The sequence below is a fragment of the Mammaliicoccus sp. FSL K6-3158 genome (assembly GCF_038005105.1).
Classification (GTDB): domain Bacteria; phylum Bacillota; class Bacilli; order Staphylococcales; family Staphylococcaceae; genus Mammaliicoccus; species Mammaliicoccus sciuri.
In genome coordinates this window covers 634,385-865,070 of record NZ_JBBOSL010000001.1, presented here as the reverse complement: position 1 = coordinate 865,070, position 230,686 = coordinate 634,385, and the positions used below count along the sequence as shown (strand labels likewise).

The 230,686-nt window shown below is 33.0% G+C and carries 248 protein-coding genes, 2 tRNA genes, 1 rRNA gene, 1 pseudogene and 2 riboswitches (1 of these 254 only partly in view); of the genes and pseudogenes, 40 read left to right on the top strand and 212 right to left on the bottom strand.

Annotated features, from left to right (window positions below; translation table 11 throughout):
* The 20 genes from MHH94_RS04230 to MHH94_RS04135 all read right to left on the bottom strand — a co-directional run.
* Positions 1 to 1,028 (bottom strand): 16S ribosomal RNA (locus MHH94_RS04230); it reaches 525 nt to the left of the window's first position.
* 129 nt (positions 1,029 to 1,157) lie between these two features.
* A tRNA-Gly gene (locus MHH94_RS04225) sits at positions 1,158 to 1,231 on the bottom strand.
* Positions 1,232 to 1,254: 23 nt separating this feature from the next.
* Positions 1,255 to 1,340 (bottom strand) — tRNA-Leu (locus MHH94_RS04220).
* A 266-nt stretch (positions 1,341 to 1,606) separates the two neighbouring features.
* Positions 1,607 to 2,053, bottom strand: coding sequence for a SprT family protein (locus tag MHH94_RS04215; protein WP_048540864.1), 447 nt, complete (start codon positions 2,051 to 2,053; stop codon positions 1,607 to 1,609).
* A complete protein-coding gene (locus MHH94_RS04210; protein WP_048540865.1) occupies positions 2,043 to 4,196 on the bottom strand; it encodes a Tex family protein in 2,154 nt (717 codons plus the stop codon). The genes MHH94_RS04215 and MHH94_RS04210 overlap by 11 nt, the downstream gene beginning before the upstream one ends.
* Positions 4,197 to 4,311: 115 nt before the next feature.
* Positions 4,312 to 5,082, bottom strand: coding sequence for an RNA polymerase sigma factor SigB (gene sigB / locus MHH94_RS04205; protein ID WP_037589755.1), 771 nt, complete (start codon positions 5,080 to 5,082; stop codon positions 4,312 to 4,314).
* A complete protein-coding gene (gene rsbW, locus MHH94_RS04200; RefSeq protein WP_025904514.1) occupies positions 5,057 to 5,533 on the bottom strand; it encodes an anti-sigma B factor RsbW in 477 nt (158 codons plus the stop codon). The genes sigB and rsbW overlap by 26 nt, the downstream gene beginning before the upstream one ends.
* A gap of 4 nt (positions 5,534 to 5,537) precedes the next feature.
* Entirely contained in the window at positions 5,538 to 5,861 is a 324-nt protein-coding gene (locus MHH94_RS04195) for an anti-sigma factor antagonist (RefSeq protein WP_025904513.1), read from the bottom strand.
* 104 nt (positions 5,862 to 5,965) lie between these two features.
* Positions 5,966 to 6,970: a PP2C family protein-serine/threonine phosphatase gene (locus MHH94_RS04190; RefSeq protein WP_048540866.1), complete on the bottom strand. Its 1,005-nt coding sequence runs from the start codon at positions 6,968 to 6,970 to the stop codon at positions 5,966 to 5,968.
* Positions 6,971 to 7,066: 96 nt separating this feature from the next.
* On the bottom strand, positions 7,067 to 7,438 hold the full coding sequence (locus MHH94_RS04185) for a type II toxin-antitoxin system PemK/MazF family toxin (protein ID WP_048540867.1): 372 nt from the start codon (positions 7,436 to 7,438) through the stop codon (positions 7,067 to 7,069).
* Positions 7,439 to 7,606: a type II toxin-antitoxin system antitoxin MazE gene (gene mazE, locus MHH94_RS04180; protein WP_048540868.1), complete on the bottom strand. Its 168-nt coding sequence runs from the start codon at positions 7,604 to 7,606 to the stop codon at positions 7,439 to 7,441.
* Positions 7,607 to 7,690: 84 nt separating this feature from the next.
* Positions 7,691 to 8,839, bottom strand: coding sequence for an alanine racemase (alr, locus tag MHH94_RS04175; protein ID WP_058591083.1), 1,149 nt, complete (start codon positions 8,837 to 8,839; stop codon positions 7,691 to 7,693).
* A gap of 47 nt (positions 8,840 to 8,886) precedes the next feature.
* Positions 8,887 to 9,249: a holo-ACP synthase gene (gene acpS / locus MHH94_RS04170; protein WP_058591084.1), complete on the bottom strand. Its 363-nt coding sequence runs from the start codon at positions 9,247 to 9,249 to the stop codon at positions 8,887 to 8,889.
* A gap of 31 nt (positions 9,250 to 9,280) precedes the next feature.
* Complete coding sequence (locus MHH94_RS04165) at positions 9,281 to 9,745, bottom strand: PH domain-containing protein (protein WP_058591085.1); 465 nt, start codon at positions 9,743 to 9,745, stop codon at positions 9,281 to 9,283.
* The gene (locus tag MHH94_RS04160; RefSeq protein WP_340839823.1) at positions 9,735 to 11,255 is read right to left on the bottom strand and encodes a PH domain-containing protein; all 1,521 of its coding nucleotides are present in this window, start codon (positions 11,253 to 11,255) and stop codon (positions 9,735 to 9,737) included. Before MHH94_RS04160 ends, MHH94_RS04165 begins: the two co-directional genes overlap by 11 nt.
* Positions 11,245 to 11,724 carry a PH domain-containing protein gene (locus tag MHH94_RS04155; RefSeq protein ID WP_058591087.1) on the bottom strand — a complete coding sequence of 160 codons (480 nt, stop codon included), beginning with the start codon at positions 11,722 to 11,724 and terminating at the stop codon, positions 11,245 to 11,247. The genes MHH94_RS04160 and MHH94_RS04155 overlap by 11 nt, the downstream gene beginning before the upstream one ends.
* A gap of 90 nt (positions 11,725 to 11,814) precedes the next feature.
* Positions 11,815 to 13,344 (bottom strand): DEAD/DEAH box helicase, encoded by a 1,530-nt coding sequence (locus MHH94_RS04150; protein WP_048540879.1) that lies wholly within the window; start codon positions 13,342 to 13,344, stop codon positions 11,815 to 11,817.
* 173 nt (positions 13,345 to 13,517) lie between these two features.
* Positions 13,518 to 14,198, bottom strand: coding sequence for an alpha/beta hydrolase (locus tag MHH94_RS04145; RefSeq protein ID WP_058591088.1), 681 nt, complete (start codon positions 14,196 to 14,198; stop codon positions 13,518 to 13,520).
* Positions 14,195 to 15,544, bottom strand: a complete 1,350-nt coding sequence (locus MHH94_RS04140; protein ID WP_048540882.1) for a UDP-N-acetylmuramoyl-tripeptide--D-alanyl-D-alanine ligase — start codon at positions 15,542 to 15,544, stop codon at positions 14,195 to 14,197. Before MHH94_RS04140 ends, MHH94_RS04145 begins: the two co-directional genes overlap by 4 nt.
* Positions 15,545 to 15,555: 11 nt before the next feature.
* Positions 15,556 to 16,629: a D-alanine--D-alanine ligase gene (locus MHH94_RS04135; RefSeq protein WP_048540884.1), complete on the bottom strand. Its 1,074-nt coding sequence runs from the start codon at positions 16,627 to 16,629 to the stop codon at positions 15,556 to 15,558.
* 180 nt (positions 16,630 to 16,809) lie between these two features.
* Between MHH94_RS04135 and MHH94_RS04130 the strand changes: the two genes are divergently transcribed.
* A complete protein-coding gene (locus MHH94_RS04130; RefSeq protein ID WP_058591089.1) occupies positions 16,810 to 18,009 on the top strand; it encodes an FtsW/RodA/SpoVE family cell cycle protein in 1,200 nt (399 codons plus the stop codon).
* A gap of 46 nt (positions 18,010 to 18,055) precedes the next feature.
* Here MHH94_RS04130 and MHH94_RS04125 read toward each other — a convergent pair whose 3' ends face one another.
* Positions 18,056 to 18,190 (bottom strand): Lmo0850 family protein, encoded by a 135-nt coding sequence (locus MHH94_RS04125; protein ID WP_224658879.1) that lies wholly within the window; start codon positions 18,188 to 18,190, stop codon positions 18,056 to 18,058.
* A 141-nt stretch (positions 18,191 to 18,331) separates the two neighbouring features.
* Positions 18,332 to 18,535, bottom strand: a complete 204-nt coding sequence (locus MHH94_RS04120) for a copper ion binding protein (RefSeq protein WP_025904499.1) — start codon at positions 18,533 to 18,535, stop codon at positions 18,332 to 18,334.
* Positions 18,536 to 18,687: 152 nt separating this feature from the next.
* On the opposite strand from MHH94_RS04120, the gene cls reads away from it, so the two are divergent.
* On the top strand, positions 18,688 to 20,169 hold the full coding sequence (cls, locus tag MHH94_RS04115) for a cardiolipin synthase (protein ID WP_325889135.1): 1,482 nt from the start codon (positions 18,688 to 18,690) through the stop codon (positions 20,167 to 20,169).
* Positions 20,170 to 20,233: 64 nt separating this feature from the next.
* The gene (locus tag MHH94_RS04110) at positions 20,234 to 20,899 is read left to right on the top strand and encodes an HD domain-containing protein (protein WP_084755866.1); all 666 of its coding nucleotides are present in this window, start codon (positions 20,234 to 20,236) and stop codon (positions 20,897 to 20,899) included.
* A 28-nt stretch (positions 20,900 to 20,927) separates the two neighbouring features.
* Here MHH94_RS04110 and yidC read toward each other — a convergent pair whose 3' ends face one another.
* The 6 genes from yidC to MHH94_RS04075 all read right to left on the bottom strand — a co-directional run bounded on the left by yidC (position 20,928) and on the right by MHH94_RS04075 (position 26,218).
* A complete protein-coding gene (yidC, locus tag MHH94_RS04105; RefSeq protein ID WP_048540893.1) occupies positions 20,928 to 21,797 on the bottom strand; it encodes a membrane protein insertase YidC in 870 nt (289 codons plus the stop codon).
* Positions 21,798 to 21,878: 81 nt separating this feature from the next.
* Positions 21,879 to 22,520 (bottom strand): thiamine phosphate synthase, encoded by a 642-nt coding sequence (thiE, locus tag MHH94_RS04100; protein ID WP_048540896.1) that lies wholly within the window; start codon positions 22,518 to 22,520, stop codon positions 21,879 to 21,881.
* Positions 22,521 to 23,312, bottom strand: a complete 792-nt coding sequence (thiM, locus tag MHH94_RS04095) for a hydroxyethylthiazole kinase (protein ID WP_048540898.1) — start codon at positions 23,310 to 23,312, stop codon at positions 22,521 to 22,523.
* Positions 23,305 to 24,117 carry a bifunctional hydroxymethylpyrimidine kinase/phosphomethylpyrimidine kinase gene (thiD, locus tag MHH94_RS04090; RefSeq protein WP_048540900.1) on the bottom strand — a complete coding sequence of 271 codons (813 nt, stop codon included), beginning with the start codon at positions 24,115 to 24,117 and terminating at the stop codon, positions 23,305 to 23,307. Before thiD ends, thiM begins: the two co-directional genes overlap by 8 nt.
* 96 nt (positions 24,118 to 24,213) lie before the next feature.
* Positions 24,214 to 24,312, bottom strand: a riboswitch (TPP riboswitch).
* 125 nt (positions 24,313 to 24,437) lie between these two features.
* Positions 24,438 to 25,280 carry a LysM peptidoglycan-binding domain-containing protein gene (locus MHH94_RS14345; RefSeq protein WP_048540902.1) on the bottom strand — a complete coding sequence of 281 codons (843 nt, stop codon included), beginning with the start codon at positions 25,278 to 25,280 and terminating at the stop codon, positions 24,438 to 24,440.
* Between the two features lie 368 nt (positions 25,281 to 25,648).
* A complete protein-coding gene (locus MHH94_RS04075) occupies positions 25,649 to 26,218 on the bottom strand; it encodes a single-stranded DNA-binding protein (protein ID WP_058591094.1) in 570 nt (189 codons plus the stop codon).
* Between the two features lie 180 nt (positions 26,219 to 26,398).
* Here MHH94_RS04075 and MHH94_RS04070 point away from each other — a divergent pair, with 180 nt between their 5' ends.
* A complete protein-coding gene (locus MHH94_RS04070) occupies positions 26,399 to 26,836 on the top strand; it encodes a YwpF-like family protein (protein WP_025904490.1) in 438 nt (145 codons plus the stop codon).
* Positions 26,837 to 27,154: 318 nt separating this feature from the next.
* Here MHH94_RS04070 and fabZ read toward each other — a convergent pair whose 3' ends face one another.
* The 30 genes from fabZ to MHH94_RS03920 form a co-directional block, all read right to left on the bottom strand.
* Positions 27,155 to 27,592 (bottom strand): 3-hydroxyacyl-ACP dehydratase FabZ, encoded by a 438-nt coding sequence (gene fabZ / locus MHH94_RS04065; RefSeq protein WP_025904489.1) that lies wholly within the window; start codon positions 27,590 to 27,592, stop codon positions 27,155 to 27,157.
* Positions 27,592 to 27,876, bottom strand: coding sequence for a DNA-directed RNA polymerase subunit beta (locus tag MHH94_RS04060; protein WP_053076874.1), 285 nt, complete (start codon positions 27,874 to 27,876; stop codon positions 27,592 to 27,594). The genes fabZ and MHH94_RS04060 overlap by 1 nt, the downstream gene beginning before the upstream one ends.
* A gap of 1 nt (position 27,877) precedes the next feature.
* On the bottom strand, positions 27,878 to 29,173 hold the full coding sequence (gene murA, locus MHH94_RS04055; protein ID WP_058591095.1) for a UDP-N-acetylglucosamine 1-carboxyvinyltransferase: 1,296 nt from the start codon (positions 29,171 to 29,173) through the stop codon (positions 27,878 to 27,880).
* A 150-nt stretch (positions 29,174 to 29,323) separates the two neighbouring features.
* Positions 29,324 to 29,554: a DUF1146 family protein gene (locus MHH94_RS04050; protein ID WP_048540909.1), complete on the bottom strand. Its 231-nt coding sequence runs from the start codon at positions 29,552 to 29,554 to the stop codon at positions 29,324 to 29,326.
* Positions 29,555 to 29,748: 194 nt separating this feature from the next.
* Positions 29,749 to 30,153, bottom strand: a complete 405-nt coding sequence (locus tag MHH94_RS04045) for a F0F1 ATP synthase subunit epsilon (RefSeq protein WP_025904485.1) — start codon at positions 30,151 to 30,153, stop codon at positions 29,749 to 29,751.
* Positions 30,154 to 30,175: 22 nt separating this feature from the next.
* Positions 30,176 to 31,591 (bottom strand): F0F1 ATP synthase subunit beta, encoded by a 1,416-nt coding sequence (gene atpD, locus MHH94_RS04040; RefSeq protein WP_048540911.1) that lies wholly within the window; start codon positions 31,589 to 31,591, stop codon positions 30,176 to 30,178.
* 18 nt (positions 31,592 to 31,609) lie between these two features.
* The gene (atpG, locus tag MHH94_RS04035) at positions 31,610 to 32,479 is read right to left on the bottom strand and encodes an ATP synthase F1 subunit gamma (protein ID WP_048540913.1); all 870 of its coding nucleotides are present in this window, start codon (positions 32,477 to 32,479) and stop codon (positions 31,610 to 31,612) included.
* 31 nt (positions 32,480 to 32,510) lie between these two features.
* Positions 32,511 to 34,025 carry a F0F1 ATP synthase subunit alpha gene (gene atpA / locus MHH94_RS04030; protein WP_025904482.1) on the bottom strand — a complete coding sequence of 505 codons (1,515 nt, stop codon included), beginning with the start codon at positions 34,023 to 34,025 and terminating at the stop codon, positions 32,511 to 32,513.
* Positions 34,026 to 34,043: 18 nt separating this feature from the next.
* Positions 34,044 to 34,583, bottom strand: coding sequence for a F0F1 ATP synthase subunit delta (locus tag MHH94_RS04025; protein WP_025904481.1), 540 nt, complete (start codon positions 34,581 to 34,583; stop codon positions 34,044 to 34,046).
* Positions 34,583 to 35,107 carry a F0F1 ATP synthase subunit B gene (locus MHH94_RS04020; RefSeq protein WP_058591096.1) on the bottom strand — a complete coding sequence of 175 codons (525 nt, stop codon included), beginning with the start codon at positions 35,105 to 35,107 and terminating at the stop codon, positions 34,583 to 34,585. The genes MHH94_RS04025 and MHH94_RS04020 overlap by 1 nt, the downstream gene beginning before the upstream one ends.
* A 99-nt stretch (positions 35,108 to 35,206) precedes the next feature.
* Complete coding sequence (gene atpE / locus MHH94_RS04015; protein WP_016998905.1) at positions 35,207 to 35,425, bottom strand: F0F1 ATP synthase subunit C; 219 nt, start codon at positions 35,423 to 35,425, stop codon at positions 35,207 to 35,209.
* Positions 35,426 to 35,477: 52 nt separating this feature from the next.
* On the bottom strand, positions 35,478 to 36,200 hold the full coding sequence (gene atpB, locus MHH94_RS04010) for a F0F1 ATP synthase subunit A (RefSeq protein ID WP_025904479.1): 723 nt from the start codon (positions 36,198 to 36,200) through the stop codon (positions 35,478 to 35,480).
* Positions 36,201 to 36,230: 30 nt separating this feature from the next.
* On the bottom strand, positions 36,231 to 36,581 hold the full coding sequence (locus tag MHH94_RS04005; protein WP_025904478.1) for an ATP synthase subunit I: 351 nt from the start codon (positions 36,579 to 36,581) through the stop codon (positions 36,231 to 36,233).
* Between the two features lie 162 nt (positions 36,582 to 36,743).
* A complete protein-coding gene (wecB, locus tag MHH94_RS04000; RefSeq protein ID WP_037589782.1) occupies positions 36,744 to 37,880 on the bottom strand; it encodes a non-hydrolyzing UDP-N-acetylglucosamine 2-epimerase in 1,137 nt (378 codons plus the stop codon).
* Between the two features lie 22 nt (positions 37,881 to 37,902).
* A complete protein-coding gene (gene upp / locus MHH94_RS03995; protein ID WP_025904476.1) occupies positions 37,903 to 38,532 on the bottom strand; it encodes a uracil phosphoribosyltransferase in 630 nt (209 codons plus the stop codon).
* Between the two features lie 22 nt (positions 38,533 to 38,554).
* Positions 38,555 to 39,796: a serine hydroxymethyltransferase gene (glyA, locus tag MHH94_RS03990; protein WP_025904475.1), complete on the bottom strand. Its 1,242-nt coding sequence runs from the start codon at positions 39,794 to 39,796 to the stop codon at positions 38,555 to 38,557.
* Positions 39,797 to 39,820: 24 nt separating this feature from the next.
* Positions 39,821 to 40,345, bottom strand: coding sequence for a TIGR01440 family protein (locus MHH94_RS03985; RefSeq protein WP_048540920.1), 525 nt, complete (start codon positions 40,343 to 40,345; stop codon positions 39,821 to 39,823).
* Complete coding sequence (gene rpiB, locus MHH94_RS03980; protein WP_025904473.1) at positions 40,342 to 40,779, bottom strand: ribose 5-phosphate isomerase B; 438 nt, start codon at positions 40,777 to 40,779, stop codon at positions 40,342 to 40,344. The genes MHH94_RS03985 and rpiB overlap by 4 nt, the downstream gene beginning before the upstream one ends.
* An 86-nt stretch (positions 40,780 to 40,865) precedes the next feature.
* Positions 40,866 to 41,282 carry a low molecular weight protein arginine phosphatase gene (locus tag MHH94_RS03975; RefSeq protein WP_106417266.1) on the bottom strand — a complete coding sequence of 139 codons (417 nt, stop codon included), beginning with the start codon at positions 41,280 to 41,282 and terminating at the stop codon, positions 40,866 to 40,868.
* Positions 41,279 to 42,325, bottom strand: a complete 1,047-nt coding sequence (locus tag MHH94_RS03970) for an L-threonylcarbamoyladenylate synthase (RefSeq protein ID WP_084755861.1) — start codon at positions 42,323 to 42,325, stop codon at positions 41,279 to 41,281. The genes MHH94_RS03975 and MHH94_RS03970 overlap by 4 nt, the downstream gene beginning before the upstream one ends.
* Before the next feature lie 90 nt (positions 42,326 to 42,415).
* Positions 42,416 to 43,270 (bottom strand): peptide chain release factor N(5)-glutamine methyltransferase, encoded by an 855-nt coding sequence (prmC, locus tag MHH94_RS03965; protein WP_106417267.1) that lies wholly within the window; start codon positions 43,268 to 43,270, stop codon positions 42,416 to 42,418.
* Positions 43,257 to 44,333 carry a peptide chain release factor 1 gene (prfA, locus tag MHH94_RS03960; RefSeq protein WP_048540928.1) on the bottom strand — a complete coding sequence of 359 codons (1,077 nt, stop codon included), beginning with the start codon at positions 44,331 to 44,333 and terminating at the stop codon, positions 43,257 to 43,259. Before prfA ends, prmC begins: the two co-directional genes overlap by 14 nt.
* Positions 44,326 to 44,925 (bottom strand): thymidine kinase, encoded by a 600-nt coding sequence (locus tag MHH94_RS03955; protein WP_025904468.1) that lies wholly within the window; start codon positions 44,923 to 44,925, stop codon positions 44,326 to 44,328. Before MHH94_RS03955 ends, prfA begins: the two co-directional genes overlap by 8 nt.
* Before the next feature lie 118 nt (positions 44,926 to 45,043).
* Positions 45,044 to 45,298, bottom strand: coding sequence for a type B 50S ribosomal protein L31 (locus MHH94_RS03950; RefSeq protein WP_025904467.1), 255 nt, complete (start codon positions 45,296 to 45,298; stop codon positions 45,044 to 45,046).
* Positions 45,299 to 45,407: 109 nt separating this feature from the next.
* On the bottom strand, positions 45,408 to 46,724 hold the full coding sequence (gene rho, locus MHH94_RS03945; protein WP_048540930.1) for a transcription termination factor Rho: 1,317 nt from the start codon (positions 46,722 to 46,724) through the stop codon (positions 45,408 to 45,410).
* A 215-nt stretch (positions 46,725 to 46,939) separates the two neighbouring features.
* Positions 46,940 to 48,370 (bottom strand): aldehyde dehydrogenase family protein, encoded by a 1,431-nt coding sequence (locus tag MHH94_RS03940; RefSeq protein WP_058591099.1) that lies wholly within the window; start codon positions 48,368 to 48,370, stop codon positions 46,940 to 46,942.
* A 170-nt stretch (positions 48,371 to 48,540) separates the two neighbouring features.
* Positions 48,541 to 48,870: a winged helix-turn-helix transcriptional regulator gene (locus tag MHH94_RS03935; RefSeq protein ID WP_025904464.1), complete on the bottom strand. Its 330-nt coding sequence runs from the start codon at positions 48,868 to 48,870 to the stop codon at positions 48,541 to 48,543.
* A gap of 72 nt (positions 48,871 to 48,942) precedes the next feature.
* Positions 48,943 to 50,199: a UDP-N-acetylglucosamine 1-carboxyvinyltransferase gene (locus MHH94_RS03930; RefSeq protein ID WP_048540934.1), complete on the bottom strand. Its 1,257-nt coding sequence runs from the start codon at positions 50,197 to 50,199 to the stop codon at positions 48,943 to 48,945.
* Between the two features lie 274 nt (positions 50,200 to 50,473).
* A complete protein-coding gene (fdaB, locus tag MHH94_RS03925; protein WP_025904462.1) occupies positions 50,474 to 51,331 on the bottom strand; it encodes a class IIb fructose-bisphosphate aldolase FdaB in 858 nt (285 codons plus the stop codon).
* A gap of 85 nt (positions 51,332 to 51,416) precedes the next feature.
* Positions 51,417 to 51,770, bottom strand: a complete 354-nt coding sequence (locus MHH94_RS03920; RefSeq protein WP_078354904.1) for a response regulator — start codon at positions 51,768 to 51,770, stop codon at positions 51,417 to 51,419.
* Between the two features lie 60 nt (positions 51,771 to 51,830).
* On the opposite strand from MHH94_RS03920, the gene MHH94_RS03915 reads away from it, so the two are divergent.
* Positions 51,831 to 52,358 carry a DUF2529 family protein gene (locus MHH94_RS03915; RefSeq protein ID WP_058591101.1) on the top strand — a complete coding sequence of 176 codons (528 nt, stop codon included), beginning with the start codon at positions 51,831 to 51,833 and terminating at the stop codon, positions 52,356 to 52,358.
* 220 nt (positions 52,359 to 52,578) lie between these two features.
* Here MHH94_RS03915 and MHH94_RS03910 read toward each other — a convergent pair whose 3' ends face one another.
* From MHH94_RS03910 to MHH94_RS03900, 3 genes are all read right to left on the bottom strand, one after another.
* Positions 52,579 to 54,180 carry a CTP synthase gene (locus tag MHH94_RS03910; protein ID WP_025904459.1) on the bottom strand — a complete coding sequence of 534 codons (1,602 nt, stop codon included), beginning with the start codon at positions 54,178 to 54,180 and terminating at the stop codon, positions 52,579 to 52,581.
* A 145-nt stretch (positions 54,181 to 54,325) separates the two neighbouring features.
* Positions 54,326 to 54,841, bottom strand: coding sequence for a DNA-directed RNA polymerase subunit delta (gene rpoE / locus MHH94_RS03905; protein WP_048540943.1), 516 nt, complete (start codon positions 54,839 to 54,841; stop codon positions 54,326 to 54,328).
* Positions 54,842 to 54,945: 104 nt separating this feature from the next.
* Entirely contained in the window at positions 54,946 to 55,806 is an 861-nt protein-coding gene (locus MHH94_RS03900; RefSeq protein ID WP_167388713.1) for a GNAT family N-acetyltransferase, read from the bottom strand.
* 152 nt (positions 55,807 to 55,958) lie between these two features.
* Here MHH94_RS03900 and MHH94_RS03895 point away from each other — a divergent pair.
* Positions 55,959 to 56,582, top strand: a pseudogene (locus MHH94_RS03895) (BCCT family transporter); the annotation flags it as partial.
* Positions 56,583 to 56,716: 134 nt separating this feature from the next.
* On the opposite strand, the gene MHH94_RS03890 reads toward MHH94_RS03895, so the two are convergent.
* Genes MHH94_RS03890 through MHH94_RS03875 form a run of 4 tightly spaced genes read right to left on the bottom strand, consistent with a single transcriptional unit; the run spans position 56,717 to position 59,433 of the window.
* Entirely contained in the window at positions 56,717 to 57,253 is a 537-nt protein-coding gene (locus MHH94_RS03890) for a hypothetical protein (RefSeq protein ID WP_078354905.1), read from the bottom strand.
* The gene (locus MHH94_RS03885) at positions 57,247 to 57,876 is read right to left on the bottom strand and encodes a lysophospholipid acyltransferase family protein (RefSeq protein WP_058591103.1); all 630 of its coding nucleotides are present in this window, start codon (positions 57,874 to 57,876) and stop codon (positions 57,247 to 57,249) included. The genes MHH94_RS03890 and MHH94_RS03885 overlap by 7 nt, the downstream gene beginning before the upstream one ends.
* Before the next feature lie 13 nt (positions 57,877 to 57,889).
* The gene (locus tag MHH94_RS03880) at positions 57,890 to 58,828 is read right to left on the bottom strand and encodes a phosphatidate cytidylyltransferase (RefSeq protein WP_075578115.1); all 939 of its coding nucleotides are present in this window, start codon (positions 58,826 to 58,828) and stop codon (positions 57,890 to 57,892) included.
* The gene (locus tag MHH94_RS03875) at positions 58,825 to 59,433 is read right to left on the bottom strand and encodes a CDP-alcohol phosphatidyltransferase family protein (RefSeq protein ID WP_216644477.1); all 609 of its coding nucleotides are present in this window, start codon (positions 59,431 to 59,433) and stop codon (positions 58,825 to 58,827) included. The genes MHH94_RS03880 and MHH94_RS03875 overlap by 4 nt, the downstream gene beginning before the upstream one ends.
* A 150-nt stretch (positions 59,434 to 59,583) precedes the next feature.
* Here MHH94_RS03875 and coaW point away from each other — a divergent pair, with 150 nt between their 5' ends.
* The 3 genes from coaW to MHH94_RS03860 are packed head-to-tail and all read left to right on the top strand — an operon-like array spanning position 59,584 to position 61,811.
* Positions 59,584 to 60,381 (top strand): type II pantothenate kinase, encoded by a 798-nt coding sequence (gene coaW, locus MHH94_RS03870; RefSeq protein ID WP_119650014.1) that lies wholly within the window; start codon positions 59,584 to 59,586, stop codon positions 60,379 to 60,381.
* An 18-nt stretch (positions 60,382 to 60,399) separates the two neighbouring features.
* Positions 60,400 to 61,029, top strand: coding sequence for a pentapeptide repeat-containing protein (locus tag MHH94_RS03865; protein ID WP_153653898.1), 630 nt, complete (start codon positions 60,400 to 60,402; stop codon positions 61,027 to 61,029).
* An 11-nt stretch (positions 61,030 to 61,040) separates the two neighbouring features.
* Complete coding sequence (locus tag MHH94_RS03860) at positions 61,041 to 61,811, top strand: TrmB family transcriptional regulator (RefSeq protein WP_058591107.1); 771 nt, start codon at positions 61,041 to 61,043, stop codon at positions 61,809 to 61,811.
* A gap of 73 nt (positions 61,812 to 61,884) precedes the next feature.
* Here the strand turns inward: MHH94_RS03860 and MHH94_RS03855 are convergent, their stop codons facing one another.
* From MHH94_RS03855 to MHH94_RS03830, 6 genes are all read right to left on the bottom strand, one after another.
* Positions 61,885 to 62,406 (bottom strand): hypothetical protein, encoded by a 522-nt coding sequence (locus MHH94_RS03855; protein ID WP_058591108.1) that lies wholly within the window; start codon positions 62,404 to 62,406, stop codon positions 61,885 to 61,887.
* 2 nt (positions 62,407 to 62,408) lie between these two features.
* Entirely contained in the window at positions 62,409 to 63,173 is a 765-nt protein-coding gene (locus MHH94_RS03850; protein ID WP_058591109.1) for a hypothetical protein, read from the bottom strand.
* 181 nt (positions 63,174 to 63,354) lie between these two features.
* On the bottom strand, positions 63,355 to 64,017 hold the full coding sequence (locus MHH94_RS03845) for a DUF2750 domain-containing protein (RefSeq protein WP_340839768.1): 663 nt from the start codon (positions 64,015 to 64,017) through the stop codon (positions 63,355 to 63,357).
* A 95-nt stretch (positions 64,018 to 64,112) separates the two neighbouring features.
* On the bottom strand, positions 64,113 to 65,306 hold the full coding sequence (gene ldmS / locus MHH94_RS03840; protein ID WP_084755841.1) for an L-aspartate--L-methionine ligase LdmS: 1,194 nt from the start codon (positions 65,304 to 65,306) through the stop codon (positions 64,113 to 64,115).
* A complete protein-coding gene (locus MHH94_RS03835; protein WP_048540972.1) occupies positions 65,303 to 66,490 on the bottom strand; it encodes a M20 family metallopeptidase in 1,188 nt (395 codons plus the stop codon). The genes ldmS and MHH94_RS03835 overlap by 4 nt, the downstream gene beginning before the upstream one ends.
* A 59-nt stretch (positions 66,491 to 66,549) precedes the next feature.
* A riboswitch (SAM riboswitch) is annotated at positions 66,550 to 66,649 on the bottom strand.
* Between the two features lie 43 nt (positions 66,650 to 66,692).
* On the bottom strand, positions 66,693 to 67,235 hold the full coding sequence (locus MHH94_RS03830; RefSeq protein WP_048540974.1) for a GrpB family protein: 543 nt from the start codon (positions 67,233 to 67,235) through the stop codon (positions 66,693 to 66,695).
* A 137-nt stretch (positions 67,236 to 67,372) separates the two neighbouring features.
* Here MHH94_RS03830 and MHH94_RS03825 point away from each other — a divergent pair, with 137 nt between their 5' ends.
* Positions 67,373 to 67,840, top strand: a complete 468-nt coding sequence (locus tag MHH94_RS03825; RefSeq protein WP_048540976.1) for an S-ribosylhomocysteine lyase — start codon at positions 67,373 to 67,375, stop codon at positions 67,838 to 67,840.
* A 362-nt stretch (positions 67,841 to 68,202) separates the two neighbouring features.
* Here MHH94_RS03825 and MHH94_RS03820 read toward each other — a convergent pair whose 3' ends face one another.
* The 5 genes from MHH94_RS03820 to MHH94_RS03800 all read right to left on the bottom strand — a co-directional run bounded on the left by MHH94_RS03820 (position 68,203) and on the right by MHH94_RS03800 (position 72,815).
* Positions 68,203 to 68,553, bottom strand: coding sequence for a DoxX family protein (locus MHH94_RS03820; protein WP_078354910.1), 351 nt, complete (start codon positions 68,551 to 68,553; stop codon positions 68,203 to 68,205).
* The gene (gene deoB, locus MHH94_RS03815; RefSeq protein ID WP_078354911.1) at positions 68,553 to 69,737 is read right to left on the bottom strand and encodes a phosphopentomutase; all 1,185 of its coding nucleotides are present in this window, start codon (positions 69,735 to 69,737) and stop codon (positions 68,553 to 68,555) included. Before deoB ends, MHH94_RS03820 begins: the two co-directional genes overlap by 1 nt.
* Before the next feature lie 11 nt (positions 69,738 to 69,748).
* Positions 69,749 to 71,050, bottom strand: coding sequence for a pyrimidine-nucleoside phosphorylase (locus MHH94_RS03810; RefSeq protein ID WP_078354912.1), 1,302 nt, complete (start codon positions 71,048 to 71,050; stop codon positions 69,749 to 69,751).
* A gap of 81 nt (positions 71,051 to 71,131) precedes the next feature.
* Positions 71,132 to 71,794: a deoxyribose-phosphate aldolase gene (deoC, locus tag MHH94_RS03805; protein WP_058591116.1), complete on the bottom strand. Its 663-nt coding sequence runs from the start codon at positions 71,792 to 71,794 to the stop codon at positions 71,132 to 71,134.
* Positions 71,795 to 71,876: 82 nt separating this feature from the next.
* The gene (locus MHH94_RS03800; RefSeq protein WP_078354913.1) at positions 71,877 to 72,815 is read right to left on the bottom strand and encodes a sugar-binding transcriptional regulator; all 939 of its coding nucleotides are present in this window, start codon (positions 72,813 to 72,815) and stop codon (positions 71,877 to 71,879) included.
* A gap of 112 nt (positions 72,816 to 72,927) precedes the next feature.
* Between MHH94_RS03800 and deoD the strand changes: the two genes are divergently transcribed.
* Complete coding sequence (gene deoD / locus MHH94_RS03795; RefSeq protein ID WP_025906394.1) at positions 72,928 to 73,638, top strand: purine-nucleoside phosphorylase; 711 nt, start codon at positions 72,928 to 72,930, stop codon at positions 73,636 to 73,638.
* Between the two features lie 485 nt (positions 73,639 to 74,123).
* Here deoD and MHH94_RS03790 read toward each other — a convergent pair whose 3' ends face one another.
* From MHH94_RS03790 to MHH94_RS03655, 28 genes are all read right to left on the bottom strand, one after another.
* Positions 74,124 to 75,380 carry a (Fe-S)-binding protein gene (locus MHH94_RS03790; RefSeq protein ID WP_340839759.1) on the bottom strand — a complete coding sequence of 419 codons (1,257 nt, stop codon included), beginning with the start codon at positions 75,378 to 75,380 and terminating at the stop codon, positions 74,124 to 74,126.
* The gene (locus MHH94_RS03785; protein WP_078354915.1) at positions 75,370 to 76,779 is read right to left on the bottom strand and encodes an FAD-binding oxidoreductase; all 1,410 of its coding nucleotides are present in this window, start codon (positions 76,777 to 76,779) and stop codon (positions 75,370 to 75,372) included. The genes MHH94_RS03790 and MHH94_RS03785 overlap by 11 nt, the downstream gene beginning before the upstream one ends.
* Positions 76,780 to 76,919: 140 nt before the next feature.
* Complete coding sequence (locus MHH94_RS03780; protein WP_025906400.1) at positions 76,920 to 77,363, bottom strand: Dps family protein; 444 nt, start codon at positions 77,361 to 77,363, stop codon at positions 76,920 to 76,922.
* Between the two features lie 184 nt (positions 77,364 to 77,547).
* Positions 77,548 to 78,462, bottom strand: a complete 915-nt coding sequence (locus MHH94_RS03775; RefSeq protein ID WP_048540992.1) for a D-ribose ABC transporter substrate-binding protein — start codon at positions 78,460 to 78,462, stop codon at positions 77,548 to 77,550.
* Positions 78,463 to 78,486: 24 nt separating this feature from the next.
* Positions 78,487 to 79,425, bottom strand: a complete 939-nt coding sequence (locus MHH94_RS03770) for an ABC transporter permease (protein ID WP_025906404.1) — start codon at positions 79,423 to 79,425, stop codon at positions 78,487 to 78,489.
* On the bottom strand, positions 79,406 to 80,902 hold the full coding sequence (locus MHH94_RS03765) for a sugar ABC transporter ATP-binding protein (protein WP_084755830.1): 1,497 nt from the start codon (positions 80,900 to 80,902) through the stop codon (positions 79,406 to 79,408). Before MHH94_RS03765 ends, MHH94_RS03770 begins: the two co-directional genes overlap by 20 nt.
* A gap of 11 nt (positions 80,903 to 80,913) precedes the next feature.
* Complete coding sequence (rbsD, locus tag MHH94_RS03760) at positions 80,914 to 81,303, bottom strand: D-ribose pyranase (RefSeq protein ID WP_048540998.1); 390 nt, start codon at positions 81,301 to 81,303, stop codon at positions 80,914 to 80,916.
* On the bottom strand, positions 81,296 to 82,177 hold the full coding sequence (gene rbsK / locus MHH94_RS03755) for a ribokinase (RefSeq protein ID WP_058591122.1): 882 nt from the start codon (positions 82,175 to 82,177) through the stop codon (positions 81,296 to 81,298). The genes rbsD and rbsK overlap by 8 nt, the downstream gene beginning before the upstream one ends.
* 1 nt (position 82,178) lies before the next feature.
* Positions 82,179 to 83,144, bottom strand: coding sequence for a LacI family DNA-binding transcriptional regulator (locus MHH94_RS03750; protein ID WP_058591123.1), 966 nt, complete (start codon positions 83,142 to 83,144; stop codon positions 82,179 to 82,181).
* Positions 83,145 to 83,210: 66 nt separating this feature from the next.
* Positions 83,211 to 83,615, bottom strand: coding sequence for a thiol-disulfide oxidoreductase DCC family protein (locus tag MHH94_RS03745; RefSeq protein ID WP_232202332.1), 405 nt, complete (start codon positions 83,613 to 83,615; stop codon positions 83,211 to 83,213).
* A 258-nt stretch (positions 83,616 to 83,873) separates the two neighbouring features.
* A complete protein-coding gene (nhaC, locus tag MHH94_RS03740) occupies positions 83,874 to 85,298 on the bottom strand; it encodes a Na+/H+ antiporter NhaC (RefSeq protein ID WP_078354918.1) in 1,425 nt (474 codons plus the stop codon).
* A 127-nt stretch (positions 85,299 to 85,425) separates the two neighbouring features.
* A complete protein-coding gene (locus MHH94_RS03735; RefSeq protein WP_048541006.1) occupies positions 85,426 to 85,785 on the bottom strand; it encodes a transcriptional regulator, SarA/Rot family in 360 nt (119 codons plus the stop codon).
* A 244-nt stretch (positions 85,786 to 86,029) separates the two neighbouring features.
* Positions 86,030 to 87,403 carry an alanine/glycine:cation symporter family protein gene (locus MHH94_RS03730; RefSeq protein WP_058591124.1) on the bottom strand — a complete coding sequence of 458 codons (1,374 nt, stop codon included), beginning with the start codon at positions 87,401 to 87,403 and terminating at the stop codon, positions 86,030 to 86,032.
* Between the two features lie 140 nt (positions 87,404 to 87,543).
* Positions 87,544 to 88,914, bottom strand: a complete 1,371-nt coding sequence (locus tag MHH94_RS03725) for an EVE domain-containing protein (RefSeq protein ID WP_208182653.1) — start codon at positions 88,912 to 88,914, stop codon at positions 87,544 to 87,546.
* Positions 88,915 to 89,119: 205 nt separating this feature from the next.
* Positions 89,120 to 90,136, bottom strand: a complete 1,017-nt coding sequence (locus MHH94_RS03720; RefSeq protein WP_058591126.1) for a LysM peptidoglycan-binding domain-containing protein — start codon at positions 90,134 to 90,136, stop codon at positions 89,120 to 89,122.
* 364 nt (positions 90,137 to 90,500) lie between these two features.
* Positions 90,501 to 90,731: a hypothetical protein gene (locus tag MHH94_RS03715; protein ID WP_048541014.1), complete on the bottom strand. Its 231-nt coding sequence runs from the start codon at positions 90,729 to 90,731 to the stop codon at positions 90,501 to 90,503.
* A gap of 15 nt (positions 90,732 to 90,746) precedes the next feature.
* Positions 90,747 to 91,688: a mannose-6-phosphate isomerase, class I gene (manA, locus tag MHH94_RS03710; RefSeq protein ID WP_058591127.1), complete on the bottom strand. Its 942-nt coding sequence runs from the start codon at positions 91,686 to 91,688 to the stop codon at positions 90,747 to 90,749.
* Positions 91,689 to 91,861: 173 nt separating this feature from the next.
* Positions 91,862 to 93,397 carry an AbgT family transporter gene (locus tag MHH94_RS03705; protein WP_058591128.1) on the bottom strand — a complete coding sequence of 512 codons (1,536 nt, stop codon included), beginning with the start codon at positions 93,395 to 93,397 and terminating at the stop codon, positions 91,862 to 91,864.
* Positions 93,398 to 93,814: 417 nt separating this feature from the next.
* Positions 93,815 to 94,519, bottom strand: a complete 705-nt coding sequence (locus MHH94_RS03700; protein WP_025906426.1) for a FadR/GntR family transcriptional regulator — start codon at positions 94,517 to 94,519, stop codon at positions 93,815 to 93,817.
* A gap of 79 nt (positions 94,520 to 94,598) precedes the next feature.
* Complete coding sequence (dhaM, locus tag MHH94_RS03695; protein WP_325889139.1) at positions 94,599 to 94,967, bottom strand: dihydroxyacetone kinase phosphoryl donor subunit DhaM; 369 nt, start codon at positions 94,965 to 94,967, stop codon at positions 94,599 to 94,601.
* A gap of 2 nt (positions 94,968 to 94,969) precedes the next feature.
* A complete protein-coding gene (gene dhaL / locus MHH94_RS03690; protein ID WP_058591130.1) occupies positions 94,970 to 95,545 on the bottom strand; it encodes a dihydroxyacetone kinase subunit DhaL in 576 nt (191 codons plus the stop codon).
* A gap of 12 nt (positions 95,546 to 95,557) precedes the next feature.
* Entirely contained in the window at positions 95,558 to 96,523 is a 966-nt protein-coding gene (gene dhaK, locus MHH94_RS03685; protein WP_058591131.1) for a dihydroxyacetone kinase subunit DhaK, read from the bottom strand.
* A gap of 292 nt (positions 96,524 to 96,815) precedes the next feature.
* Positions 96,816 to 98,471 (bottom strand): glycoside hydrolase family 13 protein, encoded by a 1,656-nt coding sequence (locus MHH94_RS03680; protein WP_107609240.1) that lies wholly within the window; start codon positions 98,469 to 98,471, stop codon positions 96,816 to 96,818.
* A gap of 14 nt (positions 98,472 to 98,485) precedes the next feature.
* Positions 98,486 to 99,490 carry a LacI family DNA-binding transcriptional regulator gene (locus MHH94_RS03675; protein WP_058591132.1) on the bottom strand — a complete coding sequence of 335 codons (1,005 nt, stop codon included), beginning with the start codon at positions 99,488 to 99,490 and terminating at the stop codon, positions 98,486 to 98,488.
* Between the two features lie 15 nt (positions 99,491 to 99,505).
* A complete protein-coding gene (locus MHH94_RS03670) occupies positions 99,506 to 100,348 on the bottom strand; it encodes a sugar ABC transporter permease (RefSeq protein ID WP_325957956.1) in 843 nt (280 codons plus the stop codon).
* A complete protein-coding gene (locus tag MHH94_RS03665) occupies positions 100,348 to 101,616 on the bottom strand; it encodes a sugar ABC transporter permease (RefSeq protein WP_232157248.1) in 1,269 nt (422 codons plus the stop codon). The genes MHH94_RS03670 and MHH94_RS03665 overlap by 1 nt, the downstream gene beginning before the upstream one ends.
* Positions 101,617 to 101,624: 8 nt before the next feature.
* Entirely contained in the window at positions 101,625 to 102,878 is a 1,254-nt protein-coding gene (locus MHH94_RS03660; protein ID WP_232157249.1) for an extracellular solute-binding protein, read from the bottom strand.
* Between the two features lie 41 nt (positions 102,879 to 102,919).
* Positions 102,920 to 104,020, bottom strand: a complete 1,101-nt coding sequence (locus tag MHH94_RS03655; protein WP_048541034.1) for an ABC transporter ATP-binding protein — start codon at positions 104,018 to 104,020, stop codon at positions 102,920 to 102,922.
* A gap of 249 nt (positions 104,021 to 104,269) precedes the next feature.
* On the opposite strand from MHH94_RS03655, the gene MHH94_RS03650 reads away from it, so the two are divergent.
* Together MHH94_RS03650 and MHH94_RS03645 are read left to right on the top strand one after the other, a co-directional pair.
* Positions 104,270 to 104,728 (top strand): MarR family winged helix-turn-helix transcriptional regulator, encoded by a 459-nt coding sequence (locus tag MHH94_RS03650; protein WP_048541036.1) that lies wholly within the window; start codon positions 104,270 to 104,272, stop codon positions 104,726 to 104,728.
* Positions 104,721 to 106,157: a YhgE/Pip domain-containing protein gene (locus MHH94_RS03645; RefSeq protein ID WP_078355000.1), complete on the top strand. Its 1,437-nt coding sequence runs from the start codon at positions 104,721 to 104,723 to the stop codon at positions 106,155 to 106,157. The genes MHH94_RS03650 and MHH94_RS03645 overlap by 8 nt, the downstream gene beginning before the upstream one ends.
* Before the next feature lie 242 nt (positions 106,158 to 106,399).
* On the opposite strand, the gene MHH94_RS03640 is transcribed toward MHH94_RS03645, so the two are convergent.
* The 3 genes from MHH94_RS03640 to MHH94_RS03630 are packed head-to-tail and all read right to left on the bottom strand — an operon-like array spanning position 106,400 to position 108,086.
* Positions 106,400 to 107,404 carry a zinc-binding alcohol dehydrogenase family protein gene (locus MHH94_RS03640; protein ID WP_078354925.1) on the bottom strand — a complete coding sequence of 335 codons (1,005 nt, stop codon included), beginning with the start codon at positions 107,402 to 107,404 and terminating at the stop codon, positions 106,400 to 106,402.
* A gap of 18 nt (positions 107,405 to 107,422) precedes the next feature.
* Complete coding sequence (locus tag MHH94_RS03635) at positions 107,423 to 107,863, bottom strand: GNAT family N-acetyltransferase (protein ID WP_078354926.1); 441 nt, start codon at positions 107,861 to 107,863, stop codon at positions 107,423 to 107,425.
* A 19-nt stretch (positions 107,864 to 107,882) separates the two neighbouring features.
* Complete coding sequence (locus MHH94_RS03630; protein WP_037589002.1) at positions 107,883 to 108,086, bottom strand: DUF1272 domain-containing protein; 204 nt, start codon at positions 108,084 to 108,086, stop codon at positions 107,883 to 107,885.
* An 87-nt stretch (positions 108,087 to 108,173) separates the two neighbouring features.
* Here MHH94_RS03630 and MHH94_RS03625 point away from each other — a divergent pair, with 87 nt between their 5' ends.
* Positions 108,174 to 108,317, top strand: coding sequence for a hypothetical protein (locus MHH94_RS03625; RefSeq protein WP_171992045.1), 144 nt, complete (start codon positions 108,174 to 108,176; stop codon positions 108,315 to 108,317).
* Positions 108,318 to 108,338: 21 nt separating this feature from the next.
* Here the strand turns inward: MHH94_RS03625 and MHH94_RS03620 are convergent, their stop codons facing one another.
* The 41 genes from MHH94_RS03620 to rpsJ all read right to left on the bottom strand — a co-directional run bounded on the left by MHH94_RS03620 (position 108,339) and on the right by rpsJ (position 133,970).
* Positions 108,339 to 108,800 (bottom strand): DinB family protein, encoded by a 462-nt coding sequence (locus MHH94_RS03620; RefSeq protein ID WP_025906453.1) that lies wholly within the window; start codon positions 108,798 to 108,800, stop codon positions 108,339 to 108,341.
* Between the two features lie 17 nt (positions 108,801 to 108,817).
* Positions 108,818 to 109,189, bottom strand: coding sequence for a VOC family protein (locus MHH94_RS03615; RefSeq protein WP_078355001.1), 372 nt, complete (start codon positions 109,187 to 109,189; stop codon positions 108,818 to 108,820).
* 80 nt (positions 109,190 to 109,269) lie between these two features.
* A complete protein-coding gene (locus MHH94_RS03610) occupies positions 109,270 to 109,479 on the bottom strand; it encodes a helix-turn-helix domain-containing protein (RefSeq protein ID WP_048541047.1) in 210 nt (69 codons plus the stop codon).
* Positions 109,480 to 109,489: 10 nt separating this feature from the next.
* On the bottom strand, positions 109,490 to 109,879 hold the full coding sequence (locus MHH94_RS03605) for a hypothetical protein (protein WP_340839725.1): 390 nt from the start codon (positions 109,877 to 109,879) through the stop codon (positions 109,490 to 109,492).
* Positions 109,880 to 110,039: 160 nt separating this feature from the next.
* Positions 110,040 to 110,717, bottom strand: a complete 678-nt coding sequence (locus MHH94_RS03600) for a YjjG family noncanonical pyrimidine nucleotidase (protein WP_340839722.1) — start codon at positions 110,715 to 110,717, stop codon at positions 110,040 to 110,042.
* Between the two features lie 302 nt (positions 110,718 to 111,019).
* A complete protein-coding gene (locus tag MHH94_RS03595) occupies positions 111,020 to 114,235 on the bottom strand; it encodes an N-6 DNA methylase (RefSeq protein WP_340839720.1) in 3,216 nt (1,071 codons plus the stop codon).
* A 981-nt stretch (positions 114,236 to 115,216) separates the two neighbouring features.
* Positions 115,217 to 115,609 carry a 30S ribosomal protein S9 gene (gene rpsI / locus MHH94_RS03590; protein WP_025906473.1) on the bottom strand — a complete coding sequence of 131 codons (393 nt, stop codon included), beginning with the start codon at positions 115,607 to 115,609 and terminating at the stop codon, positions 115,217 to 115,219.
* Positions 115,610 to 115,628: 19 nt separating this feature from the next.
* On the bottom strand, positions 115,629 to 116,066 hold the full coding sequence (gene rplM, locus MHH94_RS03585; protein WP_025906474.1) for a 50S ribosomal protein L13: 438 nt from the start codon (positions 116,064 to 116,066) through the stop codon (positions 115,629 to 115,631).
* A 209-nt stretch (positions 116,067 to 116,275) separates the two neighbouring features.
* Entirely contained in the window at positions 116,276 to 117,079 is an 804-nt protein-coding gene (gene truA / locus MHH94_RS03580) for a tRNA pseudouridine(38-40) synthase TruA (protein WP_088592207.1), read from the bottom strand.
* A 10-nt stretch (positions 117,080 to 117,089) separates the two neighbouring features.
* Complete coding sequence (locus MHH94_RS03575; protein WP_078354931.1) at positions 117,090 to 117,887, bottom strand: energy-coupling factor transporter transmembrane component T family protein; 798 nt, start codon at positions 117,885 to 117,887, stop codon at positions 117,090 to 117,092.
* Positions 117,880 to 118,743: an energy-coupling factor transporter ATPase gene (locus tag MHH94_RS03570; protein ID WP_078354932.1), complete on the bottom strand. Its 864-nt coding sequence runs from the start codon at positions 118,741 to 118,743 to the stop codon at positions 117,880 to 117,882. Before MHH94_RS03570 ends, MHH94_RS03575 begins: the two co-directional genes overlap by 8 nt.
* The gene (locus MHH94_RS03565) at positions 118,740 to 119,546 is read right to left on the bottom strand and encodes an energy-coupling factor transporter ATPase (protein WP_058591144.1); all 807 of its coding nucleotides are present in this window, start codon (positions 119,544 to 119,546) and stop codon (positions 118,740 to 118,742) included. The genes MHH94_RS03570 and MHH94_RS03565 overlap by 4 nt, the downstream gene beginning before the upstream one ends.
* A 329-nt stretch (positions 119,547 to 119,875) precedes the next feature.
* Complete coding sequence (gene rplQ / locus MHH94_RS03560; protein WP_025906481.1) at positions 119,876 to 120,241, bottom strand: 50S ribosomal protein L17; 366 nt, start codon at positions 120,239 to 120,241, stop codon at positions 119,876 to 119,878.
* Positions 120,242 to 120,257: 16 nt separating this feature from the next.
* Positions 120,258 to 121,202, bottom strand: coding sequence for a DNA-directed RNA polymerase subunit alpha (locus MHH94_RS03555; RefSeq protein ID WP_025906483.1), 945 nt, complete (start codon positions 121,200 to 121,202; stop codon positions 120,258 to 120,260).
* Between the two features lie 82 nt (positions 121,203 to 121,284).
* The gene (rpsK, locus tag MHH94_RS03550) at positions 121,285 to 121,674 is read right to left on the bottom strand and encodes a 30S ribosomal protein S11 (protein ID WP_025906484.1); all 390 of its coding nucleotides are present in this window, start codon (positions 121,672 to 121,674) and stop codon (positions 121,285 to 121,287) included.
* A gap of 22 nt (positions 121,675 to 121,696) precedes the next feature.
* Positions 121,697 to 122,062, bottom strand: a complete 366-nt coding sequence (gene rpsM / locus MHH94_RS03545) for a 30S ribosomal protein S13 (RefSeq protein WP_048541062.1) — start codon at positions 122,060 to 122,062, stop codon at positions 121,697 to 121,699.
* A 20-nt stretch (positions 122,063 to 122,082) separates the two neighbouring features.
* Positions 122,083 to 122,196: a 50S ribosomal protein L36 gene (rpmJ, locus tag MHH94_RS03540; protein WP_003156543.1), complete on the bottom strand. Its 114-nt coding sequence runs from the start codon at positions 122,194 to 122,196 to the stop codon at positions 122,083 to 122,085.
* A gap of 32 nt (positions 122,197 to 122,228) precedes the next feature.
* Entirely contained in the window at positions 122,229 to 122,447 is a 219-nt protein-coding gene (gene infA, locus MHH94_RS03535; RefSeq protein ID WP_001118443.1) for a translation initiation factor IF-1, read from the bottom strand.
* A gap of 307 nt (positions 122,448 to 122,754) precedes the next feature.
* Entirely contained in the window at positions 122,755 to 123,402 is a 648-nt protein-coding gene (locus MHH94_RS03530) for an adenylate kinase (RefSeq protein WP_048541064.1), read from the bottom strand.
* An 18-nt stretch (positions 123,403 to 123,420) separates the two neighbouring features.
* A complete protein-coding gene (secY, locus tag MHH94_RS03525) occupies positions 123,421 to 124,722 on the bottom strand; it encodes a preprotein translocase subunit SecY (RefSeq protein WP_048541066.1) in 1,302 nt (433 codons plus the stop codon).
* Positions 124,722 to 125,162 carry a 50S ribosomal protein L15 gene (rplO, locus tag MHH94_RS03520; RefSeq protein WP_025906782.1) on the bottom strand — a complete coding sequence of 147 codons (441 nt, stop codon included), beginning with the start codon at positions 125,160 to 125,162 and terminating at the stop codon, positions 124,722 to 124,724. The genes secY and rplO overlap by 1 nt, the downstream gene beginning before the upstream one ends.
* A 30-nt stretch (positions 125,163 to 125,192) precedes the next feature.
* Positions 125,193 to 125,372, bottom strand: a complete 180-nt coding sequence (rpmD, locus tag MHH94_RS03515) for a 50S ribosomal protein L30 (protein ID WP_025906783.1) — start codon at positions 125,370 to 125,372, stop codon at positions 125,193 to 125,195.
* Positions 125,373 to 125,388: 16 nt separating this feature from the next.
* Entirely contained in the window at positions 125,389 to 125,889 is a 501-nt protein-coding gene (gene rpsE, locus MHH94_RS03510) for a 30S ribosomal protein S5 (protein WP_025906784.1), read from the bottom strand.
* A gap of 18 nt (positions 125,890 to 125,907) precedes the next feature.
* Positions 125,908 to 126,270 (bottom strand): 50S ribosomal protein L18, encoded by a 363-nt coding sequence (rplR, locus tag MHH94_RS03505; RefSeq protein ID WP_037589017.1) that lies wholly within the window; start codon positions 126,268 to 126,270, stop codon positions 125,908 to 125,910.
* 27 nt (positions 126,271 to 126,297) lie between these two features.
* A complete protein-coding gene (rplF, locus tag MHH94_RS03500) occupies positions 126,298 to 126,834 on the bottom strand; it encodes a 50S ribosomal protein L6 (RefSeq protein WP_025906786.1) in 537 nt (178 codons plus the stop codon).
* 29 nt (positions 126,835 to 126,863) lie between these two features.
* Entirely contained in the window at positions 126,864 to 127,262 is a 399-nt protein-coding gene (rpsH, locus tag MHH94_RS03495) for a 30S ribosomal protein S8 (RefSeq protein WP_025906787.1), read from the bottom strand.
* A gap of 29 nt (positions 127,263 to 127,291) precedes the next feature.
* Positions 127,292 to 127,477 carry a type Z 30S ribosomal protein S14 gene (locus MHH94_RS03490; RefSeq protein ID WP_016998812.1) on the bottom strand — a complete coding sequence of 62 codons (186 nt, stop codon included), beginning with the start codon at positions 127,475 to 127,477 and terminating at the stop codon, positions 127,292 to 127,294.
* 27 nt (positions 127,478 to 127,504) lie between these two features.
* A complete protein-coding gene (gene rplE, locus MHH94_RS03485; RefSeq protein WP_025906788.1) occupies positions 127,505 to 128,044 on the bottom strand; it encodes a 50S ribosomal protein L5 in 540 nt (179 codons plus the stop codon).
* A gap of 25 nt (positions 128,045 to 128,069) precedes the next feature.
* Complete coding sequence (gene rplX / locus MHH94_RS03480; RefSeq protein WP_048541067.1) at positions 128,070 to 128,390, bottom strand: 50S ribosomal protein L24; 321 nt, start codon at positions 128,388 to 128,390, stop codon at positions 128,070 to 128,072.
* A gap of 43 nt (positions 128,391 to 128,433) precedes the next feature.
* On the bottom strand, positions 128,434 to 128,802 hold the full coding sequence (gene rplN, locus MHH94_RS03475) for a 50S ribosomal protein L14 (RefSeq protein WP_016911102.1): 369 nt from the start codon (positions 128,800 to 128,802) through the stop codon (positions 128,434 to 128,436).
* 33 nt (positions 128,803 to 128,835) lie between these two features.
* Entirely contained in the window at positions 128,836 to 129,099 is a 264-nt protein-coding gene (gene rpsQ / locus MHH94_RS03470) for a 30S ribosomal protein S17 (RefSeq protein ID WP_016911101.1), read from the bottom strand.
* A 23-nt stretch (positions 129,100 to 129,122) separates the two neighbouring features.
* The gene (rpmC, locus tag MHH94_RS03465) at positions 129,123 to 129,338 is read right to left on the bottom strand and encodes a 50S ribosomal protein L29 (RefSeq protein WP_016998808.1); all 216 of its coding nucleotides are present in this window, start codon (positions 129,336 to 129,338) and stop codon (positions 129,123 to 129,125) included.
* The gene (gene rplP, locus MHH94_RS03460) at positions 129,328 to 129,762 is read right to left on the bottom strand and encodes a 50S ribosomal protein L16 (RefSeq protein ID WP_016998807.1); all 435 of its coding nucleotides are present in this window, start codon (positions 129,760 to 129,762) and stop codon (positions 129,328 to 129,330) included. Before rplP ends, rpmC begins: the two co-directional genes overlap by 11 nt.
* 2 nt (positions 129,763 to 129,764) lie before the next feature.
* Positions 129,765 to 130,418, bottom strand: a complete 654-nt coding sequence (gene rpsC / locus MHH94_RS03455) for a 30S ribosomal protein S3 (RefSeq protein ID WP_025906790.1) — start codon at positions 130,416 to 130,418, stop codon at positions 129,765 to 129,767.
* A 28-nt stretch (positions 130,419 to 130,446) separates the two neighbouring features.
* A complete protein-coding gene (rplV, locus tag MHH94_RS03450) occupies positions 130,447 to 130,803 on the bottom strand; it encodes a 50S ribosomal protein L22 (RefSeq protein WP_025906791.1) in 357 nt (118 codons plus the stop codon).
* Positions 130,804 to 130,828: 25 nt separating this feature from the next.
* The gene (gene rpsS / locus MHH94_RS03445; protein WP_025906792.1) at positions 130,829 to 131,107 is read right to left on the bottom strand and encodes a 30S ribosomal protein S19; all 279 of its coding nucleotides are present in this window, start codon (positions 131,105 to 131,107) and stop codon (positions 130,829 to 130,831) included.
* A gap of 64 nt (positions 131,108 to 131,171) precedes the next feature.
* Positions 131,172 to 132,005: a 50S ribosomal protein L2 gene (gene rplB / locus MHH94_RS03440; RefSeq protein ID WP_025906793.1), complete on the bottom strand. Its 834-nt coding sequence runs from the start codon at positions 132,003 to 132,005 to the stop codon at positions 131,172 to 131,174.
* Positions 132,006 to 132,036: 31 nt separating this feature from the next.
* Positions 132,037 to 132,315, bottom strand: coding sequence for a 50S ribosomal protein L23 (gene rplW / locus MHH94_RS03435; RefSeq protein WP_025906794.1), 279 nt, complete (start codon positions 132,313 to 132,315; stop codon positions 132,037 to 132,039).
* The gene (gene rplD / locus MHH94_RS03430; protein WP_025906795.1) at positions 132,315 to 132,938 is read right to left on the bottom strand and encodes a 50S ribosomal protein L4; all 624 of its coding nucleotides are present in this window, start codon (positions 132,936 to 132,938) and stop codon (positions 132,315 to 132,317) included. The genes rplW and rplD overlap by 1 nt, the downstream gene beginning before the upstream one ends.
* A 29-nt stretch (positions 132,939 to 132,967) precedes the next feature.
* Positions 132,968 to 133,630 carry a 50S ribosomal protein L3 gene (gene rplC / locus MHH94_RS03425; RefSeq protein WP_025906796.1) on the bottom strand — a complete coding sequence of 221 codons (663 nt, stop codon included), beginning with the start codon at positions 133,628 to 133,630 and terminating at the stop codon, positions 132,968 to 132,970.
* Positions 133,631 to 133,661: 31 nt separating this feature from the next.
* The gene (gene rpsJ / locus MHH94_RS03420; RefSeq protein WP_016998799.1) at positions 133,662 to 133,970 is read right to left on the bottom strand and encodes a 30S ribosomal protein S10; all 309 of its coding nucleotides are present in this window, start codon (positions 133,968 to 133,970) and stop codon (positions 133,662 to 133,664) included.
* A 316-nt stretch (positions 133,971 to 134,286) separates the two neighbouring features.
* Between rpsJ and MHH94_RS03415 the strand changes: the two genes are divergently transcribed.
* Positions 134,287 to 134,655 (top strand): hypothetical protein, encoded by a 369-nt coding sequence (locus MHH94_RS03415; protein ID WP_048541070.1) that lies wholly within the window; start codon positions 134,287 to 134,289, stop codon positions 134,653 to 134,655.
* 54 nt (positions 134,656 to 134,709) lie between these two features.
* On the opposite strand, the gene MHH94_RS03410 is transcribed toward MHH94_RS03415, so the two are convergent.
* Entirely contained in the window at positions 134,710 to 136,044 is a 1,335-nt protein-coding gene (locus tag MHH94_RS03410; protein WP_084755802.1) for an NCS2 family permease, read from the bottom strand.
* A 224-nt stretch (positions 136,045 to 136,268) separates the two neighbouring features.
* Positions 136,269 to 138,404, bottom strand: a complete 2,136-nt coding sequence (locus MHH94_RS03405; RefSeq protein ID WP_078354935.1) for a DNA topoisomerase III — start codon at positions 138,402 to 138,404, stop codon at positions 136,269 to 136,271.
* Between the two features lie 142 nt (positions 138,405 to 138,546).
* Here MHH94_RS03405 and MHH94_RS03400 point away from each other — a divergent pair, with 142 nt between their 5' ends.
* The 3 genes from MHH94_RS03400 (at position 138,547) to MHH94_RS03390 (ending at position 141,255) form a co-directional block, all read left to right on the top strand.
* Positions 138,547 to 139,419, top strand: coding sequence for a GNAT family N-acetyltransferase (locus MHH94_RS03400; protein ID WP_078354936.1), 873 nt, complete (start codon positions 138,547 to 138,549; stop codon positions 139,417 to 139,419).
* Between the two features lie 162 nt (positions 139,420 to 139,581).
* The gene (locus MHH94_RS03395; RefSeq protein WP_048541076.1) at positions 139,582 to 140,439 is read left to right on the top strand and encodes a GRP family sugar transporter; all 858 of its coding nucleotides are present in this window, start codon (positions 139,582 to 139,584) and stop codon (positions 140,437 to 140,439) included.
* A 30-nt stretch (positions 140,440 to 140,469) separates the two neighbouring features.
* On the top strand, positions 140,470 to 141,255 hold the full coding sequence (locus MHH94_RS03390) for a glucose 1-dehydrogenase (RefSeq protein WP_058591150.1): 786 nt from the start codon (positions 140,470 to 140,472) through the stop codon (positions 141,253 to 141,255).
* Between the two features lie 53 nt (positions 141,256 to 141,308).
* Here the strand turns inward: MHH94_RS03390 and MHH94_RS03385 are convergent, their stop codons facing one another.
* Entirely contained in the window at positions 141,309 to 142,220 is a 912-nt protein-coding gene (locus MHH94_RS03385; protein WP_058591151.1) for an AEC family transporter, read from the bottom strand.
* A gap of 104 nt (positions 142,221 to 142,324) precedes the next feature.
* Positions 142,325 to 142,807: a Cys-tRNA(Pro) deacylase gene (gene ybaK, locus MHH94_RS03380; RefSeq protein WP_171992046.1), complete on the bottom strand. Its 483-nt coding sequence runs from the start codon at positions 142,805 to 142,807 to the stop codon at positions 142,325 to 142,327.
* A 45-nt stretch (positions 142,808 to 142,852) separates the two neighbouring features.
* Here ybaK and MHH94_RS03375 point away from each other — a divergent pair, with 45 nt between their 5' ends.
* Together MHH94_RS03375 and mspA are read left to right on the top strand one after the other, a co-directional pair.
* On the top strand, positions 142,853 to 143,020 hold the full coding sequence (locus MHH94_RS03375; protein ID WP_088592203.1) for an SE1832 family protein: 168 nt from the start codon (positions 142,853 to 142,855) through the stop codon (positions 143,018 to 143,020).
* 15 nt (positions 143,021 to 143,035) lie between these two features.
* The gene (gene mspA / locus MHH94_RS03370; protein ID WP_058591152.1) at positions 143,036 to 143,356 is read left to right on the top strand and encodes a membrane stabilizing protein MspA; all 321 of its coding nucleotides are present in this window, start codon (positions 143,036 to 143,038) and stop codon (positions 143,354 to 143,356) included.
* Positions 143,357 to 143,425: 69 nt separating this feature from the next.
* Here the strand turns inward: mspA and MHH94_RS03365 are convergent, their stop codons facing one another.
* The 5 genes from MHH94_RS03365 to MHH94_RS03345 form a co-directional block, all read right to left on the bottom strand.
* The gene (locus MHH94_RS03365; RefSeq protein ID WP_107609010.1) at positions 143,426 to 144,586 is read right to left on the bottom strand and encodes an aminotransferase class I/II-fold pyridoxal phosphate-dependent enzyme; all 1,161 of its coding nucleotides are present in this window, start codon (positions 144,584 to 144,586) and stop codon (positions 143,426 to 143,428) included.
* Between the two features lie 268 nt (positions 144,587 to 144,854).
* Positions 144,855 to 148,019, bottom strand: a complete 3,165-nt coding sequence (locus tag MHH94_RS03360) for an efflux RND transporter permease subunit (protein ID WP_078354938.1) — start codon at positions 148,017 to 148,019, stop codon at positions 144,855 to 144,857.
* 125 nt (positions 148,020 to 148,144) lie between these two features.
* Positions 148,145 to 149,395, bottom strand: coding sequence for a lipid II:glycine glycyltransferase FemX (locus MHH94_RS03355; RefSeq protein WP_058591221.1), 1,251 nt, complete (start codon positions 149,393 to 149,395; stop codon positions 148,145 to 148,147).
* 366 nt (positions 149,396 to 149,761) lie between these two features.
* On the bottom strand, positions 149,762 to 150,529 hold the full coding sequence (locus tag MHH94_RS03350; protein WP_158259693.1) for a VOC family protein: 768 nt from the start codon (positions 150,527 to 150,529) through the stop codon (positions 149,762 to 149,764).
* A gap of 17 nt (positions 150,530 to 150,546) precedes the next feature.
* Positions 150,547 to 151,749, bottom strand: coding sequence for a multidrug effflux MFS transporter (locus MHH94_RS03345; protein ID WP_058591156.1), 1,203 nt, complete (start codon positions 151,747 to 151,749; stop codon positions 150,547 to 150,549).
* Positions 151,750 to 151,898: 149 nt separating this feature from the next.
* On the opposite strand from MHH94_RS03345, the gene MHH94_RS03340 reads away from it, so the two are divergent.
* The gene (locus tag MHH94_RS03340) at positions 151,899 to 152,939 is read left to right on the top strand and encodes an SDR family oxidoreductase (protein ID WP_084755792.1); all 1,041 of its coding nucleotides are present in this window, start codon (positions 151,899 to 151,901) and stop codon (positions 152,937 to 152,939) included.
* Between the two features lie 141 nt (positions 152,940 to 153,080).
* Here the strand turns inward: MHH94_RS03340 and moaA are convergent, their stop codons facing one another.
* The 6 genes from moaA to MHH94_RS03310 are packed head-to-tail and all read right to left on the bottom strand — an operon-like array spanning position 153,081 to position 157,135.
* Positions 153,081 to 154,103 (bottom strand): GTP 3',8-cyclase MoaA, encoded by a 1,023-nt coding sequence (moaA, locus tag MHH94_RS03335; RefSeq protein ID WP_058611887.1) that lies wholly within the window; start codon positions 154,101 to 154,103, stop codon positions 153,081 to 153,083.
* A 28-nt stretch (positions 154,104 to 154,131) separates the two neighbouring features.
* The gene (mobA, locus tag MHH94_RS03330; protein ID WP_217843983.1) at positions 154,132 to 154,722 is read right to left on the bottom strand and encodes a molybdenum cofactor guanylyltransferase MobA; all 591 of its coding nucleotides are present in this window, start codon (positions 154,720 to 154,722) and stop codon (positions 154,132 to 154,134) included.
* A gap of 7 nt (positions 154,723 to 154,729) precedes the next feature.
* Positions 154,730 to 154,963 (bottom strand): molybdopterin converting factor subunit 1, encoded by a 234-nt coding sequence (moaD, locus tag MHH94_RS03325; RefSeq protein WP_048541098.1) that lies wholly within the window; start codon positions 154,961 to 154,963, stop codon positions 154,730 to 154,732.
* A complete protein-coding gene (locus MHH94_RS03320; RefSeq protein WP_325889168.1) occupies positions 154,963 to 155,412 on the bottom strand; it encodes a molybdenum cofactor biosynthesis protein MoaE in 450 nt (149 codons plus the stop codon). Before MHH94_RS03320 ends, moaD begins: the two co-directional genes overlap by 1 nt.
* An 8-nt stretch (positions 155,413 to 155,420) precedes the next feature.
* Positions 155,421 to 155,879, bottom strand: a complete 459-nt coding sequence (gene mobB / locus MHH94_RS03315) for a molybdopterin-guanine dinucleotide biosynthesis protein B (RefSeq protein WP_058591160.1) — start codon at positions 155,877 to 155,879, stop codon at positions 155,421 to 155,423.
* On the bottom strand, positions 155,876 to 157,135 hold the full coding sequence (locus tag MHH94_RS03310) for a molybdopterin molybdotransferase MoeA (protein ID WP_325889148.1): 1,260 nt from the start codon (positions 157,133 to 157,135) through the stop codon (positions 155,876 to 155,878). Before MHH94_RS03310 ends, mobB begins: the two co-directional genes overlap by 4 nt.
* A 67-nt stretch (positions 157,136 to 157,202) precedes the next feature.
* Here MHH94_RS03310 and moaC point away from each other — a divergent pair, with 67 nt between their 5' ends.
* Entirely contained in the window at positions 157,203 to 157,682 is a 480-nt protein-coding gene (gene moaC / locus MHH94_RS03305) for a cyclic pyranopterin monophosphate synthase MoaC (RefSeq protein WP_048541103.1), read from the top strand.
* Here the strand turns inward: moaC and MHH94_RS03300 are convergent, their stop codons facing one another.
* The 14 genes from MHH94_RS03300 to MHH94_RS03235 all read right to left on the bottom strand — a co-directional run bounded on the left by MHH94_RS03300 (position 157,683) and on the right by MHH94_RS03235 (position 174,227).
* A complete protein-coding gene (locus tag MHH94_RS03300; RefSeq protein ID WP_078354944.1) occupies positions 157,683 to 158,183 on the bottom strand; it encodes a MogA/MoaB family molybdenum cofactor biosynthesis protein in 501 nt (166 codons plus the stop codon).
* 11 nt (positions 158,184 to 158,194) lie between these two features.
* The gene (locus MHH94_RS03295; RefSeq protein ID WP_048541106.1) at positions 158,195 to 159,196 is read right to left on the bottom strand and encodes a ThiF family adenylyltransferase; all 1,002 of its coding nucleotides are present in this window, start codon (positions 159,194 to 159,196) and stop codon (positions 158,195 to 158,197) included.
* A gap of 256 nt (positions 159,197 to 159,452) precedes the next feature.
* Positions 159,453 to 160,613, bottom strand: a complete 1,161-nt coding sequence (locus MHH94_RS03290) for a nitrate/nitrite transporter (protein ID WP_058591163.1) — start codon at positions 160,611 to 160,613, stop codon at positions 159,453 to 159,455.
* A 205-nt stretch (positions 160,614 to 160,818) separates the two neighbouring features.
* A complete protein-coding gene (nreC, locus tag MHH94_RS03285; RefSeq protein ID WP_048541110.1) occupies positions 160,819 to 161,472 on the bottom strand; it encodes a nitrate respiration regulation response regulator NreC in 654 nt (217 codons plus the stop codon).
* Positions 161,473 to 161,490: 18 nt separating this feature from the next.
* Positions 161,491 to 162,525: a sensor histidine kinase gene (locus MHH94_RS03280; RefSeq protein WP_058591164.1), complete on the bottom strand. Its 1,035-nt coding sequence runs from the start codon at positions 162,523 to 162,525 to the stop codon at positions 161,491 to 161,493.
* Positions 162,522 to 162,965 (bottom strand): nitrate respiration regulation accessory nitrate sensor NreA, encoded by a 444-nt coding sequence (nreA, locus tag MHH94_RS03275; protein ID WP_058591165.1) that lies wholly within the window; start codon positions 162,963 to 162,965, stop codon positions 162,522 to 162,524. The genes MHH94_RS03280 and nreA overlap by 4 nt, the downstream gene beginning before the upstream one ends.
* Before the next feature lie 27 nt (positions 162,966 to 162,992).
* Complete coding sequence (gene narI / locus MHH94_RS03270; protein ID WP_078354945.1) at positions 162,993 to 163,673, bottom strand: respiratory nitrate reductase subunit gamma; 681 nt, start codon at positions 163,671 to 163,673, stop codon at positions 162,993 to 162,995.
* Positions 163,666 to 164,241: a nitrate reductase molybdenum cofactor assembly chaperone gene (narJ, locus tag MHH94_RS03265; protein WP_078354946.1), complete on the bottom strand. Its 576-nt coding sequence runs from the start codon at positions 164,239 to 164,241 to the stop codon at positions 163,666 to 163,668. The genes narI and narJ overlap by 8 nt, the downstream gene beginning before the upstream one ends.
* Positions 164,234 to 165,790 (bottom strand): nitrate reductase subunit beta, encoded by a 1,557-nt coding sequence (gene narH / locus MHH94_RS03260; RefSeq protein WP_058591168.1) that lies wholly within the window; start codon positions 165,788 to 165,790, stop codon positions 164,234 to 164,236. The genes narJ and narH overlap by 8 nt, the downstream gene beginning before the upstream one ends.
* Positions 165,780 to 169,451: a nitrate reductase subunit alpha gene (locus tag MHH94_RS03255; RefSeq protein ID WP_075578153.1), complete on the bottom strand. Its 3,672-nt coding sequence runs from the start codon at positions 169,449 to 169,451 to the stop codon at positions 165,780 to 165,782. Before MHH94_RS03255 ends, narH begins: the two co-directional genes overlap by 11 nt.
* Positions 169,452 to 169,651: 200 nt before the next feature.
* Positions 169,652 to 170,251 (bottom strand): ATP-binding cassette domain-containing protein, encoded by a 600-nt coding sequence (locus MHH94_RS03250; RefSeq protein WP_048541123.1) that lies wholly within the window; start codon positions 170,249 to 170,251, stop codon positions 169,652 to 169,654.
* 6 nt (positions 170,252 to 170,257) lie between these two features.
* Positions 170,258 to 170,926: a molybdate ABC transporter permease subunit gene (gene modB / locus MHH94_RS03245; RefSeq protein ID WP_058591170.1), complete on the bottom strand. Its 669-nt coding sequence runs from the start codon at positions 170,924 to 170,926 to the stop codon at positions 170,258 to 170,260.
* A gap of 11 nt (positions 170,927 to 170,937) precedes the next feature.
* A complete protein-coding gene (gene modA / locus MHH94_RS03240; RefSeq protein ID WP_340839662.1) occupies positions 170,938 to 171,705 on the bottom strand; it encodes a molybdate ABC transporter substrate-binding protein in 768 nt (255 codons plus the stop codon).
* Positions 171,706 to 171,866: 161 nt separating this feature from the next.
* Positions 171,867 to 174,227, bottom strand: coding sequence for an FdhF/YdeP family oxidoreductase (locus MHH94_RS03235; RefSeq protein WP_078354949.1), 2,361 nt, complete (start codon positions 174,225 to 174,227; stop codon positions 171,867 to 171,869).
* 134 nt (positions 174,228 to 174,361) lie between these two features.
* Between MHH94_RS03235 and fdhD the strand changes: the two genes are divergently transcribed.
* Positions 174,362 to 175,156 (top strand): formate dehydrogenase accessory sulfurtransferase FdhD, encoded by a 795-nt coding sequence (gene fdhD / locus MHH94_RS03230; protein WP_078354950.1) that lies wholly within the window; start codon positions 174,362 to 174,364, stop codon positions 175,154 to 175,156.
* Between the two features lie 45 nt (positions 175,157 to 175,201).
* Here the strand turns inward: fdhD and MHH94_RS03225 are convergent, their stop codons facing one another.
* The 5 genes from MHH94_RS03225 to MHH94_RS03205 form a co-directional block, all read right to left on the bottom strand.
* Positions 175,202 to 175,948, bottom strand: coding sequence for a GNAT family N-acetyltransferase (locus tag MHH94_RS03225; RefSeq protein WP_078354951.1), 747 nt, complete (start codon positions 175,946 to 175,948; stop codon positions 175,202 to 175,204).
* Between the two features lie 14 nt (positions 175,949 to 175,962).
* A complete protein-coding gene (locus MHH94_RS03220; protein WP_048541132.1) occupies positions 175,963 to 176,514 on the bottom strand; it encodes a biotin transporter BioY in 552 nt (183 codons plus the stop codon).
* Positions 176,515 to 176,590: 76 nt separating this feature from the next.
* Entirely contained in the window at positions 176,591 to 177,448 is an 858-nt protein-coding gene (locus tag MHH94_RS03215; protein WP_232157288.1) for an ROK family protein, read from the bottom strand.
* A 6-nt stretch (positions 177,449 to 177,454) separates the two neighbouring features.
* The gene (locus tag MHH94_RS03210; RefSeq protein ID WP_078354953.1) at positions 177,455 to 178,093 is read right to left on the bottom strand and encodes a FadR/GntR family transcriptional regulator; all 639 of its coding nucleotides are present in this window, start codon (positions 178,091 to 178,093) and stop codon (positions 177,455 to 177,457) included.
* Positions 178,093 to 178,776, bottom strand: a complete 684-nt coding sequence (locus MHH94_RS03205) for a FadR/GntR family transcriptional regulator (protein WP_048541137.1) — start codon at positions 178,774 to 178,776, stop codon at positions 178,093 to 178,095. Before MHH94_RS03205 ends, MHH94_RS03210 begins: the two co-directional genes overlap by 1 nt.
* Positions 178,777 to 178,925: 149 nt before the next feature.
* Here MHH94_RS03205 and MHH94_RS03200 point away from each other — a divergent pair, with 149 nt between their 5' ends.
* Both MHH94_RS03200 and MHH94_RS03195 read left to right on the top strand, forming a co-directional pair.
* Positions 178,926 to 179,795, top strand: coding sequence for an N-acetylneuraminate lyase (locus tag MHH94_RS03200; RefSeq protein ID WP_078354954.1), 870 nt, complete (start codon positions 178,926 to 178,928; stop codon positions 179,793 to 179,795).
* A 30-nt stretch (positions 179,796 to 179,825) separates the two neighbouring features.
* Positions 179,826 to 181,334, top strand: a complete 1,509-nt coding sequence (locus tag MHH94_RS03195) for a sodium:solute symporter (RefSeq protein WP_078354955.1) — start codon at positions 179,826 to 179,828, stop codon at positions 181,332 to 181,334.
* A 217-nt stretch (positions 181,335 to 181,551) separates the two neighbouring features.
* On the opposite strand, the gene MHH94_RS03190 is transcribed toward MHH94_RS03195, so the two are convergent.
* Together MHH94_RS03190 and MHH94_RS03185 are read right to left on the bottom strand one after the other, a co-directional pair.
* Complete coding sequence (locus MHH94_RS03190) at positions 181,552 to 182,484, bottom strand: ABC transporter substrate-binding protein (RefSeq protein WP_048541144.1); 933 nt, start codon at positions 182,482 to 182,484, stop codon at positions 181,552 to 181,554.
* 191 nt (positions 182,485 to 182,675) lie between these two features.
* A complete protein-coding gene (locus MHH94_RS03185; protein WP_048541146.1) occupies positions 182,676 to 183,050 on the bottom strand; it encodes a YbaN family protein in 375 nt (124 codons plus the stop codon).
* Between the two features lie 146 nt (positions 183,051 to 183,196).
* Between MHH94_RS03185 and MHH94_RS03180 the strand changes: the two genes are divergently transcribed.
* Positions 183,197 to 184,135 (top strand): DMT family transporter, encoded by a 939-nt coding sequence (locus MHH94_RS03180; RefSeq protein WP_078354957.1) that lies wholly within the window; start codon positions 183,197 to 183,199, stop codon positions 184,133 to 184,135.
* 45 nt (positions 184,136 to 184,180) lie between these two features.
* Here MHH94_RS03180 and MHH94_RS03175 read toward each other — a convergent pair whose 3' ends face one another.
* From MHH94_RS03175 to MHH94_RS03110, 14 genes are all read right to left on the bottom strand, one after another.
* Positions 184,181 to 185,350, bottom strand: coding sequence for an acyl-CoA dehydrogenase family protein (locus MHH94_RS03175; RefSeq protein WP_078354958.1), 1,170 nt, complete (start codon positions 185,348 to 185,350; stop codon positions 184,181 to 184,183).
* 144 nt (positions 185,351 to 185,494) lie between these two features.
* A complete protein-coding gene (locus MHH94_RS03170) occupies positions 185,495 to 186,886 on the bottom strand; it encodes an L-cystine transporter (protein ID WP_058591181.1) in 1,392 nt (463 codons plus the stop codon).
* A 276-nt stretch (positions 186,887 to 187,162) separates the two neighbouring features.
* Positions 187,163 to 187,831, bottom strand: a complete 669-nt coding sequence (locus MHH94_RS03165; RefSeq protein ID WP_048541153.1) for an ABC transporter ATP-binding protein — start codon at positions 187,829 to 187,831, stop codon at positions 187,163 to 187,165.
* A gap of 11 nt (positions 187,832 to 187,842) precedes the next feature.
* Positions 187,843 to 188,763, bottom strand: coding sequence for an ABC transporter permease (locus tag MHH94_RS03160; protein WP_078354959.1), 921 nt, complete (start codon positions 188,761 to 188,763; stop codon positions 187,843 to 187,845).
* Positions 188,760 to 189,926 carry an ABC transporter permease gene (locus MHH94_RS03155; RefSeq protein WP_340839653.1) on the bottom strand — a complete coding sequence of 389 codons (1,167 nt, stop codon included), beginning with the start codon at positions 189,924 to 189,926 and terminating at the stop codon, positions 188,760 to 188,762. Before MHH94_RS03155 ends, MHH94_RS03160 begins: the two co-directional genes overlap by 4 nt.
* An 18-nt stretch (positions 189,927 to 189,944) precedes the next feature.
* Entirely contained in the window at positions 189,945 to 191,444 is a 1,500-nt protein-coding gene (locus MHH94_RS03150) for a DUF6583 family protein (RefSeq protein WP_048541158.1), read from the bottom strand.
* 77 nt (positions 191,445 to 191,521) lie between these two features.
* Positions 191,522 to 192,130 (bottom strand): C39 family peptidase, encoded by a 609-nt coding sequence (locus tag MHH94_RS03145; RefSeq protein WP_048541160.1) that lies wholly within the window; start codon positions 192,128 to 192,130, stop codon positions 191,522 to 191,524.
* Positions 192,131 to 192,280: 150 nt separating this feature from the next.
* Entirely contained in the window at positions 192,281 to 192,637 is a 357-nt protein-coding gene (locus tag MHH94_RS03140) for a transcriptional regulator, SarA/Rot family (RefSeq protein WP_267748737.1), read from the bottom strand.
* Positions 192,638 to 193,055: 418 nt separating this feature from the next.
* Positions 193,056 to 193,409 (bottom strand): DoxX family protein, encoded by a 354-nt coding sequence (locus tag MHH94_RS03135; protein ID WP_025906850.1) that lies wholly within the window; start codon positions 193,407 to 193,409, stop codon positions 193,056 to 193,058.
* Entirely contained in the window at positions 193,409 to 194,461 is a 1,053-nt protein-coding gene (locus tag MHH94_RS03130; RefSeq protein WP_048541162.1) for an LLM class flavin-dependent oxidoreductase, read from the bottom strand. The genes MHH94_RS03135 and MHH94_RS03130 overlap by 1 nt, the downstream gene beginning before the upstream one ends.
* 128 nt (positions 194,462 to 194,589) lie before the next feature.
* A complete protein-coding gene (locus tag MHH94_RS03125) occupies positions 194,590 to 194,955 on the bottom strand; it encodes a hypothetical protein (RefSeq protein WP_232181925.1) in 366 nt (121 codons plus the stop codon).
* Between the two features lie 24 nt (positions 194,956 to 194,979).
* Positions 194,980 to 195,528, bottom strand: a complete 549-nt coding sequence (locus MHH94_RS03120) for a tubby C-terminal domain-like protein (protein ID WP_058591187.1) — start codon at positions 195,526 to 195,528, stop codon at positions 194,980 to 194,982.
* 30 nt (positions 195,529 to 195,558) lie between these two features.
* Positions 195,559 to 196,305: a transcriptional regulator, SarA/Rot family gene (locus tag MHH94_RS03115; protein ID WP_078354962.1), complete on the bottom strand. Its 747-nt coding sequence runs from the start codon at positions 196,303 to 196,305 to the stop codon at positions 195,559 to 195,561.
* 19 nt (positions 196,306 to 196,324) lie between these two features.
* Positions 196,325 to 198,331, bottom strand: a complete 2,007-nt coding sequence (locus MHH94_RS03110; protein WP_078354963.1) for a helix-turn-helix domain-containing protein — start codon at positions 198,329 to 198,331, stop codon at positions 196,325 to 196,327.
* Positions 198,332 to 198,818: 487 nt separating this feature from the next.
* On the opposite strand from MHH94_RS03110, the gene MHH94_RS03105 reads away from it, so the two are divergent.
* Positions 198,819 to 199,598, top strand: coding sequence for a CHAP domain-containing protein (locus MHH94_RS03105; RefSeq protein ID WP_119650493.1), 780 nt, complete (start codon positions 198,819 to 198,821; stop codon positions 199,596 to 199,598).
* Between the two features lie 41 nt (positions 199,599 to 199,639).
* Here the strand turns inward: MHH94_RS03105 and nhaC (MHH94_RS03100) are convergent, their stop codons facing one another.
* Positions 199,640 to 201,040: a Na+/H+ antiporter NhaC gene (gene nhaC, locus MHH94_RS03100; protein WP_048541173.1), complete on the bottom strand. Its 1,401-nt coding sequence runs from the start codon at positions 201,038 to 201,040 to the stop codon at positions 199,640 to 199,642.
* 380 nt (positions 201,041 to 201,420) lie between these two features.
* On the opposite strand from nhaC (MHH94_RS03100), the gene MHH94_RS03095 reads away from it, so the two are divergent.
* The 3 genes from MHH94_RS03095 to MHH94_RS03085 all read left to right on the top strand — a co-directional run bounded on the left by MHH94_RS03095 (position 201,421) and on the right by MHH94_RS03085 (position 204,048).
* The gene (locus MHH94_RS03095; RefSeq protein ID WP_048541175.1) at positions 201,421 to 201,981 is read left to right on the top strand and encodes a CHAP domain-containing protein; all 561 of its coding nucleotides are present in this window, start codon (positions 201,421 to 201,423) and stop codon (positions 201,979 to 201,981) included.
* A gap of 144 nt (positions 201,982 to 202,125) precedes the next feature.
* On the top strand, positions 202,126 to 202,524 hold the full coding sequence (locus MHH94_RS03090; RefSeq protein WP_058591191.1) for a DUF4870 domain-containing protein: 399 nt from the start codon (positions 202,126 to 202,128) through the stop codon (positions 202,522 to 202,524).
* 231 nt (positions 202,525 to 202,755) lie between these two features.
* Positions 202,756 to 204,048 carry a cation:dicarboxylate symporter family transporter gene (locus MHH94_RS03085; RefSeq protein ID WP_049320138.1) on the top strand — a complete coding sequence of 431 codons (1,293 nt, stop codon included), beginning with the start codon at positions 202,756 to 202,758 and terminating at the stop codon, positions 204,046 to 204,048.
* 42 nt (positions 204,049 to 204,090) lie between these two features.
* On the opposite strand, the gene gmpC is transcribed toward MHH94_RS03085, so the two are convergent.
* The 3 genes from gmpC to MHH94_RS03070 are packed head-to-tail and all read right to left on the bottom strand — an operon-like array spanning position 204,091 to position 206,643.
* Positions 204,091 to 204,933: a dipeptide ABC transporter glycylmethionine-binding lipoprotein gene (gene gmpC / locus MHH94_RS03080; protein ID WP_048541178.1), complete on the bottom strand. Its 843-nt coding sequence runs from the start codon at positions 204,931 to 204,933 to the stop codon at positions 204,091 to 204,093.
* A 31-nt stretch (positions 204,934 to 204,964) separates the two neighbouring features.
* Positions 204,965 to 205,624 (bottom strand): methionine ABC transporter permease, encoded by a 660-nt coding sequence (locus MHH94_RS03075; protein ID WP_048541180.1) that lies wholly within the window; start codon positions 205,622 to 205,624, stop codon positions 204,965 to 204,967.
* Entirely contained in the window at positions 205,624 to 206,643 is a 1,020-nt protein-coding gene (locus tag MHH94_RS03070; RefSeq protein ID WP_048541182.1) for a methionine ABC transporter ATP-binding protein, read from the bottom strand. Before MHH94_RS03070 ends, MHH94_RS03075 begins: the two co-directional genes overlap by 1 nt.
* Before the next feature lie 261 nt (positions 206,644 to 206,904).
* Between MHH94_RS03070 and MHH94_RS03065 the strand changes: the two genes are divergently transcribed.
* A complete protein-coding gene (locus MHH94_RS03065) occupies positions 206,905 to 207,216 on the top strand; it encodes a DUF485 domain-containing protein (protein WP_078354967.1) in 312 nt (103 codons plus the stop codon).
* Positions 207,213 to 208,760: a solute symporter family protein gene (locus MHH94_RS03060; RefSeq protein ID WP_048541185.1), complete on the top strand. Its 1,548-nt coding sequence runs from the start codon at positions 207,213 to 207,215 to the stop codon at positions 208,758 to 208,760. Before MHH94_RS03065 ends, MHH94_RS03060 begins: the two co-directional genes overlap by 4 nt.
* Before the next feature lie 241 nt (positions 208,761 to 209,001).
* On the opposite strand, the gene MHH94_RS03055 is transcribed toward MHH94_RS03060, so the two are convergent.
* The 4 genes from MHH94_RS03055 to fdhF form a co-directional block, all read right to left on the bottom strand.
* Positions 209,002 to 210,129, bottom strand: coding sequence for an FAD-dependent monooxygenase (locus MHH94_RS03055; protein ID WP_340839641.1), 1,128 nt, complete (start codon positions 210,127 to 210,129; stop codon positions 209,002 to 209,004).
* A 105-nt stretch (positions 210,130 to 210,234) separates the two neighbouring features.
* Positions 210,235 to 211,002 carry an N-acetylglucosaminidase gene (locus MHH94_RS03050; protein WP_048541187.1) on the bottom strand — a complete coding sequence of 256 codons (768 nt, stop codon included), beginning with the start codon at positions 211,000 to 211,002 and terminating at the stop codon, positions 210,235 to 210,237.
* A 123-nt stretch (positions 211,003 to 211,125) separates the two neighbouring features.
* The gene (locus MHH94_RS03045) at positions 211,126 to 211,596 is read right to left on the bottom strand and encodes a DUF1641 domain-containing protein (RefSeq protein ID WP_048541188.1); all 471 of its coding nucleotides are present in this window, start codon (positions 211,594 to 211,596) and stop codon (positions 211,126 to 211,128) included.
* Positions 211,596 to 214,535 carry a formate dehydrogenase subunit alpha gene (gene fdhF / locus MHH94_RS03040; RefSeq protein WP_340839637.1) on the bottom strand — a complete coding sequence of 980 codons (2,940 nt, stop codon included), beginning with the start codon at positions 214,533 to 214,535 and terminating at the stop codon, positions 211,596 to 211,598. Before fdhF ends, MHH94_RS03045 begins: the two co-directional genes overlap by 1 nt.
* Before the next feature lie 220 nt (positions 214,536 to 214,755).
* On the opposite strand from fdhF, the gene MHH94_RS03035 reads away from it, so the two are divergent.
* From MHH94_RS03035 to MHH94_RS03015, 5 genes are all read left to right on the top strand, one after another.
* Positions 214,756 to 216,201 carry a carbon starvation CstA family protein gene (locus tag MHH94_RS03035; RefSeq protein WP_058591196.1) on the top strand — a complete coding sequence of 482 codons (1,446 nt, stop codon included), beginning with the start codon at positions 214,756 to 214,758 and terminating at the stop codon, positions 216,199 to 216,201.
* Between the two features lie 314 nt (positions 216,202 to 216,515).
* A complete protein-coding gene (locus MHH94_RS03030; RefSeq protein ID WP_340839635.1) occupies positions 216,516 to 217,814 on the top strand; it encodes a D-serine ammonia-lyase in 1,299 nt (432 codons plus the stop codon).
* Positions 217,811 to 218,743, top strand: coding sequence for a DMT family transporter (locus MHH94_RS03025; protein ID WP_107609488.1), 933 nt, complete (start codon positions 217,811 to 217,813; stop codon positions 218,741 to 218,743). The genes MHH94_RS03030 and MHH94_RS03025 overlap by 4 nt, the downstream gene beginning before the upstream one ends.
* 24 nt (positions 218,744 to 218,767) lie before the next feature.
* Positions 218,768 to 219,229 (top strand): NUDIX domain-containing protein, encoded by a 462-nt coding sequence (locus MHH94_RS03020; protein WP_048541195.1) that lies wholly within the window; start codon positions 218,768 to 218,770, stop codon positions 219,227 to 219,229.
* A gap of 325 nt (positions 219,230 to 219,554) precedes the next feature.
* Positions 219,555 to 221,027: a catalase gene (locus MHH94_RS03015; protein ID WP_075578166.1), complete on the top strand. Its 1,473-nt coding sequence runs from the start codon at positions 219,555 to 219,557 to the stop codon at positions 221,025 to 221,027.
* 442 nt (positions 221,028 to 221,469) lie between these two features.
* On the opposite strand, the gene MHH94_RS03010 is transcribed toward MHH94_RS03015, so the two are convergent.
* Positions 221,470 to 222,666 carry an MFS transporter gene (locus MHH94_RS03010; RefSeq protein ID WP_058591200.1) on the bottom strand — a complete coding sequence of 399 codons (1,197 nt, stop codon included), beginning with the start codon at positions 222,664 to 222,666 and terminating at the stop codon, positions 221,470 to 221,472.
* On the bottom strand, positions 222,666 to 223,097 hold the full coding sequence (locus MHH94_RS03005; RefSeq protein WP_075578167.1) for a MarR family winged helix-turn-helix transcriptional regulator: 432 nt from the start codon (positions 223,095 to 223,097) through the stop codon (positions 222,666 to 222,668). The genes MHH94_RS03010 and MHH94_RS03005 overlap by 1 nt, the downstream gene beginning before the upstream one ends.
* Positions 223,098 to 223,261: 164 nt before the next feature.
* Between MHH94_RS03005 and MHH94_RS03000 the strand changes: the two genes are divergently transcribed.
* Positions 223,262 to 224,452: a M20 family metallopeptidase gene (locus tag MHH94_RS03000; protein WP_084755760.1), complete on the top strand. Its 1,191-nt coding sequence runs from the start codon at positions 223,262 to 223,264 to the stop codon at positions 224,450 to 224,452.
* A gap of 117 nt (positions 224,453 to 224,569) precedes the next feature.
* A complete protein-coding gene (locus MHH94_RS02995) occupies positions 224,570 to 225,805 on the top strand; it encodes an ammonium transporter (protein WP_058591203.1) in 1,236 nt (411 codons plus the stop codon).
* A gap of 95 nt (positions 225,806 to 225,900) precedes the next feature.
* On the opposite strand, the gene MHH94_RS02990 is transcribed toward MHH94_RS02995, so the two are convergent.
* Positions 225,901 to 227,202 carry a Na+/H+ antiporter NhaC family protein gene (locus MHH94_RS02990; protein WP_058591204.1) on the bottom strand — a complete coding sequence of 434 codons (1,302 nt, stop codon included), beginning with the start codon at positions 227,200 to 227,202 and terminating at the stop codon, positions 225,901 to 225,903.
* Positions 227,203 to 227,361: 159 nt separating this feature from the next.
* Between MHH94_RS02990 and MHH94_RS02985 the strand changes: the two genes are divergently transcribed.
* Entirely contained in the window at positions 227,362 to 227,997 is a 636-nt protein-coding gene (locus tag MHH94_RS02985) for a hypothetical protein (protein ID WP_107603167.1), read from the top strand.
* A gap of 55 nt (positions 227,998 to 228,052) precedes the next feature.
* Here MHH94_RS02985 and MHH94_RS02980 read toward each other — a convergent pair whose 3' ends face one another.
* Genes MHH94_RS02980 through MHH94_RS02970 form a run of 3 tightly spaced genes read right to left on the bottom strand, consistent with a single transcriptional unit; the run spans position 228,053 to position 230,655 of the window.
* Entirely contained in the window at positions 228,053 to 228,892 is an 840-nt protein-coding gene (locus tag MHH94_RS02980; protein WP_078354977.1) for a helix-turn-helix domain-containing protein, read from the bottom strand.
* A gap of 22 nt (positions 228,893 to 228,914) precedes the next feature.
* A complete protein-coding gene (locus tag MHH94_RS02975) occupies positions 228,915 to 229,055 on the bottom strand; it encodes a hypothetical protein (protein ID WP_153653931.1) in 141 nt (46 codons plus the stop codon).
* A gap of 52 nt (positions 229,056 to 229,107) precedes the next feature.
* Positions 229,108 to 230,655, bottom strand: coding sequence for a M4 family metallopeptidase (locus MHH94_RS02970; protein WP_078354978.1), 1,548 nt, complete (start codon positions 230,653 to 230,655; stop codon positions 229,108 to 229,110).
* Positions 230,656 to 230,686: the final 31 nt, after the last annotated feature.

The following is a 230,686-nucleotide window of genomic DNA, read 5'->3' as shown; positions in this document are numbered from 1 at the left end:
CTATCTCTAGAGCGGTCAAAGGATGTCAAGATTTGGTAAGGTTCTTCGCGTTGCTTCGAATTAAACCACATGCTCCACCGCTTGTGCGGGTCCCCGTCAATTCCTTTGAGTTTCAACCTTGCGGTCGTACTCCCCAGGCGGAGTGCTTAATGCGTTAGCTGCAGCACTAAGGGGCGGAAACCCCCTAACACTTAGCACTCATCGTTTACGGCGTGGACTACCAGGGTATCTAATCCTGTTTGATCCCCACGCTTTCGCACATCAGCGTCAGTTACAGACCAGAGAGCCGCCTTCGCCACTGGTGTTCCTCCATATCTCTGCGCATTTCACCGCTACACATGGAATTCCACTCTCCTCTTCTGCACTCAAGTTTCCCAGTTTCCAATGACCCTCCACGGTTGAGCCGTGGGCTTTCACATCAGACTTAAGAAACCGCCTACGCGCGCTTTACGCCCAATAATTCCGGATAACGCTTGCCACCTACGTATTACCGCGGCTGCTGGCACGTAGTTAGCCGTGGCTTTCTGGTTAGGTACCGTCAAGACTTGTTCAGTTACTAACAAATTTGTTCTTCCCTAACAACAGAGTTTTACGATCCGAAGACCTTCATCACTCACGCGGCGTTGCTCCGTCAGGCTTTCGCCCATTGCGGAAGATTCCCTACTGCTGCCTCCCGTAGGAGTCTGGACCGTGTCTCAGTTCCAGTGTGGCCGATCACCCTCTCAGGTCGGCTACGTATCGTCGCCTTGGTAAGCCATTACCTTACCAACTAGCTAATACGGCGCGGGTCCATCTATAAGTGACAGCCGAAACCGTCTTTCACTATTGAACCATGCGGTTCAAAATATTATCCGGTATTAGCCCCGGTTTCCCGGAGTTATCCCAGTCTTATAGGTAGGTTACCCACGTGTTACTCACCCGTCCGCCGCTAACATCAGAGAAGCAAGCTTCTCATCTGTTCGCTCGACTTGCATGTATTAGGCACGCCGCCAGCGTTCATCCTGAGCCAGGATCAAACTCTCCATAAAAGAAGTAAGCTTGATAAGCTCATTTTTGATTGGTTAAGCCAATCACTCTGAAGTACTTTTAGTACTCAATTATTGGAATTAACGTTGACATATTGTCATTCAGTTTTCAATGTTCATTATAAAATAATTTGGAGCGGGTGATCGGAATCGAACCGACAACATCAGCTTGGAAGGCTGAGGTTTTACCACTAAACTACACCCGCTTAGCTATATTAAAATTGATGAATGGTGCGGCCGAGAGGATTTGAACCTCCACGGGATTTCTCCCACTAGGCCCTCAACCTAGCGCGTCTGCCATTCCGCCACGACCGCGCATGGTTTGCAGTACTCAATCAATTTGTTATTTAAGTGACTGTCATTAAGTATATTACATTAAGTTTACAAAGTCAATAAAAATACTTAACTTTTTAATGTAATTTTACATCGAATAACTTGTCTTATTATTTGTTACGTTTCGTTCAAGCAACATTAACTATAATACGCCGGATCAATTATTTCGTCAATGCTTTTTCATTAAAAATTTATATAAAAAATACTACACTAGCATATTTTTAGTGTAGTACTTTCCCAATTATTCTTTATGTTATATTTTTTAACTTTCCACCACATGTTCCACATCTATATTTACGTGTATTAACACGTTTAATACGTTTGAATTCTGCCCTACATTGTCCACATTGATATAAATAGTTAGCTCGTTCTTCATAACTTTGAACTGCTTTACAAAATCGTGGTGCCCCTACTTCGTTACTTAATTCTTTAAATGCTTTGTCTTTATGCTGATATCCTTTACCTTCTATATGTAAATGATAATGACAAAGTTCATGTTTAATAATATCTATAAGCGCTTCAACACCAAAATTTTCATATTGTTTCGGATTAATTTCTATATCATGACTATTTAATAGATACCTTCCGCCAGTTGTTCTTAACCTTTTGTTAAATACTGCATTATGTTTAAAAGGCTTATTAAAATATTCCATTGATATATTAGAAACAAGTTCTTGAAGTGCCTTATTGTCCATTAGGGTCTATCATAGTTAATGATACTTTTTGTTTTTCTTGGTTTACATCTAATACCCAAACATCAACTATATCTCCTACACTTACAACATTCATAGGATGCTTAACATATCCTTTAGATAATTTAGAGATATGAACAAGACCATCTTGTTTGACACCTATATCTACAAACGCACCAAAGTCTACAACATTTCGTACTGTACCACTTAAAGCCATATTTGGTTTCAAGTCTTCCATAGAAAGAACATCTGATTTTAAAATTGGTGTTTCAAATTCATCTCTTGGGTCTCTTAAAGGTGCTATTAACGAAGCAATAATATCTTCTAGCGTTGGTATACCTATATTTAATGTTTCACTTGTATCTTGTATATCTAATTTATTCAGTTTTTCTTTTAATACATCTGAACCAATATCTTCTTTTTGTAAACCAACATATTGAATCAGCGCATAAGCCGCTTCATAACTTTCAGGGTGAATAGCTGTTTTATCAAGTGGTTCGCTTCCATCTAGTATTCTTAAAAATCCAATACTTTGTTCAAATGTTTTATTACCTAATCTAGGAACTTTAGCTATTTCTGAATGATGTGTAATAACACCTTTTTCTTCTCTAAATTTAATAATGTTATTTGCAACTGTATTGCTAAGACCAGAAACATAACTTAGTAACGATGGAGATGCTGTATTCACATCAACACCAACTTGGTTAACAGCAGTTTCCACGACGAATTTTAAAGTTTCACTTAGTGCTTTTTGATTTACATCATGTTGATATTGTCCTACACCGATTGATTTAGGATCTATTTTAACAAGTTCACTTAATGGATCTTGTACGCGTCTACCTATAGATACAGCACTTCTCTCTTCAACTTTAAAATCAGGAAATTCTTCTCTAGCAATATCTGAAGCTGAATAAACTGAAGCGCCAGCCTCGTTGACGATAACAAATTGGCAAGGTAAGTTATGCTTTTTAATCATTTCAGCTACAAATTGTTCTGATTCTCTACTTGCTGTTCCGTTACCAATCGCAACTAATTCAATGTTATGTTTCTTTATCATATCTACAAATATCTTTTCCGCTTGATCAGTTTTAGAAACTGGTGGATGAGGAAATATCACGTTTTTATCAACAAATGAGCCATATTCATTAATAACTGCTAACTTACAACCTGTTCTGTAAGCTGGATCTAGTCCTAGAATTTTTTTACCTTTTAATGGTGCTTGTAATAAGAGGTTTTTTAAATTCTCAGAGAAAATCTCAATTGCATGTTCTTCAGCTTTTTGTGTTAATTCACTTCTAATCTCTCTTTCAATAGAAGGTAAGATTAATCTTTTTAAACTATCTTGAATGGCTTCTTTAATAACTTCAATATGTTTATGTACTTTTTCAACAAATTGAGCCGTTAAATAACTTTCTAATGATGCTGTATCTATTTCAAATCCTACTTTTAAAATGCCTTCTGATTCTCCCCGGTTAATTGCTAGAACTCTGTGAGGTACTATTTTCTTAATTGGTTCTTCATATGTATAGTACATTTCAAAGATATTTTTCTCATCTTCAGCTTTCTTTTTCTTCTCAGTAACTAATTTACCTTGTCTTTCAACACTGTTTAAAATGTATTTACGGTATTTAGGTTCATCTGAAATCATTTCAGCTATAATATCTCGCGCACCTTTGATGGCATCTTCATGAGATTCAACTTCTTCAGTAATATATTTTGAAGCTTCTTCTACTAAATCAATATTAGAAGTACCTTCTAGTATCCATTTAGCTAAAGGTTCTAACCCTTTTCGTTTTGCTTCTGTAGCTCTTGTTTTTTTCTTTTTCTTAAATGGTCGATATAAATCTTCTATTCTTTGTAATTTTGTTTGTTTTAAAATGTCATTTTTTAAGTCTTCTGTTAGTAAACCTTGTTCATCAATTAATCTGATGACTTCTTCTTTTCTATTATGCAAGTTAAGTGCATATGTATATTCATTTTCAATTTGTTTAATTTCAACTTCATCAAGTCCACCAGTTAATTCTTTTCTATATCTTGCTATAAAAGGCACGGTATTCTTATCTTCTAGTAATTCTAGTACAGTTTTAATTTGTTTTTCTGTAAAAGGATGATTTTTCTTTATGATTTCTATTAGTTCTTGATTCATAATTGCCTCCTAAAAATGGTTATATTCTATTTTAACATAAATAGAATATAACCATTTTTGATTTTAAAAAGAGACAGAAACATTTCAAATGTTTCTGTCTCTCCTAATATATGAATTATTTCATTGCAGCTTCTTTTAATTTTTTTATTGCTGTTCTTTGAAGTCTTGAAACATGCATTTGACTGAGACCTATTTTTTCTCCGGTCTCTTTTTGACTTAAGCCCGTAATAAAGGTGTATTGAATTATTTCTCTTTCTCTATCCGTTAAAATAGGCAGAATTTTTTCTAATATCATTCTTTTTTCAGTTAAATCATAACCTTCTTCTGATTCTCCCATAATATCTAGCAATGTAACGGTAGATCCGTCTTTATCCGCTTCGATAGAATGGTCAACACTTAAGGCATTATAACTTTGACCCATTTCCATTGCTTCTAGAACATCTTCTTCGGTTACTTCTAGTCTATTTGCAATTTCAATAATTTTAGGTGACCTTCCTAATTCATTAGTCAATTCTTCATTTGCCTTTTTTATTTTAGGGCCAATTTCTTTAATTCGTCTAGGTACATGTACACTCCAAGTTTTATCTCTTAAATATCTCTTTATCTCACCAATTACAGTTGGAACTAAAAATGCTTCAAACTTTCTTTCAAATGAAACATCAAATCTTTTTATAGCACCTAATAAACCAACCATACCAACTTGAACAAGATCTTCATGATGTGCTTGGCCTTTAGAATATTTATATGCTAAAGATTCTACTAATTTTTGATAATGTAATACTAGCTTTTCTTGAGCTTCGCTATTATCATTTTCTTGGTAATCTGCTATCCAAGCATTAATGTCTTCTGGAGAAACTTCATTATAAACTTTGGACTCTTCCGTCATGTGTTTGCACCTGCTCTTTAGATAAATACTTTGTCATACTTATTGTAACACCAGCATCTTTTTGGACACTTACTTCATCCATTAATGATTCAATAAGAAATAGTCCTAATCCACCTTGTCTCAAGAAATTGATATTATCACTTTCTTGGTATGGTCCAAGCACTTTTTTAGCTTCTTCATAATTAAAGCTTTTACCTGAATCTGATACAATGATTTCTATTTTATCTTCAAACACAAGATAACCTATTAATATTTCGCCTTCAACTTTATCACTATATGCGTGTTTTACTGCATTTGTTACCGCTTCTGACACTGCAATTTTTGAATCTTCAATATCTTCATATGAAGCACCAGCTCTATTAAACACGCCAGATAATGTCAATCTGACTAGACCAACATATTCTGGAGCTGCTGGGAATCTCATCTCTATATAATCATAGTTAGATGTCATCACGTTATACCTCCGTTCCTTTGTTGACATGCATTAATTCTTTAAGACCCGTAATATCAAATAATCTCTCAATTCTATCAGATACACCAAGCACATATAGTGATTTATCATGTTCATTGAGTGATTTTAATGTGCCAACAAATAAACCTAAGCCAGTAGAATCCATATAACTTACGTTCTCCAAATTAACATGTATATCATGCGTTCCTTTTTGTCTAATCGGTTGTAATACGTCTTGAAGTTGAGGCGCAGTGTACACATCCAATTCTCCGCCAACTTTAATTTCATAGTAATTTTCATGTTCTGTAGTTTCAATGTTAAGATTCATTCCTTCTTACACCCCTAAATGTATTAGACTTTCATCATTTATTTTTACCCGTTTTTAAAATATTTAATCTTATTTAACACATCTTAAATATTTTTACCTTACAACTATTTAACACGTTTAACAATTAATATCGTTAAATCATCTCTTTTATTTGGATTCTGTAGTTTGACAAGTTCTTCATATAAAATTTGAACGATGTCTTGCGGATGAAGTTGTTTGTACTCATCAATCATACTTAATAAATCTGTCGTTTTGATAAATTCATTTTGTTGATTACGTAATTCCGTGACACCATCAGTAAAGACGATAATCATATCTTGTAATTCTATTTTTATTTCACTTTGTTTATAACGTGTATGTTTATTAACGCCGAGCACAATACCTCGTTCAGACATTTCTTCAAATTCTCCAGTCTGACTTCTATATATGTATCCAGGCTCATGTCCTGCTGAACTATAATAAAGCATATTATTAATTTCTTCATATAAACCATAGAACATTGTCACAAACATATTTTGATTAACGTTCTTTTCCACAACTCGATTCAAACGTTTTAAACCGTCACTCGGCAATTGCGAATGGCCGTATGAATCCATGCCAAATTTAATCATACTCATCGCTAATGCTGCCGGTATCCCTTTACCGATAACATCTGCTACTGCAAAACTCATAGTTCCGTCATTATGATCAATTAAATTAAAATAATCTCCACTTACTTTTTGTGCTGGAACAGAAATTGCCCCAATTTGAATACTATCAAATTGAGGGATTTGAGGCTTTAGCATCGTTTGTTGCAAACTAGACGCAACTTCCATTTCTTTATCATGAATTTTAATCTTATTTAATAACTTCTTATAATCACGGTATGTAAAGCCATAACCTATCATGACTTCTAAAAGAACATCAAATGAACGAATGATTTGTTCTTTAGTCAAGTCTTGTTCCTGATCCATAATATTTACATGTAATTGTACTATCTCCTCTGGTGAAACATTATCTTCTATGGCTTCAGTTGAAAATGTTTGGCATGATGATAAAATTTCATCATCATTTGTTTGAACATAATCAAGTAATAATTGAAGATACTGTTGTTTCTTTTGTTCTGACACGAAGTCACCTCGTTTCAAATATACTAAAAAAGCTTTAGGTTAATCCTAAAGCGGAAGACGTTTTAAAGTAATATTGATTCTTTTAAAACTATTTCATTATGTATTACCTAATGTATCAAATTTTTGTTGCAAAGTTAGATTGAGGCTGATGGCAATAGCGATATCAACCTCTTTCATCTTTGCATCAGATAAATATGTTAATTTTTCTTTTAAGCGTTTTTTATCAATTGTTCTGATTTGTTCAAGCAAAATTACGGAATCTCTGTCTAATTTATATTTCGCTGCCTCAATTTCTACGTGAGTGGGAATTTTGGCTTTATTTATCTTACCAGTAATTGCTGCAACAATCACAGTCGGGCTATATCGATTACCTGTATCATTCTGGATAATGACGACTGGTCTTGTTCCCCCTTGTTCAGAACCTGTAACTGGTGAAAGATCTGCGAGATATACATCTCCTCTTCTCATTTATTCACCTTGCTGAGAGGCTAAATGCGATTCATTTGAATCACAAGCTTCGCATTCGCTATAGTATGCTTCAGATGCAAGGGAGAGATTTAAATCGGCCATTGAACGATAGCCTTCTTTCAGTGTTTGTTCTAAACTTTGTGTACGATTTTGCGTTAAAGATGTCATAACAAATACCTCCAGATAAAATAAATGTAAATTTTGTTGATTAAGTTATTAATATCATAACAAATGTAACTCTATTTGACTATGCTATTTTAATAATTCGTTCGTAATTTCAACATTTTCACCATCATGATATATACGTGGTAATCTTTTTTTCAAGTTACAAAGTACTTCATAATTAATGGTATCTTGCGCTTCAGCAACCTTTTCTGCTGATTGTTCTGAATCAACATCATTATCCATGAGAATGACTTTATCACCTGTTTGAACATCATCTGGCACTTTTATCATTGTTTGATCCATACATACTCTACCTATGACAGGACAATTCACACCATTTACTTTCACGAGCGTATCTTGCATCTTTCTTAAATAACCATCTGCATAACCTATTGGCAATGTGGCTACTTTAATACGTTCACCAGCAGTAAATGTAGCACCATAACTCACTGTTTCGCCTGGTTCTAAATACTTTGTTTGAACGACTTCTGTTATTAATTGTGCAGAAGGTTTTAATTTTAAATTAGAAATTTCTTGAATATATTTTGATGGATAATATCCATATAACGAAATACCAAATCTAACAGCTGTGCAAATGGACGCATCATATCTTAAGGCTCCTGCTGAATTTTGAGCATGTATATATTCAGGTGTTTGAGACGACTCTACAAATTCTTCAAATAATTCATATTGCTTTTTAGAGAAATCATTTGGTTCATCTGCAGATGCAAAATGTGTGTACACACCTTCAAATATAAGGCGTTCATGTTGTTGTATTTTATGCACGACATGTTGGTAACTTTCAATATCTTTTAATCCAATTCTACCCATGCCTGTATCAATTTTCACGTGCATCCATAAAGGTTTGTCAGAATCATCATCTATTGATTCTATTGCATCATCTAACCATTGTTCAGATGGAACGGTTAATGCAACTCTATGTTGAACAGCTTTATTAATATCTTTAGTATTAATAACGCCGAGTACTAATATTTTTGCTTTAACACCATGCATTCTTAATTCAATTGCTTCATCTAATGTGGCAACTGCAAAGAAGTCTACACCTTCATTCATTAAGTATGTCGCAATCGGTACACTTCCTAATCCGTACCCATTTGCCTTAACGACTGCCATAATCTTCTTATTTGGATGAAGTCTTCCTACTGCTTGATAATTTTCTAGTATTGCCTTTAAATCGACGTTGATATAAGTTGGCCTATAATATTTTTCGGACAACAGCAAGGCACCTCCTCTTATAATATTTGTATTTTATCATATAGAAATCAATCTTGCTTAATATTTTCTATAATCACAATGGCTTCTGCATAATGTTTCGTGTGTGTAATGGAAGGATGAACACGATAGCCTTCACAAATGATTTCTGGTTTTCCATTTTCATCTGGTAAACAATTAATCGAGTGAAAACCGTACTTTTTACCGATCCCTGTCCCCATAGCTTTACTAAATGCTTCCTTCACAGCAAATCTACCGGAAATGAATTCGATTTTTCTTGATTCTAATTTAATTTTGTTGAAAATATTTAATTCGTCTTTTGTTAAAATTTTATTGACCATTTCTGGTCGTTTCGTATACCAATCTTGTATACGTTCTATTTCGACTAAATCTATGCCGACACCTTGAATCATCGTTAACACCTTCATTTTCACTGATTAAAAATCATTTTTCAATTCTATTTTGTATCGCGTGTTTAATACGGTTTGCCTTATCTTTATTTAAATATTGAATCATACGATTTCCTCCAGCCGTAGACAACGTAATATTAGCCAGGTTAAACTTTCTCATTATGAATCCTTCATATAAATCAACATTTTGAATTCTACCCATAGGTATCGTTGTTTCTCTAATCATAAAAATACCTGATTTAATGTTTATTTCATCGTCATTTATTTCATATCTGAAATTTCGATACATATAATAAGGCTGGATGATTAAACCATATATAGCTATTACTACGATAAGCGCTACTGGAATAAGAAGAAACCATTTTGAAGCTGTCGTCCACCATAGATTAAAAATAACTGCCATAACGATTATTATGATGATAAGTATTGAAATTGTAATGAGCGATCCAATACGTTCAACGACCATTCCTTTTTTATCCATTCTATATCTAGGAAGCATCTATATGACCTCCTTTATCTTTATACCATTTATAAATATTTAACGTATCTTGTTTATTGATAAATCTTAATCCTTTAGACAACATACCATTTCCATATGCTATTTGAATTGAGAAATGTGCAATATCTTTACGTTTAATAATTGGATTTTCATGTAATTCAAAAGTTAAAATCTTATTTCTATTCGCCCAAATTGTTGTATATTCAAACGGTGTTGCATTCAATATGACAATTGAGTCGTCATAAATTTTATATCCAGATTTCAACGTAATAATACTTGCGTAAAATAGCATAACTAAGAATATCACTAATCCTATAATCCAAGTATAAGACCATAAATATATTTGGATAGGAACCACAATTAATAATAAAATAATTGTCGGAATCAACACTCTTCTACGAATACCTTGTTTAGGTAATCCCTTCTTTACTGAATGAAACTGAAACTGTGGAATAATGTCTTCAAGCAATTGATAAGCTTCTTTTTTCTTCATAAATGGCAAGATTGTCACAGTACCTACATCAGTATCTTCTCCATTTTCAAAATGTCCATCTGAAGTAATAATCGCTGATATTTTTGTGTATCCAATCACTTTTCTAAATATAGATTCTTCTTCTTTTAACGCTTGTATTCTTCTGATTGGAACGGTACGCTTTTGAACAGTTAACAGACCATATTTAACCGTTAAAAGTTCCCCATCAAATGTTAATTCATATTTATAATTTTTAATAAATACAATGAGTGATCCAATAATATAACTTAAAATAATAAATACAAGCACAATTGAAATGATTACAAATGTTAAATTAACAACTTGATTAATTAGTGGGCTAATATAATCTTCGATATCGATTATTTGTGTTACAAATCCAAATAATGAGCCAAGTGCCGCAAATACAATTAAAATACCACCACTTGTGAAACTCATTTTCAATAAATCTTTATTTGATAATCTAAAGAACACGACTTCTTCTTTCTCATTAATAATATCTTGATGTTCAGAATCAGTCGACGCAACTTGTTCCTCGTTTAAATCATCTTCGCTTTGCTCTTTATTTTTGATAGCAAATTTTCTTTCTTTTAAATATTTCGAAAGACTATCACTTTGTGACTTCGTAATCGTATCTAATTCAATGCCATCACTCGGTGTTTTAATACTTAAACTCACGCCACCTAACAATTGGTGTACTATATTTTGAGAAGTATCAACAGATTGAATCCTTTCAATATTTAACTCTTTACGATTTTTTGAAAAGACACCCCAAGTCATAATTAATTGGTCATTCTCAATCCAATAACGTGTATTGTAAATCTTAATTGCTTTAAAATTGCTACTTATAAGTGAAAAACCTAAAATAACAATAGGAAATGTAAGTTCCCAAACATTATCTAATCCACGTGTCATAACGATAAACGCAGCTATTATTAATGGAAATATATTTTCTTTTAAACTAGCTAAAAACCCACTAACATAAGATATTGGATGTAATCTTTGCGGATCAAACATCATCAGTCACCTCTTTAACCTTAGTCATAATATTTAATCTCGTTTGGTCAGCTATCTCTCGGTTGACCATTGGCAACACTTCTAAATTACCTGCTGTTACAACAACGACAAAATAAATATTAAACAATCTTGAAATTGGTCCGTGCTTTATCGTTACATATTGAATTCTGTCATAAGGCTGTACAAATCTCTTTTGATAATAAAGCCCACTTTGTACCTCAATATACCTTTCTCCAATTTCAAACGATGTTCTTCTAAGTCTTATGATCGGACTAATAAATCCTATCGCTATAATCAACAGCACAATCGGTGTCACAATATAAATGAGAAATGTCCACCAATCATATTTATACCATAAAAATACAAATACACTGTACAAAATTAAGATAACTATGACATTTACAATATGATTTACATACTCATATTTTATAGACTGTTTTGGCATTTTATGTTCGAGTATTGGTTTATACATATAATCTCCTCTATCGTTCAATTTACGAGTATTATATCATAAAAAAAGTGTGCGTAACCTTAGAGATTACACACACTTCTTGTTTAGTTTCTATTTTGAATGCTCAGCAAATGTTCTACCTGAGAATTGTTTTTTTGAACGTTGTTTGTTTGGTTTATTGTTTTTACCTTTGTTACGGTCAAATTGATTGTTTTTATCATTTCCGCGACGTTTGTTGTTTTTACCATCAAATCTAGTTCTAGATTTACCACGTGAGTTACCACCACGGTTACCTTGTTTGCCTCTATGATTAGATTTTTTAGATAATGGTTTTTCAAATGTTAGTTGAACTTCTGCATCGTTGTTAGAAGTAATTAACTCTTGTAATAATGCAGCAACTAATTTTTGGTCACCATATTCTTTAATTAATGATTCAGCAATTTTTTCAATGCGACCTTCGATTGGACTTTCTACCCAACCTTTAACTTTAGCTTTAACATCTGATTCTTTAGCTTTCATAACTTCACCTGGTGTTGGTGGACGTAAAGCACTCATTTGACGTTTATTAGCTTTTTCTATTTGACGGATATAATCCATTTCAATTGGATTTACAAATGTAACGGCAACACCTTGTTTACCCGCTCTACCTGTACGACCAATACGGTGAGTATAACTTTCAGTATCTTGAGGGATATCAAAGTTATAAACGTGACTTACGCCAGAGATATCTAAACCACGAGCTGCAACATCTGTAGCTACTAAAATATCGATTTGATCATTTTTGAATTTTTTCAATACTTCTAATCGTTTAGCTTGAGTAATATCTCCGTGTAAACCTTCAGCACGGTATCCTTTAGTAATTAACGCACTTGTTAATTCGTCAACACGACGTTTCGTACGACCGAATACAATCGCTAATTCAGGATTTTGAACGTCTAATAAATTCGTAAATGTCTCGAATTTTTCTAATTCTTTAACAATTGTGTAGAATTCATCAATTTGTGGATCTGACAATTCGTTAGACATTGTTTTAACGATTTGTGGACTCTTCATAAATTTTTGAACTAATTCTTGAATAGCTTTAGGCATTGTTGCTGAGAATAGTAATGTTTGACGATTTTCGGATGGAAGTTTAGACATTATAAATCTCATATCATCTATAAAGCCCATGTTCATCATTTCATCTGCTTCATCTAAGATCAATGTAGAAATTGATTCTGTTTTTAATGTTCTTCTATTTAAGTGGTCAATCACACGTCCTGGTGTACCTACTACGATTTGCGGACCTTTTTTAAGTGATTTGATTTGTCTGTCTATTGGCATGCCACCGAATACAGTTACAACACTTACGTTTTGTCCTTTGCTGAAACTACGTAATTGTTCTGCCACTTGGTTTGCTAATTCACGTGTTGGTGCAAGAATCAATGCTTGTACACCTTGTTTATCTGCTACTTTATCAATTAATGGAATACCAAATGCACCAGTTTTTCCTGTTCCAGTTTGTGCTTGTCCTAGCACGTCCGTACCTTTTAATGTATGTGGAATACTTTCGATTTGTATTGGTGTTGGTTCAGTAAATCCCATTTTGTCCAAAGCATTTAAGGTAGCTTCAGAAATACCTAATTCTTTAAATTTTTGCAAAATAATTCTCCTTTTATATAGTTAATTCTTCTCGTCTTTTTTATTCAACTTCTATATACTACCACCCTTTTACCAATAGCGCAATGCGATTAAATCGTCGTTTACATTTAATTTTCATAAACAAAAACACAAAAAAACTGCACTAAAAAGGGATTTAGTACAGTTTTACTTCTTTATTTATTTTTAAATATAAATTTTTCAACTTCATAAAAAACTTTATAATTAACTTTTGATAAACAAATTTCATGCGGTCCTTTATCAATTTCAACTAAACGTGCATGCTTAATTCTCTTCACTAACGTTCTAGATTTTTCAATTGGAACAAGACCATCTATAGTGCCGTGTATGATTAATGTTTTAGCTGATATTTGTTCTGGAATATAAAGTGCACTTTGCTGTAATTTTTTAAAAGCTACAAATGATTTATAGTTTATTTTGACTGTGCGTCTCACCATGAAATCAAGAATTTTCAAATCTGCATATCTCATATTATTGATAAATGTATATGGTGATTTCACCAAGTATTGTATATTGATATTTTCAAAAGCTGGGGCAATTAACACTAATTGATCAGGTTGTTTAATTTTAGCTAACAAACCTGCAATAATGCCACCCATTGAAAATCCTATAACAATGACTTTATCTGATTTCTTCCTTAATGTCTCATATGATTGTTTCGCTCTTTCAAACCACATATCTTCATTTGTATCTTTAATCAATAAATTCAAGCCATGTCCTGGGTATTCCGGTGCTTCAAGTATAAAATCATAGCGACTACTCAAATATTCAATTAATGGTAATAACTCATAACGACCACCTGTATAACCATGTAAAAACAAGATACCTACTTTCATGTAAGTGCGTTAATAATCGTTTCGAGTGACATACCTCTAGAACCTTTAAACAAAGTGATAGAGTCTTCATTTAATTGATTTTTTAAATAGTCTGTGATTTCTTCTTTATCCTCAAAGTGATAAGTTTCAGTTATATATGCTTTCGCAATATTTGATATATGAGCCGCTTCTTCACCATATGTAATTAACGTTTGTATAGCTTTATGTTCTAAATAATAGCCAACTTGCTCATGCATCTCTCGACTCATTTCGCCTAATTCTAATACATCCGCAAGAATAAGTGTCTTATCTGTTTGTTCCATATTATGCAGTGTATCTATTGCTGCTTTCATACTCGTTGGACTTGCATTATATGCATCATTAATGAGTAGACCATATTGTTCTGTTTCAATTCTTTGCATACGCATATCGGTTAATACAAGATCATCTAAGGAGCTTTGAATTATGTCTTCCGTTACACCTAAATGTTTAGCAACTTGTATTGCATATGTTGCATTTTTAACATTGTGTTCACCTAATATATTTAAATGATAAATGAAGTGACTATTATTTAAATGAAAGTTTATACCGTGACTTGATGACTGATTCGTTTTGATGATGACATCATTATCATTCGCTATTCCTACAGATAGTTTGTCATGTTGCAATTTAGATACGAAAGGTTTAAGTAATGGCTCATCTCCATCGTAAATAAATAGTCCATTCTCTTTAAGACCTTCTGTAATTTCAAATTTGGCTTTTGCAATACCTTCTCTAGAACCTAAATCTTGCATATGAGACTCACCAATATTCGTGATAATCGCAACATCAGGTTCTGCTAAATGAGTTAATTCACTAATTTCACCAAATCCACTCATACCCATTTCTAGAATGGATACTTCAGTATCTTCATTTAAGTCTAGTATCGTCAATGGGCAACCAATCTCATTATTATAATTTCCTTGTGTCTTCTTAACTTTAAATGATTTATTCAATACACATTCAACCATATCTTTAGTTGTTGTTTTCCCATTTGAACCGGTAATCGCAACAACTTTAGGGTTTACATATTTTAAATATGCTTTAGCTAAATTTTGTAATGCTGCTAATGTATTATCAACAAAAATAATGGGTCCTTCTGGCGGATTCGGAACATCTTTTTGCCAAAATGATGCACCTGCACCATCATCAAGTGTTTGACGCACAAATTTATGACCATCTACATTTTCACCTTTAAATGGTATAAACAAATTTGATTCAGCAATTTTTCTTGAGTCTATACATGTACCTTGAACAACGACATCAAGATATTCATCTTGAATGTCACAATCAATCCATTCTTTTATTTTACGTAAATTAATATTCATTCTATTTACCCTCAGTCAATTTTATATTTGATATTCTTCTTGTTATCGTATCGTTCAATAGCAAGTTCAATTAACTTAGTTATAAGTTCTGTATAGCTTAAGTTCATGTTCTCCCATAATAATGGATACATGCTGTATTGTGTAAATCCTGGCATTGCATTTGTTTCGTTAATATAAATTGTATTGTCTTCTGTTAAGAAGAAGTCTGCTCTTACTAATCCAGAACAATCTGTTGCTTTAAAAGCTTCAATAGCCATATTTCTTAAAGTTGTTGCTGTTTCTTCATCTACATCAGCAGGTATTTGAAGTTTAACTTTGCCATCTTTATATTTAGATTTATAATCATAAAATTGTACATCTTTAACAACTTCACCTGGTAAAGTTGTTTCTGGATAATCATTACCTAATACAGCTACTTCAATTTCTCTTGCATCAACACCTTGTTCGATAACAAGTTTACGGTCAAATTGAAATGCTTCTTCAATACCAGAAATTAATTCTTCTTTATTCGTACATTTACTAATACCAACACTTGATCCTAAATTTGCTGGTTTAACGAAAACAGGATATTCAAGTTTATTTTGAATAAGCTCCACTATATTACGTTCATATTTCTCGTATTCACTTTTTAAGAAACTTACATATGGTAATTGAGGTAATCCTCTGTGAGCGAATAAATGTTTCATAACTAATTTATCCATTGAACTTGATGCTGCAAGCACACCATTACCAACATAAGGAATATCCAATACTTCAAATAAGCCTTGAATTGTACCGTCTTCTCCGTTAGGGCCGTGTAATAAAGGAAATACTGCACTATATGCGTTTCCATCATTACTCGCTTCTAATAATTTAGATATTGGTGTTAATGTTTCACTTGTTAATTTTAATTGTTCAACATCTTCGACTTTTCCATCAATAGATTGGTCGCTTTTAATCCAATCCCCATCATTTGTAATATAAATGATATCAATTATGTATTTAGATAGATCAACAGCATTGATCACATTTTGAGCCGTTAAAATTGATACATCGTGCTCTGCACTTTTCCCACCATATATAATGCAAATATTTTTTTTAGACATATATAAGCCTCCAAGTAGATTATTAGCCTATATTTTATCATGTTTTTAGCTATTGTTGCACGTATCAACATGACTATTTTAAAAATAACGCTTTTCTGAATAGCAAAATTGTATCACTTTATGTACAATCAAGTTATAATAAAAATTATGAAATTTAGTGTTAATTAAAGGAGTCTTTTAATGGAAACTTCTACTCGTACATTAAATAAATCGTTTCTAGAAAGAATAGATTGGCGATTAATCACGATTATTCTTATCCTATTTGGAACGAGTTGTTTAATAATCAATTCTGCAATGTCTGGCGGACAATATGAAACAAACTTTTTACTTAAACAAGTCTTGTACTATGTGCTTGGTTTTATTTTAGCCATTGCCTTAATGTTCATATCTCCAAAGACACTAAGAAAATATGTTTGGATTATATACATAATTGGAAACTTATCATTAGTTGGACTATTAATTCTACCTGAATCTAGCTTTACACCTATTATTAATGGTGCTAAAAGTTGGTACAGACTGGGACCTATCAGTATCCAACCATCTGAGTTTATGAAAATCATTTTAATTATTGCGCTATCTAATGTTATCTATCAACATAATAGATTTACTTACAATAAATCATTATCAAGAGACTTTAATTTATTACTAAAAATTGGTTTAACTTCTTTAGTACCAATGTTATTAATACTTTTGCAAAATGATTTAGGAACAACACTTGTATTAATTGCGATTATACTTGGTATCGTTGTTGTTTCTGGCGTAACATGGAGAATACTCGCACCAGCATTCATCGCATTATTCGGACTTGGTTCAAGCATCATTTTATTAATGATTTTTAAACCAAGTGTTATTGAGAAAGTTTCGGGTATTAAGACGTATCAATTAGGACGTATTAATTCCTGGCTAGATCCATATGCATATAGCTCAGGCGATGGATACCATTTAACAGAATCTTTAAAAGCAATTGGTTCTGGTCAAATATTTGGTAAAGGCTTAAATAACGGTGAAGTTTATATTCCTGAGAACCATACCGATTTTATATTTTCAATCATTGGTGAAGAATTTGGATTTATCGGAACGATGGCAGTACTAATTATTTTCTTAGCTTTATTCATACACTTAATTAGAATGGCTACTACGACACGTCATCCGTTTAATGTTGTATTTATAATCGGATATTTATCATTCGTACTATTCCACGTTGTACAAAATATCGGTATGACAATTCAACTGCTACCTATCACGGGTATCCCATTACCATTTATAAGTTATGGTGGATCAGCTTTATGGTCATTAATGGCAGGTGTCGGTATATTACTATCCATCTATTACCACGAAAAAGATAAATTCACAGAATCTGGTCAAAAAGCCGACATATAAAAAACCGCATCCTCAAATCGAGGATGCGGTTTTTTAGTTCACCTATTTATTTCAACTTGTTAGTTGCGACATTCGGCAAACTACGCATTATTTCTATTCGTGACTTAGTTTCTGTTATGTTTACGCCTAATGATGATAAAAGTTTGACCACATTCTTTACCTTTGACTTAGGTTGATTCATGGGTACCACCTCTTATTCAATTTAATTACCTTAAGTTCATTCTACTCTAAATTAAGCAGTTTGACTATAGTTCATTCGGCCTATATTGTTATTTTTTTGTTTAATTTGTTATTTTTTTATAATAATTATATGAATGATTTCTTAAACAACTTCATATCCAGCATCGAAAATAGCATTTTCGATATTATCGATACTAGCAGGATCTTCATAAACGACACGTACTTGATTATCATCAGGACTAGCGACTACTTCTTTAACACCGATTAATTGACCCACTGATTCCTCAACTGCTTGTTTGCAATGCCCACAAGACATACCTTCAACATTAATAATTTGTTCTTTCATTTATAACACTCCTATATATTTAAATGATATTTTAATTGATGCCTTTTCATAATCATTATATGCATATGTTTTAGAAGGGTCAAATACAACCTTTTCAATTTTAATTTAAATGTATTATACTAGTTTAAAGATAAAGAAACGGAGGCATTGGTATGAACTACTTCTCATATTTTTCATTTGATTTTTCCATCATAGTATCAGTGCTACTTATTACAGCATTTATTCTGAATGTTGTGTTTGGATTTATTATCATATTCTTAGAACCAAGAGAAGCTGGTGCGATTTGGGCTTGGTTGTTAGTGCTTTTATTTGTTCCAATATTAGGATTTATACTTTACCTACTATTCGGGAGACAAATTCAAAGAAAGAGTATTTTCAACTTAGATGAACAAGATAAAATAGGTCTTGAACACATCATTAATGAGCAAATCAAAGCAATTGATGAAAATAATTTCGAAATTGATAAGCCTGAGATATTTAATTATAAGCATCTTATTCATATGTTGCTTTACAATAACTCAGCCTTCTTAACAACTGACAACAAAGTTGAAATGTTTACAGATGGACATGATAAATTCGATGCACTTATTGAAGATATTAGAAAAGCTGAGTCATATATCCATATTCAATATTATATCTTTAAGAAGGATAACTTAGGTAAAAAGATCTTATTTGAACTTGAAAAGAAACTTCAAGAAGGTTTAGAAGTTAAAATGTTATATGATGACATGGGATCTCGTAAATTAAATTTATCTTCATTCAAGAAATTTAGAGCACAAGGTGGAGAAGTTGCAAGTTTCTTCCCTTCTAAACTCCCACTCATTAACTTTAGAATGAACAACCGTAACCATAGAAAGATTGTTGTTATTGATGGAAAAGTTGGTTACGTAGGTGGCTTTAATGTCGGAGATGAATATTTAGGTTTAGATAAAAAATTTGGTTATTGGCGAGATACGCACTTAAGATTAGAAGGTGACTCAGTCAATGCGTTACAGCTTAGGTTTATGTTGGACTGGAACTCTCAATCTACACGTGACAAGATGCGCTATGAATCTAAATACTTCCCTGATGTTGAATCTGGCGGAAAAGTTGGTATTCAAATTGCTTCAAGTGGTCCTGATGAAGATTGGGAACAAATCAAATATGGTTATTTAAAAATGATATCAGAAGCTAAAAAACATATTTACATACAAACACCTTATTTCATTCCAGATTTATCATTTTTAGACGCCATTAAGATAGCTGCCCTTTCCGGAGTAGATGTTAATGTGATGATTCCCAATAAGCCCGATCACCCATTTGTTTATTGGGCAACATTTGCCAATGTCGGCGAATTAATAAAAGCTGGCGTCAATGTTCATATTTATGAAAAAGGCTTTATACACACTAAGATGGTAGCCATAGACGATGAAGTTGTAAGTATTGGTACAGCAAACATGGATAATAGAAGCTTTGTATTAAATTTCGAAGTTAATGCCTTTATTTACGACGATGAAATCGCTAAAAATTCACGCTTAGCTTATGAGAATGATATGACACATTCATCATTATTAACAGTTGAAAGATATGAAAACAGAAGCACGTGGATTAAATTAAAAGAAGGTATAGCACGATTGCTATCACCATTATTGTAAATACTTAGCGGGTAGAAGAGACGATTGTTCAAACTTTTCTACCTGTTTTTTTAAGGAGAAAGATATGAATAAAGAACAAATTATTAAAGAAGCAGAATCATATGTTAGCACATTACACAAAAACGATACGACTGGACATGACTTTGAGCATATTTTAAGAGTTAGACATCTCGCTCTAGATATTGCTCAGTTTGAGGAAGTGGATTTGTTTGTAGTTGAATTAGCAAGTTTCCTACACGATACTGTCGATAAGAAATTATTTAAAGATGGCAACACAGCTTGGCAACAACTTTATCAATGGATGAAAGACATGGATATAAGCGAATCTATTCAAACAGAGATTATCCATATTCTAAAGTATATTAGTTATAATGGTGGTAAAAATGAAGGTAAACTTACAAGCTTAGCAGGAAAGATCGTCCAAGATGCAGATCGAATTGATGCGATTGGCGCTATAGGAATAGCAAGAACATTTCAATATGCTGGTCATTTTAAAGAACCTATGCATATCTCCACTCAACAACCACGTAATTTAAATGATTTACAAGAGGATCAATATCATAATGAACCGAATACGGCAATTAATCATTTTTACGAGAAATTATTATTGTTAAAAGATTTAATGAATACTAAACGGGGCAAACAAATCGCTGAAGAACGCCACTTATTTATGGAGAACTTTTTAAAACAATTTTATAAAGAATGGGATATAACTAAAAAAACAAACTAATCACGATGATTAGTTTGTTTTTTTGATTTTATTTCTTTTTCTTCTTATTAGATACGAGTTTAGCTGGTTTCTTCTCTTTGTTAGCTTCTTGTTGATTTTTCTCATGTGCTTCAATGATTGGTTTCATTTCTTCTTCTACTTTGTTGTTATAGAAGACGTTACCTAACCATGTTTGAACAACTAAGAATGCACCACCGACTGCCCAGTATAAACCTAATGCAGATGCTGAAATGTATGACATCCAAATAATCATAATTGGAGAAATAAACATCATCATTCTCATCATATTTTTCTGTTCATCTGGAACATTTGCATACTTCATAGAAACAAATGCCTGTAATGCATAAATGATACCTGCAATGATTGTAATAATTAAATCAGGTTCAGTTAAATTAAACCATAAGAAATTCGGATATTCTGTAATTCCGCCTTCAGTAGGATATTTTAATACATAGAATAATCCCATGACGATTGGCATTTGTATAACGATTGGTAAACAACCCATGTTCATTGGATTAATACCATGTTTTTTGTATAATGCCATCATTTCTTGATTGGCTGCCATTTTTTCTTCTTGAGTACGAGCACGCTTAACTTTTTCTTGAATTGCTTCCATTTCAGGTTTAGCAAGTTTCATTTTTTCACGCATTAACTTTTGATTCTTATACGTCTTCATCATAAATGGGAATAACGCAAAACGAACAATTAATGTTATAACGATAATAGCTAGACCATAATCGTGATTCAAATTTGTACCAAGCCAATGAATAACACTATCCATCGGTTTTACGAATGTATTATAAAAGAATCCATCCCTATTCTCAGGTTTAGAATAATCACAACCAGCTAGCACAACCATTACACCAAATAATAATGGCCATAAAGCTTTTTTCTTCATTTTTCCACCTCTATTGATATACTCACATAAAACTCATTCTATCATAGAATAGCGACAACATAAATCAATATATTAATTTTATCAAATATTTTTATACTGTTTATGAAAGCCCTTCACAGTTTGTTCAATATTTTGACTTTTCGCTATAGCAGAAATAACACTTACGCCATTTGCGCCCGCTTTAATGAGCGGTTGCACATCAACTTCAGTTATACCACCGATTGCAACGATAGGAATATCTTGATTGATTTTTCTCACCTTCTCAATCATTTGATATCCACCTTCATCTCCTGCATCAGCTTTAGAATTTGTAGAATGTATAGGTCCCGTTCCAATATAATCGACTTCAGATATATCAGAGTGATCATATTCAATTTTATTTGCAACACTCAAGCCAATTATTTTATCTTTAAACTTATCTTTAAACTCAGATACATTTCGGTCATCTTGTCCAACATGAATACCATCTGCATTTAATTTAATTGCTAAATCTACATCATCATTGACGATAAATGGAACTTGATATTGTTTACACAACTCAAATAATGATTGCGCAAGTGCTTCTTTTTCTGATCCTTTTTTACTCTTCTCACCTTTTTCACGAAACTGAAACATCGTGATGCCTGCTTTTAAAGCTTCTTCAACAACACTTATTAGATTACCATCAGCAATATCTTGACTACCTGCTATAAAATATACTTTCAAAGTTTTTGGATCAAACATTTAGTTCACTACTTTCACGATTTTTTTCTCATTAACAAGTTCTTCAGTTATTACATTAAGTTGATCTATAAATGAAATTTGGAATGTACCAGGTAAATGTGCACCAGGTTGTTGATATGCCAACTCACTTGCTATATTGTATGTTGCTAATGCTTCTTCTAATACATCAATAGTAATTGTTTTTTCATGAGATAAGAATGCAGCTATTACGCCACCTAATAAACAACCTCCACCAGTTACTTTCGTTAACATCTCACTACCATTGTGCAATTCTATAATTTTGTTATTACAAGCAATGACATCAACTTTTCCAGTTATGATAATCGGTAACTTTAATTGCTGATGCGCTTTTTTCGCAATTTTAATAGCATCAAGCGTATCATCACTATCCGTACCTTTCATAATTGTGTCTTCTTCAATAAGTGCTAAAATTTCTGATGCATTACCTCTAATAATATCGACAACTTCATCATTTAATAACGTCGTACAAAAAGTCTTTCTTAATTGTGATGCACCAACTGCTACGGGATCAAGAACTACTGGAACACCATTTCCATGCATAATTTCAGCATATTTCTTCATATCATAAGCTTTATCAGTCGTAATCGTCCCTATATTAAGAAGAAATGCTCCTGCTGCTTTTGAAAATTCTTCTGCTTCTTCAGGTTCTTCACTCATTGCGGGGCTTGCGCCTAATGAAATTAAACCATTAGCTGTAAAGTTTTTAACGACATCATTTGTATAACATACGATTAATGGACTATTTTCTCTAATATTTGTTAATTTACTCATAATCTAATCCCTCTATCTTTTGGTATGCAAAGTGGTTCACTGGACCTCTACCTTTGCCTATTTCAGGTGTATATTGAATAGCTAACGTAATAAATCGTTTAGCTACTTCTACCGCTTCCTCAATTGAATGACCTTTAGCTAACTCTGCTGTTATCACTGCACTAAATGTACAACCTGTTCCATGTGTATGTTTCGTACTAAATCTTTCACTTTTCCAGCTTTTCACGCCATTCTCAGTAAATAAATAGTCGATTGCATCCCCGTCCAGATGTCCACCTTTTATAACAACACCTTTAGATCCAATTTCATTTAAGAAAAATGCACCAGCTTTATTAATTTCTTCTTCAGTTTGAATTTTAAATCCAGTAATATCTTCTGCTTCTGGAATATTAGGTGTAACAACTGTAGCTAATGGTAGTAATATTTCTTTAAGTTTCCCTTTCCCTTCATCATCCATTAGCGCATCACCACTTTTAGCAACCATTACTGGGTCAATGACATACGGCTTACCAGATTGTTCAATAAATGGTTTAATCGTTTGCATCATTTCTTCTGATGCAATCATGCCTGTTTTTATAGCATGTGGCACTTCATCATCAAAGACACTTTTTAATTGGCTTTCAATAACTTCAACAGGTAAATGGTAAACATCTTGTACACCTAAACTATTTTGTGAAACGATACTTGTAGCAACAGCCATTCCATAAACACCTGATGCATGAAATGATTTTAAGTCCGCCATAATACCCGCTCCACCACTTGGGTCCGTTCCAGCAATTGTTAATGCTATATTCGGTTTTTTCATTGTAATCCACCTCAAATTTATATTTATAATTCTATTATTCATAACTTCATAAAAATGACCTCTTTCATAAGAAAGAGGTCAATTAATAGTTGTAAAAACGTTCATCGACCACTTTCCTACGTTGGCATTATCCAAATCAGGTGTTAAGGGACTGAATTTAATCATCTCAGCCAAATGGCGCCCCTAGCAGTCACTCATATATTCAGTTTACTTAAGATTATCAAATAGACGTATTGTGGTCAAATTAAAAAATCGCCTAGGATATTTCCTAGACGATTGGATTAATTAATTTATAACCACTTTAGATTAAAGTGTATGGCTTACCACCATCCGTTAGCTTGACGGAAAGCAATAGCAGCTGATTCTGAACCGTAACGGTTTTTAGCGTAGTTTAACATACCTTGAGTTTGTGTAGCTACTGATCCAGTACCCCAAGATTCTTTAGTTTGACCAAGACCTTGGTAACCATTTGGACTTACTGCATTTGGATTACCACTTGATTCTGGTAATACAATCGCATTCCACATAGCTTCTGAACCACCAGCAGCTAAGAATTGAGCTTTAGTAGATCCACCAGTGCTAGCTGTTGAAGTTTGAGTAGTTCTAACTTTTTGAGCTGGTGCTTGGTATGATTGTTGAGCTGGCGCTTTATATGTTTGTTGAGCTGGCGCTTTGTATGATTGAACAGGCGCTTGGTAGCTTTGTTGTTGAGCTGGAGCTGCAACTTGTTCTTGTGTTTGTTGAACTGGCGCTTGTTGTGCTACAGGCGCTTTAGCTGGCTCAACTGATTGAGCTGGAGCTTGTAATGATAAAGTTTGTCCAACAATGATTAGATCTGAAGATAAGTTGTTCCATGCTTTTAATTGAGATACAGTTACATCGTATTTAGATGCAATTTTACCTAAAGTATCTCCTGATACTACAGTGTATTCTGTAGTTGATTCTGAACTTTTCTCGTTAACCTTGATTACTTGGTTAGGGAAGATTAAGTTAGATTTTAAACCATTTTCTGCTTTGATAGCACTTACTGAAGTACCGTATTGTTGTGAAATACTACCTAAAGTATCACCAGATTTTACTGTATGTGTTGCTGCATCGGCTGTAGCTGTTACCCCTGTAGTAACTGCAACTGCCGCAGTTGAAACTGCTAATAATTTTTTCATGATTGAATGTTTCCTCCTGTAAGGTTTTCACTTTTTATATGATTTTTACTGTTTAAACTATACCACTTATTTTTATGTCATAGGTTACAGGTATATGAAAAAATTACAGCTAATATTACAGTTAGATTACGTTAATTTTCAGACAATATTCTGAATATTAACGAACAAAATACCTAAACAAAGGCATTTATAAAGATTGAACAAAATTAATTATCAGACAATTTGTCATATTCATGTAATTTTTTAAACAATTACTTGTAATTATGTATACTTGCTGCCCTACAGCAAGACAGCAAGTCTCGGAATTTAGAATCAAGAATATTTATTTTCGGAAGTATTTCTATAAACAGTTTTATTGAAGTTTAATGCTATGAGGTTGTTACTTTTGATGCATTTGGATCAGGGGTTTGTTGTTTAGCTTCATCAATAACGTCAACGACATTATGATAATCTCTATATAACTTATCATCTAAATTGTTTGCACCATTCTCTTTAGCTAATGCTTCAGCTCGTAATTTTTCTTTTGCTACTTTAGATGAAAGGTCACTAGCATAACTTTCAGCACTTTCACTAATTAATTCACTCATTTCATCTTTCGTTTGAGGAATCGTTGATTTACTTGATGCAGGCATATTTAAGAATTTGATCGTTTCACAAATAATTTCTGTTATATAATGTTTCTTATCATCTTTAACATATGCTCTTGATTGAATTTGTCCAGTTAATGCAACAAGTTGTCCTTTCTTTGTATACTCATGAATATTATTTGCAAGTTTACCAAATGCTTTACATACAATAAAATCAACAGCAATCGTGCCATCTTTAGTCTTATATCCACGTTCAACAGCTAAACAAAATGTAGAAATGATGATTTCACCTTTCTTATAATATGCAGGGTCCTTAGTTAAACGTCCAACTAATACAGATTTATTTAACATATTCTCACCTCCTTATACTTATAATATAATGAGTCAATTTTTTCAGTCAAAGTCCGATAAATCATAAAATAAACACTTATTTTTCACTTTATTTTATGATTATTGTTATTTCATGCAAAAGTGCTTTATAATAGATAACAAAGTTAAACATTCGTAGATTTAACGATAAGGGGGATGTTTATGAAAACATTTAAAGCCGTACGCTTTCAAATTGTAGACGATGAACAAATTACAGAATATGAATTATTAGATGGTATCATTATTAATAAAGAAAATAGTGGTACAGGATGGCTACTAGAGATCTTAATTTCAGATATCCATTATGAACAAATGAAAGAATATCACGATAACCAAACCTTACTTGATACACGTGTCGTAATAACTAGACCTTCAAACGACCCAGCATTATTTGATGCAACCATCAAATACATAGAACAACTAGAAGATAAAATATCAGTCGTATTTGAATGTCATATCTATACATTACGACAAGTATATGCAGAACGATTACTAGAGCAACTCATAGATGAAGGCTTATCAGGAGATGAGCTTAAAACTTCATTTAATAGATTGATGCAATCTAAACCGAAATTAAAAGACGAAAAAAGCAATATATAAATAAAAATCTAGGACAGTTTGTGGTCCTAGATTTTTTATTACATGTATATTTAGGTGTTTTACTTCCATTATTCCGAATTCTGGTAGTTAAGTGGGCGCTCATTTACGGACATTTCTTGGAATTCTGTCCCTAACAATACCTCTTACGGACATTTTCCGGAATTCTGTCCCTAACAGCACCTCTTACGGACATTTCTTGGAATTCTGTCCCTAACGACACTTCTTACGGACATTTCTTGGAATTCTGTCCCTAACAAAATCAAATTCCATATATAAGCAGAAAAAAGAGAAAACAGCTGCCTGTTTTCTCTTTTTTATTTATTGATCTACAATAGCAAAGCTAATTTCACAACTACATGCAACTTCTCCATCTACTGTTGCTTTTGCTGTTCCTTTTCCTATTGGACCTTTTATTTTGTTTATTTCTACTTCAAGTCTTAAAGTGTCACCTGGTGTAACTTGTTTTTTGAATCGACATTTATCAATTCCTGCAAACATTGCTAGTTTACCTTGGTTTTCTTCTAAGCGTAACATTGCAACTGCACCTGTTTGTGCTAATGCTTCTACGATTAATACGCCTGGCATTACGGCATAATCAGGAAAATGTCCTTGGAAAAATGGTTCGTTACCTGCTACTTGTTTAATACCTACACAACGTTTACCGTCTTCTAATTCTACTATTCTATCTAATAATAAAAATGGGTAACGGTGAGGTATAATTTTTTTTATTTCGTTAAAGTCATAAATAGTTTCCATTATGAGCTCCTTCCAGTTAAATCAAAGATGTGTTGCCAAGTTTCGGGATTAAACACCCCAAATGGATTATGAAGTATACCGTATCCAATCATAGTTCCAACAATAAATAATAAAATCATTAATACTAATAATATAAGTAATTTAATCCATAATGGAATGACACGATGCTCTACTTCCACTCCTTGAATTGTTTCTACTCTATTTCTTTGAAGTTTCTCTTTAACAGATTGATAAGTTGACTTTCTTTTTTTATCGTCAGATCTTGATGATTGTGTTTCAGCCATACTAAACCCTCGCTTTATCGTTTAACTTGCCATTATCATTGATGCGTTCAACGTCTGCACCTAATGCTTTAAGTTTACCATGAAAATCAACATAACCTCTATCTAAATGTTTAAGTTCTGTTACGTTTGTATATCCATCAGACACAAGTCCAGCAAGAATCAATGATGCACCTGCTCTTAAGTCTGTAGCTTTTACATCTGCACCTTGTAATTTACTGTTACCAGTAATCATTGCACTTCTACCGTTAATGAAAATATCTGCATTCATACGTTTGAATTCTTCTACATGCATAAATCTATTTTCAAATACTGTTTCAGTTACTTTACTCGTACCATTTGCTGTTAATAATAAAGCCATTATTTGAGATTGCATGTCTGTAGGGAATCCTGGATGTGGCATTGTTTTAACATCAATTGCTTTAATTTCACCAGGTACTTGAATATTTAATCCATCTTCGATATCAGTAATTTGAACACCAGCTTCTTCTAATTTAGACACTAAGCTTGTCATATGTTCTCTAATTGCACCAATAACATTGACATTTCCTCTAGTAATCGCTGCTGCAATCATAAATGTACCAGCTTCAATTCTATCTGGAATAATAGCATGTTCTGCACCGTGTAATTGATTAACACCAGTAATTCTAATTGTATCTGTGCCAGCACCGTGTACTTGTGCACCCATTTCATTTAGATAGTTAGCTAAATCTACAATTTCTGGTTCTCTTGCAACGTTTTGAATTTCAGTTTTTCCTTCTGCAAGTACTGCTGCCATCATAATATTTTGAGTAGCGCCTACACTTGGGAAATCTAAATAAATTTTAGCTCCTTTTAAGCCATTAGGTGTTGTTGCTTCAATAAATCCGTTATGTAGTTCAATTTCTGCACCTAAAGCTTCAAATCCTTTTAAATGTTGCTCAATCGGTCTTGAACCAATTGCGCAACCACCAGGTAAAGCGACTCTAGCATGACCTTCTCTAGCTAATAAAGGACCCATAACTAAGATACTTGCTCTCATCTTACTTACATATTCATATGGAGCTTCGATTTTTAGTGTATTTGATGCATCTATTTTTACAGTGTTATGATCTGCATCATATTCTATATCTGCATTTAAATGCGTAAGTACTGTGTTAATTGTATCTACATCACTTAATTTAGGTACATTCGTCAATACACTTTGACCAACACTTGGTAAAAGTGTAGCTGTTAATATTGGTAATACTGCGTTTTTTGCACCTTCGACTACAACTGTGCCATTAAGACTTGCTCCGCCTTTCACGACGATTTTATCCATATAATTATCCTCCAAAAAACTTCACTTTTATTTATTTTACAAATGTATATATTTATTTAATACACATTTTTCTTGATTCATAAACATCACCAAAATATTATACTACTTTTTTGTTCTTTTTTCATATATTTATGTAATTTTTTCTTATTATTAGAATAGCAATCTTAATTGTAGCGAATATTGGAGTATATCTAAAATAAAACGACTTACAGCCGTACCTAATAGTATAGATAAAATGATAAGAAATGTTTGTGCTTGCGCAATATGATTTTTCTTAAAAATTTGTTCTAATCGTACGCCTTGAAGTGCCCAGAATGCCAAGCATACACAAATGACATGTAGTAAAAGTCCGATAATACCTAATTGACCATAATATTCCATATTAACAACTCCTTCTAAAAATATAAGGGAGCGGGACAGAAATCTAATTTAGATAAAAAGATTTCGTCGTCCCGCGCGGGCAAGGATGACTAGAGTTGAAAAAGCTTGGTACAAGCGCATTTTCAATTCAGACATCTACTGCCAAGATACTAAAAGAGTCTGAGACATTACATTATGTCCCAGACTCTTTTATTTTATCTAAATTTAGCCACTTCAATTCGATTAATTGCACGATGAAGTGCACGTTCAGCACGTCTAAAGTCTACTTCATCACGATTCATTTTCAATCGTTCTTCAGCACGTTCTTTAGAATTAATCGCACGGTCTTTATCTATTTCATCGGCAGTTTCAGCCGCTTGAACTAGAACTGTAACTTTATTAGTTCTTACTTCAACAAATCCTTCGGAAACAGCTAAATACTCCGTACCACTTGCTTTGTTTACTTTAACGTATCCTGTTTTCAAAGCTGCAACAGTTGGAATATGTCCAGCCATTACACCCATTTCACCAGTTTCAGTATGTAAAACAACAAGTTCTACTTCTTTTGCTGAGTAAACAGATCCATTAGGAGTGACAACATCTAAGGTAAATGTATTCATTTTCCATTCCTCCTAATTATTATTAGACCTCTACACCCATGTTTTTAGCATTTTCAAGAACTGCTTCAATACCACCGACTAAACGGAAAGCATCTTCTGGGATATGGTCATATTGTCCTTCTAGAATAGCTTTGAAATCTTGTACAGTTTGACTAACTGGTACGTATGAACCTTTTTGACCAGTAAATTGTTCAGCTACATGGAAGTTTTGAGATAAGAAGAATTGAATACGACGAGCACGTTCAACTGTTTTCTTATCTTCATCAGATAATTCATCCATACCAAGTATGGCAATGATATCTTGTAACTCTCTATATTTTTGTAATGTTTGTTGTACACGACGCGCAACATCATAGTGTTCATCTCCAACAATTTCTGGAGTTAAGGCACGTGATGTTGAAGCTAATGGGTCAACGGCTGGATAAATACCCATTTCCGTTAATTTACGTTCCAAGTTAGTAGTAGCATCTAAGTGAGCGAAAGCTGTTGCTGGCGCTGGGTCAGTATAGTCATCGGCAGGTACGAATACTGCTTGGATAGATGTAACTGATCCTTTATTTGTAGATGTAATACGTTCTTGTAATTGTCCCATTTCAGTAGCAAGTGTTGGTTGGTAACCAACGGCAGATGGCATACGGCCTAATAATGCTGATACCTCTGAACCTGCTTGTGTAAAACGGAAGATGTTATCGATGAACAATAACACGTCTTGTCCTTGTTCATCACGGAAGTATTCTGCCATTGTTAAACCAGAAAGTGCAACTCTAGCACGCGCACCAGGTGGCTCGTTCATTTGACCGAATACCATCGCTGTTTTCTTAATAACACCTGAATCGCTCATTTCATAGTATAAGTCATTTCCTTCACGTGTACGTTCACCTACACCTGCGAATACTGAAATACCACCATGTTCTTGTGCGATGTTATTGATTAATTCTTGAATAAGTACTGTTTTACCTACTCCGGCACCACCGAATAAACCGATTTTACCACCTTTAATGTAAGGTGCTAATAAGTCTACTACTTTAATACCAGTTTCAAGAATTTCTACTTTAGTAGATAAATCTTCGAATTTAGGTGCTAAACGGTGAATTGGATCACGACGAACGCTATCATCAATTTCTTCACCTAAATCAATTTTTTCGCCTAATACATTGAAAACACGACCTAATGTAGCATCACCAACAGGTACTGAAATAGGTCTTCCTGTATCAGTAACTTCTTGTCCACGTTTAACACCATCAGTTGATGCCATTGCTATAGAACGTACAACATCATCACCAAGGTGTAATGCAACTTCTAATGCTAAATCAAAGCTTGATCCATCTGGACGTTCAACTTTAAGTGTTAAAGCATTATTAAGTTCTGGCAATTCACCGTGTGGGAAGCGTACATCAATAACTGGCCCTGTAATTTGCGTTACTCGGCCTAATCCCATGTAAATTCCTCCTAATCATTATTCGAGTGCAGCTGCTCCGCCTACAATCTCAGTAATTTGTTGAGTAATTGCAGCTTGACGGGCTCTGTTATATTGTAATGATAAATCATCAATTAATTCTGAAGCGTTATCTGTCGCATTCTTCATAGCTGTCATTCTTGAAGCATGTTCACTAGCTTTTCCATCTAGTAATGCACCATATATTAAACTAATCGCATACTGCGGTAAGATAACTTTTAAAATCGTTTCTTTATCTGGTTCAAATTCATAACCAGCCATCATACTTGAACCTTTTCCAGTATCTTCATCAGATAATGGTAAGATTTTTTTAGATTTCACTTGCTGTTCAAGCACACTAACGAAATGACTGTAGTAAATTGTTAACTCATCATAAAATTCTTCATTAAACAAGTCTACAGCTTTTTCAGTTAAAGCTTGTACATTTTTAAATGTTGGTTGGTCAGGTAAACCTACATACTCTTCAATAATGTTATAACCTCTAGCTTTGAAGAAGTCTCGGCCTACACGTCCGACAACAATAATGCCGTATTCGTCACTATTGTTGTTATGTTTTTCTTTAATATCATTAACGACATTTTTCAAAATGTTAGCACTATATGGTCCTGCAAGTCCTTTATCACAAGTAATAACTAAGTAACCAGAACGTTTTACAGGTCTTGTTTTAAGCATTGGATGATTAACATCTGTACTCTTAGACGCAATAGCTGTAACAGCATCTTGAATCTTATCCATATAAGGTTGAAATGCTTTCGTATTCTCCTCTGCTTTACGCAATTTAGAGTTTGAAACCATATTCATCGCTTTTGTAATTTGACTAGTCTTTTGAGTAGAAGTAATTCTACCTTTGATTTCTCTTAGTGAAGCCACAATTTCACCACCTTTTATTTAAAGCTTAATATTACTCTACATGAGATTTATTAAATACTTTTTTGAATGCATCGATTGCTGAAACAAATTTATCATCAGATGGTAATTGTTTTGTTTCACGAATTTCTTTAAATAGATCGCTTGCATTTGCATCAATCCAATTTAAGAATTCATCTTCGAATCGCGTAATATCTTCAACTGGAATATCATCTAAATGACCTTTAGTTAAAGCATATAAAATAACAACTTGACGATCTACAGTCAATGGTTTGTTTTGATCTTGTTTAAGTACTTCTACTGTACGTTTACCACGTTCTAATTTAGCTTTCGTAGCTTGGTCTAAATCTGAACCAAATTGAGCGAATGATTCTAACTCACGGTATGATGCTAAATCTAGACGTAAAGTACCTGCTACTTTTTTCATCGCTTTAATTTGAGCTGAACCACCAACACGTGATACAGATAAACCAGCGTTGATTGCAGGTCTTACACCAGAGAAGAATAAATCTGATTGTAAGAATATTTGTCCGTCAGTAATTGAGATAACGTTTGTTGGAACGTATGCTGAGATATCCCCTGCTTGAGTTTCAACAAATGGTAATGCAGTAATAGAACCGCCACCTAAGTCATCATTTAATTTAGCAGCACGTTCTAATAAACGACTGTGTAAGTAGAATACGTCACCTGGGTAAGCTTCACGACCTGGCGGACGACGAAGTAATAATGATAACTCACGGTAAGCTGCTGCTTGTTTTGTTAAATCATCATAAACGATTAATACATGTTTACCATTAAACATGAATTCTTCTGCCATACTTACACCCGCATAAGGTGCAATGTATAATAATGGCGCTGGTTGAGCTGCTGATGCAGATACAACGATTGTATAATCTAAAGCACCATGTCTACGTAAAGTTTCTACCGCTGTACGAACAGTTGATTCTTTTTGACCAATCGCAACGTAGATACAAATCATATCTTCGTCTTTTTGGTTAAGAATTGTATCAATCGCAACTGTTGTTTTACCAGTTTGACGGTCACCGATGATTAACTCACGTTGTCCACGTCCAATAGGTACTAATGCATCAATCGCTTTAATACCAGTTTGTAATGGTTCATCAACTGATTTACGATCCATAACACCTGTTGCAGGTGATTCTACAGGACGAGTCTTAGATGTATTGATTGGACCTTGTCCATCCAATGGTTGACCTAATGGATTTACAACACGACCAATTAATTCTTCCCCTACAGGTACTTCCATAATACGACCAGTTCTTTTAACTTCGTCGCCTTCTTTAATACCTTCTGCAGGTCCTAAAATTACGATACCTACATTATTTTCTTCTAAGTTTTGTGCTAACCCTAAAACGCCAGTATGGAACTCTAATAGTTCGCCAGCCATAACGTCATTTAAGCCATGGGCTAATGCAATACCATCGCCGACTTGGATAACTGTACCAACATCGGTAACTGACATTTCTGACTCATAGTTTTCAATTTGAGAGCGTAATAAAGCACTGATTTCTTCAGCTTTAATGGCCATCTATGTCACTCCTTAATATTATTTCATTTGTTGAAATGATTTTGCTAATTGATTTAAGTCATTCTGAATGGAACCATCGTATACTTTTGTACCTATGGAAACACGAATACCACCAATTAATGAATCATTAACTTGATTTTCTAAAATAAGTTTTTTCAAACCTGTTCTTTTGATAAATGCTTTACCAATTTCGTCTAATTCTTCATTAGATAATGGATACACAGATTCAACTTTCATTAAATCTTGGCTATGTACCTGATTGTATATTTTGCTAAAATCTTTATGAATTTCTGGAATTAGTGACAATTTACTGTTATTAGCAAGTAGGTATAATGTGTTTAACAAAGGTTTAGAAGCACCTTTAAATACATTGTCAACAAATTGTTGTCTGTCGTTTTTTGCTAATTTAGGATTGTTATCAATTGCTTTTAAATCACTAATTTGTTCTTTAACACTTTCTGCTACTTGAGTAAGTTCATCTAAGACGCTGTCTGTTAAATCTTGCGCTTCAGCTACATCATATAAGGCTTGGGCATATTTCTGACTAATATTCGCCATTATTTATCCCCTGCCTCTTTAATGTATTTTTCAACAAGGTCTTTTTGATCTTGTTCAGAGATTTCTTTATTGATTACTTTAGAAGCAATTAATACAGAAAGTTCTGATACTCTATTATTAATATCTGCAATAGCTCTTTGTTTCTCTTGTTGAATTTCTGCTTGAGCTGATTGTACTAAGCCATTTGCTTTAACATTTGCTTCATTAATAATTTGCTCTTGTTGTACTTTAGCTTGATGTTTAGCATCATCAAGAATTGTTTGTACTTCTTCTTGAGTTTTTCTTAATAGATTTCTATTTTCTTCTTCTAATTTCTTAGCGTTTACTTTTGCTTCATGAGCATCATCTATATCTTTATTAATAGCGTTCTCACGCTCATCCATAATTGATTTTAATGGTCCCCAAGCAAACTTTTTTAATAAGGCAAGCAGGATAATAAATGTGATCAATGTAAATAAGACTGTTCCCCATTCGACACCGCCACCTGCTGCTCCTAAAACTAATACGTTTTGATCCACTGCCAACTACACTCCTTTCACTGCAATTAAAGATGAATAACATCTCATAAATGAATGGCGAAATCCTTTTTAGATAGACTCCGCCTGTTCTAAAAATATTTTAGCTTATCGATTCATTACCATGAATGCTACTACTACTGCAATGATAGGAAGGGCTTCAACTAAACCAACACCGATAAACATTATTGTCATTAATGGACCACGTGCTTCTGGTTGACGTGCAACACCTTCTACTGTTCTTGATACGATAAGACCGTTACCGATACCTGCTCCTAATGCTGCTAAACCAATCGCGATTGCTGCTGCTAATACACCTAAACTCATTATAATTTTCCTCCTAGAAATAAAAATATTAATTGTTTTTTTAAATTATATATTAATGATCGTCTGCCACTTTATGGGACATATAAACCATTGATAACATTACGAATATGTAAGCCTGAATTGAACCAATGAATATTGAGAATCCTTGCCATACTATCGCTGGTAAAACTGCTCCGAACGCGCCTAAAACGCCTCCAGCTGCTAATGTTGCTAATAATCCAAGTAATACTTCACCTGCGAATATATTACCGTATAAACGTAGACCAAGCGTTAATGTTGAAGCAAATTCTTCAACAATTTTGAATGGCACCATAAATGCTACTGGTTGTACAAATGATTTCAAGTAAGCTCCAGTACCACGCATTTTAACACCATAGTAATGTGTTAAAAGAACCATCAATGTTGCTAACGTTAATGTAACTGTTGGATCTGCTGTAGGTGATTTCCACCATAATGTATGTCCTACAACAATTGAGAACGGTAAACCTAACATATTTGATACAAATATGAAGAATATAAGTGTAACCGCCAAGAAGTGAAATCTTCCTCCGTCTTTCCATGCCATATTGCTTTGGATAATACCTTTTACAAAGTCAAATACCCATTCAATAAAGTTCTGTTTACCAGTAGGTCTAATTTTTAGATTCCTAGTACAGACAACAGCTATTACAAAGACGATAACTGCAGAAACTAACAACATTAACATACTTGAAAGATTGAAAACTAAATCAAATCCTCCCAAATTGATGGACCACATAGGTGATTCGTGTTCCATATCTTCACCTCTTTTCACAATTTTAATTATTTAATCGAGACTTTTCAGTGATTTAAACATAATTAATACATATGCTATCATCAAACCAAATAAAATCCCGATAATATCAACGATTAGTGGATATTTAAGCCAAAAACAGCAAGCAACGATTGTCACAAGATATCTGACCCAGTTTCCTGTTGATAATTGTAATGATTCAGCATTTTTAGCTCGATTGAGGTAAACTTCCCATGAAAACAAGTTAACAGCTGATGCTATTGTTCCAATAATAAGTCCTAAAACGAACTCATGTTTCAAGAAGAAATACACTACAACTAGAATAATAATAAAGAAAATAAAATACTGTAAATAAGACTTAAAAAAGCCCTTTATATCAAACATTCAGCTGAAACTCCTTAGATAAGTGGCATATCTTTGAAAACCGTTTCATCACACAATTTTCATGATAATATAGTGGACTTATAGTGTCAATGCTATGACAAAAATAGAAAACAAATTTTTGTCATTTTTTTGTCACAGAATTGACACAAACCACCACTTTAATTATTTTGTTCTAAATGGTTCCGGTGCTTCTTTCAGAATATCAAAATAATATTTAATATTTTCACATATTCTCTTAGAAGCGAGACCATCCCCATAAGGGTTTTGAGCGATACTCATTTTTTCATATAATGATTGATCATTTAGTAACGCTTTAGTTTCGTTATAGATGTTCTCTTCTTCTACACCTACAAGTTTCAATGTTCCAGCTTCAACGCCTTCAGGTCTCTCAGTCGTATCTCTTAAGACAAGTACTGGTTTACCTAATGAAGGTGCTTCCTCTTGAACACCACCTGAATCTGTTAAGATCAAGTGAGAATTAGCTGCAAAGTTATGGAAATCTATGACTTCTAAAGGTTCGATCAATTCTATACGGTCATGATCACTCAATATTTGGTTAGCAATTTCTCTAACCTTAGGATTTTTGTGCATTGGATATACGACAACAACATCTTCATGCTCCTCAACAATTTGTCTCACAGCTTTAAAAATGTTCTCCATCGGTTTACCAATGTTTTCACGTCTATGCGCAGTTAATAGCACGATGCGTTTACCTTCGTGACGTTTAATAATTTCACTTTCATAATCGTCAGTTACAGTAGTTGATAACGCATCTATAGCTGTATTACCTGTCACAACAATAGATTCGTCTTTTTTATTTTCCTGAAGTAAATTATGTTTAGACTGATCAGTTGGTGAGAAGTGTAAATCAGCAAGGACCCCCGTCATTTGTCGATTCATTTCTTCTGGGAATGGAGAATATTTATTCCAAGTTCTTAACCCTGCTTCTACATGGCCAATTGCAACTTCATTGTAGAATGCTGCTAAACTGCCTGCAAAAGTAGTAGTTGTATCTCCATGTACCAATATCATATCTGGCTTAGCTTCTTGAATAACACTTTCAAGTCCACCTAATACTCTTGATGTTACTTCTGAAAGTGTTTGCCCTTGTTTCATAATATTTAAATCATAATCCGGTGTAATATCAAATGTTTCTAGAACTGAGTCTAGCATTTCTCTATGTTGTGCTGTTACAACAACAATTGGTTGTAACTCCGGATCATTTTTTAATTCTAAAACTAAAGGTGCCATTTTAATAGCTTCAGGTCGCGTACCAAATATCGTCATAATTTTCTTCATTGTAATAAAATCCTCCTATTATCTATTTAGTGCCAAATAATCGATCACCTGCATCACCTAAACCAGGTGTAATGTATGCATGGTCATCTAATTTTTCGTCTAATGCAGCAATATAAATATCTACGTCTTCATGTGCTTCTTGTAATGCTTTAACCCCTTCAGGTGCAGCAATTAAGCCCATAAAACGTATTTTATTTGCTCCACGATTCTTTAATGATTGAATCGCTTCGATTGCTGATGCACCTGTAGCAAGCATAGGATCTACTACAATAATTTCTCTTTCTTCAATATCTTGTGGTAATTTCACAAAATATTCTACCGCTTCTAAAGTTTCTGGATCACGATATAACCCTACATGCCCTACTCTAGCAGCTGGAACGAGTTTCATAATACCATCTGTCATTCCAAGGCCAGCACGTAAAATAGGAATAAGTGCTAATTTCTTACCAGATAATCTTTGAGCGTTCATTTTAGTCACGGGTGTTTCGATTTCAACATCTTGTGTTTCAAAATCTCTCGTAACTTCATACGCCATAAGCATACCGACTTCATCGACAAGCTCTCTAAACTCTTTAGTGCCAGTTTTACGATCACGAATATAACTCAACTTATGCTGAATTAATGGATGATCAAAAACGTGTACTTTACCCATAAGTCTAGCCTCCAATAAATATTTATTTGTTGTAAAGTGGAAACTTAGAAGTTAGTGACAATACGCGTTCATGTGCTTCTTTTAATGTTTGTTCATCTTCTGGATTTTTAAGCACAAGTGCTATAATTCTACCTACTTCTTCAACTGCTTCCTCATCAAATCCGCGAGATGTTACTGCTGGTGTACCTAAACGAATACCACTTGTTACGAAAGGTTTTTCTTGATCAAATGGAATTGTGTTCTTGTTACATGTAATACCAACTTCATCTAAAGCATTCTCAGCTAATTTACCAGTAATGCCAAGAGAACCTTTAACATCTACACAGATAAGATGATTATCAGTACCGCCTGATACAATTCTTAAACCTTCGTCTTCTAGAGTTGCTGCTAATTTCTGAGCATTCTTAATTACTTGTTTTTGATATTCCTTAAATTCTGGTTGTAATGCTTCACCAAATGAAACTGCCTTACCAGCGATAACATGCATTAATGGACCACCTTGAATACCAGGGAAAATTGTTTTATCAATTTCTTTAGCATATTCTTCTTTACAGAAAATCATACCGCCTCTTGGTCCTCTTAATGTTTTGTGTGTTGTCGTTGTTACAAAGTCAGCATAATCAACAGGGTTCTGATGTAAACCTGCTGCTACTAAACCAGCGATATGAGCCATATCAACCATTAATTTAGCGCCAACTTCATCTGCTATTTCTTTGAATTTCTTAAAATCAATTTGTCTTGGATAAGCTGAAGCACCTGCTACGATTAATTTAGGTTGCGCTTCTTTTGCAACTCTCAAGATTTCTTCATAGTCAATTTGTTCATTTTCTTCAGAAACACCATACTCTACAAAGTTATATAACTTACCACTGAAGTTAACTTTTGCTCCATGAGTTAAATGTCCACCATGACTTAAGTTCATTCCAAGTACAGTATCACCCGGTTCTAAAGCTACAAAATAAACAGCCATATTTGCTTGTGATCCTGAATGAGGTTGTACATTTACGTGTTCTCCACCGAAAAGTTGTTTAGCTCTATCGCGTGCTAAATCTTCAACGATATCAACGTATTCACAGCCACCATAATAACGACGACCTGGGTAACCTTCTGCATATTTGTTAGTTAATACAGAACCTTGTGCTTCCATTACTGTTTCAGAAACAAAGTTCTCTGATGCTATAAGTTCGATATTATTATTTTGTCTATCAAACTCTTTTTCCATTGCTTTGAAAAGTTCTTCGTCTTGCTTTTTAATTAATGACATGTACAATCCCTCACTTTTAAGAATTTAATACTTTGCTCTTTCGCCGCCTATTAATTTAGGACGACTCTTAGCTATTGTAACAATAGCTTCTCCAATGCGCTTAGTTTCAATTGATACAGGTACTGCGACGTGCTTTAAATGCATACCAATTAGTGTTTGACCAATATCAATACCTTTATCGCATTGAATGTGTTCAACAACTATTGGGTCTTTCATGTGTTGGTATGCATAAGTTGACAAACTACCTCCAGCATTGGCTTGTGGTACAACAGAAACTTCAGTCATTGTATAAGGATCAAATATTTCTCGCTCGATTGTTATTGCACGGTTAATATGTTCGCAACCTTGAAACGCAAAGTGAACACCTGTCTCTTTATGTATAAAATCAAGACTTTCATAAATAACCTTAGCGACATCAATCGAACCATCTGAACCTATCTTTGAACCTTTAACTTCTGATGTAGAACACCCAATGATGCATAGTTCTTGATTGTTAAAGAAATCAATAGACTTAAGTTCATTCAACAATTGTTTTAAATCTTCTTTCATGAACAACCGCCTTCAATCTTGTCTATACGTCTTTGGTGCCTACCGCCTTCGAATTCACTTGTCAACCAAGTCTTGACGATGAGAAGTGCTAAACCTTCACCTATAACACGTTGGCCCATTGCTAATACATTAGAATCGTTATGTTGTCTCGTCACTTCAGCAGTAAAAACATCATGCACAAGTGCACAACGAATCCCCTTTACTTTATTCGAAGCGATAGACATACCAATTCCAGTTCCACAAATCAAAATTCCTTTATCAAACGTTCCATCAGCAACACTTTCAGATACTGGTCTTGCATAATCTGGATAATCTACCGACTCACCTTTATGTGTACCAAAATCTTTATATTCAATGTTCATTTCATCAAGTAATTGTTTGATTGCTTCTTTGTATTCATAGCCACCATGGTCTGCTGCAATAGCTACTTTCATCTTCCCACCTCCCAATTTGTTTATACTATAATATTATAACTTATTTTCTATGTGTGTTATAGCAATTCTGCAAATTATTTGAATTCTTAATTACTTTGTAATAAATCTTCAATCAGTGCTCTCAATTCTTCGTAAGTATTTTGATAAATGATTTGTGACTGACCAAAGGGATCTGAGACATCTCCCTTTTCGCCTCTTACGTATTGCTTTATTGAATGAATGTTGTGATGTTTATATTGTGATTCTAGAATCATTTTATGAGTTTCAGTCATGGTTAAGATAATATCAGCATCTAAATCTTGCTCTGAAAATTGTTTGGCAGTATCAGGTATGGGCAAATCATTTTTAAAGATGATATCCATTGATTGCGGAGATATTGGTGTCCCATCTAAAGCTGAAATGCCTCTAGATTGAATATTATATTCAGGTTTAATATCTTTGGCTATCGCTTCAGCCAATGGACTTCTACAAGTGTTGCCTGTACATACAAAAACTATTTTCACAATTCATCTTCTCCTTTAATATTATGACCACTTGCTTTATCAATTCTATTCATTAGTGCGATCGTATCGTCATTTCTTTCGTAGCCACTTATATAAATTTCATCAATATTTGTAAGTTGATCTGCTATTCGCAAAGCATCATACAAATCGTGATGCGCACCTTTAATATCTGAAACATCTCTACCAAGCGGTATAAAAGTCATTTGTTCTGAGATTAATGGCTCAATACTTTTAGGACCTATTACTGCTATCTTTTTAGAAATATCATCAGACAAACCCATTTGTTTTGTAATACCACCTTCTATTAATGTTACAGGTTGCGAAGGTGCATAATGTTTATATTTCATACCTGGCGCAATTGGTTTTTCCAGATCTAACTTTTCGTTAATAATACTGTTTGGCAGCACTTTATTAATCATCTCTATTGTTATTGAACCAGGTCGTGCAATTTTAAATGGATAACTAGTACAATCTATTACAGTACTTTCTATACCTTCATCAATATCTTCTGCTTGAATGATGCCATATATTCTTCCATCCAAATCATGTTTTACATGTTCAAATTTAGTTGGTGAAGGTCGTCCACTTATGTTGGCACTTGGTGCCGCAATAGGTAAATTTGTTAATTGTAGAACTGCTCTACCGACATGATGACTTGGCATGCGAACAGCAACAGATTGTAAACCACCCGTAACACGATCACTTAAAAATCCTGACTTGTAAGGAACAATAAAAGAAATGGGTCCTGGCCAAAAAGCATCCATTAAAATTTCAGTTTCTTTAGATATATTTTGGGTGAAGTCATTTAATTGAGATTTATCATGTATATGTACAATAAGTGGATTATCAGATGGTCTACCTTTTGCTACATATATTTCTTTAACTGCTTCTTCATCTTTTGCACTAGCACCTAATCCATATACCGTTTCAGTTGGTAAAGCAATCAATTTATTTTGATGATATCCTGCAATAATCTCATCGATTTGTGGATAACTTTGTAAGTTATGAACATACTTACGCACATCCCAAACATTTGTTTCCAATGCATTTCTTCCCTTCTTTAAAGCATTTATTGTATTAAAACAAAAGTTATCCACACAACGTGGATAACCCCCGTTAAATGTGCATAACTTCTATTGATTATTCCAATTAAATTGTATCATACGATTGTTTTGATTTATATCTTGAATGATTTTTACATCTTCAACATTCAAATGGGTTTGAATAAAGTCTTTTAATATCTCACCTTGCAAATGACCAATTTCAAAAATGACGAGTCCATTATCTGACATAACGTGTTCTATATTTAGTATAATATCTTTATATATCGCTAAGCCATCATCTTCAGCAAATAAAGCCAAATGTGGTTCATAATTTAAGACAGTATCAGGCATTTCTTTTTGTTCTTCATATGAAATGTACGGTGGATTTGAAACGAGCACATCCACTTTAATATTTTCTTTAATCAGCGGTTCTAAAGATTTACCCTTTAGAAATTCTATCGGTGCTTCAAGTGTTGATGCATTTGTTTTGGCAATTGATAGTGCTTCTTCACTAATATCAGTCGCGATAACAGATAAATCAGGTCGCTCTTTTTTCAGCGTGATCGCAATAGCACCTGTACCTGTTCCTATGTCACATACGACTACTTGCTTGTTCTGAATCATTTGTAATGTTTGATAGACAAGTTCTTCTGTTTCTGGTCTAGGTATTAATACATGTTGGTTCACTTTGAACTTTCTACCATAAAATTCTGCGAAACCTGCAATATATTGTACGGGCTCACCTTCATACATACGTTCTCTACTATTTAAATAAGCATCCAAAATATTAGAAGGTACATCTTGATTTAAATTCATGGCAACTTGCGTTCTAGACATACCCGAAATATCCTCTAATAACCAATCAGCACGAGAGGTTTCAAACCCTCGTGCTGATAATCCATCATAAGTTTCATTTAGTAACTGTTGAAAATTATAATTGGCCATTATTCAATTCTTCCAATTTTTCCGTTTGTTCATGCAACGTTAATGCATCGATAATTTCGTCAACTTTACCTTCCATAATTTGATCTAACTTCTGTAAAGTTAATCCTATACGATGGTCAGTTACTCTGTTTTGAGGATAGTTATACGTTCTAATTCTTTCTGAACGATCTCCTGTACCAACAGCTGACTTTCTTTTTTCAGCATATTTAGCATTCTCTTCTTGAACCATCATATCGTAAACTCTGGCTTTCAATACTTTAAATGCTTTTTCACGGTTCTTAATTTGAGATTTTTCAGATGATGTCGCAACAATACCAGTTGGTAAATGTGTAATACGTACAGCTGAGTCTGTCGTATTGACGTGCTGACCACCAGAACCACTAGAACGGTATGTTTCGATTTTTAAATCTTCAGATCTAATATCAATTTCAACATCTTCAGCTTCTGGTAATACTGCAACTGTTGCTGTAGAAGTATGAATACGTCCACCTGATTCAGTTTCTGGTACACGTTGTACACGGTGTGCGCCATTTTCATATTTAAGTTTACTGAATGCACCGTTTCCTTGAATAGAAAAGCTGACTTCTTTATAGCCACCATGGTCACTAATATTCTCTTCAACAACGTCAATTTTGTAGCCATGTGCTTCAGCAAATCTTGAATACATTCTGAATAAGTCGCCTGCGAAAATAGCCGCTTCATCTCCACCTGCTGCGCCACGAATTTCCATAATAACGTTCTTATCATCGTTAGGGTCTTTAGGAATAAGTAGGAATTTTAATTCAGATTCTAATTCAGGTACACGTTTAGTAAGACTATTAATTTCTTCTTTCAACATATCTTGTTCTTCTTTATCTGTTGTTTCGTTTAACATTAATTTAGCATCTTCAATGTCACCTTTAACAGATTTATAAGTTCTATATACATCAACTGTCTTTTGTAAGTCAGATTGTTCTTTTGAATATTTTCTTAGCTTGTCTGTATCCGAAACGACATCCGGATCACTAAGTAATTCATTTAATTGTTCATATCTATTTTCAACAATTTCTAATTGATCAAACATTTATATCACTCCTTATTTCAGTTCTAATTATATGATGATCTCTACATCTTGGTTCATAACTTTCGTCAGCACCTACTAAAATAATCGGATCATCAATATGGGCAGGTTCACCATTAATAAGTCTTTGTGTTCGACTTGATGGAGATCCACATACTGCACATACCGCTTGTAATTTCGTAACAATTTCCGCAACTGCCATCATTTCAGGCATTGGTTCGAATGGCACACCTTTAAAGTCCATATCTAATCCAGCTACAACAACTCGATAGCCTTCTTCTGCTAACTTTTGTGCTACGCTTACGATTTCATTATCAAAAAATTGGACTTCATCTATTCCAATAATATCGATGCCTTGTAAATCATATTTTAATATTTGACTAGAATGTTCTATGCTGATTGCATCAAGTTGATTTCCATTATGAGATACTACAGCTTCTTCACTATATCGATTATCAATAGATGGCTTAAATACTTTTACATTTTGTTTCGCATATAAACCTCTTCTCAGACGTCTTATAAGCTCTTCTGACTTACCACTAAACATACTTCCGCAAATACATTCTATCCATCCGGAATGGTAATTTTCGTACATACTACTTATCCACCTTTTTCAACATAATCGCTTAATTATATCATATTATTTTTACTTATTTATTAATTTTTACAAAAAAAAGCACCCTTTATAAAAGGATGCTTGATTCGCTTCATAATTAGTTGTTTGATTTGAAACCAAATTTTTTGTTGAAGCGTTCCACACGACCATCCGCAGATGCGAATTTTTGACGTCCTGTATAGAATGGATGTGAATCTGAAGAGATATCTAAACGGATAACTGGGTATTCGTTTCCATCTTCCCATTCCATAGTTTCATTTGAAGTACGTGTTGAACCACTTAAGAATTTGAAGTCTGTAGTTGTATCTAAAAAGATAACTTTATTATACTCTGGATGAATTCCTTGTTTCATTTTTTTCAGCTCCTTTGCCCTGAACCATCTGGAACAGAGTTTATTTGTGACTTATTCACTCAATACTTACATATTATATATGTTGAAGAATTAAAATGCAACCTTAAATTTATATAATCGGTTTACCAGTCTTGGCACTATCGACCATAGATTTTCTTAAAACTTCAAAGAATTCTTCGTTAGAATTCGTGCGTTTTAACTTTCTAATAAATCTTTCAGAGAAATCATTTGAATCAGTAAATAAATTACGTAACTGCCAAATCATTTCAAGTTCTTCTTTATCTAATAGCAATTCTTCTTTACGTGTTGAACTTCTTCTAATATCAATTGCAGGGAACACTCTCTTCTCAGACAATTTACGATCTAAATGAAGTTCCATATTACCTGTACCTTTAAATTCTTCATAAATCATATCGTCCATACGAGAACCTGTTTCAACTAATGCAGTCGCTAAAATTGTTAAACTGCCACCCGCTTCAATATTTCTAGCAGCTCCGAAGAAATGTTTAGGTCTATGAAGGGACGCTGGATCTAAACCACCTGATAATGTTCTACCACTTGGTGGCACGACTAAGTTATATGCTCTTGCTAATCTTGTTAATGAATCCATTAATATAATTACGTCTTCACCGATTTCAACAAGACGTTTAGCTCTTTCAAGTAATAATTCAGCCACTTTAACATGATGTTCTGGCGGCTCATCGAATGTTGAGTTAACAACTTCAGCTTGTTCAACAGAACGTTCAATATCCGTTACTTCTTCTGGACGTTCCCCAATTAATAATACAAATAATTTCGCTTTTGGTTGGTTAATTGCGATAGCATTAGCAATTTCTTTAAGTAATGATGTCTTACCAGCTTTAGGTGGCGCTACAATCATTCCACGTTGTCCTAGACCTATTGGCGTAATTAAATCCATAATTCTAGTTGAATAATTTTTACTTGTAGTTTCTAATTGGATACGTTGTTGTGGGTATAGAGGGGTTAACGCTTGAAAGTGTGGTCTTTTTTTAACTTCTTCTGCATTTTGATCATTTACAAAGTCAACTTGTAACAATCCGTAATACTTTTCGTTTTCTTTAGGTTTTCTAACTTTACCAGTTACTTTGTCACCTTTTTTAATCTCAAAGCGTCTAATTTGGCTAGCAGATATATAAATATCTTTTTCACCTTTAGAATAGTTAACGGTACGTAAAAAGCCATAACCATCAGGTTGAATATCATCTAAGATACCTTCCATATAATAGTTGCCGTCTTTTTCCATTTGAGCTTCCATAATTGCTAAGACAAGTTCTTTTTTATTTAATTTACTATAATTTGTTATTCTCAGTTCTTTTGCCTTTGATGTTAATTCTTTAGTTGTATAGTTCTTGTATAATTCGTGAAACGATTCATACTGAGGACTTGTTCTAACTCTTTCAGCCATTTTTATGACACCCATTTCTTAAAAATCTCATTCATTTTTATCAGATTTATAATCTGCCTTTAAACTATAGCATTTTTTTATGAAGATGACAAAATAAGTTATATATAAATTATGTTAAAATATTTCACTTTTTTAAACAATAATAACCATCATACAAAAAGACTGAAACACCTAAATGTTCCAGTCTCAAAAATATATTATATTTTGTAATTTTACTATTCTTTAAAATAACCTGGAATTGCTTTAATTTCTAAGAATTCTTCAATTCCATAGTCGCCCCATTCTCTACCAATACCTGATTGTTTATAACCACCGAATGGTAAATTAGGTTTTCTACCTGCATCATTAATTTCCACAGTACCTGCTTCTAATGCTTTAGCAACTTCTCTTACACGTTCTAAATCTTTACCATATACATATGCTGCTAAACCATAAATTGTATCATTAGCAATTTCAATTGCTTCATCTAAGTCTTTATAAGTAATAATTGTACCTACTGGACCGAATATTTCTTCTTGAGCAATTGTCATATCATTTGTTACATCAGTAAATAATGTTGGTTTAACGAAGTAACCTTTTTCAAGGCCGTCTGGTTTACCAACACCACCATGTAATAATGTTGCACCTTCATCGATACCTTTTTGAATATAGCTTTGAACTGTATCAAATTGTTTTTTAGATACAACTGGACCAGCATCTTGGCCAGCTTCTCTAGGATTACCAACTTTAACATTTTCAATTGCTTTTTTAGCTGCTGCGATAAATTCATCTTTAATACTTTCTGGTACTAATGTACGTGTACCTGCAGTACAAACTTGACCAGTATTTTGTACGAATTTAGCAACTGCACCTTTAGCTGCTTCTTCGATATCTACATCATCTAACACTACTAATGGTGATTTACCACCTAGTTCTAATGATACTTTTTTGAAGTCTTTAGCAGAGTTTTCCATAATTTTTCTACCAGTTGGGCCAGAACCCGTAAATGACATCATACGTACATCAGGATGTGAACTTAATGGATCACCAACACTTTGGCCATCACCATTGACTAAGTTGAACACACCTTTAGGCACGCCAGCTTTTTCAAATATTTCAGCTAAAATAATTGCTGCAAATGGTGTTTCTTCAGATGGTTTTAAGACTACAGGTGAACCTGCAGCAAATGCACCAGCTAATTTTAATGATGTTTGGTTAGTTGGGAAGTTCCATGGTGTTACTAATCCAGAAACACCGATAGCTTCTTTAATAACTAAATCATCACCACGACGTTCTTCAAATTGAATTGAATCGATCGCTTTACTTGCTTCTCTAAAATGATTTAAGCCCATTTGATAATGAACAGATTCTGATTTTTCAATTGGTGAGCCTAGCTCATCCGTCATAACATCTATTAAATCTTCTTTTCTATTTTCGTATTCATCTGCAATTCTTTCTAGTAAAGCTTTTCTTTCTTCTAAAGAAGTATTTCTAAATTTCACGTACACTTTTTTAGCGGCAGCTACAGCGTCACCAACATCTTGTTTGTTACCTGCAGCAATTTTACCCATTACTTCTTCTGTAGCAGGGTTTATAACATCTAATGTTTTTCCACTATGACTTTCAACCCATTCGCCATTTATATATTGCTTGATATCTTGTCTCATGAATTATCTACTCCTTTATATTTGTTACATTAGTTATTATAGTATGGATGATAGTCATAATTAAAATAATCTGTTTGGGAATTGAATAATTTAAATTTCAAACAAATAAAACACCCGCCAACGAAATGAGTTTCATCGCATTGACGGGTACTTTATAATATTCAATTCGTTTAGGAATGATTTTCTTGCAATTCCACATTTTTTTGTGCCCACTCTTCTAATGGTACAAGCGCTTGTGCTAATTCGTATCCTTTAGTTGTTAAATGATATTCAACTGATAGAGGCGTTGTTGTAACAACTTTCTTCTCAACTAATCCCCAATCACTTAATTCAGTTAATTTAAGAGATAATGCTCTAGGTGTAATACGTCTTAAGTCTCTTTTCATATCAGAAAAATGAGCCGAACGTTCATCACAACGTGACAAATAATTAAGTATTAAACCATTCCAACTGCGTCCTATTACTTTAAAAGTTTCTTCCAAATAAGGACATACTTCCATGTTACTCACCTCTTTAACTTCTATATTGCCATTATACTACACTTTATATACAAAGTATATATTTTATACTTGTTATACGGTTTCAGTCCAAATATCAGCACCGAGTGCTTTTAATTTTTCAACAATACCGCTATATCCTCTATGAATATGCTTCACATTATAAACAGTTGTAACACCTTCAGAGATTAAACCAGCAATTAATAAAGATGCACCTGCTCTTAAATCACTTGCTGCTACACTTGCGCCTGTCAATTTAGATGGGTAATAAATAGCTGTGCCGTTTTCTAAATTCACATTAGCACCCATTCTAATCAATTCATCAACATGTTTAAATCTTGCAGGATAAATTGTTTCTGTTATTTTACTTTGACCATTTGCTTTTAATAATAAAGGTGTGAACGGTTGTTGTAAATCTGTCGCAAATCCAGGATAAACAGCAGTTTGTATATCAACTGGTTTATATTCATCTTTACCTTTAATTAAGACCGAATCTTCACCTAAATCGATTTCAGTACCCATCTCTCTTAATTTAGCGATTAATGGTTCTAAATGTAAAGGAATGATATTTTCGATGTACACTTCTTCACCCATGGCTGCTGCTGCACACATGTATGTACCTGCTTCTATTCTATCAGGAATAATTGTATGTTTCGTACCATGCAAGGATTCTACACCTTCAATTTTCAATGTATCTGTGCCTGCACCTCTAATTTTAGCGCCCATATTATTTAATAATGTCGCAACATCAACAATTTCCGGTTCTTTCGCTGCGTTTTCAATTACTGTTTTACCTTTTGCTAAAGAAGCTGCTAACATAATATTGATCGTTGCACCAACGCTAACAACATCCATAAATATTTTAGCACCAACTAATTCTTCTGCTATTAAATACATCGCACCTTGTTCATTTGTTACTTTTGCACCTAGTGCTTCAAAACCTTTAATATGTTGGTCAATTGGTCTAGGGCCTAAAGGACAACCACCAGGTAAACCAATTACACATTTTTTAAAACGTCCAAGCATAGCACCCATCATATAATAAGATGCTCTTAAAGATTGTACTTTATTGTTAGGTAAAGGGAGATTCACTGCATCGCTTGAATCAACGACAAGCTGATCACCATTTAATTCTGTTTTTATATTTAAATCACCAAGTAGGCTCATTAAAGTTTTGACATCTGAAATATCTGGTAGTCCATCTAATGTCACAACATCATTCGCCATTAAACTTGCTGGAATAAGTGCAACTGCACTATTTTTAGCACCACTTATTTGCACTTTACCATTTAATTTTTTGCCACCATTTATTTTTATAACTTCTTGAGACATATGTTTACTCCTTTACTTCATCGTCTTAGAGAATGCATACTCTCTCAACATGAATAGATAATTATTTCCATTATATACTATTCAATAAGATAAACGCAAAAACATAAAAAGTAAATAGAAATGACATAATTTACTACGAAAGAAGTATCAAATTTTAAATTTTTGAAATTAAAATAAATTGAGTAAACGTATTGAATAAATATTCAATTTTTCTTTAAAAACAGAAAAAACTACTACAAGCACGATGCTTGTAGTAGTTTGAATTTAATTAAAATTAAGCTTGGTTAGAAGTACCAAATTCTTGGATTTTACCTTTAACTGTTGCTTTAATTGCTTCACGAGCAGGTCCTAAGTATTTACGTGGATCGTAAACTTCGCTGTCGTTATTTAACACTTCACGAACTGCTTTAGCAGATGCGATTTGGTTTTCAGTGTTAACGTTGATTTTAGCTGTACCGAAAGTGATAGCTTTTTTGATATCGTGAGTTGGGATACCAGTACCACCGTGTAATACTAATGGTAAACCAGTTGAAGCACCGATTTCTTCCATTTCTTTGAAACCTAAGTTTGGTTCACCTTTGTAAGGTCCGTGTACTGAACCTAATGCAGGAGCTAAAGTATCAATACCAGTTCTTTCAACTAATTCTTGACATTCTTTAGGATCAGCATAGATAACGCCTTCTGCAACTACGTCATCTTCTTGTCCACCAACAGTTCCTAATTCAGCTTCAACAGAAACACCGTTAGCATGAGCATATTCAACTACTTTAGAAGTAATTTCGATGTTTTCTTCGAATGGGTGGTGAGATGCATCGATCATTACTGAAGTGAATCCAGCATCGATAGCTTCTTTACATTTTTCGAAACTTGAACCGTGGTCAAGGTGAATAGCAACTGGAATCGTAATGTTGTAATCTTCAATTAAACCTTCAACGATTTTAACGACAGTTTTGAAACCACCGATATAACGTCCAGCTCCTTCAGATACACCAAGGATAACAGGAGCATTTTCTTCTTGTGAAGCTTGAAGAATAGCTTGTGTAAATTCTAAGTTATTGATGTTGTATTGACCAACAGCATAACCATTTTCTTTTGCTTTAATTAACATTTCTTTCATTGAAACTAAAGGCATTGAGTTTCCTCCTAATGTGCAAGGCACGAATTATTTACAAAATTATTATATCAAACTTTGTGAACATATGCACCTTTTGAAAGCCCTATCCTAAATGTTTTCTTACAATTTTCATAACTTCTTCAATTGTAAACGGCTTCATTAGCACGCCTGTAATATTTCCTTTTTTTAAAACTTCTAACTCGGTAGATGATTGAAATGCTGAAATGATATAAACCGGAATATTTTTATCAGATTTTCTAATTTCGGCAAACACTTCTTCACCAGAAATTCCAGGCATTCTTTTATCTATAAAAATCAGTTTATAAGTATTTTTATGAAATAATTCAATGCCATCCGCTCCATTTTTAGCAGTATCTACATTAAAATGATTTAATTCCATAATTTCTTTTAATAATTGTCTAATATTCTTTTCATCATCTATAATAAGTACATCCATTGAAGATACCCCACTTTTTCTATAAAATAAATTTAATGACATTAATAAGGAGAATACAAATTGCTTAAAATATTTAATACACAATTAAACGGCATATTTAGTAAAATAGATGCCCAAATTGAAGAAATTGAAATTGCGTCCCAACTGCTTATGCAAGCAGCAAACGGTGAAGGCAAAATACGCATTAAAACTTTCGACGAAATCAATCATTTTCAAGCATTTATGACTGACAGTAACGAAAGCTTACCACATTCAGAAACACTCAATACTTTAGATGAAATCAAAAAGATCGACTCTACTGACCGTGTATTATTAGCCGGAGCTTCCTTTACTGAAGAACTCAACGAATGGATTACAAAATTAAACGAATACGATATAGATTTTGTCGTAATAGCTAATAAAGATAAAGACAATAAAACACATGAAGCACTTATGCATTATATTGACTTATCAACACCAAGAGCAATCGTTCCAACCGCTGATTACAGTAAAATTATTACCCCACATCTTATGGCTTTAAATTATATATATTATATCATGTTTGCTGAAATGCATGAGATTACACAAGATTTAAATGAAGAAATCTAGTAATAGTAGATAATGGGGTTGAGTTTTATGAGTTGGTGGATAATGGAGGTTTTAGTTACAATTCATATGAGTTTTGTAATTACCGCACCCGTTACGAACAAGTTTACCCAAAAGTGTTCACAACGCAGCATACTATAATCTTCAATTATATAATCCCACAAAAAAGCGCCCTCTATCTTAAATACTTGAAAAAGTATTAGGATAAAGGGCGCTATATATATTATTTATTTTGAATACTTGCTTCTACAAATCCTCTGAATAATTTTTGTGGACGTGTTGGTCTAGATAAGAATTCTGGATGGAATTGACATGCTACAAACCATGGGTGATTTTCTAATTCTACGATTTCTACTAATCTACCATCTGGGCTTGTTCCTGAGAATTTCATACCTTTTTCTTCTAATCTTTCGCGATATTCATTATTAAATTCATAACGGTGACGGTGTCTTTCGTCTACTTCTAATTCACCATAGACTTTATGTGCAATTGTACCTTCTTCAATTTTACATGGGTAAACGCCTAATCTTAATGTTCCGCCTAAATCTTCGATGTCTTTTTGTTCTGGTAATAAATCGATAATTGGGTATGGTGTGTTTGGATCTAATTCAGCTGAATGTGCATCGTTTAATCCAACTACGTTTCTAGCAAATTCTACTGTTGCTAATTGCATACCTAAACAAATACCTAAGTATGGTACGTTATTTTCACGTGCATATTGAATTGCTAATATCTTACCTTCTACACCTCTATCTCCAAATCCGCCTGGTACTAAAATACCATCTACATCTGCAAGTTCTTTTTGATAGTTTGTTTCATTTAATTTTTCAGAGTCAATCCATTTAATTTCAACGTCTGATTTAAAATCATAACCAGCATGTTTTAATGCTTCTGCAACTGATAAGTATGCATCTTGTAAGCTAACATATTTACCTACTAAACCAATTTTCACTGATCCTTCTAAATTACGAACAGTGTCTAATAATTGGTTCCACTCTGTTAATTCCGCTTCTGGTGCAGCTTCTAAGTCTAATCTTTCAATGACGATATCATCCATATGTTGTTCTTTTAATGCTAATGGAATTTGATATAACGTATCAGCATCTCTACATTCAATGACTGCACGTTTGTTAATGTCACAGAATAATGCAATTTTATCTCTTAAATCTTGAGTCATTTCATACTCAGTACGTACCACAATTAAATCTGGTTGAATACCTAAACCTCTTAACTCTTTTACACTATGTTGTGTTGGTTTTGTCTTCATTTCACCAGCAGCTTTAATATATGGAAGTAACGTACAATGGATGTACATAACATTTTCACGACCAAGATCACTCTTGATTTGTCTAATTGCTTCTATAAATGGTAAAGATTCAATATCACCTGTTGTACCACCAATTTCAGTAATCACAACATCAGCATTTGTACTTTCGCCAGCCATTAATAATCTTGATTTAATTTCATTTGTAATATGCGGGATAACTTGGACTGTACCACCTAAGAAATCGCCACGTCTTTCTTTTTTAAGTACGTGAGAATAAACTTTACCTGCTGTTACATTTGAATATTTATTAAGATTAATATCAATAAATCTTTCATAATGTCCTAAATCTAAGTCTGTTTCTGCTCCATCTTCAGTTACAAAAACTTCACCATGTTGATATGGACTCATTGTACCTGGATCAACATTTAAGTATGGGTCAAACTTTTGAATCGTTACATTTAATCCTCTATTTTTAAGTAATCTCCCTAGTGATGCTGCTGTAATACCTTTACCAAGAGACGATACTACGCCACCTGTTACGAATATGAACTTTGTCATGTTTGTACCTCCATTTATTTTTTAAAAAATAAAAAACGCTCCCACTTACATTGTTAAAAATGTAAGGAGGGAGCGCTATATTTATACGATTGTCCTATTTAAAGGAGCCCAAATAAAATATTACCATCTTTTAAAGAAAAGTCAATTAAAATTCGTCTTCTTCGTCTTCCTCATCTTCGTCTTCTTCATCTACAACAAGACCAGCTTCATCTAATTCATCTTCTACTTCTTCATCTTCAGGGTCTTCAGGATCATTTAAACCTTCTTCATCATCTTGATCAATTGTAATATCAAGTTCTTTAGTTTTGTCTTCTTCCCCTAATAATGAAATTTCTGAATCAGCTTCATCGTCTTCATCTAGAACATTGAATTTTTGAATTGTTGGTGCAATTTTTTCTTCGATATCGTCAACTGAATACCAGTCACGAAGTCCCCAAATATTCTCACCCACACTTAAGAAGCGTCCATCAGTATTTAAGTCCGTATAAAATTGTAAAATACGATTCTCAATTTCTGAATCAGTATAATTACCTAAGCTTTTGAATTCGTCTATCATATCATATAAGTTTGTTTCTTTACCGTTCTCTGTTAATAAAATATAAGCCATTTCGATAAATGAATGCTCATCTACCATTTCTTTTGTGAAATCTTTTAATTTCATGCTTTACTCTTCCTTTCAACAATCGAACTATTGTCGCACATTAATATTTATAATCATAACAGTTTACGATTATAATTGACAAGATGATTTTTAGCAAATGTTAGTTAATACTTAATATATTTCATGAGTTTAATATAGTCCTCTGATTTTTGTATTTCTACAAATCGTGCTTTCTCACATAACGGTTTCAATTTATTGTTTGAACCGAATAAAGTGATGTGTATTTCTTTCTTATCTTCAAACCTTCTTCTAACAAAAGTACTTAACTGTCTTAAAGCACTCTCTGCGATACCTTCTTTTCTTTCGTCTTCTTCAACTTCTATACTACGAATATCAAAATAGTGATCTTTATCTTCTAATACGATGATACCTACTTTTTGATTATCTTTCATTAAATGTATATCGACAAATTCATTATCTAAATCATCTTCATTTAATACAAGTTTCAATGAAGATACATATTTTGAATCTAAATCTAAATAATATAATCGTTCTTTACCTAATGGTCCTTCTTCTTTTGTAGCTGTATGCATAAAGCCAGCTCTTTCATATAAATTCCATGCTGCCTCATTTTCAGCATCTACTACTAAATATAAATGATCAAAATCAGGGAACACATGTTGAACATACTCAGGTAAATTCATCATTATAGTCGTGCCATACCCATTTCCTTGATACTTTTCATTGATTGATAATGAACGTATATAAACAACATTATGCGGTGTATCATAACCTTCGTGTTGATAATACTTATGCAATACAAAGAAACCAACTATGTCGTCTTGTTCATTTACAACGACATTAGGTCTTCTATCAGGATCTTCGATAGCACCATCCAACACTTCTTTAGGTAATGAAGAATAAATTTGTTGTCGTTCATTTAATTCAAAATCATATAGTGCCGTTCTCATATGTTCTTCAAATGGTTTAATGACGATTTCACCGAATGATTTAGCTTTCATGATTGATATCCCTCCGTTTGTTTATATATATCATAACGAATTTTACATTCAATGCGCAATTAAGAACCTTAGGAAACGTAATTATAATCCACATGTTAGTTTGATTTTGATGAGGATAATAGAAATAAGACTGCATAATTTAAAGGGGGATATTAATGAAACAGTCAAAAGAAAATACAGACAGGCATAATAATAAGACAACATTAGTATTTTGGGTATCAATGTCTATTATGTTATTAGTGACTTTAATTGCTGGAATTTTTCCAAATGGTTTTGGTAAATATGCTAATATATTATATACATTTATATCTAACAGTACAGGATGGTTATTCTTAATCATCGTATTCGTTTTAGATATTTTTTTAATTGGGTTAGCCATAACAAGGTTTGGTCGATTTAAACTCGGTAGAGACGACGAAGAACCAGAATTCTCATTTATATCATGGGTCGGCATGTTATTGTCTGCTGGTCTCGGTGTCGGGATTGTATTCTGGGGTGTAGCTGAACCAATGACACATTACTTAAAATCACCACTTCCAAATGAAGTAGATGGCTCTACATTAGAATCAGCTCGACTTGCAATGGGTTATACATTTTTCCATTGGGGCATTTCACAATGGTCTATCTTTGCAATGGCAGGGCTTATAGTAGCTTACTTCCAGTTTAGAAAAAGAAGAGACGGTTTAATATCTACAGCAATGGAACCTGTATTTGGTGAAACTTATAAAAAACCATTCAGAAATATTATCGATATCCTAGCGATAGTCGCAACAGTAATGACTTATATAGATGATGACACAGATTTCTCTAAGTCATTAGAAGAACGTGAAGAAGAAGTAAAATAATTAAAAAAGGCACCATTCATTGTTTAAATTAATGAATGGTGCCTTTTTGATTGTCGTAACTTCATAATTTAAAACGAATGAATCGAAAAATATACCCAATAGACGATTATCCATACGATCAACCATAGTAATATTTTTATATATCGATTAACGTTTTTAAACACAATATGACTGAGTACATATGCTAGATAGCTCGTTAATATAAATCTCAAGAGTCTTGCAATGAAACTTACGATTATAAATATAATAAATGATATACCTTCATGATAGCTCATCATTGCATAAAGTTTATATGGAATACCAAATAAAGGTGCTTCTATTAATCCGAGTACACCTTTATATTCTAATGAATGTATCACATGTTTTATCATATATGGATGAATACCAGGAATGTTAATCATGATCATTTCAACAAAGTTCAAATGTTGAATTGAAATAATGTAAACGATAATTCCACCTAGAACTGCACCTATAATAGCAATCAGATTTGCACATAATAATTTAAATTTACTTTTTTGCATGATTGCATAATAAGTTAAAGCAACATCAGGGATAATAAAGAAAACAATTGCTTCAAGAAAAGCCCATATAAATATGATTACCATTCTTTAAAATCACCTTCATTTCTGAGTTCATTCATTCGTTCATTAAGCTCATCCATAAATGCTTTTCTATTCTCATTAAATAAAAATGGACGCCCTACAAAAATATCAACAAAGAATGGTACAAATAGTTTTGAGCCTTTTGGTAATGATTTTCCTAAACCATGTAGAAACAAAGGTTGTATAGGAATGTTTGGTCGTTCTCTCATTAAATAATAAATGCCCGATTTATACTTTGATAACTTTTCAGGTTCTCCCCTACTTCCCTCTGGATACAAGATAATAATACTTCCTTCATCTAAAGCATCAACAATTGGTTCAAATAATCCTTTAATATCTCTCGTCATTTTTCGCTCTATTGGTATGATTCTCATAATATTCATGGAAAACCATTTTAATATTTTGTTTTTTAGAAAATAATCACCTGCTGCTACAGGTCGTGCTTTCTTAAACCCTTCTCCTTGAAACAATGAAAGTAGTACAAGTGTATCTAAATGTGAATTATGATTGGCAATAATCACAATAGGACCTTTTTTAGGTAACCATTCTCGTCTACGTATATTTAATCCTAAAACAATTAAAATAATTGGCTTAATGATACATGTAAATATAATGAGTCTTAACATATCGGTTCACCCCTTAAAAGTAAAAGAACCTTACAAAGTGGAAGAAGAGTGGTGCTGTGTACGTTAAAGAATCTACTCTATCCAAAATACCGCCATGACCTGGTATTGTTTGAGAAGTATCTTTAATATTTAAATCTCTTTTTAAAGCTGAAATATTCACATCTCCCACAAATCCCATAATACTAATATATAAACCTGCTACAATCATGCCTAATAATGTGAATGGCGTTAATAATGGTGCTAAACATAACGATAGAATTGTCGTTGAAATAATCCCTCCAACAAAACCTTCCCAAGTCTTGTTCGGACTCACTTTAGGTACAATTTTGTGTTTACCAAATGCTTTACCAAACAGAAATTGAAAAACATCATTTGCTTGCGTTAATATAACTAAAAATAAAACGAGGCTCGCACCGGGTACTGAACTTTTTTCGCCAGGTAAGACAATTAAATATGCTAAATGACTTAAACTAAACACCATCAACATCATGCCCCATTGTACAGATCCCATTGATTGTAAAAACCCTTTTGTTTCACCTATCAATATAGCTTGTATCGGTATAAATAAGAACATATATACCGGTATAAAAATAATAAACATGCCATAAAACCCAAAATAGATAAATGTAAATTGAATCGGTATAGATAAGTACGCCCAGAATAATACAGCTCTATGACTACGATTCGTAGGTATTAGAGAAAAGTACTCTTTCAAAGCTAAAAAACAAAGTAAGCCAAGAAAAATCAATGACATAGTAGAGTGAATGACTAAGGCGATTGTAAAGATAATACACATACTCCACCATGATTTAATTCTTAATCTAATTTCAGTGAAGTCTTTTTCAGGATATCGTTTCGTTAAATAAATACTAATCAAACTGGATAATACGAGTACGATAAATACCCCAATCATAACAATCAGCATTTCTGAAGATATCTTCCCTAAGTTCATGATTTAACCTCCTTCAACCCATTTGTTATTCGATTATAAATATTGATTAACATGAGTATTGAACAAATATAAAACACAAAATGTAAATAAGGTATAATATTTAAATGAACAAAAATCAAGAAACTGATGAAACCTACAATAAATGCTCGGTCACTTTTACCCATCGGACCGTCATATCTTCTTGAACTACCTATCACTCGAACAGTTACACCAGCCATTTCACTAATGATTGATAAACTGATAAACAACATAATACCTATTCCATAATCTTCAGCAATAAACACGAATGGTATAAATAGAAATAAATCACTTATAACATCCCCTAATTCATTCAACAAGAACCCTAAATGAGATTTCATTTGATATTTTTTTGCCATTACACCATCAATTGCATTTAAAGCCATTCTTACAAACATCACGATAGGCATTAAAATATAAATCCATTTGTTTTCATGAAATATACTTAAAATAATTCCCGTTAGGATAGATAACACTAATGCTAATATTGTAACTTGATTTGGTGTCATTCCGATTTTTCTCATCCAGTCAACGATAGGCATTAATAGTTGCTGAAATTTCGGCTTTATTTCGTATATGCTAATCAAAATATAACCTCCCTCATTTATACTTGGTATCATCTTATCATGTAATTATACAATTTTTGCAATATATTTCTAAAAACCATTAATTTATCATATACAATTTTTTATAGTATAATAACGATAATTATTTACTTTTCTAGATGAGGTGTTCGTGTGAAAATTGGTATTGATGCAGGTGGTACTTTAATTAAAGTCGTAACTGAATTAAATAATGAAAGAACGTATCAAAAATGGTTAGCAACTGACATTGATCAAGTTGCAGATTGGTTAAATCAATTAGATGATGTTCAAGTATCGATTACAGGTGGTAAAGCACAATACTTAGACTCATGCATTAAACATCAAGCAAAACGTAGTATTGAATTTGATGCGACTTATAAAGGAATTCAAATATTTTTAAAAGAAAACAATATAGATCTTCAAACATATATATTCTCGAATGTCGGTACAGGTACTTCTATTCATTACGCTACTACTGAGCATCAAGAACGTGCAGGTGGTACAGGAGCTGGTGGTGGTATGATACAAGGTTTAAGTTATTTACTGACTCAAATTAGTGATTATGATGAACTTGTTCAAACAGCTTTAAATGGGGATCGAGATAAAATAGATTTAAAAGTTAAACATATTTATAAAGGTGATAACACCCCTATTTCTGGAGAATTAACTGCTGCTAACTTTGGACATGTATTACAACATATGAATGATGCATTTCCAAATGCTGATCGCTTAGCAGCTGTAATGGGCATTGTGGGAGAAACAGTCACAACTGTATCCATTCATGCCGCAAGACAGTACAATACAGAAAACGTTGTGTTTATTGGATCTTCATTTGATAAAAATGAACTACTCAAAAACATCGTCGTTGATTACACGATTTTAAGAGGTCTAAAACCATACTTCATTGAAAACGGTGAATTTTCAGGGGCGCTCGGTTCAATATATTGTTAAACATTAAGGAGCATTAATATGAAAATTATAGAACCTAAACTACGCAATCAATTTGAATATGAGGAAGAAAATGATGTAACACTCTATCAATCTTCGTATGACTTATACTTTGATAAAGCATTGATTCAGTTAGATGAAGAAACAAGTCAAATCGATACAATGTATTTCAATCAATGTACATTTGAATCTGTTGATTTCACTAAAATTCACGGATTAGATATTATATTTAAAGGATGCGATCTTTCAAACTGTATATTTAGCGAAGCCTCTCTTAATAGAATACACTTCAAAGATTGTCGTATGATCGGTGCTAACTTTACAGATGTTAAACTTAAGCATGTACAATTTTCTAATTGTCAGTTAAAAATGAGTCAATTTCAAAATTGTAACTTAGATCACGTGTTATTTAACGATAATCAAATGTCAGAAACATACCTTTCATTCTGTACACAAAAATCTGTCGCAATTGAAAGATGTGCATTAGAATCTCTTGAAGTTGTTGAAACATCCTTAAAAGACATTGATTTATCGTCCAATACAATTGAACAACTTGTTGTACAACCTAACGACTTAAAAGGTGCAACAGTTTCTGAATATCAAGCATATGATATACTTCCGTTATTCGGGGTTAACGTAACATCAAACTAGAAGGTGACAATATGAATCAAATGATAGACATTTTAAAACGCTTTGGATTAAGTGAATATGGCTCTAAGGCTTATATCGCCCTTGTTCAAAATCCAGGCATAACAGCTTATAAACTAAGTGAAATATCAAGCGTACCACGTTCAAAAATTTATGAAGCGCTCAATAAACTTGATGAACAAGGACTTGCCTATTTCAATTTACAAGACCAAAAGAAATACTACTATGCCCTATCACCAAAACAAACCATTCAACTATTTGAAAAAAAGCAAAATGAAGAACTCCTTCAACTTGAACAAGAAATCAATAAATTAAATATCGTAACAGACACTGCACCTATTCAAATAGAAGTCTTAACAAATGAATCAACAATCATCAATACCGTAACATCTGCTATTAAACAAGCTAAAAGACAAATAACCGTTTCAATATGGCCAGACTTATATGACATCTTAACAAACCATGTCTCAGAAGATATCCATATTCAAGGAATCACATTCCAAGTCGACCAACCCGGCTATGATCTCATCAATCATCGTTATACAAACTACGTCAAAAGTTCATTAGCACTTAAACCATTTGTCGTAATCGTAGATGATGAACACATGATTTACGGACAAACAGCAGAATCAAATATGCGTGCTTATATCAGTTATGACCACACACAAATAAAAATGATGAAAGACTACATTTGGCATGACGTCTTAGTCAATAAATATATTAGTAAATTTGAAGAAGATATAGAAGACGAAATAACCCTTAAGAGAAAAACCTTTTTCTCTTAAGGGTTATTATTTGGGATAAATGATTTTACTACGTTGGGATGTAGTAACTACCTTAGTAGTTACTAATAATGTATCAAACAATCTTCCCACCGTCAACACGAATCGGTAAATATAATTTCTTCAACTTATGACCATTACGGTCGAGGTAAACGAGTTCCAATTTATGTTTACCTTTAATATTATCAAGTTTAGTGCTAAAACTTAAATGAGCTTCATATTTATCATAAGTCTCACTAGTTGTTTTATATTTACTATTTTTCAATTCATATTTTCCGCTACTTGTATCATATAAATCATCAACAAATAAATTGAAAGCTCCATCTAAGTTTTTTTCAAATTCATATTTTGATCCCTTATTTTTCAAAATGGTCATATCCATATTAATTGTTAACTCATTACTAACAGTATTCGCATCTAAATTACTGATTTTTAACTTTCCTACACTTATTTCATGATCATGGTTTAATTGGATTTTCTCTTTTGTTAATGCATAGTCAGTAAATGTTTCATTTGCCTTTACATATTGACGATAGCCTATTGAACCAATACTGATAATTAGAACGACTAAAACGGTAATGATGAGTGTTTTTTTCATAATTATTCACCTACTTTGATGACTTTTTCTTCGCTGCTTAATCTATATATGTATGCAATCAATACAAGATAAATCGATATACAGAATAAACTCGGTAAAAATTGTGAATTATATATACCATATGATATTAATAAGAAATGTATAGGCGATACAATTATATCGACTATCATGAATTCAGTAATCGCATAAAATAGTGTTTGAAGAATGAAAGGTATGAACTTAACAATAACCTTCTCCCCAAAATATAATAGTAATGATATTGAGAATACGTTTGTTACTATGCCCCATAAACCTACAAACACAATTAATGATAATATAAATATTGTTGGATAATCATAATACAAAGAAATGATCATTGGGTTATCTGAAAAAATGCCCCCGAATTGTTTAAATACAATATCAGGTTTTATATTCGGTAAAATCATAAACATTCCTAAAAAGTTTATTAAAAGCGGTAAAGTTACCATAATAAACGATACGAAACTCGAATAAATTAATGTCTTGAACTTTGATTTTAAATTTAATTTATAAAATAACGTACTAACGCCAATTGAAATGAGTAATGGCATAATCCCTACATATAAAATAGATAATAATGAGTCACCATTAATCATGATATTTTCTGTGTAAGGTGTATACTCTAGTAGTTGATATTCTCCATGCTCTATTTTGACATTCCACAAATGAATAATGGATATTGAACATAATAGAAGAAAAGAAATGATAAATTGCCATTTATAAATGATTAATTTTAAGTACTTTAACATATCAACCGCCTCCAATTACTATAATTTACCATTTTTTGATTTATTATAACCTCCAGTTAATATTTTTACAACAATCGAATAATATTATATTATTAATTAATTGCAATTAATTCGAAAGACAAAAAAAGACGCTTGCTTTATAGCGAGCGTCTTTTTTAATTACAATTATTTATTTAATTATTTAACAAGGCATTGCGTTTAAAATGGCTTTTGGATCTGTTACTGTACCGATCATGCCTGATTTTAAGTTGATTCCTAATGCGATTTCTTCTTGTTTCAAGTCTTCTAACCATTCTTCAAAGACTTCTGTTTCTACTTCAATAATATCGTATTCTTCAAAGTCATCACGATGTACTTTTTCTGCTAATTTACGCGTACTCCAGACTGTCATCATGTTTGGTAGACTTGCATCTTCTTCTGATACGATAATAAATTGTTTTTGTCCTTTAACTGTTAACCCGTATACATAGCTTTCGTTGCAAATGTCTTCTGCAAATTCTTCTATTCGGATATCATCTAATTCACTCATGATTTCTTCTATGAATGGAATTGCTTCTACTGTTAACCCTTCATTATCTTCGGATTTGTCTACAATGAATTGATCGCCTTCATCAAGGATATCATCCATTTCATATGTAACAAATCTATCTAAATCTAACTCCATAATTTTATCGTATTTAGTAATTTCATACGATTTCAAATATGACTCTGCACTTTCTTTCGTTGACCAAATAAGACGGTAATCTGTATCATTGTCTCTTAATATTTTACGGTCATTCAGCACAACATAAAATCTTTCTTTTGTTAATATTTGTTTAAATTTAGACATATCCTGGATAGCCATTCTACCACCCTTTTCTTTATATTTAATCCCAATAAAATATATTATACGTATAAGGTATAAGTCAATATAAATTAAGTTAAATTGTAAAAAATTTTTTATTCAATTTGACTACTTAATGCATCTAGAAATAGTTGCTCTTGTTCTAATGCCTTTTCTTCAGTTTCTGCATGCCAAATTCCAACAAATCTTGATTTTACGTTGTCTTTACCGAAATAGTCACCATCATAGTATGCAAGAGGATAGAGATGTCCATTTTTGATGAATTGTTCAATTGTATTGATGAAATGTGTGTTATCGCCTGTGGAATGATAACTTAGAAATTTATGAAAACCTTCATGCAAGCGATCTTTAAGTAATAACATACTTGTTGAACCATTTTGTCTGAAGTTTAAATCAATCGCATATACGTCATGGTTTTTATCTACTAGAAGATCAAAGCCTGAAACTCCTTTATAACCATATTCAACACCGTTTTTCATTATTTCGTATCCAGCCTCAATCACGCTTTGTGGTACTTGATTCGAATTAACATTACCATTGTAGAAGCCATATTTATCTGTAAGCTGTTTTACAGCACCTATATATTGTATACCCGTCTTTTCACTATATACGTATTGAACACAATAATTCTCAATTTCTTCAATAAATTGTTCGATGATAATGTATTTTGTATCAGATGCTTCTTTAATTCTATTTGTTGCTTTCTTTAAATCTGCTTCATTATAACAAATCATTACACCATACCCACCTGCTGTAGGTAATTCGTCTCCCGGTTTAATGACCAATGGTAAATCCCAGTTTTGAATAGCTGCTTCAAATTCTTCTGCTTTCACAATTTCTCGTTTCGGTAAATATTTACCACCCGTCCATTGTTCAATTTTCGATTTATTATTTAAATCTATAAATTTAGGTTTATAAACTGCATATTCTTCATCTTTACATAAATGTTGACCATGTATATATTGGAAGAATATTTTTTTATTTTCAGCAGTTAACTGTTGTAGTAAATGTTCATATTGCGTTCTATCTTTAAAAGTATATATATTGCTCGGAATATCCACATTTACTAATTTTAAAATTCTTTTAACATTATCTGTTAAACATGCTTCATGAACGATCATGGGCATGTTACTAATAATCATTTCTCTTGCTGTTAAAAAATTAGATTGTGCTTCTTCAGCTTTTAACCAAGGATTATCTTCATAAGAAGGTCTCGCATTATATACAATATCTTCTTCATATAAATCTCTTAACGTTAAATTGAGTGGTTTCCTATATTCTTTTTTCATAACAAGTTCTCCCTTAATGTTTGATGATGCTCAATGATTTCATTTCTAAGGGATACATTCTCTATAAGTTCTAATCCCATTGAGGCCAATATTTTCGCACCATTAATTAATGCCTTATCACCCTTTGTACTTGCAGCAGCTTGGCAAAATTCTTTCGTATGGCCGACTAAATTAGATGGTCCAATTTTAATGTGTGGGTGTATAGTCGGTACGATATGACTTACATTCCCCGTATCTGTAGAACCAAAACCAAAATCGTCATCAATGACTTCTTCGCCAACTTGTTCAGCGTGCTTTCTAAATAATTCGTCTAGAGGCTTATTAATAACGAATTCATTCACACCATTTTGGATTGGTCTTAATTCGTATGTACCACCCGTTTGTATAGCTGCACCTTCAGCTATTTTCCTCACTTTATCAGTAAGGATATCTAATTCTTTACGTGAAGTGGCACGTGTGTAGAAACGGGCATGTGTAAAATCAGGAATAATATTCGCTGCTTCACCTCCATTTAATATAACGCCGTGTACTTTATCTGTCTTTTTAATTTGTTGTCTTAACATGCTCACGCCATTAAAGAAAGATAACATAGCATCTAACGCATTAACCGCTTCAAAAGCATTTTCAGAGGCATGAGCGCTTCGTCCATAGAATTTAACATCAAATACATCTACAGCTAATGAAGGCACTGTCACGTAAGTCTCATGGCCAGGATGAACCATTAGTGCAATATCAATATTATCGATAATCCCAGCTTTCACATAAGTTGCTTTAGCACTACCATTAATACCTCCTTCTTCAGCAGGACAACCTAACACGACAACTTTGCCACCGATTTGATCAATCACTTTAGACAAACTGATACCTGCTAACACACTTGAGGTTCCAATAATATTATGACCACACGCATGACCAAGACCAGGTAATGCATCATATTCTGCTAAATATGCAATAGTTGGACCTTCTTTTCCTGAGTCATACGTTGCAATGAAACCTGTCGGATGTTTCGCAATATTCTTCTCTATCTTAAAATGATGATTCTTTAATTGGTCGCTTAATAAACGTGATGCAAATACTTCTTCATTACCTAACTCAGGACGTTCATGAATTTGATGACTCATTGATAAATATAAATGTCTATTTTGTTCTATATAATTAATAATATTTTGCGATAAGTTACTCATTAATGATTCACCTTTCCAATATAAAAGCGCACTACTTTGTAAGGAGTGCGCCAATCGTTCTTTTATCTTCCAGTAACAAACTGCAGGAATTGGCACCTTTCCATTATGGGAGGTTGCTGGACTTCATCGGGCCCTTCCCTCAGTCTCTCTTGATAATTCGTATGAAATTTGAATTTAATTCTAACTGTCTAACTCGGATATGTCAATGATTTGTTGCAATATCATTGGAATTTAAGTACCATTTTTCTGCTTTTTTCTCAAATTCTTTAATCATGCTGTCTTTGCCTTTATAGTACTGTTCACTATCATCAGGAAATTCAATCACTAAGTCGTGCTTTAGTCGACTATATCTTTCTCTTTCACCATTGAATGTTCTTAAATAATCCCTAAAAGATAATAATCTTAAAATATGTGGGCTACCTTCATCATAAATATGTAAATGGTGAGAAACTGCACCGTATTGATCATATTTTTTGAAATATCGATTACCGATAACACCACGTTCTCCTTTAGATTCATATCCTAAACCTGATAATTCATGTGTAAATTCATCAATCGATTTACTATCTTTTACAACTATTAATATATCTATAATCGGCTTCGCAGATAATCCAGGAATAGCCGTTGATCCTATATGTTCAATGCTGATACTATGTTCTTTCAATAACGACTGTAAATATTTTTTCTCTTCAAGAAAAAGGTGTTGCCATATACTGTCGTATGGGACTACACGTAATCGCTCCATCTCATCACCTAATTTCAGAATAATTTATTAATATTATCTTATAAAGTAACATAGAAAGAAAGTAAAAGAAATCTGAATTGATTGTTTTTTCAAAATTAACTTGATATAATGATGCCGAAATCAAAGGAGGAATCTTCATGACAAAAATGAATGTTGAAAGTTTTAATTTAGATCATACGATAGTAGACGCACCATTTGTGAGACTTGCGGGAATCAAAGAAGGACAAAATGGTGATGTTATCCATAAATATGATATTCGATTTAAACAACCTAACAAAGAACATATGGAAATGCCTGCATTACATTCCCTAGAACATTTAATGGCTGAGAACATTAGAAACCATACAGATAAAGTGGTAGATGTTAGTCCAATGGGATGTCAAACAGGATTTTATGCATCATTCATCAATCATGACGATTATGATGACGTACTTGCTATATTAGAAGCAACACTTAAAGATGTAGAACAAGCAACAGAAGTCCCAGCATGTAACGAAGTACAATGCGGTTGGGCAGCAAGTCATTCATTAGAAGGCGCACAACAATTAGCAACAGAATTTTTAGCAGAACGCGATAATTGGAAAAATATCTTTAAAGAAGATTAATGAGGAAAGCCCAGGACATGAATCCTGGGCTTTTTTATGTTGAAATGTCGGTGCGTTGCGGGCACTTCTGAGCAAACTTGTTCATAACGGGGCTGTTGTGAACACTTCTCGCCAAACTTGTTCATAACGGGAGCGTTAGTTACAAAACTCGGCCGAAGTGTTACTATGGAACGCCTTAGTTACAAATCTCGGCTGAACTGTAAACAAGGAGCTCCTTATTTGCACTTCTAGCCAGAACTGCTAATAACGACAACTAACACCTAACTCACCAACATAATATTCACCTAATCCATACATCACACTTACCCTCACATAAAAAAAGAGTTTGGGATACGATATCCCAAACTCTTTCTATATAAAAATTACATTTTTCGTACTAGTTTAATCATCACATATTGTAGTGGTAATCTACCCCACAACGCCCATTTTGGTAATTGTTTACCGTTTAATGGGATGTTCTTTTGCGCCATATAAACATTTGCTGGAAATACAGCTAGTAAGAACCATTCGATTAATTTTTTCATTAAGTTACTTGGCTTTTTGATGATTAACATGATACCAAATACGATTTCCATCACACCTGTTATCCAAACAATTGCTTTTTTAAATGGTAAATAGTTTGGAACGATTGCTTCAAAACCTTCTGACCTTACAAAATGCATCACACCTGCAAATGAAAATCCTATTCCAAATAATCGTCTAACTATATTCATTACTTAATCCCCATCTCATTTAAATAACTTTTACCGAATTTAGGTAACGTCACATTAAAGTTATCTGCTATTGTTGCACCAATTGAACTGAATGTATCATCACCTGATAGTTCATGATATTCTTTAATACTTGGACTATACATTAATAATGGTACATATTCACGTGTATGATCTGTTCCTGGAGCAGTTGGATCGTTACCGTGGTCAGCTGTAATAATGACTAAGTCATCTTCATTTAATACTGCTTGTAAGTCTTCTAATCGGTTATCAAAGTCTTTAATTGCATTTGCATAACCTTCTTTATCTCTTCTATGACCATATAATGCATCGAAGTCAACTAAGTTTAAGAAACTGATTCCAGTGAAATCACTTTTCACAACATCGATTAATTGGTCCATACCATCCATGTTGTCTTTTGTTCTTATAGCTTTTGTAACACCTTCACCATCGTAAATATCATTAATTTTACCGATTGCAATGACATCGTAATCAGCATCTTTTAAAGTATTCATAACTGTTTTACCAAATGGTTTCAATGCATAATCATGTCTGTTTGATGTTCTAGTGAAGTTACCTGGTTCGCCAACGTATGGACGTGCAATAATTCTTCCTATTAGATATTTAGGATCTTTCGTCAGCTCTCTTACTTTCTCACAAATATCATATAATTCTTCTAAAGGAATGATATCTTCATGTGCTGCAATTTGTAGCACTGGATCTGCAGATGTATATACAATTAAATCTCCAGTTTCCATTTGATGCTTGCCATATTCATCGATAATTGCAGTACCTGATGCTGGTTTATTTGCAACAACTTTTCTACCAGTAATTGATTCAATTTCTTCTACCAATTCTTCTGGGAAGCCTTCTGGATAGACTTTAAAAGGTTTATCAATATTTAGACCCATGATTTCCCAATGTCCAGTCATTGTATCTTTACCAACTGAAGCTTCACTTAATTTAGTATAGAATGCTTCTGGATTTGATACTTTTTGAACTACTGGTAAGTCTGCTATATTGCCTAATCCTAATTTTTCTAAGTTTGGTAATGTTTCATTAAAACCTTCAAGTGTATGTTTTAATGTATGAGAACCTTCGTCACCAAATGCTTTAGCGTCTGGTGCTTCACCAATACCTACTGAATCCATTACGATTAAATGAATACGTTTAAATCGGTTTGTCATTTGACACACTCCTAATCTGTAATCACTTTATGAATTAATGTTGGTTTAACTTGTTCGTCAGAAATTGTGATGTTTTCTAAAATTTTAGCTTCTACATCTTTAACATCTTCTTGATTTGCGTAAATCGTTACTAACGATTCACCCGCTTCAACTTTGTCGCCAACTTTTTTATTTAATACTAAACCAACTGCTAAGTCAATTATATCATCCTTTGTTGCTCTTCCTGCACCTAAAAGCATTGAAGCAACACCAATTTCATCTGCAACGATATGTGATACGTAACCTGAAGTTTCAGCTTTAACTTCGAAAGTATATTGAGCTTGTGGTAATTTCGTTACGTCATCTACTACAGAACCGTCTCCACCTTGATTTTCAAGGAATACTTTGAATTTTTCTAAAGCTTTACCGTTATGAATCACTTCTAAAAGTTTTTCTCTCGCTTTATCTAAAGTTTCAGCTTTCTTAGCTAATACAACCATTTGAGAACCTAAAGTTAATACAAGTTCCGTTAAATCTTCTGGACCTTCACCTTTTAATGTATCGATAGCTTCTTTCACTTCTAAGCCGTTACCAATTGCTCTTCCTAAAGGTTGGCTCATATCAGAAATAATCGCCATTGTATTTCTACCTACATTATTCCCGATTTTAACCATTGCATGTGCAAGTAACTCAGAATCTTCAATCGTCTTCATAAATGCACCTGCACCAGTCTTAACATCTAAGACAATCGCATCAGCACCTGCTGCAATTTTCTTGCTCATAATTGAAGATGCAATTAATGGAATTGAATTAACTGTACCTGTTACATCTCGTAAGCCGTATAGCTTTTTATCTGCAGGTGTTAAGTTACCTGTTTGACCGATTACGGCTACTTTATCTTTATTCACTAAATCAATAAATTCTTGTTCACTAATTTCAACATGGAACCCTTCAACTGCTTCAAGTTTATCAATTGTACCACCTGTATGACCTAAACCACGTCCACTCATTTTTGCGACTGGTACGTCTAATGCTGCTACTAAAGGTGCAAGTACAAGTGTAGTTGTATCACCTACACCACCTGTAGAATGCTTATCAACTTTAATACCTTCAATTTCAGATAAATCAATTTGATCCCCTGATTCAACCATAGCCATTGTTAAGTTTGCACGTTCTTCATCTGTCATATCTTGAAAATATATAGCCATTGCTAAACTAGACGCTTGGTAATCCGGAATATCGCCTGTAGTATATCCTTTAACAAAAAATTCAATTTCTTCTTTCGTTAATTCTTTCCCGTCACGTTTCTTTGCAATTACATCAACCATTCTCATCGTTAATACCCTCCAATTTTTGTATGAATACGCTTACCTTAATCTTGAAAATTAAAGGTACTATTTCAAGTACCATTAATTTTAGTAATCTGAATCTGACGCTTCACCTTTTAAAATTTTAACGCCTGCTGAAGCACCAATACGTGTTGCACCATTATCTATCATTGTTTTAACATCTTCGTATGAACGGATACCGCCTGATGCTTTTACGCCTATATCAGGACCAACTGTTTCACGCATTAATTTAATATCTTCTGCAGTCGCACCACCAGTTGAAAATCCTGTTGAAGTTTTAACAAAATCTGCACCTGCTGCAACAGCAAGTTCACATGCTCTCACTTTTTCAGCATCTGTTAATAATGAAGTTTCAATGATAACTTTAGTTGTTACACCGTTAGCTGCTGAAACAACACTTTCGATATCTTTTTTAACATCTTCATCTCTGCCGTCTTTTAATGCACCAATGTTGATAACCATATCTACTTCTGAAGCACCTTTTTTAATTGCATCTTCTGTTTCAAATGCTTTAACTTCACTTGTGTTAGCTCCAAGAGGGAATCCGATTACTGTACATACAAGTACATCTGTCCCTTCTAATGCTTTCTTGGCATGTGCAACGTGTGTAGGATTGACACATACTGATTTGAATCCATATTCTTTCGCTTCACTTAATAAAGCGTCAATTTGTTCCAAAGTCGTATCTGGTTTTAATGCTGTGTGATCGATATATTTAGCTAATGACATGTTGAATCCTCCTAATATTTTTTTGATTAACTCTATTATATAATGTTGTTGAACATTTGTAAAACTATAACTGAAATATTGTTCAACAATCTAATAACGCCTGTGCAGTGTATTGATCCGTAATTAAAATATTACTCAATTTACCTTCAAGTGCACCTCTAATAGAAGCGATTTTATGCTCACCTCCAGCAACTAATACTGAATGTTCTATACCTTTTAACGCATCAAGTTCAATACCTATCGTTCGATTATTAATAGCTTCGTCTGCTACTTCTCCTTTGCTATTATAAAATCTTGAACAAATATCACCTACTGCTGATTTTTTAAGCCTTTCTTTTTCTTCTTCACTCAAAAATCCAAGTTTAAATAATAGGGAAGAATCTCTTACAGTTCCTACAGTAAAAATCGCAACGTCAACTTGTCTACCTTGATCGAGTATTGATTTAATATGTCTGTCTTTTTCAACCATATCTTTAACTTCTTTTACATCAAAAATAACGGGTAACGGTAAATCTCTCGGTGTCGCATTATAAGCTTGAGCAAATCTTTCTAGAATTTGATGACTTCTCGTGTCAACATCTGAAAAACTAATACCGCCCTTCAACTGAATAATACCAATATCTTTATAATGACTTTGTTCTAGATATTGAGAGACTTGATACATCGTTTTACCCCAACTTATACCAATATTATCCCCACTTTTCACAATTTTATTTAAATATTCAGCAGTCTTTTTACCAATTGCCGTTTGAATATTTGAATAATCGTTATAAGATGCATGTTCAACAACACAATCTTTTAAATTGTATTTCGCTTTTAAAAGTGAAGCTAAACTTTCTGCATCTTGATAAGGGTCATCAATTTTAATCGTCACAAAGCCTTGATTTTTAGCATGATTCAATAATCTTGATATAGTTGGTCTTGAAATATTTAACTTTTTCGCAATCGCTTCTTGACTCAAACCTTCTTGATAATATAGCTTTGCAATCTTGATACTATCCTTGTTCTTTTGTAAATCCATCCCTATTCACCACTTTCTTTCACTCTTATCGTACAAAAATTCGCAAAAAATTTAAACAAATGTTATCTTTAAGATGAAAAAACTTATATTTTATTTAAAGGAGAAGATAGTTATGACTCAAGGGACACCACATATTCAACCAAATGGTGTAAAAATCGCAAAAACAGTACTAATGCCGGGGGATCCATTACGTGCTAAATTTATCGCTGAAAACTTTTTAGAAAATGTAGAACAATTCAACGATGTAAGAAATATGTTAGGTTACACAGGAACTTATAAAGGTAAAGAAGTTTCTGTTATGGGTTCAGGTATGGGTATCGCTTCAATCGGTATTTATTCTTATGAACTTTATAATTTCTTTGACGTAGACACAATTATTCGTATCGGATCATGTGGTGCTATGCAAGAAGATATCAACTTATACGATATTATTATCGCTCAAGGTGCATCCACAAACTCTCGTTATGTTGATCAATTCAACGTGCCAGGTTACTTCGCACCAATCGCAGACTTCGGCTTAGTAGCAAGCGCTAAAAACAAAGCAGACGAAATCGGCGCAACATCACACGTAGGTAATATCTTCTCAAGTGATATTTTCTATAATGCAGATTCAGAAGTAACAAGCAAATGGGCAAGATTAGGTATCTTAGGCGTTGAAATGGAATCAGCTGGATTATATGTAAATGCCGCTGCAGCTGGTAAAAAAGCATTAGGTATCTTCACAGTAAGTGACCACTTATTAAGAGATGAAGCAACAACAGCAGAAGAAAGACAAAATTCATTTACACAAATGATGGAAATTGCATTAGAAATCGCAGAATAATATATTAATAAGCATAAAAAGAGAGCTGAGACGATGATTACCGTCTCAGCTCTTTTCATTTGTGATAGTTAAGGAGTTATATAGATTGCGTTAACTTCCAGAAGTTAGATAATTAGAGGTCGCTAACTATCATTATCCCGAATTTTGGTAGTTAGAAGGCTGTAACTTCCATTATTCCGAATTCTGGTAATTAGAGGGCCCACTCTTACGGACATTTCTCAGAATTCTGTCTCTAACAATACCTCTTACGGACATTTCTCAGAATTCTGTCTCTAACAACCACTCTTACGGACATTTCTCGGAATTCTGTCCCTAACGACGCCTCTTACGGACATTTCTCAGAATTCTGTCCCTAACAATACCTCTTACGGACATTTCTCAGAATTCTGTCTCTAACAATACCTCTTACGGACATTTCTCAGAATTCTGTCCCTAACACGCTCATCTCTCGCCAATCATCTCTTACCATCATCTCAACATCCTCATTATTCTATACCACATGCTCCTGCTACGACTTCTACAATATGTTTAACTTGTATTTTATCTTCTAATCCTTCATTTTTAACACCTAACAACATTTGCAAGTGACAGCCTGGATTTGATGTGATGATTAATTGCGGCTCTATTTCTTTTACGTGACTCATTTTTCGATTTAAGATTTCCATCGATGCATCATAATTCACGATATTATATATACCTGCTGAACCGCAACAGATGTCTTTTTCAGGTAATACTTTATATGTTAGTCCTTTTATTTGGTTGATTACTTTTTCAGGTTCATGGAATACATGTTGTACGTTTTGTAAGTGACATGATGGCTGATATGTGGCTTGTATATTGATCGGGTGTTCTAAATTTAAGTCAATGTCTTCTAATATAACTGATATGTCTCTCACTTTATCGACAAACTGTTCTGCTCTATCTTTCCACTCCGCTTCATTTCTCAATAAATGATCATATTCTATTAACGAAGCGCCACAACCACCAATAGCATTGACATAATAATCTACATCGTATTTTTCTAGCGCTTCAATATTTAGTTTGGCTAATTTTCTTGCTTTATCCATTTCTCCTGCGTGATGTTGAAGTGCGCCACAACATGTTTGTTGTTTAATTTCTACAACTTGAATATTATGAGCTTCTAAAATTTTTATCGCAAGATCGTTTATATGTGAGAAAAATGAGTCCATCATGCAACCTCTGAAAAAGCCAATTGTTGTTTTTTTCGTTCTAAATGGTGTTTGGTAAGGTCGCTTATCTTTTTGAACTGGTGGCAAAATCATCGCCATATTCCCTAATCTTTCTGGTAGTAATTTTAATGCATTTGTCTTATTTAAAATGCTTGAAACAAATGACGTATGATAGAGCTTCAAGCCTTTATACATCACATCTAACATATATTGATGTTCTAAAAATACAGACATGATTTGTGTGTCTAATTTTTTATTGCGCTTTTCTCTTAATACTTCGACTGCCGATTCATAAATGTCTCCATATTGAACATTCGTTGGACAAACTGTTTCACATTGTCTACAGCCTAAACATAAATCAATCGCTTCTTCTAAATCTTTAAGTTCTGCTTTACCTTCAACTGCATATTTAACAAGATTGATTCTACCTCGTGGAGAATGCTTTTCTTCTTTCATCGTTAAATATGTAGGGCAAGACGGTAAACAAAAGCCACATTGAACACAATCAAAAGTTGCATCATAAGCTAATTTTTCGATTAGATTATTCGTCATGGACTAACACAAACCTTTCATGCTCGTCTGGAAAGATTTTACCTGGATTCAGACGATTATTAGGGTCCAATGCTTGTTTTACATCTTTCATAAATTTCATGCCCGCTTCATCAAATTCGTTATACATAAATGGCTTTTTAAACAATCCAATACCATGTTCACCGCTTAATGTACCACCTAATTTCAGTGAAGCTTTAAAAATTTCAGCAACTGCTTCTTCTGCTCGTTTCATTTCTTCTGGCTTACGTTTATCCGTAATAATATTAGGATGTAAATTGCCATCTCCAGCATGCCCAAACACAACTAGATTTAATTGATAAGTTTGTCGAATTCTTTCGATTTCTTCAAAGAAAGCTGGAATTTGACTGACCGGCACACTTGTATCTTCGCTTATCTTTGTCGGTCCAAATTTTACGATAGCTGGTGACACAAGTTTACGTACTTCCCATAGTTCAGATGCTTGTTTTTCATCTTCAGCAATGATGACTTTACAGCCAGGTAGCGCAGCACATGTTTCTTCGATGATTTTCATTTCTGCTTCAAGTGCTAAAGGATGACCATCTAATTCGACTAACAATACTGACTCAGCATCAGCCGTCACATTCTCAATTGGATGTGTCGACAATACAGCATCAACACAATATTTATCCATGATTTCGATTTTAGAAGGTAATATACCTGATCTTAAAATTTTAGATACCGCTTCACCTGATGTAATGAAATCATCAAATTGCAACATTGCCGTCTTTGTATCAATCGGTTTAGGTATCAATTGTAAAGTAGCTTTTGTAATAATACCGAGCGTACCTTCTGACCCTACAATTAATTTGGTCATATCATAACCTGTAACATTTTTTACTGTGCGTCCACCACAGTGAATCACATCACCATTGGCCGTTACGACTTCTAATCCAACAACATAGTCTTTCGTCACGCCATACTTTAAGCATCTTGGTCCACCTGCATTTTCAGCTAAGTTACCCCCAATTGTTGAAACACGAGAACTGGATGGATCAGGTGGATACATCAATCCATAGGATTCAGCAATTTTATGAATTTTCTCAGTGATAACGCCTGGTGAAACTTCCATCATTAAATCATTTTCGTAAACTGTGATTTCATTGTCCCATCTTGAAAAGTCCAATACTATGCCACCATGAACTGCAAGTGGTCCCCCACTTAAACTTGTACCACTACCTCTTGGATAAATTGGTACGTCATATTGATTACTTAACTTTACAATATGCACAACTTCTTCAGTAGACATTGGCTGACAAATAATATCAGGCATGTATTCACCGAAAGAAGCATCAAAACTATAACTTGAAAGATCCGCTACTTCTCTAGAAACGCGCCCATTATCTAAATGTTTCTTTAAAGCATGATAGAGTTCTTCCATGTTATCCCCCCTCAATATGAAATTATATTCATGATAGCACTGTTTACTTTAATTTTCATTTCATGTGAATACGTTTACATTTATGATTAAAAAAATACCTAATCCAACATGTTCATGGATTAGGTATTTTTAATTCAATATTATTTTAAGAATGATTTTAACATCCAGTTGTGTTTTTCAAGACTTGTTACCATTGCTAATAACATATCACCAGTCATATCGTCGTTAACTTTTTCTGCTAATTGAATACCTTCTTCTAATTGAGCAATTACAGTTGTGAAGTCTTTAGATAATTGTTCAACCATTTGGTTTGCAGTTAAGTTTTTCTCAGCTTCTTCAATAACTGACCATTCTAATGCTTCTCTTAAAGTAGCGATTGGGTTACCTTCAATTGCTAAAATACGTTCAGCTAAATCGTCAACATACACACTTGCTTCATTGTAAAGTTCTTCAAATTTCTCATGTAGTGAAAAGAAGTTTGGTCCTTTAACATACCAGTGATAGTTGTGTAATTTAGTATATAATACTGTCCACTCTGCTACTTGTTTATTTAACGCTTCGATTACTTCTTTATTATTTGTCATTTATTTTACACTCCTCTGTAGTTATCTTTTCTTGATTACATTAATTATTATATTATAATCATTCTAATCTGTCAACAATATTTAGCCATTTATTTATAATAATTATAAATAAGAGTTTAAATCTACATAAAAAGAAGGTAAAGCCTACATTAGGCTTATACCTTCTTTATCGTTTTATAAACATTTATTTTGCTTTCTCAAGCTTAAGTGGAATCTTAATTTCTTTCTCAAGTTTCTTACCGTCCATCAATTTAATGATAGAGTCTACTGAAGCTTTACCCATCTTATCAGGTTGTTGAGCGACAGTTGCATCTAGTTTGCCGCTTTTAATTGCTTTCATTGCATCTTCATTACCATCAAATCCAACTACGATTACATCTTTATCACCAATTGCTTCGATAGCACCGAGTGCCATTTCATCATTGTGTGAGAATATCGCTTCTACTTCTGGATGTGCTTGTAAGATATTTTGTGTCACGTTTAATCCTTCTGCTCGATCAAACTTAGCACTTTGTTTAGCAATGACATCAAGTGATTTGTCGGCAACTTTATGGAAACCTTCTCCTCTTTCTCTTGTTGCACTTGCACCTGGAACACCTTCTAATTCGGCAACTTTCGCATTTTTACTTAATTTATCTAAAATAAACTGTCCGCCCATTTTACCGCCTTCAACGTTATCTGAAGCGATAAATGTTGCAACATCACCTTTATCAACTGATCTATCTAATGTAATAACTGGTATACCTTCATTATTTGCTGACTGAACCGCACTAGAAATTGCACTAGAATCTGTAGGATTCACAACTAAATAATCAACTTGTTGTTGAACTAAATCTTCTATATCATTTGTTTGTTTAGCTGAATCATCTCTTGCATCAACTACTTTCACTTTCATACCTTGTTTTTCAGCTTCTTTTTCAATACCTTCTTTAATTGAAACGAAGAATGGGTTATTTAATGTTGAAACACTGACACCAATCGTTATATCAGATTTTTTCTTATTTGTTTTACCTTCATTATCTTTTTTCAAAGGCGATTCAAGTGAACATGCCGCTAAAAATAACACAGTTGTCATTAGTAGTATTAATAATTTCTTCATTTGTTTTCCCCTCAATCTAATTGATTATTTTTTTCTATCTATTAATACAGCAATTAAAATAACAATACCTTTTACGACTTGTTGGTAGAATGATGATACACCTAATAAATTCAATCCGTTATTAAGTACACCTATAATAAGTACACCAATAAACGTTCCAACAATTCTACCTTTACCGCCTGTTAAAGAAGTTCCGCCTAATACAACTGCAGCGATAGCATCTAACTCATATGATGTACCAGCTGTAGGTTGAGCTGAGTTTAAACGTGATGTTAATATCGCACCTGCTAATGCAGACATTAAACCAGAAATACCATAAATTAAAATTTTCACTCTGTTTACTTTAATACCAGAAATTTTTGAAGCCACTTCATTACCACCGATAGCATATGTATGTCTACCAAATGTTGTTTTTTGTAAAATAATCGCCAATATAATAAATACAATAATCATTGTGACTGCTGGTACTGGAATACCGAAGAAATAACCTTTACCAAATAGTTGGAACATATAACTATCACCTAAATTAGTAATAGGGTTACCATCAGTAACAACGAGTGTTAAACCTCTAAATATTGTCATCGTTGCAAGTGTTGCGATGAATGGTGCCATACTCCCGAATGTTACTAATACACCGTTAAATACACCTAATAAGAAGCCACCAAGTACTCCGACAATCAATGCTACGATTGGATCTAAACCACTTGTAATTAAGATTGCAGTAAATGCACTTGATAATGCGAGTATCGAACCGACTGATAAGTCTATGCCACCAGTTAAAATAACAAATGTCATACCAAAAGCAATTAACCCGTTAATTGAAACTTGTCTTAATAAGTTTAATAAATTCGATAAATCTAGAAATGCAGAGTTCATAATACTAATCACGACGATTAATAATATAAGTCCTATAAATGGAATAATTTTTTCGACTAATGAAGTCTTAGCTGTTAGTTGTTGCATGTAATTCCCCTCCTGTAGCTAATGTCATAATATTTTCTTCTGTTATATTTTCGCCTTCAACTTCACCTTTAATATTGCCTTCTTGAACAACAATAACGCGATCACTCATGCCGATAACTTCAGGTAACTCTGAAGAAATCATAATAATCGATACACCACGTTCAGTTAGCTCATTCATCAACTGATAAATTTCTCGCTTAGCACCAACGTCTATCCCTCTTGTCGGTTCATCTAAAATCAAGATTTGAGCACCTGTACCAATCCATTTTGCCAACACTACTTTTTGTTGGTTACCACCTGAAAGTGAGGATACTAGTGCTTTTCGTGGTGTCTTAATATTGAGCCTTTTGCTCATTTGATCCGCAAACACATGCGTCGCTTGTTCTTTAATAAACCCTTTATTTGAAAAGCTTTCAAGAGATGGTAGAACCATATTATGTTCGATTGAGAAATCGAGAATGAGTCCTTCATCTTTTCTATTTTCAGTAATTAAGCCTAAACCATGTTTCATTGCATCTTCCGGTGACTTAATCAATACAGATTGACCATTAATGTCAATATCTTTATGACCTTTATCAATTCCGAACAGGCTTCTCATAATCTCAGTTCTACCAGCGCCCATTAAACCACTAAATCCTAATATTTCACCTTTTCTTAATGAGAATGAAATATCTTTGATGCCTTGTTCATCATTATTAAGAGATTTAACATGCATCAATGTTTCACCTGGGTTGACTGTTCTTTCTGGGAATTGCTCTGTTAAGTCTCTACCTACCATCGATTTAACAATTTCATCATAATTGGTTTCACTTGTTGGTTTATATAATACAGTTTTACCATCTCTCATAACGGTAATTTCATCAGAAATCTCAAATATCTCAGCCATTCTATGTGAAATATAAACAAATGAAACGCCTTGATTTTGAAGATTTTTAATGAGTTTAAACAACTGTGTGATTTCTTTATCTGTAAGTGCTGCAGTTGGTTCATCCATGATGATAATTTTTGCATTGGTCATTAAAGCTTTAGCAATTTCTATCATTTGTTGTTCACCGATTGAACATTTTCCTGCAACTTTCTTCAATGAGATATTAAAGTTTAATTTTCCAAAGACTTTTAATGCTTCTTGTTTCATTTTCTTCTCATTTAATATGCCAAATTTATTTCGCATTTCTTTCCCGATAAATAAATTTTCAAGTACTGTTAACTCTGGCCAAATATTAAGCTCTTGATGTATAAACGTAATACCTGCTTCTTCTGACATTTGAGCATCTTTAAAGACAACTTCTTGATTGTGATAATTAATTTGACCTGCATCTTTTTCATGAATACCAACAAGAATCTTCATTAAAGTAGATTTCCCTGCACCATTTTCTCCCATAAGTGCATGAACTGAAGCTTCTTTTAATTTAAAATCTACGCCTGTTAACACTTTATTTTGGCCAAACGCTTTATGTACACCAGACATTTCTAGCATGAAATCCCTCCTTAAAATAAAACATCACTTTCTAATATGACGTTTGCATATGGTGTTGCTTCCCCTGTTCTTATAATAGCGACAGTATCTTGTGTTAATTTTTTAAATGCTTCGTGTGATACAAATTCTCTTTCAACATCTGTTTCTTTAATCTTTTCATAAAGTGGTGAATTATCAGTCTTAATTTCTTCTGCAAAAATCATTTTCTGTACAGACATATGTTCTAACAAAATATCGTAAACGCTTTCAAAACTTGGTACACCAAAAGTCAGTGCTAAATCAATTTTTCGCACGCCTTTTGGTACTGGTAAACCACAATCTGCGATCACAATACGATCTGTATGACCTAGATCGCTTAATACTTTAGAAATTTCACTGTTTAATATCCCTGTCTTATACATCCCATTCTCCTTTAATATCTTGTAATGTTGGCATTCCACCTTGTGCACCTAATCCAGTTACTGAATGACTTGCTGCTAAATTAGCAAATGCTAATGCTTGATCTAAACTGTATTCTTTTTGAAGCGCTACTGCAAATGCACCATTAAATGTATCTCCAGCACCTGTCGTATCTTTCACTTCACGTTTATAACCTGGTACTTGAACTTTTTCTTTACCATTATGATAAGCTGCACCTTTATCACCTAAAGTTACAATCAATTTCATTGGATAAGCTGCTAACGCTTCATCTAATTCACCTTTAAACATCTCATCACTTTCTGTTTCATTTGGTGTTAAATAATCAACTTTTTCGATAACTGTGTGACTAATCTCTCGATATGGTGCAGGATTCAGTATTGAAATCAAACCGTGCTCTGAACAATATTCAACCGCAAACTCCACAGTTTCACTTGGAATTTCTTGTTGTAATAAAACGATATCTCCTTCAGACAATGCTTCTAGATGTTTTTTTACATAGTCTGGTGTCACTTCATTGTTAGCTGAAGGTACGACAATAATACTATTATCTTGTTCAGATAATGTTATATGTGCTGTTCCAGATGGCATTTGTGTAACGGGTTCCACACCATCCACAATAACGTGATTATTTTGAAGATTTTCGTATATTTCTTTACCAAAATCATCGTCCCCAATTCTACCAATCATATGTACATTATCGCCTAATCTTGCAGCTGCGACTGCTTGGTTCGCACCTTTCCCACCAGGTGTTGTAAAGAAATCGTCCCCAAGAATTGTTTCTCCTTTACCTGGTCTTTTAGACGCTGATACAACTAAATCTATAGACATACTTCCGATAACTGTAATTTTATTCATATTAATCTCTCCTTGTTGATTGTCGTTCTACTAAAGTAACATCTAATATTTGATGATGTTCTCTTTGTTTACCTTCCAACTGTTTAATCAATTGTTGACAAGCTTTTTGACCAATTAAATAAGCAGGTTGATGAATCGTTGTTAAACTTGGTGAATATGTACGTGATAACGGAATATCATCATATCCAACAACTTGTATATCATCTGGTACTTTGTATTGATGATTATAAAGAATACTCATGACGTTAAATGCACCTACATCATTACTACAAATAATACTATCAATGTCGTGTTCTTTAATTAAGTTGAGAAAATCATCTTCTGATAAAGATAATTCATTAGTTGAGATATACTTGATGCCCGCTTCATCTAACATTAACTTCGCACCATTGAATCGCTCTCTAAATGATTTGTAATTTAAATCTTGTTCTAAAATAAGAACAGATTGTGCTTTACCATTAATCACTGCTTGAGCTTGAAGTTGTCCACCTTTGTAATGATTTGTTTCAACAAATTCATGATCTTCGTACACACGGTCTAATAGAACAAAAGGCATATTATACGATTTAAATGAATCAAAAGTTTCCTTACTCGATAATTGTGAAGCAATAATACCACTACAATTATGTACGTTAAATGTATTTAAATAAGCAAGTTCTTTCATATCATTGCCATCACCATTTCCAATAATGATATGATAGCCCAACGCCATCGCTTCATCTTCAACACCTCTAGCAACTACTGTAAAAAAAGGGTTACTCATATCTGGTAACAATAGTCCTATCATTCTAGATTGTCGTTTATATAAAGTTCTTGCTGTTTCGTTAGGTCGATAATTTAATTCTTGAATTGCTTTATCAATTTTATCTTGTGTTTCCTTCTTAACATAACCACTTTTATTAAGCGCTCTAGATACAGTAGCAACAGATACTCCTGCATGTTGCGCAACTTGTTTAATTGTTGCCATACTTCAACTTCCTTTTATGTAACCGTTTACACAAAAGGATATCACGCAATCTTTATTTATGCAATATTAATTTAAAAAATATTTTCTTTCTTCAGGTGTCGGTATCTTACATTCGTTTTTCAAAATCACTTTATGTCTGATTTTAGCAAATACATCGTAACCAACATCTCGAACACATCTCGGTATCCATTTCAAAGCCCATCCCAATAGTTGATAGCCTTTTATTTGAAGTAATAAATGAATAATCGCACTTGATTTAATCAATACTTTGTCACCATCTACAACGATAATACTATCAATTTTTTGCAAGTCAGGTCGAACATCAATTAAATGATCACCATATGAAGATTCAAGTTGAGCAAATTGAAAACGAGTCGAAATCTTATGATGAATTAACCACATCACAGCACGATTACAGTATCCACAATCCCCATCATAATAAACAATAGCGATAACAATCACTCCAATCATTATTTTCTTTAACGTAACACGACAGTATGATAAATAAAAGTTTTACGGACACAATTCCGAATAATGTCCCTAACGATAAAAAAGAGACTGGGACATTATGTAATGTCTCAGTCTCTTGTAGTATCTTGGCAGTAGATGACTGAATTGAAATGCGCTTGTATCAAGCTTTTTCAACTCTAGTCATCCTTGCCGGGGCGGGACTACGAAATCTTTTTTTACAAATTAGATTTCTGTCCTAGCACCTCTTCATTTCTATTATTAAGTAGCTTGTTTTTTAAATTCTTTATATTCTTCTTCATTAATTTTGATAATTTTAAATCCTACATATCCAAAGATGACGGATATAATTGGTACTGTATAATTAAAGATTGCATAAATACCATATTCTAATACATTCACATTCAATGTTTGGGCGATAAATACCCCACATGTATTCCATAAGAAGAATACTGAAGTTACTGTACCACCGTCTTCAAGTGCACGTGATAAGTTTTTCGGATGTAGCCTTCTTTCCAAAAATGTATTAATGTACATTCTTGAAGGAACTACAATCGATATGTATTGCTCTGAGCATGAAGCGTTTGTACCTATACATGAGATAATAACAGATGCTATTAAACCACCAGTACCTTTTGCGATTTTTAAAATTTTTGTAATGATAGCTTTCAGCATGCCTGAGTATTCTAGGATGCCTCCAAATGTCATAGCAACTATAGTCATTGAAATTGTATAGAACATGGATTCTAATCCACCTCTGTTGAACAATTCTTTAACTAAGTCGTTTTTTGTTTCTAGTACAAAACCAGTTTGTAATGTTTTCACACTGTCATGAAGACTACCACCTTGAATAAATATTTGTGATAAGAATCCTAAGACAATACCGACGACTAAAGCTGGGATTGCTGGCACTTTAAATGCTACTAATATTATAACAATTACGGGTACGAGCAGCAGCCACGGTGAAATTGTAAATTTATTTAGCATTTCACTATTGATAGCATCTATTTTTGCTTGATCCATATTACCAGCTGAAAATTGTTGTCCTAAAATAAAAAATACAATTAGTGAAATGATAACGGCAGGTACTGTCGTATAGAACATGTGTTTAATATGATCAAATAAATCTGTACCTGTTAGTCCTGCTGCTAAGTTTGTCGTATCTGATAATGGACTCATCTTATCACCAAAGTATGATCCTGATATAATAGCTCCGGCTATCATGCCAGCTGGAATATCCATACTTAATCCGATTCCCATACCCGCTACACCAACTGTTGCCATTGTTGACCAACTACTACCAATTGCTAATGATACGATTGCACAAATAACTGCGATGGTTACTAAAAATAATGATGGCGTTATTAATTTCAAGCCATAGTAAATCATTGTCGCTACTACGCCTCCACCTATCCAAGCACCAATGATCAGTCCAACTAAAATGATAATGACGATTGCTGGTAAGGCTAGCCTAATACCTTTATACATCATTTCTTCAATGTCTTGCCAGCTATACCCATGATAGTACGCTACAATTGCAGCAATTGCTGTTCCTATCATTAACGGTATGTGCGGAGCTTGTTCTAAAACGACTACCGTAAATAACATACTGATAATCATAAATAAAAATGGCACAACGGCCCAAAAGAAACTAATCTCTTTCTTAGATGTACTATTCTTCTCCATAGATAACCTCCTAAAATAAAGCGCTTACATTTATAATTTTAATATTTCATGGTACATATTACAATGCCATAATTACAAAGCCTGGACAAATATTTATGTGCCAGGCTCATACTTATAACTCATATAATTATTCATTAAGCATATATATAACTTCTTGCATAATTTCATTGAATTCTTCTTTATATTCATTGTTAAAACGTAAAATTACTGCTCGTTCGTCTGATTTTAAGCGATTTTTTAATATGTATCTTTTCTCAAATAAACGTTTGATCGCTCTCGCTGATTTATTTTGTTTAATATAGCCTTTTTCAATAGCATCTTTAAGATGTACTTCTTCCACTTCATTTAATTTCATTAAAAAGAAAAATTCATGCTTCTTTAGACCATACTTTTGTTCAATAACTAAAAAGATATTATCAATTTTATTTTGCTGATCGAAAAACGCTGAACATGTTGAAATTGCTTCTGAATAAGATTGAGTCTTCATAGTCTGACCTCCTGTTTTTTCCATTAATTAGATTTTCTTAAAATAATTTTAACACAAAATTAAATAACATCAATATGGAATTTAAATATATATTTGACAATTTATGTATTTTTATAGCAGTTAATTATCAAACCGAATTGACTAACTCACAAAGTGCATAGAAGTACTATAATTTTACAAATAAAAAAAGATTATAACTGTAATCGTTATAATCTTTTTCTTGTATTCAATTAATTGTAGATACTTACTTTTTAGCTTTATCTTTTAAATAGAATTCTTTTCCAGTAAAGAATTCTGTTGTTAAACTTTTAACTTTAGGCGCTAACATCACGACTGCGATAATATTTGGAATCAATATACATGCAAGTGCAATGTCTAATAAATTCCAGAGTTGTGTACCAGCACCGAATGCACCAAGTGCGATTGATAGTACATAAACAATCTTCATAATAAATCCTGCCGTTAAGCCAAATAAGTATTCTGCCATTCTTGAACCATAGTATATAACAACAATGATTGTCGAGAATACGAAGAAGACCATAGAGATAGAAACAATCCAGCTTCCAAATGTTCCAAATGCATTGTAAAATGCACGAGCTGTAAGTGCAGCAGATTGTTCTTTAGCATCATTATCTTTCCAAACGTCAGATACTAAAACGACAAATGCTGTCGTACTACATATGATTAATGTATCTACAACAATTTCACTTACACTCCAGAATGCTTGTCTTACAGGATGGTCAGTCTTTGCAGCCGCATGTGCAATTGGTGACGTACCAAGACCTGCTTCATTCGAATAAATACCACGTGCAAATCCCCAACGTACTGTTGTGGCTAACGCAGCACCGAAACTACCACCTAATGCCGCATCTGGATTAAAAGCCTTCTCAACAACTAAAGCAATTACGCTAGGCACATGTTGAATATTCAGTATAATAATCAAGAAGCCCATAATACAATATAAGCCTACCATAACCGGTACGATCATTTCGGTAAATGTTGCAATACGCTGAATACCACCAAATACAACTAAAGCTGCAATAACAGCTAGTACAATTCCTGTTATACCCATGTGAATATCGAATGTATCTTGTACAGTACTTGCTGCTGAATTCCCTTGTACCATAATACTTGGGATAAGTTCAATCATTAAAGCAAATGCAAATACAAACGAGAATACTAGTCCGACTTTTTTATTTTTGAAACCTTTTTTCATATAATATGTAGGTCCACCAACAAATTCTCCTTTATCGTTTTTCTCACGATAATATATACCTAGTACATTTTCGGAATATTTTAATGCCATTCCTAGAAACGCGATCACTAACATCCAAAATACTGCACCAGGTCCACCCATCATAATGGCTGTAGGTACACCGACAATGTTTGCCGCACCTACTGTTGATGATAAAGCAGACGTTAACGCTTGCCTCGGAGTAATCGTACCTTCTCCTTTAGGCTCTTTATTAATACTTCCAAAAGTTTGTTTCATCATGTAACCAAAATGTCTGAATTGAATTAAACCTAAATACAATGTTAAAAATAAGCTTGATACTAATAAAAGTGTGACGATTGGATACCCCCATAACCAATCTGAGAATGCTACGATTTTCTCCATAAAATGACCCCTTTGCTATTTTATTTGTGAAATATAAACCAAGCATAATTCTATATTACAGAATATTCTGTAATTTATAAACCTTTTAAAATATAAAAACGGAATAAAATCTTAAGTGTTAAGATTTTATTCCGTCTATTTTATCCTACATGTAATACTCTACAATGTTTTAAAAATTGATGTGAGTATTGTTCTTTAATTTCTTCAATCGAACCATAACATAAACCAATCATGCGCCATTTAGGATTATGACGATAGAATGAGTCTTTTTCTAAACTCCACTTCACCATTTTACCTTCGTGATTATATCTTGGTAATGTCATTTCGTGGCCATCAAGCACATTTAAGAATAATTGAAAGATTTCTGGATCTATTCTTTCAAACTGGTCAATCACTAGCCATTCTCTTTCTGAGTTCGTAATATGTCCTGTAATGAAACCTTCTCTATAATATAAAGCGCCACTTTCATTTGGTAAATATCGACCATATAACATTTCTTCTGAGAAATCAGGATGACCTACTGTATATATACCTTTAGCAAGTTCACGTTCAACATAATGTTTCGCTTTTTTCAAACCGTCTTCCTTATTGTCACAAAGCATTAAAATAATAGGTTTATCTTTTTTAGATTCATTTTCCTGCTCAGGTTGCACAGACATCTCATATTGATTGCTAGAACTTTCTTTGTACGTCCCGTTACTCATATCTATCATTGCATCATATTGTGCTTTTGTTAAATTAGCAATAGATTGTTTCGAACTATCTTGCAAGAAATATAATTTCTTTAAAGTTTGATGTCTATTTAATTCGCCAATATTCACAGGATTAATATCTTCATGATATTTAACTTCAATACACGTAGAATCTGTTCTACCTGGTTGTGGTGGCAACTTATGTATACTATCTGACACTTCCCCTGTTCCTATTATAGACTGATTAGCATTTCTACTTAAAAATATAATCTGGTCTCCTATTTCTAACTGAGTATAGTATGTATAACCATTTCTCTTTATACCATTTACAGTATGTGTAAAAATTGTATACGTTTGCTCTTCTTCAAATTGAATTTCTTCTGTTAGTAAGAAATACCTAGGAATTTTTATAGCGCCTTGTCCCAAGCCTATAATTAATTCGAATTCTTCTTTCGTAATTCGATTAAACAATTGTTCTGTCATCTGTTTAATTCTAGATTCTAATTGTTCACTTCTCTTTAAATATTCAATAGATAACATTGTTAAAGATTGCTCAAACTTAAATTGGATACTTACTTTTTGATTACCACCCGTTTGAACTTGTAAGATCTCACCGAACCCAAGTAAGCCGACTTGATTTTGTACTTGATAATAAATCACTTTATCTCCTGGTTTGGCTGTCTTAAATGCATGATAGCCTTGCGTTGGATTAAAGCTTGCACCTGATTCAAACACTGCAGTTTGGCCTTCTAATGGTTCCGTATGACGCCACCTATTATATCCACAATTTAACCAAAAGTAGTTTTTTTCTTCAGACATATGTATACTCCTTAATATCTATAATGATCGATTTTCATAATGATGTTTACTTTGATATCTTAACTTTTTCATATAATAATTACGCTTAAAATTTACTTTTTTAACAACACATTAATATTGTATAAGACATTCACACTCATGTCTATGTTTACAATCATAAAAAAAGAGCCACGGACACATCATAATGTCCAAGACTCTTCAATGATTAATGTATAAAATTATAGCTTGAAACTTGAGAAGCTGGTACCGTTCTGTAAGTTAGTACTCCTGGTGATGAACTAAAATTCATTTCTGATACTTGAATACTTCCGTTTGAATTAATTCTTTCAACAAATGATACATGACCATAGTAGCCAGCTGATGATTGAAGAATTGATCCAACTGACGGTGTATGATTAACTAGATAACCATCTTTAGCAGCTGCACTTGCCCAGTTATTTGCATTCCACCAATAAGTACTAATTGGTTTACCTATAGCTTGACGACGGTTAAATACGTGCCAAGTACATTGACCCCAGTCGTATAAGTTTTGATGATTGAATGTCGGTGATGTGTAACCACTGTTGTTATTTGAATTAGAAGCAGAACCTGAACTTGATGCTGTTCCACTCACTTTTAATTTTTGTCCCGGATAAATGATGAAGTTTGACAAACCATTTAATGACATAATTTTTTGGTATGTCGTTCCATACCTAGCTGCAATCGCTGATAGTGAATCTCCTGACTTAACGGTATAAGTAGAAGTGCTACTTGAAGCATTAGACGCTCCACTATTACTAGAGCTACCCGTGTTACTACTAGAAGTTGCTGTACCATTAACTTTTAATTTTTGTCCCGGATAAATAATTGTGTTGCTTAACCCATTCAATGACATAATTTTTTGATACGTTGTACCATATTTACCAGCAATAACCCCTAATGTATCTCCCGATTTTACTGTGTAATATGTCGTTGATGAAGTTGAAGTATTACTTGAGCTCGTGTTTGATGTACTTGATGAATTTGAAGTTCCAGGAACTTGCAATACTTGATTAGGAAAAATAAGGTTTGAACTTAATTTATTTAAGCTTTTAATTTTCGCAATCGTTGTATTATGTTTATCAGCAATCAGCCATAAAGAATCTCCGCTTTTAACTTTATAAGTTGCTGCTTCCGCATGATGAGAAGATACTGCAACTGCCACCGAAGCACCAACAAATGCCGCTATTGTCTTTTTCTTCAAAATAACTTACCTCCATCTTCTTACAGTTTTTTTATGAATTCTTATTAATTATACACCGTAATGTTTATCGTTTATATTACAGTTTTATTTCATTTTCATTAATCCTATAATAGTATATTACTTTTAAAGATTAATTAGAAAATGAACAAATATAATAAATCGCATATTATAAATAGCGCAAGGTAAATTGAGTAGGTGGGTAGGAAGATAATATGCGTGAGTCTTCTTGCAGTACACCCTGATTTTGTACCCTATCGCACGATATCTACGAGTCTTCGTGCGTTACATCCTGATTTTGTACCCTATCATACATAAAAACAGTAGAAATTCTATTACAGAATTTCTACTGTTGATTTATTATGCTTTATACGATCAGCGATAACCCTGCTAAGCATGGCATAAGATTGACTAATATGCCGCCTATTTTGAGTCCTGCTGATATGTCTTTATCTTTTAATGTAGAGATTGCAAGTATTAAACCAATTAACGCAATGATAAATGGTATGACTGGCGTTGGATACTTAGGCATTCCGAAAAATAAACCTAATCCTGCAATGACTGCACATACTAATGATAAATATAGAAATTTTTTCATTTGATAGACCCCTATCTACACATAACTAATGATGACTTCTAATTCACCATTTATGTGATTATCTAAATCATCTGCTGTCATGATTAAATGATCGCCTTTTTCTACTTCAAATACATTACCATCTGTAATAATTTCTCCGCTTCCAGCTATCACACTTACTAAGCAATAGTCTCTAGGTTTTCTAAAATTAAATGTCCCACTAATTTCCCACTTTGCAACTGTAAAGAAGTCGCTTTCGATTAATAATGTTCCTTTTTGTTCTTCATCATCAATCTTTTTAGGTGGTACATTTGGACTTTGTGCACCTACTGTTATAACGTCGATACTCTTATCTAAATGAAGTTCCCTCTTCTTGCCGTCTTTATCAATTCTGTCATAATCATAAATTCTATATGTTGTATCAGAATTTTGTTGTGTTTCTAGAATCATAATACCGCTACCTATTGCGTGAACTGTTCCACTAGGTACATAGAAGAAGTCTCCTTTTTCTACTTTTACGCGTTTAAATAAGTGATCCCAATCTTCATTCTGTATAAATTCTTCTAATTGTTGTTTTGTGTTTGCGTATGTTCCATATATAATTTCTGCATCTTCTTTAGCATCTATAATATACCAACATTCTGTCTTACCAAATTCACCGTTTTCATGTTCATGTGCATATGTATCATCAGGATGTACTTGTACAGATAGTTGATCATTTGCATCAAGAATCTTAGTTAATAATGGGAACTTTTCTTCTGTAGGATTACCGAAAAGTCCTGGGTGATTTAACCAAACTTCATCTAAAGTTTGTCCTTTATATGGTCCGTTTGCGATTTCGTTTGGCCCATTTACATGTGCAGATATTCCCCAACATTCACCGATTCGTCCTTCAGGCAGGTTATATCCCATATTTTCTAAATTTCTACCACCCCATATACGTTCTTTGAATACAGGCTTTAAAATTAATGGAGACATTCAATCATCCTTTTCTTATTGTTGTTATATATTGTATACCGCTTATTTTTATAATCGTTTTAATGTACCAATGGTGATTGTACCATAACGACACTATATTGTGGAATACTCATAACACAGATAGATCGAATTTATAACTATTATTAATTTTATAATTATTAAAATGCATAATACTATTTATTAAAATAAATATCTCCTCCTGGTCCTAGAGGTATACCAAGTAAGTACCATATAATCATAAATAATGGCCAAACGATTCCTAACACAATTGAATATGGCATTAAACTAGATATTAATGTACCTAGTTTCATATTTTTATCATATTTTTGAGCATATGAAAGTAATAATGGTAAATATGGCATCATCGGTGTAATCGGATTTGTAATGGAGTCGCCGATACGATAAACCATTTGTGTAAATGCTGGATGATAGCCTAATAACATAAACATTGGTATAAAGATTGGTGCTAATATTGCCCATTTAGCTGAGGCACTTCCGATTAATAGATTGATAAGACTACTTAAAATTATAAATCCAATAATCAAGATGACTCCATTTTGACCTTGCAATAATTCTGCACCTTTTACAGAGATCACAATACCTAAATTGCTCCATTCTAAATATGCTAAAAGTTGAGCAGCAAAAAATACAATAACGATAAAGCTACCCATTGTGGACATGGAATCTGATAACATTTTTCCTAAATCTTTTGTATTTGAGATTTTCCCGGAAAGAATACCATATACAAATCCAGGCACGAAAAAGATAACTAAAATAATGATACCTACACCATCCATCAATGGTGCTTTATCAATTAAACTACCTGTCTTTGGATTTCTTAACCAACCATTTTCAGGAATCGCTAAAGCAAGTAATAACGCTACAACAACAAAGAAACTAATATTTGCAAACTTCAATGCTTTACTTTCTTTTGCACTAATTTCATTATCATCTCTTTGATCCTCAGAACCTTCATCAGGTTTATATATACCTAAACGCGGAATAACGACTTTCATACTGACGTAATAAATAGCTGGTAATAATATAATTGTTGATGCTGCAATAAAATACCAGTTCATCGCGACATTTAAATTGATATCTTTATCAATTATTTCAGCTGCTGGTTTCGTAAACGCATATACTAACGCATCACTCATACCTAATGTAACGTTCGCAGCAAATGCACCTAGTGCTGAGGCATAAGCCATCGCAAGTCCAGCAATCGGATGATAACCTAACTTTATAAAGACTAATGCTGTTAATGGTGGTAACACGACTGGCGCTGCATCTCCTGCAGCATTACCGATAATACCTACAAATATAATAATTGGTACAATGATTTTTCTAGGTGCTTTCTGAACAACTTGTATCATTAACTTATCAAAATACCCCGTCTTTTCAGCAACACCTATCCCTAACATAACTGCTAGTACTAAGCCTAATGCGGGAAATTCCGAAAAATTCGTGATAGATTCACTAATAATTTTTCCGAAACCTTCTCTAGAAATTAAATTTGTAACTTCTACAGTCTTTCCAGTTGCAGGACTTTCAACTTTTATGTGAAATAATGAAATAAACCAAGACAGAAATATTAACGCTGCACATAAGAAGAAAAATAGTATACTTGGATCGGGCAATCTATTCCCTGCTCTTTCTATTAAATTTAGAAATCTATTAATGATTGAAACTCTTTCTTTTGTTTGATTCATATATTATCCTCCCATCAGTAAATTAAAAACAGTATATCAAACTGTATTTATTTTTTGAAGGTTCTGATAATTTTACAAATGTTTTTATAACAAGTCTTTATATAAAATTTTAAATCGCATTTAAGTGTAAATTTGGCATCTTTTTTTAAGAATTAACATTGATAAAGTGCACAGTTGACCTTATACTAAGTATACAGATGATAAGTTGTAATAAATGTACTTCATTTTCGAATAGACATCATGCAATTTATTATTAACTGTAAGAAGTCTTTATATATGATTATGAAATGGAACGGATGGGGTTACATACCCTAAAGCGATAAGCCTCCTGAAGCTTATCGCTTTTAATTTTGCATAAAATAAAAAACTGCTATCATGTCTCTGTAAGACACCAATAGCAGTTATCATCATCAATTATTATTGTTCTGTTTTTTTAATATTACTAAGTACAACTTTTTCCACTTCTTCTAAATGAAATGCCATCTTATGTTGCGCAAGCTCTGCATTTTGAGATTTAATAGCTTCAAAAATTTCTTTATGCTCATTATATAACTTCTCGATTGATTTACTTTTCGTATATAAATAAATCCTTCTCGTTTCTTTCATTGTATGTCTCATGATTTCAGATACATTTAACAATAATTGTTTAAGCATATCATTTTTAGCCGCTTCTACTACAGCTAAATGAAATTTCAAATCAGAAGCTTCTCCTAATTCATTGTCTTGAATGGCTTGTTTCATATCTTTTAATGCAGATTCAATAGCATGCAAGTCATCATCTGTTCTTTTTTCTGCTGCTAGTCTTGATACACCGACTTCAACAATTTTACGGACTTCTAGTAAATTTTCAATATCTTTAACGTCTCCATTGATTGCTTCGATATTAAAATAAACTTCTTCTCTTTCAACGATGAAAGTACCTTGCCCGTGTTTAATTTCTACATAGCCCATTGCTCTTAACGCATTCAATGCTTCTCTTATCGTTGCTTGTCCTACCCCAAAACTTTCAGATAAAGCCTTTATAGATGGTAAGCGGTCTCCTATTTTCAAACGACCTTCATTAATATCTAATATGATGACATCTGCAACTTTTTCGTATAATTTCTTGTTCGATATCTTCATTCTTCTTTCTCCACCTTGTTAAAATCATTAGTAGAGCAATTATATCATTTAAAATATATTTCATCTTAAAGAATTTAAATTATTGATGAAATTCTCTTTTAATACTTTCCATTGCTTCTTCTAATGTTGCACCTGTTGATAAAGATACACTTGCTAAAAATGCACCTTCTACAATGGGACCGTCTACTTTGTACAATTTATGTTCACCATCATATAAGTCTAACGCCATGTCTAAATTCATTTCAGATGAACCAATATCGTAAAATAACAATGCATCTTCAGTTAATGCATCAATCACTTCATTAACCGTATCAATACTTGTGCCGATTCCACCTTCATTTGTCCCACCTTTTGCGATAACTGTAACACTTGGAGACATTTGTTCCAATAATGCTTTTACACCTTGTGCGATATCGTTACTATGACTAATAATACCTATTGTCGCCATATTTACACACCCTCACTTAAAGCTTTTAATACATAAACCATACTTTGAGCGCCAGGATCTATATGTCCTATAGAATCCTTTTTGAAATAGGCTGCTCTACCTTTAGTTGCTTCTAAATCTTTAGTATCTTCAGCGAACTGTTGCAACACATCTTCAGATAATGAATCTCCATTCGATAAGTGATCTGAGGCTTTTAATAACACATCATACATTGTTTTTTCGCCGCCTGTTACTTTACCTCTAGCTGCAACTGCATCTTTAAAAGTATTTATATATTCTAATAAATTATCAGAAGTGATTTCATCATAATCTAGACCTGCCATTTTAACAAAGCTAAATCCATACAGTGGACCTGATGCACCACCTACTGAACTCATTAAAGTCATGCCAGTAGATTTCAATATATCACTCACTGTATCTCCTGTAACTTTTTCGTCCACTGCTTTAAATCCGCGTAACATATTAACACCATGGTCGCCATCACCAATTGCTCTATCTAATTGTGTTAAATTTTGTTCTTCTTGTTCAAACGTATGACTTAAATCTTTAAGTTTGTTTAACAATGTTTCTGCGTTCATTTAAAATGCCTCCTATTTAAAATATTTACTTTCTGTCGGTGCGTTAAATGCTTCTTCAACTTCTTGTTGATAAGGCACTAATGTAATAGAAAATCCTTGCATATCGAGTGCAGTCATATAATTACCAACAAAATATTTTTTAACCTCTAATTCATTTTGCTCTGCATATTCATTAAAATAATGCGCGATGATTGCAAGTTCAGAATCTGGTGTCGCACCCATACCATTAATCATAACGATTAATGATTTATCAGAAACTTCCTTTTCAAGTTCATGCATTAAACGATTAATGATTTTATCGATTGTTTCAATATTTTCTTGATAAATACCACGTTCACCATGAATACCAATACCAATCTCCATTTTATTATCATCTAAATCAAATCCGTATTGACCAGTTGTTGGTACTAAACAAGGATAAATGGCCATTCCAATTGTTCTAATATTTTCAATAAATGATTCTACTTTTTCTTTAATAGCTGCTAAATTATATCCATTATCAGATAGATAGCCGGCATACTTATGTACAAGAACTGTACCCGCTACACCTCTTCTATCTTGTTCATTTTCAATAGAAATATCATCACGTACGATAACGGATTGGCAAGAAATACCTTCCATTTCTGCCATCTCTTGTGCCATTTCAAAGTTCATAACATCTCCGGCATAGTTCTTAATGATTAATAAGACACCTTCATCAGTCGCGACATGTTTAATCGCTTCGAGAATTTTATCTGGTGTTGGAGAAGTAAAGACTTCACCACATACAGCTGCATCTAACATACCTTCAGCAACATATCCAGCATGTGCAGGTTCATGACCAGAACCACCACCAGAAACTAAAGCAACACCACTCTTTTTAACATTTTTACGAACGACAACATTGCCGCTAATAATTTCAACTGAGTTATCCATTACTTCGATTCCCTTAAGCATATCCGCTACAAAGTTTGTTTTTTCATTCATTAATTTCTTCATAAAATGACCTCCCGCCTAAATTCTATGTTTTCTATTCCATTATAAAACGTTTAGATACGTAAGCGTTAACAATATGAGTTAATAAGAAATATTAATTTAAGAATGAGTGGATATGGGGCATACGGACAGAATTCCGAAAAATGTCCCTAACATGGCGCTTAGAGACAGAATTCTGAGAAATATCCCTAAGAGAGTACCCATCTTATTACCATTATTCTGAATTATGGTTGATACATTCCAACACACAAATAAAAAATCCGAGACAACAGGTTTTGTCTCGGATTTCAACTCATTATTCTTCTATTCGATATACTCTTGTTTCAAATGGTTCTAATGCGTTGGTATTTTCTATCGTTATATAGTTGTGCAATAATAACTTACTTCTTTCTAGATTAAGTGGATATGTGATAGTAGCTTTTTCGCTTGTTAAGTTACACATAATAATAACTTCTTCGTTATCTAATATGCGCTTATAACTATAGATTTGTTTATGATCTTTATCGACTAGTTCGTATTTACCGTAATTAAACACGTCGTAATCTTTTTTCAATTGAATCAAACGCTTATAATAATTTAATACAGAATGCTCATCTTCTAACTGACCTGCTACGTTGATTGTTTTGTAATTTGGATTTACGTGGAACCATGGTTCTGTTGTGGAAAATCCTGCATACGCACGATTATCCCACTGCATCATTGATCGAGAATTATCTCTATTTACTTTACTCAAGTTATTTAATAAAGATGATGTATCTTCTCCATTTTGTTCTTTCAATTTAATTTCATTTTTAACAGAAACATCATTAAAATCTTCTAATGATTCAAACGGATAGTTCGTCATCCCTATTTCTTGTCCTTGGTAAATAAATGGTGTGCCTTTTTGTAAGAAATAATTTGTCGCATGACTTGTTGCACTTTCATACCAATAATGCTCATCATCTCCCCAAGTTGAAACGAGTCTTGGTTGATCATGATTTTCGATAAATAGTGCATTCCAGCCTACACCTTCAAGTTGGTCTTGCCATTTAGACATGATATTTTTATATTGTATAACATCAAATCCACTATCTTCTGTATTCCATAATCCTAAATGTTCGAACTGAAAAATCATATTAAATATACCATTATCAAAGCCTACCCAATCATTCGCATCATCAGGACTGACACCATTTGCTTCACCTACCGTCATAATGTCATATTTATTGAATGTTTCATCTCTCAATTCACGTAAATGATTTAATATACCTGGTCTATTCGTATAACGTTCAAATGCTGCTTTATACTGTTCATCACCAGGTTCTACTGGTATGTCGCCATCTTCAAATGATTTTTGAATATGTGTAATCGCATCTACTCGGAAACCATCGATACCTTTATCAAACCACCAGTTAATCATATTATATAATTCCGAACGGACCGCTTCATTCTCCCAATTTAAATCTGGTTGTTTTTTACTGAAAATGTGCAAGTAATACTCATCTGTTTCTTCAGTTCTTTCCCAAGCTGAACCGTTGAATATACTGCCCCAGTTATTAGGTTCTTTACCGTCTTTTCCTTCTTGCCATATATACCAATCTCTTTTAGGATTGTCTTTACTCGATTTAGACTCGATAAACCATGGATGTTCATCTGATGTATGATTGATGACTAAATCCAATATGAGTTTCATACCTTTATCGTGTGTCTCTTTTAAAAGTAATTCAAAGTCCTCCATCGTACCAAACTCATCCATAATGTCTTGATAATCACTAATATCATAGCCATTATCATCATTAGGTGATTTAAATATTGGTGAAACCCAAATCACATCTATACCTAGATCTTTCAAATAATCTAACTTTTCTCTAATACCATTTATATCACCAATACCATCATTGTTAGAATCATTAAAACTTCTAGGATAAACTTGATAACATACCGCTTCTTTCCACCAAATTCGTTCCTCCATCATTTAGTCACCTCTTATTTTATCGTTGATTTTCTCTCTATTATATCTGTTGGAATAATCGTATTTTTTCTTAAAATATTAGGATTCTCAATCAGTTTAATTAATGCTATACCTGCTTCCTCACCTAAATGTTCAGGATAAATATTTACAACCGTTTGAGGTGGTGAAGCAAAAGTATTAATAAATGAATCATTAAATGTTGCTGTCATCACTTCATCTGGCACTCTTATATTAAGTTCATATAATGCGCTTAATAAATTAATATTGATCATGCTATCTGATGTAATAATCGCTGTAGGGCAAGCCGCAGTTTCTTTCATTTCTTTAATGATTGCTAATATTTCATCTCTATTAGGATTTGCATGATAAATTTCATATTGATTAATACCATGTTTATCGCAAGCTTTCTTAAAGCCTTCTACCCTATCCAATGCAACAGCATATGAATCTGGTTCAGCTATAAAAGCTATATGTTCATGCCCTTTTTGAATCATAAATTCAGTTATCATTTGGCTTGCTTCGACATTATCATTGTCGATATGAATAATTTCTCTTTCACCTAGTTGTTTACCTACAACAACAAACGGAAATTGATATTTTTTGAGTAGTTGTGTAACAGGATCATTTTCTTTTGAATAAAGCATAATAAAGCCATCTATTGATTTAGATTTAATGAGATTTTCAACTTCAACTAATAAATCAGCTTGTTCAACTGATGTTGTCATAATCGTAGAATATTCTCTTTGTTTACAAGCAATTGATATCCCCATAAGAACATCTGTAAAGAATGGATTTTGCGTCATTTCTTTAGAAGCTGATTTTAAAATTAAACCAATCGTTTTAGATTTTTGTGTTACAAGTGTTCTCGCGGCAATATTAGGTTGGTAGCCCAATTGCTTCATCACAGCTTTAACTTTCTTTGATGTCTTATCACTTATACTTTTATGTCCACTAATCACTCTTGATACTGTTGATGGTGCAACATTTGCTTCTTTCGCAACATCTTTTATTGTAACCACGAGATCACTCCTTTATTATCCTTTTGTAGCACCTGCCGTTAAACCAGTCACTAAGTATCTTTGTAATAATAAGAATACGATAGAAATTGGTATTGCAATCATCATTGCCCCAGCAGCAAATACTGTAAAGTTGTTTCCGAATTTATCATTTATAAAATTAAATAATCCGACTGCTAGTGTGTATTTTTCAGGACTTCTTAATAATATTCTTGGCAGAATAAAGTCCATAAACGGTCCCATAAAATTAAATAGTGCAACAACTGCTAGAATCGGTTTAGCTAACGGTAACATAATTGTGAAAAATATTCTCATATGTCCTGCACCATCTATTTTAGCAGATTCATCTAATTCTTTAGGGATTGTATCGAAATATCCTTTTACTAAGAATGCATTCATCGGAATGGAACCACCTATATAAATTAAAGTAAGACCAAATAGTGAATCTAATAAGCCTATTGTATTTAATAAGATATAAATTGCTACCATTGCCATCAATACAGGGAACATTTGTAAAATTAAAAATGCAATCAGTCCGTATTTTCTACCGACAAAACGATATCTAGAAAATGCGTATGACGTTAAACCAACAAAGATCACTGAGAATAATGCATTAGCCGTCGCCACGATTAAAGTATTCTTATACCAAGTGAGGTAGTCACTTGATGGATCAGTTAGTAAATAAATATAATTTTTCAAAGATGCATCTTTCGGAATTATCGAAGAACCATAAAGATTAGAACCTGAGTTGAGTGATAATCCTAAAGTCCACAGTAATGGATAAATAATGATAATAAACATAATAATCAAAATGCCATACATGATAATCGCTCTTAATATATTTTTATTCTTCTTATTCATTAAATATCCCCCTCATCTTTAAAAGTACTCGTCTTTCTAAATTGTAAGAATGCAATAATGGCAATAAACACGCCAATAATTAATGAAATCGTTGCAGCCATATTATAATTTTGCATATCAAATGTTAATCGATAAACCCATGAAATTAAGATATCTGTACTACCTGCATTCTGACCAGAAACAGGTGGACCACCTTTATTAAATAAGTAAATTAAATTAAAGTTATTAAAGTTTCCTGCGTATTGCATAATTAATAATGGTGCAGTCGCAAATAAAATATGTGGAAACGTAATATTTCTAAATTTTTGCCAACTTGATGCGCCGTCCATATCTGCCGCTTCATACCAGTCTGATGAAATACTTTGTAGAACACCTGTGAATAAAGCAAATACGAATGGGAATCCAAGCCATACTTGAATTAATATTAAAGCAACCTTTGCCCAGAACGGATCATTTAACCATGCTGGTGCAATACCAAATAATGGTTGTAAGATATCATTATTAATCGAACCAAAATCATCATTAAAAATGGCAGCAAAGATTAATATTGTCACAAACGATGGCACTGCCCAAGGTAAGATTAATACTGTTCTAATTAGCTTTTTAAATCTAATAAGTGGATGATTAACAATAATAGCGAGTAATAACGCTAACGCGATTTGTAAAGTAGTCGCTACTAAAGTCCAAACAATCGTCCAAGTTAATACGTTAAAGAATGTTGTCTTCCAAATAGGTACCGTAACTAATGATTTAAAGTTATCAAATCCTACCCATTCTAATAAATGTCTAGGTGGTGCATTATATAAATTGTAGTTTGTAAAAGCTAAAAAACACATGAATAAAAGTGGAAATACGACAACAAATATTAATAAAAAGATACCCGGTGATATTAATAAATATGGGAAAGTCTTATCCCATGTCGCCGTCATTCGACCTTTACGATCTTTAATTTCAAATCCTTTATTATATTGATCTGCATTACGATAAGCATCTATGATATTCACGATATATAAAGTGATCGCAAATGCAATTAATAATAACGAAATGATACCTTGTGCTAATAGAACCCTTGAATCATCTAATTTAGGCACTGTACCTAAAGTGAATAATCCCCAGAATCCAATATTCATAAATTGATAAAATACTGAAATAAAACTAATAAAAAATACGATAAATATACTACCTTTTATATATCTTTTATTATAGAATTGGCCAATACCTGGAATAATCGATAGCACGGCTGCTAATTTTGGATTTCTCATTTTCACACCTTCTTTTATTTTTTAGATGCATTCATAATTTCTACTTGTTCATCAATACCGTTTTTCGCTTCATCAAGTGCTTCTTTAGGGTCTTTACCGTTGGACATAAATACTGCTGCATTTCCCATCGGATCCCATACTTGACTCATCTCTGGAATATTTGGCATTGGAATAGCATTTTGAGCTTGTTCTTCATATGGCTTTAATAATTTATTTTTAGAAGAAACGTCTGTACGACCTGTAATTTCTTGCATTTCATCTGTATATTTCTGCATATTATCTTTATTTGTTAAATACAGCATTAAGTTTTTAGCCCAGTATTTCTCTTCACTATATTCGGATATAAACCAACCTCTTACCCCTAAAAATGGTTTCATTTCTTTACCATTATCAGTTGGGAAAGTTGCTGTTCCGAAATCATCGCCAAGTGCTTCTTTAAACTCATTCGTTTGCCAAGGTCCTGTAACAAACATGCCTACTTTGCCTTCTTTAAACAGCCCAACAATTACATCTTGATTAGCTGACTTCGTAATATATCCTTTGTCATACCAAGATTGTAATCTCTCTCCATTTTTCACGACAGATGGATCATTTACTGCAACATCATTTGTATTAAATCCATCTTTTTCTTCTTTAAATATGTATCCGCCTTGTGAGAATAAAAATGGATAATTAAAGTAGAAGTTCTTTGCATCAAACATAAATCCATATTGCTTTTTATCTTTATCCGTTACATCTTTTGCGATTCTTTCAACATCATCCATCGTCTTTGGTGGTTTCTTAACGAGTTTCTTGTTATAGACAACAGCCGTTGATTCTACGATAACGGGTAATGCTAACTGTTTACCTTCATAATTTAAAGCTTGTAAAGCTTCTTTGGAATAACCTTTCAATTCTTCATCTGTAAAATCAATTTCTGCCGCTAATCCTTGTAAATATGCATCACCTGCACGGTCATGCGGTTGAAAGAATAAGTCAGGTCCATTACCTGAAGGACCATCAAGCGATAAGTTATCTACTTGATCATCTTGAGCTGTATTTTTTAGAATGACTTTAATACCTGTCTTTTTTGTATAATCTTCCGTTACTTTCTTGTAAAAAGACATTTGTCTATCGCCATCTACCCACATCGTAAGTGACTTAGGTTTGGCTGTTTTTTCATCATCGTTAAGTGCTTTATCAATATCTTCTTGTGTTCGATTAGGACCACAACTTGCAAGCAATAATGTCACGAGTAATATTGAGCAAATTTTTATTAAATGTTTCATCTAATCCCCTTCTTTCATTAATTGTTGATTCACTCAATAAATTAATTTTTTATTTTTTCTCCAGTTTCCTTATCAAAGAAGTGACATTTATTTAAATCTAAAGCGAGCTCAATTTCATCATTTGGATGAATCACTGTTCTAGCATCTAACTTGGCACATATTTCTTCATCGTTAAATAATCCGTGGATCATAATTTCAGAACCTAATAACTCACTAACAAGTACTTTAGTTTTGAAGGTTACATCTTTATTAGCCTTGATAAATACAGGTTCATCATGAATGTCTTCTGGTCGAATACCGAATCGTATCGTCTTGCCATCATAGCCGTTATGATTTAACATGCGTGCTTTGCTTTCATTTAATTTAATCACTTGATTGCCAATCACTAACTCGTCTTTATTAACCTTTGCGTCAAAGATATTCATTGCAGGTGAGCCAATAAATTGTGCAACAAACTCATTCTCAGGTGCGTCATATACTTCACGAGGTGTACCTATTTGCATAATATCGCCATCTTTTAAGACAACAATACGTGTCGCCATTGTTAAAGCTTCTGTTTGGTCATGTGTGACATAAATCGTTGTAGTTTGTAATCGTTCATGCAACTTTAATATTTCCGTTCTCATTTGAACTCTTAATTTCGCGTCTAAATTAGATAAAGGTTCATCCATTAAGAATACTTTCGCATCTCTTACAATCGCTCGACCTAATGCAACCCTTTGCCTTTGACCACCTGATAAAGCTTTAGGTTTTCTTGGTAAATATTCCTTTAATCCAAGAATTTCAGCTGCGTATTGAACCCTTTTATCTATTTCTTTTTTATTCATTTTTCGTAGTTTAAGACCAAACGCCATATTGTCATAGACTGTCATATGTGGGTATAATGCATAATTTTGAAAGACCATTGCGATATCTCTATCTTTCGGTGCGACATCATTCATTCTTCGATCATCAATTGAAAAATTTCCTGATGTAATGTCTTCTAATCCTGCGATCATTCTCAAAGTTGTAGACTTTCCACACCCTGATGGACCAACGAAAACAATAAACTCTTTATCTTTAATATGTAAGTTAAAATCATGTACTACAGTATTACCTTTGTCGTAAGTCTTCTTTATATTCTCTAATTTCATTTCAGCCATAGATAAACCCTCCATAATTGTAATCGCTTTCAAAATTTAATATAGATTTATCATATGTGTAAAAAGTTAAAAAGTCAACAATTTTATGCAAACGATTGCATAGTTGATCTCCAACAATATGAGTCATTTATTTTAAAAAGAAAGCCTTTACATGCAAACGATTGTATCTTTTTTGAGTTAAACTTCTTGCAATTATAGTACATAGGGTGTACTATACTCTTTGTATTAAGTACAGGAGGTGTACTAATTATGGAAGAAGAATTAAAAAAAGCTTTTAACCTATTCCAAGAATCCATCATTAATATACACAGTGAAGTTGCAAAGATTTTAAATAACTCTGGATTAGATGAAGTAGTTTCTAAAGAACAATATCAAACTTTAAAAATTATTAAAGATTTCCCTAGATGTACATACAGTTTTATTGCTGCTAAACAAGGTGTCTTTAAAACTGCTATATCAAACAGAATTAATAAATTGAAGAACCAAGACCTCATTGCAATTCAGCAAGGCGAAGATAAGAGAGAGAAATCTGTTATGCTAACGGATAAAGGTTTCGAACTTGTAAAGCGTACTGAAGATGTTATTTACGAAACATTTAATCGTAAACTGTCTTCTCACTTTTCAAACGATGAGATTATAACGTTTGTTAAACAATTAGAGAAAGCTAATAAACTTATAACAGGAAAGGACAATGTTAATCATGTTTGATGATATAAAAAATTTATGGACACATAAGTTTCTACTCGTATCACTTGTAGCAATTATGCTTATTCCACTTATTTATAGTTCAGTATTTGTAGGTTCATTATGGGATCCATACGGAAAGACGGATTCATTAAAGATATCTGTAGTGAATAGCGATAACGGTGGAAAAATCAATGGTGAAAAGGCAGACATCGGTAAAGACGTAGTAGATAAATTAAAAGACAATGATAAATTTAAATGGGAATTTGTTTCTCAAAAAACTGCTGACAAACATTTAGAACATGGTGAATCATATGCTGTCATTTCTATACCAGCTGAAACGACTAAAAATGCAGGTTCTATGTTAGACAAAAATCCTAAAAAAATCGACTTAAATGTCAAAACGAACCCTGGTTATAGTTACACTGGTTCACAAATCGCATCTAAAGCTATTACAGCTGTTGAAGATAACTTAAGTGAATCTGTTCGTGAGAAATATATTTCAGAATCATTTAAAGGTATGAATAAATTAACAGATGGTTATAAAGATACTTCTAAAGCACTTGGACAAATGTCAGATGCAGAATCTCAACTCATTGATGGTAATAAACAAGTTGAGTCTGGATTAGAACAACTTGCTCCAATGGCTGGCGCAGAAGGACAACAACTTTTACAAGGCAGTATGAAAGTATCTCAAGGTTTAAATGATTTACAAGCTAATAACGATAAATTAAAAGCAAATATTGATAAAGCTATTAAACAATCAGATGATAAATACTTTGAAGACAAAAATGTTAAAGCAATCAATAATCCAGTCGTATCAAACGAGGATGATTTAACAGAAGTTAATAACTATGGTCAAAGCTTTGCGCCATATATCCTATCATTAAGTTTATATGTAGGTGCAGTTGCATTCTCAGCAGTTTACCCTATTGATAAACGAATTGGTGATTCTACAGGATTCAAATGGTGGTTAAGTAAGTTTGCGATATTTATGATGCAAGCTTTAGGATCAGCATTAGCACTAGCAGTCCTTTGTTTATACGGATTTGAAATTGATATTGCAAATCCAGGATACTTCACTTTAACACTCATCTTATGGAGTATCGCAGCATATATGATTGTGACATTCCTAACAATTGTATTAGGTAATATCGGTAAATTCTTAGCGATTATACTATTGATCTTACAATTAGGATCAAGTGAAGGTACATTCCCAATACAATTATCAGGTAAGTTCTTCCAAGACTTACACCCATTCTCTCCAATGAGTTATGTTATCAAAGCATTAAGAGAGAATATCTTTAACTTCACAAGTGGTGTAACTTATGGACAATCAATGCTCATAATTGGACTTATCGCAATCGTATTCGCCGCACTAACATTACTTGTATATGTTATACGTTCTAAATATCCTCACCTAAGACGTATCGCAAACGAAAACGACTATTAAGATATAGAAAAGCACAACCTCGCGTGAGGTTGTGCTTTTTTGTAGTTTATGATAAGTAGTGACGGCACCGTTAGTTACTGTTGTTGCGACTTTTGTAATTATAGACCCCCATAGTTACACTTCCGTCGACTTTTGTAATTAACACACCCGTTATGAACTAGTTTGGACGAAAGTGTTTGTAACACCCTCGTTATAAACAAGTTTGACCAGAAGTGTTCGTAACGAAATCTCTATTAGTACTGTTAATATTCTATTACTATTTTACCAATACTTTTTCCTTCTTCTATTAAACGATGTGCTTCTGTAATTGTTTCTACGCTTAATCCTTTTAATGTCTTGTTTACAGTTGTTTTAATCGTACCTCTATCTAATAAGTATGTTAACTTTCTCAAATATTCATGATGTGCGATCATGTCGTCTGTTTCGTATTTTGGTCTAGTGAACATAAACTCAAATGAGAATGTCACACTTTTATCTTTTAATAAATTTAAATCTACTTTATCCATAAAATTAACAAGTGCTACGATTTTTCCTCTTGGCTTTATCATTTCTGCCATTACATTAAAGTAAGCATCACTACTATGCGTATTAAAGATATAATCTACTTGATTAATTTTATGTGCTCTTAATTCATCTGGTAAATGGTGTTTATGATTGAGTACTATATCAGCACCCATTTTCTCTGACCATCTTCTTGTTTCTTTACGTGATGCAGTCGTGATAACTGTTAGCCCCAAATGTTTCGCAATTTGAGTAGCTACAGAACCTACGCCACCTGCACCATTAATAATCAGTAATTTCTTATCTTTATTGTCTTCAGGGTTAGATGAAATATTTAGTCCTTCTAATAATGCTTCAAATGACGTTAGTGCAGTTAAAGGTAAAGCTGCTGATTCAACGTAAGATAAGTGTTCTGGTTTAATGCCCACAAGTCGTTCATCTACTAATTGATACTCTGCATTCGATCCTTGTTTCGTATTTGTGCCGGAATAATAGACTTCATCACCTACATGAAATAATTCTACTTCTTCTCCGACCGCTTCAACGACACCTACTGCATCATAACCTAATATTTTAAATTCCCCATCAGATGTATTTCTTGATTTCGTATCTATAGGATTTATACTCGCAGCTTTCACTTTCACTAAAATATTTCTTTCTTTAGCTTCTGGAACTGGTATATCTCTTTCTTCAAATTCGTTTGATACTTTCAAATCAAAACTGTTACTAAAACCAATTGCTTTCATCTAAAAGTCACCTCTTGTTTATAAATGTTTATGATAATAGTTATGTTCATCATCGATTTGCATGCCTAATTTTTGATATAAACGATTACCAGCTATATTTGATTTTTCGGTTTCTAAATATATTGTCTCATATCCATTTTCTTTCCCATAAGTAAATGCTTGATTCATTAATTGCTCACCTATTCGTTGACCTCTCGCATCTGCTGTTAAAAATAAATCATTAATAATAAGTAGGTTTGACATTTTCATTGATGACAACATTTTGTATAGTTGTACAAATCCTATCACTTGCTCATTCGCTTCAGCTATAAATATAACAGCTTCTTCACGAGAAATATTTCTATATACAAATTCATACGTCGTCTTTATATCTGATTGTTGACCAAAATGAACACGATAGTCATCAAATACAGAAACAACTTCCTCTATCTCATTGAGTTGTAATCTTCGAATATTCAATCCATCACCTCATTTATCATTAACGGTCTCCCATTACAGTTTTAGTATCAGCTTTTGCTTTTGGACGAACGACAAGTTCACCATTACATTCTGGACATACATAATATAAATTTTCAGCGCATTCTCTGCAGTATGTTGTTTCTTGAACACATATAAAAGCATTACTTTTCTTATGAAATTCATAACCACATTTTTCACAATTCGGTTTCATCTCTAAAGCCATTTCTATCACTCCATAAAAATATGTTAGTATATACATAATTATCATATCACTTTTAAGTACATAAAATGAATTTTAAGGTGTGATTCTATGGAAAAAGAATTCGTAGGTAAATGTGCAAAATGCCAAACAGATATTTATTGTAATAGTGGCTTTATCGAGGGTGTTGTGCAAGAAGATAAAACATTATTATGCTTTGACTGTACTAACAAAAAAGAGAGAAAAGAAACTTAATCGTTTCTCTTCTCTCTTTTATTATACGCCTTGATCTAATTTATCTAACATTGATTTCATCAACTTAATTTGACCAGTATGATAATTCGTATGCAATATGCCAAATGAAATTGTTTCTGCAAAAGTATCCATATTCGCTATTGGTGCTTTTCTAGATTTGTCCATTTGTTCATCAAGTGCATTTAATATTCTTTCTAGTTGTTGATTTAATATACCTTTTAATTCTTGGAAAGTTGGCTCAACACCTGTAAAATCTTGTGGTGAAGTACCTGGTGAGAATGATTTACCTAACTTTTCACCGAGTATATTACCTTCTTCACTTGTACCAAAGACAAATGATTCATTTGCCACAATTACGTGACCAAGTTGCCATTTAATATTATTTTTTGCTAACTCCAGTTGAAAATCCGCTTGTTTCTCATCTATATCTTTGACAACATCAGATAGCATACTATAAGAAATTCGGAACTGCGCTTCTATCATTTCAATTCCCTCCGTTTTTACTCAGTAATCGCAAAATAATTACCTTGTTTATCATGAAAATTAAATACTCTACCCTCAGGCATTTCTATAATATCATGACCAGTTAATCCTTGTTCTTTTAACGACTTATATAATTCATCAAAATTCGAAGCTTTAAACATTAAAGAAGGTGTTTCTAAACTCACTTCAGGACTGTACTTTTCAATAAAAGCTTTATCAAATAATACAAATGACGTTTCAGCATCTTCACTAGGCGCAATTTCTACAGACTTGAAACCTTCAGGCAACTCATCTTCAGACTTCACAACAAAGTTCATTACATCCTTCCAAAATTCAACAGCCTTTTCTTGATCATCAATATATAACATGACTTGATGTAACTTTTCAATCATACATATCACCTTCATTCATTTAATATATTTAGAATACGCTATATATGATTCAAGTGCAAAAATAACAAAGTTTAACTTCACTCTGCATCCTTTTCATAAACCATGATGTCACCAGGCTGACAATCCAAGTATTCACATATTGCTTCTAGCGTACTAAATCTAACAGCTTTAGCTTTTCCAGTCTTTAAAATAGATAAATTTGCAATCGTAATATCTACCTCTTGAGCAAGTTCAGTCAGAGAAACATGCTTTTCTTTTAATATTTCATCTAATTTAATTTTTATCATCTTGTCACCCTTAAACAGTCAAATCATGTTCTTCTTTCATTGATTCAGATTCATCATCAATCGCAAGGAAGTTTAACATCATTAAAGCAATATTCAACAATAATACCGTAGTAAACGGCGCAGTATCTAATAAATCTTTATATATGATGTCTACACCAATTAAACTCTTCATTGAATTTAATGTAGCATATATCATAATGATGATTGAAGAATGAAATATTTTATTATAATTCCCAGAATTAAAGAAGTCCTTTTTCTTTATATTTTTTACAAACCTTAGAACAAATATAAAGAAAACTATTGTTAACAACGATTGAATAGTAAAGCATATTAAGTAATAGAATACGGCATCCCTTAAATCAAATGCTGTACTTACAGGAACTTCGATAAAGAATTTCACAAGAATAACACCTAGTATCAAAATATTAAGGATCATTGTAATTAATGTAATCGTGTAACTACGTTTTCAGTATTACTAATATTACTCATCGAAATCTCTCCCTTTTATCGTTTTTCGATAAAAATAAGCATAAAACAGTCTGACTGCTTTATGCTTATTTTTATTTACATATATCCTTTAACACTTCTAAATGATTAATAACATACGTCGCAATATCGCCGTTACTAAGATTTTGATGGTCAAAGTAACATGAATCAATACCATATTCATTAGCACCAGCAATATCAGATGTTAACGTATCACCTATCATTAAATAATGTGACACATCATCGTCTTTAATACCACTTAAACAATGATCAAAAAATTGTTTATGAGGCTTTTCAAATCCAATTTTCTCAGAAATAAAATGATCATCAAAATAATCAAAAATACCTGCATCATGCATGCGTTTCATCTGAGTATCATAAACACCATTAGAAGCACTATAAAGATGATAACCCGCTTCTTTCAAATAACTTAATATATCTTTCGAACCATCAACTAGCTCATGATTATTATTCAACGTCTTTCTAAAAATAGCTTCTTTAGCACGCGCATCAACATTTAAATCAAATAGCTCAAAAAATTCTTTAAAGCGAGTCGTTAACACCTCATCCTTAGAAACCTTTCCCTGCTCAAGCTCTAACCATAAACGCTTATTGATATCCTGATACTGTTTAAAATTCAAATCATTAAACACAATACCTTCAGATTCAAAAACTGCCATAATCCCTTCCCTTTCACCAGCATTAAAATCTAATAAAGTATTGTCCAAATCAAATAAAATATGTTTATACATCGAAAAGTCCCCTTTTAGTCTGTAAGGTTATGGAATATATTATACCATTACATATAAAAAACACTCCTCGAAGTTGTTCGAGAAGTGTTGAAACGATGATATAAACAATATTAACGTTTTGAAAAATATCAAGTTGAATTTCATATATAATATATAGTCAATCAAGCTCAACCCAACTATATCAAGGTTTTGTAATACTAAAAGTGGATAAATATCGATATATACTAATTGAAACAGTTGCGATTTAACCATTTTGATTCATATGATGCTAGTTGAATACATCACATCGATATGTCTTTAAACTAAAATTCTCTTACTTCTTTTATTATTTCTTTTTCATATAATAATGCTTGAATTGCCTCAACCATTTCTTCTGTGAGATTATTATCAGTATTAATGATTTTATCAACTTCATTAGAAATTTCTTCTTGTATCTCAATTGGAGGTACAGGAATTCTTATATCATTTCTTAGATATGTTGTATTAAGGCTTTTACCGAATGCCTTGCTTCCTACACTTTCTAGATTTATAAGCTGAGAAGCAAACAATACATATAAATATGAATCTAAAATTTCATCTTTATTGATAGGAATTAAACCCGCTATTGCTTCGTTTGTGTATAAATCAGTACCTGCAATTGCTACTTTTCCTATTGTGAGCTTAAAGCTTAATAATGTTGTGCCTTCTGGTATTAATTTAACATTAGATTCATTAATAGCCTGTTCTGTTATTTTTTCTGTAGTATCAGTTATAACCCTCTTATTCATTTCTCTGATTGATAACCATAAATTATCACCAGTAAAGTAGGAGTTATTTGTTCTCGACGGAGTTCCTCCTATTGTTACATTAACTATAGCTCCTAATTTAGCAACTGGATATTTACTATCAACCAATAGTTTGACAACCGGAATTGTATTTATTTTTGCATTAAATGATGTATTGTTAAACTCCAACATATTAGTTAGTTCATTTGTTGAAACATAATCTTCTAAATCAACTGGAATTTCATTGACAATTGAATTAAAACTATTTTTTATTAATGTACTTATTTTTGAAGCATCATTCTCTTCCAAAGGGTTGAATAGAGGAGTGTCAAGCGATTGTAAAGCCCGATTTTTATTAACCTCTAAATCTTCATCATCTATATCTACACCTAAATATACTATTCCTTCACGTCCTCTTCTTTTACTCCATTTATAACCTAAAAACTTTTGTATTTCTGCTAATTTTACAGGTGATTTTATAATAACAACATTCTGGTTTCTAGCTAATGCATAGTAATACACTTTTTCATTTTCAATACTTATAACATATCTAATAAATTCATTATTATATTCATTCTTTTTATCTTCTAAAGAATACTTACTAGTTACTCTTTTACGATTAATTCTTTTCGCATATTCTGTCTTTGCAAAATCTGTTTCATAATCTTTAAATAGTTCATAATTAAGAAGTTTCTCTATTTGATAATTTTGTAATTCTTTGTAATCGTCGAACTCGATAGATAGTTGATTTACATACTCTTCTATTATTTTTTCATCATCAGGATCAGCTTTGTTTTCAAACCACCTTTTTACTATATATTTAAAATGTGTAGCTTCATTTGGAGGATATTCCCTTTTTTGCAAAAATAAAGTTACAGTATTTGTTCCAGTACTTCCAAAAGTATTTGAACCAAGTTCACTAATAGCAATAATATTAAAGTTTTCCAAAATTAATTTTCTAGTTTGATTCGTTAAGGTGTATTCATTTGTTAAAATAGAACTTGGTAAGATTATTGCCGCTATTCCTTTTGATTTCAATAATTGCGCTGTTCTCTCTATAAAAAATAACTCTATATTACTGTTTGTATTTTCATCAGATACATATTTAGAAAGTTGATATTTAGCTTTATCGGTTCTTGGTAATGTTGATAAAAATCCTCTAACAGAATAAGGTGGATTTGCGATTACTACTGAATAGGAATTATCTTCTATAAGATTGTTACTTTTTAAACCATCATTATAAATAATGTTAATTTCATCTTGACCATACATTAACGATGAAACTTTCGCAACTTTACTAAGTCTATATTCTTTCTCTACTCCGTAGATACTAGACATATATTCTGACAAACGAGATTCCGGTATATATTCAGATAGTACATTTGCATATTCATTTAAAAAGTGACCAGCACCGCAAGCATAATCTATAACTTTTGGAATATCATCCTGTTCATTTATTTCTTTTATGGGCAATGACTGTATAATAAACTTCACTATTGGTAATGGGGTAAAATATTGACCTTCGGTTTGCTTAATTCCATTATCTAAAAAGCCTTCAAATAGATCGCCTAGGAATTGATTTTGTGTATTGGTTTTTAATTTAATATCTTGAAAGGCCTTTATAATATCAACTAAGACATTTGAATTTTGATAGAAAAGTTTTTCATTATAGACTTCAATAAATGAAAAGTCAGTATTAGAAAAATACTTTAATTGTCTGAAGTAGTCTAAAACAGACTCTTTCGCTGCATCTTCTCTAAGTCTGAATGCTCTCTCAACATCACTTTCTGATACATATGTGACATTTTCTCCCAAAAACTTTTCCATACCTATTTGATATAATTTTTGTAATCTATCTACAAGTTCAAAATATGTATCTTGCGCAACTCCCTTCCAATTAAATTGAAGATCATCTCTATTCTGTTCTTCATCCACAATTTTAGTTAAAAATAAATTAACTAATTTATCAAAAGCATTTTCCTTCCCACCTATATTATATTTTCTTAATATTGATGCAAATTCGTTATATTTAGCAGAAACTTCCTCGTGAGTAATTTCACTTAAATCATTTACCGTTCTTTTGGATTTATTAATTGTAAATGGTTCTATATCTTTTTCTAGAACACCGTTATTAATATAATCATATTGATAAGTTTGTGACCACACCTCAAATTTATCATTCCCACCTCTTGCGGTTAAATAAGATTTTGGTTCATCTAATGTATTCAAAAAAGTCATATTATCAATTAAACTAATTGCATTATACATTCTCTCTATACCTTGTTCTTTTAATCTCGATGCATATAATACAAGTATTTCTGCAGTATTTTCTTGTCGTTCATATGAAAACAATTGTCCGCCATGCCTAACAGTTTTACCCCATTCACTTTCGAATTCAGTTCCAAAAGTTTTCGCTTCAATAATCATGAATGTTTTCCCTAAATTATTATGAACTGTTATATCAGCATTTCCTGATTTTTCAACATGACCTAAGCGATATCCCTTTTCTATTTCGATGTTTTGTGGAGAATACCCTTGCGACAGCAGTCCAATCACAACGTCTAAGACCACAAAATTCTCTTCTGATGAAAAGTTTGTGGTTGTCTCTCTTCCAATTTTAATTTCATCAGGGTAGATGATAGATTCACTTTTCATGTCTACCATTACATTGTTACCCTTTATATCTAATGTCCATACTTCATTATCTTCAGTAAATGATAGTCTTTCTAACCATCTAGTAATCTTTATTGACAAATTAATCAGTCCTTTTATAAATTATCTATTGCTAATATTATACTTTAATGCATGTTCTCTAACAAAGCTATATAATAATTTTCTTATATTAGTATTTAAATGGTTTTATTTTTTTGATTTCATCAAAATTACAACATTATATCATGTATAGTAATACTACGACGTTATTATAGCACAAAGAAAAAAGAGTATTTCTCTCCTTTAAAAAATCCCTCTCTTCAAGCTTATAAGATTATCTACATTGTTCACTACTAGCTGATCTAAGACCTCTATTCCTACCAACTTCCAAATTCTGCTAACCACTATGTAACGATTATCTTCTATTAATGATGTAATATCATTACTCATATGTTGTTATAAAACAAAAACACTTTCTTCATTATTAAGTATTGCTGATTTAAATACCTTACGAAGACGTACTATTAATGTATTTATGAACCAACATATCAACGATGAACTACTACGATTGGAATGAGAGATATGGAATTGATTACAATTAGATTAGATAATCTTTATGAACATGATATAAAACTAGAACATTCAATCAAGTCCTCCTTCTGATAACACTTACTTAAAATTACAAAATTCAGAACAAGAATTGAGGATTAATAAAGAGGTGAATAAGCTTGTCATCAATTTACACTCAAAGAAAAAGAATATAACTTTATTTTGAAGTAATTAAACTATCTTAAATATTAAGCGGTTTGTTTACATTGCTACATATTAAAAGAAGTACATCTCATGCCTTAAGTGATTCTCATGAATTAATTTTATTTATTCAAGACATTGATATTACATATGTATCAAAAAAATTATGACATATAAACATCACAACAAAGCAAATATGTTATTCAAATTAATGCCAGAAAAAAAGCACCAGCAAATATGCTGATGCTTTTTTTAATATATAGATGATTAATTGATTATTACACCAATTCCCGCCATATAATCGCCCAAAACGATGATATATTTGAAATAATATTAACGTTTTGAGAATTGTGGTGAACGACGAGCACCTTTAAGACCAGGTTTCTTACGTTCTTTCATACGTGGGTCACGTGTAAGTAATCCAGCGCGTTTTAATGATCCACGGTATTCTGGATCTGCTTCTAACAATGCACGTGCAATTCCGTGACGGATAGCTTGTGCTTGTCCAGTGAAACCTCCACCTTGAACGTTTACTAAAACATCGTAGTTACCTTTTGTTTCAGTTACATCAAATGGTTGGTTTAAATCTAAAATTAATGATTCAAATGGTAAGTAGTCACGTACGTCACGTTTGTTAATTGTTACGTTACCTTCACCAGGTACTAAACGTACACGTGCTACTGAATGTTTACGACGACCTGTGCCTTTATATTCAACTTGTGCCAATGTAGTATCCTCCTCTTAATTAACCACGTAACTCGTAGTTTTCAGGTTGTTGTGCAGCATGTGGATGCTCTGCACCAGCATATACGAATAATTTTTTACCTTGTTTTTCACCAAGTTTGCTCTTAGGTAACATACCTTTGATAGATGTTTCTAATAAACGAACTGGGTTTTTCTCTTTTAATTCACCAGCAGATACTGATTTTAATCCACCTGGGTGATTTGAGTGACGGTAGTAAATTTTATCTTGTTCTTTATTACCTGATAAGTAGATTTTTTCAGCGTTAATGATGATAACGTTATCTCCTGTATCAACGTGTGGTGTGTAAGTTACTTTATGTTTACCGCGTAAGATTGATGCGATTTCTGATGATAAACGACCTAACGTTTGTCCTTCAGCATCAACAACGTACCATTTGCGATCGATGTTTGCTTCATTAGCCATAAATGTTTGACGCATTATAGTGTCCTCCTAAATTTTAAAAAAGTTCTGGGTTAAGATGTATGTAATTACCTGTACCAAAGCTTCATACATACATCTTATTTCCTTAGTCTGATTCCTGCTTCTATATCTTAAAACACAATAAGATTCCGGGGCTTATCGTGGTGGTGATATAAAACAATACCGTTGTCTATAATATAATTTATTTGTCTTTTTGTCAATTGGTTTTAAACATTTTTTGAAGACTTTTTATTATATATTTTGATATCATTTCCGAACTCATTAATAAGTTCTGCTTTATCTAAATAAATTTTTTCTAAATATAGACCATGTGCTGGTGCTGTATGTGGTACTTTGTTTCGATCTTTTTCTTCAAGAAGCTGATGAATATCATCACCGCTTCTCTTCCCTTCACCGACGAGTATTAAATAAGCGACCATCACTCTTACCATATTGTATAAAAAGCCTGATCCTGTAACGATAAATTCAAATCCATCATCTGTTTCAACGACTTCACTTTGATAAATTGTACGTTCTTTATTTTGTACTTCAGTCTTTTGTGAACAGAAACTTGTAAAGTCATGTGTACCTATAAAATGTTGTGCAGCTTGATTCATCAAATCAATATCAACGGGTTTCTTTTGTTGTACTTTTGTGTCATGTTCAAATACATGTCTTTCTGGATCGATATAAACTTTATAACGATACTTCTTACCTACACAATCATACCTACAGTGAAAGTCTTCATCAATTTGTTCTACACTTTGTACATGTATATCTTTTGGCAATGCTGAATTAAAAGCATATTCCCATTTATCTGGTTTAATATTTAATGGTGTATCAAAATGAAAATATTGCTCTATGGCATGCACGCCTTTATCCGTTCTACTTGAAGGATGTATTCTTACAAATGTTTGATGCATTCTTTTTAGAATTCTCTCAAATTCATATTGCACAGTTCGTTCATGATGTTGAATTTGAAATCCCATAAACTGTCCACCGTGATATGAAATTTTCACTAACATTCTCAAAGTCTGCACCTCAATTCCTTAATAAATATAATGCTATTGCTACAACAATAATTGTTGCGAATCCAATACTATCTCTTAGTTTCCATTTTAATTTACGATAGGTTGTTCGTTGATTTGAAGCGTTATAACCTCTAGCTTCCATAGCCACTGCTAAATCATCTGCTCGTTTAAACGCCGATATAAACATCGGAATGAGTAGCGGAATAATAGCTTTTAATCTGTTAAATATACTACCTGCTGTTACGTCAGATCCTCTAGATGTTTGTGCTTTTATGATTCTATCTAATTCATCCATTAATGTTGGGATAAATCTAAGAGATATGGACATCATCATTGCGAGTTCATGGACTGGGAACTTAACCTTTTTTAATGGTCTCAACATTGATTCTATTGCATCTGTTAAGCTTATCGGACTTGTTGTTAACGTCATGATTGTAGAAATCATCACTAAAAGCGCAAGTCTTAAAACGATAAATGCACCTTGTACAATACCATTTTGTTCAATTGTGAATAGCTTTAAATCAATGATGACTGGTCCGCCTTTCGTCACAATTAAATGCATGATGAACGTAAAAATAAACAGCAGCATTACAGGTGTTAATCCTTTAATTAAGAACCAGAATCTTATTTGTGCTAAATACATGATGATTAATACAGTTAACACCATAAAGCCATAAGATGCCCATGAATTACAAAAGAATATTAATATCATAAATATAAATACATACAGCATTTTCATACGTGAATCTAATCGATGGATAATTGTATTACCAGGTATGTATCGCCCGATTATTAACTTATCAGTCATGAGGCTTCACCTGCTTTTCATACATATCTTTAAACATCTCTTCACTTGTGGCGATTTGATCAAACTTCATATCATATTTAGCTTCAACTGCTTGTTGAAGTTTAATAATATTAGGTGGCTCAAGATGCGTTTGATTCAGAAGTTCATTATTTGTAAAAATATTAACTGGCTTATCTTCTGCAACGATTTCACCAGCTTTAATGACTTTAACTTCATCCGCATATTTAAGTACGATATCCATTTGGTGTGAAATTAAGATAACCGTAATACCGAGATTTTCATGGATGTCATTGAAGAGTTCCATCATATCATGTTGCCCTTTCGGATCTAAGCCCACTGTAGGCTCGTCAAGGACAAGTATTTCAGGTTCCATAGCTAATACACCGGCAATGGCTATACGTCGTTTCTGACCACCTGAGAGCTCAAATGGCGATTTCTTTAATAAGCTACGATCCATGCTTAACAAATCCATAAGAGATTCTGCTTTTTGAATAGCTGCTTCTTTATCCGTACCGTAATTGAGCGGTCCAAAAATAATATCTTTTTCAACTGTATCTTCAAATAATTGATGTTCTGCAAATTGAAAGACGATACCTACTTTTTTACGCACTGGCGCTAATTTCTTTGATTTCGTCTTCTTCGTAATATTTGTATCGCCGATTTTCAATTGTCCTTCAGTCGGCTTTAATATAGCGTTTAAGTGCTGAATTAATGTTGATTTACCAGAACCTGTTTGGCCTACAATGGCATAAAATTTAGATTCTGTGAATGTCGTCGAAACTTGATTTAAAGCTCTATATTGATATGGTGTCTTTATACTGTAGTCATAAGTGACTTGATCAAACGTTATTTTCATATTCGATTCACCAACTGTTCGAATGTTGTATATTCATAATTATGATTGAGCAAGTAGTTCATTCTCATAGCAAAAGGTAAGTCTAAACCAATTTCAGTTAAATAGGCACCTTGCTTAAATATTTCTTCAGGTATGTCTTGTTTATAAACTTCACCTTTATTCATAACAATAATCTCATCAGCATTAACAGCTTCTTCTAAATCATGTGTAATAGAGATAACTGTTAAGTGGTGTTCAATTTGAATAGATTTAATTAAGTTCATAATACTCTCTTTACCTTCAGGATCAAGCATAGCTGTCGCTTCATCTAAAATCATAATGTCTGGTGACATTGCTAATATGCCTGCAATAGCGACACGTTGTTTCTGTCCACCAGAAAGATGACTTGGTTCGAATGTTTTCATGTTTGACATGCCAACTTCTGTTAATACCTCATCAACTATTTCATGCATAACGTGATAGTCTATACTTTGATTTTCCATACCAAATGCTACATCATACTCTACAGTTGAACCAATAAATTGATTATCAGGATTTTGAAATACAATACCTACATGTCTTCTCACTTCATCAATTGTATCGTTCGACAGTAAGATGCCATCAACTACGATTTCACCTTCATAATTTTGGTTAATACCCATCATTAATTTAGCAATTGTAGACTTTCCTGAACCATTATGTCCGACAATAGATGTCCACTTGCCTTTTTGTATATTAAACGAAACATTGCGAAGTGCAGCTGGTTCATTTTCATCATATTTAAATGTAACGTTCGAGAACCTAATCAAATTTTCCTGCACCATAACATTCATCCTTCAACAAGTTAATTACTATATATTTTACAGTATACATACGAAATTGTAAGCATTAATTACTTTAAACATACTAACTATTATAAAATAAAATGCAATAAAAAAAATCCGTATAAACGGATTTAAAATAAAAAAGCGCGCACTCCACCATAGACGAGTTCACGCAATAAGTCATTCAAATGTGGTGGAGTACTCTGAGCTAGACAATATCTATGTGTGGTAAACATTATCATTGCACTCATTTGCTTTGTGTGTGTTAAATAAATTGTATTTATATAGAAATGATTGAAGTGACTTTCGTCACTCCAATAAAGAATAGATTATACTAATTCAATAATTACTGATTCAGCACCGTCACCGCGACGTGGACCAACTTTCATGATACGAGTATATCCACCTTGACGCTCTTCATAGCGTGGCGCAACATCATTGAATAATTTTTGTAATGCAGTGATTGTTTTGTCATCTTCTAAGATTTTAACGTCACGAATCGTTTGAGCAGCTCTACGACGTGAAGCTAGATCACCTTTTTTACCTAAAGTAATTAAGTTATCAACAACTTTACGAACTTCTTTAGCACGAGCTTCTGTAGTCTCGATACGTTCAGAAACGATAAGTTGAGTAGCTAAGTCACGTAACATTGCTTTACGTTGATCAGAAGTACGACCTAATTTTCTGTAACCCATGAATTAACCTCCTTTATTAGTCTTCTTTTCTTAAACCAAGACCAAGATCTTCTAATTTATATTTAACTTCTTCAAGAGACTTACGACCTAAGTTTCGAACTTTCATCATATCTGCCTCAGATTTATCTGCTAATTCTTGTACAGAATTAATTCCTGCACGTTTTAGACAGTTATAAGAACGTACTGATAAGTCTAATTCTTCGATAGACATTTCAAGTACTTTTTCTTTTTGATCTTCTTCTTTTTCAATCATGATTTCAGCATTTTGTGCTTCATCAGTTAAATTAACAAAAATGTTTAAGTGTTCAGTCATGATTTTAGCACCTAAAGAAACAGCTTCTTGAGGAGATAACGAACCATCTGTCCAAACATCGATTGTTAATTTATCATAATCACTACTTTGCCCTACACGTGTATTTTCAACTGTATAGTTCACACGATTTACTGGAGAATAAAGTGAGTCGATTGGAATGACACCAATTGGCAAATCACTTGTGTTATTTTGTTCAGCTAAAGCATATCCGCGACCTTTATTAGCAATTAAGCGCATCTTAAGGTGTCCACCTTTAGAAACTGTTGCAATTTTTAAATCTGGATTTAAAATTTCAACATCACTGTCATGCATGATATCTTTCGCAGTAACTTCACCTTCATCTTTAATATCGATTTCAAGTGTTTTATCTTCTTCAGAGTAGATTTTTATAGCTAATTTCTTGATGTTCATAATGATAGTAGTAACATCCTCAACTACATTTTCAACTGCTGAGAATTCGTGAAGTACACCTTCAATTTCGATATTTTTAACTGCCGCACCTGGTAATGAAGATAATAGGATACGACGTAAGGAGTTGCCTAGTGTTGTACCATAACCACGTTCTAGCGGTTCAACAACGAACTTACCGAATGTAGAATCATCACTAACTTCTATTGTTTCAATTCTAGGTTTTTCGATTTCAATCATTTAAATATATCCTCCTTATAAACGTCGATTAAACTTTATTAATTTCTATCCAGTGACTCTTGAACATTAGAACTAACAAAAATTATACACGACGACGTTTTGGTGGACGACATCCGTTATGTGGAACTGGTGTTACGTCTTTAATTGCTGTGATTTCTAATCCAGCTGATTGTAACGCACGGATCGCTGATTCACGACCTGGGCCAGGACCTTTAACTGTTACTTCTACAGTTTTCAAACCGTGTTCCATAGCAGCTTTTGAAGCTGTTTCTGAAGCCATTTGAGCTGCAAAAGGTGTTGATTTTTTAGAACCTTTAAATCCTAACGCACCTGCTGAAGACCATGATAATGCATTACCGAAATCATCAGTGATCGTTACGATTGTATTGTTGAATGTTGAACGGATGTGAGCTACACCACTTTCAATATTCTTTTTAACTCTACGTTTACGAGAAACTTGTTTACGTGCCATTTATATGTGCCTCCTTTACTTATTATTTTTTCTTGTTCGCTACTGTTTTAACTGGTCCTTTACGCGTACGCGCATTGTTCTTAGTGTTTTGACCACGAACTGGTAAACCACGACGGTGGCGAATTCCACGGTATGAAGCGATTTCCATTAAACGTTTAATGTTTAAGTTTCTTTCACGACGAAGGTCACCTTCAACTTTGTAACCATCTACAACTTCACGGATACGACCTAATTCGTCATCAGTTAAATCGCGAACACGTGTGTCTTCAGATACGTTTGCTTCTTTAAGAATTTTTTGTGCTGTTGTTTTTCCGATACCATATACGTAAGTTAACGAGATTACTACGCGTTTCTCACGTGGTACGTCAATACCTGCAATACGAGCCATTTATTTACACCTCTCTTTTATTAGCCTTGTTTTTGTTTGTGTTTTGGATTTTCACAAATCACCATTACTTTACCTTTACGACGAATAACTTTACATTTTTCGCAAATTGGTTTTACTGATGGTCTTACTTTCATCTTTGTATACCTCCTTGTATTTGGAGTGACGATTATTTATAACGATAAGTGATTCTTCCGCGTGTTAGGTCATACGGAGACATTTCAACTGTTACTTTGTCGCCAGGTAGAATTCTAATATAGTTCATACGGATTTTACCACTAACGTGTGCTAAAATTTCATGTCCATTTTCTAATTCTACTTTAAACATAGCGTTTGGTAAAGTATCTAATACTGTACCTTCTAATTCGATTACATCTTGTTTAGCCATGATCATTTCCCCCTTTTTCTATTCATTCTCGTGAAATACAAACGTATTTCATGTTTTAAAACCTGGTCCAAAATTAGAGACATACTTTAGGTGATTAAATCACATAGAATAAGCACAGGTTTATAAAATTGGGATGATTTAATACTTAAGATTTGCATTCGACAACACTTCAAATACTTATCGCTTCTTGTAATCACTCCGATTGTATTCCAAAAACCTAAATACTATCTTGATTCTTAAAATTGAACGCATTCACGCGTTCAAGAATCACCTAAAGCTAGGCGAATTCGGGGTGAAAGCGTCATTACTATAATGATTCAAGAATTTGAATAACATCTTCAGTAACATTATCAATTTGTCTAGAACCATCGATGTTTTTAAGGACACCTTGATTTTCATAGAAATCTAAAAGTGGTTTAGTTTGTTTAACATTAACACTTAAACGATTTGCTACTGTTTCAGGGTTATCGTCTTCACGTTGATATAATTTACCACCGTCAAGATCACAAACACCTTCAACTTTTGGTGGATTAAATACTAAATGATAAGTTGTTCCACATACTTCACAAATTCTTCTGCCAGTTAAACGATTCATAAGTTCTTCTTCCGCAACTTCGATGTTAATAACAGCATCTACTTTACGATTTAAGTCACTTAAAATTTCATTTAATGCATCAGCTTGTTCAACTGTACGAGGAAAACCATCTAGTAAAAATCCTTTTTTCGCATCTTCTTCAGCTAGTCTTTCTCTAACGATACCTATAGTCACTTCATCTGGTACAAGTTCCCCGCGATCCATATAAGATTTAGCCTCTTTACCAAGGTCAGTCTCTTCTTTGATCGCTTTACGGAACATATCACCAGTTGAGATATGAGGAATAGGGTATTTCTTAACAATTTCACTCGCTTGAGTACCTTTACCTGCACCAGGTAAACCCATTAAAATGATGTTCATAAAAACCCTCCTACTTGCTTATCGTCTTCTAAAGCCTCTATATTCACGTTGATTGAGTTGAGCTTCTAAAGTTTTCATTGTTTCAATTGCAACACCGATAACGATTAGTAAGCTAGTACCACCAACTTGTATTGCTTGAGGTAAATTCATTAACTTAATTGCTAAAATCGGAATAATAGAAATTAAAGCTAAGAAAATTGATCCCACAAACGTTAAACGATAAAGCACTTTAGTGATGTATTTTTTAGTTTGATCTCCAGGTCTAATACCTGGTACATAACTACCTTGTTTTTGTAAGTTTTCTGCCATCTTTTCAGGATTAACCTGAACAAATGCATAAAAGTATGCGAAAGCTATAATTAAAATAACATATACAATCATACCAATATTATGAGAAGGATCTGCGTAATTTGTAACTGTTTGCGCCCATTCTTGATCAGGGAAGAATAATGTTAAAGTCTTCGGAAGCATAAAGAATGCCATCGCAAAGATTACCGGAATTACACCTGCTGCATTAACTTTTAAAGGTAAATATGTTGCGTTTGCAGATAAAGAACCACCTGCGCCTTGAGTTTGACGTTTAGCATATTGAATAGGAATTTTACGAATTGCTTGAAGTACATAAACTGCACCAACAGTAAGTAAAATCATACCTACGAATAAACCAATCGCTTTTAACCAAGCCATAGTAGTATCATCTGCGCCAACAAAACTTTGTTGGTAAAACTGAATTAATGAGTTTGGCATAGAAGATAATATACCAGCGAAGATAATAATAGATATACCATTACCAACACCAAATTGTGTTATCTGTTCACCTAACCACATTAAGAAAGCTGTTCCTGCAGTTAAAACAAGTGCTATTAACACATAATTTAAGACTGAAGTATTTTGAATTAAATTACCACCGAGCATATTATTAAATGAATACGACATACCTAAGCCTTGAACAAAGGCTAATACAATTGTGAAGTAACGTGTAAATTGATTAATCTTTTTACGACCAACTTCACCTTGTTTAGACCACTCTGTAAACTTAGGTACAACATCCATTTGTAATAATTGCATTACGATTGAAGCAGTAATGTAAGGCATAATACCCATAGCTAAAATTGAGAAGTTCTGCAAGGCACCTCCACCGAATGTGTTAAACAAATCGGTAATACCTTGCGAACCTTTATTTTGATTAAAAGCATCTGGATTAACACCAGGAGCTGGAATATATGTTCCAACTTTAAATATAACGAGCATTGCTAGTGTGAATAATATCTTGTTACGAATATCTTTAGTCTTCAAAAAACTAACGATCGTTTCAAACATTAGATCACCTCATGCGTTCCGCCCTTACCTTCGATTGCTTCAATAGCTGAAGCTGAGAATTTATGAGCTTTTATTGTTAATTTCTTTTCTAATGAACCGTTTCCTAAAACTTTAACGCCAGATTTTTCAGATTTAACAACACCTGATTCTACTAATAATGCTGGTGTAACTTCAGTTCCTTCTTCGAAACGATTTAATTGATCAAGATTAACAATTGCATATTCTTTACGGTTGATGTTAGTGAATCCACGTTTTGGTAAACGACGGAATAATGGTAATTGACCACCTTCGAAACCTAAACGAACACCGCCACCTGAACGTGCTTTTTGACCTTTAGTACCACGACCACTTGTTTTACCGTTACCTGTAGCCATACCACGACCAACACGGTTACGTTCTTTACGAGCACCTTTAACTGGTTTCAACTCATGTAATTTCATTTTGGCACCTCCTTAATACTTTAGATGAATTTATTTTTCAGTAACTTTTACTAAGTGACTTACTTTGTCGATTTGCCCACGAATCGCAGGATTATCTTCAACTACTACAGTTGAGTTTGTTTTTTTAAGTCCTAGCGCTTGAACTGTCTTACGTTGAGTTTCAGGACGACCAATAACGCTACGAGTGAGGGTGATTTCTAATTTAGCCATAGTGTTTGTTCCCTCCTTAATTTAATAATTCTTCTACTGATTTACCGCGTAGACTAGCTACTTCTTCGGCATTTTTAAGTTCTTTAAGTCCTTCGATTGTAGCACGAACCATGTTGATTGGTGTGTTAGAACCTAATGATTTACTTAAGATATCAGTGATACCAGCAAGTTCTAAAACGGCACGAACTGGTCCACCTGCAATAACACCTGTACCAGGTGCTGCTGGTTTAATTAAAACACGACCTGCACCAAAACGTCCAATAACTTGGTGAGGAGTTGTTCCTTCAACACGTGGAACTGTTACTAAGTCTTTCTTAGCATCTTCTACTGCTTTTTTAATTGCTTCAGGTACCTCTTGAGCTTTACCAGTACCGAAACCTACGCGACCATTTTTATCTCCAACAACTACTAAAGCTGTAAAACGGAAACGACGACCACCTTTAACTACTTTAGCTACACGGTTAATCGTAACTACGCGCTCTTCAAATTCTTTAACTTCTTGTTCTTTACGACGCATGAGTGTCCCTCCTTTAAATTAAAATTGAAGTCCGTTTTCACGAGCTGCATCAGCTAATGCTTTGATACGTCCGTGGTATAAATATCCTCCACGATCAAATACTACAGCGTCAACGCCTTTTTCAGCGGCACGTTTTGCAACGATTTCGCCTACTTTAGCAGCTGCTTCTACATTACCTGATTGCTCTAGGTTAAATTCTTTATCTACAGTTGATGCTTGAGCGATTGTTACACCGTTTAAGTCATCAATTACTTGAGCATAAATATGTTTGTTTGAACGATATACGTTTAAACGTGGCTTTTCGCTAGTTCCAGCTAATTTAGCACGTACGCGGGCATGTCTTTTCAAACGAACTTTATTTTTGTCGATTTTAGCGATCATGTTAGTGCTCCTTTCTTATCTTAATGATTACTTACCAGTTTTACCTTCTTTACGACGAACATATTCGCCTTCGTAACGAATACCTTTACCTTTGTAAGGTTCTGGTGGACGGATTGAACGGATATAAGATGCAATTGCACCAACACGTTCTTTTGAAATACCTTCTACTTTAACTTTAGTGTTTTTCTCTACTGATAATGTGATTCCATCTTCAGCAACGATTTCTACAGGGTGAGAATAACCAACGTTTAAGATGATATTTTTACCTTGCATTTGGGCACGGTAACCAACACCAATAAGTTCTAAGTTTTTCTCGAAACCTTTAGATACACCTTCAATCATGTTAGCGATTAAAGCACGAGTTGTACCATGGATTGTTTTATGTTCTTTAGAGTCAGATGGACGTACAACTTCTAAGCTGTTGTCCTCTTGTTTATATGTCATTTCTTCATTAAAAGTACTAGTTAATTCACCTTTAGATCCTTTAACTGTTACTGTGTTACCTTCGATAGTAACAGTAACGTCTGAAGGGATCTCAATAATTTTCTTACCAACACGGCTCATTATGTGGGCACCTCCTTATAATTTTATAATTACCAGATATAAGCTAATACTTCTCCACCGATTCCACGTTGTCTAGCATCTTTATCAGTTAAAACACCTTCAGATGTAGAAACAAGTGCAATACCTAAACCGTTAAGAACTTTTGGAAGTTCATCAGCTTTAGCATAAACACGTAAACCTGGTTTAGAAATACGTTTTAATCCTGTGATAACGCGCTCGTTGTTTTGACCATATTTAAGGAACATACGGATAACACCTTGCTTATCATCTTCGATATATTCTACGCTTTTTACGAATCCTTCTTTTTTAAGGATTTCAGCGATTTCTTTTTTAATGTTTGATGCAGGTAACTCTAATTTTTCGTGACGTACCATGTTTGCGTTACGCACGCGAGTTAACATATCTGCAATTGGATCTGACATTGTCATTTGTGTTTCCTCCTTTCATTCTTTTGAGTTTACCAGCTAGCTTTACGTACGCCAGGGATTTGGCCTTTGTATGCTAGTTCACGGAAACAAATACGGCAAAGTTTGAATTTACGATATACTGAGTGTGGACGTCCACAACGTTCACAACGAGTGTATTCACGAACTCCGAATTTTTGTTTACGTTGTTGTTTAGCGATCATTGATTTTTTAGCCACTTAATTAGCCTCCTTTATAATTAGAGATTACTTTTGAAATGGCATACCGAATTGTGTTAACAATTCACGAGCTTCCTCGTCAGTGTTAGCAGTTGTAACGATAACGATATCCATTCCTCGTACTTTACTTACTTTATCATAGTCGATTTCAGGGAAAATTAATTGTTCCTTAACACCTAAAGTGTAATTTCCACGACCGTCGAATGCTTTTTTAGAGATACCACGGAAGTCACGTACACGTGGTAATGAAACTGAGATTAATTTATCAAAGAATTCATACATTCTTTCTCCACGTAATGTAACTTTTGCACCGATTGGCATACCTTCACGAAGACGGAAAGTCGCAATAGATTTTTTAGCTTTAGTTACTAATGGTTTTTGACCAGTGATTGCTTGAAGTTCTTCAACTGCAGAGTCTAAAACTTTAGAGTTTTGAACTGCATCACCGATACCCATGTTTACAACTATTTTTTCGATTTTTGGTACTTCCATAACTGAACTATAGTTAAATTTCTTAACTAACTCAGCAGAAATTTCATTATTAAACTTTTCTTTTAAACGTGTCAAAGTGGATCCTCCTTTCACTTAATAATTATTCATTTGATGATTTGATTTCTTCGCCAGATTTTTTAGCGATACGAACTTTTTTACCATCTACTACTTTGAATCCAACACGAGTTGGTTCGTTTGTCTTAGGATCAAGTAATTGAACGTTTGATACGTGGATAGTACCTTCTGTTTCTAAGATACCACCTTCTGGATTGAACTGAGTTGGTTTTTGGTGTTTTTTAATGATGTTAACACCTTCTACAACTACGCGTTCTTTCTTAGGTAATGCTTCTAAAACTTTACCAGTTTTACCTTTATCTTTACCTGAGATAACGATTACGTTGTCACCTTTACGTACGTGCATGTGTAGGCACCTCCTTAGGAATTTTGTTTTTTATCATTATAGATTAAAGTACCTCTGGCGCTAGAGAAACGATTTTCATGAAGTTACCTTCACGTAATTCACGCGCTACAGGACCGAATATACGTGTACCACGTGGACCTTTGTCATCACGGATGATTACACATGCATTTTCGTCAAATTTGATGTAAGAGCCATCTTCACGACGTACACCTGATTTAGTACGTACAACAACAGCTTTAACAACTTCACCTTTTTTAACAACGCCACCTGGTGTAGCATTTTTAACAGTAACGACGATTACATCACCAATGTTAGCTGTCTTACGACCAGATCCGCCTAAAACTTTGATTGTTAATACTTCACGAGCACCAGAGTTGTCTGCTACTTTTAAACGTGTTTCTTGTTGGATCATCTTTGTTTGACCTCCCTTATCTTTATACTTCTATTAAATAATTACTGATTCTTCAACGATTTCAACTAGACGAAAACGCTTAGTTGATGATAAAGGACGTGTTTCTGCAATCTTAACGATATCGCCCATTTTTGCTGAATTGTTTTCATCATGCGTTTTATATTTTTTTGAATATTTTACGCGTTTACCATATAATTTATGAGTTTTGTATGTTTCAACAACTACTGTAATAGTTTTATCCATTTTATCTGAAACTACTTTACCAACGTAAACTTTGCGGTCATTTCTTTCACTCACAGTAATGAACCTCCTCTACTTGATTATTTATTATCTGCTGCTTTCTCTTCTTCGATTTCTCTTTCGCGAACGATTGTTTTTAGACGTGCAATCGTCTTTTTAACTTTTCGAATGTTAGCAGTCTCTTCAAGTTGACCAGTTGCTAACTGAAAGCGTAAGTTGAATAATTGCTCTTTAGCTTCTTTGATTTCTTTTTCAATTTCAGTAGTGGTTAAATTTCTGATATCCTTAGCTTTCATTTGTGTCACCACCCAATTCTTCACGTTTTACAAACTTAGATTTAACTGGAAGTTTGTGTGCTGCAAGACGTAATGCTTCACGTGCAACTTCTTCTTGAACACCTGCAACTTCGAACAAGATACGTCCTGGTTTAACTACTGCTACCCATCCTTCAACTGCACCTTTACCTGAACCCATACGTACTTCTAAAGGTTTTTTAGTATAAGGTGTATGTGGGAATATTTTGATCCATACTTTTCCGCCACGTTTCATGTAACGTGTCATTGCGATACGAGCTGATTCGATTTGACGAGAAGTAATCCAAGCTGCTGTTTGAGCTTGTAAACCGTACTCACCAAATGTTACTTCATTTCCGCCTTTTGAACGACCAGTTGTTTTTGGACGATGTTGACGACGGAATTTAACACGCTTTGGTAATAACATTATTATTTTCCTCCTTCACTAGACTTCTTTGTAGGAAGAACTTCTCCACGGTAGATCCATACTTTAACACCTAATTTACCGTAAGTAGTGTCGGCTTCTTCATGTGCGAAATCAATGTCTGCACGTAATGTATGAAGTGGAACAGTTCCTTCTGAATATTGTTCTGCACGAGCGATATCTGCGCCACCTAAACGACCAGATACTTGAGTTTTGATACCTTTAGCTCCCAATTTCATTGCGCGTTGGATAGCTTGTTTTTGAGCACGACGGAAAGATACACGGTTTTCTAATTGACGAGCAATATTATTTGCTACCAATGTTGCATCTAAATCAACTTTTTTGATTTCGATAACGTTGATGTGTACTTTTTTGTTAGTCAATGCGTTTAATTTGTTACGTAATTTTTCAATTTCTGAACCGCCTTTACCAATAACCATACCTGGTTTACCAGTGTGGATAGCGATATTGATACGGTTTGCTGCACGTTCAATTTCAACACTTGAAACTGAAGCTTCTTTTAATGCTTCTGCGATATATTTACGAACTTTTAAGTCTTCATGTAAAAGTGTTGCGAAGTCTTTACCTGCATACCACTTTGCTTCCCAGTCACGAATTACACCGACACGAAGTCCGATTGGATTAATTTTTTGACCCACTATATTCCCTCCTTAATGATTTAGTTAATTATGCTTCTTTAACTTCTTTAGCTTCTTTTTCGCCAACTACGATTGTAATATGGCTAGTACGTTTGTTAATCGCACTTGCACGACCTTGTGCACGTGGACGGAAACGTTTCAATGTAGGTCCTTCATTAGCGTAAGCTTCTTTTACTACTAATGTGTCAGGATTTAAATCATAGTTATGTTCTGCATTTGCTAATGCTGACATTAATAATTTTTCAACAACAGGTGATGTTGCTTTGTTTGTTAATTTTAAGATGGCAATTGCTTCTGCCACTTCTTTACCTCTAATAAGATCTAAAACTAATCTCACTTTACGAGGTGCGATTCTTATTGTTCTAGCAACCGCTTTTGCTTCCATTGTGACTTCCTCCTCTTTTTAGAAATTAGCGTTTAGTCTTTTTGTCGTCTGCAGCATGACCTTTATAAGTACGTGTAGGTGCAAACTCTCCTAATTTATGTCCAACCATATCTTCAGTAATGAAAACTGGCACATGTTTACGACCATCATATACTGCTATTGTATGTCCGATGAAGTTAGGAAATACTGTTGAACGACGAGACCATGTTTTAATAACTGATTTTTTTTCACCTTCGTTTTGAGCTTCAACTTTTTTCATTAAATGATCATCAACGAAAGGTCCTTTTTTAAGACTACGAGCCATTATGGCGCCTCCCTTCTTATTTAATGCGCGCGGCATCTAAGCCGCACACGTAAATAAGGTATTATTATTTTTTCTTACGACCACGAACGATAAATTTAGATGAACGTTGGTTTTGTTTACGAGTTTTCTTACCAAGTGTTGGTTTGCCCCATGGAGACATTGGTGATTTAAGACCGATTGGTGTACGACCTTCACCACCACCATGTGGGTGATCGTTAGGGTTCATTACAGAACCACGAACTGTAGGACGTTTACCCATCCATCTAGAACGACCAGCTTTACCAATTGTGATTAATTCGTGTTGTTCATTACCAACTTGACCGATTGTTGCACGACAAGTAGATAAGATCATACGAACTTCACCTGATTTAAGACGAACTAGTACGTATTTACCTTCTTTACCAAGTACTTGAGCACTTGTACCAGCTGAACGGACTAATTGTCCACCTTTACCTGGTTTTAATTCGATGTTGTGAATTGTAGTACCAACTGGGATATCAGTTAATGCTAATGCATTACCTACTTTGATATCTGCATCTGGACCATTGAATACTTCTTGTCCTACTTTTAATCCTTTAGGAGCAATGATATATCTTTTTTCACCATCTGCGTATACTAATAATGCGATATTAGCTGAACGGTTTGGATCATACTCGATAGTTGCTACTTTAGCAGGAATTCCATCTTTGTTACGTTTGAAATCAATTACACGGTATTGACGTTTATGACCGCCACCTCTGTGACGAACTGTCAATTTACCTTGGTTGTTACGTCCCGCTTTTCTCGGAAGCGGTTGTAATAAAGACTTTTCAGGAGTCGTTGATGTAATTTCAGCGAAGTCTGAAGATGTCATATTACGACGACCATTTGTAATTGGCTTATACTTTTTAAGAGCCATTGTCGTTTTACCTCCTTAATGGTAATTGTTTTTAGTTAAATAGGTCTATTGAAGAACCTTCTTTTAGAGTTACGATTGCTTTACGACGTTTGTTAGTGAAACCATTGTAACGACCAACACGTTTAGCTTTTGCTTTAACGTTCATGATATTTACTGTATCAACTTTCACGTCGAAAATTTCTTCGATTGCGATTTTTACTTGTGTTTTGTTTGCACGTGTATCTACATCAAATGTGTATTTATCTAAAGCCATATCTGATGAAGATTTTTCTGTGATTACGGGGCGCTTAATAACATCTCTTGCTTCCATTATGCGAGCACCTCCTCTACTTTATCCACTGCTGCTTTAGTTATTACGACTTTACTAGAATCTAAGATATCTAATACGTTTAAGCTTTGAGCGTCGATAACTTTAACACCTGGAATGTTACGAGCTGATAATTCAACGTTGCTGTCTACAGTATCAACGATGAATAAAACTTTCTTAGAAAGTTCTAAGTTGCTCATTACATTTTTGAATTCTTTTGTTTTAGGTGCATCAAAGTTGAATGCTTCTAAAACTGTTAATTCGTTACCACTTACTTTTGAAGATAATGCAGAACGTAATGCTAAACGACGCATTTTCTTAGGCATTTTGTAAGAATAACTTCTTGGTGTAGGACCGAATACGATACCACCACCACGCCATTGCGGCGCACGGATTGTACCTTGACGAGCACGACCTGTACCTTTTTGTTTCCAAGGTTTACGTCCACCACCACGAACTGCTGAACGATTTTTAACTGCGTGAGTACCTTGGCGTAATGAAGCACGTTGTAAGTTGACTGCTTCGAATAATACGTGTTGGTTTGGTTCGATACCAAATACACTATCATTTAATTCGATAGAACCTGATTTTGATCCATCTACTTTTAATACATCAATATTAGCCATAATGTTGTTTCCTCCTTTCACCTAAATAATTATTTATTACCTTTTTTAATTGAAGTTGTAAGTTTTACTAAACCTTTTTTAGGACCTGGCACGTTACCTTTAACTAAAATTACGTTATTTTCTGCATCAACTTTAACTACTTCTAAGTTTTGCATAGTAACTGTGTTTCCGCCCATACGGCCTGGTAATTCTTTACCTTTAAATACTTTAGAAGCATCTGAAGCCATACCCATTGAACCAGAGCCTCTGTGGTAACGAGAACCGTGACTCATTGGTCCACGAGAGAATCCGTGACGTTTAATTGAGCCTTGGAAACCTTTACCTTTTGAAACGCCTGTTGCATCAATAATGTCTCCTGCTTGGAAAGTATCTACAGTGACTTCTTGACCTACCTCGTATGCTGAAACATCAATGTTTCTGAATTCACGAGTGAAGCGCTTAGGTGCTGTACCTGCTTTTTTAGCATGGCCTTCAGCAGCTTTAGTAGCATATTTGTTAGATTTACGATCTTTTTTATATGCTTGTTTGTCTTCAAAACCGATTTGAACAGCGTTGTAGCCGTCTACTTCTTCAGTTTTAGTTTGTAATACTACGTTTTGACTAGCTTCTACTACAGTAACTGGTATTAATTCACCGTTTTCTGCGAATACTTGAGTCATTCCAATTTTTCTTCCTAAGATTCCTTTGGTCATCGAAAGTCGCACCTCCTGTTATTTTAATGAATTATAATTTGATTTCGATGTCTACACCTGATGGTAAGTTTAAGCCCATAAGAGCATCAACTGTTTTTGGTGTAGGGTTAAGAATGTCGATTAAACGTTTATGCGTACGTTGTTCGAATTGTTCACGTGAGTCTTTGTACTTATGAACGGCACGGATTACAGTATAAACTGATTTCTCAGTTGGTAATGGAATCGGACCAGACACTTGAGCTCCTGAACGTTTAGCTGTTTCAACAATTTTCTCTGCTGATTGATCGATCATGCGGTGATCATACGCTTTTAAACGGATACGAATTTTTTGTTTTGCCATAATTTTCCCTCCTTGTTCGTCTACTTTATAGTGATAGACTTCTCCACGAAAACTCTCTTACACACCGCCATGGCAAAGCGGCCGGGTGTGTCAGTAACCTCTCGCTTCATCGCTTCTTAAAGTCCAACATTAGATATGATACATGATTTATTTCTATTAATCAATAGATAACCATATATTTTTTCTAATTTCATCTAACACATACCCAAGTATTATAACGGATTATGCGTTCTTTTTCAATAGGTAAAATTTAAATAGATAATTTGTAATCTAAATGTTATAATATAACAAGCAATTTTAACTAGGTGGTGAAATCATGAAAAGAGGAATTAAATCAGTTTTGCTAGTTCTTTCTATTATATTAGTTGTATCTGAGTTATTATTAGCCATACCTTTTCTAGGTGGAGGAATCGTTCTTTCAACTGGTTATAATGCTTTGGTACTTAATGGAACGTTATACTTTATTACGACTCTCATCCTATTAATAGATAACCAGAATTCTGTTAAAGTAATATTTATCATTCCATTAATCGGACTAATCGCTAGCTTTGTTGCAATCATTCCTATTATTGGCTGGTTATTACATATCGTAATGGTCGTATTAATGATCATCTTCTTATTTACGATTATAATTGCGCCAGTATATATCCCATCTAAATATTACAAGACTACTTATAAAAGTTAATATATAAATAAAAAGCCACGAGACTTCATTAAATGAAATCTCGTGGCTTTTTTATTATGCATGTACAAATACAAAGTAAGCGACAAAGACGAAGAATAAACCGTACATAATTGGGTGAATTTCTTTATGTCTTTTTGCTACGATCATTGTAATTGGGTAGAATATAAATCCACACGCGATACCTGTTGCAATTGAATATGTTAAAGGCATCATAATCATTGTTAAGAAAGCTGGTACTGCTATCTCAAATTTTTGCCAATCAATTTTACCTAAGTTACTAACCATCAACACTCCTACTATAACAAGCGCTGGTGCTGTAACCGCACTTGTAACAACTGCCATTAATGGAGAGAATAATAATGCTGCTAAGAAACAAATACCTGTTACAACGCTTGCGAACCCTGTACGTGCACCAACTGCAACACCTGCACTAGATTCTATATAACTTGTTGTAGTTGAAGTACCAAATATTGCACCTACAATCGTTGCTAATGAATCAGAGAATAATGCTTTACCTGCTCTAGGTAATTTATTATCTTTCATTAATCCAGCTTGGTTTGCAACCGCAACTAACGTTCCTGCAGTATCAAAGAAATCTATAAATAAGAAAGTTAGAACGACAATTAAGAATTGTACATTAAATATAGTAGATACATCACCAAACGCTTCGAATGCTGCACCAAATGTTGGTGACACACTTGGTACTTTCCCTACTATACTATCTGGCATTGCAATTAAACCTGTAATTAATCCCGCAATAGCTGTTAAGACCATTCCGATGAAAATTGCTCCTGGTAATTTTTTAGCCATTAATATAATTGTAATGATAATACCGAATACTGCTAATAGTACTTCTGGGTTATGCATAGTTCCAAGTGTAACTAAAGTTGAATCTTCTTTTTTAACAATACCTGCTCCTTGTAAACCTACAAAGGTAATAAACAACCCTATACCGGCAGACACAGCCATCTTTAATTCAAATGGTATTGCATTGATAATAACCTCTCGTAAACCACTCATCGTTAATATTGCAAATATAACACCTGAGAATAACACGCCTGTTAAACCAGTTTGCCATGGAATACCCATTGTTAGCACAACTGTAAACGCGAAAAACGCATTTAATCCCATACCTGGTGCTAAAGCTATCGGGTATTTCGCAATGATACCCATAAATAAACAACCAACTAGTGCTGCTAAAGCTGTAGCAACAAACACAGAACCTTGGTCCATTCTCATTGAATCAGGTACATTTTCAACACTTGCCAAACTTAACATTGATGGGTTAACCGCTAATATGTATGCCATAGATAAGAATGTCGTTAAACCACCAAGAATTTCTCTTTTATAATTTGTTCCCAATTCATCAAACTTAAAGTAACGTTTCATCATAAGACTCCTTTATTAATTTCAACACTGTACATTGTATTACTGGGAACATCAAAAATCAATACTTTTTACGAACATTTATATATTTTAATTTATTTATGTTCGTGTTATAGTTCGCTTTTTACGCTTTATAATCCGTGACAGTACGCCTCTAGCCAACTCAATTAAATATATAAACAAAAACTGAGACATCACATGATGTCCCAGCCTTTATTCAGATTAAGTTAGAACTTCAACCCTTTTAAAGCGTCTTTAAATGGATTGTTTTCTACTTCTTCAGTTTGCATATATTTCTTCATTTCTTTTTTGCCAATTTTACCTGATTTTCTATTTTTAAGTCTTTCGTCCATATGCTCTTGTGTTTCTGTATGACCACATACACATCTATAAGTCGCTTTTTTTCCTGTACCATAGAGTGTAAGTTTTTTCTTACAGTTTGGACATCTGGCATTCGTTTGTCTTTGTTGATTCTTTTTAGTCTTACATGTTGGATCTTGACACACAAGCATTTGACCATTTTTCGTTTTAACTTTAAGCATAAATTTTCCACAAGTCGGACACTCAGTCGTTGTGATATTATCATGCTTGAATTTGTCATCACTTTCTTTAATATCTGTGATGATTTCTCTCGTGAAGTTTCTCATTTCATCCATGAATTTATTTTTAGAATAATTTCCTTTTTCGATTTGAGTTAACTTCATTTCCCAATCTGCTGTTAATTCTGGTGATGTCAGTTGTTCAGGTGCTAAGTTTAATAATTGTTTACCTTTTGGCGTAATCTTAATTTTACCTTGTACCGATTCTATAACATTAGAACTATATAACTTCTCAATGATATCTGCTCTAGTTGCAACTGTTCCGATACCACCTGTTTCATTTAAAGTTTGAGCCAATTTCTTATCTTTAAGTTTAAAGAAATGATGTGGTGATTCCATCGCTTTTAGTAAAGTTCCTTCATTGAAGTATGCAGGTGGTTCTGTATCTTTACTAACGACATTCACTTTTTGTATATTCACGTGCTGTTGTTCTTCAAAAGGTAAAACTTTTACATGCGTCTTTTCTTCATATAATTCCTTAAAGCCTAATTCAACTGCTACTTCTTGTGTCAGTTTAAAAGTTTCTCCTTCACATGTTAATGTCACAGTTGTTTCTTCATATTGATATGGTGGTAATAATACTTCTAAAAATCTCTCAGCTACAAGCATATATATTTTTTGTTCTCTAGGAGATAACTGATCAAAGTTAGGTCTCACTTCTGTTGGTACAATCGCATGATGGTCTGATACTTTTTTATTATCAACAAAATGTTTACCCGCTTTAATTGGTTTCTTAAGCAATGGTACAGCATGAGATTTAAGTGGCGTAGCACTTAATGATGATACTCGTTCTTTCAGAGATGAAACCATATCATCTGTTAAGTAGTTAGAATCTGTTCTAGGATAAGTCAGTACTTTATGCTGTTCGTACAATGCTTGCATTGTATTCAACGTTTCTTTCGCACTCATTTTATATCGTTGATACGCTGTTTGTTGCAAACTTGTAAGATCGTATAACTTTTGAGGGTACTTTGTTTTTTTCTTCTTCGAAATATTTTGGATAATACCCTTTTTATTTTGAACTTTTTGTTTAACTTGTTCTATTAAATCAGAATCAAATGTTTTATCCCCACTCTTACTCAGCCATTTAAATTTATATCCTTCAACTTCAATATTCATTTGATAATACTTTTCAGGTTTAAATGATTGAATTTCTTGTTGTCTCATTTGTACAAGATTTAAAGTTGGTGTTTGAACACGACCACACGATAATTGCGCGTCATATTTCGTTGTTAAAGCTCTAGTCGCGTTTATACCGACAATCCAATCCGCTTCACTTCTACATAATGCTGCTTGATATAAATTGTTGTATGCTTCACCAGGTTTTAAATTTTGAAAACCTGCTTTAATTGCTTTTTCAGTAACCGAACTGATCCATAGTCGCTTAATTTGCTTTTTGACTTTTGCTTTTTCAATAATTAATCTTGCAACAAGTTCTCCTTCTCTACCAGCATCTGTCGCAATAATAATTGAATTCACATCGTCTCGCTTCATCAAATGTTGAACTGTGTTAAATTGGCTTCTTGTTTTCTTAATTACAACATGTTTCATATAATCAGGAATAATTGGTAAAACATTTAAATTCCATTCTTTAAATTTTTTGTCGTATTCTTCAGGCGTAGCATTCGTTACAAGATGTCCTAATGCCCAAGTAACGATATAATTTTTATTTTCAAAGTAACCTTTTTTCTGATCATGAATACCTAATGCTTTAGCGATGTCACGACCTACTGAAGGTTTTTCTGCAAGAACTAATACTTTCATTTCTTTTCACCCATTCTTTTTTACATTCGTACTATTATAACATGAATAAAAAGTGTTCTAAAGGCATGAAAAACTTTTATAAATTTTCGATTAATCGTATAATGGAATAAAATAATCGTTGAATATTAAAGGAGTGACTATCATGCAAATACTGCCTCTTAAAGAAATCGATTCGATTGCTTCTTATTTACACGAAAAAAATAGGCAAGTAACAAACTACGTGACACATATACCCCAGTCAATAGAAGATATAAAGAATGACTTAAGCCATAAATTTGATGAGAATACCTTCTACTATATAGAAGATCATGACACAATTATCGGGATATTAGGATTTGAAAGCGTAGATGATGAAACTGCAAATGTATGGGGACCAATCGTTAATGATACAAGTGAAGAAACGTTAAGCGCGTTAAAAGAAATATGGGAAACACTTTTAAACGATCATCCAAACATTAAATATTGTCACATTTCACTACATAAAGATCACATTTTAAATAACAGTAAACTGAAGAGACTACATGCGGGATATGTAGAAACGCAATATACGTTAGAAATTCAACAACCACCTTTACCAATTGATAAGAAACACCAAATGACGCCGTACAGCAAACCATATTACTATGCATTTAATAAATTACATTCCAATAGTTTCAAACATAGTGATATCAGTGCTGACGATATAATAGACTCACTAGATGATAATCATGCGCTTTATTTATATATAGCTGAAGGGCTCGTTAAAGGCTACATATATCTATCCATAGATATACCTGAGAAATTAGCCACAATTCCTAATTTAGCTTCTCACCATGATTACAGAAAACAAGGCATTGCTTTTCAAATGATTCATTTCGCGACGACAGAAGCATTTAATCATCAAGATGTCGAAACAGTTCGTATCTATGTAGATAGTAAAAAACATGAACAAATACAATTATTATATGAAAAAGTCGGTTTCCACATCGTCAATGAAACACATCATTTCAAATATGTTAGACCATACGATGTTTAACATTTAAACTAAGACCCACGAATGCTTATTGAACATTCATGGGTCTATTTTTAATAGTAAAATTACATTGTGAGCTATATGTTTTACATTAAAAAAGTTTCGGGCGTATAATACTTGGGTAGTTTAAATAATGCAAATAAATAGAGAAAGCGAGTCTTGTGTATGGAATACCTTATAGCGCTATTACCAGCATTGTTCTGGGGAAGCGTCGTATTAATCAATGTTAAAGTTGGTGGAGGTCCTTATAACCAAATCTTAGGTACAACAATCGGGGCTTTCATCATCGGTTTATGTTTATTCTTCTTTGGTGATGTACACTTTACATTCACTACAGTTATTATCGGTATGATTTCTGGTGCTTTCTGGGCACTTGGACAAGGATTTCAACTTAGAAGTGTAGACTTAATTGGGGTTTCAATTACGATGCCTATATCTACAGGCTTACAATTACTTGGAACAACATTATTCAGTGCTGCATTTTTAGGAGAATGGTCAACAGGTACGCAAGTTGCACTTGGCCTATCAGGTTTAGTGTTACTAATTATCGGTGTTATATTTACATCTGTTCAGAAAAAAGGTTCTGGCAATAGCGGAAATACTAAAAAGCTTGGTAAAGCTATTCCAATATTACTCATATCTACAGTCGGTTATGTCGTATACGTTGTAATCGGCCAAGTATTCGGTGTTGAAGGTTGGGATGCGCTATTTCCACAATCTATAGGTATGGTAATTGGTGGTATCATTTTATCATTCAAACATAAACCTACTGTTAAACATACGTCACTCAACTTATTGCCAGGAATTGTATGGGCATTAGGTAATATGTTCCTATTCATTTCACAACCAAAAGTTGGTGTCGGAACGAGCTTTTCATTTTCACAAATGTTAGTAATCGTTTCTACTCTAGGTGGTATTTACCTATTAGGTGAACAAAAAACAAAACGTCAAATGACATTTATTTGGATAGGTATCGTGTTAATCATTATTGCCGCATTTATTATTGGTGCAGCTAAAGGGTAAACTCAATATATAAAAATAGGAGTGTTTAATATGTATGAAGATTTAAAAGATAAAGTTGTGATTGTCACTGGAGGTAGCAGTGGTATTGGTAAAGCAACTGCTGAACGATTTGGTAAAGAAGGATCAAAAGTTGTCATTGGATATTTAGGTCACGTTGAAGAAGCTGAAAAAATCGTTCAATCTATTAAAAATTCTGGTGCTGACGCGGTTGCTATTAAAGCAGACGTTTCAGTAGAAGCAGATATCAAAAACTTGATTCAACAAACACATGAAACATTTGGTCGTATAGATGTGTTGATCAATAATGCTGGTTTCGAAAAACCAATTCCATCTCATGAAATGAGTTTAGAAGAATGGTCTAAAGTTATCGATATCAACTTAACAGGTGCTTTTATTGGTAGTAGAGAAGTCATTAATTACTACTTAGAGCATGATATTAAAGGTCAAATCATCAATACTGCAAGTGTGCACGATGTTATTCCTTGGCCAAACTACGTCAATTACGCAGCAAGTAAAGGCGGCTTAAAATTGATGATGGAAACTTTATCTATGGAATACGGTAAAAATGGTATAAGAATTAATAATGTTTCTCCAGGGGCTATTGTTACAGAACATACTCGCGAAAAATTCTCTGACCCTGCAACACGTGAAGAAACATTAGAAATGATTCCATTACATGAAATTGGTGAAGCGGATCAAGTTGCAAATATTAATGCATTCCTAGCTTCAGAACAAGCAAGTTATATTCACGGTACAACAATATATGTTGATGGCGGAATGACAAACTACCCTGCTTTCATGGGCGGTAAAGGTTAATATATAACAAAAAGCGTTTGGATGCGAAATCCAAACGCTTTTTTAATGTTTAATTAAACAAAGAAAAATTGATATACATATAATATGACGATTGATATGACAATACTTAAATTAGTAGCCATGCCGACTATAGGTAAGGTCTTATATTTAAATGTAATAGCATAAGACAATACTGAAACACCTATAGGTAATAACCAACCAATAAGTAACGTCGTTTTGATCATTGGATCATCAACAGGTAAGAAGAAATGAACAATTAAGCCCATTAATAAACCAAAGCCATAATGAAATGCTAAGTATTTAACAACAATTGGTAAGTATGCTTTTTCGATTTTAAAATTCAAGAATAAACCTAATAAGATCATGGATAATGGCATATTGGCATTTGCAATAATTCCAAAGAAATCTATCGCTTTATCAGGTACTTTAATGCTCATTATATTTAAGATAAACATAATCATATATGTCATAAGTGGTACGGTCTTTAATAAATTTAAACCCATTCGTTTAAAGTCAAACTGATCGCCACCATCATTGAAGTAACTACCAACAAAATAAGTTACACCAAACATAATGATAGCTGTACCAATGTCTAACATACCAAAGTATAATAAACCATTTTTAGGCCAAATTTGTGCGACTAATGGATATGCAAACAGTCCAATATTAACTGAAGCGGCCATCATGCCAACAGTACCTCTTATTTGATTATTATATTTTTTCTTGAATAACCATATGATTAGTAGCTTTGCTATAATGCCGTATAATAGCATTAATATAGGTAGCCATCCTAAAGATAAATCTAAATCAGATCCATTTAAATTTACAATCACTAATGAAGGCAAAGTAACATTTAGTACAAGTGTTGCAAGTACATTACCATCAGAAGCTTTAAAGAATTTAAGCTTCTTTAGAACGTATCCTAAAGCAATTAATAAAATAATCATTATAAATTTTTCTGTCACTTTATCACTTCTCTCATTAAACTCACATTTATCTATATTAACAACAGTTTAACTTCTATGCACACTTTTTGTTTGAAATATTAATAAATTATACTAAAATTAGTTTAGTTATATTTAATAATATCATCAAATCTTACATCAATGACTTTGGCTAAATCTGCTGGATCAAGTTCAATTTGATAACCACGTTTACCTGCACTTACGATAAACGTAGTTAATGGTTCTGCATTGATATCAATTACGGTTTGATATGTTTTTTTCATACCAATTGGAGAACAACCACCTCTGACATACCCTGTAACTTTGGTGAGTTGATCAAGTGGTAAGAGTTCTAATTTTTTCTGACCAACAGCTTTACTAGCTTTTTTCATATCAAGATGTTCAACGACTGGAATAACAAAAACGAAATATTCACGATTCCCATTTGTTAATACAAGCGTCTTATACACTTGATGTTCTGGTTTCTGAATTAATTGCGCAACTTCATGACCATCTAAATGATCTTTTCCTATTTTAAATTCATGAGTATGATAAAATATATTATATTGATCTAAGATGCGCATAGCATTGGTTTTTACTTTTTTCAATTTATCACCTACTTCATAGCTATTTTATAAAAAGGAGTGTTTAAAATGGATTTAAACCAACATCTTTCTGAACTTAAATATGATTACATACGTATACAAAATGACCTAGAAAAGAGAGAATCTACTGGTCAAGCTACCGACTTACTTGAAAAACAACTTGTCAAAATCGAAGAAGAAATCAGTAAAGTTCGCGCTCAACTTGATCAAGATTAACGAAAGGAAATGACTATGTTAATTCTCATACTTTTATTATTTACCATTATTTATCTTATTATTAGTTACTTAAGTATATACCAACTACATACGATGCTTACGCAAGCTTTAAGATTTATAATGGGGCTTATGCTTATTGTCTTTTTAGGCAGTATTGTATTTAGTTTTGCAATGCAAACTTGGTGGATATTAGCTGTATTGGTTTGTCTCGTTATCAATGTTGAAATCACAGCATTTAAATATCGTATTAAAGACCAAAAAGCGATTCAACTACTCAATTATATGTCGATCTTTATATTAATCATATTTGCGTTTTTATTATTTATAGTGTTTTAATACGCTAAAGCATATCATCAAAAGCTCATTTATGTGAAAAAGCTGAGAATCATTATTTCTCAGCTCTTTTTATTTGTATAAGTGAGCTAGACCTTGTAACCTCTTAGCACCATCCAATAGTTCATCATCACTTAACGCTAATGAGATTCTAACGTAATTTTGACCATTATCGCCAAACGGTATACCTGGTGCGACTAAAATAGACACCTCTTGTAATAAATATTTTACAAATGCTTCTCCATCATATTCTGGAGGTGTTTGTAACCAAAGGAATATACCACCTTTCATTGGCTCAAATGGTATACCTACTTCTCTTAATGACGCTTCAAATTGATCTCTTCTCGTCTTAAATATTTCATTTTGTTTAATAAGAAAATCATCGCATTCATTTAATGCGACAGTACTCGCATCTTGTAATGCACCAAACATACCGGCATGTGTGTGCGTTTGATATTTCTTTAAAGCAGCAATCATTTCTTTGTTACCGACTGCAAAGCCTACCCTGTATCCAGACATGTTATACCCTTTCGATAAGGAAAATATTTCTACAGCTGTTTCTTTAGCACCTTCCGATTGGAGAATACTTGGATTCTTCTGATCAAATCCAAAAGCACTATATGCAAAGTCATGTATAATATTTGTTTTCGTATCTTTAAATTTAGCAATCGTTTCATCAAAAAATTCAGTATTTGCAACAGATCCAGTTGGATTATTTGGATAAGTTAAGTAAATTAATTTTGTCTTATCTAAGATTTCAGGTTCTATCTCATCCCACTGTGGTAAGTATTGATGTTCAGGCGCTAATTCTAAAGAATATGGCTTAGCACGAGCAAGTAGAACACCTGCTAAATAATCTGTATAGCCTGGATTCGGTAATAACACATAGTCTTTAGGTTCTACGACACAGATCGGTAAACCTACCAAACCATTTTTTGTACCATATAAAATACAAACTTCCTCTTCTTTATCTAAATCCACATCATATTGTCTCTTATAAAAATCTACAATCGCTTGTTTAAACGTGTCTTTACCATGAAAAGCACCATATTTCTGATTTTCTTGCTTTTGTATGGCATTTATAAATTCATCTACGATAACCTTTGGCGTCTCACCATCTGGGACACCGACCGCCATATTAATTAACGGTAACGGACCATGTTCAACCTTACGACCCATTGTCTTTCCAAAGTAACTGTCTGGTATCTCTGATAATAGTTTTGATATTGGCACAATAACGACTCCTCGAAATAAAATTCTTCAGACTATTTTTTTGTATATGAATATATTTTATCAAAGTATGAAACACGAACAAGTATTTTCTTATTAAATTACTAAGAAATAAATCATAGTAGGCGTTTGGAATTGTTATTCTGGATGCTTATATTAGGATAGGCTGCCTTAGTTACAATTCCCACGACTTTTGTTACTAACAACACCAATATATATACAACATACAAAAAGCCCCTCCTTGTCTCACTGACATGGAGGGGTTAAACATCTATTCTATAGGTTCTTTTGGTCTTTTAAATATTGCTCGTTTAAATTTCATAATGATTTCATATGAAATTGGCACAACTAATAGTGTTAATATCGTTGAAGAAATTAATCCTCCTATTACTGTAATTGCTAATGCTTTAGAAATAAGGACAGAACTTCCTCCACCAAATAATAGTGGTACTAATGCCCCGATTGTCGCAATAGCTGTCATTAAGATAGGTCTTAAACGCGTGCCTGCTGCTTCTATTAATGCTTCTCTTGTAGTCATGCCCGCTTCTTCCATATTAATCACTCTATCTATTAATACAATCGCATTCGTTACAACAATACCAATCAACATTAACATACCTATCATGCTTGGTACGGATATTGTTTCTTGTGTAATTAACAGTCCTGCAATTACACCAATGATAGATACTGGTAATGAGAATAATATTGCAAATGGTGCTAATCCACCTTTGAATGTTAATACGATTACTAAATATACGATTAGAATTGCTGCGCCCATCGCCAGCAACAATTGTTCTATTGCTTCGTTGATGTCGTCGTTTGTACCGCCAACATTCAATTCAACATCTGTTGGTGTATCAATTTTAGAAACTCTTTGATTAACATCTGTTGTCACTTTCGCAACATCGTCTGCAGTGATTTTAGCATCTACAGAAACAGAAATTTTGTCATTTTCTCTTGTGATTGTATCTGGTGAAGTTGTTTTCTTCAATGTCGCAATATCACTTAGTTTCACATCTTTACCTAATGGAGATGTAATCTTAGTATCTTCTAATTTCTTCTCTGACCAATCTGTTTTTTCTTTTTTAGTCAGTTTAACATCGATAGATTTACCATCATCATTTAATTTAGTAACAACTTTTTCTTGTGTTGTTTGATTAAGCGTCATAGCAATTTGACCTGCAGAAAGTCCTAATTTGCTCGCTTTATTTTGATCAACTTTCACATCGTATTGCTCATAAGATTTAGAAAGGTTCGAACTTACATTTTCTACACCTTTAACTTTCTTCATTTCTTTCTCTACATCTTTAACTGTACCTTCTATTGCGTCAGTTGATGGACCTGATACTTTTACAGATACTTCGTTCGCTGTACCACCAGTAGAGAAATCTTGTTGTTTCCATTCACCTTTATGATTGAATTTACCGATATGGTCCATAACTTCTTTACCGACATTATCCCAGTTAGGTGTATCTTTATCGTATTTAACCATTAAAGCCATGTCATTTTTGGCAGAAGGATTAAATGGATTTTCTCCGCCTACGCTGTATTGAACAAAATCTACGTTTTTATCTTTTGATAAATATTTCTCAGCTTGTTCACCGTTTTTAACAACTTGATCTTCTTTTTCACCTGGTGAAGGTTTATAAGTCAGTGCTAACATTTTATCTTCGCCTGTATCGATAAATGATTTACCAATATAAGGCGTGAATACAAGTGCAATACTTGCGATAACAAGCACAATACTTAGTACGATAACGAGCCATTTATGATTTAAATTCCATTTTAAAATGCCTTTGTATTTATTCGCTAACCAATGTCCTCTTTCTTTTTTAGCTTTCTTAATACCATTTCTAAAGAAAATGTGTGAAAGTACTGGCACAATTGTTAATGCTATAAGTAGTGAAGCTAATAAGCTAAATGCGACTGCTAAAGCAAATGGTCTAAACATTTCTCCAATTTGTCCAGTTACAAAAGCTAACGGTAAGAATACGACAATTGTAACGATTGTTGAAGACATGATTGGTATAAACATTTCTTTCGTCGCACTTGTAATCAGTTTACTACCTTTCAGTTCTTCACCTTTATCCGACATACGTCGATAAATATTCTCTATTACAACAATGGAGTCATCAATAACACGTCCAATTGCGACTGTTAATGCCCCTAAAGTTAAGATATTTAATGAAACATCCATTGCTTTTAGACCAATGAGTGCCATTAATAATGACATTGGAATAGATACCATCGCGATAATAGTTGATTTAATATCTCTTAAGAAGAACATAATGATAATAACTGCAACGATAGAACCGATTAAAGCTTTCTCAACCATCGTCGATACTGAGTCTTTAATTGTTGATGCTGTTTCCATCAATTGCACAGATTCTATGTTTTTATGATCTTTCTTATAAGCTTCGAGTTCTTTGTCTACATTATCAACGACATCTACTAAATTGGCATCTGTAGATTTCGTTACTTGAAGAGCTAAAGCATCTTTACCGTTTGTCTTAGAAATTGAATCTCGTTTCTTCTCTTGTTTAACATCTGCGATATCAGATAATTTTACAGATGGGATACTTTGAGATGCACTGCTATCATTTGATTCGGAGCCTTCTTGAGCTTGTTGTGCTTGCTGGCCTTGTTGTGATTGACTTGCAGCACTTTGTTGACCACCACTTGAAGCACCACCTGTCATAGGTATTTCTAAGTCTTTCAGCGCTTTAATTGAAGTAAATCTTCCATCTACGACAATTGATTTCAAATTATCTCCAAATGTATATAAACCTAAAGGTGATTCTTTCGTAGCACCGTCGATATATTGAAGCACTTCATCCTCACTCATACCACGTTTCGTTAATTCATTTTGGTCAAATTCTAAATTTACTTCTTCTAACGTTTGACCAGACAATGATACATTTTGAACGCCGTCTACTTTTTCAAGTTTAGGTATTAAATCTGATTGCATTTGTTTTGTTACTTTTTCAAGATTATCATCTTTATCAGATATTGAATAACTCACAACTGGGAATGAATACATAGACATTCTACTCATATCTGGGTCTTGAACTCCGTCAGGTAAATCTAACGCTTCTAATTTCTTTCTTAATTCAGTCTCAGCTTCATCCATGTCTGTTTGATATGTATATTCTAATGTAATTGCTGAAGCATTTTCTAAAGACTGACTTGTAACATTTTGTACGCCTTCTAGATTTTGAACTTCTTTTTCAACTGGTTCTGTTACATTTTCTAGTACACTTTCAGGTGTTGCACCAGGATATGGTGTCGTAATAGTAATAACAGGAGTTGTAATATCCGGTAATAACTCTAGTTTCATTTTGAACGCTGAATATATGCCGCCAAGCAAAATAATAATCGTCATAAGCAAAATAGCAAATTTATTATTCAGCGAGAACTTAATCATTTTTTGAACCACTCAATTTCCCCCTAATTTATGATTTGTAAGTAATTGTATAATAATTTAATGTTGAAACAAACCTTATACATAAAGAAAGCACTAAAATTTTAATAATTTAAAGTTTTAGTGCCTTAATCTTATGTCTAGTTTCTTTTGATTTTCTTTTCGATTTTTCTTTTATATGTGACTACTGCCGGTTTTACTTTCTCGATTGCAGTATAAAGTGGTTTATTTAATACATAATCAAATTCACCGATTTTCTCACTTAAATAAGTGCCCCAAACTCTCTTGAATGCCCATAATCCATAATGTTCATGGTCTTGGTCAGGGTTATTATCCGTACCACCGAAGTCGAACTTAGTAGCGCCTTTCTCTTTAGCAAAGCGCATCATTTCAATAATCATGCGGTGATTCGGTAAAAATTCACGATATTCATTTGATGACGCACCATATAAATAATATGATTTCTTACCTGAGAAGATTAAGATACCGCCAGATAAATACACGCCATCTGGTTTTTTACTTTTTAATTCTTCCATTTCTTGAATACGTTTTTCAAAGTTACCTAGTTTTTCATCAGCATCATTTAACTGATTAACGACTTTCTTAGTTTGTCTTCTATTTGCTAATTTTTCTTTTTCTTCTAATAGTGCATCACGTTCTTTAAATAAGTCTTTTAAGACTGTATCTGGCACGACTTTGACTAAGAATAATTCACAATCCCCATCTGGATGTAAATGATCATAAATATTCTCAAAGTATGAAACATCTCTTGTTAAGAAATTATCTCTCTCGCCTGTTTCTTCCATGATTTTCGCAAAGATTTTCAAGTCGTCACGGTTACCAATGACTAATTCAGTACCTCTTTTTAAAGAGTTTCTTACACGTGAACGGTTTCGTTTATCAAAGCTTTGCATTAAGTCTTCTTCAGGTTGATCGATTTTTGTGATCATCGTCATTCTAGGTTGGATATATTTCTTACTTAATCCATCTTCAAAACCTTTATGTTCAAATCCTAATGAAGTTAAATATTCAAGAACACCTTCAGATTGATTTACTTCTATATCTGGGTCAATTTTAATGGCATAACTTTTCTCATTACGTGCGATTTCTTTAGATAATTCAAAAAGTACTTTAACAGATGTTTCGTCTTTATAATCAACAACAAAACCTCTAGATATGTAACATAATGTATATGGTAGCTTTGGCACTTTCTTAAATAAAAGTTGTGCTACACCTGTTATTTTTTCACCATCGCCCACTGCTATACGACGAGAATACCAACCTGTAAGCTTTTTGGATTCTGCCCACTTTGTAAGTTGCAACATATCACCATTTGGATGTTGCTTTACAAATTCATCATGTTGCTCATGAGTGATATTCATTTTCTTTATCGTCATTTATAAATCTCCTTTTTATCAATTCGTCTTTTAATTATACAATGAAACGTACTATAATTTCACGCAAAAGACCAATATTTGTTATACTTGTCATATAAAACATACAGTTAGGATTGAAATATATGAGACAACTTGTTCTAACGCTTTTTATTATTATAAATATCATACTGATTGCGGTCAGTCTAAATTTTGATAGCACGATTAATTATTTAAGCTATCGTATCATAACTGTTGCCTTCACCTTGCTACTAAGCATCGTCTTTATTCTCGAGAACGCACGCAAATCTATATTATTTATAGCCATTATAAGCGCCTTGATTGCACTCGCGCATTTAAGTATTATTATTCAAAGTGTCTATCTCAATGTTTATGCGAATTAGCTTTGAATTCGTAACACGCGCCTTTATATAAAATGCGCGTGTCTTTTTTTATATTTGTTGATGAGAGTGATAATGTAGTGTATTTCTCTTTTGCATCCTCTATAAGTTTAATGACAACATCATCTTCTTTAAAGCCTAACTTAACATCATCTTCGCTTTTCTCAATCTCTTTCAATCCATACCATGATTGCCAATTTTGACTAGATTCTTGAAGATTACCGACTTGAATCGTCACTTCATCAATTGATAAGTTATAATGAAAATTATCTTCTAATGAAGCTTCTCTTTCTTCATCGCTTTCGCCCCACTGAATGATGAATGGTAAATTTAACTCTTGTTTATCATCTAAATATAGTAATTGCCATTGTATCGTTGTGCCGTCCGGTTTCGTTCTCGACATTTCAATTGGACCTACAATATCTAAATCAAATTGCTCTAGATGAGTCTTAACGCTATCGATATTTTGTGTTCTAAGGCAGATCCTTTTAAATCCTTCTTGTACATGCTCATCTTTAAACGTATTCGCAAAGCTTAATCTACCTTCTTCCGTTTGAGCATATGAACGCGCTAAAGCTGCATCAAAGACATCAATCCACTCTATATAATGTAAATCTATATAACTTAATTGATTGTACGTTCCTAATTGTGTATGTTTACCACCTTGGATGGCTTGAATATATTGATGTGGAAATTCAATTGATTCTATACCGTCTACGTAATGAATAATATGATCAAATTTTAAATTCATGTACATACCTCCTACTTTTAAGCTGCTCTTTTAAACACTTTACTATTAATGAAGAATAAAATAATCAGCAATATTGAAACGATAATAATCGTAAGGACATATGGATATACTTCGTGTTCTCCTTTTATACCCACTAACGGTGAAACGATACCACCGAATAGAAATTGAGATAGTCCTAATAAACTTGCCGCACTTCCAGCGCCACCTTTATTGTTAGCCATCGCAATAGAAAAACCAGTCGTACCAATTGCAGATACTGGACTAACGAGTATGAAGAATCCAATCATTAATATCCAAATGGATAAGCCATTCATCAATGTGATTGAAACGATAATCACACCTATAATTTGAATCATTCCGAATAAACGCATAAGTACATGTTCGTCATAATAGTCGACTAATTTATTAATAATTTGACCTGATAATATTAATCCAAAACCATTAAAAGCAAACATACAACTAAAAGCTAATGGTGAAATATGATAGACAGATTGCGTTATGAATGATGAAGCGGATATGTAACTAAATAACAATGCGTATGTACATCCTTGTATAAATAAAGGCATTAAAAATTTTGGACTTTTGAGTAAATTTTTAAAGTCTGTTAGCACTTCACTGATTCTACCTGATGAACGTTCTGCTTCTGGTAATGATTCAGTTAATTTTAATGAAGATAAACTAAACATAATAAAGCCGAATATCGTTAGTAAAATAAAGACCACTTTCCAAGTTGAAAATGATAATATAATACCACCCAATACAGGTGCTAAAATAGGCGCAACACCATTAACAAGCATTAATATCGCTAAGAATTTCGTTAAAGCTTTACCTTTATATAAATCACTGGAAATTGCCCGGGAAATAACTGCGCCTGCCCCACCAGTAAAACCTTGTACAAATCGTAATGCCATCATGACGTAGATATTAGGTGCAAATACGCATAATATTGAAGCAACTGTATAAACAATTAATGCAACCATGAGTGGTCGCTTACGCCCTATAAAGTCAGATAGTGGCCCGACAAATACTTGTCCAACTGCTAAACCAACCATAAAGAGTGTGAGCGTTAATTGCGTGTTTGACGTTGTTGTATCAAAATCACGACTAATTTCTGGTAATGCTGGTAAATACATATCTATTGAAAATGGTCCAAATGCGGTTAATAAACCGAGAATCACGATTAAAAATAATGAAGGCTTAGCCATCTTTTGTTCGTTCATGAAAAACGCTCCTTTTATATCTATTACCTAATATTATTGCTTAACAATTTTCAAATAGCAATGTTATATGTGAACACTTATTAAAATACTTTACTTTCAGATAGTCATCATTCAAAATATAGTCAGAAACTTAGAATCGGAGTGGAAACATGAACATTTTTTTAACAGGTGCTACGGGATTTGTAGGTGCAGAGTTAATACAATCACTTGCAAAAGATGCACAAAAGCAATTTTATGTATTATACAGGAGTGAGCAGAAGAAAGATCAATTGCTCAATAAATTAAATCCATCGTATCATTCAAGAATTCACTTTATTAATGGAGACATTACAGAAGTATTATGTGGTGTGTCTGAAAGTGATATTGAAACGATACCTCAAATAGATAAATTTTATCATTTAGCTGCACTCGTCAAATTTAATTTCGAACTTGCAGATGATCTTTATCAAATCAATTATATCGGCACACAACATGCTTTGGATTTAGCAGAACATATACAAACAAAGCATTTTTTATATGTATCAACAGCCTATACAGTTGGTGAGCAAGAGCGTGGTAATGAAGTACTGCATTCAATCGATTCACCAACAAATAATCCATATGAAGCGACTAAAATTAAAGCTGAACATATCGTGATGCAAAGAGAAACAATGGCAACTTCAATCATACGTCCAGCTATTATAATAGGTGATTCCGTAACAGGCGAAGCTGATTCAAACTTCACATTGTATGGCTTTATGAAAGCATTAAAAGTCTTCAAAAGACGTGTAGAAAAAAAGAAAGATCATGCAATATATAGACTATTTGGAGATGCAAGTCATACGTCGAATTTCGTACCAGTTGATTATGTTGTACAAGTACTTACAGTAGCATGTGATTATGCAGAAAATCATAAAATTTATCACGCAACCAATCAGAATCCACCATCAAATGACTTTATATTTGCGACAATTAAGAAACATCTAGACTTCCATCAATTAGAAGTTGCTCCAATGATTGAGATAAACACAATAACAGATGAAGAAAGAGTACTGAATAGTTTTATCGATGTATTTGCACCTTACTTCTCTAAATCTATCAAATTTAATGATGAGAATACTGAAGAAATGCTCAAAAAAGCAAACGAACAGACACTCGTACTTTCAAAAGAAACATTGGATATGATTATCGGAAAATATTTTATGAAATAGTAAAACAAGCTAGGACAATCGTTTTGTCCTAGCTTGTTTTAGTTGTATTAGAATGCTGTAACTTCCACTATTTCGAATTGTGGTAGTTAGATGGGCGCTCATTTAGAGACATTTCTCAGAATTCTGTCCCTAACTTTTAATCTAACCACCTATATAGTTCATATTAATTTTATTTTTCTTTCGTCTAGCTACAGTAGCTGCTGTTCGTTCATCTGAGTATCTGTCATCTCTTATATTCCATAAATACTTTAATATAGTTAATAATTCTTCGTCCGTCTTACCGCTTCTTAGCTCTGATTTTATATCATAGCCATTCTTTTCAGCAAATAAGCAACCATAAAATTTACCATCAGATGAAATTCTTGCTCGTGTACATGATGAACAAAACGATGCTGATACACTCGTGATCAAACCAAATTGTGCGCCGTTATCTTTATGGCGATAGTATGTTGCAACTTCTCCAAAATAATTGGCTTCTACTGGTTCTACATCATAGGCTGAAGAAATGATATTTAACATTTCTTTCTTAGTGACGACTTTATCAAAATTCCACCCATTATCATTACCTACATCCATAAATTCTATAAATCTTACGATAATGTTTTTCTCTTTAAAATGCTCAACAAGTGGTAGTATTTCTTGGTCGTTCACCCCTTTTTGGATTACGACATTCACTTTAACTTTTAAACCTATGCTCACTGCATAATCTATTTGATCGAGTATTTGAGAAGCGGATATTTGGCGATTATTAATCGATTTAAATAATTCATCATCCATTGCATCTATACTTACATTCACTCTACGTAGTCCTGCATTGTATAAATTCAATCCATGTTTTTTTAACAACATACCATTTGTTGTTAGTCCGATGTCTTCAATACCTTCTATTTTGTTCAAAGCTTCTACAAGCTCATATAGATTTCGTCTTAGAAGCGGCTCTCCGCCTGTAATTCTAATTTTCTTTACACCAAGTGAGCTGTATAACTTAGATAATCTCGTAATTTCTTCAAAACTCAACAATTCTTCTTTAGGTAAGAAGACGTAATCATCTCCAAAAATTTCTTTTGGCATACAGTAATCACAGCGAAAATTACATCGGTCGGTAACGGATATTCTTAAATCTCTAATTGGTCTTCCTAATTTATCTTTGATAGGTTGATGCATCGTAACGCCCCCTCTACCTATACAATCGTTAAAACTCTGCTTTTTCTAAATCTTCAATGTAATTTATGTTTTGGTACCAATTAGTTGAATCTTTCACATTTGATACATCTAACCATTGTGAAGGTTTCTTTTCGTATATTTCTTTCATTCTAAAGGCTTCATGGTCTAACGCTTCTTTAATGTCCGCTTCGACACGATGACTATAAAATGCTAACGTCGGCATTTTTTTACCATTTGCTTCGTATCCAGCAATATCTAGCTGTTCTTCCATTACACGCGAAATAAAAAATTGATACAAATGACTAATCGCTTTTTCGGTAATTTTAGGTGTATCGCAAGCAATCACAAAATAACATTCCGAATCATGTTTTTGCATCACGCTATATATCCCACCTAAAGGACCATTATTTTTGTACTTTGATAAATCTACGACAACATCATGGTGATTGAATGAATCTTTCAATTCTTCACTCGTACTAATCACAACTTTTTCAAATAAATTCGTTTGATTTAAAGTTTGAATGATTTTTTCATAAAAAACTTCTCCATTAATTGTCGCTAACGCTTTTGGTGAACCAAATCTACTGGACTTACCGCCAGCTAGAACTATTGCTATCATTTTCTCTTTACCCTCCACTAACTGGTGGAATCAATGCAACAACATCTTGGTCTGTTATAACACTTGAATCTTGCACGAATTCCTCATTTACAGCAACTTGAAAAGTTTCATCCTTTAACTCTGGATGCTTCTCAACTAAATATTGCTTAAAGTTTAACACAGAGTAGTCTTGGTTAAGAGTTATTTGCTCTTCATTTATGTTTATTATTTCTTTTAAATGAGCAAAATACAATACTTTCATTATTTACCCTCCATTTGAATAGAAGAATGGTACTGTTTTTGACTGCCTTGCCATTCTTCCCCATCTTCCCATATTTCTTTTTTCCAGATTGGTACGATTTCTTTAATCCTTTCAATTGCATATTCATTCGCCTTATAAGCATCTTGTCTATGCGGTGAAGATACACTGATGACAACAGCTATATCTGATATTTGTAATTCACCAATTCTATGTGCAATTGCAACTATTGTACCTGGCCATTTTTCTTTAATTTCATCACCTATTTGAGCTAATTTCTTCTCTGCCATTGGGATGTAAGCCTCATAAGCTAAGTACTCCGTTTTAATGCCTTTTGTCCATTCTCTGACATGTCCTGTAAACACAACAACTGCACCTTGCTTTTCATTGAGTGTCCAGTTTCTGTATTGTTCAGGATTTATTGGATCATTGACGATTTCAAATTGTTTCACTTCAACACCTACTTTTTCAACCAATTTTCAAACCAAACTTTAAAGTCTTTATTTTCTTCAAGATTAAACGCATCAAACTGATATACAATATTTTGTAGCGTTTGTTCCAAATCTTGAGATTGCTTCGTTAAAAGTACTTTTGGAAAATGATCATGCTTAAATCCTTCAATTAGTAGTACATCAGGCTCAATAGACAAATCTTCATCTATTATTTGCTGTAATGACTTCTCCTCAAAAGTTACTCTCTCTATTAACTGTTTACCCAATACGATACTTTCTTTAGCACCGCTATTTATAAACGTTAAACTGTCTACTTCTTTATGATTTAAAGAAATTTCGTCTGCACCATGCCCATGATGTTTAATTGTAGATACTGTTAATTGCTGACTGCGACATTTTTTAATTAATTCATTTATTAATGTTGTTTTACCACTATTTTTATAGCCAACTATTTGTAATATCTTCATAGTGTTAATTGACTTTCATATGACTGATGGTCTGTTAATAGAACTTTAACATCGTCGTCTTTTTGATAACCACTTGTTCCACCAGGTAATATAATCATGCCATTACTTTTAGCAATCGCGACGACTGCATTTGATTTATTAAACCCTGATGGTTCAGCATAAACACCTTGTGAAGTGAATGATAATTTACCTCTAATAAATCTCGTAAATGGGTTAGCTTTTTTAAAGTCTTCATTCAACTTCGCGTCTATTATGACTGGGTATATAGCATCTGCAGACATCATTTTTAGAATTGTAGGCTTAGTAAACAAATGAAATCCTGAGTAACAAGCTGATGGATTACCCGATAAACCAAACAACAACTTCTCACTTTTGCAAGCAACCGTTGTTACGCTACCAGGTCTCATTTGCACTTTATTAAAGAGTACTGTTGCACCAATTGCATCATACACTTTCGGTAAATAGTCGAAGTCTCCTACTGATACGCCACCAGTTGTAATCACGATATCATGTTGTGACATTGCTTTTTCAACAATATCAATGCAACCTTGTAAGTTATCTTCTTGAATTTTGTATGTAGTAGCTTCGATATCAACTTCTTTACATAACGATTCAATCATAGGACCATTTGAATTTCTAATCTTTCCTGGTTCTAATGGCTCATTTGGTCCTACTAACTCGCTACCTGTTGCTATGACTGCAACGGTTGGCTTCTTGGATACTTTAATAGTTTCGTAGCCAAATGTTGCCAACACTGCAATAACTCCACTATTAATACGTTGACCTTTATGTAAGACGTATTCATTTTCTTTACATTCTTCTCCTTGAAACGCGACATTTTCACCTTCCGTAAATGGTTTACGAATGGTAAATCCTGTTTCTGTTTCCACTGTTTGTTCAAACATTACAACTGCATCTGCACCTTCAGGTATAGGTGCGCCAGTCATAATACGTACCGCTTCTCCGCTATTTAAAGTCACATTTGAAGCTGTTCCAGCACCGATATGATCTACAACTTTAAATGATATTCTATTATCTCCTGATGCCCCTTTAGAATCAGCGCTTTTAATTGCAAACCCATCGTAAGGTGATTTATCAAATCGAGGAATATCGTAAGTTGCTTGAATATCTTCAGCAAGTATATAGTTTAAACTTTCATTTATTGATACTGTTTCTGTCTCTAACTGCTTTACTACTTTAATAACACGTTCAATTGCTTCTTTTACTGGTATAGGTGTTCTCATTTCAACTGTCAATTGTCTACACTCCCTATCAATTTATTTAAACTTACATGTTATAATATCTTTAGAAAGGATGATGATTTTGTCTGAATTTACACATTTTAACGAGCAAGGCCATGCAAAAATGGTTGATGTCTCAGATAAAGAAACAAGCACACGTATCGCAATTGCAAACTCAAGTATTAAAGTAAATCAAACAATCTATGATCAAATAAAAAATGCAACAAATAAAAAAGGCGATGTACTTGGCACAGCACAAATTGCAGGCATTATGGCTGCTAAGAATACAAGCCAATTGATACCTATGTGTCACCCACTTCAATTAACAGGCATCGATATCTCTTACGAATGGGATAAAGATCAACCATACACAATCAACATTTCAGCAACCGTTAAGACGAAAGGTCAAACGGGTGTAGAAATGGAAGCTTTAACTGCTGCAAGTGTTACAGCTTTAACAATATATGATATGTGTAAAGCCGTTGATAAAGGCATGGTTATTGGCGAAACATATTTATCTTATAAGACTGGTGGCAAAAATGGCGACTTCAAACGCCAATAGTTATTTATTAAGCTCATGTACTAAATGATTCAATTCTTTAGTTATGAGCTTTTCCATTGCTAATTTAACTGCACCTGTAGAACCCGGTATTGAAATAATAACTTGATGCCCTACTGTACCTGCAATTGCTCTAGAAAGTATCGCTCTCGTACCTACATCTTCTGTATAACTTAAATATCTAAATATCTCACCGAATCCTTCAATTTCTTTATCTAGTAAAGGCTTAATCGCCTCGATCGTAACATCTCTTTGACTAATACCTGTACCGCCAGTTGTAATAATGGCGTCAACATCATTATTAAGCCACTCATTTACTTGCGTTTGAATTTCAGTGACATCATCTTTAACAATTTGATAATGGCCTTCTTTAATTTCAACATTGAGATCTTTCAAATATTGTTGAACAAGTTGTCCACCTTTATCTGTTTCTTTCGTTCTCGTATCACTTACGGTTAAAACTGCCACATTTATAAGACGATTTATTCTATTAACTACACTCATCGATTTAACTCCTATCCAAACATATTCTCAACAAACTGTCTGCCTTCTTCTACAGAATCCAAATCATGAATTAATAACCTACCATTATTAAATGCTACGACACGATGGTCATCGTATAAATACTGAATCATATACGCATTAGAACGATGCAATAATCCATTTTGAGCAACAAACTTTTCAATAGCTGGTCGATTAAGCTTCTCGTTTATATATTGAACAGTATGACGGCCACATAATTCAGTTAGTTGTTTGTCTGAATTTGATAATTTTGAATAAGTTGGTTCTGCTCCACAAGTCTCACAATAGTCTTGTTTCATTTGTTCAAATCCAAATGATTGATGTTCACCGAACCAAACGTCACCGTACGTAATTTTAGGTGTAAATGAATAACCAGCCAATATTTTAAGTGCATCTGCAACTTGTAAACTTGCTGCCATTGTTACTGCTGGATTTATCACGCCTACTGTGTCACAAGTTCGGTTAATCACTGGCAATTGTGGTAATACACAGTTCAAGCAAGGTGTTTCTTTAGGCACAAAAGTCGCTTGAACATAAGTAGATTCTAAACATGCGCCATATATCCACGGAATATTCATCTTGTACGCAAAATCATTAATAATTTGTCTCGTATTAAAATTATCTGTCGCATCAATAATAATGTTTGAATAACGCGCTACTTCATGTAATAACTTTGCATCACATTGCGCAATATAAGATTTTATTGTAATATCTTCACGAATTTTCATTAAATGTCTTTCTGCAGCTACAACTTTAGGTAGCATTTCTTTAATATCATTCTCTATAAATAATGTTTGTCTTTGTAAGTTTGACGATTCAACATAATCTCGATCAATAATATTGAGTCTCTGTATCCCCGACCTAGTCAACTGTTCAGCAACATGCGTACCAAGTGCACCCATGCCTACAATTGTGACACTCGCTTGTTCAATTCTTTCTTGACCTTGTTCTCCAATTTTATCGAATAAAATTTGACGAGAATAACGTTCGTTCATTTATATCAACCTTTCACGAATCTCTTTAACTCTATTATAAAGTTAAACGCTTTTATCCTCAATTAATTGTAAGGGAGCGGGACAGAAATCTAATTTATATAAAAAGATTTCGTAGTCCCGCCCCGGCAAGGATGACTAGAGTTGGAAAAAGCTTTACAAAAGCGCATTTTCAATTCAGTCATCTACTGCCAAGATACTAAAAAAGACTGAGGCATTCCGTTATGTCCCAGCCTTCTTAATTTTTAAAGACAAACAACTATAGATACTTTCTTTCTATTTTAGTCATATGCATCATTGTGATAAGTGCAATCACACCAAATATAGCAAGCATAAAGAATGCTAAATGATTTGAACCAGTCAAACTCGTTACTAACGTTATAATTAATGGTGGGAAAAAGCCTCCGAGTCCACCCATCATAGATACAATTCCGTTTACAACACCCGCTTCTTTTGTGAAGTATGTTGGTACAAGTTTAAATACAAGTCCATTACCAATACCTGCACAAACACTTACCGTCAAACATCCAATTGTAAACAAGATGAGATGATGTGATATTGAAAGTACGATTGCACCTGCTATTAAACCGATAAAGAATACTTTCAATACGTTTAAAGCATTAAATTTATCTCCTAACATACCACCTATTGGTCTAAGTAATGTTGCGATTGCAATAAAGATACCTGTTCTAATACCAGCATCTACTTTATCAATTTCAAAATGACTCACTAAAAAGTTTGGCAAGAACAAACCAAATGCAACAAATGCACCAAACGTAATAAAATACCAGAAACTAAAATAGTAAAGTTTATAGTTATTGATAACTTGTTTCGTTTGTGAAATCATTGGAATTTTGACTTTATGTTCTTCCTTATCTCCAAAGATAAACATTAATACTGCGAAGATAAGTAATACGATTAAATAAAGTTGAACAGTATGTTGCCATCCGATAATGCCTGCTATTGGAGGCGCTAAAAATGATGATACGGCTGTCCCTAAATTACCCATTCCATAAATACCATTCGCAAAACCATGTTTTTCTTTTGGAAAATATTTAGGAATAGATGTAACACCTACTGAAAAGATTGCACCACCAAGACCAATAAAGAATCCTGCAACCATCAATCCTGTAGTTGAATGTGCTTGACTTAAATAAAATACTGGAAACAATAAAATAATAAAACTCACTAAAAATACCAATCTAGAACCTAACAAGTTCGTATAATAGCCAATCGGTATTCTTAATATTGATCCTAAAATAACGGGGATTGCTAAAATAATAGCTTTCTGACCTTCTTCAACACTTATATCTTGTGTAATATAAGGCATTAAAGGTGCGAGTATACTCCAAACCATAAATCCTGCCATTAAACTAAAGGTTTGGAGTGGTAGTTGAACTTTTCCTAAGTTATTTCTCATGTTTTTCACCCTTCGAAATTAATCTTTATGTATAATCTTTCCAATATTATTGTAGGTCATTTGTGAAAAAGTGCACATAAGGATATCCCCTTATTGAAACATGGAAAATCCCTATATTCATTTATAAATTCAATACACTAAAAAACATAAAAAGACCTGATAAATTGAGGCTTTTGAGCCAAAAATTTATCAGGTCAATTTCATTTTAGAAGTCCAATAATTTTTTCTTCATAGCATATTCAACTAATTCTGGGCGCGATTTTAAACCAAGTTTATCCATAATTCTCGCTTTATGTGCTTCAATCGTTTTGACAGAAACAAATAATTTCTCCGCGATTTCTTTATTACCATAGCCCTTTGCAATTAAAGGTAAAATTTCTAGTTCTCTTTGAGATAATATTTTAAATGGATCAGAAGTACTTTGATCACTGTTATCTTGATGATTAAAAAGTTCATTCACAAGTGAACTTGTGACTTTAGAATCAATATACATATCGCCTCTATATATTGTTCTTACAGCATGTATTAATTCTTCATCTGGTGCATTTTTCAAGATATATCCTTTTGCACCACTTCTTAATACATGAAATAAATATTCTTCATCATCATACATTGTTAATATTAATATTTTAGTTTGCTTAAAGTCATCTGATATTTTACCAGTTGCGATTAATCCCGATTCACCAGGTGGCATACTTAAATCCATGATCAATACATCTGGTGAATGTTTTGCAACCATTTGATATGCTTCTATACCATCTGCAGCTGTCGCAACAACTTCCATGTCTTCTTGATAATTTAAAATCATTGAAAAGCCTGTTCTCACCACTGCATGATCATCTGCTATTACGATGTTCATATATACCACCCCCACCATTTATGCTATTGGTACATTCAATTTAATATTTGTACCTTTTTTAAGTTTACTTTCGATATTGATTTTACCGCCAACGATTTCAGCTCGTTCTTTCATACCATATATACCTAGTCCTGAACCTTTTGGCTGACTACCTAATACAAATCCATTCCCTTGGTCAGCAATTTCAACTTCTATTTCATTTCCATCACAAGACATATGTACATCAACACTATCCACATTAGCATACTTTAATGCATTAAACACTGCTTCTTGTACAATTCTATATACGACCGTTTCTATTTCCGTATTAAAACGTTTAATAGACGAATCATAATGATAGTGAACATGGAAACCGAAATTTTTCTCAAGCTGTTTAAAATATGACTTGAATGCTGCGTCTAATCCAAGATCATCTAATGATGAAGGCCTTAGTTCTAAAGATAAGTTTCTAATATCATCGATTAATCGAGACATTAATGTTTCAATATGTTGAGATTGTTGCTTCAATTCGTCAATATCATTCTGATATTTCAATAATCTAAGTTCAACACTGACATTAAGCAATTCTTGAACAACACCATCGTGTAATTCTCTAGAAATTCTTTTACGCTCGTTTTCTTGTGCGGATATTGTTTTTTGGATCATCGTTTGCTGATGTAATTTCTGTTGTCTTTCAATTTGTGGTGATACATTTTGTAATGTATACACTTTAACATCGTCTTCTTCGCTAATCGTTTGATAAGTCGCTGTAAAAGGTTCAACAGTCCCGCTATTCGTCTGCATAAACACTTGAAAGCTTGTGTTGCCAATCTTTGAAGACTCTAAAAAGCAGTCTCTACATGATTGTAAGGCATATTCATTTGAATAACCTTCACACCTACTACAAATGGCATGTGTCAATGATGATTGATTGTCTTCAGAGATTACTTTTCGGGCAGCTTCATTCATATTAATAACCTGTCCTTTACTATTTAAAAACACAATCATTTCGCTCGTTTTTTCATAGTATTGTTTTAATATATCCATTAATATTGAAGCATCTTCTGAACTCATACATTCATCATGTCCTTTCCATAAAATGGTCCAAAGCGATTAAAATCATTCATATCTATTTCAGGAAATCGTTTTTCATCACGTTGTCCGAGCAAGAGTACACCACAAACTCGGTATTTTTTCCATAATGGAATCGCAAGCAATGATGTTAATTGTTCACTTTGAACAATCGGATAGTTAAAGGGGTGATCATGATAGGTACTTTCTTTCAAATCATGAATTTCAACAGGTTTCCCACTTTTGATAACAATCCCTGCTATTCCTCTTCCGCTTCTTAATACGATGTTTTGATATCTATGATTTAAATTTCCAGATACATACTGCCATTTTATATGAAAGTGAGCAGAGTTTTCAGAAGTCATTGCTAATCCAACAAAATCAACACCATAAGTACTACGAATAAGATCCAACTGTTCCTGAAAATCAAAATCATTAGACATTTTAAACACCTCGCTTTTACTTATAGTTTAATTCGTTTTATGTTTTCTGTAAATAATGTAACTTCTACTAAAGTAATTAAGTGGAACACTCCAAACATGTACCAATCTCGTAAATGGCCATAAACTTGTGATTAAAAATCCTAAAATAATATGTACCTTAAATGTTAAAGGGACGTCATTCATTAAAGCAACATCCGGTTTAAAGATTAACAAGCCTCTAAACCAAACAGAAATTGTTTGTCTATAATCAAAGTCTGGTGTTGTCGCGTTCGTCCATAACGTCGAGATACAACCCATCAACACGATAACTAACAATAATATATTTACAATAATATCCGATGCTGAACTTAACCTTCTTACATTTTGTTTCGTGATTCTTCTAGCTGTTAAGAGGACCATACCGATTAATGTCACAATACCGAAAATACTCCCAATATAAACTGCGCCGATATGATATAAATGATCATTAACGCCGACACTACTTAGCCATTCTGCAGGTATACCTAAACCAACTACATGTCCGAATATAACTGGAATAATACCTAAGTGAAATAAAATACTTCCCCACATCAATTGTTTCTTCTCAATAAACTCACTAGACTTTGCTGTCCATGAAAATTGATCATATTTAAATCTAAATAAATGACCAATAATAAAAGTAGCGATACATAAATAAGGATAGATAACCCATATAAATTGATTAATCACCGTTGATCACCTTCTCTTGCTCTATTACACATGATTTTAACGTTTCTCTAATTGCTTTAATCAAATGAAAGTAAGGACTGTTTTGTTTACCTAATGCTTGAAGCAATTCATATGTTCCATCTTCAATGACCATCACAACAAGCGTTAAACTTTCTTGTGCACGACTGTCGCCTCTCCACTCTGCAGCATATAAGAATTCAAGCATAAGTGGTAAAAAATCTGATAGTTCATTTTGAGGCATTTCTAGCCCGAACATTTCATAAAGTACTTTTAATCTTGCAAGCATTTGACCTCGTTCTTTTTGTTCTGTTAGTTTATTATACGTCATATATAACGTCGTCTTTTTTTCAAAATCAAATGTTCTTGTATATACTTCTTGAATATCATCTAAAGAAATATCATGCATATTTTCCCAGTATTGTTTAATTTCGTGATAGGCAGGATGATTGGAATCGAAAGCTTTATCAAATGCTTTAGGATGAAAGTCTAGCTTTTCTGGATAAGTTAACTGGTTACTAAAGAAACCAAAGCTTTCTTTAAGTTGATATAATGCATCTAAATTAATCACGGAAAATCCCTCCATAGAAGTTCTCATTGTATATTTCTTGTCCGGATTTTTGTTCTGATAATCCTTGAACACCACAACCATCACAATTTGAGCCAAACATTTCGCCACCATAACCTTGGCTACCTTGTGCTCTATAAGTATCCATATAACCTTCTTTATGTGATGTCGGTACAACAAAACGATCTTCATGTTTAGCAATCGCGAGTAATCTATACATCGATTTCGTTTGTCTTTCAGTGAGTCCTACACGTTCAAGTCTTGAAATATCAAAATCTTTACCACTGGATTTAGCTCTCATATAACTACGCATCATGGCCATTTTTTGCAATGCTTCTTTAACCGTCTTCGTATCACCTGCTGTTAACATATTCGCTAAATATTGAACGGGTAATCTCATTTCTTCGATAGCTGGGAAAATCATATCTGGATTTCTAATAGAATCTTTACCTTCAAAGTAATTCATAATCGGACTTAATGGTGGGCAATACCATACCATTGGCAATGTTCGATATTCAGGGTGTAAAGGAAATGCTAATTTATATTCTATTGCCAGTTTATATACTGGTGAATTTTGTGCAGCTTCAATCCAATCTTGTGAAATACCATCTTTTTCAGCTTGTTGAATAATATCTTCATCAAATGGATCTAAAAATAGATCAAGTTGCTTTTGATATAAGTCTTTTTCGTTTTCTGCAGAAGCTGCTTCTTGAACTTTGTCAGCATCATAGAGTAATACACCTAAATATCTCATACGACCTGTACAAGTCTCAGAACATACTGTTGGTAACCCAGCTTCAACTCGAGGGAAACAGAATGTACATTTTTCTGCTTTGTTCGTTTTCCAGTTGAAATACACTTTCTTATACGGGCAACCTGTCATACAATATCTCCAACCACGACATGCATCTTGGTCGACAAGTACAATACCATCTTCATCTCTTTTATACATTGCACCAGATGGACATGATGCAACACAACTTGGGTTTAAGCAATGTTCACACAGTCTTGGTAAATACATCATAAATGTTTGGTCGAAGTTAAATTTAATTTCTTCTTCGATTTTTTGAATGTTAGGATCAGTAGGTCCTGTAACATGAGCACCAGCTAAATCATCTTCCCAGTTTGGTCCCCATTTAATATCTAATTTTCTACCTGAAATAACAGATTCTGCTTTTGCTACTGGAGAATGGTTTCCTTCTTTAGCTGTTGTTAAATGTTTATAATTATATGTCCACGGTTCATAATAATCTTTCATTTCTGGCATATCAGGATTATAGAAAATTTTACCCAATGCAATTTTAGATAGTTTACTACCTGACTTTAATTCTAATTTTCCTTTTTTGTTGAGTACCCAACCACCTTTATAAGTTTCTTGGTCTTCCCAACGTTTCGGATAACCGATACCCGGTTTCGTTTCAACATTATTAAACCATATATACTCAGCGCCTGATCTATTTGTCCATGTACTTTTACATGTGACGCTACATGTATGGCATCCTATACATTTATCTAAATTCATAACCATAGCTACTTGCGCTTTAATCTTCAAGCCAATCTACCTCCTTCATTTTTCTTATCGCAACATATACATCTCTTTGGTTTCCAATTGGCCCATAGTAATTAAAGCCATAACTAATTTGTGCATAACCGCCTACTAATTGCGTAGGTTTCAAGTGAATACGTGTAGGTGCATTATGTGAGCCACCACGTGTATCTGTAATTTCTGATCCAGGTGTCTCAATATGTTTATCTTGTGCATGATACATAAACATCGTACCTCTTGGCATTCTATGCGATACAACTGCTCTAGCTGTAACAACACCATTTCTGTTATATACTTCTAACCAATCATTATCTTGAATGTCGTTCGCCATTGCATCTTCTTTCGCAATCCAAACAGTTGGACCACCTCTAAATAACGTCAACATATGCAAATTATCTTGGTAAGTTGAGTGAATATTCCACTTACCATGAGGCGTTAAATATCGTAATACTAATGTATCTACGCCACCTTTTATGTTTTTATCTTTCGTACCGAATACCATTGGCGGTAATGTTGGTTTATAGATTGGTAAGTTCTCGCCAAACTGTAAGAATACTTCATGATCAATATAATAACTTTGTCTACCTGTTAACGTTCTAAAAGGTACAAGACGTTCGATATTTGTCGTAAATGGCGAATATCTTCTGCCTAATTTATTTGAACCAGGGAATACTGCTGTCGGTATAACTTCTCTCGGTTGTGCTGTTATATTTTGGAACGTTATTTTTTCTGATGCACGTTCACTAGAAATATCTTTCAATGTCATCCCCGTTTGTTCTTCTAAGTCATCGTAAGATTTTTGTGATACTTTACCATTTGAAGCTGATGAAACATTCAATATAACATCTGCTACTTTTCGTGCTGTATCCATTCTAGGAAGGCCATTTTTAACAGTGTCATCTTCCCACGTATCTAACATAATCTTTAATTCATCGTATTGCTCTTTAACTGAGAAACTTACACCATGAGCACCGACTTTACCTTTTTCTAACAACGGTCCAACTGATATATATTTATCGTATATAGCTGTATAATCTCTTTCTACAACTGCGAAACCAGGCATCGTTTTACCAGGTATTGCTTCAATTTCACCTTTAGACCAATCTTTAACAATTCCGTAAGGTGTTGAAATTTCTTGTTTAGAATCATGTGCTAAAGGTGTTGTCACAACATCTTTAAATGTGCCTTTCATATGTGTCTTCGCTAAATCAGAAACAGATTTTGCTAACGTTTTATAAATATCCCAGTCTGATTTTGATTCCCATAATGGGTCAACTGCAGGGTTAAACGGATGTATGAATGGATGCATATCAGTAGAAGATATATCATGTTTTTCATACCATGTTGCTGCCGGTAATACGACATCTGCATACAACGGTGTTGCTGTCATTCTAAAATCTAGCGCAACTAATAAATCTAATTTGCCGGTTGTTTCTTCTCGCCAAACAATCTCTTCTGGTTTATCTGTTTCATTAGGATTTGCTAACAGACCTGATTTAGTACCTAATAAATGTTTCATAAAGTACTCTTGTCCTTTTGCTGAACTAGAGATTAAATTTGAACGCCATACAAACAATGTTTTTGGATGATTTTTCTTTGCATCTGGGTCTTCTATAGCAAATTTAGTCTTTTTAGATTTTACTGATTCAATTGCCCTTTGAAGAATCGCTTCATTTGAGTCATCCCCTGCATCTTTCGCTTCTTCTCCAAACAATAAGCTATTACAATCAAATTGAGGATATGATGGTAGCCATCCTAATCGTGCAGCTAATACGTTATAATCAGCTGGATGTTGATGTTTCAATTCATTTGATAACGGTGACTGTAATTTATCAACACCAGACTCTTCATATTTCCACTGATCCGTTGCAAAGTAGAACCAACTTGTTGCATTTTGAAGTCTAGGTGGTCCTTGCCAATCCTTCGCAAAAGCAATCGTTGACCAACCTTCTATCGGACGACATTTTTCTTGACCAACGTAATGCGCCCATCCGCCACCATTTACACCTTGGCATCCGCATAATATAACAAGGTTTAATATAGAGCGATAAATTGTATCAGAGTTAAACCAGTGATTGATACCTGCCCCCATAATAATCATTGAGCGACCATTTGTATCAACTGCATTTTGCGCAAATTCTCTTGCCACTTGCGTCACTATTGAAGATTTAACACCTGTTACTTTTTCTTGCCATTTAGGTGAATACATAGAATTTTCATCTTCATAACTTGATGCTTCAAGTGGATGATTTAATCTTCTTACGCCATATTGACTTGTCATTAAGTCGTATATTGTCGCGATATAAATTGTTTCTCCGTCCTTATTTTCGATTTCTTTAACGATAATAGGTCTTTCGAAAATACCATTTCCATCATTATCAAAATACGGAAATTGAATTGTGATCACTTTAGAATCATGGTCTTTAAAAGATAGAGCTGGATCTATTTCTTTTCCATCTTCACCTACTAAATTTAAGTTCCATTTAACGCCTTCTTCATATCTTTGTCCCATCGTTCCATTAGGTATGACAAGTTGTTCACTATTTTGGTCGTAAACTACTGGTTTCCATTCTGCATGTTCTGTTTCCATACCTAAATCACTTGATCTTAAGAAACGACCTGCTTTATAACCTTCTCCATGTTTATCAAGTTGTATGATAAAAGGCATATCAGTGTATTGTTTTGCATAGTTGATAAACATTTCTTCTTGTTTATCTTCATAATATTCTTGAAGAATGACATGTGTCATAGCTTGCGCTAATGCTGCATCTGTACCAGGATTTGGTGCTAACCAGTTATCAGCAAATTTTACATTTTCAGCATAGTCTGGTGCGACAGACACAACTTTAGTACCTTTATATCTTACTTCAGTCATAAAATGCGCATCTGGTGTACGCGTTAATGGTACATTCGATCCCCACATAATAATATAACCGGCGTTATACCAATCACTTGATTCAGGTACATCCGTTTGTTCACCCCATATTTGTGGTGAAGCAGGTGGTAAGTCAGCATACCAATCATAAAAACTAAGCATTTCCCCACCTAATAACGATATAAAACGCGCACCTGAAGCATAGCTAATCATGGACATAGCCGGTATAGGTGTAAATCCAGCAATTCTGTCTGGACCATATTTTTTCACAGTATATATAATTTGTGCTGCGATGAGTTGTGTAACATCTCTCCAATTTACGCGAACATGTCCACCTTTACCGCGTGCACTTTTATAAATTTCAGCTTTCTGTTCATCTTCAACAATGGATGCCCAAGCGACAACAGGATCTCCGTATTCACTTAAAGCAGCTTTCCAAAGTTTCCACAACTTACCTCTAACGTAAGGGAATTTCACACGTAATGGACTATATTCATACCATGAAAAAGAAGCACCACGCGGACATCCTCTAGGTTCAAATTCAGGCATATCAGGTCCACAAGAAGGATAATCAATTTGTTGATTTTCCCATGTAATCACACCATTTTTCACGAACACTTTCCATGAACAAGAGCCTGTACAGTTTACACCATGAGTCGTTCTGACAACTTTATCGTGACTCCATCTTTCTCTGTACATTTTCTCCCATTCTCTACTTTTTTCTTCTAAGATAGACCAATTTCCATTAAATTTTTCGGTTGGCTTAAAGAATTTCAAACCTAACTTAGACATAGTTAGAACCTCCTATTATTTGCCCTTAATTATCTATATCAATTGTAATTTTTTTCACAATGTTTATGTATTAGGGGATTACCTATACAACATGACGAATTCCCTACATTCCTTTATTTGCGCAAAAAAGCCTCAAACAAAGTGTTGATCTTTGTTTGAGGCTTCGGACATATTATTTATTTTCACCTTACAATTAACTGTTAATTAATTTCGATAACTTCATCTGCTAAAATTTGAACTTCTTTTTTAGAATGGGACACAAGTATGATCGGTATTTGCCAAGTCTTGAAAATGGACTTTACTAATGCCATACCTTCGTCTTTTGTTTCATCATCTAAACTTGAAAATGGTTCATCTAATAGTAATAAGTTAGGTTTGACACTTAATACTCTACATAATGCAACTCTTTGTGACTCTCCACCAGATAAAGTAGATGGATATTGATTTAAACAATTTTCTATACGTAAATGTTTAATCAATTGCTCTGTCTCTTTATTAGGCTCAATCATATAATGAATATTTTCATGAACTATCTTATGTGGAAAAAGTTGATAATCTTGAAACAGATAGCCAATATTTCTATCTTGCACTTTAATCACATGCTTTTGATCACTGAGCACTTTTTGATTAATTTCTATTCTGCAAGTTTCCGCTTCTGTAAGTCCTGCAATAATGTTCAATAATGTAGATTTACCTATACCTGATCGTCCAACTATCGCATAAATTTTCGGAGTATCAGATTGGATATTTAATGATATCGTCCTGTCTTTGATTAACTTTTTAATTGATATATCAATCATCCATATCTACTCCCATTTATGATTCTTTTTATTTAATATATTAAGTGAGCTAATCACACAAACTGCAAATGCAATAAGTACAATAACCCATAACCATGCTTTATGTTCCTCACCAGCTTGCACTAAGAAATAAATTTCTAATGGCAATGTATTCGTTAAACCAGGGATATAGCCAGCAATCATGAGCGTTGCACCAAATTCTCCTAACCCTCTAGCAAAACTCATCACTACACCAGAGAAAATGGATTGTTTTGATAACGGTAAAATAATCGTTCTAAAAATTTTCCCTTCACTAGCGCCCATCGTTCTTGCTGAGTTTAGCATCTTTGGATTAATAGATTGAAATCCATTCATTACATGTTGGTACATAAGCGGTAAACTTACAATAACCGCTGCAATCACCGCACCTACCCACGTAAAAATCACATTGATATGCAATACATCAGATAAAAATTGTCCAAAAAATTTATTTTTACCAAAGACAATAAGGAGTATAAAACCCATAACTGTCGGTGGTAATACAATTGGAAGCATAATGATGCTTTCGACTACAGGCTTTAATTTCCCTTTATAACTGAGCATCAGCTTTGCCAGAATAATACCTAGGATACAAACAATGATTGTACTGATAATTGTTACTTTAATTGATATCCATAGTGGTGTTAAGTCTGGCATAGCGTTATCTCCTATCCTTCAAAGTGATATTCTTTAAGAATTTCTTTAGCTTCTTTTGATTTTAAGAATTCAAACCATTCTTTAGCTTCTTTCTTGTCAGTAACAAGACCAGCTCTATAAGTAATTGGATGATCTAAAGGTGCATCTGCTAATTTAACGACGTTATCTACTTTTTTATCTTTACCTTTATACATATCTGTTGCGTATACAAATCCTGCTTCTGCATTTTCTTTTTGAACATAGTTTAATACTTGTTTAACATCTTTTGCGAAAACAAATGTACTTGTCATGCCGTTATATAAATCTTCTTTTTTCAAATACTCTACAGCGTATCGACCTGCTGGTACACTTTTTTCTTCACCAATTGCGACTTTGTTAGGCGCACTAACATCTTTAATATTTTTGATGCTAGAGTTTTCGTATTTAATGATAATTAATTTATTTTTAGCGTAATCATAAACTTTTTTAACTTTTTTACTATCTTGTAATTTATCAACATCAGAAGTGTTTGCAGACATTAATACGTCTACATCTGCACCAGCTTCTACTTGTTTACGTAAACTACCTGAACCACCATAATTGAATTTAATATTGGTATTCGGATGCTTCTTATTAAATTCTTTTTCTAGAGCTTTAGAAACATCTGTCAAACTTGCTGCTGCTGATACTGTTAACGTCTTGCTCTCAGTTTCTTTTTTAGCTTTATCTTGGTTAGATTCTGTGCTACAACCAGCTAATACAAGTAACAAAGCAAAGACTAATGTTAAAAATCTTTTCATGACTTCTTTCCTTCCTTTTTAGATATGTACAAACTTAATTTACACCTTTATCTATACTATTGTAAGACTCTTATACATTTTTTCACAAATTATTCTTAAAGTATAGTGAAATATGTAATGATAGGGAATATCCTTACTTATTTGAGGATACTCCCTATCTATTATTGCATCGGTATTTCTTCTAAATCTTTAATCGGTTTTTCATAATAGTCTCTATCTTTTTTGGCGTTAAATCTGTCCGCTTTTTCTACTTTGACTGTAATGTTATAATCTGGAATCTTAGCGTATTTCTCGTATCTACCTCTAGGTAATAAATAGTTGCCTTCAGGGAAGTAGACTTCAATGTTTCCTTTTAAGATATCTACATATTTTGCGACACCTTGAAATACGCCGAAACCATTATGCAATACAACACCTTCACCTTCAGCGATGCTTAATCTATCAGCATCTTCTTTATTCATTAATACATCATATCTTCCACCATGGTTAAAGGATTCATAATCACCATATACCATTGAGTTAAATTGTTTACCTCTTCTAGTCGTTAACATGAAATCATCAGGTTGTCTGTTTAAGTCTGGAATATCTACGCTAATTAAATGACCTTTACCATCTTCAGTTGGACAAATCCCATCTTCACATAACCAAGCGCCCCCCCACTGGAAGACGTCTCCTTGATTTTTTAAATGTTGGATACCATCATAATCTGGATTTGCTTTTGCAATCTCTTCTCTAATAGCTTGACCATCTTTAAAATCAATTAAATGTGCTTGTTCAGGTTTAACACGTTTAGCTAAATCAATATATATTTGCCATTCTGATCTTGCTTCTTTTATTCTATTTTGATTCCCTTCAATTACTGGTGAGTAGTAAACCATGCGTTCTGTTGAAGTAGACGTACCGCCACCATCTTGCTCATAACGTGTCTTCGAAGGTAATACAATAACGGTTTCTTTCGCATCAACTAAAGTAGATGTATTTAATATAATATCTTGATGTACTCTAAGTTCTAAGTTTTCTAAAGCTTTTTGTATAAATGTTGGGTCAGGCATTGTTTCTAAGAAATTCCCACCGGACATGTAATAACATTTAATTTTACGCTCATGATCATCTGGTAACATAATATTTTCCAACGTTACACCGACAGTATCACCTTGCCAATCCGCAATATCAAATCCCCATAACTTCTCAATACGCTTTTTATTTTCTCCATCAAATGCACCTCCTGGCAATACAAATGGATCACAGCCCATTTCTCCAGTACCTTGCACACTAGAATGTCCCCTGAACGGCATTAGACCACTATGCTTTCTACCTAAGAAACCTCTTAATAAAGCTAAATTACATACTTGAGATATATTATCCGTCGCAAACTCATGCATCGTTAATCCTAGTGCCCAGGCAAATACAGCATTTTGGGAATTGGCAAGTTCAAGCGCTAATTTATAAATTTGATCTTTAGAAATACCACTTGATTGTTCAATGTCTTCCCACGACTGCTTCTCGACTGTTTCTTTAAGTTCTTCATAGTTCGTAACATGTTCCTCAACAAACTTATGGTTAATTGCAGAACCGTATGCCTGTTCTTCCATTTCAAACCAGTGTTTCATAATGCCGTGCATAAATGCAATGTCACCACCAATATTGACTTGATAGAATTCGTCTGCGACATTTGTACCAAATAATGCTGATTCTGCCACAGATGGAATCCAATATTTATCCATTGCTGGTTCTTTATATGGATTGATAACGATGATTTTTGTTCCTTTTTTCTTTGCTTCAAGCATATATTTAGTTGAAACAGGTGAAGCATTAGATGCTACACTTCCCCAAAAAAGCAACACGTCTGTACCTATCCAGTCTTGATAATTCGCTGTTGAAGCTCCAACGCCTACTGAACGTTTCATCGCTGTTTTACTAGGTGAATGACATATTCTAGAAGCATTATCGATATTGTTAGCACCTAAATATCTCGCGACCTTACCTGCAACATAATATGATTCATTCGTAATCCCTCTTGAAGTTAAATAAAATGCATAATTTCTTGGATTCAATGATTTCATTTTTTCAGCTATTGTTTGCATCGCTTCTTCCCAAGAAATACGGATAAACTTACGATCCCCTTTTCGTCTCATCATTGGATAAGGAATACGACCTAATTGCCTTAATTCTGTGCTATTATATTTTCTCAATTCATCTATATCTTGATGTAAAATTTCTGGTTTAATTTCTGGCATTGTATTCAATCTTAAAACATTAAATCGTGTTGTACACACGTGAGGACCGGTTAAAGTTTGATCACTTAATCCAGATACACCTAATGCACATCCATCACAAACACCTTTAGTGATAATATTTTTAGCGTAATTTAAATTATCTTTATTATCCCAAACAATTTTCATTGTATCTCTTATATGTTTAGGCTTTACTTTACCTAGTCCAAAAGGTATTGGACTCACCCAAAATTCTGGTGCTAGCTTTAAATCTTTCTTCATAGGACCTTGATGTTTAGTCTTACCCATATTTACCCCTCCATGATTTCACTTACATTTATTATATGAAATCACAATATATTTTGAAAGTGCTTTCACTTTATTATTCATAGGTTACAAAGTAAAATAAACCTATTAAACAATTATTTAAATGGGGAATCATTATGAAGCAAAATATGACTTACAATCTTCCAATATTAAAATACCAAAATGATCAATTTATAGAGACAACGGATAACTACGCAACAGAATTTCCTATTACGATTATTATAAATGGAGAAGAATTTGCAACAATCGTTTGTTCACCTAAACATTTAGAAGAACTCGTGCTCGGCTTTATTGCATCTGAAGGGGTTATTAAGAAGAAATCTGAAATTAAATCTATTTCAATAGATGATTCTAAAGGTTTTGCTCATGTAGAGCTCACAAAAGAAATTGATATCAATTTCAAAAAAAATACACAACGCATGATTTCGTCGTGTTGTGGTAAAAGTAGAGCTTTCTATTTTAATAACGATGCCGTAACAGCTAAAGTGTCACAATCTAAAATAAACATTACACCTCAACAAATTATAACTATGATGGATAAACTACATGAAGAAAGTAAGATTTTCAAAGAAACAGGTGGTTTGCATAATGCTGCAATATGTGATGGAGATGACTTTTATTTGCATCGATCTGATATTGGTAGACATAACGCATTAGATAAATTATATGGTTATTGTATAGAACATGACATTCCAATCAGAAATAAAGTACTCATTTTTAGTGGAAGAATTTCCTCGGAAATATTAATCAAAGCATCTAAAATTGGTGTCGGCATCATCTTGTCTAAATCAGCACCAACTAACTTAGCAATTGGATTAGCACATGATTTAAATATAACGGCAGTTGGATTTATAAGAGATGGCAGCTTTAATATATATAGCCACACTTATAGAATACAAAATAAATCCTAACAATAAATAAACAGGTTGAGACATCATTTGCTGTCTCACCTGTTTTTATTTGTATTCTTTTAACGTTTCAAATTGAAATCCACTATAAATATAACCTTGTCTTTTATACATATCTTTAGCTGTATCTTCACCATCTGCTACTAGAATAATCGGTTTATCTTTAGCGATTTCTGCTACGAAGGCTTGCATTTTCGTTCCTATACCTAACCTTCTATATATTTCTCGAACACCAAAGCTATCTAATTCTACATATTTCTCATTCATCCATATAAGCAACATACCTACAGGCTTACCTTTATAATAAGATAATACTTGAATCGGATTATCACTATGTAATTGTTCTTTATTTAATTCAACTTTAAGATCTGCATAGTCTTTGCCATATGCTTCATCTTGTTCATATGATACGTTCAAGAAATCAACAATGTTATCCTCATTCGTTAGAACAACTTCAACCTCTTGATTGTCATCACTTTCAAAGTTCTTCTCAGAATTGATATATAATTCTAACCAACCTGTTTCATAACCTTGTAATTTCAAATATTCTCTTAATTCAATATCGATTGTTTCATTTTCAGGAAAGACAAATTTAAGAAAAGGCTGATTATTTTTTTGATGGATTTCTTTCAACATTGCTTCATCTGCTTTAAACGTATCTAAGTCTGGCATTTCTTTATATACAATTTTGTTAGAATCATACTGAATACGTTTATCCAATGTTTGATAATGTATATATCTATTTGTTTCAGTCAAAACCTTTCCATCTGTTTCTATATCTTTAAATGAAACCATCGTTATTCACCTCATTAAGTATTTCTTAATCGTTTTATTTCGGGTACATTCTTCAAGCTAAATAATAACATAGTTGCTAATATTGCTTTAACAATATCACCTGGTAAAAACGTTGCTGCTAATATGTATCTTTTAGCGATTGAAATATTCATAAACTCACCCATCACAAATCCGCCAATTAAATTGAGTAATAGAACTCCAATCACAATATTAATTGTTAACGCATATGTAAACGAGATCTCTTTCCACTTTCTATCTATAAAGAATCCAATTAGAAATGCAACAACTGGGTAGCCAAATAAATAACCAGCAGATGGTCCAAAGAATACACCTAGTCCGCCTCTACCACCTGATAATAATGGCAGTCCTGTTGCAACAAGTAATAAGAATATGATAACACTTAATGTACCTCTTTTATATCCTAATAAACATCCCGCTAATATAATACCTATATTTTGTAGAACGATTGGTACCGGCATAAATGGTAATGGAATTGGTGGTATAAATGCTAATACTGAAATAAAAGCAGTAAACATTGCTATAATAACGATATCTTTAGTTTTCAAATTTTTCACTCCTAATATAAGATAACGATATTATACCACATTGTTAACCAATGTAAATTACAAGTTAACAATTATTTTATAAACTAGAAATCGCACCATATAAAGCTGAATCATTTCCCTTTGAAGTGACTTCAATTTTGGCATGACCATAATCAGTTGGTAAATAATCATCGATAAATGGTTCTATCAATGATAATAGTCTTACTTCTTGTTGAGAAATTCCTCCTCCAATAAGTATAATTTCTGGATCAAACATGATTTGTACTTGCGCTATACCTTCTGCTACATGCTTAGCCCATTGATTAAGGATGTCTTGAGCTTTTTCATCATTTTGATACGCTAAATCAAACAACTTCTCGACTTGCACATCTTCTTTATAATTGGCACTGATTAATCTTTTTAAAGCGGTTGTTGAACCCCTATCCTCATATGTTGTATTCGTTTCTTTGTCATATAATAAATAGCCTATTTCGCATGCTCTATACTTTTCACCTTCTAATAATTGATTTTCATAATATGCGCCACCAATACCCGTACCAATCGTCATTAAAAATATCGATTTAACTTCTCTATCAAATGTTAACAATTCACCAAGTAACGCGCATGATACATCGTTATTAACTGCTACATTACTAGCTATATCTGCTAATGATTGTTTAAAATTTGTACCATTATAATATGGTATCGTCGGACCAGCATATGTAATTTCACCTTTACGTGAATCAACGACACCTGCAGTAGAAATACCAACTTCAGGTTTATTTAAGTTAAATTCTTTTGTATATGATTCAACGATCTCTTTAACCGCTTCAACTATACCCCCATCTTTATTATGTGGTGTTTCAATTTTTTGATAACTATGTATTGTGTGCTGGTCATCAATTGCACCAGCTTTAATAAATGTGCCACCTATATCAATTGCAATTTTCATAATATCCTCCTAAATAGACAAATGTGTCGTCATAAGTTCTTTAGCTAATTGAACATCTTTATTGGCAATTGCTTCGATAATTTTCTTATGCATTTCATTCGTTTGAATATAATTAATTTCTTTCCCCTCTTCTTCAATATGATAAAAGTATGACTGAATAACAGAGCTTAATTGTTCGAATAATACATTTCCTGTAGCACTTAATAAAGTTTGATGAAATGCCTTATCATTCTCATAATGATTGATAACATCTTCATTTACAATTGCTTTTAATTCAGTGATATCCTTATCTAATTTAACGATTTCTTCAATAGCTGCACATTCAAAAATAATTCTCAATGACAGTAAATCATTTTTCGAACCATTTGCGACTTGGAAACTAAATAGAAATCCTTCAACTAAACTAGAGATATCCGGTGCTTTGATAACCGTTCCTCTTCCTTGAACTGTCTCGATCACACCTGTATGTTCCAGATAACTCAAAGCTTCTCTTACAACTGAACGACTCACGCCATACATTTCAGTAAAAGCACGCTCTGTCGGTAAGCGATCCCCTTCTGTCATGCCTTTATCCAAAATATATTGTTTAATTTCTTGTAATACTTGCGACTTCAAACTTTGGACTTCAATCTTATCTAATTTACCCATCATTTTTGCTCCAATTCTTCTATCCACTCAACGACTCTAGACAGATGTTTATTAATAATGTCATGTGCTAAAGTTAAATTTTGTTTCTCAATTGCTTCTATTAAATCAGCATGTTCTTTGTAAGATTTTTCTATGTCTTCTTTATCAACGATTTGATTAAACTGGTTCTTATCGAAATACTCTTTAATAACTTTACTCATCGTGATTAATGTTTGATTTTCAGTAAAGATAATAATCGTTTCATGAAAAGCTGAATCATAATGTGCAAATTTTTGAGATTTGTTAAAAGACTCATAATAAATATCATTCAAATCTCTTAGTTTATTCGCATCGATCACGATTTTATTTTCTATTAAAAGACGTATCGCACCGAGTTCTAATATTTTACGCACTTCAAGTAATTCTTTAATTTTAAAACCATGTACTTTCATATGCGACTCAAAAAGCATTGATAAATGTTTATTCTTCTCTGTTATAAACATGCCACTTCCTGATTTAACTTGAATGAGACCACTTTGTTGTAAACGACTAATCGCTTCTCTCACAACTGTGCGACTCACCCCTAATTGTTCGACAAGCATTTTCTCTGAAGGTAGTTTATCTCCATTATCAAATTGATGTTCTGCTATATATTCTTTTAATTTTTCAACAGCTACATCAACGAGTGATGTTCGTTTCATCATTTTACCTACCTCCTCTTAATTATTTATTTTATCATAAGTGATGTATCAAATAATAAAACGATTGACAGAAGAATATGTATTCGCTTACAATATGATTATAAATTGGTCTGACAATATTATCAATTAATTAATATAAAGGAGTTTTTTAAATGAAAGGATTATATTCTGCATTACTAGTGCCATTTGACGAGAAAGGCAATATTTTAGAATCAGGTTTAAGACAAATCATTCGCCAAAATATCGATAAACAACAAGTAGATGGTTTATATGTAAATGGTAGTTCAGGTGAAAATTTCTTAATGAATACTGATCAGAAGAAGAAAGTCTTTGAAATTGTTAAAGACGAAGTAGGATCAGATGCTAAATTAATCGCACAAGTTGGTGCATTAGATTTAAACGAATCAATCGAATTAGGTAAATTTGCTACAGAATTAGGTTATGATGCATTATCAGCTGTAACACCATTTTATTACCCATTCAAATTCGAAGAGATCAAGTATTACTACAATGCCATCATTGAAGCTACTGGAAATGAAATGATCATTTATTCAATTCCAGCATTAACTGGTGTTAACTTATCTATACAACAATTTGAAGAACTTTTCGAAAATGAAAAAATTATCGGTATTAAATATACTGCTGCTGACTTCTACTTATTAGAAAGAATTAGAAAAGCATTTCCAGACAAATTAATACTTTCTGGCTTTGATGAAATGCTTATTCAAGCAGCAGTTTCAGGTGTAGATGGTGCGATTGGTTCAACTTATAACATCAATGGACAACGTGCTAGACAAATATTTAATTTAGCTAAAGAAGGCAAAATTGAACAAGCGTATGAAATTCAACATGAAACAAACGATATTATTGAGCAAGTATTGGCTTTAGGTATTTACCCTACTTTGAAAGCTGTTCTAAATGAAAATGGCATTGAGGCTGGTATAACTAAACGACCACTCGCGCCATTAGATGAAGCATCACTCAAAAAAGTTAAAGAACTTGTTTCTAAATACAATTTATAATTATTTGATGTACAAAGGGGATGTCATATTATGAATGAAGTAGGATTTGGTACAGGAAACTGGATTGCATTAATTTTATATTTAATTGCAACGTTATTAGTAGGTGTATATTTTACAAAAAGAGCTGGGCAAGATACAGACGCGTTCTTCAAAGCAAAAGGTAGAATCCCTGCATGGGCAGTTGGATTCTCAATCTATGCTACAACTTTAAGTGCGATTACTTATATGGGAACACCAGAAAGAGCATTTAATACAGACTGGTCTTATGCAGCTGGAAATATCGCCATTATCGCGATTATTCCATTATTGATTTATTTCTATATTCCATTCTTCAGAAAGCTTGATGTAACAACTGCTTATGAATATTTGGAAGAAAGATTCGGTATCACAATGCGTGTTATTGGATCTCTAGCATTCACATTATTCCATATTGGACGTGTTGCGATTGTTATTTATTTACCAACATTAGCAATCACTTCCGTTTCAGATATTAACCCATATTTAATCGCAGCATTAGTTGGATTATTATGTGTTATCTATACGTTTATGGGTGGTATAGAAGGGGTTATTTGGAGCGACGTTATTCAAGGTATTATCTTATTAGGTGGTGCTGTTGCTGTTATTTTCTTAGGTGCTTTCCAAATTGATGGAAACTTCGGTACAGTCTTAAATGAAGCTGTGCAAGATAAGAAATTTGTCTCAGCGGACAACTGGAAATTCGGAACAGCTGCTGCTGCAATTCCAATTATATTTATTGGCTCTATCTTTAATAACTTACACCAATACACTGCCAGCCAAGATATCGTTCAACGTTATCAAACAACTGGTTCAATATCATCAACAAACAAATCATTATGGACTAACGGGTTATTAGCATTTATTACAATCCCTATCTTCTATGGAATGGGAACTGTGTTGTATTCTTTCTATAACAATGTAACATCTTTACCAGAAGGATTTAACACATCAGCTATCGTACCTTATTTCATACTTACACAAATTCCACCATTTGTTGGCGGATTATTAATCGCTGCTATATTTGCTGCAGCACAATCAACAATTTCTTCAAGCTTGAACTCAATTTCAGCCTGTGTAGTTGTCGATTTAAAACAAAGATTTTCTAAAACAAATAACGCTAAAAATGATGTACTATTAGCAAGAATCATCATTATTCTAGCAGGTGTCTTTGGTACATTGGCATCATTATACTTAATTAATCAAAAAACAAACGAAACATGGGATTTATTCTTACTTGTAACAGGACTATTCGGTGTACCAATCGCCGGCGTGTTTGCAGTAGGTATATTTACTAAAAAAGCCAATACTTATGGTGTTATCATCGGACTAATCGTCGCAGCAATCGTTTCTTACTTTATAGGAAAAACAGATATCACACCATTTACAGTATCCGTAATCGGTTTCTTTATCGCATTTATTGTAGGTTACTTAGCAAGCTTACCATTCGCGAAACACAACAAGAATATCGTAGGCTTAACTATTCATACAATTAATGATCAATATGTTAAAGAAACAAAATAATGAACTATATAAAAAGCAGGGACATCAGCGTCCCTGCTTTTAATTTTTGTTGCATAATGTTCGAGAGTCTTCGTGCGTTACACACTAATTTTGTACCTTTGCGCACGATATCTCTTAGTCTTCATGCGTTATGGCCTGAACAATAAAAAGCAAAGACTGACGTCCTTGCTTTTTATATTCTGATAATGAGAATCGGTGTTATAGCATTTGCTATTGATTATTCAGCTTTTTTAAGAATTTCATCTTTTAAGTATTTACGTTGCATTTCTAATGAATATGGATCGTTATACCAGAATGTTTGTGCATCAATTTCGATGACTTTATCATTTTTAACTGCTGGAATTGATTTCCATGATTCAGTTTTTGTGAATTCTGGTTTTGCTTGTCCTTTTGTTACTGGTAAGAATAAGTAATCTCCTGAATATTTTTCAATTTCTTCTTGAGAGATTTTTTTCCAACCGTCTTTTTTAACATCTTTTTCAATGCTTTCTGGCATTGCTAAACCGAATGCTTGGTATAATACTTCTGTTCCTCTACCCCAGTTTTCACCGTAAGTATAGATGTCTTTTTGGAATGCTTCAATAACTGATACTGTTGTATCTTCGCCGATTTTATCTCTAATTTCTTTCCCGTCTTTAGAAGTTTCTTTCTTCCATTTTTCTACCCATTCTTTTGCTTTGTCTTCTTTACCAACTAATTTACCTAATTCTACTTGCATGTCTAAGTAATTGTGTTTTGCATAGTCGTAAGGAATTGTTGGTGCGATTTTATCATATTTCTTTAAGTTTTTATCTGCGTTATATGTAATGATTAAGTCTGGTTTTAATTTAGCTACTTGTTCAACATTGTCTTCACTGACTTTTTCAATACCTTTAATTCTATCTTTAAGTATTGGTGTTTGATCTGTAGAAGCTGGTACACCCACTGGTTTAACACCTAAGTGTAATAAGCCACCAACGTATGATGGTGCTAATACAACAATACGTTTAGGGTTTTTCGGGATATCTATTTTTTTACCGTCGTCTAATTTATAACTTACTGTATCTTTACTTGATTTTGTTTTACTGTTGCTCTCTTTCTCATCAGATTTATTGCCACAAGCAGCAACAACTAATGCTAAAGCCATAATAAACACTAAAAGTTTCTTCATAATTATCCTCCCAATTGATAATGACTCTCATTTTCATCTTTGTCTATTATATAACCCTTCAATCTATATAGCAATAGAATTTTTAAATTTATATAACTTTTTTATTCTATTTTACAATAATAATGATGTATGCAAATACAACAAAAAAATACCGATAAAAGACGTTACGTCATTTTATCGATATTTTAATATTACGATTTATTTTTACTTGGCAAAGTTTTAACAAAAGTGAATAATACAACAGTTTGGAAGAATAACATGATGCAAAGACCTATGCGAACATAAAAATGATCGACCATCCAAATTGAAAAGCCTACTACGATATATACACTGATAAGCAATTCGAACTTTTTCTTTAAAGTGTACCCTCTATATTTTTGAAAATCTTCTACATATTCTTTATAAACTTTTGTGCTTACTAACCAACTATGGAATTTATCTGAACTTTTAGCAAAACAAAATACTGCTAATAATATAAATGGTGTTGTAGGTAATAACGGCAATACAGCGCCAGCAAACCCTAATATAGTAGCAAGTATACCAACTGATATTAATACAAATTTCATGCAGAAACCTCACTTTTAACTCATTATGTTCATTATAAGAACGCATATTATAAAATTGCAAGTAAAACATTTCAGCTTATTGTTTAATAATTTATCAAATGCTAAAATTAATTAATTAACATCTTTTAGAATCGAGGGGCTTATAAGTGCAGAACAAACAACTAAAAGGTACCTTATTAGTGATGCTTGGCGCTACATTTTGGGGGTTAGGTGGAACGGTTACTGAAAAGTTATTTACAGAATACCATTTACCTGTTTCATTATTTGTAGCTGAAAGATTGATATTAAGTGGATTTTTCCTTTTGCTCATTGCAAAATTAATCCAGAAACATCCTTTAACAAATATATTTAGAGTCAAACATTCATTATTTCAATTGATTATATATGCTTTATTCGGCATGTTAGGTGTACAATACACCTTTATGGCGACAATTGATAAAGGGAATGTTGCTATTGCTACTTTGTTACAATTTTTAGCACCAGTCGTCATATTACTTTATTTACTAATCACTAGAAAAAGTAAATTTAGATTAACTGATATTATCATCATCGTGTGTTCACTATTCGGAACGAGCTTATTATTAACAAATGGTGATTATGCCACATTATCAGTCCCTCCAAATGCCATCGTTTGGGGATTATTAACAGCTTGTGCAGCTGCTTTTTATACTGTATATGCTGTTAAATTATTTTTAAATTGGCCATCTCTTGTTGTAATCGGTTGGTCAATGTTTATTGGCGGTATTGCACTTTCAATTATCAACTTAGATTTCTCATTTCCTTGGCATTTATTAGATATACGAGGCGTCATTTATTTCATCTTTGTGATCACTTTCGGAACGATGTTTGCTTTTTGGATGTATTTAGAAAGTGTGAAATACATTAGCCCACAAACAACAGCATTATTTGGTGTACTTGAGCCCGTAACAGCTGTTATATCTTCAGTTCTATGGTTAAAAGTACCATTTGGATTATGGCAACTCATCGGTATGATTATCATCTTGATTGTCGTACTATATATGTCAGTAGGCATGAAACCAAGACGTAAAAAACGTAAAAAAGCCACACAAACAGATCATCTATAATAAAAAAGAATGGTTAGAAATCTTTAAAATTTCTAACCATTCTTTTTATTGATTTTTACTTCTTTCTTCTCTAGCCTTTTTAGCTAATTTTGTAATGGTTACATCATCCATCGGTGGATTGTGTAAGCCAGCTCTTATATCTCTATAATAGCGTTGCAACGGTCTTTCCATTTGCAAGCTTTTCGCACCTACAATTCTCATTGCGATATCAATAATTTTAATAGAGTGATTAACGACAACATGTTTAGCTGCACCTATTTCAACATCTATAACTGCATCTGTTATGGAAGGATTTAAATACTTATTGATTACACTATATATATAATGTCTTGCAGTTGTTAATTCTAATTCCATCTGACCAATATTTTGTTGAACAGCTGGAATATCAGCAATCACGCCATTGATACTTCCAGGACTATATTCATTTGCAAAATCAACAGCATAATCTCGTGCTGCTTGCCCAATACCTAAATATACTGCTGGAATATGTAGATTCCATGGGTTGATATTATTACCTCTTGGACCATTCGCAACTTCTACTAAGTATTTCTCATGAACTTTAACATCATCTAACACTAAATCATGACTCTCAGTAGCACGCATACCTACCATATTCCAATTCTCTGCTATTGATAAACCTTCAGATTCTCTTGGTATTAAAAAGAAACCGAGTGCTTCTTTTTCTGGTACATATGCACCAACAAGAAAATGCGTTAACCTTTGACTCATTGTTGTAAATGTCTTAACACCATTTATAATATAATGATCTCCGACACGATCAGCGTGTGTACTTGGACGTGCACCTCGAGTTGGGCTGCCTGTTTCCGCTTCACTTACAGCTCTATTAACAATCGCGCCATTTAATACTTCTTCAGCAAATTCATCTAATAAATCTTGTGTCCATAATTTTTCTTGATAAATTTGTCCAACTACACCCATATGCCAACCAATTGCTAATGCAGTTGCACCATCAATTCTACCTAATGTTTCTTGGAATAAAATAATATCTTCTGGTGTCGCACCTTCGCCACCATATGATTTTGGAAGTACAATTTTAGTATAGCCTTCATCAATTAACCAATTAATATTTTCATATGGAAATTCTGAATTTAAATCATTTTTTTCAGCGTGTTTTTGTAATGACGCTTTATGATTTTCTATTTTATTAACCCATTTTTGTTGGAATTCATTCTTAATAAATAAATCTCTACTCATCGTGTCCACACTCCTTAATATCACTTTATCATTGTATTTATTTGCTTTCAATATATATCCGAGCATACCAATAAGTTTTTATAAAAAACAGGCAATACTGAAATTCACGATCGGTATCAGTATGTGCCTGTATAAAATTAATAATTAATATGACTCTCCAAGTTCATTGAAGTCTTGGTCATTGTATTTTTCTTCATCTAATTGTCCTGTAATTTTAGCAGTAGCCGTACCCGCTAACATTGAATCATTAACATTCAATGCTGTTCTACCCATATCGATTAATGGTTCAACTGAAATTAATACCCCTGCTAAAGCAATAGGTAAATTCAATGTTGAAAGTACGAGTATAGCGGCAAATGTTGCACCGCCACCTACACCTGCTACACCAAATGAACTGATGACTACAACGCCGATAACAGATAAGATAAACGGTAAATCAATGTCAATACCTGCACTTGGTGCAATCATCATAGCTAACATCGCTGGATAAATACCTGCACAGCCATTTTGTCCAATTGATAAACCAAATGAACCTGCAAAGTTTGCAATACCTTCTGGAACACCTAGTCTAGTTGTTTGTGTTTGAACATTTAAAGGTAACGTTCCTGCACTTGATCTAGACGTAAATGCGAATAGTAATGTTTCACTTGCTTTTTTAACATAAGTAGCTGGGTTTAAACCAACAACAGATACTAAAATTAAATGTATGATGAACATCGTAATTAAGGCCGCATAAGATGCTACAACAAATTTACCTAATGTCCATACTGCTTCAAAGTTACTTGTCATGACCGTTTTAGTCATAATCGCTAAAATCCCGTAAGGTGTTAATCTTAATACAAACGTAACGATTCCCATAACTAAGGCATAAATCGCATCTATCCCTCTTTTAATTAAGTTACCTTTTTCAGGTTCTTTTCTCATCACACGTAAGAAACTAAATCCAACAAATCCAGCAAATATAACGATTGCAATTGTTGAAGTACCTCTAGCACCTGTGAAATCTAAGAATGGATTGGCAGGTAACAATTCAATAATTTGTGATGGTAAATTATTAGCCGTCATATCTTTAGAAGTTTGTTCAATTTCTTGACCACGACTATTTTCTACATTACCTAAATCGATTTGTGATGCATCTAAATTGAATAGCATCGCATAAATAATTCCAATTAAAGCTGCAACAGCAACCGTTCCTAGTAAAAATGTAAATATCCAAGCGCCAGCTTTAGCAAAGTTTTGACCAATTGTTATTTTAGTAAATGCTGAAACAATTGATATAAAGATAAGTGGCATAACGATCATTTGTAATAGTTTCACATAACCTGTACCTACAATATCAAACCATGAAGCTGTCGACTCTGTTACTTTAGAATCTACACCGTAAATAAGATGTAAAGCTAAACCAAACACAATCCCTATTCCTAAACCAATAAGAACACGCTTAGAGAACTTTACATGTTTCTTATTTAAATAACCTAATAAACCTATAAATAATAAGAAAACAATAATATTAATGACTACCCAAAGTGTTTCCATTAATGAACCTCCTAAATCTTTTAATTCCGATACATTAAATAAGAATACACTTTAAAAATATGTTTTGCAATACGTTTATCTTTTTCTAAAAATTTAGATAAATACAATCAAAAAAACATACTAAGATCATTGTTTCAATAATCTTAGTATGTTTAAAATTATGATGATTTTTTTAATTACTTACGGTCGCTTTAGTTACAGTTCGACCAACTTTTGTTACTATGGGCCTCCTTAGTTACACTTCCGCCGACTTTTGTGACTAACTACTACTCTATTTCACAATACAAGACTGTCTTCAAATGCCCAAGATTTATCAGTTAATATATTTCTATAGAATGGATCTTTTCCTATTAACTTAATTTCATCTGCTAAGCTTTCGACTTCATCTAAATGGTGCGTTGTTAATATAATAAGTCTTGTTGTTTTTAAATGATTTAATAATTTATGAATGTCAAATCTAGATTTCAAATCAATACCTACTGTTGGTTCATCTAAAATTAATATACTTGGATTACCGAGCAATCCGATTAATAAATTAACTTTACGTTTTGTACCACCAGAAAGCGAAGAGATTTTTGCTGTTCTTTCATATAAATTCAACTGATTACAGTAATCTTCTATAAGCTCTGAAGATATAGGTTGTTTATTTAATGCTTTAAAAAATTCTATATTTTCATTTACTGTCATATGTTCAAATAATGCAATATCTTGAGGTATATAACCTATGATTTCTTTTATTTTTTTATTGTTTAACTTTTTCCCAAAATAACGGATACCCCCACTATCTGGATTTTCTAATGCTGTAATCATCCTTAGTAACGTTGACTTACCAGCACCATTTTCACCTAGCAATACGGTAAGTGTCTTATCCTTAAATGTTGTATTAAAGTCATGGAAAATTTCTTTATCTTTATACTTTTTTGATAAATGCTCTATTGTAATCATGTATACACCTCCTAAACTTGAATATACAAATAAAGACAACTTATTGCGATAGACCATATGATAGACATAAATAATTTATGACTAAGCGTATTTATTTTAAATAAGAATATACTTAAGACACTTTCATATATACATAATGTCATCAATAAGACCAAATAAAATACGATGCTTAATGACCATGATAATATTAAGCTCGTAATGGCTACAATCGCGAATAATAATATGACATGACTCAATATATAATACGTATATAATTTGATTTTGGTGCCATTAAACATCATTAATCGCTCTAGTGCAGCATTTTGTTTCAGTCGTTGGTGCAATACAATTTGACTACAACTCACGATTAATAGCAATGCAACATATACTGCTGCACTAATCGAAACATCTGAATGCTTTTGAACTGCATGGTGTTCCATTTTAGAGTGAGGTGTATTTTTAATATACGCTTCTTTAATTTCTTGCATTGTTACATCTTGTTTAGATTTCTTTAAATGACCTTCAATAATGACGGGTATTTGCTGTTGGTATAAAGCTTTACTCGTCACTTCTAATGCAATTTCTCCAATGAAACCATCTTTGTAATATAGCGGAATGCTATCACGTAAACGATTTTCTTTTAAACGGGTACTAAAATCATCAGGTATTTGTAAGCTTACGATTGCTTGCTTTTTTTGAATGACATCTTCGATATACGCCTCATTCTTTGGTAAATGTATGACTTCTAAATATTTTGTTTGTTCTAAAGTATGCACTAACTCTTTTGAAGATTGAGATTTATCCAAATCTTGAACAGCTATTGGCATTTTAAATAATTGATTGCTGGATGCTTGAACGCCTACAATGAGCAATATTGTTATAAACAGTAACGCCACTAAAGTTAAATATTGTTTCCATTGCTTTTTAACAACTAAATAAAAGATTGATTTCATCGGCGATACCTCCAATACAAAGCAGAGATTACTAATACAAGCATAATACCTAAATGCCAATAATACATTGGATGTGTGTCAATGATGTAATTATTTAATAGTATTTCTACTAACTGATTAAACACAATTGAAAATGGTAATGCCTCAATTATTCCTGCACTCAAACTTTTTAAATAAATGATTGGAATCACTGCGCCAGATAACAATATTATCACTAACGTTAATAAAACTTTGAACAAATAATTCAACATACTTCTAAACGCAATATCTATAAAGAGAAACACTAAGAATATCATGATTAAATAATAAGCAATATCTAAACTAAGTTGCCCAATATTATACATTTCAAATTCTGGTTTAAGAAAATGTATGATGACCCATAAACCCAGTATACTCCATAGTGTTGTATAGAAAAGACTAAACACACCTCTTACAATTGTTAATTTTTCATATGAGAAATGATACATACTTAATCGTTCTTTCAACGCATCTTTTTGATTCATTTTTAAAATGCTAAAAATTGAAAAGAAGAAGAAAAAAATAGATACAAAATAAGTTGAAATTGTATAATAACTGAACGTATCAAATACTTTGATAGGCTCATCATCAAAGGAGCCGCTTCTATTTAAACCAGTAAATAACATATCTGTCATCATCGTTAATAATTCATTTTCGGATGCACTAGGATAAAGAGACGTATAAGACATCGCCCCACCCATCGACAACATTAATCGACTATAGACCGAATCTGTTAACTGCAAAATAATAATACTTTCAACTGATTGTTTATCATATGTATTCACAACTATTGGTAACTCACCATTTTTATAAAATGCTTTCGTCATGCCATCTTTAAAGACAAAATAGCCATCAATTTTCTTTTTTGATAATAGTTGTCGTGCTTTCTCTTCATTATAATGCTTAATAGACAAATCATTTCCAAGCGATTGCCCATCACCTATCGCATTTAAAATTAACTTTGTTTCTTTTGATTGATCTTTATCTACGATTCCAATCGTAAACGCCTGATCTTTTTCGTTTACTTGGTTAACCCCAATCATTACGGCCAACACAGCTAACAATAATAATAAAATATATGCAATCAAATACCACTTTTTAATTAAAAAAGAGTGGTATATGTTGAACAATTTTATTGTCGACATATAACCACTCCTCTCTAATTATTGAATATCTTTCGCAAGATCTTCTCCTAAATCTTGTAGCTTATCTTCTATTTCTTTTGTTAAATCATCAACTTCTGAATCTGATAATGTATTAAAGTCAATCGCGCCATCTTTCTTGAATTTAATGTCTTTTTTCAGTTCAGTTTTACCATCCATAATTAATTTAATATTTTCACCATTCACATCAAAATCAACATTTAATTTTTGTTTTTGTTGATTGTTTTTAGTGTCTGTTGTTAAATTATGGTCGTAATTTAAGTCGAAGCTTTGACCGCTAGATGGTGCAATCGTCACTTTACCTTTATCCGTACGTTTATCTCCGTCAACTTTAGATTTATTATCTAATTTTAGTGTTGTTGTTGAGTATGAATTTTCTTTGATTTCTAGATCATATTTATCGCTAATTTCATCTTTACCAGTTGATTTACCTTTAAGTGTAAGTCCACCGTCTTCACCTGGTGCTGATACTTTATAATCTACTTGTACGCCATCATCAATAACATTTGTACCTTGAATTCTAACTTTTTCATTATCTTTATTTGTAATTGTTAAGTCACGTTTCAAGATTTCTTTACCATCTACATAAATGATAGATTTAACTTTAGGATAATTCTTTACATCTTCGTCTTTAGCTTTTTTCAATAAATCTTTAATTTCTTTATCGTACTCTTTTACATTACCTTGTTTTTCTACGATGTTTTTAATATCTTCATCTTTTTTAGCTTCTTCAAGAATTGCTACAACAATTTTCTTAGTATCTTTCTCACTTAAGTTCATTGTTACTTTTTTCAAATCTTTTTCATCATCAAAAATCTTAACTTTTTCTTTGTCTTTTTCAAAGTTATCGTCATCTAATTGATCAACAAACAAGTCACTATATCTTTTTGAGATTTTGTCGATTTGATCTTGAGAGATTTGAGAGCTTGATAAGATCGTATTTAAATTTAAAGAATCATTTGTGATTTCTTGTCCATCTGCTGAATCTAATGATTCACCAGAAGCTTTTTCGATTCCTTTTTTAATTTCATTATTTTTCACTTTATATATGTCTTTAAATAATGGTGTTTCTAAATATTGATTATTTTTGTCTGCGCTCCATTGGAAGTTACCAATCTTGTTATCTGCAATTGTAGGTTCAATACCTAGTTTAGAGTTTTTCGCTTTAGGATCATGCCCAACATTGAAGACAATATTCGTTGAGTCAATAACCGACTTTGGTATACCTAATTGTGAAACTAATGAATCTGATACTTCTGCTCCAAATTTCAATGAAGTTTCATAAGATTCATCTTTCATTTTATCTTGGAATTCAGTTTCATTTTCAAACCTGTCGTTAAAATATTCTTTCCAAGATTTTGCTGATTCTTGTTCACTTAATAAATATGTATTCTTTGGCGTATTAGTTAGAAAATAATATGTTGCTGCGCCACCAATTCCTACTATTGCAAGAAAGGCTACTACAATTCCTATAATTAGTAACTTTAATTTAGTAGACATTTAAACACCTCTTTTTAAAATTTATAATCATATCATAACAAATGTTACAACATTATGACATAATATTTTAAAAATATTTATATTTTTTTGTAAATACACATTTTTCCTGGCGTATTATAACTAATCTTCATTTTATTTTTTTTCATTTTGATAATTTGATATTTGGATGGCCCCAAAGCTGGGATATATACGTACCCAAATATTTGTTTCCATAAAGGATCTATATAATAATAATATTCATCATCATATCCAATTAATAAAGTTACATGGATATTTGTAACATAGGATTTACCTTTATTTCCGATTTTAAAAACTTTTCGAATCGGTTTAGACCCTAATGTTGTATGATATATTACAATTGGATGTCCTTTATCAATTATATGCTCAAGCTCTTCAAGCTCAGTACCAGTACCATCTATAATTTCAGAGTCATATCTACTTAGAAATTCCGCAAGCACATTCGGAAAAATAGTTTGGTGATGGCCAAATTTTATTAGAAAATGATTGCCTACATATCCCTTTTCCGGGTTATCTGAATGTGTTGGCCACTCTCTCATAATAGTCGTTGCATTAATATCTTTATTATAGTAATTAAGCAACATTGAACTTGCCGTACCTTCACACCCCATGACCATTGGTATAGGAAATAATTGACTTTTCGGTTTAACATTTAATATTACGCCCATAAAGGTTCTCCTTTTACGAAATCTTCTTAAATTAAAACGTTTATTTATACTTATAATATATCATTTAACATTTAACTACATAGTATAAGAAAGCAGGACTGAAGTATCTTTTAAATAAAAAGATTTCTTAGTCCCGCTTCTCACGATTTTTTATAATATTTCAGCTTCAATTTCCATTAATAATTTTTTTATCTTTTTATGTTGGATTTTAGATACTTGAATAGCGACAGTTCTCTCATCTTGATCATTTCTTTTCTTAGAAATAAGTCCTTTTTCTTTTAAGTTTTGTACGGCTTTTGAAATATAGTACGGCTTAAATTTAGATTGTTTGATGATATCTTTAACATTGTAACAATCTTTCTCGCCTATATATATATAAACTAAAATATATATTTCTTCGAATGAGAGTGCAAATTGACTTTTGATATTTGCGACATAATCTTTAGATTTCTTAGTTGTGACAACTAATTCAACGATGTTTCTGATTGGTACTGATACTGATTCCATTGCAAATCAACTCCTCAAAATAATCTAATAATTTGTTGAATTGGTATATTGTGCAATCTTTAGTATCTATAGCATTTTTCCTTTTCAACACAATGATTTAATAATATTTATTATTTTATAATGAGTTTTAAAAACATTCAATAAATTTTCAAATAATGACTTTTCAACATTTTTATTTTTAAGACAAACCCTTTTATATCAAGCTCTACAGCGTTCAATCCACAAAATAATAACCCGTGTATATAGTTTGTTTTTATGACATTTTAAAAGTTCATTACTTTTGAAATATAAAGAAATCCTGTCATAAATTGAATAATATATATTAATAGTGATGATAGATTTTCTTTTGTATTTTCATAATTTTGTATTATACAAAAAATCTGATACATCATAATGTACCAGATTAAAAGGTTATATATTATTTTTTCTTACCTAATGTATCAACGAAACTTAATGCAGATAAACCTAAAAGTGTTAATGCATGTTTTGCACCTTTAAAGCCATGTCCAGCTTCATAATGTTTATATGCTGCAACTGTCATAACTGACCCTACAAGTACTGAACCTAATCTTGATAAAGATTTGTTACAAGCACTTAAGAATAAAAAGATTGAACCTACTAATTCAAGCCCGCCAGCTAATTTCATAGCGTTTCTTGAAAGACCAAAACCTTCTTCGAATTGTTGAGCCATACCGTCGTCATCTTTTACTTTTGGTTGACTTGAATCAAAAATTTGTTTACCTACATATACATTTAATAAATATCTTAACATTACTTAATTTCCTCCTTATTTTTCATATATTCATCTACAATCGGTTTAACTCTTTCACCTAATAGTTGAATAGATTTTAATACTTTTTCATGTGGCATAGAACCTACTGGTAAATGTAACATAAATCGATTAACACCTAAATCTTCGTGCAGTTTAATAATTTTTGCTGCAACTGTTTTAGGGCTTCCGACAAACATTGCACCATGAACAATTTCCTGTTCAAATTTTTCCATTGAATATGGTGGCCATCCACGTTCTCGTCCTAATTGATTTATAACATATGCACTTGATGGATAATATTCTTCCATCGCTGCTTCATCAGTTTCTGCAATGTAACCCCATGAGTGTGTCGCAACAGGTAATTTAGATGTATCAAAACCATTTGATTCAGCAACAGCTTTGTACATTGCTACATTACGTTTAAAACGACTTGGCGCCCCTCCTATAATAGCATAAGTGATAGGTAATCCCAATTGTCCTGCTCTCATAGAAGATTCTGGATTTCCTCCAGTTGCTAACCAAATAGGTAATTTATCTTGAACTGCTCTTGGAAATACTTTTAAATGGTCAATTGCTGCTCTTGTTTCTCCTTGCCAAGTTACAGATTCATTTTCATTAATTTGCATTAATAAATCCAATTTTTCTTTATAAAGTAAATCGTAATCTTTTAAGTCATATCCAAAGAGTGGAAAAGACTCAATAAAAGAACCCCTACCTGCCATAATTTCTGCTCTACCATTACTAATAGCATCTAAAGTAGCAAATCTTTGATAAACCCTAACAGGATCATCAGATGATAGTACCGTTACAGCTGATGATAATCTAATATTTTTAGTTTGACTAGCCGCAGCTGATAACACTGTAACTGGATCTGATACTGCATAATCTTCTCTATGATGTTCCCCTAATCCATAAACATCTAATCCTACTTTATCAGCTAGCTTAATTTCTTCAACGATTTGATTAATTCTTTCGTGTGCGGGGAAAGGTTTATCCACACCATTAATTGGAGAGATTTCAGCAAATGAAGATAACCCTAATTCAAATTTCATGATCTCACCTCGATATAATTAATATACTAGGTATAATTATAATACTAATTTGTTATTTGTCAATGAAATTAAACAAAATAATAAATTAGCGAATAAACTTATGCATAAGTTTATTCGCTAATTTTTATTTAAATATCATTTTCTAAATTGCATATTTTTAAAATAGACTGCTTTAATGGCAATTCTTGTTCATAGATTCTTAATTGATCGATTGTTTCTGGATTTAAATAAATACACTTTCGAGGTTCTCCATTTTGAAAAGCGACAATTGCTTCTCCATCATCTGTATTTTCAAACATTCTATCAACGTCGGAAAAATATTGACTTAAAATATAAATTAATGCATCACTATATCTTTCACGGTCTTTTTTATATAATTCAACTTGATCATCTTGTATATAATACGCATCAACAATAGTCATGCCATCCATTTCAAGTTTTTCATGAGTAACATCTTGACTCAGTTGTTTTCTCTTAAAAAATTTAAACAACATAAACGATCCCCTTCATTAATCATTTTAATTAGATTTACTTCTTTGATACTCCTGATACTCAAAAAATACTTGGAATAACATAATTAACATTGCAGGATGATATTGTGAATTGACAATATCAATATCATGATTAGATGCAATTTTAAATCTTTCAGACTTAGTTTCCATGATTAAGTTATTTGTGTCATCTGTTACTTTAACAGATCTAGATATAAATCCTGATTCAAACAACAAAGTATCGTTTTTTTCACCATTAAATATTATTCTAGGTTTGAATCCAATTTTTGTTTCGAATGTGCCTATTTTAGTATCATTCTTAAATACTTCCCAAACAGTTTTAAAAGGGGTCTTTAACTTTCCTTCTATCGATCTTTCTTGTATCACTTTAAAAGAGCCACCTTCAAATTCGATCATAAAATTATGTTTCTTTCTCCCTAATAACGCGAATGTTTCTTGTCTAGTGGATGTGTAATACAAACTTAGTATAAATATAGGATTATTGTTTTCATCATAGACTTCAATTGGTTTAGTAGATGCACCAAAAAAGTTTTCTTTGAAATGATATTGTGACATATTAACCTCCCTAATAAGCTGTTATTATGACTATTCTACCATAGCTAAATTTTGTGCACCATTTTTAATGTTTTGTGCTTTTAGAACATTTTCTATCATTAATTTAATCATTTTTTCTTTGTATGGCTTAATAGAAACTAATACAATTCTTTCATCGGTATCAGCTCTATCTTTATCAAGATAGTTTAATTGCACAAGGGCTTTTATGGATTTATTGATTTTTACTAAATCCCATCCAAATTGTTGTTTAATATCTTTTAGTGTTCGACATCCATTCTGAGACATCTTTATAAATAATAAAATCATAAATTGATCAACATTTATTCTATATTGATGATGGATATTATGATGGATTTCACTAATCATACTATTAACCTCTATAGCATAATCAATACAATAATTTGAATTTACATGTGTAGATATCTCATTTAAATTACTCTTAAAGTCCAGTTCTATTTGATTAATTAGTTGAGAAATTTTCATTTTGTGACGAGTTTCTACTATTATAATGATTTTTCTCTCATCTTGTTTTAGTCGTTCTTTTTTATAATAATTTAAATCATGTAAATAGGATATGACATGTGTTAACATCGTTTGATTAATACGAAGTACTTCTTTAAAATCTAAAGCTGTAAATTTCTTTCTCTTCTGATTATCGTTAATAAATTTCAATATTTTTAAATGATAAATATTTAATGCGTAATTTTTCTTTAGTATTTTCTTCACCTGAAAATTTAAATAATTAAATTTCAATAATTCGTTCTTATGTTCAATCATAGCTCAATACCACCTTAGTTTATTTTCGTTTTATATAGATATGTTTAATGACATCCGCTGAAGAATCATAATCTATTACTAATTTTTTTGATTCTTTTTTTAAATTTATTGTATTTATATTTTTATTCGTTTCTTCATTAAACTGCTGATTAATTGCCTTATTACGCTTAATAAAAATATCGTGAATTCTAAACTCAAATTCCTCAATGTTTAAACCAGTAATATTTAGTTTTTGCTGCAGCTTATTAAACAGTTTATTGTTTGGGAAGATTAATAGCTGATATTCATTTAAATAATGCGTTATGAGGATACTGCCATTAAAAAATATGATATTTCCTCTTAATCTTTTTAAAGTTAATATTAATTCGAATAACTGATACTGACTTTCTTTATTTAACTGTAATTCTTTTATCATAAGGTGACTGCTCTGTGAAGGTATCATACTATCAATCCAAGTATCATCTATAATAATTGAAATTCTTTGCTTATATTCTAAACACCATTTAAATGTTTCAATAAGTGAATAAATTCGATTAGGGGTTGTCGGTTGATATAAGATATTTATCGAAGAATTATTCTTTAATATAGTAGTTATTTCTCTATCGGAGACTAATTCATGGTAAACTTTATAGGCAATTTGTTTATTTCCTTCCATTATATTTGTCATTCGGTTAGTTAAGTATTTATCCCGATTATTTAATATTAGTGTTACTTTTGAATCTTTTAATGTGTCTTTTATCATTTTATAGATATGATTATATTGGTAAAATGTCATATTTAAATAGAAATGAAATTGTCGCTGTCCATAGTAGTATGTACAATCGATTAGATAATTTAAAAGTTTCTTTAAGTCTTCTTCAAACGCCTCTAGATTTTTATTTCTAGACAACTTTAATTCAAATGAAATTTCAAATTGATGCTCTAAAGAAAATGAAAACATTTGATGCATTAATCTATTTTTCTCAAAATTAGCTTCATTTAAAAACTCATCAAGTAATGAATGCGAGAATAATAAACCATATTGCCCAATTTCTCTCCTCATCGTTAAAAGTTTTGATTGTTGAAAATTATTTGTTAGTGCCTCAATGTTTCTGATATATATTAATAAGTTTGATGATGGCATATTTGATGTTAGCTGTGAGTCTATATTAATATCTAAACTAATAAAATCTACAAAATTGTTTGTCAAAGCTCTAATTTCCTGAGATATCTTATTAAAATTTTCAAGAAGATTCGAGCGCTTATTATTAAATGGATAATACTGATCATTTGTGAGTTGCTTTCGATATTTCGCTGGTGTTATATGATATTTATCTCTGAAACTTGCTATAAAGTTTGATTCGTAAGTAAAACCATTATCACCTGCAATTTGCGTTATAGACTTCTTTGAATAAATCAAGTCAAATATGGCGTAGGATAAACGAATATTTTTTCTAAGTTCTCTATATTTCATATCTGTTATTTCTTCTAGATTTTCTGAAAACCATCTCACTGATAAAATACAATTCGTCGCAACTTCAGCAATATATAACTTCTCTTTATAATGTTCATACATATAATTGATTGCTTTATGTATATCATTATTTAAAAAATAATCATGATTTTCATTTACAATTCTATATAATCGCAATGTCATCATTAATTGCTTAATTACATCAAACATATTTATGTCCTTGTCTTTTTTATATTTAATATAATTGGCGAGTACCTTATTCATGTAAAATCTAATAACATTGTAATCAAGTTTATCTACATCAATATAGTACTTTTTTTCGAATTGAAAAAAATAATCAAGTTCACATCTTGATAAATATAAACTAGCTATAACTGTATCTTCATTAGAATAAATACGATATTGTTCTAAATCATTTATGATAAGAATGTCATTTGCTTGATATACTTTACGTTTACCATTGATATATATTTTACTACTTCCTTCTATTACATATAGCAGTATTAACCCCATATTAAAATCAGATTGAATATTTAATGGTTGATAAATCTTAAAATTACCATCATACAACATGTTAAACACCCCAATTCCTTATGAAACATCTTTATTTACTATTTATGATAATTATAATTCAACAAATATTACTAAAAATACTTTATTCTTGACTTTTTATTATGAAATTTTGTACTTATTTTAATCCTTCAGATGCAATATTCTTTTGTTTATTGGATATAATTTTTCATAGTATTATCCAAAGTCAATTATTTTATTATGTCTTAAATATTACAAACGTGTAACAAAGAATCGTGTACAACACCTAAAAGTACTTAAAAACGTTGGTATTACAACGTTCTTTATTCAGTGTAAAATGTTCGGAATTATTACATGAAATCTTTAGATATTTAAATTAAATTACAAAGCTTTAACATTCAACACAAACTAAACGATTTCTGATAAAGTAGATTTTGTTGATTAACAGCGAAGAAAAAACTTATTAGAAAAAAAACATAAAACATATACGAAAAATTATTTTTAAATTATCTAGGAGGATTTATTTATTATGAAGAAAATCGCAACAGCAGCAATCGCAACGGCAGGAATCGCAACATTTATGGCACATGACGCAGATGCAGCAGAAAATACACAAGGATATAATTCAAACGATCCATATTCTTATTCTTACAATTACACAATTGACCAACAAGGTAACTACCACTACACATGGGAAGGTAACTGGAATCCATCATCTCATTATGGTAACCAAGCTCAACAACAAGTAGCATCTAACACTGCTTCTTCAAATAACGAAGCAGCTTCAAATACAAATTATTCACAACCAGCATTCAATGCTGCACCAAATGGTGGTGGTTTAGGAGATTCACATAACACATCTTCAAATCAAAACAATGTTCGTGTAACAACTACACAAGCACCATCAACTAGCAGCAATACAGCAACTACATCAAACTCAAGTTCAAATGTAAGCACTACAACTACATCAACTTCTCGCCCATCAACTGGTGGAGGAGCTAACTTATACACTGCTGGACAATGTACTTATTATGCATTCAGCAAACGTCCTGACTTAGGTAGCACTTGGGGAAATGCTAATAACTGGGCTAGTGCAGCAGCACAATCTGGTTACACAGTAAATAACAACCCATCTGCAGGTTCAGTATTACAAACTACAGCTGGTGGTTATGGTCACGTAGCTTACGTTGATAAAGTAAACTCTGACGGTTCTATCCAAGTTTCTGAAATGAACTACCAAGGTGTAGGTGTTGTTTCAACTCGTACTATCTCAGCTTCAGCAGCTGGTTCATACAACTACATTCACTAAGATGAATAAAAAAAAGAGCAATCGCTATGATTGCTCTTTTTTTATGCATTTGTTTTTACTTTTTTAATACCGATACCTGTTATACCATAAAACGCTGCAAAGATTACACATAAATAACATGGAACAGCCCACCAGAAGAAATCTCCTAATGAAACATGCAATAAATCTCGATAGTATATACCTGAAGTTCCCCAAGGAATAAATGGCAACACCATTGTTCCGCAATCTTCTAGCGTTCTTGATAAGTTCACACGATCTAAATTACGCTCATTATACATTTCCATTAACAGTACACCTATCATAATAATCACGACAGATGCAACACCAGCTGCAAAAACGAGTATTAAACTTCCCGCTATCGTAACTAATATCAGATGTGAATCTTTAGAAACTTTACTAGATATTGTCGTTAAAATAACTTTTAAACTGCCAGATGCTTCTACAATACCCGCAAAAGCATAACCACAAAAAATCGTTACAACAATTTCAGTCATACTCATAATGCCACCACGTTTTAACAGTTCTACCATTGAACTTGATGCATCATTTTCAGATAAGCCTGTCATATTGATGTTGAAACCTTGCATCGTTACATTAAATGCATCTACAATTTCAAATCCATTATTAAACACACCTACAAACATTGCGACTAAACTGGATAATAACATCATCGGTACAGTAGGTTTTCCTATACTAATACCTAATACGATAACAATGACTGGTATCCATACCCAAAAATTCAAATTAAAAGCCGTATCAATATTACTCAATAATTCATTTATTCTTTTGCTTTCTACATTTTTAGCATCAAATTGTAAACCTACTATAAACCATACAATGAGCCCTATAATTGATGCAGGTATTGTCGTCCACATCATATGTTGAATATGCCTAAAGATATTTACTTTCGTTACTAATGCAGCTAAATTAGTTGTATCTGAAAGTGGTGACATTTTATCTCCAAACACTCCACCAGCTATTACAACACCTGCAACCATACCTATCGGAATATTCATCTCATTAGCAATCGCCATTAAAGCTATACCGGCAGTACCTACTGATCCCCATGCAGTACCTGTTGCGACAGATGTAACGGCTGTTATGACAAATGCAGTTACTAGAAAGTATGTCGGATTAATCGTTTCTAAACCATAGTAAATTAAAGCAGGTACAGTACCTGAATACATCCACGTACCTATTAAAATACCGACTGCAAATATTATGTATATAGCTGGCATTGCAGTTGCTAGCCTCTTTGTAATGCCATCTTGCAAGTCTTCCCAAGTTAAGCCTACTCTAATGGCTATAAAGCTCGCATAAACAGCCGCAATAATTAATAATGGCTGAATTGGATAATGTAAAATCCCAAAACCAATCAATACGACTAACCCCATAAATAAAATTGTGGAAATTGCTTCAAATAAAGTTGGTAATCTCTTCATATAATGCCCCCTTCCATATACTTAGAAAAGTAATCATATTATTTTATATATGAAAAAAGTAGTCGCAAATGATTTGCTAACTACTCTTTTTCAATGATTTAATCCTTAATACATATATTACAAGCTAATGACATTAATTTTCTAAAAATTCCTCGTAAAACCTTATATTATCGGTATATTTTCTATATTACTGTTTGTCATAATTGGTCAAAAATATTACTAAAATATTGTATCTGATTATGATTAAGTAACAACTGTATGAAAACACACACAAACATAAAAACATCTGTTAAAGTATTATTTGTCGTCGGAAAACGACACAAACAAAACTAAAAATTTAAATTTAAAACATATACGAAATTTACGGAGGATTATTTATAATGAAAAAATTAACAGCATTCGCAGTATTATCTACGGGACTAGCAACAACAGTAATTGGAAATGGTGAAGCTTCAGCAGATACTTTCGATAACGCTCAAGCTCCAATTCAAAACCAAACTCAAACTCAAAACTTTAACTATACTAATAATTATAGCCAAAATTACAATACTTCAAACATGAGTCAATCATTTACTTCATCAGTTACTCAAACTGCAACTCAAACTTCAAGTTCATCAGCTAACTTATACACTGCTGGACAATGTACTTATTATGTATTTGACAAAAAGCAAGCAGATGGAGACCCAATTAGCTCAACTTGGGGAAATGCTAACCAATGGGCAGCAAATGCAGCAGCAGATGGTTACACAGTAAACAACACACCTAAAAAAGGTTCAATCTTACAATCAACAGCAGGTGCTTACGGTCACGTAGCATACGTTGAAAATGTAAACTCTGACGGTAGTGTTGAAGTTTCAGAAATGAACTACCAAGGTGAAGGTGTTGTATCAACTCGTACTATCTCAGCTTCAGAAGCTGGTACTTACAACTACATTCACTAAGATTAATATAATATATCTAAAAAGGAGACTAGGCATATCATTGTCTAGATCTCCTTTTTTATTTATAAAATAATTAATTTATATTATTGATTGGCTACAGCGATAAAAAATTGTATACTTAAATTAAGTTAGGAGGGATTATACATGAGTGAAAACGAACAAAATCCATTTCAACAAACTTCAACACATTCAACATATGAAGATGTATCACAACACATAGATACAACTGATGATGATAGATTATTTGGTATGCTTATATATTTAACAAGTTTCTTTGCTTCATTTTTTGCGCCACTTATCATTTGGTTAATTAAAAGAGAGAACTCTCCATTCGTTGATAAAATTGGTAAAGATTATTTAAATTTCTTTATTTCATATACGATTTGGGGACTTGTTGCTTCCCTATTATGTTTAATACTAGTAGGTTTTATTTTAATACCAATATTAGCTATTTTAGCTTTTGTCTTTACTGTTATTGGTGCTATCAAAGCATACAATGGAGAAACTTATTTACCACCATTATCAATCCGTATGATCAAGTAACACTTTCATTTTTCGAAAGTGTTATTTTTCTTTTTTGTGGTAAAACTGATTAAATACGAATATTTAATTTCATGATAGAATGATGTATACTCTTATAATCTTAAGAGTACCGAATTTTATGAATCCCCTTTTTAAACGTTATTTGTGCACTTCCATTTTATGGAAAGGCATAATTTTTTTTGTACTTTATTACTACAGTGCTTTAAAGGAGGAGTTTTTTTGGATCAAAAAATTAAAAAACCGAGAAGAAGATATATAAGCTTACCGACACAAATATTAATCGCTTTAGTATTAGGTGTTGTAGTAGGATACTTTTTACACGGACAAGACCATTTGATTAAATTCATTCGACCTATTGGAGATATCTTTTTAAACCTTATTAAAATGATTGTTATTCCAATTGTCTTCTGTTCACTAGCATTATCAATTTCAAACGTTGGTGATATGCATACAGTTGGTAGATATGGTTGGAAAACAATTTTATACTTTGAAATCATCACTACAATTGCAATTGGATTGGGAATTATATTCGGAAACTTATTCAAACCTGGATTAGGGATTGACGCAAACAAATTACCTAAAGGTGATATTTCTAAATACGAACAAACTGCCGATGCTGCAGAAAAATCGACTTATGGTAACCATATGATAGATACAATAGTTGGCATCATACCTACAAATATATTTGAAGCTTTAACAGCTGGAGAATTACTACCTATTATATTCTTTGCAGTATTCTTCGGATTAGCAATCGCTGCAGTTGGTGAAAAAGGTCAGCCAGTTAAAGATGTATTAAGCGGAACATTAGAAGCTGTATTCTGGATGATACATAGAATATTACGATTAGCGCCTTACGGTGTATTTGCTTTTATCTGTGTAACGATTATGACATTTGGATTATCTGCTTTAATTCCATTAGTTAAGCTATTAGCAGTTGTTGTAGGTGCAATGGTATTCTTTATTATTGTTGTATTAGGGATTGTCGCAAAAATTTGTGGCATCAGCGTATTCTCTATTATTCACATATTAAAAGACGACTTATTGTTAGCATTCTCAACTTCAAGTTCAGAGACAGTACTACCATCAGTAATGGAAAAAATGGAAAAGTTCGGTGCACCAAAAGATGTTGTTTCATTTGTTGTACCAACAGGATATACATTTAACTTAGATGGTTCAGCCTTATACCAATCAATCGCAGCATTATTTGTTGCACAGATGTATGGTGTCCATTTAACACTTGTTGAACAGTTAATATTGATGTTTACATTGATGATTACATCTAAAGGTATGGCTGCTGTTCCTGGTACTTCTATAGTTGTTCTTATTACAACATTAGGATCTATGGGATTAAATCCAGAAGGACTTGCATTAATTATTGGTATAGACAGACTATTAGATATGACAAGAACATGTGTCAATGTTGTAGGTAACGCACTATCAACAGTTGTTATCTCTAAATGGGAAAACAAATATGACCATGCAAAAGGACAAGAATACTTAAAATCATTGAAAAAAGCATCATAAAAAAAGATTCGGCTAAGGGGAGCCGAATCTTTTTATTTTAGTTTATTTTAGTGAATCCACAATTTCTTTAATTTCATCTTGTTTTAAGTCTACAACAATTTCTCCGTCTTTAGTATCTTCTTTTAAAGCATCTTTAGCTTCTTCTGAATGATATAATTCTGCAATTTTCTTGAATGTTTTATTATCTTTGTCTTTCGTATTTGCTGCGATAAAGTTGATATAAGGTTTAGCTGCATTAGCATCTGGATCTTCTAAGAATATAGGGTCTTTCTTTGGATCTAATCCTGCTTTTGAAGCTACACCATTATTAATAACAGCAATATCCACTTCATCTAATGCTCTCGCTGTTTGTTGTGCATCTACTGCTTTAATGTTTAAATTCTTTTTATTTTCAACTATGTCTTTAGGTCCACCACTTAAACCGAAGTTCTTATCTAATTTAATGTAACCTGCTTTTTCTAATAATTTTAACGCTCTTGCTTGGTTTGAAACATCATTTGGAATCACGACTTTCGCACCATTTTTTAAATCTTTTACATCTTTTAATTCTTTAGAATATATACCTAACGGTGCAAACACTGTTGTTCTAATAGGTGTAATGTCTGTACCTTTATTTGCTTTCTTAAATTGATCTAAAAATGCGAAATGTTGGAAGGCATTTAAATCAATGTCTCCGTCTGATAAAGCTTTATTTGGAACATTGTAATCTGAAAACTGTTTAATTTCGACATCAATGCCATCTTTCTTAGCTAATTCTTTAACTTTATCCCATACTGCTGTGTCATTCGACGCGATACCGATTGTGACTTTTTTGTCGTCTTTCTTATCTCCACATGCTGCGAGTAATAAGACTAATGCTACTAATAATGTTAAGACTTTTTTCATTTAAACTTCTCCTTTATATTAAAATGTTTATTTAACTTCTACGTACTAATCTAGATAATACATTACCTAGAGATTGAATAACTTGTACCATAATAACAAGTATAATAACGGTAATAACGATGACGATTGTATCAAATCTTTGATAGCCGTATGCGAGTGCTAAGTCACCTATTCCGCCGCCACCAACTGCACCGGCCATTGCTGTAGCACCAATTAAACCAATAATTGAAGTTGTTAATGCTAAAATTAATGAACCTAATGCTTCCGGTAATAAGAAATATCTAATAATTTGAAATGGTGAAGCACCCATTGAATGTGCAGCTTCAATAACTCCAGAATTAACTTCTAATAATGAGTTTTCTACTAATCTTGCTATATAAGGTGCAACATAAACAGTCAGTGGTACAATTGCTGCAGATGTACCTATTGAAGTACCTACAATTAATTTAGTAAAAGGTACAATCGCAATTAATAAAATAATAAAAGGTAATGATCTGAAAATATTAATAATTGGGTTGAGTAAATAATAAATAATGACATTTTCCCATATACCATTTTTTCTTGTAATCACTAACAAAATACCTAATGGAATACCAATTAAGGCACCTAATACAAGTGATACAGTTACCATGTATAAAGTTTGATATATAGAATCTAACAATAGTGAAGAATCTAATGATGATCCGAACATTATGCACCAACCTCCTCAAATTCTATATTTAATGAATCTAAATGGGCAAAGCTTCTTCTAATTGCACTGTCGTCACCTTTCAAACGTAACGTTAAGTACCCTACAGGTGTGCCTTGAATATCTGACATTGAAGCAAACAATACATTAATTTGAACTTGATATTTTGTAATTAAGTCATTAATGATAGATTGTGTCACTTTATCTCCATCTATATATAATTTAATGTCTGTTGCTTGATGATCAGTTGGTATTAATTTTCTTAAATTAGGTGATATATCTGTTGTAATAACTGTAGATACAAAGTTCTTCGCTGTTGCTGTTTTAGGATGGCTAAAGACATCTAATACAGGTCCAATTTCGATTACTTTACCATTTTCCATCACTGCGACTTTGTTACAAATCTTCTGTATCACACTCATTTCATGTGTAATCAGTAGAATTGTGACACCAAACTCTTCATTGACACTTTTCAATAATTTCAATATAGAATCTGTCGTAGCCGGGTCAAGTGCACTTGTTGCTTCGTCACATAATAATATTTTAGGATCTGTCACGAGTGCTCTTGCAATAGCCACTCTTTGTTTTTGTCCGCCAGATAATTCATTTGGATATTGCTTCCCTTTATCCTCTAGACCAACAAACTTGAGTAGTTCATCTACTTTAGCTTTAATTTTATCTTTACTTGTACCTTGCAAAATAAGCGGCATCGCAACATTATTAAACACTGTTTTAGAATTTAATAAATTAAAATGTTGGAATATCATGCCGATATTTTTCTTAACACTTTGTAATTCTTTCTTTGAATACTGATTGATGTCATGGCCATCTACAATGACCTCTCCCGTTGTTTTTTCTTCCAATACATTAACAAGTCTTATTAACGTACTTTTTCCTGCTCCACTATATCCAATTACGCCAAAAATATCTTGTTCTTCGACTTTAAAACTGACATCATTTAAAGCTTGGATTTTAGAATTCTTTTGCTGGAAAATTTTATTTACATTTTTAAATTCAATCATCGTATTTATCCCTTCCGAATTCTTATTAATATGATAAGAATTATATGGGTGTTTCCTTTTATCGTCAATACTTATAATCAAATTTTTCTAAATATTCATTTATCTATATTGTATTTTTTCTCTTTAATGATTGATTAACATGTTCTTAATGAATTTTTATTAATGTAAGCGCTATCAATAATTTATTGACAACTTTGTGAACAACAAATAAAATGAAACTTAAGATGTATTTTTACATCTAAAAATAAGGGGGTTATAAGTATGGCAGAGCATGATTTCAAGCGTTTAGCAGCAGATCCAAAGTTTAAAGAACTTCTGAAAAAAAGAAGTAATTTCATATTTCCTATCTCTATATTCTTTATTATTGCAACGCTCCTATTTCCAGTATTAACTGGTTATACAAACATCTTGAATAATATTGCATTTTGGAATATCTCTTGGGCATGGATTTACGCTTTATTATTATTCATTATGGTTTGGACACTTGTCACTTTGTACATGCGAAAAGCGAAGTCTTTTGATAAAGATGCTGAGGAACTATTAAAAGCATATAGAGAGGAGCAAAACTTATGAATGTCATCGTTGTCGTTATGTTTTTAGTATTTGTCGGGATCACATTGTTTATTACATATTTTGCATCTAAAAGAACGCAATCAGCAAATGACTTCTACACTGCTGGTGGTGGCTTAACAGGTTGGCAAAATGGATTGGCAATTGCAGGTGATTATTTATCTGCCGCATCATTTTTAGGTATAGCAGGTGCCATCGCATTATGGGGGTTTGATGGTTTTTTCTATAGTATCGGTTATTTAACAGCTTATCTTATTGTGTTATACATTGTAGCTGAGCCGTTAAGAAATCTTGGTAAATATACTTTAGCAGATATGATTGCAGCACGATTTGAATTGAAAAAAGTGAGAGCAATGGCTGCAGTTTCTTCTATTACAATAGTTATTTTCTATATGCTTGCACAACTCGTTGGTGCAGGTGCACTTATTCAATTACTATTTGGTATACCTTATACACTCGCTGTTATTCTAGTTGGTATTATGATGACCATTTATGTATTATTTGGTGGTATGACAGCAACAAGTTGGGTACAAATGGTTAAAGCAGTATTACTTATGATTGGCACTGTGATTATTTCATTTTTAGTGTTATTACATTTTGACTTCAACCTTTCTACGATGTTTGGTGAAATGCATAACATTAAGTCATCTGATTTCAAAGGTGAATTTATTAATCCAGGTTCACAAGGTAAACCACCGTTAGATAACATCTCATTAATTATTGCGTTATTATTTGGTACAGCTGGATTACCACACATATTGATGCGATTCTTTACAGTTAAAGATGCTCAAACGGCAAGGTCTTCTGTTATGTGGGCAACATGGATTATCGGTATCTTTTACATTTTAACGATATTCCTTGGATTTGGCGCAGCAGCATTATTAACACGTGAAGAAATTATTAGCGCCAACCCTGCTGGTAATATGGCAGCCCCATTATTAGCAGCAAAATTAGGTGGAGATTTCCTAATGTCATTTGTTTCGGCCGTTGCATTTGCTACGATATTGGCAGTAGTAGCAGGTTTAGTATTAACAGGCGCGTCTGCATTCGCACATGATATTTACGGGCAAGTCATTAAAAAAGGTAAAATAAGCGAACGTGAACAGATGAAAGCAGCAAAATTAGCTTCATTAGCAGTTTCAGTCGTATCCATTATATTAGCCTTATTTGCTCAAAATTTAAACGTAGCATTCTTAGTATCATTAGCATTTTGTGTCGCAGCAAGTGCAAATTTACCAGTCATTGTATTTACGATATTTTGGAAGAGATTTAATACACACGGTGCCATCACAGGAATAGCTGTCGGCTTAATCGTGTCACTTATACTCGTTATACTAAGTCCAAATGTCATGAATCCAGAAGGAACAGCATTTATTACAATGTCGCCAATATTCCCTTTATCAAATCCTGCAATCATATCAGTACCAGCAGGCTTTATTGGTGCATTTTTAGGAACATTCCTAGGTAAATCAGAATCACATGATAAATTCCAAGAAGTACAAGTTAAATCAGCAACAGGTATATCAACTTCAGATATTACACATTAAAAATTAGTAATGTTGGTGAAGTATTTAGGGACAGAATTCCGAGTAATGTCCCTAAGAGGCTGTTAGAGACACAATTCCGAATAATGTCCCTATTAGATGCTCCTAACTATAACTTCTTAGAATTCTGGTAATTAAACGGTTCTAACTACCATTTCTCAGAATTCTAGTAATTATCACAACCAACTAACTTATTAAATGTCAAAAACCGCTTAGACATCCGTCGTGTCTAAGCGGTTTTTACTTATTTTAATTTTGCTTTTTGTAAGAACTTCACTTTTTTACTAAGTGATTTTGAAGATTTTTGTTTGAGCATTTTATTTCTTATTTTAATTTTTAAAGTACTTGAAGATTGTGCTACTTTACCGATTTTTCTTGATTTTATAATGACTTTTTTAGTATGTTTCGTTCTTAATTTGTCATATCGTTTTAAGGCTGATTCTGTATCTCGATCGTTTATTAAATTAACTAATGTTACGGCGTCTTCTATTGCTTGGCCTGCACCTTGTCCCATGTTCGGTGTTGTTGCATGTGCTGCGTCACCTAATAGAACAACTCTATTTGAAACGAATGATTTCAATGGTACGAGGTCATACATATCATGATGTAATATGCCTGTTTCTTCTTGTGCATCTAATACGGTTCTTACTTCATCTGGGAATTGATTGAAGTATGCTTGAAGATGTGGTTTCTCAAATGACTTAAATTGCAAATCATTTTCTTTAGCATTCATTGTGCAGAACCAGTATAATTCGTTGTCTTTTAAAGGAACTATGCCAAATCTTCCTTTATGTCCCCAATATTCTAATGTAACGTCTTGTTCAATATTTAACTTCTCATTTACAACGCCTCTGAAACAAGTGTATCCAGCATACTTAGGTGCTGATTTCGGAAAAAGTTGTGTTCTTACTTTTGAATGTATACCATCTGCAGCAATTACTAAATCAAATTGTTCTTCTATACCATTTGTAAAATAAAGTCGTACATCGTCAGCTGTTTGTTTAAACGTTTTAACTTCATGATTTAAATAAATATTATCTGATGGTACATGTGTTTTTAAGATTTCATGTAACACTTTTCTATGAATCGTAATATTTTTATGTTCATCTTGATCCATCATTAATGAATTTAAAAATTCATCTAAATCAGATCTAATTTCTATTTTTCTTAATGGTTGGCCTTCTTGCTCAATTGCATATGCCATTTTATATTGTTTTAATGCTTTAAGGACATTACTTCCAATGCCTAAACCGGCGCCATCTTGTTCTAAATTGCCACGTTGTTCATAAACATAAACTTCATGTCCCGTTTGACTTAGTAATCCAGCAGTCGTTAATCCACCGATGCCTGCCCCAATTACAGCAATTTTCATTTTGTTCACTACTTTCCTTGAAATAAAAATTTGATTATAAACTTTATTTTAACACGAATCCTTATATATCTTTACCCCTAGTTCATATTGAACTAGGGGTAACCTTTATTTGTAATAGTCTTTATGGACTTTTGATTTCTTCAAATTATGGTCATCATAATAACCTTCCATAATTTTACCGATACTTGTTGCCCAATTCACATCTGTTGCATATAGATGTTGTCCAGGATTATAAGGGTTCCATCTCATTTTATATAATGTGTCTTGCCCATTGTTAAGATAGTCCTTTTTAATAAATTCTGCGCCTCCATTTATAGCTTTTTCTGGAGAAGTCCAACCTTTCTTACGCGCATAACTACTACCCGTTTCTACAGCATCTTGATCAAATGCCCCAATCCCATAGAAATTATAGAATGTTTTACCGTTGGACATTTTGACACCACTTGCCAATTCAGAATTACCATTTCCAGTTTCGATAAAAGCATGACTCATCAAGTAGATGATATTGACATCATATTTTTCTTGGGCTTCTATAAAAGCTTTTTCTTTACCTTTTAATATGCCTTTATCTTTTAAAATGTCTTTAACTTGTTTTTCTGATACATCTACTTTTTTAGATATATCTATGAATTGAAAGTCTGTCTGACTTTTGTCAATATCCATAAATTTATCTATATCTTTTTTATCAGCATACACGAATTTATTGTCCTTTTGTGTAACAGCTGGTGCATCACTTTGCGTTTGAATTTCGAGCGCTTCTTCATAAGTATGTGTTTGATGATTTTTAAAAAAAGGAGACTCAAAAATAAATAATAAAACAATAAATATAATAATAATTGTGAGCCCTAAAATTAAAGAAAACCTTTCTCTCAAAAAGTTAATAATATTCACACCTTTTCTATTTGTATAAGCAATGTTACTGTTTTAACTTATCTTATATTTTCTTAAATTTCAACGAAATGTTTTCAAAAAATAAGAGTGAGACAGAAATCTGTCTCACTCGTCTCTACTCATACCTTTTAAAAAGTTCAATAATAGCGTTACACTTTGATTAATTTCTGGATCTTTAAGTGCGCCTAATAAATCTGTAACAGAAGTCTTCTTATAAGGATTAGCCCTATTCGCAACTTTCATGCCGTTATTAATCCTTCTCACGAAAGTAGATGTTTCTTCTATATCCAATTCTCCTAATAGAAATAGAACTTGTCCAAGATTTCCTAAAATACCTTCATATTGTTCTTTATTCAGTTCATTGACGATATTTTTCGTAATGATTTTACGTTGCACAATGGCTGCGTGAAATGCATCTAACGCTTCCGCTTCTTCCAGTGCATCGAGTATATCAATTCCTTTTTCAATGGCAATTTTTCGATCTGATAATCGTGATTTAATGTCATTCATATTTTCTTCAATTATATATTCTCTACTTTTATGAATTTTCTTAATCACTTTAACTCTTTCACCCATTATGCATCGCCACCTTTACTAGGGAATGTATAACTTGATTTCGCCCACTTGTCTTGTACTCTCACACTAATCTGTGGCTGTCTATTACCAAACCGCGAATTATGTTTAGGTATAGGTGATTTGCCTTTTTTAGTGATAACTTCTAACTTCGCATAATTATCTTTATATGCTGGTGTATTTGTATCTTTATCAACATCACTATCTGTTACAAAGTTAGGTGCACCTTCATTCTGATCATTTAACGGAATATAAATATTATTACCTGTTACTCTGTCTGTAACTTGCACATTCACTTCTACTGTACCTACTTTAGAAGTTACATTAACTCTCGCACCATTTTCGATACCGTGTTCTTCAGCGAGTTCTTTAGAAATTTCACAGAAGTTTCTAGGCATTTTATATTTTAAACCAGGTACTTGATAAGTCATATTACCTTCATGGAAATGTTCTAATACACGTCCATTGTTAACGTGTAATGACATTTCTTTTGTCTTTTTAGATTCGACATTAAATGACAATGGATAAAGTCTAGCTTTGCCATCAGGGAAATTAAATCTTTCTGTATATAATAATTGTGTATCTGTGCCATCATCATTCATTGGCCATTGTAGACTATCAAATCCTTCTAAACGATCATACGTAATACCTTTAACTAAAGGCATGAGTGATTGTGCTTCATACCATATTTCACTAGGATGTTGATAATCCCAATCTGCGCCTAGTGACTGAGCAATTAATTGAATGATTTCCCAGTCTGGTTTTGAATCTCCAAGCGTGTGTAATGCTTTATTTATTCTTTGAACACGTCTTTCAGTATTTGTAAATGTACCATCTTTTTCTAATGAAGGAGATGCAGGTAACACAACATCCGCAAATTCGGCTGTTTTTGATAAAAATAAATCTTGAACGACTAAGAAATCAATTTTCTCAAATGCTGATCTGACATAATTAATATTAGCATCTACAACACCTGTATCTTCACCTTTAATATAAAGTGAGTGTAATGTCCCTTCATGTATACTATCTATCATTTGATGGTTGTCCAAACCTCTTTCTGAATCGAGCGAAACTTGCCAAGCTTGTTCAAATTTATGTCTCACTTCATCATCAGACACATCTTGATATCCTGGGAATGTGTTTGGCATACTGCCCATATCACTACATCCTTGAACATTGTTGTGACCTCTTAAAGGATAAGCACCTGTGCCAGGTCTCATATAATTACCTGTTACTAACAATAAGTTAGAAATGGCTGTACTTGTATCACTACCGATACGATGTTGCGTTACACCCATAGCCCAACAAATGGATAGAGATTCAGTTTCTGCAACTTGTTTAGCAATATGTTTAAGTTCTGTTTGACTAATGCCCGTTAGACTTTCTGCATGCTCTAACGTAAACGTTTTAAGACTGTCATAATAACTATCAAAATCATTAACCCATTTATTGATAAAAGCTTTATCGTGCCAATTTTGGTCGATAATATATTTTGTTACAGCTGATAGCCAAACTAAATCTGTACCAGGATTTGGTTGATAAAATTTATCTGCACGTTCAGCCATCTCATGTTTTCTAATATCAAATACATATAATTTTTGTCCTAATAATTTATGTGCACGTTTAATTCTACTCGCTATAACAGGATGTGCTTCAGCTGTGTTTGTACCGATAGTAATGACCATTTTAGCTTTTTCTAAATCTTCAATTGAACCGGAATCACCACCGTAACCTACAGTTCTAAACAATCCTTGAGTAGCTGGTGATTGACAATATCTAGAACAATTATCGACATTATGCGTTCCGATAACTTGTCTCGCTAATTTCTGCATTAAATAAGATTCTTCATTCGTACATTTAGAAGATGAAATAAACGCTAATGCATCTTTACCATATTGATTTTTAATTTGAGAAAATCGAGTACTGATCACTCTCAAAGCTTCATCCCATTCAACTTCTTGGAAATAGCCTTCTTTTCTAACCAAAGGCTTAGTTAATCTATCTTCAGAATTCACATAATCCCAAGCAAATTTCCCTTTTACACACGTAGAAATATGATTTGCTGGAGAATCTTCATGCGGTAACACTCTTAATATTTCTCTATCTTTTGTCCAAACATCAAAAGAACAACCTACACCACAGTATGTACATACTGTCTTAGTCTTCTTAATAACATCTTCTCTCATCGCCGCTTCTGAATCAGAAATCGCAAATAGAGGTCCATACCCAGTTTCAGCTTTTTTAGTGAGTTCAATCATCGAACGTAATAAACCTGGTTCTTGATCAGTCATATAGCCTGCATTACCTAGCATGTTATTTTCCATCAAAGCATTACATGGACATACCGTTACACATTGTCCACAATTCACACAACTTGATTCATCAATCGCACGATCATTGTCCCAAATAACTCTAGGTTGTTTTCTTTTCCAATCAATCGTCAATGTTTCGTTCACTTGTACATCTTGACATACCTCTACACATCTTCCACATAAAATACATTGATCCGGATCATATCTATAAAATGCCCCAAAATCTTTTTCATAACCTTTAGATTGGAATGGATTAGATTGATGTTCCAAACCAAATTCACCCATTGTATTATGAATTTCGCAATTGCCATTATTATAATCACAAACTGTACAATATAATTCATGGTGTTCAAGCACTCTGTCCAATGCTTGTTTCTGAGCTGATTTTACAGATTCAAGTTGCGTATTCACAACCATACCATTCTCAATCATCGTACTGCACGCACGTTGAAGTTGCCCATTAACTTCAACGACACATGAGTCACACGTTTCAATCGGTCCTAAAGATTCGTTGTAGCATATAGACGGCACAAAGGATAACTTTTCAGCTTTAATAAAGTCCAATAGCCTCATGCCCTCTTCTACAAGAAAATCTTTACCATCAATTGTTATAACCTGATGTTCTTGCATATTGACTACCCCCTCTTTGAAATTATGCCCAAAAAAGCCAAATATAATCATCTTTAAATGAAAAGGCTTACTTTTGATTATAATTTTGTAATTTTACAATTGCAAATAATTGTTACGTTTACTATATCGACAAATTTTCAGAAATTTCAAAAATATTATTGATACACTGTAAAATTTTTGCTAATCTATGAATATTCTTAGTTCGAAAGAAGGTTTTACAATGGTTACATTTATTTCTAGTATTATTATTTTAATTTTGGGGTATATCTTTTACGGAAAATATGTTGAACGTGTATTCGAGATACATCCAGATAAACAAACTCCAGCGTATAGTAAACAAGATAATATGGATTTTGTACCTATGCCTGCTTGGAAAGGATGGATGATTCAACTGCTCAACATAGCTGGATTGGGTCCGATATTTGGTGCAGTAGCTGGTGCTTTATATGGACCTGTAGCATTTATCTGGATTGTTGTAGGTTGTATCGTCGCTGGAGGTGTACATGACTACTTCTCAGGCATGCTAAGTTTGAGACATGGCGGTGCACAGTTCCCTATGCTTGTACAACATTATTTAGGTAAAATTATTAGAGTGTTCACAGACGTTGTGTCTGTCGTCTTGATGGTGCTCGTTGCAGCTGCTTTTGTTGCTGGTCCAGCTCAATTATTATCAAGCAAGACACCTATTTCATTCTTCGTAGCATTAGTTATCATTTTTACATACTTTATACTAGCAGCTATTCTTCCTATCAATAAAATAATTGGACGTATTTATCCAATATTCGGTGTTATCTTAATCGTTATGGCAGTTAGTGTAGCCGTTGCTTTAATATTCAGTGGTAAACCTATTCCTGAAATTACCATTCATAATATGCATCCTAAAGAACTACCTGTTTGGCCATTACTTATGGTGACAATATCTTGTGGTGCAATTTCAGGTTTCCATTGTACGCAAAGTCCAATCATTTCACGAACAGTTAAAAATGAATCAGAAGGTAGAAAAGTCTTTTATGGTGCAATGATTTCAGAAGGTATTATTGCATTAATTTGGGCAGCAGCTGGTATGACATTCTTCGGTGGTACAGAAGGATTAGCAACAAAATTACAATCTATTGGTCCAGCTGGTGTAGTTGACCAAATCTCAATGGAACTATTAGGACCATTTGGTAGTATCCTTGCACTACTTGGTGTTATCATCCTACCTATTACAACTGGTGATACTGCACTTAGAAGTTCAAGAATGATTATAGAAGATTTCATGAGAGATAAAATAAATATTAAACCAAAAGTATTAATGATTGCAGCAAGCTTTGCTGTAGGATTACCAGCTTTCTTACTATCAACAATTGATTATTCATTCTTATGGAGATACGTTGGATTCTCTAATCAAATCGTCGCAACCGTTATGTTGTGGGTAAGTGTAAGTTACTTATTAAGATATGGCAAGAAACATTTAGTAGCCGGGATACCAGCATTATTCATGACAGCTGCAATTAGCGTGTATGTGTTATATGCACCTGAAGGATTATCATTACCATATCAAACATCTGTAATAGGCGGATCAGTGGTATTTCTAATTGTCGCTTCATTATATGTACGTGCAATTATTAAACATGCAGATCCAAGTAGAATCCCGACACCTACAAGAGATTTATATACATCATAAAAATTGAGACTTCCGATTATACGTCGGAAGTCTTTTTGTTGAGTATGTTTGGTGTGAAGTGATGATTATGGGGTTTTTAGTTACAGTTTGGTCGGGTTTTGTAATTAACAGCCCCTTAGTTACACTTCGACCGACTTTTGTAATTAACTCACCCACTATATACATGCCGTTTTTGGAATCCCAAAACTACCAAATCTCCTATTATTGTTAAAGGATACAAATAATCATATATTTTTTATAATCACAATCTATCTATAATATTGAAACAGTTGTACTATTGTATTACATCATATTTTAAAAAGGAGAGATTATTCATGTCTATAGACATAAAATCATTAGAAGATACGTATCCTATTATTTCTAATATTAAACGTGGAGAAGAAATATTCTGGAAAAACCCTGACTATTTAGCGACTACTGACTTACCATTTTCAATGGATGATGTATTAGATGCTGAACAAAGATTGGCACGTTTTGCCCCGTATATTGAAGAAGTCTTTCCTGAAACGAAACAAAATAATGGAAAAATTGAATCTCAAATTTTTTCATTAGATCATTTCAAAAGAGCACGATTCAGCCATTTAAAGGGACATTTATTACTTAAAGGTGACCACGCTTTACCTATTTCTGGTTCTATTAAAGCACGTGGTGGCATTTATGAAGTGCTAAAGTTTGCTGAGGAAACGGCAATTAAAGAAACTAATTTTACGATTAATAGTGATTACCGCCTACTTGCTACTGAACAATATCAATCTATTTTCTCTAAATACAGAATTGCTGTTGGATCAACTGGCAATTTAGGATTAAGCATTGGTATTATGAGTGCCAAATTAGGTTTCAAAGTAACAGTTCATATGTCTCAAGATGCTAAGACATGGAAAAAAGACCTTCTCCGTTCTAAAGGAGTCGAAGTCGTAGAACATGTTCAAGATTATGGTTATGCTGTAAAAGAAGGTCGTAAAGTTGCAGCAGATGATCCATATTGCTACTTTGTTGATGATGAAGCATCTAAAGATTTATTTTTAGGATATGCAGTCAGCGCACTAAGACTTAAACATCAATTGAAAGACTTAAATATTCATGTAGATAAAGAGCATCCGTTATACGTCTATTTACCATGTGGCGTTGGTGGTGGTCCTGGTGGTGTCGCATTTGGATTAAAACTTATTTATGGTGATCATGTATATCCTATCTTTATTGAACCTTCTGAAGCACCTTGTATGACTTTAGGTATGATTACACAACTACATGATCAAATTTCCGTTCAAGATATAGGTTTATCTGGAAAAACAATTGCAGATGGTTTAGCAGTCAGTCGCCCTTCTAAATTAGTCGGAAACATAATGACTTCACTATTGTTTGGTTCATGTACTGTGAATGACCATCAACTTTATCTTTATTTAAAATCTTTAAAAGATCATGAAAATATCTTTATAGAACCTTCTGCTACTTCAGGTTTCCAAGGTTTGAAATATATTCATGATTTAAATTATGATTCTGAAAATGCCACGCACCTCGTTTGGTCAACAGGTGGTAATATGGTGCCAGAAAATGAACAAAAGATTTATTATCAAGAAGCTGTAGATATAGAAAAAAGGGGTTATGAAGATTGATTTTATTAATTATTCTAGGCATTTTAGCAGGGTTATGTGTACCATTACAAACATCTATTAATACGAAACTTGGTAGTTACACGAAATCACCCATACTCGCATCATTTTATTCATTCTTAATTGGAACCATTGTGTTAATCATTGTGAATACTATTATGAATCCACAAAAATTAACACCTTCATTTATAATGAATCAAGACTTTTCATACGTTTGGTTTACAGGTGGTCTATTAGGCGTCGTCTTTTTAACAGGTAATTTATTGTTACTTCCAAGAATTGGCGCAGCATTAACAGTCGTGATGACAGTTTCTGGTCAAATCATTATGGGACTGATCATCGACCAATTTGGATTATTTGATGCTGACATTCATACAATCAATATCGGAAGAATTTCTGGCGTAATTCTGATGTTACTGGGTATATTATTAATGAATTATAAAAAGAACTCATCACGTGTCATTACAACACAATCTAATCATACAAACTATTGGATGATACTCGGTATTATGACTGGTTGTCTTCCCCCTATTCAAACAGCTATTAATAGTGCACTCAGATATGAAGTAGATTCATTTTATTTTTCTGCACTTATTTCATTTGCTGTTGGGACAATCGCTTTATTCTTTCTTTCACTTATTCTTGTTCGTAGAATTCGTTTTAGCTTCCATCAACCTGAACAAGGTACGATTAAACCGATTTACTTTATTGGTGGTGCATTAGGTGTTGTATTTGTTACGACGAACATATTACTTATGCCTGAACTCGGTGCAGCACTTACATTAATGGTCGTTATATTTGGACAAATGTTAATGGGGCTCTTAATTGATCATTTCGGTTTATTTAATACACCAAAATTTAAAATTACAACGAGACGATTAATTGGCGCAATATTAGTCTTTGTTGGCATTGTCATTCTTAAATTATTCTAATTTAACACTAAGGAGGTCGTTGTGATGGATCTTTCACTTAAATCAGGCGATGGTATGTTGAACATTAGAGTTGGCGCAATCATCAAAGATAAGCATGGTTATTGTTTCCACTATGATAAAAAACATGATTATTATGCATTAATTGGTGGGAGAGTAAAATATTTCGAAAGCTCGGACTCAGCTATTAAACGTGAAATCAAAGAAGAACTCAATATTGAATGTGATGATATTTACTTTTTAACGACTGTTCAAAACTTCTTTGAATATGAAAGTACGTCTTATCACGAAATATTATTTATTTATCATGCTACAATTAATGAATCTTTAGATGATTTAACCATTCCATTCGATCAAAAAATTAAATATGTATCATTAAAAGTCTCAGAAATTCCTGAAATCAAACTGCTACCTCAAAAAGCAAAAGAAATCATTTTGAAAAGAGTAGACGTTCAGCCACTATTTATAGACAGAGATTTACCTAATTAATATTTATTTCTATTAAGAACGCGAAAAAACGCGTTCTTTTTTTATTATTTATAGTTCTTATAATCAATTAATCTGTCCAATTCTCATTTTAAATAAAAATTATTCTATTAACAATTTGTGTACAAAACGTAAAATTTACTCAAAAAGCCCTGTTTAATGTTTAGTTTTTACACTTTTAGGTTATTATATCTAAATATATAACAAAGTAGCTCTGTAATTCTTTCTGTATTTTTTATTCTTTTACTTGTCACTTTGCTCACTTTAAATTATAATTAGTATGAAATTAGAATTATTATAATTAAGAAATCTTGAGGAGGATTATGATATGAGTAATAAATCAAAACTTACAGGACTTTTTGGTGCGCCAGTATCAGATCGTGAAAATTCATTAACTGCTGGTAAACGCGGACCACTTGCTATGCAAGATATTTATTTCTTAGAACAAATGGCACATTTCGACAGAGAAGTGATTCCAGAGCGACGTATGCACGCTAAAGGTTCTGGTGCGTTCGGTACTTTTACTGTTACACATGATATAACACAATATACAAATGCTAAAATATTCTCTGAAATTGGTAAGCAAACTGAAATGTTTGCACGTTTCTCTACAGTTGCTGGTGAACGTGGTGCTGCAGAAGCTGAACGTGACATACGTGGTTTCGCACTTAAATTCTATACTGAAGAAGGTAACTGGGACTTAGTTGGTAACAACACACCTGTATTCTTCTTCCGTGATCCTAAATTATTTGCAAGTTTAAACCATGTTGTTAAACGTGACCCTAAAACAAACATGCATAACCCACAATCAAACTGGGACTTCTGGACATTATTACCTGAAGCATTACACCAAGTTACAATTTTAATGACAGATAGAGGTATTCCAAAAGGATTCCGTAACATGCACGGTTTCGGTTCACACACTTACTCAATGTACAACGATGCAGGTGAACGTGTATGGGTTAAATTCCACTTCAGAACACAACAAGGTATCGAAAATTACACAGCAGAAGAAGCTGAACAAGTAATTGCTAAAGACCGTGAATCAAGTCAAAGAGACTTATTCAACGCTATTGAAGAAGGCAATTTCCCTAAATGGAAAATGTACATTCAAGTTATGACTGAAGAACAAGCAAGAAATCATAAAGATAACCCATTTGACTTGACTAAAGTATGGTTTAAAGACGAATATCCATTAATTCCAGTTGGTGAATTCGAATTAAATCGTAACCCAGAGAACTATTTCCAAGATGTTGAACAAGCTGCATTTGCGCCAACAAACATCATCCCTGGTATAGACTTCTCTCCAGATAAAATGTTACAAGGTCGTTTATTCTCTTACGGAGATGCGCAACGTTATCGCTTAGGTGTTAACCACTGGCAAATCCCAGTAAACTCTCCAAAAGCTGCAACAAATGTTTGCCCATTCTCAAGAGATGGACAAATGAGAATAGATGGTAACCAAGGTGGCGGAATTAACTACTATCCAAATAGTTATGAAGCGCATCAATCACAACCTGAATACAAGAAACCAAGTTTAGAACTTGAAGGTGAATTATACGAACACGACTTCCGTGAAGATGACGATAATTACTATGAACAACCAGGTAAATTATTCCGTCTCCAATCACCAGAACAACAACAACGTATTTTCCAAAATACAGCTAACGAAATGCAAGGCACTACTGACGAAGTAAAACACCGTCACATCCGTAACTGTTACAAAGCAGATCCAGACTACGGTAAAGGTGTAGCAAATGCATTAGGCATTGATATCAACTCAGTTGATTTAGAAGGATAATATATAAATAGCGTATAGGACAACGAATGTCCTATACGCTATTTTTTAAGTAGTGTCTGAGACATCTCGGTGTCTCAGACTACATTATTATGAAGTTTAGAAATTGAGTATCTCTAACTTCCTTTATTCTGAATTCTGGTAATTAGAATGCTGTAACTTCCATTATTCTGAATTCTGGTAGATAGAAACTGCTCACTTATAGACATTTCTCGGAATTCTGTCCCTAACAGCACCTCTTACGGACATTTCTCGGAATTCTGTCCCTAACGACACCCTCTTACGGACACTTCTCAGAATTCTGTCCCTAACACCCACTCTTACGGACATTTCTCGGAATTCTGTCCCTAACGACACCTCTTACGATCACTTCTCGGAATTCTGTCCCTAACGACACCTCTTACGGACATTTCTCGGAATTCTGTCCCTTCATATCATCAACTTATTATAATTGACTTACTTTTTTAGCTTTAATCATGTGTAAGAAATAGAATGCGACTAATCCTATTAAGGCTACAATAGACATTGCTAGATATAATCCTGAATATCCGATTGAATGTGTGAAATTACCTAGTACATATGGTCCGAATCCTAATCCGAAGTCTAAGCCTATGAAATATGTTGATGTTGCTAATCCCATTGCTTCTATTGGAGATACTTTAACGACTAATGCTTGGAATATAGATTGTAAGTTACCGAATCCTAATCCTATAAATGCACCTGCGATTAATAAGATCACACCATTACTTGCAATACTAATTAAGAATAAACCGACAATTAAACATATAAATGCTGGTATTGTAACGATATTCTCACCGCGTTGGTCCATAATTCTTCCTGTAAATGGTCTTGTAATTAAGACTGCTACTGCATAAACAACAAAGAAGAAACTTGCTGCATCTACTAAATGATTTTCTTGTGCAAAGAATTGAATAAATGACAATACTGATGAATATGCAATACTAACAATTACAACTACGATTGCAATTGGTAAGGCATGTACTGAGAAGAAATCAGTAAGTTTAAATCCTTTTTTCTCTTCTGTTTTGACACTAGCCATTACAGGTGTTTCAACTTTCATGAATAGTGACATAACAAATGCTACAACAATAAGTATCGTACAAATTGTAAATAGTCCAGACATTGGAATGTGTTGATATAGTAATAAGCCTATAAATGGTCCGATTGCTGTACCGAGTACCATACTTAAACTATACATACTGATACCTTCACTACGACGTTGTGCTGGTGTGATAAATGCTGCAATTGTTCCTGTAGCTGTACTTGCTACCCCACTTGCAATACCATTTAGAATACGTACGATTAATAACAATGCGAATGATGATGCAGTCACGAGATATAAACCATTTGTGATAACTAGTAGAATCCCACCGATGACTAACACTTTTTTACTACCTACTATATTGATATATTTACCTGTTAAAAATCTACCTACTAATGATCCAACAATAAATAATCCTGATGCTAGACCAGCCATACTGTCTGAAACTCCAAATGTTTCCTTACTATAACCACCTACTGTTACTAATAGTAAGTACATTGATAAAAATATAAAAAAGCTAATAACAAAATTAAATATAAAATCTTTTGTCCAAATCGGTTTCTTAATTTGGTCATTCATTACTCTGTTTCCTCCTCTATTAAATAACTTCTCAAATTCTCTAAAATCTCTTGTGCCTTATTAAGTTCCGCTTCTTCGACACCAATTGCTTGCAGACATTTTTCTTGAAATACACCAATTCTATGATGAATTTCATCGAATTGATTTTGACCTTGCTCAGTTAAAGTAAGGAATTTTTCTCTTTTATCTTCTTTACTATTAACTGCTTGAATCAATTCCCGTTCGATCAATTTTTTTATAATTTTACGAGCTGTAGGCTTCTCAATAAAAGAACGCTTTGAAACTTGTACCAGTGTAGTTGGTTGATTAAATGCAATATCATGCAACACTTTGTACTGCGCAGCATATAAATCAAACGGTTCCAATATCTCATTAATATGATGAATATATGGTCGATACAAATTTGTATAGGAATATAAAAAGTTCTTCATTGTTTTCACCTTTTCTCATAAAAATATAGTTAGCCTTGCTAACTAATACTCAATTATTCTACGCCCATTGTCATGTTATGTCAACACCCATTTACGCTTCTAACAACAATTTTTCAAAAATTTCTATTATAATTAAATTAAACAAATATAAGGAGAAACTTGATATGTTAAATGATTTCTATGAAAAATTATCTAAGAAAGAAAATAAAATGATTGAAATCAGAAGATACTTACATGAGCATCCTGAGTTATCTTTTGAAGAAAGAGAGACAGCCCAGTATATTGCTGACTTTTATAAAGATAAAGATGTAACATTGCAAACGCATATCGGAGGAGAAGGCATTTACGGTATTAAAGTAACAATTGATTCTGGTAAACCAGGTAAGACATTAGCGTTACGCGCTGATTTCGATGCTTTACCAATAAAAGAAGATACTGGCCTACCTTTCAGTTCTAAAAATGAGGGTGTCATGCATGCATGTGGTCATGACGCGCATACTGCTTATATGATGGTCCTTGCTGAAACTTTAATTGAAGTGAAAGATCAACTTAAAGGTAAGATTGTCATCATTCACCAACCTGCTGAAGAAAAGCCACCTGGTGGCTCACAATACTTAATTAAAGATGGCATTCTTGATGGCGTTGATAATGTCATCGGCGTCCATGTCATGAGCGCACTTGAAAGTGATCACGTTTATTATAGAGAAGGCAATGTTCAATCTGGTCGAAATATATTTAAATTAAAAATCACAGGTCGTGGTGGTCATGGTTCGTCACCACATTTAACAAATGACCCAATTGTTGCAGCAAGTAGCTTTGTCATGTCTGTACAAACAATCGTTTCAAGAAGATTGAATCCATTTGATATGGGCGTTATTTCTATCGGTTCATTTGATGGTAAAGGACAGTTTAATATCATTAAAAATGAAGTCACCCTTGAAGGTGACGTTAGAGGTATGAACGAAGAAACACTACAACTCATTGAATCAGAAGTTAAACGACTTTCTAAAGGTCTAGAATCTATGTATGGTGTTCAATGTGAACTTGAATATACGAGAGATTATCCAGTTCTATATAATGATCCTGAATTAACGAAACAAGTTGCGAAAGCAATTGAAGCGGCTAATATTCCTGAAGTTAAAAGTGTTGAACGTTGCGAACCACAACCACCATCAGAAGATTTCGCTTACTATGCAAAAGAATTACCTTGTACATTCTTCTATGTAGGCGCAAGTCCAAAAGATAAAGAAACATTCCCTCATCATCATCCTAAATTTGATATTGATGAAGGTTCTCTACTTATTGCAGCTAAATCAGTAGCTGCTGTTACCTTTGATTATTTAGGTGTTCAATAATCCATTTACTTAACAGATGTTAAGTAATGTCACACCGAGTGTAAATTTACCTGACTCATATTTCTTTTTTCTTATTTTATATTTTATACTTTTAAAAAAATAAGGAGTTGAGGGAAGATGAGTCAGACAGATACACTTTTATTATTCGGATGTACGTTGTTAGTTTGGTTAATGACACCTGGATTAGCATTATTTTACGGAGGATTAGTTCAATCTAAAAATGTTTTAAATACTTCCATGCACAGTATTTCAGCAATTGTTGTTGTAACATTCACGTGGGTATTAATAGGATTTTCTATTAGTTTTGGCGGTAACAATTTATGGATAGGTGATTTCTCACATGCGTTATTAAACGGAGTTGGATTCACACCTAATGGTAATTTTAGTGAAACCATTCCATTCGCATTATTTATGCTTTTCCAATTAACATTTTGTACCATTGCCGTTTCAATTCTTACTGGTTCAGTAGCTGAAAGAATGAAATTCGGACCATTTTTAATCTTTATGAGTTTATGGGTCATTCTAGTTTATAGCCCAGTAGCACATTGGGTATGGGGTGGCGGCTGGATTCACAAACTTGGTGCAATTGATTTTGCTGGTGGTACAGTAGTCCATATTTCATCTGGTGTTTCTGGACTTGTACTTGCCCTACTACTTGGTTCTAGAAAGCCTAGCAATAAAAAACCACCACATAATTTAGTCATTACTCTAATCGGTGGTATTCTCGTATGGTTCGGTTGGTTTGGCTTTAATACAGGATCAGCACTCACTTTCGATTCAGTTGCCATGCTCGCATTTGTTAATACAATATTAGCATCATGTGCAGGTATTGCCGGTTGGTCTATCTTTGAATATATTCAAAAGAAAAAGGTCACTTTAATCGGAACGTTATCAGGAATGTTAGCAGGACTCGTAACGATTACACCAGCAGCAGGTTTTGTCGGTTACGGAAGTGCAATGATTCTAGGAATATTAGGTGGATTCGTTTGTTACTATGTTATCACGCACCTTAAAGTATTACTTAACTATGACGATGCATTAGATGCATTCGGTTTACATGGATTTGGAGGGGTCGTTGGTGCAATAGGAACAGGTTTATTCCAAAATTCTAGCGTTAACTCAACAATATCAGACGGTGTATTCTTTGGTGGTGGCATTATGCCAGTAGTCGTACAAATCGTTGCCGTCGTCGTAACAATCGCATTTAGTGGAATTATGACTTACATCATCGCTAAAATCATCAGTATCTTTACAACATTAAGAACAGACGAAAAAGCAGAACTAGAAGGCTTAGATACCGTCTTCCATGGCGAAACCGCATATGGATACGAACTCAAACAAGAAAAAGCATAAAAATATAGCTATGAAAAAACAAGCATATCACTTAACTGAATCATTCAGTCATAACGTGATATGCTTGTTTTTGTTTATAATATTAATACTTAAGCTTATTCCGCTTCTTTCTTCTTACGTGGATAGCCTATTATAATAGACGCGATACCGCATATGCCTAATAAATATGGATAAAATGAATATGGTAATAGTGATACTGTTGATATTCCTGCGACGCTTGTTGCTGCTAATACTTGTGCGCCGTATGGGATAATTCCTTGAACTGTACTCGCAAATATATCTAATATACTTGCTGATTTTCTGCGATCAATTTGATAATCATCTGCTATTTCTTTGGCGAGTGGTCCTGCTGTAATGATTGAAATTGTGTTGTTAGCTGTTGCTAAATTCGTCACGCCTACTAAACTGGCAATACCAAATTCTGCGCCGCGTTTAGATTTTAAGCGTTTCGTTACGGTATTGAGCAACCATTTTATTCCGCCATGATATTCTATTAGACCGATCATACCACCGATTAATAATGCAATCATAGAAATATCTTGCATGCCGATAAGTCCATCTGAGATTGCTTTTAAATTTTCTCCAAGTGTAAATGAGCCCTCTAATAATCCTATTAAGCTTGCTACGATGACACCAAGCACTAATACCATCAATACGTTCATCCCACATAACGCACTAATTAATACAAATAAATATGGAATGACTTTAATGATACTATAGCCACCTTGACTGGCATCTGTCATACCTGCATCTTTTGTAACAAACCATAGAATAAGCACTGTTAAGATTGCACCAGGTAATACAATTAAGAAATTCATCTTAAATTTATCGCTCATTTTCGTTTGTTGCGTTCTAACTGCTGCGATGGTTGTATCTGAAATCATTGATAAGTTATCACCGAACATTGCACCACCTACGACAGTTGCTGTTGTTAAAGCAAGTGAGATATCTGTCGCTTCTGAGATACCTACGCCTACCGGTGCTAATGCTGCTACTGTTCCCATTGATGTACCCATAGCTACTGAAATAAATGCACCAACTATGAATAAACCTGCTAATAAAAACTGTCCGGGAATTAAAGATAATCCTAAATTAACAGTTGAACTTACAGCACCCATACTTTTAGCTGTTTGACTAAACGCACCTGCCATTAAAAAGACAAATACCATTAATAAAATGTTAGGATGAGCTGCGCCTTTTGTAAATATATCTAATTTCTTAGCTAAAGGTGTCTTTGGATACATGGCACATGCAAAGACTGCGGCAATAAGAATCGCTACATTTAAAGGTAAGTAATTAAAATCTTTCATGATTAATCCAGTACCTATAAACAGCGTTACAAATACGATTAACGGTAATAAAGCTATAAATGATCCTTTATGATTAATTTGATTCATTATTTTCTCCTCTTATATATCTTGAATACTTTAAAAGGGTACAGGACATATTGATTCTCGTCAATTATTAATTTTTAATTTTACCATTTGATGATTAATTCATCAAAATCAGGTAATATAGCTATCATAAGATTAAAGCAAATGTTAAGGGGTTCAATTATGATTATTAGTAATACAATTAATGATTTTTTTAATAACTTTCATTTAAATGAACAGTCTAGGCTTTCATATTTTACAAAGTATCGTACAGAGTTTCAACATGCAGGTTATGATGAACATGTACTATGTCAAAATATCCATCCAAAGCTTCTTAAATTAGAACAAGACCTTCCCTTAATTTTAAAAATAAACACGAAATTGGTTCATATTATCTTTGAAGTAAGGCTGAAATTTCTAAAGCAATATCAAACATATTTAAGGCCAGATATTTATTTTCTTGTTGGGACATATAAAGAAGATGCTTCAATTCAATTAGAAGGTAACGCACATTTATATTTATTTATAGAGTCTCTATGTCATAAATATGATTTATTAAACGATGTGATAGCCTACTATTTTGCGAAGTTATACATATATGAAATCATTAAAGATTACAATTCTGAAAAGATTACGACGACTATTTTGAACAATAAACATGTCATATTAGAAGAAGCGCTTATCTTACATATCTTACAGACGCTCAATTATACATATCCTTATAAAGACAGACATGACTTTAAAGCTATTCAACAATTAGCTTCTAAACTTGAATCTGAATTAACGACAGAAACCATCCTTCAAGTCATTCAAAAATAAAAAATACTTTCATATCCTATTCGTTTAGAAGAATTGGTTATGAAAGTATTTTTGTTTATAAAGTTTTCATTAAATCTCTAATTAATATTGTGATGTTATGTTTTTTAGATTGTTCACTTAAGAAAAGTGCAATGTCTAATTGTTTCTTATCCGTATCATTTAGAATGCCCATCTCTAATCGTGATTGCACAATATTATAAACTAATTCACTATATAACATATATCTATTCGATTTAATCGTAATATCTAATGCAGATTGAGCATAAGCTAAACATCTGTCATAAGCTTTTTCATTCGAGTAAATATTAGATAATGTGTATAACAATTTGATTTGATAATTATCATCTACATTATAGCGTTTAGCAATTTCTAAACCTTGTTCTAGTGATGACTTTGCTTTTTCATTTTCATTCTGTCTATAGTAGTAAATAGCGCGCGTATTACAGATAGAAACTTGTAATTTCTCATACATATTATGATCCATTAAACGATAAGCTTCTTCTATTAGTTGTAAAGATTGTTCAACATCATCATGCTTATAAAAAGTAATAATAGATCTTACCCACTTCGAAGCAGCAATTTCATCTGTTGAACTATTTGATAAATAATTGCCATCTATAATAGGTATTAGTGCATCATAATCACGATCTTCTAACAATCTTTCTATTACTTTTAACTTCTGTTCTAATTGTGTATCTAACTCATCACCAATATATAAATAGTCCATACTACAATTTAATCTTCTTGAAATGTTAAATAGTAGTTGAGATCCCGGTTGTAATTCATTCTTTTCTATTTTTGAAATTTGACTTTGAGTCGCAATACCTTGCGCTAAGTTCTGTTGAGATAGCTTTAAATCTATTCTCCTTTGTTTGACACGTTCTCCTAATTTCATATATAACGCTCCCCGTATTCAGTTATCGAATTAACATGTTTGAATAACCCACGCTATGCATATCATCTGGTATCGGTGTTGCTGTGCATATTTGTCCCGTCAAATATACACGACCTCCATTCATAAGCATTTTACGATGTATCATATGTTTCGGATTCTGCATGTTAATGTCCTCCTCTTTATTTTAAGTCTCAATGTGTGAAAATACAATTATTTTATCCAGTTACGCCTACTGAATTCCAAGCATTGACTACTTGTTGTACTTCAGTTGAGTTTGCACCATATAAATCAGATGCTGCTTGTTTTAATGCAAATTTAGCATCTAAGAATGAAGAGTTTGAACTTAAGTATTGTGTTAAAGCTCTATAATAGATGTCTTCTGATTTTTCTTTTCCAATTTTAGTAATCGTTAAATAAGCTGCTTTATTTGGTATACCACTATTAATATGAACGCCACCATAGTCACCTTGTTCAGTATTTGGCAAGTTCTGATAATTATTCATATGTGCAGGTTGATTATATTGTTCTGGATTAGAAAGACTTCTTAATCCATCACCTGGTTTACCTGGTGTGTATGCATCTTCTCCCATTAACCAGTCTTCAGGATCAACAAAATAACCAAACACATCTGACATTGATTCATTTAAAGCACCTGGTTGATTCTCATATACAAGATTTGCACTATGTTCAGTAACAGCATGTGTTAATTCATGTGCAACAACATCATCTGCAGCAGACAATGATGTAAATGTTTTGCCATCACCATCTCCATACACCATGTATTGGCCATTCCAAAAGGCATTATTATAATTTCTATCAAAATGAACAATAGAATTAATTTCAGCACCGTTTCCATCATAACTATCTCTATTGTGTGTATTTAAATAGTAGTCATAAGTTTTAGCAGCATTAAAGTGCGCATCCACACCTGCAGCTTGATTTTTACTATTAAAGTTTGTATCCGTATCTGTCATAAGTGAGAAGCTAGACGTTCCATTCTTTGCATCATAAGTATGGATTGTTCCAGAATGTGTTTCATCTTGTAAACCATAGCCATTGCTTATTTTAGTTAAATTGAGTGGCTTTTTAGTATCCCCATTAACACCTACACCACTACCAGCAATATGTTCAATTTTATTTTTCTTACTTACGACTTCACCAGTCTCAGCATCAATTTTAATTTCCCAGCGTGCTGGTTTAGGATCTAAATAAATAATTTCAACATTATAGACTAATTTTTTCTTTTCAGCATTGATCACTAATTCATCTTTATTAACGACTTTTTGTCCTTTAATATTTTTCACTTCATTTTGACTCACGCCGATACTTTCAAAAGCTTTATTAACCGCTTCATCTTTAGATAAGCTTTGTTTATTTGTATATGTAACTTTTTCTGTATTGACATCCCCATTGACGAGTTCTAATTCTTGATTATGATTGGTATGTATTTTGACTTCTTTATCTTCGACAACGTAGTTATCTACTTTAGGTTTCAAAGTATAATGCGTATATCCTAAGTTATCTTTAAATTCATTTGCTACTTCAAATTGTTTGTAACTTTTCTTTATATTTGGATTGCCTGGTAATTGACTCAAAATCTCTTGTGCTTCAGCTTTTGTGTTAATTTCTTGTTTAGGAATTGATTTTAATTCCTTTTGATCTAAAGGGCTACTTTCTTTCGCACTAGCCACATTTGATAATCCTAAAGTCAAAGCCATAACTGAAGTAAAACCTACTGATAAAATTTTTTTCGATCGATACATTTAATCCACCCCTATATATTTTTAGAATAAG

Bases quoted from the DNA above. Each gene is read 5' to 3' on its own strand.
- MHH94_RS04215 (WP_048540864.1), bottom strand. From the start codon at position 2,053: ATGGACAATAAGGCACTTCAAGAACTTGTTTCTAATATATCAATGGAA.
- MHH94_RS04210 (WP_048540865.1), bottom strand. From the start codon at position 4,196: ATGAATCAAGAACTAATAGAAATCATAAAGAAAAATCATCCTTTTACA.
- sigB (WP_037589755.1), bottom strand. From the start codon at position 5,082: ATGACGGAAGAGTCCAAAGTTTATAATGAAGTTTCTCCAGAAGACATT.
- rsbW (WP_025904514.1), bottom strand. From the start codon at position 5,533: ATGACATCTAACTATGATTATATAGAGATGAGATTCCCAGCAGCTCCA.
- MHH94_RS04195 (WP_025904513.1), bottom strand. From the start codon at position 5,861: ATGAATCTTAACATTGAAACTACAGAACATGAAAATTACTATGAAATT.
- MHH94_RS04185 (WP_048540867.1), bottom strand. From the start codon at position 7,438: ATGAGAAGAGGAGATGTATATCTCGCAGATCTTTCACCAGTTACAGGT.
- mazE (WP_048540868.1), bottom strand. From the start codon at position 7,606: ATGACATCTTTAACGCAAAATCGTACACAAAGTTTAGAACAAACACTG.
- acpS (WP_058591084.1), bottom strand. From the start codon at position 9,249: ATGATTCAAGGTGTCGGCATAGATTTAGTCGAAATAGAACGTATACAA.
- MHH94_RS04165 (WP_058591085.1), bottom strand. From the start codon at position 9,745: ATGCTTCCTAGATATAGAATGGATAAAAAAGGAATGGTCGTTGAACGT.
- MHH94_RS04160 (WP_340839823.1), bottom strand. From the start codon at position 11,255: ATGATGTTTGATCCGCAAAGATTACATCCAATATCTTATGTTAGTGGG.
- MHH94_RS04155 (WP_058591087.1), bottom strand. From the start codon at position 11,724: ATGTATAAACCAATACTCGAACATAAAATGCCAAAACAGTCTATAAAA.
- MHH94_RS04145 (WP_058591088.1), bottom strand. From the start codon at position 14,198: ATGAAAGTAGGTATCTTGTTTTTACATGGTTATACAGGTGGTCGTTAT.
- MHH94_RS04140 (WP_048540882.1), bottom strand. From the start codon at position 15,544: ATGAATATTAATTTACGTAAAATAAAAGAATGGATTGATTGTGACATT.
- MHH94_RS04135 (WP_048540884.1), bottom strand. From the start codon at position 16,629: ATGTCTAAAAAAAATATTTGCATTATATATGGTGGGAAAAGTGCAGAG.
- MHH94_RS04130 (WP_058591089.1), top strand. From the start codon at position 16,810: ATGGAAACTTCTACTCGTACATTAAATAAATCGTTTCTAGAAAGAATA.
- MHH94_RS04125 (WP_224658879.1), bottom strand. From the start codon at position 18,190: ATGAATCAACCTAAGTCAAAGGTAAAGAATGTGGTCAAACTTTTATCA.
- MHH94_RS04120 (WP_025904499.1), bottom strand. From the start codon at position 18,535: ATGAAAGAACAAATTATTAATGTTGAAGGTATGTCTTGTGGGCATTGC.
- cls (WP_325889135.1), top strand. From the start codon at position 18,688: ATGAACTACTTCTCATATTTTTCATTTGATTTTTCCATCATAGTATCA.
- MHH94_RS04110 (WP_084755866.1), top strand. From the start codon at position 20,234: ATGAATAAAGAACAAATTATTAAAGAAGCAGAATCATATGTTAGCACA.
- yidC (WP_048540893.1), bottom strand. From the start codon at position 21,797: ATGAAGAAAAAAGCTTTATGGCCATTATTATTTGGTGTAATGGTTGTG.
- thiE (WP_048540896.1), bottom strand. From the start codon at position 22,520: ATGTTTGATCCAAAAACTTTGAAAGTATATTTTATAGCAGGTAGTCAA.
- thiM (WP_048540898.1), bottom strand. From the start codon at position 23,312: ATGAGTAAATTAACAAATATTAGAGAAAATAGTCCATTAATCGTATGT.
- thiD (WP_048540900.1), bottom strand. From the start codon at position 24,117: ATGAAAAAACCGAATATAGCATTAACAATTGCTGGAACGGACCCAAGT.
- MHH94_RS14345 (WP_048540902.1), bottom strand. From the start codon at position 25,280: ATGAAAAAATTATTAGCAGTTTCAACTGCGGCAGTTGCAGTTACTACA.
- MHH94_RS04075 (WP_058591094.1), bottom strand. From the start codon at position 26,218: ATGTTAAATAAATCTGTATTAGTTGGACGTTTAACTAAGGACCCTGCA.
- MHH94_RS04070 (WP_025904490.1), top strand. From the start codon at position 26,399: ATGAAAACATTTAAAGCCGTACGCTTTCAAATTGTAGACGATGAACAA.
- fabZ (WP_025904489.1), bottom strand. From the start codon at position 27,592: ATGGAAACTATTTATGACTTTAACGAAATAAAAAAAATTATACCTCAC.
- MHH94_RS04060 (WP_053076874.1), bottom strand. From the start codon at position 27,876: ATGGCTGAAACACAATCATCAAGATCTGACGATAAAAAAAGAAAGTCA.
- murA (WP_058591095.1), bottom strand. From the start codon at position 29,173: ATGGATAAAATCGTCGTGAAAGGCGGAGCAAGTCTTAATGGCACAGTT.
- MHH94_RS04050 (WP_048540909.1), bottom strand. From the start codon at position 29,554: ATGGAATATTATGGTCAATTAGGTATTATCGGACTTTTACTACATGTC.
- MHH94_RS04045 (WP_025904485.1), bottom strand. From the start codon at position 30,153: ATGAATACATTTACCTTAGATGTTGTCACTCCTAATGGATCTGTTTAC.
- atpD (WP_048540911.1), bottom strand. From the start codon at position 31,591: ATGGGATTAGGCCGAGTAACGCAAATTACAGGGCCAGTTATTGATGTA.
- atpA (WP_025904482.1), bottom strand. From the start codon at position 34,025: ATGGCCATTAAAGCTGAAGAAATCAGTGCTTTATTACGCTCTCAAATT.
- MHH94_RS04025 (WP_025904481.1), bottom strand. From the start codon at position 34,583: ATGGCGAATATTAGTCAGAAATATGCCCAAGCCTTATATGATGTAGCT.
- atpE (WP_016998905.1), bottom strand. From the start codon at position 35,425: ATGAGTTTAGGTGTATTAGCAGCAGCAATCGCGATTGGTTTAGCAGCA.
- atpB (WP_025904479.1), bottom strand. From the start codon at position 36,200: ATGGAACACGAATCACCTATGTGGTCCATCAATTTGGGAGGATTTGAT.
- MHH94_RS04005 (WP_025904478.1), bottom strand. From the start codon at position 36,581: ATGTTTGATATAAAGGGCTTTTTTAAGTCTTATTTACAGTATTTTATT.
- wecB (WP_037589782.1), bottom strand. From the start codon at position 37,880: ATGAAGAAAATTATGACGATATTTGGTACGCGACCTGAAGCTATTAAA.
- upp (WP_025904476.1), bottom strand. From the start codon at position 38,532: ATGGGTAAAGTACACGTTTTTGATCATCCATTAATTCAGCATAAGTTG.
- glyA (WP_025904475.1), bottom strand. From the start codon at position 39,796: ATGTCATTAATTAAAAAGCAAGACGAAGAACTTTTCAAAGCAATGGAA.
- MHH94_RS03985 (WP_048540920.1), bottom strand. From the start codon at position 40,345: ATGAAAGAAGATTTAAAACAATTGTTGAATGAACTTAAGTCTATTGAT.
- rpiB (WP_025904473.1), bottom strand. From the start codon at position 40,779: ATGAAAGTAGCTATTGCAGCAGACCATGGTGGCTATGAATACAAAGAA.
- prmC (WP_106417267.1), bottom strand. From the start codon at position 43,270: ATGGCCAATTATAATTTTCAACAGTTACTAAATGAAACTTATGATGGA.
- prfA (WP_048540928.1), bottom strand. From the start codon at position 44,333: ATGTTTGATCAATTAGAAATTGTTGAAAATAGATATGAACAATTAAAT.
- MHH94_RS03955 (WP_025904468.1), bottom strand. From the start codon at position 44,925: ATGTACGAAAATTACCATTCCGGATGGATAGAATGTATTTGCGGAAGT.
- MHH94_RS03950 (WP_025904467.1), bottom strand. From the start codon at position 45,298: ATGAAACAAGGAATTCATCCAGAGTATAATAAAGTTATCTTTTTAGAT.
- rho (WP_048540930.1), bottom strand. From the start codon at position 46,724: ATGGCTGAAAGAGTTAGAACAAGTCCTCAGTATGAATCGTTTCACGAA.
- MHH94_RS03940 (WP_058591099.1), bottom strand. From the start codon at position 48,370: ATGAGACAAGATATCAAGCAATATATAAATGGCGAATGGGTTGAAAGT.
- MHH94_RS03935 (WP_025904464.1), bottom strand. From the start codon at position 48,870: ATGGAAGTATGTCCTTATTTGGAAGAAACTTTTAAAGTAATAGGACGC.
- MHH94_RS03930 (WP_048540934.1), bottom strand. From the start codon at position 50,199: ATGTCTCAAGAAGTTATAAAAATAAATGGTGGCAAAAAATTAAATGGT.
- fdaB (WP_025904462.1), bottom strand. From the start codon at position 51,331: ATGCCTTTAGTTTCAATGAAAGAAATGTTAATTAAAGCAAAAGAAAAT.
- MHH94_RS03920 (WP_078354904.1), bottom strand. From the start codon at position 51,770: ATGGATGTACTTATTATAGATGATGAAAAGAATATTAGACAATTATTA.
- MHH94_RS03910 (WP_025904459.1), bottom strand. From the start codon at position 54,180: ATGACAAAGTTCATATTCGTAACAGGTGGCGTAGTATCGTCTCTTGGT.
- rpoE (WP_048540943.1), bottom strand. From the start codon at position 54,841: ATGAAATTAAAAGATTTCACAAAAGAAATGGTAGATGAGCATTCATTT.
- MHH94_RS03890 (WP_078354905.1), bottom strand. From the start codon at position 57,253: ATGGTAATCATATTTATATGGGCTTTTCTTGAAGCAATTGTTTTCTTT.
- MHH94_RS03885 (WP_058591103.1), bottom strand. From the start codon at position 57,876: ATGTTAAGACTCATTATATTTACATGTATCATTAAGCCAATTATTTTA.
- MHH94_RS03880 (WP_075578115.1), bottom strand. From the start codon at position 58,828: ATGAACTTAGGGAAGATATCTTCAGAAATGCTGATTGTTATGATTGGG.
- MHH94_RS03865 (WP_153653898.1), top strand. From the start codon at position 60,400: ATGAAAATTATAGAACCTAAACTACGCAATCAATTTGAATATGAGGAA.
- MHH94_RS03860 (WP_058591107.1), top strand. From the start codon at position 61,041: ATGAATCAAATGATAGACATTTTAAAACGCTTTGGATTAAGTGAATAT.
- MHH94_RS03855 (WP_058591108.1), bottom strand. From the start codon at position 62,406: ATGAAAAAAACACTCATCATTACCGTTTTAGTCGTTCTAATTATCAGT.
- MHH94_RS03850 (WP_058591109.1), bottom strand. From the start codon at position 63,173: ATGTTAAAGTACTTAAAATTAATCATTTATAAATGGCAATTTATCATT.
- MHH94_RS03845 (WP_340839768.1), bottom strand. From the start codon at position 64,017: ATGGCTATCCAGGATATGTCTAAATTTAAACAAATATTAACAAAAGAA.
- ldmS (WP_084755841.1), bottom strand. From the start codon at position 65,306: ATGAAAAAAGAATATAGGAAACCACTCAATTTAACGTTAAGAGATTTA.
- MHH94_RS03835 (WP_048540972.1), bottom strand. From the start codon at position 66,490: ATGAGTAACTTATCGCAAAATATTATTAATTATATAGAACAAAATAGA.
- MHH94_RS03830 (WP_048540974.1), bottom strand. From the start codon at position 67,235: ATGGAGCGATTACGTGTAGTCCCATACGACAGTATATGGCAACACCTT.
- MHH94_RS03825 (WP_048540976.1), top strand. From the start codon at position 67,373: ATGACAAAAATGAATGTTGAAAGTTTTAATTTAGATCATACGATAGTA.
- MHH94_RS03820 (WP_078354910.1), bottom strand. From the start codon at position 68,553: ATGAATATAGTTAGACGATTATTTGGAATAGGATTTTCATTTGCAGGT.
- deoB (WP_078354911.1), bottom strand. From the start codon at position 69,737: ATGACAAACCGATTTAAACGTATTCATTTAATCGTAATGGATTCAGTA.
- MHH94_RS03810 (WP_078354912.1), bottom strand. From the start codon at position 71,050: ATGAGAATGGTTGATGTAATTGCAAAGAAACGTGACGGGAAAGAATTA.
- deoC (WP_058591116.1), bottom strand. From the start codon at position 71,794: ATGTCATTAGCTAAATATATCGATCACACAGCATTAAAACCAGATACG.
- MHH94_RS03800 (WP_078354913.1), bottom strand. From the start codon at position 72,815: ATGGATTTACAAAAGAACAAGGATAGTATCAAGATTGCAAAGCTATAT.
- deoD (WP_025906394.1), top strand. From the start codon at position 72,928: ATGACTCAAGGGACACCACATATTCAACCAAATGGTGTAAAAATCGCA.
- MHH94_RS03790 (WP_340839759.1), bottom strand. From the start codon at position 75,380: ATGACGAATAATCTAATCGAAAAATTAGCTTATGATGCAACTTTTGAT.
- MHH94_RS03785 (WP_078354915.1), bottom strand. From the start codon at position 76,779: ATGGAAGAACTCTATCATGCTTTAAAGAAACATTTAGATAATGGGCGC.
- MHH94_RS03780 (WP_025906400.1), bottom strand. From the start codon at position 77,363: ATGACAAATAATAAAGAAGTAATCGAAGCGTTAAATAAACAAGTAGCA.
- MHH94_RS03775 (WP_048540992.1), bottom strand. From the start codon at position 78,462: ATGAAGAAATTATTAATACTACTAATGACAACTGTGTTATTTTTAGCG.
- MHH94_RS03770 (WP_025906404.1), bottom strand. From the start codon at position 79,425: ATGCAACAACTAACAGCTAAGACTTCATTAGTCGAAAAAATTATTCCA.
- MHH94_RS03765 (WP_084755830.1), bottom strand. From the start codon at position 80,902: ATGCTAGAAATGTCTGGTGTACATAAAGCGTTTGGCCAAAATAAAGTG.
- rbsD (WP_048540998.1), bottom strand. From the start codon at position 81,303: ATGTATAAGACAGGGATATTAAACAGTGAAATTTCTAAAGTATTAAGC.
- rbsK (WP_058591122.1), bottom strand. From the start codon at position 82,177: ATGAATAAAATTACAGTTATCGGAAGTATGTCTATAGATTTAGTTGTA.
- MHH94_RS03750 (WP_058591123.1), bottom strand. From the start codon at position 83,144: ATGGCAACAATTAAACAAGTTGCGCAACATGCAGGAGTATCTGTTGCT.
- MHH94_RS03745 (WP_232202332.1), bottom strand. From the start codon at position 83,615: ATGATTGGAGTGATTGTTATCGCTATTGTTTATTATGATGGGGATTGT.
- nhaC (WP_078354918.1), bottom strand. From the start codon at position 85,298: ATGGAGAAGAATAGTACATCTAAGAAAGAGATTAGTTTCTTTTGGGCC.
- MHH94_RS03735 (WP_048541006.1), bottom strand. From the start codon at position 85,785: ATGAAGACTCAATCTTATTCAGAAGCAATTTCAACATGTTCAGCGTTT.
- MHH94_RS03730 (WP_058591124.1), bottom strand. From the start codon at position 87,403: ATGGAGAAAATCGTAGCATTCTCAGATTGGTTATGGGGGTATCCAATC.
- MHH94_RS03725 (WP_208182653.1), bottom strand. From the start codon at position 88,914: ATGTCTGAAGAAAAAAACTACTTTTGGTTAAATTGTGGATATAATAGG.
- MHH94_RS03715 (WP_048541014.1), bottom strand. From the start codon at position 90,731: ATGAAAAAATTTCTATATTTATCATTAGTATGTGCAGTCATTGCAGGA.
- manA (WP_058591127.1), bottom strand. From the start codon at position 91,688: ATGTCTCCATTAATTTTAAAGCCTGTATTCAAAGAACGTATATGGGGT.
- MHH94_RS03705 (WP_058591128.1), bottom strand. From the start codon at position 93,397: ATGAATCAAACAAAAGAAAGAGTTTCAATCATTAATAGATTTCTAAAT.
- MHH94_RS03700 (WP_025906426.1), bottom strand. From the start codon at position 94,519: ATGAAGATATCGAACAAGAAATTATACGAAAAAGTTGCAGATGTCATC.
- dhaM (WP_325889139.1), bottom strand. From the start codon at position 94,967: ATGGCGACAATAGGTATTATTAGTCATAGTAACGATATCGCACAAGGT.
- dhaL (WP_058591130.1), bottom strand. From the start codon at position 95,545: ATGAACGCAGAAACATTGTTAAACAAACTTAAAGATTTAAGTCATACG.
- dhaK (WP_058591131.1), bottom strand. From the start codon at position 96,523: ATGAAGAAATTAATGAATGAAAAAACAAACTTTGTAGCGGATATGCTT.
- MHH94_RS03680 (WP_107609240.1), bottom strand. From the start codon at position 98,471: ATGGAGGAACGAATTTGGTGGAAAGAAGCGGTATGTTATCAAGTTTAT.
- MHH94_RS03670 (WP_325957956.1), bottom strand. From the start codon at position 100,348: ATGAATAAGAAGAATAAAAATATATTAAGAGCGATTATCATGTATGGC.
- MHH94_RS03660 (WP_232157249.1), bottom strand. From the start codon at position 102,878: ATGAAACATTTAATAAAAATTTGCTCAATATTACTCGTGACATTATTG.
- MHH94_RS03655 (WP_048541034.1), bottom strand. From the start codon at position 104,020: ATGGCTGAAATGAAATTAGAGAATATAAAGAAGACTTACGACAAAGGT.
- MHH94_RS03650 (WP_048541036.1), top strand. From the start codon at position 104,270: ATGGAAGAAGAATTAAAAAAAGCTTTTAACCTATTCCAAGAATCCATC.
- MHH94_RS03645 (WP_078355000.1), top strand. From the start codon at position 104,721: ATGTTTGATGATATAAAAAATTTATGGACACATAAGTTTCTACTCGTA.
- MHH94_RS03640 (WP_078354925.1), bottom strand. From the start codon at position 107,404: ATGAAAGCAATTGGTTTTAGTAACAGTTTTGATTTGAAAGTATCAAAC.
- MHH94_RS03630 (WP_037589002.1), bottom strand. From the start codon at position 108,086: ATGGCTTTAGAGATGAAACCGAATTGTGAAAAATGTGGTTATGAATTT.
- MHH94_RS03625 (WP_171992045.1), top strand. From the start codon at position 108,174: ATGGAAAAAGAATTCGTAGGTAAATGTGCAAAATGCCAAACAGATATT.
- MHH94_RS03620 (WP_025906453.1), bottom strand. From the start codon at position 108,800: ATGATAGAAGCGCAGTTCCGAATTTCTTATAGTATGCTATCTGATGTT.
- MHH94_RS03610 (WP_048541047.1), bottom strand. From the start codon at position 109,479: ATGATAAAAATTAAATTAGATGAAATATTAAAAGAAAAGCATGTTTCT.
- MHH94_RS03600 (WP_340839722.1), bottom strand. From the start codon at position 110,717: ATGTATAAACATATTTTATTTGATTTGGACAATACTTTATTAGATTTT.
- rplM (WP_025906474.1), bottom strand. From the start codon at position 116,066: ATGCGTCAAACATTTATGGCTAATGAAGCAAACATCGATCGCAAATGG.
- MHH94_RS03575 (WP_078354931.1), bottom strand. From the start codon at position 117,887: ATGACTGATAAGTTAATAATCGGGCGATACATACCTGGTAATACAATT.
- MHH94_RS03570 (WP_078354932.1), bottom strand. From the start codon at position 118,743: ATGAAAATAACGTTTGATCAAGTCACTTATGACTACAGTATAAAGACA.
- MHH94_RS03565 (WP_058591144.1), bottom strand. From the start codon at position 119,546: ATGGTGCAGGAAAATTTGATTAGGTTCTCGAACGTTACATTTAAATAT.
- rplQ (WP_025906481.1), bottom strand. From the start codon at position 120,241: ATGGGTTACAGAAAATTAGGTCGTACTTCTGATCAACGTAAAGCAATG.
- MHH94_RS03555 (WP_025906483.1), bottom strand. From the start codon at position 121,202: ATGATTGAAATCGAAAAACCTAGAATTGAAACAATAGAAGTTAGTGAT.
- rpsK (WP_025906484.1), bottom strand. From the start codon at position 121,674: ATGGCACGTAAACAAGTTTCTCGTAAACGTAGAGTTAAAAAGAATATT.
- rpsM (WP_048541062.1), bottom strand. From the start codon at position 122,062: ATGGCTCGTATTGCAGGTATTGACGTACCACGTGAGAAACGCGTAGTA.
- rpmJ (WP_003156543.1), bottom strand. From the start codon at position 122,196: ATGAAAGTAAGACCATCAGTAAAACCAATTTGCGAAAAATGTAAAGTT.
- infA (WP_001118443.1), bottom strand. From the start codon at position 122,447: ATGGCTAAACAAGATGTAATCGAATTAGAAGGTACAGTATTAGATACT.
- MHH94_RS03530 (WP_048541064.1), bottom strand. From the start codon at position 123,402: ATGAACATCATTTTAATGGGTTTACCTGGTGCAGGTAAAGGTACTCAA.
- secY (WP_048541066.1), bottom strand. From the start codon at position 124,722: ATGTTTGAAACGATCGTTAGTTTTTTGAAGACTAAAGATATTCGTAAC.
- rplO (WP_025906782.1), bottom strand. From the start codon at position 125,162: ATGAAATTACATGAGTTGAAACCAGTTAAAGGTGCTCGTAAAGAACGT.
- rpmD (WP_025906783.1), bottom strand. From the start codon at position 125,372: ATGGCTAAATTAGAAATCACCCTCACTCGTAGCGTTATTGGTCGTCCT.
- rpsE (WP_025906784.1), bottom strand. From the start codon at position 125,889: ATGCGTCGTAAAGAACAAGAAGTTAAAGAATTTGAAGAGCGCGTAGTT.
- rplR (WP_037589017.1), bottom strand. From the start codon at position 126,270: ATGATCGCTAAAATCGACAAAAATAAAGTTCGTTTGAAAAGACATGCC.
- rplF (WP_025906786.1), bottom strand. From the start codon at position 126,834: ATGAGCCGTGTTGGTAAGAAAATTATTGAGATCCCTTCAGACGTTACT.
- rpsH (WP_025906787.1), bottom strand. From the start codon at position 127,262: ATGACAATGTCAGATCCAATTGCAGATATGTTAACTCGCGTGCGTAAC.
- rplX (WP_048541067.1), bottom strand. From the start codon at position 128,390: ATGCACGTACGTAAAGGTGACAACGTAATCGTTATCTCAGGTAAAGAT.
- rplN (WP_016911102.1), bottom strand. From the start codon at position 128,802: ATGATCCAACAAGAAACACGTTTAAAAGTAGCAGACAACTCTGGTGCT.
- rpmC (WP_016998808.1), bottom strand. From the start codon at position 129,338: ATGAAAGCTAAGGATATCAGAAATTTAACCACTACTGAAATTGAAAAA.
- rplP (WP_016998807.1), bottom strand. From the start codon at position 129,762: ATGTTATTACCAAAGCGTGTTAAATTCCGTCGTCAACATCGTCCAAAA.
- rplV (WP_025906791.1), bottom strand. From the start codon at position 130,803: ATGGAAGCAAAAGCGGTTGCTAGAACAATAAGAATCGCACCTCGTAAA.
- rpsS (WP_025906792.1), bottom strand. From the start codon at position 131,107: ATGGCTCGTAGTCTTAAAAAAGGACCTTTCGTTGATGATCATTTAATG.
- rplB (WP_025906793.1), bottom strand. From the start codon at position 132,005: ATGGCTCTTAAAAAGTATAAGCCAATTACAAATGGTCGTCGTAATATG.
- rplW (WP_025906794.1), bottom strand. From the start codon at position 132,315: ATGGAAGCAAGAGATGTTATTAAGCGCCCCGTAATCACAGAAAAATCT.
- rplD (WP_025906795.1), bottom strand. From the start codon at position 132,938: ATGGCTAATATTGATGTATTAAAAGTAGATGGATCAAAATCAGGTTCT.
- rplC (WP_025906796.1), bottom strand. From the start codon at position 133,630: ATGACCAAAGGAATCTTAGGAAGAAAAATTGGAATGACTCAAGTATTC.
- rpsJ (WP_016998799.1), bottom strand. From the start codon at position 133,970: ATGGCAAAACAAAAAATTCGTATCCGTTTAAAAGCGTATGATCACCGC.
- MHH94_RS03415 (WP_048541070.1), top strand. From the start codon at position 134,287: ATGAAAAGAGGAATTAAATCAGTTTTGCTAGTTCTTTCTATTATATTA.
- MHH94_RS03410 (WP_084755802.1), bottom strand. From the start codon at position 136,044: ATGAAACGTTACTTTAAGTTTGATGAATTGGGAACAAATTATAAAAGA.
- MHH94_RS03405 (WP_078354935.1), bottom strand. From the start codon at position 138,404: ATGAAAGTATTAGTTCTTGCAGAAAAACCTTCAGTAGGTCGTGACATC.
- MHH94_RS03400 (WP_078354936.1), top strand. From the start codon at position 138,547: ATGCAAATACTGCCTCTTAAAGAAATCGATTCGATTGCTTCTTATTTA.
- MHH94_RS03395 (WP_048541076.1), top strand. From the start codon at position 139,582: ATGGAATACCTTATAGCGCTATTACCAGCATTGTTCTGGGGAAGCGTC.
- MHH94_RS03390 (WP_058591150.1), top strand. From the start codon at position 140,470: ATGTATGAAGATTTAAAAGATAAAGTTGTGATTGTCACTGGAGGTAGC.
- MHH94_RS03375 (WP_088592203.1), top strand. From the start codon at position 142,853: ATGGATTTAAACCAACATCTTTCTGAACTTAAATATGATTACATACGT.
- mspA (WP_058591152.1), top strand. From the start codon at position 143,036: ATGTTAATTCTCATACTTTTATTATTTACCATTATTTATCTTATTATT.
- MHH94_RS03350 (WP_158259693.1), bottom strand. From the start codon at position 150,529: ATGAATTTAAAATTTGATCATATTATTCATTACGTAGACGGTATAGAA.
- MHH94_RS03345 (WP_058591156.1), bottom strand. From the start codon at position 151,749: ATGAACGAACAAAAGATGGCTAAGCCTTCATTATTTTTAATCGTGATT.
- MHH94_RS03340 (WP_084755792.1), top strand. From the start codon at position 151,899: ATGAACATTTTTTTAACAGGTGCTACGGGATTTGTAGGTGCAGAGTTA.
- moaA (WP_058611887.1), bottom strand. From the start codon at position 154,103: ATGCATCAACCTATCAAAGATAAATTAGGAAGACCAATTAGAGATTTA.
- mobA (WP_217843983.1), bottom strand. From the start codon at position 154,722: ATGATAGCAATAGTTCTAGCTGGCGGTAAGTCCAGTAGATTTGGTTCA.
- moaD (WP_048541098.1), bottom strand. From the start codon at position 154,963: ATGAAAGTATTGTATTTTGCTCATTTAAAAGAAATAATAAACATAAAT.
- mobB (WP_058591160.1), bottom strand. From the start codon at position 155,879: ATGAAGATATTACAAATAGTTGGCTATAAAAATAGTGGTAAAACAACA.
- MHH94_RS03300 (WP_078354944.1), bottom strand. From the start codon at position 158,183: ATGAGTGTAGTTAATAGAATAAATCGTCTTATAAATGTGGCAGTTTTA.
- MHH94_RS03295 (WP_048541106.1), bottom strand. From the start codon at position 159,196: ATGAACGAACGTTATTCTCGTCAAATTTTATTCGATAAAATTGGAGAA.
- MHH94_RS03290 (WP_058591163.1), bottom strand. From the start codon at position 160,613: ATGAGAAATAACTTAGGAAAAGTTCAACTACCACTCCAAACCTTTAGT.
- nreC (WP_048541110.1), bottom strand. From the start codon at position 161,472: ATGAACATCGTAATAGCAGATGATCATGCAGTGGTGAGAACAGGCTTT.
- MHH94_RS03280 (WP_058591164.1), bottom strand. From the start codon at position 162,525: ATGAGTTCAGAAGATGCTTCAATATTAATGGATATATTAAAACAATAC.
- nreA (WP_058591165.1), bottom strand. From the start codon at position 162,965: ATGTCTAATGATTTTGATTTTCAGGAACAGTTGGATCTTATTCGTAGT.
- MHH94_RS03255 (WP_075578153.1), bottom strand. From the start codon at position 169,451: ATGTCTAAGTTAGGTTTGAAATTCTTTAAGCCAACCGAAAAATTTAAT.
- MHH94_RS03250 (WP_048541123.1), bottom strand. From the start codon at position 170,251: ATGATTGATATATCAATTAAAAAGTTAATCAAAGACAGGACGATATCA.
- modB (WP_058591170.1), bottom strand. From the start codon at position 170,926: ATGCCAGACTTAACACCACTATGGATATCAATTAAAGTAACAATTATC.
- modA (WP_340839662.1), bottom strand. From the start codon at position 171,705: ATGAAAAGATTTTTAACATTAGTCTTTGCTTTGTTACTTGTATTAGCT.
- MHH94_RS03235 (WP_078354949.1), bottom strand. From the start codon at position 174,227: ATGGGTAAGACTAAACATCAAGGTCCTATGAAGAAAGATTTAAAGCTA.
- fdhD (WP_078354950.1), top strand. From the start codon at position 174,362: ATGAAGCAAAATATGACTTACAATCTTCCAATATTAAAATACCAAAAT.
- MHH94_RS03225 (WP_078354951.1), bottom strand. From the start codon at position 175,948: ATGGTTTCATTTAAAGATATAGAAACAGATGGAAAGGTTTTGACTGAA.
- MHH94_RS03210 (WP_078354953.1), bottom strand. From the start codon at position 178,093: ATGGGTAAATTAGATAAGATTGAAGTCCAAAGTTTGAAGTCGCAAGTA.
- MHH94_RS03205 (WP_048541137.1), bottom strand. From the start codon at position 178,776: ATGATGAAACGAACATCACTCGTTGATGTAGCTGTTGAAAAATTAAAA.
- MHH94_RS03200 (WP_078354954.1), top strand. From the start codon at position 178,926: ATGAAAGGATTATATTCTGCATTACTAGTGCCATTTGACGAGAAAGGC.
- MHH94_RS03195 (WP_078354955.1), top strand. From the start codon at position 179,826: ATGAATGAAGTAGGATTTGGTACAGGAAACTGGATTGCATTAATTTTA.
- MHH94_RS03190 (WP_048541144.1), bottom strand. From the start codon at position 182,484: ATGAAGAAACTTTTAGTGTTTATTATGGCTTTAGCATTAGTTGTTGCT.
- MHH94_RS03185 (WP_048541146.1), bottom strand. From the start codon at position 183,050: ATGAAATTTGTATTAATATCAGTTGGTATACTTGCTACTATATTAGGG.
- MHH94_RS03175 (WP_078354958.1), bottom strand. From the start codon at position 185,350: ATGAGTAGAGATTTATTTATTAAGAATGAATTCCAACAAAAATGGGTT.
- MHH94_RS03170 (WP_058591181.1), bottom strand. From the start codon at position 186,886: ATGGAAACACTTTGGGTAGTCATTAATATTATTGTTTTCTTATTATTT.
- MHH94_RS03165 (WP_048541153.1), bottom strand. From the start codon at position 187,831: ATGATTACAATAGAGCATTTATCAAAAAAGTATAAAGATAAAGAAATT.
- MHH94_RS03160 (WP_078354959.1), bottom strand. From the start codon at position 188,763: ATGAAATCAATCTTTTATTTAGTTGTTAAAAAGCAATGGAAACAATAT.
- MHH94_RS03155 (WP_340839653.1), bottom strand. From the start codon at position 189,926: ATGTCGACAATAAAATTGTTCAACATATACCACTCTTTTTTAATTAAA.
- MHH94_RS03150 (WP_048541158.1), bottom strand. From the start codon at position 191,444: ATGTCTACTAAATTAAAGTTACTAATTATAGGAATTGTAGTAGCCTTT.
- MHH94_RS03145 (WP_048541160.1), bottom strand. From the start codon at position 192,130: ATGGGCGTAATATTAAATGTTAAACCGAAAAGTCAATTATTTCCTATA.
- MHH94_RS03140 (WP_267748737.1), bottom strand. From the start codon at position 192,637: ATGGAATCAGTATCAGTACCAATCAGAAACATCGTTGAATTAGTTGTC.
- MHH94_RS03135 (WP_025906850.1), bottom strand. From the start codon at position 193,409: ATGTTAAGATATTTATTAAATGTATATGTAGGTAAACAAATTTTTGAT.
- MHH94_RS03130 (WP_048541162.1), bottom strand. From the start codon at position 194,461: ATGAAATTTGAATTAGGGTTATCTTCATTTGCTGAAATCTCTCCAATT.
- MHH94_RS03125 (WP_232181925.1), bottom strand. From the start codon at position 194,955: ATGTTGTTTAAATTTTTTAAGAGAAAACAACTGAGTCAAGATGTTACT.
- MHH94_RS03120 (WP_058591187.1), bottom strand. From the start codon at position 195,528: ATGTCACAATATCATTTCAAAGAAAACTTTTTTGGTGCATCTACTAAA.
- MHH94_RS03115 (WP_078354962.1), bottom strand. From the start codon at position 196,305: ATGATTGAACATAAGAACGAATTATTGAAATTTAATTATTTAAATTTT.
- MHH94_RS03110 (WP_078354963.1), bottom strand. From the start codon at position 198,331: ATGTTGTATGATGGTAATTTTAAGATTTATCAACCATTAAATATTCAA.
- MHH94_RS03105 (WP_119650493.1), top strand. From the start codon at position 198,819: ATGAAGAAAATCGCAACAGCAGCAATCGCAACGGCAGGAATCGCAACA.
- nhaC (WP_048541173.1), bottom strand. From the start codon at position 201,040: ATGAAGAGATTACCAACTTTATTTGAAGCAATTTCCACAATTTTATTT.
- MHH94_RS03095 (WP_048541175.1), top strand. From the start codon at position 201,421: ATGAAAAAATTAACAGCATTCGCAGTATTATCTACGGGACTAGCAACA.
- MHH94_RS03090 (WP_058591191.1), top strand. From the start codon at position 202,126: ATGAGTGAAAACGAACAAAATCCATTTCAACAAACTTCAACACATTCA.
- gmpC (WP_048541178.1), bottom strand. From the start codon at position 204,933: ATGAAAAAAGTCTTAACATTATTAGTAGCATTAGTCTTATTACTCGCA.
- MHH94_RS03075 (WP_048541180.1), bottom strand. From the start codon at position 205,624: ATGTTCGGATCATCATTAGATTCTTCACTATTGTTAGATTCTATATAT.
- MHH94_RS03070 (WP_048541182.1), bottom strand. From the start codon at position 206,643: ATGATTGAATTTAAAAATGTAAATAAAATTTTCCAGCAAAAGAATTCT.
- MHH94_RS03065 (WP_078354967.1), top strand. From the start codon at position 206,905: ATGGCAGAGCATGATTTCAAGCGTTTAGCAGCAGATCCAAAGTTTAAA.
- MHH94_RS03060 (WP_048541185.1), top strand. From the start codon at position 207,213: ATGAATGTCATCGTTGTCGTTATGTTTTTAGTATTTGTCGGGATCACA.
- MHH94_RS03055 (WP_340839641.1), bottom strand. From the start codon at position 210,129: ATGAAAATTGCTGTAATTGGGGCAGGCATCGGTGGATTAACGACTGCT.
- MHH94_RS03045 (WP_048541188.1), bottom strand. From the start codon at position 211,596: ATGGGTGAAAGAGTTAAAGTGATTAAGAAAATTCATAAAAGTAGAGAA.
- fdhF (WP_340839637.1), bottom strand. From the start codon at position 214,535: ATGCAAGAACATCAGGTTATAACAATTGATGGTAAAGATTTTCTTGTA.
- MHH94_RS03035 (WP_058591196.1), top strand. From the start codon at position 214,756: ATGGTTACATTTATTTCTAGTATTATTATTTTAATTTTGGGGTATATC.
- MHH94_RS03030 (WP_340839635.1), top strand. From the start codon at position 216,516: ATGTCTATAGACATAAAATCATTAGAAGATACGTATCCTATTATTTCT.
- MHH94_RS03020 (WP_048541195.1), top strand. From the start codon at position 218,768: ATGGATCTTTCACTTAAATCAGGCGATGGTATGTTGAACATTAGAGTT.
- MHH94_RS03015 (WP_075578166.1), top strand. From the start codon at position 219,555: ATGAGTAATAAATCAAAACTTACAGGACTTTTTGGTGCGCCAGTATCA.
- MHH94_RS03010 (WP_058591200.1), bottom strand. From the start codon at position 222,666: ATGAATGACCAAATTAAGAAACCGATTTGGACAAAAGATTTTATATTT.
- MHH94_RS03005 (WP_075578167.1), bottom strand. From the start codon at position 223,097: ATGAAGAACTTTTTATATTCCTATACAAATTTGTATCGACCATATATT.
- MHH94_RS03000 (WP_084755760.1), top strand. From the start codon at position 223,262: ATGTTAAATGATTTCTATGAAAAATTATCTAAGAAAGAAAATAAAATG.
- MHH94_RS02995 (WP_058591203.1), top strand. From the start codon at position 224,570: ATGAGTCAGACAGATACACTTTTATTATTCGGATGTACGTTGTTAGTT.
- MHH94_RS02990 (WP_058591204.1), bottom strand. From the start codon at position 227,202: ATGAATCAAATTAATCATAAAGGATCATTTATAGCTTTATTACCGTTA.
- MHH94_RS02985 (WP_107603167.1), top strand. From the start codon at position 227,362: ATGATTATTAGTAATACAATTAATGATTTTTTTAATAACTTTCATTTA.
- MHH94_RS02980 (WP_078354977.1), bottom strand. From the start codon at position 228,892: ATGAAATTAGGAGAACGTGTCAAACAAAGGAGAATAGATTTAAAGCTA.
- MHH94_RS02975 (WP_153653931.1), bottom strand. From the start codon at position 229,055: ATGCAGAATCCGAAACATATGATACATCGTAAAATGCTTATGAATGGA.
- MHH94_RS02970 (WP_078354978.1), bottom strand. From the start codon at position 230,655: ATGTATCGATCGAAAAAAATTTTATCAGTAGGTTTTACTTCAGTTATG.